The sequence below is a fragment of the Gordonia sp. NPDC003422 genome, assembly GCF_053588675.1.
In genome coordinates this window covers 115343-344315 of the sequence record NZ_JBSFQL010000001.1, presented here as the reverse complement: position 1 = coordinate 344315, position 228973 = coordinate 115343, and the positions used below count along the sequence as shown (strand labels likewise).

Annotated in this window: 219 protein-coding genes and 3 pseudogenes (2 of these 222 cut by a window edge); 130 read left to right on the top strand and 92 right to left on the bottom strand. The window is 65.7% G+C overall.

Features of this window, described 5'->3' with window-relative positions:
• The 3 genes in view from ACWDTF_RS01425 to echA20 are tightly spaced (at most 1 nt apart) and all read right to left on the bottom strand, a layout consistent with a single transcriptional unit that may run on beyond the window.
• A protein-coding gene (locus ACWDTF_RS01425) for a CoA-transferase subunit beta (RefSeq protein ID WP_355277724.1) crosses the window boundary here: on the bottom strand, positions 1–254 show its 5' end (the start). 514 nt of this gene lie to the left of the window's left edge; 254 of the gene's 768 nt are visible here — the first part of the coding sequence; the start codon lies at positions 252–254; its stop codon lies off the left edge, out of view.
• The gene (locus ACWDTF_RS01420; protein WP_240861181.1) at positions 251–1153 is read right to left on the bottom strand and encodes a CoA transferase subunit A; all 903 of its coding nucleotides are present in this window, start codon (positions 1151–1153) and stop codon (positions 251–253) included. Before ACWDTF_RS01420 ends, ACWDTF_RS01425 begins: the two co-directional genes overlap by 4 nt.
• A gap of 1 nt (position 1154) precedes the next feature.
• Complete coding sequence (echA20, locus tag ACWDTF_RS01415; protein WP_240861183.1) at positions 1155–1943, bottom strand: (7aS)-7a-methyl-1,5-dioxo-2,3,5,6,7,7a-hexahydro-1H-indene-carboxyl-CoA hydrolase; 789 nt, start codon at positions 1941–1943, stop codon at positions 1155–1157.
• Between the two features lie 79 nt (positions 1944–2022).
• Between echA20 and ACWDTF_RS01410 the strand changes: the two genes are divergently transcribed.
• The 4 genes from ACWDTF_RS01410 to radC all read left to right on the top strand — a co-directional run bounded on the left by ACWDTF_RS01410 (position 2023) and on the right by radC (position 4847).
• Positions 2023–2826 carry an SDR family oxidoreductase gene (locus ACWDTF_RS01410; RefSeq protein WP_240861184.1) on the top strand — a complete coding sequence of 268 codons (804 nt, stop codon included), beginning with the start codon at positions 2023–2025 and terminating at the stop codon, positions 2824–2826.
• Positions 2827–2838: 12 nt separating this feature from the next.
• Entirely contained in the window at positions 2839–3735 is an 897-nt protein-coding gene (locus ACWDTF_RS01405; RefSeq protein ID WP_240861185.1) for an SDR family oxidoreductase, read from the top strand.
• A complete protein-coding gene (locus ACWDTF_RS01400) occupies positions 3732–4097 on the top strand; it encodes a hypothetical protein (RefSeq protein WP_355277729.1) in 366 nt (121 codons plus the stop codon). Before ACWDTF_RS01405 ends, ACWDTF_RS01400 begins: the two co-directional genes overlap by 4 nt.
• Positions 4098–4163: 66 nt before the next feature.
• Positions 4164–4847: a RadC family protein gene (gene radC / locus ACWDTF_RS01395; protein WP_449753866.1), complete on the top strand. Its 684-nt coding sequence runs from the start codon at positions 4164–4166 to the stop codon at positions 4845–4847.
• A gap of 5 nt (positions 4848–4852) precedes the next feature.
• Here the strand turns inward: radC and ACWDTF_RS01390 are convergent, their stop codons facing one another.
• From ACWDTF_RS01390 to ACWDTF_RS01360, 7 genes and pseudogenes are all read right to left on the bottom strand, one after another.
• Positions 4853–6421 (bottom strand): DUF222 domain-containing protein, encoded by a 1569-nt coding sequence (locus ACWDTF_RS01390; protein ID WP_449753865.1) that lies wholly within the window; start codon positions 6419–6421, stop codon positions 4853–4855.
• A gap of 64 nt (positions 6422–6485) precedes the next feature.
• Positions 6486–7634 carry a hypothetical protein gene (locus ACWDTF_RS01385; RefSeq protein WP_433256326.1) on the bottom strand — a complete coding sequence of 383 codons (1149 nt, stop codon included), beginning with the start codon at positions 7632–7634 and terminating at the stop codon, positions 6486–6488.
• Positions 7631–9136: an N-6 DNA methylase gene (locus tag ACWDTF_RS01380; RefSeq protein ID WP_449753864.1), complete on the bottom strand. Its 1506-nt coding sequence runs from the start codon at positions 9134–9136 to the stop codon at positions 7631–7633. The genes ACWDTF_RS01385 and ACWDTF_RS01380 overlap by 4 nt, the downstream gene beginning before the upstream one ends.
• Positions 9133–9996: pseudogene (locus tag ACWDTF_RS01375) on the bottom strand (nucleotidyl transferase AbiEii/AbiGii toxin family protein). The gene ACWDTF_RS01380 and the pseudogene ACWDTF_RS01375 overlap by 4 nt, the downstream one beginning before the upstream one ends.
• Positions 9993–10592 carry a type IV toxin-antitoxin system AbiEi family antitoxin domain-containing protein gene (locus ACWDTF_RS01370; RefSeq protein WP_355274818.1) on the bottom strand — a complete coding sequence of 200 codons (600 nt, stop codon included), beginning with the start codon at positions 10590–10592 and terminating at the stop codon, positions 9993–9995. Before ACWDTF_RS01370 ends, ACWDTF_RS01375 begins: the two are co-directional and overlap by 4 nt.
• A gap of 103 nt (positions 10593–10695) precedes the next feature.
• The gene (gene hsdR / locus ACWDTF_RS01365; protein ID WP_449753863.1) at positions 10696–13068 is read right to left on the bottom strand and encodes an EcoAI/FtnUII family type I restriction enzme subunit R; all 2373 of its coding nucleotides are present in this window, start codon (positions 13066–13068) and stop codon (positions 10696–10698) included.
• 49 nt (positions 13069–13117) lie between these two features.
• Entirely contained in the window at positions 13118–13774 is a 657-nt protein-coding gene (locus tag ACWDTF_RS01360; protein ID WP_240861189.1) for a GNAT family N-acetyltransferase, read from the bottom strand.
• A 181-nt stretch (positions 13775–13955) separates the two neighbouring features.
• Between ACWDTF_RS01360 and fadD8 the strand changes: the two genes are divergently transcribed.
• The gene (gene fadD8 / locus ACWDTF_RS01355; RefSeq protein ID WP_449753862.1) at positions 13956–15593 is read left to right on the top strand and encodes a fatty-acid--CoA ligase FadD8; all 1638 of its coding nucleotides are present in this window, start codon (positions 13956–13958) and stop codon (positions 15591–15593) included.
• 43 nt (positions 15594–15636) lie between these two features.
• Complete coding sequence (locus tag ACWDTF_RS01350) at positions 15637–15933, top strand: hypothetical protein (RefSeq protein ID WP_240861252.1); 297 nt, start codon at positions 15637–15639, stop codon at positions 15931–15933.
• A 17-nt stretch (positions 15934–15950) separates the two neighbouring features.
• On the opposite strand, the gene ACWDTF_RS01345 is transcribed toward ACWDTF_RS01350, so the two are convergent.
• Positions 15951–17204: a cytochrome P450 gene (locus ACWDTF_RS01345; protein WP_240861193.1), complete on the bottom strand. Its 1254-nt coding sequence runs from the start codon at positions 17202–17204 to the stop codon at positions 15951–15953.
• Between the two features lie 143 nt (positions 17205–17347).
• Between ACWDTF_RS01345 and ACWDTF_RS01340 the strand changes: the two genes are divergently transcribed.
• On the top strand, positions 17348–17962 hold the full coding sequence (locus ACWDTF_RS01340; protein WP_449753861.1) for a TetR/AcrR family transcriptional regulator: 615 nt from the start codon (positions 17348–17350) through the stop codon (positions 17960–17962).
• 6 nt (positions 17963–17968) lie between these two features.
• Here the strand turns inward: ACWDTF_RS01340 and ACWDTF_RS01335 are convergent, their stop codons facing one another.
• Together ACWDTF_RS01335 and ACWDTF_RS01330 are read right to left on the bottom strand one after the other, a co-directional pair.
• The gene (locus tag ACWDTF_RS01335) at positions 17969–18478 is read right to left on the bottom strand and encodes a nitroreductase family deazaflavin-dependent oxidoreductase (RefSeq protein ID WP_240861197.1); all 510 of its coding nucleotides are present in this window, start codon (positions 18476–18478) and stop codon (positions 17969–17971) included.
• Positions 18479–18480: 2 nt separating this feature from the next.
• Positions 18481–19644, bottom strand: a complete 1164-nt coding sequence (locus ACWDTF_RS01330) for a steroid 3-ketoacyl-CoA thiolase (RefSeq protein ID WP_355274832.1) — start codon at positions 19642–19644, stop codon at positions 18481–18483.
• Positions 19645–19918: 274 nt separating this feature from the next.
• On the opposite strand from ACWDTF_RS01330, the gene ACWDTF_RS01325 reads away from it, so the two are divergent.
• The 4 genes from ACWDTF_RS01325 to ACWDTF_RS01310 all read left to right on the top strand — a co-directional run bounded on the left by ACWDTF_RS01325 (position 19919) and on the right by ACWDTF_RS01310 (position 23415).
• On the top strand, positions 19919–21229 hold the full coding sequence (locus ACWDTF_RS01325; protein WP_308221075.1) for a cytochrome P450: 1311 nt from the start codon (positions 19919–19921) through the stop codon (positions 21227–21229).
• A gap of 2 nt (positions 21230–21231) precedes the next feature.
• On the top strand, positions 21232–21681 hold the full coding sequence (locus ACWDTF_RS01320) for a nuclear transport factor 2 family protein (protein WP_240861200.1): 450 nt from the start codon (positions 21232–21234) through the stop codon (positions 21679–21681).
• 30 nt (positions 21682–21711) lie between these two features.
• Positions 21712–22263 (top strand): carboxymuconolactone decarboxylase family protein, encoded by a 552-nt coding sequence (locus tag ACWDTF_RS01315; protein WP_240861202.1) that lies wholly within the window; start codon positions 21712–21714, stop codon positions 22261–22263.
• A gap of 159 nt (positions 22264–22422) precedes the next feature.
• On the top strand, positions 22423–23415 hold the full coding sequence (locus ACWDTF_RS01310; protein WP_240861204.1) for a hypothetical protein: 993 nt from the start codon (positions 22423–22425) through the stop codon (positions 23413–23415).
• 112 nt (positions 23416–23527) lie between these two features.
• Here ACWDTF_RS01310 and ACWDTF_RS01305 read toward each other — a convergent pair whose 3' ends face one another.
• The 3 genes from ACWDTF_RS01305 to ACWDTF_RS01295 are packed head-to-tail and all read right to left on the bottom strand — an operon-like array spanning position 23528 to position 26848.
• Complete coding sequence (locus tag ACWDTF_RS01305) at positions 23528–24706, bottom strand: thiolase domain-containing protein (protein ID WP_240861206.1); 1179 nt, start codon at positions 24704–24706, stop codon at positions 23528–23530.
• On the bottom strand, positions 24706–25752 hold the full coding sequence (locus ACWDTF_RS01300; RefSeq protein ID WP_240861257.1) for a thiolase domain-containing protein: 1047 nt from the start codon (positions 25750–25752) through the stop codon (positions 24706–24708). The genes ACWDTF_RS01305 and ACWDTF_RS01300 overlap by 1 nt, the downstream gene beginning before the upstream one ends.
• Positions 25753–25768: 16 nt before the next feature.
• Positions 25769–26848: a Zn-ribbon domain-containing OB-fold protein gene (locus tag ACWDTF_RS01295; protein ID WP_355274929.1), complete on the bottom strand. Its 1080-nt coding sequence runs from the start codon at positions 26846–26848 to the stop codon at positions 25769–25771.
• A gap of 134 nt (positions 26849–26982) precedes the next feature.
• Between ACWDTF_RS01295 and ACWDTF_RS01290 the strand changes: the two genes are divergently transcribed.
• The gene (locus tag ACWDTF_RS01290; protein ID WP_355274931.1) at positions 26983–28020 is read left to right on the top strand and encodes an LLM class F420-dependent oxidoreductase; all 1038 of its coding nucleotides are present in this window, start codon (positions 26983–26985) and stop codon (positions 28018–28020) included.
• Between the two features lie 336 nt (positions 28021–28356).
• Here ACWDTF_RS01290 and ACWDTF_RS01285 read toward each other — a convergent pair whose 3' ends face one another.
• From ACWDTF_RS01285 to ACWDTF_RS01275, 3 genes are all read right to left on the bottom strand, one after another.
• On the bottom strand, positions 28357–29835 hold the full coding sequence (locus tag ACWDTF_RS01285; RefSeq protein WP_355274839.1) for a cytochrome P450: 1479 nt from the start codon (positions 29833–29835) through the stop codon (positions 28357–28359).
• Positions 29836–29935: 100 nt separating this feature from the next.
• On the bottom strand, positions 29936–30937 hold the full coding sequence (locus ACWDTF_RS01280; protein ID WP_355274842.1) for a TIGR03617 family F420-dependent LLM class oxidoreductase: 1002 nt from the start codon (positions 30935–30937) through the stop codon (positions 29936–29938).
• Positions 30938–30947: 10 nt separating this feature from the next.
• Complete coding sequence (locus ACWDTF_RS01275; RefSeq protein WP_355274845.1) at positions 30948–31769, bottom strand: crotonase/enoyl-CoA hydratase family protein; 822 nt, start codon at positions 31767–31769, stop codon at positions 30948–30950.
• Between the two features lie 69 nt (positions 31770–31838).
• On the opposite strand from ACWDTF_RS01275, the gene ACWDTF_RS01270 reads away from it, so the two are divergent.
• Both ACWDTF_RS01270 and ACWDTF_RS01265 read left to right on the top strand, forming a co-directional pair.
• Complete coding sequence (locus tag ACWDTF_RS01270; RefSeq protein ID WP_355274848.1) at positions 31839–33482, top strand: acyl-CoA synthetase; 1644 nt, start codon at positions 31839–31841, stop codon at positions 33480–33482.
• Between the two features lies 1 nt (position 33483).
• A complete protein-coding gene (locus ACWDTF_RS01265) occupies positions 33484–34620 on the top strand; it encodes an NAD(P)H-dependent flavin oxidoreductase (protein ID WP_355274851.1) in 1137 nt (378 codons plus the stop codon).
• A gap of 302 nt (positions 34621–34922) precedes the next feature.
• On the opposite strand, the gene ACWDTF_RS01260 is transcribed toward ACWDTF_RS01265, so the two are convergent.
• The 3 genes from ACWDTF_RS01260 to ACWDTF_RS01250 are packed head-to-tail and all read right to left on the bottom strand — an operon-like array spanning position 34923 to position 38802.
• Positions 34923–36434, bottom strand: a complete 1512-nt coding sequence (locus ACWDTF_RS01260; RefSeq protein WP_355274853.1) for a long-chain-fatty-acid--CoA ligase — start codon at positions 36432–36434, stop codon at positions 34923–34925.
• Complete coding sequence (locus ACWDTF_RS01255; protein WP_449753860.1) at positions 36435–37574, bottom strand: acyl-CoA dehydrogenase family protein; 1140 nt, start codon at positions 37572–37574, stop codon at positions 36435–36437.
• 25 nt (positions 37575–37599) lie between these two features.
• Positions 37600–38802 carry an acyl-CoA dehydrogenase family protein gene (locus ACWDTF_RS01250; RefSeq protein ID WP_240861222.1) on the bottom strand — a complete coding sequence of 401 codons (1203 nt, stop codon included), beginning with the start codon at positions 38800–38802 and terminating at the stop codon, positions 37600–37602.
• Positions 38803–38937: 135 nt separating this feature from the next.
• Here ACWDTF_RS01250 and ACWDTF_RS01245 point away from each other — a divergent pair, with 135 nt between their 5' ends.
• The 13 genes from ACWDTF_RS01245 (at position 38938) to ACWDTF_RS01185 (ending at position 52410) form a co-directional block, all read left to right on the top strand.
• Positions 38938–39132 (top strand): ferredoxin, encoded by a 195-nt coding sequence (locus tag ACWDTF_RS01245; protein WP_240861224.1) that lies wholly within the window; start codon positions 38938–38940, stop codon positions 39130–39132.
• Between the two features lie 85 nt (positions 39133–39217).
• Complete coding sequence (locus ACWDTF_RS01240; RefSeq protein WP_355274861.1) at positions 39218–40108, top strand: 3-oxoacyl-ACP reductase; 891 nt, start codon at positions 39218–39220, stop codon at positions 40106–40108.
• A gap of 123 nt (positions 40109–40231) precedes the next feature.
• Positions 40232–40996 carry an MlaE family ABC transporter permease gene (locus ACWDTF_RS01235; protein ID WP_240861228.1) on the top strand — a complete coding sequence of 255 codons (765 nt, stop codon included), beginning with the start codon at positions 40232–40234 and terminating at the stop codon, positions 40994–40996.
• Between the two features lies 1 nt (position 40997).
• Positions 40998–41849, top strand: a complete 852-nt coding sequence (locus ACWDTF_RS01230; RefSeq protein WP_240861230.1) for an MlaE family ABC transporter permease — start codon at positions 40998–41000, stop codon at positions 41847–41849.
• A gap of 3 nt (positions 41850–41852) precedes the next feature.
• Positions 41853–43031 carry an MCE family protein gene (locus ACWDTF_RS01225; protein WP_449753859.1) on the top strand — a complete coding sequence of 393 codons (1179 nt, stop codon included), beginning with the start codon at positions 41853–41855 and terminating at the stop codon, positions 43029–43031.
• Positions 43024–44088: an MCE family protein gene (locus ACWDTF_RS01220; protein WP_355274868.1), complete on the top strand. Its 1065-nt coding sequence runs from the start codon at positions 43024–43026 to the stop codon at positions 44086–44088. The genes ACWDTF_RS01225 and ACWDTF_RS01220 overlap by 8 nt, the downstream gene beginning before the upstream one ends.
• A complete protein-coding gene (locus ACWDTF_RS01215; protein ID WP_240861237.1) occupies positions 44085–45308 on the top strand; it encodes an MCE family protein in 1224 nt (407 codons plus the stop codon). Before ACWDTF_RS01220 ends, ACWDTF_RS01215 begins: the two co-directional genes overlap by 4 nt.
• Before the next feature lie 2 nt (positions 45309–45310).
• Entirely contained in the window at positions 45311–46570 is a 1260-nt protein-coding gene (locus ACWDTF_RS01210) for an MCE family protein (RefSeq protein ID WP_355274871.1), read from the top strand.
• Entirely contained in the window at positions 46552–47823 is a 1272-nt protein-coding gene (locus ACWDTF_RS01205) for an MCE family protein (RefSeq protein ID WP_374247548.1), read from the top strand. Before ACWDTF_RS01210 ends, ACWDTF_RS01205 begins: the two co-directional genes overlap by 19 nt.
• Positions 47820–49241 carry an MCE family protein gene (locus ACWDTF_RS01200; RefSeq protein WP_433256308.1) on the top strand — a complete coding sequence of 474 codons (1422 nt, stop codon included), beginning with the start codon at positions 47820–47822 and terminating at the stop codon, positions 49239–49241. The genes ACWDTF_RS01205 and ACWDTF_RS01200 overlap by 4 nt, the downstream gene beginning before the upstream one ends.
• Positions 49238–50065, top strand: coding sequence for a hypothetical protein (locus ACWDTF_RS01195; protein ID WP_240861244.1), 828 nt, complete (start codon positions 49238–49240; stop codon positions 50063–50065). The genes ACWDTF_RS01200 and ACWDTF_RS01195 overlap by 4 nt, the downstream gene beginning before the upstream one ends.
• On the top strand, positions 50065–50709 hold the full coding sequence (locus tag ACWDTF_RS01190) for a hypothetical protein (RefSeq protein ID WP_240861246.1): 645 nt from the start codon (positions 50065–50067) through the stop codon (positions 50707–50709). The genes ACWDTF_RS01195 and ACWDTF_RS01190 overlap by 1 nt, the downstream gene beginning before the upstream one ends.
• A gap of 783 nt (positions 50710–51492) precedes the next feature.
• Positions 51493–52410, top strand: a complete 918-nt coding sequence (locus ACWDTF_RS01185) for a hypothetical protein (protein WP_449753858.1) — start codon at positions 51493–51495, stop codon at positions 52408–52410.
• 10 nt (positions 52411–52420) lie between these two features.
• Here the strand turns inward: ACWDTF_RS01185 and ACWDTF_RS01180 are convergent, their stop codons facing one another.
• The 5 genes from ACWDTF_RS01180 to ACWDTF_RS01160 all read right to left on the bottom strand — a co-directional run bounded on the left by ACWDTF_RS01180 (position 52421) and on the right by ACWDTF_RS01160 (position 56869).
• Positions 52421–53071 carry an FABP family protein gene (locus tag ACWDTF_RS01180; protein WP_240861398.1) on the bottom strand — a complete coding sequence of 217 codons (651 nt, stop codon included), beginning with the start codon at positions 53069–53071 and terminating at the stop codon, positions 52421–52423.
• A 132-nt stretch (positions 53072–53203) separates the two neighbouring features.
• Positions 53204–54355 carry a hypothetical protein gene (locus ACWDTF_RS01175; protein ID WP_449753857.1) on the bottom strand — a complete coding sequence of 384 codons (1152 nt, stop codon included), beginning with the start codon at positions 54353–54355 and terminating at the stop codon, positions 53204–53206.
• A 154-nt stretch (positions 54356–54509) separates the two neighbouring features.
• Entirely contained in the window at positions 54510–54815 is a 306-nt protein-coding gene (locus ACWDTF_RS01170) for a DUF1416 domain-containing protein (protein ID WP_240861393.1), read from the bottom strand.
• A 6-nt stretch (positions 54816–54821) separates the two neighbouring features.
• Entirely contained in the window at positions 54822–55661 is an 840-nt protein-coding gene (locus ACWDTF_RS01165) for a sulfurtransferase (RefSeq protein ID WP_240861392.1), read from the bottom strand.
• Between the two features lie 305 nt (positions 55662–55966).
• Positions 55967–56869 (bottom strand): LmeA family phospholipid-binding protein, encoded by a 903-nt coding sequence (locus ACWDTF_RS01160; protein WP_449753856.1) that lies wholly within the window; start codon positions 56867–56869, stop codon positions 55967–55969.
• Between the two features lie 155 nt (positions 56870–57024).
• Between ACWDTF_RS01160 and ACWDTF_RS01155 the strand changes: the two genes are divergently transcribed.
• The 3 genes from ACWDTF_RS01155 to ACWDTF_RS01145 all read left to right on the top strand — a co-directional run bounded on the left by ACWDTF_RS01155 (position 57025) and on the right by ACWDTF_RS01145 (position 59730).
• A complete protein-coding gene (locus tag ACWDTF_RS01155) occupies positions 57025–57834 on the top strand; it encodes a winged helix-turn-helix transcriptional regulator (protein ID WP_240861408.1) in 810 nt (269 codons plus the stop codon).
• Positions 57824–58729 (top strand): mycothiol synthase, encoded by a 906-nt coding sequence (mshD, locus tag ACWDTF_RS01150; RefSeq protein WP_355274887.1) that lies wholly within the window; start codon positions 57824–57826, stop codon positions 58727–58729. The genes ACWDTF_RS01155 and mshD overlap by 11 nt, the downstream gene beginning before the upstream one ends.
• A gap of 65 nt (positions 58730–58794) precedes the next feature.
• Positions 58795–59730, top strand: a complete 936-nt coding sequence (locus ACWDTF_RS01145; RefSeq protein WP_355274891.1) for an endonuclease/exonuclease/phosphatase family protein — start codon at positions 58795–58797, stop codon at positions 59728–59730.
• Positions 59731–59740: 10 nt separating this feature from the next.
• Here the strand turns inward: ACWDTF_RS01145 and ACWDTF_RS01140 are convergent, their stop codons facing one another.
• From ACWDTF_RS01140 to ACWDTF_RS01085, 12 genes and pseudogenes are all read right to left on the bottom strand, one after another.
• Complete coding sequence (locus ACWDTF_RS01140; RefSeq protein ID WP_240861384.1) at positions 59741–60037, bottom strand: hypothetical protein; 297 nt, start codon at positions 60035–60037, stop codon at positions 59741–59743.
• Between the two features lie 286 nt (positions 60038–60323).
• Positions 60324–60599, bottom strand: a pseudogene (locus ACWDTF_RS01135) (dihydrodipicolinate reductase); the annotation flags it as partial.
• Entirely contained in the window at positions 60584–61144 is a 561-nt protein-coding gene (locus tag ACWDTF_RS01130) for a hypothetical protein (RefSeq protein WP_449753855.1), read from the bottom strand. The gene ACWDTF_RS01130 and the pseudogene ACWDTF_RS01135, both read right to left, overlap by 16 nt.
• Positions 61141–61935, bottom strand: coding sequence for a serine/threonine protein kinase (locus ACWDTF_RS01125; protein ID WP_449753854.1), 795 nt, complete (start codon positions 61933–61935; stop codon positions 61141–61143). The genes ACWDTF_RS01130 and ACWDTF_RS01125 overlap by 4 nt, the downstream gene beginning before the upstream one ends.
• 15 nt (positions 61936–61950) lie before the next feature.
• Positions 61951–62907 (bottom strand): MlaD family protein, encoded by a 957-nt coding sequence (locus ACWDTF_RS01120; protein ID WP_355274900.1) that lies wholly within the window; start codon positions 62905–62907, stop codon positions 61951–61953.
• Positions 62904–63956 (bottom strand): MlaD family protein, encoded by a 1053-nt coding sequence (locus ACWDTF_RS01115; protein WP_449753853.1) that lies wholly within the window; start codon positions 63954–63956, stop codon positions 62904–62906. Before ACWDTF_RS01115 ends, ACWDTF_RS01120 begins: the two co-directional genes overlap by 4 nt.
• Complete coding sequence (locus tag ACWDTF_RS01110; protein WP_355274905.1) at positions 63953–65074, bottom strand: MlaD family protein; 1122 nt, start codon at positions 65072–65074, stop codon at positions 63953–63955. The genes ACWDTF_RS01115 and ACWDTF_RS01110 overlap by 4 nt, the downstream gene beginning before the upstream one ends.
• Positions 65074–66102 carry an MlaD family protein gene (locus tag ACWDTF_RS01105; protein ID WP_240861365.1) on the bottom strand — a complete coding sequence of 343 codons (1029 nt, stop codon included), beginning with the start codon at positions 66100–66102 and terminating at the stop codon, positions 65074–65076. The genes ACWDTF_RS01110 and ACWDTF_RS01105 overlap by 1 nt, the downstream gene beginning before the upstream one ends.
• Entirely contained in the window at positions 66099–67118 is a 1020-nt protein-coding gene (locus tag ACWDTF_RS01100) for an MlaD family protein (protein ID WP_240861364.1), read from the bottom strand. Before ACWDTF_RS01100 ends, ACWDTF_RS01105 begins: the two co-directional genes overlap by 4 nt.
• Positions 67115–68137 carry an MlaD family protein gene (locus tag ACWDTF_RS01095; RefSeq protein WP_240861362.1) on the bottom strand — a complete coding sequence of 341 codons (1023 nt, stop codon included), beginning with the start codon at positions 68135–68137 and terminating at the stop codon, positions 67115–67117. Before ACWDTF_RS01095 ends, ACWDTF_RS01100 begins: the two co-directional genes overlap by 4 nt.
• Positions 68134–68994, bottom strand: coding sequence for an MlaE family ABC transporter permease (locus tag ACWDTF_RS01090; protein WP_240861360.1), 861 nt, complete (start codon positions 68992–68994; stop codon positions 68134–68136). Before ACWDTF_RS01090 ends, ACWDTF_RS01095 begins: the two co-directional genes overlap by 4 nt.
• Entirely contained in the window at positions 68994–69773 is a 780-nt protein-coding gene (locus ACWDTF_RS01085; RefSeq protein WP_240861358.1) for an ABC transporter permease, read from the bottom strand. The genes ACWDTF_RS01090 and ACWDTF_RS01085 overlap by 1 nt, the downstream gene beginning before the upstream one ends.
• Positions 69774–70061: 288 nt before the next feature.
• Between ACWDTF_RS01085 and ACWDTF_RS01080 the strand changes: the two genes are divergently transcribed.
• The 5 genes from ACWDTF_RS01080 (at position 70062) to pstB (ending at position 74851) form a co-directional block, all read left to right on the top strand.
• On the top strand, positions 70062–70637 hold the full coding sequence (locus ACWDTF_RS01080) for a TetR/AcrR family transcriptional regulator (protein WP_240861356.1): 576 nt from the start codon (positions 70062–70064) through the stop codon (positions 70635–70637).
• Between the two features lie 221 nt (positions 70638–70858).
• Complete coding sequence (pstS, locus tag ACWDTF_RS01075; RefSeq protein ID WP_240861354.1) at positions 70859–71935, top strand: phosphate ABC transporter substrate-binding protein PstS; 1077 nt, start codon at positions 70859–70861, stop codon at positions 71933–71935.
• Between the two features lie 142 nt (positions 71936–72077).
• Entirely contained in the window at positions 72078–73112 is a 1035-nt protein-coding gene (gene pstC / locus ACWDTF_RS01070; RefSeq protein ID WP_240861351.1) for a phosphate ABC transporter permease subunit PstC, read from the top strand.
• A gap of 1 nt (position 73113) precedes the next feature.
• Positions 73114–74013, top strand: a complete 900-nt coding sequence (gene pstA, locus ACWDTF_RS01065; protein WP_449753852.1) for a phosphate ABC transporter permease PstA — start codon at positions 73114–73116, stop codon at positions 74011–74013.
• 61 nt (positions 74014–74074) lie between these two features.
• On the top strand, positions 74075–74851 hold the full coding sequence (gene pstB / locus ACWDTF_RS01060) for a phosphate ABC transporter ATP-binding protein PstB (RefSeq protein WP_355274918.1): 777 nt from the start codon (positions 74075–74077) through the stop codon (positions 74849–74851).
• Positions 74852–75067: 216 nt separating this feature from the next.
• Here pstB and ACWDTF_RS01055 read toward each other — a convergent pair whose 3' ends face one another.
• From ACWDTF_RS01055 to ACWDTF_RS01020, 8 genes are all read right to left on the bottom strand, one after another.
• Positions 75068–75217: a hypothetical protein gene (locus ACWDTF_RS01055; RefSeq protein WP_240861344.1), complete on the bottom strand. Its 150-nt coding sequence runs from the start codon at positions 75215–75217 to the stop codon at positions 75068–75070.
• 97 nt (positions 75218–75314) lie between these two features.
• A complete protein-coding gene (gene phoU, locus ACWDTF_RS01050; RefSeq protein ID WP_240861341.1) occupies positions 75315–75977 on the bottom strand; it encodes a phosphate signaling complex protein PhoU in 663 nt (220 codons plus the stop codon).
• Between the two features lie 98 nt (positions 75978–76075).
• Positions 76076–78190, bottom strand: coding sequence for an LCP family glycopolymer transferase (locus ACWDTF_RS01045; RefSeq protein WP_433256291.1), 2115 nt, complete (start codon positions 78188–78190; stop codon positions 76076–76078).
• Positions 78191–78383: 193 nt separating this feature from the next.
• Positions 78384–79469: a tRNA dihydrouridine synthase DusB gene (gene dusB / locus ACWDTF_RS01040; protein WP_240861405.1), complete on the bottom strand. Its 1086-nt coding sequence runs from the start codon at positions 79467–79469 to the stop codon at positions 78384–78386.
• Between the two features lie 215 nt (positions 79470–79684).
• Positions 79685–80677, bottom strand: coding sequence for an acyl-ACP desaturase (locus ACWDTF_RS01035; RefSeq protein WP_240861335.1), 993 nt, complete (start codon positions 80675–80677; stop codon positions 79685–79687).
• 245 nt (positions 80678–80922) lie between these two features.
• Positions 80923–81447, bottom strand: a complete 525-nt coding sequence (locus tag ACWDTF_RS01030; protein WP_240861333.1) for a nuclear transport factor 2 family protein — start codon at positions 81445–81447, stop codon at positions 80923–80925.
• Between the two features lie 65 nt (positions 81448–81512).
• The gene (locus tag ACWDTF_RS01025; protein ID WP_355279828.1) at positions 81513–82199 is read right to left on the bottom strand and encodes a nucleotidyl transferase AbiEii/AbiGii toxin family protein; all 687 of its coding nucleotides are present in this window, start codon (positions 82197–82199) and stop codon (positions 81513–81515) included.
• Complete coding sequence (locus ACWDTF_RS01020) at positions 82196–82684, bottom strand: helix-turn-helix domain-containing protein (protein ID WP_355279825.1); 489 nt, start codon at positions 82682–82684, stop codon at positions 82196–82198. Before ACWDTF_RS01020 ends, ACWDTF_RS01025 begins: the two co-directional genes overlap by 4 nt.
• A gap of 154 nt (positions 82685–82838) precedes the next feature.
• Here ACWDTF_RS01020 and ACWDTF_RS01015 point away from each other — a divergent pair, with 154 nt between their 5' ends.
• Positions 82839–84647 (top strand): protein kinase domain-containing protein, encoded by a 1809-nt coding sequence (locus ACWDTF_RS01015; RefSeq protein ID WP_433256288.1) that lies wholly within the window; start codon positions 82839–82841, stop codon positions 84645–84647.
• A complete protein-coding gene (locus ACWDTF_RS01010) occupies positions 84647–85501 on the top strand; it encodes a fibronectin type III domain-containing protein (protein WP_355274037.1) in 855 nt (284 codons plus the stop codon). Before ACWDTF_RS01015 ends, ACWDTF_RS01010 begins: the two co-directional genes overlap by 1 nt.
• Here ACWDTF_RS01010 and ACWDTF_RS01005 read toward each other — a convergent pair whose 3' ends face one another.
• Positions 85502–86902: a glutamate decarboxylase gene (locus ACWDTF_RS01005; RefSeq protein WP_240861319.1), complete on the bottom strand. Its 1401-nt coding sequence runs from the start codon at positions 86900–86902 to the stop codon at positions 85502–85504.
• Positions 86903–87043: 141 nt separating this feature from the next.
• On the opposite strand from ACWDTF_RS01005, the gene ACWDTF_RS01000 reads away from it, so the two are divergent.
• Positions 87044–88444 carry a WS/DGAT/MGAT family O-acyltransferase gene (locus ACWDTF_RS01000; protein WP_355274033.1) on the top strand — a complete coding sequence of 467 codons (1401 nt, stop codon included), beginning with the start codon at positions 87044–87046 and terminating at the stop codon, positions 88442–88444.
• Here ACWDTF_RS01000 and ACWDTF_RS00995 read toward each other — a convergent pair whose 3' ends face one another.
• The 4 genes from ACWDTF_RS00995 to ACWDTF_RS00980 all read right to left on the bottom strand — a co-directional run bounded on the left by ACWDTF_RS00995 (position 88445) and on the right by ACWDTF_RS00980 (position 93526).
• Positions 88445–90466 (bottom strand): NAD(+) synthase, encoded by a 2022-nt coding sequence (locus ACWDTF_RS00995; RefSeq protein WP_240861315.1) that lies wholly within the window; start codon positions 90464–90466, stop codon positions 88445–88447.
• A gap of 27 nt (positions 90467–90493) precedes the next feature.
• Positions 90494–92158, bottom strand: a complete 1665-nt coding sequence (locus ACWDTF_RS00990) for a SulP family inorganic anion transporter (protein ID WP_355274029.1) — start codon at positions 92156–92158, stop codon at positions 90494–90496.
• The gene (locus tag ACWDTF_RS00985; protein WP_240861311.1) at positions 92155–92526 is read right to left on the bottom strand and encodes an ArsR/SmtB family transcription factor; all 372 of its coding nucleotides are present in this window, start codon (positions 92524–92526) and stop codon (positions 92155–92157) included. The genes ACWDTF_RS00990 and ACWDTF_RS00985 overlap by 4 nt, the downstream gene beginning before the upstream one ends.
• 466 nt (positions 92527–92992) lie before the next feature.
• Positions 92993–93526 carry a SixA phosphatase family protein gene (locus tag ACWDTF_RS00980; protein WP_355274026.1) on the bottom strand — a complete coding sequence of 178 codons (534 nt, stop codon included), beginning with the start codon at positions 93524–93526 and terminating at the stop codon, positions 92993–92995.
• 99 nt (positions 93527–93625) lie between these two features.
• Between ACWDTF_RS00980 and ACWDTF_RS00975 the strand changes: the two genes are divergently transcribed.
• On the top strand, positions 93626–94504 hold the full coding sequence (locus ACWDTF_RS00975) for a DMT family transporter (RefSeq protein WP_374247580.1): 879 nt from the start codon (positions 93626–93628) through the stop codon (positions 94502–94504).
• On the opposite strand, the gene ACWDTF_RS00970 is transcribed toward ACWDTF_RS00975, so the two are convergent.
• Entirely contained in the window at positions 94501–94962 is a 462-nt protein-coding gene (locus ACWDTF_RS00970; protein WP_240861305.1) for a flavodoxin domain-containing protein, read from the bottom strand. The genes ACWDTF_RS00975 and ACWDTF_RS00970 overlap by 4 nt on opposite strands.
• A gap of 196 nt (positions 94963–95158) precedes the next feature.
• Here ACWDTF_RS00970 and ACWDTF_RS00965 point away from each other — a divergent pair, with 196 nt between their 5' ends.
• The 3 genes from ACWDTF_RS00965 to mmsB are packed head-to-tail and all read left to right on the top strand — an operon-like array spanning position 95159 to position 98863.
• A complete protein-coding gene (locus ACWDTF_RS00965) occupies positions 95159–96691 on the top strand; it encodes a CoA-acylating methylmalonate-semialdehyde dehydrogenase (protein WP_433256282.1) in 1533 nt (510 codons plus the stop codon).
• Positions 96692–96697: 6 nt separating this feature from the next.
• On the top strand, positions 96698–97879 hold the full coding sequence (locus ACWDTF_RS00960) for an acyl-CoA dehydrogenase family protein (protein ID WP_240861299.1): 1182 nt from the start codon (positions 96698–96700) through the stop codon (positions 97877–97879).
• Positions 97880–97921: 42 nt separating this feature from the next.
• Entirely contained in the window at positions 97922–98863 is a 942-nt protein-coding gene (mmsB, locus tag ACWDTF_RS00955; RefSeq protein ID WP_449753851.1) for a 3-hydroxyisobutyrate dehydrogenase, read from the top strand.
• Positions 98864–98873: 10 nt separating this feature from the next.
• Here mmsB and ACWDTF_RS00950 read toward each other — a convergent pair whose 3' ends face one another.
• Positions 98874–99467, bottom strand: a complete 594-nt coding sequence (locus ACWDTF_RS00950) for a TetR/AcrR family transcriptional regulator (RefSeq protein ID WP_240861293.1) — start codon at positions 99465–99467, stop codon at positions 98874–98876.
• Between the two features lie 73 nt (positions 99468–99540).
• Between ACWDTF_RS00950 and ACWDTF_RS00945 the strand changes: the two genes are divergently transcribed.
• Both ACWDTF_RS00945 and ACWDTF_RS00940 read left to right on the top strand, forming a co-directional pair.
• Entirely contained in the window at positions 99541–100740 is a 1200-nt protein-coding gene (locus ACWDTF_RS00945; protein WP_449753850.1) for a cytochrome P450, read from the top strand.
• On the top strand, positions 100737–102170 hold the full coding sequence (locus ACWDTF_RS00940; protein WP_355274012.1) for an ABC1 kinase family protein: 1434 nt from the start codon (positions 100737–100739) through the stop codon (positions 102168–102170). The genes ACWDTF_RS00945 and ACWDTF_RS00940 overlap by 4 nt, the downstream gene beginning before the upstream one ends.
• Positions 102171–102374: 204 nt before the next feature.
• Here the strand turns inward: ACWDTF_RS00940 and ACWDTF_RS00935 are convergent, their stop codons facing one another.
• From ACWDTF_RS00935 to ACWDTF_RS00925, 3 genes are read right to left on the bottom strand one after another with little or no spacing between them, the layout of a single operon-like run.
• Complete coding sequence (locus ACWDTF_RS00935) at positions 102375–102527, bottom strand: hypothetical protein (RefSeq protein WP_355274009.1); 153 nt, start codon at positions 102525–102527, stop codon at positions 102375–102377.
• Positions 102528–102587: 60 nt separating this feature from the next.
• Positions 102588–103091 (bottom strand): MarR family transcriptional regulator, encoded by a 504-nt coding sequence (locus ACWDTF_RS00930; protein ID WP_240861286.1) that lies wholly within the window; start codon positions 103089–103091, stop codon positions 102588–102590.
• A 10-nt stretch (positions 103092–103101) separates the two neighbouring features.
• Positions 103102–103698 (bottom strand): TetR/AcrR family transcriptional regulator, encoded by a 597-nt coding sequence (locus ACWDTF_RS00925; RefSeq protein WP_240861402.1) that lies wholly within the window; start codon positions 103696–103698, stop codon positions 103102–103104.
• A 50-nt stretch (positions 103699–103748) separates the two neighbouring features.
• Here ACWDTF_RS00925 and ACWDTF_RS00920 point away from each other — a divergent pair, with 50 nt between their 5' ends.
• Positions 103749–104255 carry a DUF4188 domain-containing protein gene (locus tag ACWDTF_RS00920; protein ID WP_240861284.1) on the top strand — a complete coding sequence of 169 codons (507 nt, stop codon included), beginning with the start codon at positions 103749–103751 and terminating at the stop codon, positions 104253–104255.
• Here ACWDTF_RS00920 and ACWDTF_RS00915 read toward each other — a convergent pair.
• Complete coding sequence (locus ACWDTF_RS00915; protein WP_355274005.1) at positions 104221–104868, bottom strand: TetR/AcrR family transcriptional regulator; 648 nt, start codon at positions 104866–104868, stop codon at positions 104221–104223. The genes ACWDTF_RS00920 and ACWDTF_RS00915 overlap by 35 nt on opposite strands.
• A 250-nt stretch (positions 104869–105118) precedes the next feature.
• Between ACWDTF_RS00915 and ACWDTF_RS00910 the strand changes: the two genes are divergently transcribed.
• The 12 genes from ACWDTF_RS00910 to ACWDTF_RS00855 all read left to right on the top strand — a co-directional run bounded on the left by ACWDTF_RS00910 (position 105119) and on the right by ACWDTF_RS00855 (position 120205).
• Positions 105119–106666 (top strand): amino acid permease, encoded by a 1548-nt coding sequence (locus ACWDTF_RS00910; RefSeq protein ID WP_355274002.1) that lies wholly within the window; start codon positions 105119–105121, stop codon positions 106664–106666.
• 103 nt (positions 106667–106769) lie between these two features.
• Entirely contained in the window at positions 106770–107609 is an 840-nt protein-coding gene (locus tag ACWDTF_RS00905) for an urea amidolyase associated protein UAAP1 (RefSeq protein ID WP_355273999.1), read from the top strand.
• Between the two features lie 14 nt (positions 107610–107623).
• The gene (locus tag ACWDTF_RS00900; protein WP_240861278.1) at positions 107624–108289 is read left to right on the top strand and encodes an urea amidolyase associated protein UAAP2; all 666 of its coding nucleotides are present in this window, start codon (positions 107624–107626) and stop codon (positions 108287–108289) included.
• Between the two features lie 38 nt (positions 108290–108327).
• Entirely contained in the window at positions 108328–110355 is a 2028-nt protein-coding gene (locus ACWDTF_RS00895; protein WP_355273995.1) for a 5-oxoprolinase/urea amidolyase family protein, read from the top strand.
• On the top strand, positions 110352–111998 hold the full coding sequence (atzF, locus tag ACWDTF_RS00890) for an allophanate hydrolase (RefSeq protein WP_355273992.1): 1647 nt from the start codon (positions 110352–110354) through the stop codon (positions 111996–111998). Before ACWDTF_RS00895 ends, atzF begins: the two co-directional genes overlap by 4 nt.
• Before the next feature lie 691 nt (positions 111999–112689).
• Complete coding sequence (locus ACWDTF_RS00885) at positions 112690–114687, top strand: DUF222 domain-containing protein (RefSeq protein ID WP_449753849.1); 1998 nt, start codon at positions 112690–112692, stop codon at positions 114685–114687.
• A gap of 135 nt (positions 114688–114822) precedes the next feature.
• Positions 114823–116739 carry a hypothetical protein gene (locus tag ACWDTF_RS00880; RefSeq protein ID WP_449753848.1) on the top strand — a complete coding sequence of 639 codons (1917 nt, stop codon included), beginning with the start codon at positions 114823–114825 and terminating at the stop codon, positions 116737–116739.
• A 136-nt stretch (positions 116740–116875) separates the two neighbouring features.
• The gene (locus tag ACWDTF_RS00875) at positions 116876–117070 is read left to right on the top strand and encodes a hypothetical protein (protein ID WP_240860696.1); all 195 of its coding nucleotides are present in this window, start codon (positions 116876–116878) and stop codon (positions 117068–117070) included.
• 259 nt (positions 117071–117329) lie between these two features.
• The gene (locus tag ACWDTF_RS00870; protein WP_240860697.1) at positions 117330–118211 is read left to right on the top strand and encodes a DUF3558 family protein; all 882 of its coding nucleotides are present in this window, start codon (positions 117330–117332) and stop codon (positions 118209–118211) included.
• Positions 118208–118744, top strand: coding sequence for a DUF3558 domain-containing protein (locus tag ACWDTF_RS00865; protein WP_240860698.1), 537 nt, complete (start codon positions 118208–118210; stop codon positions 118742–118744). The genes ACWDTF_RS00870 and ACWDTF_RS00865 overlap by 4 nt, the downstream gene beginning before the upstream one ends.
• Entirely contained in the window at positions 118741–119283 is a 543-nt protein-coding gene (locus tag ACWDTF_RS00860; RefSeq protein WP_240860699.1) for a DUF3558 domain-containing protein, read from the top strand. The genes ACWDTF_RS00865 and ACWDTF_RS00860 overlap by 4 nt, the downstream gene beginning before the upstream one ends.
• A gap of 1 nt (position 119284) precedes the next feature.
• On the top strand, positions 119285–120205 hold the full coding sequence (locus ACWDTF_RS00855) for an SMP-30/gluconolactonase/LRE family protein (RefSeq protein ID WP_449753847.1): 921 nt from the start codon (positions 119285–119287) through the stop codon (positions 120203–120205).
• Here the strand turns inward: ACWDTF_RS00855 and ACWDTF_RS00850 are convergent.
• Positions 120195–121031, bottom strand: coding sequence for an acyl-[acyl-carrier-protein] thioesterase (locus tag ACWDTF_RS00850; RefSeq protein ID WP_240860703.1), 837 nt, complete (start codon positions 121029–121031; stop codon positions 120195–120197). The genes ACWDTF_RS00855 and ACWDTF_RS00850 overlap by 11 nt on opposite strands.
• A gap of 102 nt (positions 121032–121133) precedes the next feature.
• Between ACWDTF_RS00850 and ACWDTF_RS00845 the strand changes: the two genes are divergently transcribed.
• The 5 genes from ACWDTF_RS00845 to ACWDTF_RS00825 all read left to right on the top strand — a co-directional run bounded on the left by ACWDTF_RS00845 (position 121134) and on the right by ACWDTF_RS00825 (position 126974).
• Complete coding sequence (locus ACWDTF_RS00845; protein ID WP_240860704.1) at positions 121134–122813, top strand: FAD-dependent oxidoreductase; 1680 nt, start codon at positions 121134–121136, stop codon at positions 122811–122813.
• 2 nt (positions 122814–122815) lie between these two features.
• Positions 122816–124120: a glycosyltransferase family 4 protein gene (locus ACWDTF_RS00840; RefSeq protein ID WP_240860705.1), complete on the top strand. Its 1305-nt coding sequence runs from the start codon at positions 122816–122818 to the stop codon at positions 124118–124120.
• On the top strand, positions 124114–124839 hold the full coding sequence (locus tag ACWDTF_RS00835; protein ID WP_240860706.1) for a class I SAM-dependent methyltransferase: 726 nt from the start codon (positions 124114–124116) through the stop codon (positions 124837–124839). The genes ACWDTF_RS00840 and ACWDTF_RS00835 overlap by 7 nt, the downstream gene beginning before the upstream one ends.
• Positions 124836–125915: a prenyltransferase gene (locus ACWDTF_RS00830; protein ID WP_433256254.1), complete on the top strand. Its 1080-nt coding sequence runs from the start codon at positions 124836–124838 to the stop codon at positions 125913–125915. The genes ACWDTF_RS00835 and ACWDTF_RS00830 overlap by 4 nt, the downstream gene beginning before the upstream one ends.
• 201 nt (positions 125916–126116) lie before the next feature.
• Positions 126117–126974: an LLM class F420-dependent oxidoreductase gene (locus ACWDTF_RS00825; RefSeq protein WP_355273964.1), complete on the top strand. Its 858-nt coding sequence runs from the start codon at positions 126117–126119 to the stop codon at positions 126972–126974.
• Between the two features lie 232 nt (positions 126975–127206).
• Here ACWDTF_RS00825 and ACWDTF_RS00820 read toward each other — a convergent pair whose 3' ends face one another.
• A complete protein-coding gene (locus ACWDTF_RS00820; RefSeq protein WP_449753846.1) occupies positions 127207–127806 on the bottom strand; it encodes a TetR/AcrR family transcriptional regulator in 600 nt (199 codons plus the stop codon).
• Between the two features lie 149 nt (positions 127807–127955).
• Here ACWDTF_RS00820 and ACWDTF_RS00815 point away from each other — a divergent pair, with 149 nt between their 5' ends.
• Genes ACWDTF_RS00815 through ACWDTF_RS00800 form a run of 4 tightly spaced genes read left to right on the top strand, consistent with a single transcriptional unit; the run spans position 127956 to position 132577 of the window.
• Entirely contained in the window at positions 127956–129347 is a 1392-nt protein-coding gene (locus ACWDTF_RS00815; protein WP_355274056.1) for a flavin-containing monooxygenase, read from the top strand.
• Positions 129344–130279, top strand: a complete 936-nt coding sequence (locus tag ACWDTF_RS00810) for an alpha/beta hydrolase (protein WP_449753845.1) — start codon at positions 129344–129346, stop codon at positions 130277–130279. The genes ACWDTF_RS00815 and ACWDTF_RS00810 overlap by 4 nt, the downstream gene beginning before the upstream one ends.
• A complete protein-coding gene (locus ACWDTF_RS00805) occupies positions 130276–131031 on the top strand; it encodes an SDR family NAD(P)-dependent oxidoreductase (RefSeq protein WP_449753844.1) in 756 nt (251 codons plus the stop codon). The genes ACWDTF_RS00810 and ACWDTF_RS00805 overlap by 4 nt, the downstream gene beginning before the upstream one ends.
• A gap of 40 nt (positions 131032–131071) precedes the next feature.
• The gene (locus ACWDTF_RS00800) at positions 131072–132577 is read left to right on the top strand and encodes an MFS transporter (protein WP_449753843.1); all 1506 of its coding nucleotides are present in this window, start codon (positions 131072–131074) and stop codon (positions 132575–132577) included.
• Positions 132578–132579: 2 nt separating this feature from the next.
• Here the strand turns inward: ACWDTF_RS00800 and ACWDTF_RS00795 are convergent, their stop codons facing one another.
• Positions 132580–133275, bottom strand: coding sequence for a class I SAM-dependent methyltransferase (locus ACWDTF_RS00795; protein WP_449753842.1), 696 nt, complete (start codon positions 133273–133275; stop codon positions 132580–132582).
• A gap of 69 nt (positions 133276–133344) precedes the next feature.
• Between ACWDTF_RS00795 and ACWDTF_RS00790 the strand changes: the two genes are divergently transcribed.
• From ACWDTF_RS00790 to ACWDTF_RS00775, 4 genes are read left to right on the top strand one after another with little or no spacing between them, the layout of a single operon-like run.
• Positions 133345–134313 (top strand): NADPH:quinone oxidoreductase family protein, encoded by a 969-nt coding sequence (locus ACWDTF_RS00790; protein WP_355273948.1) that lies wholly within the window; start codon positions 133345–133347, stop codon positions 134311–134313.
• A gap of 17 nt (positions 134314–134330) precedes the next feature.
• Positions 134331–134600, top strand: a complete 270-nt coding sequence (locus ACWDTF_RS00785; protein ID WP_240860725.1) for a DUF2277 domain-containing protein — start codon at positions 134331–134333, stop codon at positions 134598–134600.
• Positions 134601–134646: 46 nt separating this feature from the next.
• A complete protein-coding gene (locus ACWDTF_RS00780; RefSeq protein ID WP_449753841.1) occupies positions 134647–135087 on the top strand; it encodes a MarR family winged helix-turn-helix transcriptional regulator in 441 nt (146 codons plus the stop codon).
• Positions 135084–135779, top strand: coding sequence for a VC0807 family protein (locus ACWDTF_RS00775; RefSeq protein WP_355273941.1), 696 nt, complete (start codon positions 135084–135086; stop codon positions 135777–135779). Before ACWDTF_RS00780 ends, ACWDTF_RS00775 begins: the two co-directional genes overlap by 4 nt.
• Here ACWDTF_RS00775 and ACWDTF_RS00770 read toward each other — a convergent pair whose 3' ends face one another.
• Entirely contained in the window at positions 135780–136979 is a 1200-nt protein-coding gene (locus ACWDTF_RS00770) for a CoA transferase (RefSeq protein WP_355273938.1), read from the bottom strand. It abuts the gene before it with no gap.
• Positions 136980–137019: 40 nt separating this feature from the next.
• A complete protein-coding gene (locus ACWDTF_RS00765) occupies positions 137020–137583 on the bottom strand; it encodes a helix-turn-helix domain-containing protein (protein WP_355273935.1) in 564 nt (187 codons plus the stop codon).
• A 164-nt stretch (positions 137584–137747) separates the two neighbouring features.
• On the opposite strand from ACWDTF_RS00765, the gene ACWDTF_RS00760 reads away from it, so the two are divergent.
• Both ACWDTF_RS00760 and ACWDTF_RS00755 read left to right on the top strand, forming a co-directional pair.
• The gene (locus ACWDTF_RS00760) at positions 137748–138830 is read left to right on the top strand and encodes a hypothetical protein (protein ID WP_355273932.1); all 1083 of its coding nucleotides are present in this window, start codon (positions 137748–137750) and stop codon (positions 138828–138830) included.
• A 10-nt stretch (positions 138831–138840) separates the two neighbouring features.
• Positions 138841–140256 (top strand): amidohydrolase family protein, encoded by a 1416-nt coding sequence (locus ACWDTF_RS00755; protein WP_355273929.1) that lies wholly within the window; start codon positions 138841–138843, stop codon positions 140254–140256.
• Positions 140257–140375: 119 nt separating this feature from the next.
• Here the strand turns inward: ACWDTF_RS00755 and ACWDTF_RS00750 are convergent, their stop codons facing one another.
• Together ACWDTF_RS00750 and ACWDTF_RS00745 are read right to left on the bottom strand one after the other, a co-directional pair.
• Positions 140376–141347, bottom strand: coding sequence for an amidohydrolase family protein (locus ACWDTF_RS00750; RefSeq protein WP_433256241.1), 972 nt, complete (start codon positions 141345–141347; stop codon positions 140376–140378).
• Entirely contained in the window at positions 141271–141978 is a 708-nt protein-coding gene (locus tag ACWDTF_RS00745) for a TetR/AcrR family transcriptional regulator (RefSeq protein WP_355273924.1), read from the bottom strand. The genes ACWDTF_RS00750 and ACWDTF_RS00745 overlap by 77 nt, the downstream gene beginning before the upstream one ends.
• A 214-nt stretch (positions 141979–142192) precedes the next feature.
• Between ACWDTF_RS00745 and ACWDTF_RS00740 the strand changes: the two genes are divergently transcribed.
• Genes ACWDTF_RS00740 through ACWDTF_RS00730 form a run of 3 tightly spaced genes read left to right on the top strand, consistent with a single transcriptional unit; the run spans position 142193 to position 146932 of the window.
• Positions 142193–143437 carry an ABC transporter substrate-binding protein gene (locus tag ACWDTF_RS00740; RefSeq protein WP_355273921.1) on the top strand — a complete coding sequence of 415 codons (1245 nt, stop codon included), beginning with the start codon at positions 142193–142195 and terminating at the stop codon, positions 143435–143437.
• Between the two features lie 16 nt (positions 143438–143453).
• A complete protein-coding gene (locus tag ACWDTF_RS00735) occupies positions 143454–146210 on the top strand; it encodes a branched-chain amino acid ABC transporter permease/ATP-binding protein (RefSeq protein WP_355273918.1) in 2757 nt (918 codons plus the stop codon).
• Positions 146207–146932 (top strand): ATP-binding cassette domain-containing protein, encoded by a 726-nt coding sequence (locus ACWDTF_RS00730; protein ID WP_355273915.1) that lies wholly within the window; start codon positions 146207–146209, stop codon positions 146930–146932. The genes ACWDTF_RS00735 and ACWDTF_RS00730 overlap by 4 nt, the downstream gene beginning before the upstream one ends.
• 208 nt (positions 146933–147140) lie before the next feature.
• Here the strand turns inward: ACWDTF_RS00730 and ACWDTF_RS00725 are convergent, their stop codons facing one another.
• Together ACWDTF_RS00725 and ACWDTF_RS00720 are read right to left on the bottom strand one after the other, a co-directional pair.
• A complete protein-coding gene (locus tag ACWDTF_RS00725) occupies positions 147141–148172 on the bottom strand; it encodes a zinc-dependent alcohol dehydrogenase (RefSeq protein WP_355273912.1) in 1032 nt (343 codons plus the stop codon).
• A gap of 4 nt (positions 148173–148176) precedes the next feature.
• Complete coding sequence (locus ACWDTF_RS00720; protein WP_240860742.1) at positions 148177–148818, bottom strand: PaaI family thioesterase; 642 nt, start codon at positions 148816–148818, stop codon at positions 148177–148179.
• 171 nt (positions 148819–148989) lie between these two features.
• On the opposite strand from ACWDTF_RS00720, the gene ACWDTF_RS00715 reads away from it, so the two are divergent.
• The 4 genes from ACWDTF_RS00715 to ACWDTF_RS00700 are packed head-to-tail and all read left to right on the top strand — an operon-like array spanning position 148990 to position 154030.
• On the top strand, positions 148990–149787 hold the full coding sequence (locus ACWDTF_RS00715; RefSeq protein WP_449753888.1) for a lysophospholipid acyltransferase family protein: 798 nt from the start codon (positions 148990–148992) through the stop codon (positions 149785–149787).
• Between the two features lie 16 nt (positions 149788–149803).
• A complete protein-coding gene (locus tag ACWDTF_RS00710) occupies positions 149804–151453 on the top strand; it encodes an AMP-binding protein (protein ID WP_449753840.1) in 1650 nt (549 codons plus the stop codon).
• A gap of 1 nt (position 151454) precedes the next feature.
• On the top strand, positions 151455–152852 hold the full coding sequence (locus tag ACWDTF_RS00705; RefSeq protein WP_433256234.1) for a wax ester/triacylglycerol synthase domain-containing protein: 1398 nt from the start codon (positions 151455–151457) through the stop codon (positions 152850–152852).
• Positions 152849–154030 (top strand): alpha/beta fold hydrolase, encoded by a 1182-nt coding sequence (locus ACWDTF_RS00700; protein WP_240860744.1) that lies wholly within the window; start codon positions 152849–152851, stop codon positions 154028–154030. Before ACWDTF_RS00705 ends, ACWDTF_RS00700 begins: the two co-directional genes overlap by 4 nt.
• A gap of 182 nt (positions 154031–154212) precedes the next feature.
• Here ACWDTF_RS00700 and ACWDTF_RS00695 read toward each other — a convergent pair whose 3' ends face one another.
• The 5 genes from ACWDTF_RS00695 to ACWDTF_RS00675 form a co-directional block, all read right to left on the bottom strand.
• Positions 154213–155541, bottom strand: a complete 1329-nt coding sequence (locus ACWDTF_RS00695) for an alpha/beta hydrolase domain-containing protein (protein ID WP_449753887.1) — start codon at positions 155539–155541, stop codon at positions 154213–154215.
• A gap of 2 nt (positions 155542–155543) precedes the next feature.
• Positions 155544–155951: a carboxymuconolactone decarboxylase family protein gene (locus tag ACWDTF_RS00690; RefSeq protein WP_240860745.1), complete on the bottom strand. Its 408-nt coding sequence runs from the start codon at positions 155949–155951 to the stop codon at positions 155544–155546.
• Positions 155948–156820, bottom strand: coding sequence for an NAD(P)-dependent oxidoreductase (locus ACWDTF_RS00685; RefSeq protein ID WP_240860747.1), 873 nt, complete (start codon positions 156818–156820; stop codon positions 155948–155950). Before ACWDTF_RS00685 ends, ACWDTF_RS00690 begins: the two co-directional genes overlap by 4 nt.
• Positions 156817–157554, bottom strand: coding sequence for an SDR family oxidoreductase (locus tag ACWDTF_RS00680; RefSeq protein ID WP_240860750.1), 738 nt, complete (start codon positions 157552–157554; stop codon positions 156817–156819). The genes ACWDTF_RS00685 and ACWDTF_RS00680 overlap by 4 nt, the downstream gene beginning before the upstream one ends.
• Before the next feature lie 99 nt (positions 157555–157653).
• The gene (locus ACWDTF_RS00675) at positions 157654–159120 is read right to left on the bottom strand and encodes an aldehyde dehydrogenase (protein ID WP_355273903.1); all 1467 of its coding nucleotides are present in this window, start codon (positions 159118–159120) and stop codon (positions 157654–157656) included.
• 81 nt (positions 159121–159201) lie between these two features.
• Between ACWDTF_RS00675 and ACWDTF_RS00670 the strand changes: the two genes are divergently transcribed.
• From ACWDTF_RS00670 to ACWDTF_RS00635, 8 genes are read left to right on the top strand one after another with little or no spacing between them, the layout of a single operon-like run.
• Complete coding sequence (locus tag ACWDTF_RS00670) at positions 159202–159783, top strand: TetR/AcrR family transcriptional regulator (RefSeq protein WP_240860755.1); 582 nt, start codon at positions 159202–159204, stop codon at positions 159781–159783.
• Positions 159783–161027: a cytochrome P450 gene (locus ACWDTF_RS00665; protein WP_240860757.1), complete on the top strand. Its 1245-nt coding sequence runs from the start codon at positions 159783–159785 to the stop codon at positions 161025–161027. Before ACWDTF_RS00670 ends, ACWDTF_RS00665 begins: the two co-directional genes overlap by 1 nt.
• A complete protein-coding gene (locus ACWDTF_RS00660) occupies positions 161027–161854 on the top strand; it encodes an SDR family oxidoreductase (RefSeq protein WP_433256226.1) in 828 nt (275 codons plus the stop codon). Before ACWDTF_RS00665 ends, ACWDTF_RS00660 begins: the two co-directional genes overlap by 1 nt.
• Complete coding sequence (locus ACWDTF_RS00655; RefSeq protein ID WP_355273899.1) at positions 161851–163221, top strand: cytochrome P450; 1371 nt, start codon at positions 161851–161853, stop codon at positions 163219–163221. The genes ACWDTF_RS00660 and ACWDTF_RS00655 overlap by 4 nt, the downstream gene beginning before the upstream one ends.
• 5 nt (positions 163222–163226) lie before the next feature.
• Positions 163227–163421, top strand: a complete 195-nt coding sequence (locus tag ACWDTF_RS00650; RefSeq protein WP_240860805.1) for a ferredoxin — start codon at positions 163227–163229, stop codon at positions 163419–163421.
• Positions 163422–163433: 12 nt separating this feature from the next.
• Complete coding sequence (locus ACWDTF_RS00645) at positions 163434–163976, top strand: nuclear transport factor 2 family protein (protein ID WP_240860764.1); 543 nt, start codon at positions 163434–163436, stop codon at positions 163974–163976.
• A gap of 6 nt (positions 163977–163982) precedes the next feature.
• Positions 163983–165251 carry a hypothetical protein gene (locus ACWDTF_RS00640; protein WP_355273896.1) on the top strand — a complete coding sequence of 423 codons (1269 nt, stop codon included), beginning with the start codon at positions 163983–163985 and terminating at the stop codon, positions 165249–165251.
• Entirely contained in the window at positions 165251–166144 is an 894-nt protein-coding gene (locus ACWDTF_RS00635; protein WP_240860768.1) for an SDR family NAD(P)-dependent oxidoreductase, read from the top strand. Before ACWDTF_RS00640 ends, ACWDTF_RS00635 begins: the two co-directional genes overlap by 1 nt.
• 191 nt (positions 166145–166335) lie before the next feature.
• Here ACWDTF_RS00635 and ACWDTF_RS00630 read toward each other — a convergent pair whose 3' ends face one another.
• From ACWDTF_RS00630 to ACWDTF_RS00610, 5 genes are all read right to left on the bottom strand, one after another.
• Positions 166336–167352 (bottom strand): NAD-dependent epimerase/dehydratase family protein, encoded by a 1017-nt coding sequence (locus tag ACWDTF_RS00630; RefSeq protein WP_449753839.1) that lies wholly within the window; start codon positions 167350–167352, stop codon positions 166336–166338.
• A complete protein-coding gene (locus ACWDTF_RS00625) occupies positions 167349–168386 on the bottom strand; it encodes a phosphotransferase (protein WP_449753838.1) in 1038 nt (345 codons plus the stop codon). Before ACWDTF_RS00625 ends, ACWDTF_RS00630 begins: the two co-directional genes overlap by 4 nt.
• Positions 168383–169468 (bottom strand): TIGR03857 family LLM class F420-dependent oxidoreductase, encoded by a 1086-nt coding sequence (locus tag ACWDTF_RS00620; protein WP_449753837.1) that lies wholly within the window; start codon positions 169466–169468, stop codon positions 168383–168385. The genes ACWDTF_RS00625 and ACWDTF_RS00620 overlap by 4 nt, the downstream gene beginning before the upstream one ends.
• Before the next feature lies 1 nt (position 169469).
• Complete coding sequence (gene fadD1 / locus ACWDTF_RS00615) at positions 169470–171065, bottom strand: fatty-acid--CoA ligase FadD1 (RefSeq protein WP_240860772.1); 1596 nt, start codon at positions 171063–171065, stop codon at positions 169470–169472.
• A gap of 68 nt (positions 171066–171133) precedes the next feature.
• On the bottom strand, positions 171134–171616 hold the full coding sequence (locus ACWDTF_RS00610) for a hypothetical protein (protein WP_240860773.1): 483 nt from the start codon (positions 171614–171616) through the stop codon (positions 171134–171136).
• 114 nt (positions 171617–171730) lie between these two features.
• Here ACWDTF_RS00610 and ACWDTF_RS00605 point away from each other — a divergent pair, with 114 nt between their 5' ends.
• The 9 genes from ACWDTF_RS00605 to ACWDTF_RS00565 all read left to right on the top strand — a co-directional run bounded on the left by ACWDTF_RS00605 (position 171731) and on the right by ACWDTF_RS00565 (position 182769).
• The gene (locus ACWDTF_RS00605) at positions 171731–172642 is read left to right on the top strand and encodes a PaaI family thioesterase (RefSeq protein WP_355273881.1); all 912 of its coding nucleotides are present in this window, start codon (positions 171731–171733) and stop codon (positions 172640–172642) included.
• A 249-nt stretch (positions 172643–172891) separates the two neighbouring features.
• Positions 172892–173692 carry a TIGR03084 family metal-binding protein gene (locus ACWDTF_RS00600; RefSeq protein ID WP_240860777.1) on the top strand — a complete coding sequence of 267 codons (801 nt, stop codon included), beginning with the start codon at positions 172892–172894 and terminating at the stop codon, positions 173690–173692.
• Entirely contained in the window at positions 173689–175443 is a 1755-nt protein-coding gene (locus tag ACWDTF_RS00595) for an acyclic terpene utilization AtuA family protein (RefSeq protein WP_355278492.1), read from the top strand. Before ACWDTF_RS00600 ends, ACWDTF_RS00595 begins: the two co-directional genes overlap by 4 nt.
• 2 nt (positions 175444–175445) lie before the next feature.
• A complete protein-coding gene (locus ACWDTF_RS00590; RefSeq protein WP_240860779.1) occupies positions 175446–176606 on the top strand; it encodes an acyl-CoA dehydrogenase family protein in 1161 nt (386 codons plus the stop codon).
• On the top strand, positions 176603–178201 hold the full coding sequence (locus tag ACWDTF_RS00585; RefSeq protein WP_355278497.1) for an acyl-CoA carboxylase subunit beta: 1599 nt from the start codon (positions 176603–176605) through the stop codon (positions 178199–178201). Before ACWDTF_RS00590 ends, ACWDTF_RS00585 begins: the two co-directional genes overlap by 4 nt.
• A 10-nt stretch (positions 178202–178211) precedes the next feature.
• Positions 178212–180191, top strand: a complete 1980-nt coding sequence (locus tag ACWDTF_RS00580) for an acetyl/propionyl/methylcrotonyl-CoA carboxylase subunit alpha (protein WP_355278500.1) — start codon at positions 178212–178214, stop codon at positions 180189–180191.
• Entirely contained in the window at positions 180188–181360 is a 1173-nt protein-coding gene (locus tag ACWDTF_RS00575; RefSeq protein WP_240860783.1) for an acyl-CoA dehydrogenase family protein, read from the top strand. Before ACWDTF_RS00580 ends, ACWDTF_RS00575 begins: the two co-directional genes overlap by 4 nt.
• A 9-nt stretch (positions 181361–181369) precedes the next feature.
• Positions 181370–182161, top strand: a complete 792-nt coding sequence (locus tag ACWDTF_RS00570; protein ID WP_355278503.1) for an enoyl-CoA hydratase family protein — start codon at positions 181370–181372, stop codon at positions 182159–182161.
• A complete protein-coding gene (locus ACWDTF_RS00565; RefSeq protein WP_240860807.1) occupies positions 182155–182769 on the top strand; it encodes a TetR/AcrR family transcriptional regulator in 615 nt (204 codons plus the stop codon). Before ACWDTF_RS00570 ends, ACWDTF_RS00565 begins: the two co-directional genes overlap by 7 nt.
• 356 nt (positions 182770–183125) lie before the next feature.
• Here the strand turns inward: ACWDTF_RS00565 and ACWDTF_RS00560 are convergent, their stop codons facing one another.
• Together ACWDTF_RS00560 and ACWDTF_RS00555 are read right to left on the bottom strand one after the other, a co-directional pair.
• Positions 183126–184244, bottom strand: a complete 1119-nt coding sequence (locus tag ACWDTF_RS00560; RefSeq protein ID WP_240860787.1) for an NDMA-dependent alcohol dehydrogenase — start codon at positions 184242–184244, stop codon at positions 183126–183128.
• 25 nt (positions 184245–184269) lie between these two features.
• Complete coding sequence (locus ACWDTF_RS00555; RefSeq protein WP_433259610.1) at positions 184270–185766, bottom strand: aldehyde dehydrogenase family protein; 1497 nt, start codon at positions 185764–185766, stop codon at positions 184270–184272.
• Between the two features lie 199 nt (positions 185767–185965).
• Here ACWDTF_RS00555 and ACWDTF_RS00550 point away from each other — a divergent pair, with 199 nt between their 5' ends.
• Together ACWDTF_RS00550 and ACWDTF_RS00545 are read left to right on the top strand one after the other, a co-directional pair.
• Positions 185966–186553, top strand: coding sequence for a DNA-binding protein (locus ACWDTF_RS00550; RefSeq protein ID WP_449753836.1), 588 nt, complete (start codon positions 185966–185968; stop codon positions 186551–186553).
• The gene (locus ACWDTF_RS00545) at positions 186550–187203 is read left to right on the top strand and encodes an RES family NAD+ phosphorylase (protein WP_449753835.1); all 654 of its coding nucleotides are present in this window, start codon (positions 186550–186552) and stop codon (positions 187201–187203) included. The genes ACWDTF_RS00550 and ACWDTF_RS00545 overlap by 4 nt, the downstream gene beginning before the upstream one ends.
• Positions 187204–187483: 280 nt before the next feature.
• On the opposite strand, the gene ACWDTF_RS00540 is transcribed toward ACWDTF_RS00545, so the two are convergent.
• A complete protein-coding gene (locus ACWDTF_RS00540) occupies positions 187484–189121 on the bottom strand; it encodes a sigma-54-dependent Fis family transcriptional regulator (RefSeq protein WP_374247456.1) in 1638 nt (545 codons plus the stop codon).
• Between ACWDTF_RS00540 and ACWDTF_RS00535 the strand changes: the two genes are divergently transcribed.
• A complete protein-coding gene (locus tag ACWDTF_RS00535) occupies positions 189106–189801 on the top strand; it encodes a pentapeptide repeat-containing protein (RefSeq protein ID WP_449753886.1) in 696 nt (231 codons plus the stop codon). The two genes, ACWDTF_RS00540 and ACWDTF_RS00535, sit on opposite strands and share 16 nt — an antisense overlap.
• Here ACWDTF_RS00535 and ACWDTF_RS00530 read toward each other — a convergent pair.
• A pseudogene (locus ACWDTF_RS00530) lies at positions 189777–190136 on the bottom strand (MerR family transcriptional regulator); the annotation flags it as partial. The gene ACWDTF_RS00535 and the pseudogene ACWDTF_RS00530 sit on opposite strands and share 25 nt — an antisense overlap.
• A gap of 111 nt (positions 190137–190247) precedes the next feature.
• Between ACWDTF_RS00530 and ACWDTF_RS00525 the strand changes: the two are divergent.
• From ACWDTF_RS00525 to ACWDTF_RS00510, 4 genes are read left to right on the top strand one after another with little or no spacing between them, the layout of a single operon-like run.
• Positions 190248–191273 carry an alpha/beta hydrolase gene (locus ACWDTF_RS00525; protein WP_355278511.1) on the top strand — a complete coding sequence of 342 codons (1026 nt, stop codon included), beginning with the start codon at positions 190248–190250 and terminating at the stop codon, positions 191271–191273.
• Positions 191270–192157 carry an SDR family NAD(P)-dependent oxidoreductase gene (locus ACWDTF_RS00520; RefSeq protein ID WP_449753834.1) on the top strand — a complete coding sequence of 296 codons (888 nt, stop codon included), beginning with the start codon at positions 191270–191272 and terminating at the stop codon, positions 192155–192157. The genes ACWDTF_RS00525 and ACWDTF_RS00520 overlap by 4 nt, the downstream gene beginning before the upstream one ends.
• A 1-nt stretch (position 192158) precedes the next feature.
• Complete coding sequence (locus ACWDTF_RS00515; protein WP_240862528.1) at positions 192159–193076, top strand: ferritin-like domain-containing protein; 918 nt, start codon at positions 192159–192161, stop codon at positions 193074–193076.
• Entirely contained in the window at positions 193073–194659 is a 1587-nt protein-coding gene (locus tag ACWDTF_RS00510) for a flavin-containing monooxygenase (RefSeq protein ID WP_355278516.1), read from the top strand. The genes ACWDTF_RS00515 and ACWDTF_RS00510 overlap by 4 nt, the downstream gene beginning before the upstream one ends.
• On the opposite strand, the gene ACWDTF_RS00505 is transcribed toward ACWDTF_RS00510, so the two are convergent.
• Entirely contained in the window at positions 194559–195221 is a 663-nt protein-coding gene (locus ACWDTF_RS00505; RefSeq protein WP_355278519.1) for a Pr6Pr family membrane protein, read from the bottom strand. The two genes, ACWDTF_RS00510 and ACWDTF_RS00505, sit on opposite strands and share 101 nt — an antisense overlap.
• 8 nt (positions 195222–195229) lie before the next feature.
• A complete protein-coding gene (locus ACWDTF_RS00500; RefSeq protein ID WP_240862522.1) occupies positions 195230–195724 on the bottom strand; it encodes an Rv2253 family sensor-like surface protein in 495 nt (164 codons plus the stop codon).
• A 71-nt stretch (positions 195725–195795) separates the two neighbouring features.
• On the opposite strand from ACWDTF_RS00500, the gene ACWDTF_RS00495 reads away from it, so the two are divergent.
• The 8 genes from ACWDTF_RS00495 to tuf all read left to right on the top strand — a co-directional run bounded on the left by ACWDTF_RS00495 (position 195796) and on the right by tuf (position 204821).
• Complete coding sequence (locus tag ACWDTF_RS00495; protein ID WP_355278522.1) at positions 195796–196671, top strand: exodeoxyribonuclease III; 876 nt, start codon at positions 195796–195798, stop codon at positions 196669–196671.
• Between the two features lie 191 nt (positions 196672–196862).
• Positions 196863–197444 (top strand): hypothetical protein, encoded by a 582-nt coding sequence (locus ACWDTF_RS00490; protein ID WP_355278524.1) that lies wholly within the window; start codon positions 196863–196865, stop codon positions 197442–197444.
• 123 nt (positions 197445–197567) lie between these two features.
• Positions 197568–199394 (top strand): pyruvate kinase, encoded by a 1827-nt coding sequence (locus ACWDTF_RS00485; RefSeq protein WP_240862517.1) that lies wholly within the window; start codon positions 197568–197570, stop codon positions 199392–199394.
• A gap of 40 nt (positions 199395–199434) precedes the next feature.
• Positions 199435–199677 carry a type II toxin-antitoxin system VapB family antitoxin gene (vapB, locus tag ACWDTF_RS00480; protein ID WP_240862516.1) on the top strand — a complete coding sequence of 81 codons (243 nt, stop codon included), beginning with the start codon at positions 199435–199437 and terminating at the stop codon, positions 199675–199677.
• Positions 199678–200476: 799 nt separating this feature from the next.
• Complete coding sequence (rpsL, locus tag ACWDTF_RS00475; RefSeq protein WP_240862513.1) at positions 200477–200848, top strand: 30S ribosomal protein S12; 372 nt, start codon at positions 200477–200479, stop codon at positions 200846–200848.
• Between the two features lie 6 nt (positions 200849–200854).
• On the top strand, positions 200855–201325 hold the full coding sequence (rpsG, locus tag ACWDTF_RS00470; protein ID WP_006335166.1) for a 30S ribosomal protein S7: 471 nt from the start codon (positions 200855–200857) through the stop codon (positions 201323–201325).
• 81 nt (positions 201326–201406) lie between these two features.
• Positions 201407–203512 carry an elongation factor G gene (fusA, locus tag ACWDTF_RS00465; protein WP_240862511.1) on the top strand — a complete coding sequence of 702 codons (2106 nt, stop codon included), beginning with the start codon at positions 201407–201409 and terminating at the stop codon, positions 203510–203512.
• Positions 203513–203630: 118 nt separating this feature from the next.
• Positions 203631–204821 carry an elongation factor Tu gene (gene tuf / locus ACWDTF_RS00460; RefSeq protein ID WP_240862509.1) on the top strand — a complete coding sequence of 397 codons (1191 nt, stop codon included), beginning with the start codon at positions 203631–203633 and terminating at the stop codon, positions 204819–204821.
• A gap of 142 nt (positions 204822–204963) precedes the next feature.
• Here tuf and ACWDTF_RS00455 read toward each other — a convergent pair whose 3' ends face one another.
• Positions 204964–205527 carry an AAA family ATPase gene (locus tag ACWDTF_RS00455; RefSeq protein WP_240862506.1) on the bottom strand — a complete coding sequence of 188 codons (564 nt, stop codon included), beginning with the start codon at positions 205525–205527 and terminating at the stop codon, positions 204964–204966.
• Entirely contained in the window at positions 205527–205886 is a 360-nt protein-coding gene (locus ACWDTF_RS00450; RefSeq protein WP_355279230.1) for a TA system antitoxin ParD family protein, read from the bottom strand. Before ACWDTF_RS00450 ends, ACWDTF_RS00455 begins: the two co-directional genes overlap by 1 nt.
• Before the next feature lie 158 nt (positions 205887–206044).
• Here ACWDTF_RS00450 and ACWDTF_RS00445 point away from each other — a divergent pair, with 158 nt between their 5' ends.
• Positions 206045–206743: a DUF6861 domain-containing protein gene (locus ACWDTF_RS00445; RefSeq protein ID WP_240862502.1), complete on the top strand. Its 699-nt coding sequence runs from the start codon at positions 206045–206047 to the stop codon at positions 206741–206743.
• 55 nt (positions 206744–206798) lie between these two features.
• Here ACWDTF_RS00445 and ACWDTF_RS00440 read toward each other — a convergent pair whose 3' ends face one another.
• The gene (locus ACWDTF_RS00440; RefSeq protein WP_355279224.1) at positions 206799–207671 is read right to left on the bottom strand and encodes a CDP-diacylglycerol diphosphatase; all 873 of its coding nucleotides are present in this window, start codon (positions 207669–207671) and stop codon (positions 206799–206801) included.
• 133 nt (positions 207672–207804) lie between these two features.
• Between ACWDTF_RS00440 and ACWDTF_RS00435 the strand changes: the two genes are divergently transcribed.
• From ACWDTF_RS00435 to ACWDTF_RS00420, 4 genes are all read left to right on the top strand, one after another.
• Positions 207805–208638 (top strand): SHOCT domain-containing protein, encoded by an 834-nt coding sequence (locus ACWDTF_RS00435; RefSeq protein ID WP_355279221.1) that lies wholly within the window; start codon positions 207805–207807, stop codon positions 208636–208638.
• A 132-nt stretch (positions 208639–208770) separates the two neighbouring features.
• Positions 208771–209499: an SHOCT domain-containing protein gene (locus tag ACWDTF_RS00430; RefSeq protein ID WP_240862497.1), complete on the top strand. Its 729-nt coding sequence runs from the start codon at positions 208771–208773 to the stop codon at positions 209497–209499.
• Between the two features lie 160 nt (positions 209500–209659).
• A complete protein-coding gene (locus tag ACWDTF_RS00425; RefSeq protein WP_240862532.1) occupies positions 209660–210601 on the top strand; it encodes an alpha/beta hydrolase in 942 nt (313 codons plus the stop codon).
• A gap of 61 nt (positions 210602–210662) precedes the next feature.
• The gene (locus tag ACWDTF_RS00420; RefSeq protein ID WP_240862494.1) at positions 210663–211412 is read left to right on the top strand and encodes an alpha/beta fold hydrolase; all 750 of its coding nucleotides are present in this window, start codon (positions 210663–210665) and stop codon (positions 211410–211412) included.
• Between the two features lie 6 nt (positions 211413–211418).
• Here ACWDTF_RS00420 and ACWDTF_RS00415 read toward each other — a convergent pair whose 3' ends face one another.
• Positions 211419–212357, bottom strand: a complete 939-nt coding sequence (locus ACWDTF_RS00415; RefSeq protein WP_240862491.1) for an oxygenase MpaB family protein — start codon at positions 212355–212357, stop codon at positions 211419–211421.
• Between the two features lie 85 nt (positions 212358–212442).
• Between ACWDTF_RS00415 and ACWDTF_RS00410 the strand changes: the two genes are divergently transcribed.
• The 5 genes from ACWDTF_RS00410 (at position 212443) to ACWDTF_RS00390 (ending at position 218076) form a co-directional block, all read left to right on the top strand.
• Positions 212443–213402 (top strand): o-succinylbenzoate synthase, encoded by a 960-nt coding sequence (locus ACWDTF_RS00410; protein ID WP_433256188.1) that lies wholly within the window; start codon positions 212443–212445, stop codon positions 213400–213402.
• Between the two features lie 930 nt (positions 213403–214332).
• Positions 214333–215673 carry a cytochrome P450 gene (locus ACWDTF_RS00405; protein ID WP_355279705.1) on the top strand — a complete coding sequence of 447 codons (1341 nt, stop codon included), beginning with the start codon at positions 214333–214335 and terminating at the stop codon, positions 215671–215673.
• Positions 215674–215677: 4 nt separating this feature from the next.
• Positions 215678–216301, top strand: coding sequence for a TetR/AcrR family transcriptional regulator (locus ACWDTF_RS00400; protein ID WP_355279703.1), 624 nt, complete (start codon positions 215678–215680; stop codon positions 216299–216301).
• A gap of 46 nt (positions 216302–216347) precedes the next feature.
• On the top strand, positions 216348–217220 hold the full coding sequence (locus ACWDTF_RS00395; RefSeq protein ID WP_240862820.1) for an SDR family oxidoreductase: 873 nt from the start codon (positions 216348–216350) through the stop codon (positions 217218–217220).
• 148 nt (positions 217221–217368) lie between these two features.
• Positions 217369–218076 (top strand): nitroreductase family protein, encoded by a 708-nt coding sequence (locus ACWDTF_RS00390; protein WP_240862817.1) that lies wholly within the window; start codon positions 217369–217371, stop codon positions 218074–218076.
• On the opposite strand, the gene ACWDTF_RS00385 is transcribed toward ACWDTF_RS00390, so the two are convergent.
• Entirely contained in the window at positions 218077–218955 is an 879-nt protein-coding gene (locus ACWDTF_RS00385; RefSeq protein WP_240862814.1) for a universal stress protein, read from the bottom strand.
• Positions 218952–220418 (bottom strand): amino acid permease, encoded by a 1467-nt coding sequence (locus tag ACWDTF_RS00380; protein ID WP_355279697.1) that lies wholly within the window; start codon positions 220416–220418, stop codon positions 218952–218954. Before ACWDTF_RS00380 ends, ACWDTF_RS00385 begins: the two co-directional genes overlap by 4 nt.
• Positions 220419–220685: 267 nt before the next feature.
• Between ACWDTF_RS00380 and ACWDTF_RS00375 the strand changes: the two genes are divergently transcribed.
• The 7 genes from ACWDTF_RS00375 to ACWDTF_RS00345 all read left to right on the top strand — a co-directional run bounded on the left by ACWDTF_RS00375 (position 220686) and on the right by ACWDTF_RS00345 (position 226535).
• Complete coding sequence (locus tag ACWDTF_RS00375; RefSeq protein WP_449753833.1) at positions 220686–221918, top strand: HNH endonuclease; 1233 nt, start codon at positions 220686–220688, stop codon at positions 221916–221918.
• A gap of 325 nt (positions 221919–222243) precedes the next feature.
• Positions 222244–222840: a hypothetical protein gene (locus ACWDTF_RS00370; RefSeq protein WP_355276586.1), complete on the top strand. Its 597-nt coding sequence runs from the start codon at positions 222244–222246 to the stop codon at positions 222838–222840.
• The gene (locus ACWDTF_RS00365) at positions 222837–223325 is read left to right on the top strand and encodes a hypothetical protein (RefSeq protein ID WP_240860817.1); all 489 of its coding nucleotides are present in this window, start codon (positions 222837–222839) and stop codon (positions 223323–223325) included. Before ACWDTF_RS00370 ends, ACWDTF_RS00365 begins: the two co-directional genes overlap by 4 nt.
• Positions 223322–223981, top strand: a complete 660-nt coding sequence (locus tag ACWDTF_RS00360; RefSeq protein WP_240860818.1) for a hypothetical protein — start codon at positions 223322–223324, stop codon at positions 223979–223981. Before ACWDTF_RS00365 ends, ACWDTF_RS00360 begins: the two co-directional genes overlap by 4 nt.
• Positions 223982–224539, top strand: a complete 558-nt coding sequence (locus tag ACWDTF_RS00355; protein ID WP_355276582.1) for a hypothetical protein — start codon at positions 223982–223984, stop codon at positions 224537–224539. It begins immediately after the preceding gene.
• A gap of 41 nt (positions 224540–224580) precedes the next feature.
• Entirely contained in the window at positions 224581–225792 is a 1212-nt protein-coding gene (locus ACWDTF_RS00350) for an NAD(P)/FAD-dependent oxidoreductase (protein ID WP_355276581.1), read from the top strand.
• An 8-nt stretch (positions 225793–225800) separates the two neighbouring features.
• Positions 225801–226535, top strand: a complete 735-nt coding sequence (locus ACWDTF_RS00345; RefSeq protein WP_449753832.1) for a DNA alkylation repair protein — start codon at positions 225801–225803, stop codon at positions 226533–226535.
• 4 nt (positions 226536–226539) lie between these two features.
• Here ACWDTF_RS00345 and ACWDTF_RS00340 read toward each other — a convergent pair whose 3' ends face one another.
• The 3 genes from ACWDTF_RS00340 to mftR form a co-directional block, all read right to left on the bottom strand.
• Positions 226540–226929 carry a DoxX family protein gene (locus ACWDTF_RS00340; protein ID WP_355276579.1) on the bottom strand — a complete coding sequence of 130 codons (390 nt, stop codon included), beginning with the start codon at positions 226927–226929 and terminating at the stop codon, positions 226540–226542.
• Positions 226930–226976: 47 nt separating this feature from the next.
• The gene (locus ACWDTF_RS00335; RefSeq protein ID WP_355276577.1) at positions 226977–228035 is read right to left on the bottom strand and encodes a ferredoxin--NADP reductase; all 1059 of its coding nucleotides are present in this window, start codon (positions 228033–228035) and stop codon (positions 226977–226979) included.
• A 72-nt stretch (positions 228036–228107) separates the two neighbouring features.
• Complete coding sequence (gene mftR, locus ACWDTF_RS00330; RefSeq protein WP_355276575.1) at positions 228108–228728, bottom strand: mycofactocin system transcriptional regulator; 621 nt, start codon at positions 228726–228728, stop codon at positions 228108–228110.
• Between the two features lie 111 nt (positions 228729–228839).
• Between mftR and mftA the strand changes: the two genes are divergently transcribed.
• Both mftA and mftB read left to right on the top strand, forming a co-directional pair.
• A complete protein-coding gene (gene mftA / locus ACWDTF_RS00325; protein WP_240860832.1) occupies positions 228840–228962 on the top strand; it encodes a mycofactocin precursor MftA in 123 nt (40 codons plus the stop codon).
• A protein-coding gene (gene mftB / locus ACWDTF_RS00320) for a mycofactocin biosynthesis chaperone MftB (RefSeq protein ID WP_355276572.1) crosses the window boundary here: on the top strand, positions 228962–228973 show its 5' end (the start). Its footprint extends 336 nt past the window's final position; only the first 12 of its 348 coding nucleotides appear in the window; the start codon lies at positions 228962–228964; its stop codon lies off the right edge, out of view. The genes mftA and mftB overlap by 1 nt, the downstream gene beginning before the upstream one ends.

Sequence of the window (228973 nt, the reverse complement as noted above, 5' to 3'; positions counted from 1 at the left end):
TTGCGGAATGGCAGCCAGCCCTCGATGGGACCCGAGCGTCCGATGGCCGGGGTGTCGGCGAAGATCAGCGCCTCGCCGTCGGTGATGAGCAGGTCCGGTTCGGTGGTGAGCCGAGCCAGTCGCGCGCCGAGAAGGGGGGTGGGTGCCATCGGCGACGCCAGGATCTCGCCTGCACCGGAAAAGATCTCGGCGCAAGCGATCACGCAGTACTCGGCCCGAGTGACCGCAGTCTCGGTGGTCTCGGTGGTCGTCACTTGCCGTCCTCCTTTGTCTCGGCCCGCTCTGCCTGCCAGGCTGCGACTTCGCGCTGATAGGTTGCCTCGTCGACGCGAAGGAAGCGCTCCGAGAACGCTTCCCAGGTCTCGGGTTCCTTGGCGGATTCGACGTAGAACTGCTGGAAGCTCTCATCCCTGCCGTAATCTCCGGCGAACGTGAAGTGTGCACCGTTGAGGGTGTGCACAACGCGATCGACGTTCATGCGGTTCAGCAGAAGGCGCTGTTGCGGAACGGATTTCACCAGCACTTCGGTGGACACCAGCTGGTCGGTCTCCAGATAGCGGCGATCGGCTGCGGCGCAGTACAGGTCGTCGAAGTAAGGGTCGATACCGGTGTAGGCGGCGTTGCCGTAGCTGTCGGCGAGGTCGAGGTGGACGAAGGCCGCGTCGAGTCGCAATGCCGGCATGGCGATCAGCGTCTGGGTTCGCCCGTCGGGGTCGGCGTACGGCGACTCGACCGTCTTCAATTCGCCCTCCCAGAACCGCAGGACGTCCGAGCCCAGACCCGCGCGAATCGGCAGGAAGGGCAGGCGCGCAGCTGCTGCCTCGAGCCCGCACTTCACCATGCCCTCGTCCATCTCGCGCACCTCGATCGCGCCGGTCGTGCGCGCCTTGGCGAACCAGGGGTCGTAGAACGGCGCCGAGTCCAGGGACACGAACCCGTAGTACGCGCGCCGGACTTTGCCTGCGGCGCACAGCAAACCGAGATCTGGCCCGCCGTAGGTGACCACCGTGAGGTCCTTGACGTCGGACCGGGCGATGGCCCGCACCAGGGCCATCGGTTTGCGTCGCGAACCCCAGCCGCCGATGCCGATGGTCATCCCATCGCGCAGCTCGGCCACCACGTCGTCGAGCGTGCTGGTCTTGTCGGTCGTCATGTCAGGCCGGTCCTCCGTTGGCGTGAGCTGCAGCGCTGGTTTTGGGCTTTCCGGTGGCGACGAAGGCATCGCGGTGTTCGTCGGCGACGCCGGCGAGGTTGAGTTCGAAGGTGAAGCCCTGCTCCAGCCGGTAACTCGACTTCACGTCCACCGGGTCGATGTGGTTGATCGCTTCCTTCGCCGCCCGGATCACGCGGGTGTCCTTGGCGGCGATCATCTCGGCGACTTCCAGTGCGGTGTCGAGCAATTGCTCGCGCGGCACGACGCGATACACCGAGCCGAAGTGCTCGAGTTGCTGTGCCGTCACATTCTGGGCCGTGTAGTACAGCGTGCGCATCATGTGCTGCGGAACGAGGCGCGCCAGATGCGTGGCCGCGCCGAGTGCGCCGCGATCCACCTCGGGCAACCCGAAGACCGCATCGTCGGAGGCCACGATGACGTCGGCGTTGCCGACGAGGCCGACGCCGCCACCGACGCAGAACCCGTTGACCGCCACGATCACCGGGACCGCGCAGTCGTAGACGGCGGAGAAGGCCGCGGCGCAACCGCGATTGGCGCCGATGAGAGCGTCGAAGCCGTCGGTGGCCTGCATCTCCTTGATGTCGACGCCCGCGTTGAACCCACGGCCCTCGGCGCGCAGCACCACGACATGGGTGTCGGGGTCGTCTCCGGCTGCGGTGATCGCGTCGGCCAATTCGAACCAGGCAGCCGAGGGCAGTGCGTTGACCGGGGGATAGTCGACGGTCACCGTCACGATCCCGGATGCGGTGGTGTCGGTGGTGATCGGCACTCGTGCTCCTCTCGTCGAGCATCGAACATCAGAGAAATCGAACCAAGCAAGTGCTTGGTTGTTTGGTAGGGTAGCACCCATGGAGACGCAGTCACAGGTCGATCTGGGCCTGACAGGCACGGTCGTCCTGGTGACCGGCGGTGCTCGAGGGGTTGGCGCGGGAATCACCAGGACGCTCGTCGGGCTCGGCGCGGTGCCGGTGATCTGCGGCCGCAGCCCCGACAACGTGGTCGCCGACCTGCGCGACGTCGAGTTCGTGGCCTGCGACGTGCGCGACGACGCGGCGGTCGAGGCGATGATCCGGCAGATCGCCGACGAGCACGGCCGGATCGACGGGGTGGTCAACAACGCGGGCGGGTCGCCGTTTGTACCGGCGGCCGACGCGTCGGCCCGGTTTACCGGCAAGATCGTCGAACTCAACCTGCTGGCGCCGATGATCGTCGCGCGCCACGCCAACGCCGTCATGCAGACCCAGGCGGACGGCGGCGCGATCGTCAACGTGTCGAGCGTCAGTGGGCACCGGCCATCGCCGGGGACATCGGCCTACGGTGCCGCGAAGGCGGGACTCGACAACCTGATGTCGTCGCTGGCGGTCGAATGGGCGCCGCGCGTGCGGGTCAACTCCGTCGTGGCCGGGCCGGTCGAGACCGAACAGTCGCACCTGCACTACGGCGATGCGGACGGGGTCGCTGCGGTCGGCGCGACCATCCCGATGGGTCGGATGGCCACTCCCGCCGACATCGGAAATGCGGTGTCATTCCTGCTGTCCCCGTTGGCCGGATACGTCACCGGGTCGACGCTGACGGTGCACGGCGGCGGCGAGAAGCCGGCCTTCCTGGATGCGGCCACAGTGAACAACGAGACGGTTGGAACAGCAAGCTGAGAGGGAAAAGTCTTGGGTGACAGGGTGAACGAGGGTCGGGTCGCGATCGTGACCGGCGCCGGGCAGGGTATCGGACGGGCGCATGCGCTGGCCTTCGCGGCCGACGGCGCGCGGGTCGTGGTCAACGACTATGCGGCCGACGCGGCAGCGGCCGTGGCCGACGAGATCCGCGCCGCCGGTGGGGAAGCTGTGGCCTCGGTCGGCGACGTCGCCGATTGGGATTACGGTGCCGCGCTGGTGGACACGGCGGTGAGCGAGTTCGGTCGTCTCGACATCCTGGTCAACAATGCCGGATTCGTCCGCGACCGCATGCTGGTGTCGCTGTCGGAGGACGAATGGGATGCCGTGGTGCGGGTTCATCTGAAGGGGCACTTCGTCACCCTGCGGAGCGCCAGCGCGTACTGGCGGGCCGAGTCCAAGGCGGGACGGCAGCCGGCCGGACGCATCATCAACACGAGTTCCGGTGCGGGACTGTTCGGTTCGGTCGGCCAGGGCAACTACGTGGCGGCCAAGGCCGGCATCCTCGGTCTCACCATCCAGGCAGCGGCGGAACTGGGCGGCTACGGAGTCACCGCCAACGCGATCGCCCCCGCGGCTCGCACGCAGATGACGATGGGCGCCGGCGACGACATGGCCGCACAGATGGCGGCACCGGCCGACGGCTCGTTCGATGTGATGGACCCGGCCAACATCTCCCCACTCGTGGTCTGGCTGGGGTCACCCGAATCGGCGTCGGTCACCGGCCGCGTCTTCGAGGTCGAAGGCGGGCGGATCACCGCGCTCGACGGGTGGCAGCGCAGCGTCGAACGTGACAAGGGATCCCGTTGGGAGCCCGCCGAACTCGGTCCCGTCGTCGAAGAGCTGCTGGCCAAGACGCCCGAACCCGTGCCCGTGTACGGCGCCCGGTGAGCGAGCGCGACGCCGCACGCATCGCGGCCGCCAAGGCCTACGTCGATGCGTTGGTGAGCCACGACGCGTCGGCCGTCTCTCTCCATCCCGATTGCACGCGAGTGGAATTCGGGGTGAAGACCGGACGCAACGGTCCACACATCGCGCGCAGTCTCGCGCGGGGCCCGCAGTTCCGTCTGATCCACCGCATCAGCGATTTCGAGGCGGAGGTCGACGGACACAGTGTGTCAACCCGGTACTATGTCCACGTCGCGCCGAAGTTTCTCGGGCTGGCGGCCAAGGTGTCGGAGACCTTCGTCGTCGACGAGGGCGATCAGATCCGGGCCATCGTGGCGCGATTCGGGGTGCCGCGGCGGGTGTGAGCACTATCTTGCTGTCCTGTTGACAACCGCCCAAGCATTCGTGAAATGGGCGCTATCGTCACCGGAATGATTGGCCCCGGCTTACCACCGTTGATGTCCCGCCCGGTCCGTGATCGCCCCCGCGAACGCCTTGCGTCGCTTGGCCCGGCGGCGCTCAGCGACGCCGAGTTGGTGGCAATCCTTCTCGGGTCGGGCACGCGTGGCAGACCTGCAACAGAATTGGCCGCCGTATTGCTTGCAGAACTGGGCGGTGTGGCCGGAATTGCTAACGCAGACGTTGACGAACTGGCTAGGCACTCTGGGATCGGTGCCGCCAAGGCCAGCACCCTCGTGGCGGCGTTCGCACTATCCTCGCGAATATCCCTCGTTCACGCACCGGTAGTCGCCTCGTCGGCAGACATTGCGGCTGCGGCGATCTCGCGGATCGGCAGCGTACGAACCGAGCACGTTCTGCTGCTGATCCTCGACGCCGCGCACCGGTTGCGTAAGTCCGCGATTGTTGCGACGGGGAGCGCAATTTCGTGCATGGTTCCCGTCCGCGAGATCCTTGCGCTGGCACTTCGACACGATGCGGTGGCAATTGCGTTGGCGCACAACCATCCGGGTGGCACCGTGATTCCGAGCACTGAGGACCGTGAGGCCACGCAACGCCTTCGCCGGGCCACCCGGGAAGTAGGTATCCGATTCCTTGATCATGTCATCGTGAGTGGCGACGATTGGGCCAGCATCACAGCGCCGGACGTGAAGTAGCCGGACTATGGCCAGGTGATGATGACCTTGCCGGTGACCGCGTGCCGCCAGATGACTGCGCGTCCTTCGGCCAATGTGGGTATCCAAATCTCGAGATGCTTGAACTGGTGGCATGGGATGCACAGCGGGATGAGGTCGTCGGTGATGGTCCAGCCGCCGTCGATCGGGTGGGCATGGTTGTAGGGCTTGACGTGGTCGAGTTGGCATTCGGCCACGGGTCGTCCGCAGTAGGGTCCGCGGCAGTGGTGGTCAGTCAGCGCGATGGCGCGCCGCTGTGCGTCTGTTGGTTCGTAGTCCAACGCCCCGACCGGGGGTACGAGTAGCCCACCGTGTCCGGTGGGGTCGATCGGGGTGGGGTTGGGTGGGCGTGAGAGCACCCGGACCAGCGCCGAGCCGGTCTGTGAGTTGCCGCCGAGGTGGGCGGGTACGTGGATGCGGCCGGCTTTTCGGGGTCGTCCGGCGCGCAACATGCTGACCCGACCATCGGGGTCGGTGTCGGTGGGGTCACTGCGATGCATGAACCGTTGGCTTTCGCGGTACATGCCGGTCCAGGTGGCATCTTCGGCGAGTGCACGCGCGTGGGCGGGGTCGATGACGCCGTAGCCGGGCACGAACGGCACCATCTCCCCGGTCAGACCCGCCAAAGTGGGGGCGTCGGTGACCACCACCACCGCCGACCGGGTGGGTACGAGTGCGGTCGACGGCTTAGCGGACGCAGCGTCCGGTTTCGGCGCGACCTCGGCGTCGACATCTGCGTCTGCGTCGTCAGCCGGGTCCGGGTCGGGTTCGGGGTCCGGCTTCTGGTTCGCGCGGGCACCGCAGGTGTCTGACCCGCACTGGCACTCCAACTCGGTACGGCCGCGGGTGATGGCGACCAGCGCATCCGCGCGTTGCTGACCGGGCAGGCGCGGATCGTCGGCGCACAGGTAGTGGTGGATCAGCCCGGTGATCCGGGATTGCAGATAGCGGGCGTCACCCAATCCCAACGTCGCTGAGATGGCGACTTGCCCGTACGGGGCCTTGGCGAAGCGCACGTCTTGGTAGCGTTCGGCGAACTCTTCCCGCACGTCGGCCGCCGCGTCGGGGTCCAGGGCGATCACCAGTTCGTCGAGTTTGTCCGACAGCACCGCGTTGGTGGACGCGCCGCCGGCCAGGATCAACGCGGCCTCCTCGGCAGCCGTACGCTGCTCGGCATCCACGCCGACAACGGCGTGCGCGACCAAGGAGGCGCGGGATTCGGACAGGTCCCCGGCGAGGAACGCGGCCCGTACCGCCGGGAGGTCTTGCAGCAGAGCGCCCAGAGTCATCCACCGTCCGGCGGTGGCCGGTGGGACGGCGAAATGCAGGGAGACTTCGCGCAGGGCGGCTTTGTCGGGCATGCGTTTGCGGTAGCGGTCGGAGTCGGCGGCCTGCACGCGGTCGAAGACTTTGCGGCCGAGGTGGTAGGCGGCCAGGATTTTGCGGGCCATCGCTTCGAACTCGATGCGGGTGAACGCCGAAGCTGCTGTGGCCAGGTCGGTTTCACCCGCGTCGGCCAGTGTGGCCTCGCTGGTGTCCCGCCCCGGTTCGAACATGTGTCCACTATCGCAGAGGGGTACGACAGAATTTGATCCTCGATCTGGTCCGGTTCGCAGAACCTCACAGCATTGCGTTGAACACCTCGTTGCGAGCGGCGGGGAGGAGGGCGTTGGAGATCGACTTCTGAGCATCGGACAATTCGACGGCGCGGCGGGCCATGTCAAGCGCCACCCCTATGCGCTGCTGCTCGCCCAGAGGTGGGATAGGAATTTCGACACGGAGAAAGTCTGGAATGTTCACACGCTGGCGTCTTTGGCCCAACCCCGTCGTCGATGAGGCTAACTGGTTGACCACACCTTCCCACCCGAGCATGTGCCCGAGATAGACAGGATCGACTGCATCGCAGTCGATGTCGAATGTCGGAAACTCACTGGATACGTAGCAACCGTCCATATCGTCCGGAACGATTGCGATCGACCCCTCCCAGCCGAACAGCTTGCTGTAAATCAGTTGGCCGGCTTCGGCCAGGTACAAGGTTGTGTATTTGGTCTCGTTTCCATTGATCGCCGGACGACGAAACATCCCACGTCCACGATTCAGCAGCCCCGCCATCTGGTAGCGGTGATCGGGCGCGACGTTCACAGCGGTTCTGCGGAGCGTCACCACGTCCCTGAGGGGGGTTGTGCCAACAGACATGGCGGAACGCTGCTCTAAGTGATTGACGAGATCGTGGTAAGCGGCCTTCCTACCAACGCTATTCGAACTCGCTCTCGCCGAGATGACCTCGATGGCGTCGAGGTGATCGGCGATGCGCTGCTGCACACGCAAGGTTGGAAGCGGGACGGTGATCGAAATGAAGTTGGATACCGAGAGCGTTCGGTTCCGGCCGGCTGAACCTGGCGAGGCGGCCGCCATCAACCTGATTCCGGCGTCCGACGTCAGGAAGTGGCGAAGATAGGCGGTCGAAACATCGGCCGCGGTCGGCGTCCAGGTCATGAAGCGATGAGAGCCGATCAAGAGATCGTGCTCGCGGTCCGCGACCGCGGCCGCGCCCTCCCAGGCAAATACGTTGCTGACGACGAGGTCGCCTTCGCGAATCCAGAAGCACCGCTTGTCACCTAGGTCGGCACCTGTTACGGGCGGCTTGATGAATAGTCCCTTTCCGAACGAACGGACTCCGATTTCGGTATATGACTCGGCTAGCTCGACCTCTACCTTTTCGCGCCGGAGTGTGAGGAGCTCACCAAGCTTCGCTGTCCTTGCCTTCACGCGGAGAACTCCTTGATCTCCCGTTGCAATTGCTCGAGTACACCGAGCAATTCACGTTCGGTGTCGATTAGTTCGGCCACCAGCTCGGAGGGAGACCGGTGTGTCAGATCGTCCGGCCGATGCGGATTGCGGAGGTCGAGGTTGTACTTGCCGTCGACGATGTCGGTGAGCGGCACCTTCCAGGCCCGCTCATTCTCCACGCGACCCTCGCGATCGCTTCCACCCCACCACTTCTCACAGTCCGCGAACTCTTCGAACTGCAGTGGTTTGGTCTTGGTGTAGTTCTTGCGTCCCTCGGGTAACGGGTGCTCGTAGAACCAGACATGATCCTGTTGCTTGCCGTGCTCGAAGAACAACACGTTGCTCGGAATGATCGTGTACGGCGCGAAGACACCATTGGGCAGGCGAAGCACGGTGTGCAGATTGAACTTGCTCATCAGGTCGGCTTTGATCCGTGCCCCGACGCCTTGATCGAAGAGGACCGAGTTGGGAACAACGATGCCGCAGCGGCCTTTTCGCTTCTCTAGTCGCGCCTTGACCGCTTGTAGGAACAGCCACACCGTCTCCGCGGTCCTCTGATTGGCGGGGAAGTGGGATTGGATACCTTTCTCTTCCTCACCGCCGAACGGAGGGTTGGTCAGAATGACATCGACGCCATCGCGGCGCATGTCGGCGATGGGGTTCATCAACGAATTGGTCTGGACTGTGCGTGCACCGTCCATCTCGTGCAGCAGAAAGTTCATCTGCGCCAACAGATATGGCATCGACTTCTTTTCGAACCCTCTGATCGACGCCTGCACCTTTTCACGCTGGCGTGCGGTCCTCGCGTTCACGATCATGTGCTCGAATGCCTCGACGAGGAAGCCGCCGGTACCCATCGCCGGATCCATGACCTCTTCGCCAACCTGCGGATTGACCATGTCGGTGATGAATCGGACGAGCGGGCGTGGGGTGTAGAACTCGCCGGAATCGCCTGCGACATCACGCATTTCCTTGAGCATCGATTCGTACAGGTGCGCCATGGTGTGGAGGTCGTCGGCGTTCGCGAAGTCGACCTTGTCGATCTGGTCGACGAGCTCGCGCAGCAGATGGCCGCTGAGCATCCTGTTGTCGATGTTGGCGAAGATGGACGCAAGCGTGTCACGGGTATCGCCGGCCGACTGTGACCCGCGTGTCTCGCGCAGATGGGGTAACAGATCGCCGTTGACGAATTCCAAGAGTGGGTCACCGGTGAGATCGCCGTTCGCCCACGCCGACCAGCGATATGTACCCGTGATCGCCGGCTTGTAGGAGCGGTCGAGTGCTCGACGTTCGTTCTCGACCTCGTCGAAGGCGCGCAGGAACAGCAACCACGCGAGTTGAGGGAGGCGATCCAGTTCACCATTGAGTCCGGCGTCCTTGCGCATGATGTTGCGGGACTCTTTGATGATGGACTGGAGCCGAGCACGGGTGGTTTGCGGTGCTGCCGCCCTCGTCCTGGTTGATGGCGCCTTGCTGCTCATTCGGTGTCTCCTTCGAAAATCGCTGACAGGTAGACCGTCCGTACCTGTGCGAAGCCGTAGCTGATGTCAGTGACGTGGCAGTGCACGTCTGTCATGTGGGTTGTGAACGGCCGCGCCCAATCATGTGGTGGCTGATCGAGATCCGCCGGTGGAGCAGAATCGTCGCGGCTGCGGTACACGACTGCCAGTCGATCGCGGAGCCTGGTGAGGTCTACCAGGAGCCCGGCCTCGACGAGTAGAACGAGGTCGACGAGGTCTTTCACACGGGATGACGGGCGGTCGTGGGCGTAGATCCGCGCGAGTGCATGGAACTTTTCGGCGGCGTGCTGGTAGACGTCGACAGCAGTGACCGACACCGCCTCGATTCCGGGGATCGGTACGGGTGGTGGAACACTCAGTTACTCCGTCGAACCAGCTACCTCATCGATCTGCCCTACCAGATCGACTTTCACGTGTTCGAAAGGTTCGCGGTCGAGATACGCGGTGATCGGAATACGCCACGCGCGTGCATCTTCGGTCTCGTCGCGGAGATGACGCGGGCGGCCGACATCGAATGTGAAGCAGTCGTCGTCGGTATCGACGTCGAGTGCTTCGTCGAGTGTGTCCTGCAGATCCAGGGGGTCATCGGTGATGGCCATGCGTCCAACCAGGTCCATGTCCTTGGTGGCGCGGGCGGTTTCGGGGAGTCGGACCTCCAAGCAGAATCCGCCCTTGAGGACAACACCCCGGATCGCAAGTCGAGCCAGGATTCGCTGGAACACGAGCCCACGTCGAATTCGATTGGCGTCGATGCCGCGCTCCTGTGCGGCAATTCGGATTCGATCGTTGACCGAACGTTGGCGGTTGCTGCGAGTGCTCATCGATCGATCCCGGCAGACAGTGCGCGCTCGAGTCGGAGTGCTGTGCGGTCGTCGCTGTCTGATGCACGACGGACCAGTCGTCGTCTGGTTATCAGCCCGCGATCGAGCGCGTCGGCCACCGCGTCCGTGACGATCTCCTGCGAGGTGTCGCTGCCGGCCACGTCGGCGAGTGTGCGGCCCACTGTTGTCAGCGACCACGATCCTCGGTGCTCGATGTCAGAGTCCGGCAATTCCTGAGCATGATGAATGATCACCGCGTCATCGGTCGCGCGAAATCCGTATGGGACGGTCAGATGCACGCGTGCAGGATTGGAGTCGGACAAGCCGTGGAGCGCGAGTGCCGAGTCATGGGAGATCACCGCCCGGTTGCCGCTCCACAGGACCCACCGCATGTACGTGTCCTCGGGTGCGGCGGGCCACCCGGGAAGCCGAAACAAACCCCTGTCGATTCGTAGCCAATTGCCGTGGTCGGCGTGATACTTCTGTGCCTGGTAGCTGTACCCGATCTCGCGCGCCTGTGCGGCGGTGAAGTATCCGTGCTGGGAGAACGCGACGGACTGCAGTTCGCGTCTGAGGTCCTGACTTGGCCCGGGCACGGGGAGAGCGTAGCACGTAGAACTCAATCATTACTTTAGTTTGACGTGAAGCATCCCCGTCAAGATACAAATTTGTCATAGATCCACGTTTGGACCTCGTCGATCAGGGATGCCAGGTCTTGCTCGTCCCCCAGGGCTCGCGCGATATCGGCGGGTCGTCCGATGTCGGAGATGGGGGAACCTTCGAAACTTGCGGGGAGGTGATCTCGTCAACGCCGAACTCCGCATAGCTGTCGAGTGGCGCGTTCAGTACGGCTCGTGCGATGTCCGAGCGCGCGTCGAGGTCGCGGTGATGTGCCTCGCGCGCCCGGCGGGCGCGTTCGGCGCGGGTGCGGGTCGGGCGGTTCCACGCGATGCGTACCAATACGTCGAGTGGGTCGAGATCGGCGAAGCCGTCCGGGGCGATCTCGTCGAGCTTCACGCCGAGGTCGTCGAGTGTGGCGAGTACCTCCGCGCGCGAGATGGCCGTCGTCCACCGCTGCGCCAGTTCGTCTGGACTCGAGGCTATTTGGCGTATCTGAGTGGCGATGTACTCGCCGTAGTCGGTCAAGACCAAGTTGCCGGTTGACCGATCGGGGACGAGGACTGCCTCGGCGACCACGCGGAAATTCCCGACATCCACAACGAATCTGGTGCGTGGTTCGGCGTCCGAGTGGTCTCCGGTGGCATCCCCCTCGGGGTTGTGCGCGGTGAAATCCGGTTCAGTCTGTGCCACCGCCGGTTCGCCTGCTGGCTCTGTGTCGATGTCGTCGTCGGCTGGCTCCGATGGTGCAGTGCCGTTGTCGATGATCGTGCGGGTGGGAAAACCATCGAAATCTGGGTCGTCGAAATGATCTGTTGCGCAGACGAAGTCGATGATCTCGAAGGATGTCTTGCCGCGGTCGGGATACAGCCGAGTCCCGCGGCCGACGATCTGTTTGAACTCCACAGCTGACCCGACGGGACGAAAGATGACGACATACTTCAAGTCGGGGATGTCGACGCCGGTGGACAGCAGCCGGGATGTCGTGGCGACCAGGGGTGACGGTGGATCTCGTTCGGGATCAGCGAAATTGTCGAGGAGGCGCGCCTTCTCGGTCTCCGCGCCGACGATCCGTACCACCCACTCGCTGTCGTCGGCGCTGCGCTGCGGGTTGGCATTCAACATCGCTCGACGCATGTCATCCGCGTGCGTCTGGTCGACGCAGAAGATGATCATCTTGCCATCGGGGTCACGCTCAAGAATGCGCGAGAGATATTGCGCGGCAAGGTCGGTGCGCGCCAGCAATCGAACGACTCGTTCGAAATCGCGCGTGGAGTATTGGCCTTCAGGGATTTCGCGACCGTAGCGATCCAGCTGGCCCGGATCCGGCTCCCATCCGTCTGTGTCGGGGCTGAGTCGGACCAGCCGAACGCGGTACGGTGCGAGGAATCCGTCCTCGATACCTTGTCGGAGTGAGTAACTGAATACCGGATCACCGAAGTACGCGTAGGTGTCGACGGTGTCATCCTGCTTCGGCGTGGCAGTCAGGCCGACCTGAACTGCGTCGGAGAAGTGATCGAGAATCCTTCGCCACGAGGAGTTTTCGGAAGCGCTGCCACGGTGGCACTCGTCGACGATCACAACGTCGAAGAAGTCCGGGCGGTACCGGCGAAATAGCTCGTCGGAATCGCCGCGACCGCCTGATAGTGCTTGGTATGTGGCGAAGTAGATCTCGCGCGAGCGATCGTACCTACCGCCGACGCGGCACAGCGGATCGCTTCCGAAGGCGGCGGTGAAATCCTTGCGTTTCGGATCCTCGACGAGAATGTCACGATCGGCGAGATACAGCACCCGGTAGTTGCTCCGGCGATCGGTCTTTCGTGCATGAGTGCGCAACTTGTGGACGAGTTGCATGGCGGTGAACGTCTTACCAGTACCGGTGGCCATCAACAGCAAGACCCGTCGATCACCCCGGGCGATGGCGCGCAGGACGCGGTGGATTGCCACCACCTGATACCAACGTGGCGTGACGACGTCACCAGAAGCGGTTCGCTTGCCGCGATTGAACTCGGAGAAAATGAGTGCGCATCCATCTGCGTCAAGTCTATGTAGCTGCGCGTAACGGTCCGCAGCTTCTGGCGGTGTCACGAACGAGCTCACGTGTCGTTCTCTGCCCGAACGCATATCGCGTTCGATGATCGAGTCGCCGTTCGTCGCGTAGGCGAGTGGAACGTCGAGCTGCTGCGCATAGCGAACCGCTTGTTGTAGGCCGTCCGCCGCGTTCCGGTACTCGCGCTTGGCTTCAACGACAGCGACCGGGACGCCGGGTATCACCTCGAGTACGTAGTCGACCCGTCCGTCGCCAAGGTCTCGAGTTGCGCCGGCTGCGGTCAGGATTCGCTTGGCGGTGACGGGAAATTCCGGCCGGATCTGGTCGTCAGACCAGCCGGCCGCTATGAGTGCGGGCAGCACGTAGTCGCGACAGGTATCCCGCTCCAGCGGACCACGCACCACAGAGATGAACTCTACTCACACGGGTTGGTGGCGTATGGATGCATTGAGCTCACGCTCCCGGTGCGCGCACCACCATCGGTACGCCGGGGAAGTAGGCGGCCATCTCCGAGCGCGACTTGCGCAGGGCCGCGGTTCCGTAGCCGTGCTTGCGGTGCTCGGGGTGGATCCAGATGCGGACGTCGACCTCGCCGTCGGTGAGTTCACCGAAGACGAACCCGACCTTGTCGGCGCCCTCGACCGCGACGAGCCAGACGGCTTCCTCGTTGTCGACGCGGCCGGTGGCCTTGCTGATCTCGTCGTCAAGGTTGCCCGCAGGTGCGCCCGAACCGTCGCCCGCGACACCGAGTTCGTCGGTGCGCACCGCGAACAGGTCGGCGTCGCCGTCGGCGGAGAACGGTCGGAGGTCGAGGGTGTCGCCGCTGCTGGCGGGACGCTCGGCCAGCGTGAAGGTCAGTGCGTTGTTGAGATCGGAGAGTTCGGCCTGATTCTTGCGACGCTGATCCTTGGTCAGGCCGTCGAGCTTCATGTCGAGGATCGCCTGCGCACCCAACTGCGACTTGCCCAGCAGGCTCGCGATCGCGTCGACGGCCTCGTCGTGGTTCTCGGCGTCGACGATCGCGTCGAGAACCTCGTGCCGACGCTCGAGCGCGGTGAGCAGGGCGTCGGTGATGTCGCGGCGGGCGGTGGCCAGGTCAAGATCAGTCATGACAGTGATCCTAGGCCACAGCCGGTGCGCACGCCCGACTGCGTCACAACCTCTGCAACGCACACCGTGTGGCTGAATTGAAACAGGTTCTACTTTCATTGAATTTCGCATATGTGCATGTGAAACCGGATATCGAGCGGATGTGCTTCCCTCAAGTTGCAACACGTCCTAGTGTGGACCCATGACCGACGTTCAGCAGACCTCCGACTTCGACCATCTCCGCGGCGGCACCCACATGGGCGACCTGATGGTCGCTGCGCTTCGCCGCCACGCCAACCGCAAGGTACTCGTCCTCGGCGACACCGAGATGACCGGCGGCGAGATGGCCGCCGCGGTCAGCCGCTACATCCAGGCGTTCGAGGCGCTCGGCGCGGGCACCGGCACCGCCGTCGGTCTCCTCGCCCTCAACCGGCCGGAGGTGCTGTTCGTCATCGGGGCCGGCCAGACGCAGGGCTGGCGACGAACCGCGCTGCATCCGCTCGGCTCGCTCGACGACCACGCCTACGTCCTCTCCGACGCCGGCGTCACCACTCTGGTCATCGACCCGGTGCCGATGTTCGTGGAGCGGGCCGTCGCCTTGCTCGAGCGCGTCGACGGCCTCAAGCAGATCCTGACCCTGGGTCCGGTGCCCGAGGCGCTCGCCGGCCAGGGCCGCGACGTGATCGCCGAGGCCGACACCTATCAGCCCAAGCCGCTGGTGTCCGCGCCGCTGCCGCCCGAACATGTCGTGTCGATCACCTACACCGGCGGAACCACCGGAAAACCCAAGGGCGTCATCGGAACTGCCCGCGCGATGGCCACCATGACGCAGATCCAACTGGCCGAATGGGAATGGCCCGAACACCCCCGATTCCTGCTGTGCACCCCGCTCTCACACGCGGGCGCAGCCTTCTTCATCCCCACCCTGATGAAGGGCGGGTCGATGGTGGTGCTGTCGAAGTTCGATCCCGCCGAGGTGCTGCGCACCATCGAAGAACAGAAGATCACCGCGACGATGCTGGTGCCGTCGATGCTGTACGCGCTGATGGATCATCCCGACTCGCGCACGCGGGATCTGTCGTCGCTGGAGACCGTGTATTATGGTGCGTCGCCGATCAATCCGGTCCGGTTGGCCGAGGCGATCGAGCGGTTCGGGCCGATCTTCGCCCAGTACTACGGGCAGTCCGAGGCGCCCATGGTGATCAGCTATCTGCCCAAGGACGCCCATCCCCGCAAGGGCCAGGATCAGCGCCGGCTCAGCAGTTGCGGTCGTCCGTCGGCCTTCCTGCGCACGGCCCTTCTGGGGCCCGACGACAAGCCGGTCGCGCAGGGTGAACCCGGCGAGATCTGCGTCGCGGGACCGCTGTTGGCCGGCGGATATCTCGGTCTGCCCGAACAGACCGCCGACACCTTCCGCGACGGCTGGCTGCGCACCGGCGACATCGCTCGCGAAGACACGGACGGCTACTGGTACATCGTCGACCGCACCAAGGACATGATCGTCACCGGTGGCTTCAACGTGTTCCCGCGTGAGGTGGAAGACGTTGTCGCCGAACATCCTTCGGTGGGTCAGGTGGGAGTGATCGGGGTGCCCGACGAGAAGTGGGGCGAGGCCGTCACAGCGGTCGTCGTGCTGCGGGCCGACGCGGAGTCCGACGACGCGGCCAAGGCTCGCGTCACCGAGCAGATCCAGGCCGCGGTCAAGGAACGCAAGGGCGCGGTGCAGTCACCCAAGCAGGTCATCTTCGCCGACGCACTGCCGCTGACCGCACTGGGCAAGCCCGACAAGAAGGCGCTGCGCGCCCAGTACTGGGCCGGTAACGACCGCGGCGTCGGATGAGTTGAGTTCATGCCCACTATCGAACTAGAGTTCGATAGTGGGCATGAAGGCGATCGGTGGTGACAACGGCCAGCGGCACGGTCAGGTCTACTACCCGGTGGGCCACCGGGCCGTTCTCATCGACCTGTCTGCGCTGTTCCCGACGCCACCGCACTTCGTGGGGCGCTACCAGCCCGACGGCCTGCAGATCCGCGCCGTGCAGACCGCCGTTCTCACCGCTTGGATGCGGGATGAGTGGGGCTACTTCTTCGGCCGGGTCTCCTACACCGTCAAGGCCAAGGGGCGCGAGGAGAGGGTGACGCACTGGGTGCCGGCGTGGGCGCTGAAGCCGGCGGCCTGAGTCCCCTCCCGCCGGCCTCAGGCGACCGGGCAGCCGTAGCGGACGTCGAGTTCCTTGACGCCGTTGAGCCACCCCGAGCGCACGCGACGCATGTCGCCGATGCGCGAGATGTCGGGGAGTGTGTCGGCAATCGCGTCGAAGATCAGCCGCAACTCGAGGCGGGCGAGGTTGGCGCCGATGCAGAAGTGTGCGCCGTTTCCACCGAAAGCCAGGTGCGGGTTGGGATCTCGGGAGATGTTGAAGGTGAACGGATCGTCGAAGACGTCCTCGTCGTAGTTGGCGGAGCTGTAGAACAGGCCGACCCGTTGGCCTTCGGCGATCTCCACGCCACCGACTGTGGTGTCGGACAGGGCGGTTCGCTGGAAGGCGTGCACCGGGGTGGCCCACCGGAGGATCTCGTCGACGGTGGTCGCGGGCCGTTCGCGTTTGAACAGTTCCCATTGGTCGGGGTGATCGAAGAAGGCGTTCATCCCGTGGGTGGTGGCGTTGCGAGTGGTCTCGTTGCCCGCGGTGATGAGCAGGATGACGAAGAAGCCGAACTCCAACTCGTTCAAGGCTTCACCGTCGATGTCGGCCTGCACGAGGGTCGTGACGATGTCGTCGGTCGGGTTCTTGCGACGTTCTTCGGCCATGTTGTAGGCGTAGCCGAGCAACTCGGCGTTCGCGGTGGCCGGGTCGATGGACTGATCCGGATCGTCGCTGTTGATGATCGCGTCGACGAGCAGGTGAATCCGCGCGCGGTCGGGTTCGGGGACGCCGATCAAGTCCAGGATCGCCTGCAGGGGCAGGTGGATCGCGACGTCGTCGACGAAGTTGCCGTCGGCCTTCGCGGCGGCGTCGGTCACGATGCGCGCCGCCGACTCCTTCAGTCGTTCATGAAGGGCGCCAACTGCTTTGGGGGTGAAGATCCGCGACACGATCTTGCGCAGCCGAGTGTGCTCGGGCGGATCGTGATTGATCAGGAGCGCTTTGGTGAACTCGATCTGGTCCGAGGTGACGTACTCCGGTAGCCGGATGATCGCGCCGTTGGCGTTGGTCGACCACACCTGGCTGTTCTTCGAGATCTCGCGCACGTGAGCGTGTTTGGAGATGACCCAGTACCCACCGTCGTGGAAACCGCCGCCGGTTCCGGGCAACTGCTCGTTCCACCACACGGGTTCGGTGCGGCGCAGTTGGGCGAACTCGGCGATGGGCATCCCGTGCTCGATCAGGTCGGGGTCGGTGAAGTCGAATCCCTTGCGGAACGGACACACCTCGGTCGGTGCGGTCATATGGCTTCCTTCGAGGTCGGAACGCGCGCGTCGTCGTGCTGTGCGCGTTGTCACACCACCATACACCAAGCCTCAATGCGTATGGTCGATCGGACCGCGATGTCTACCGGAGAGTAGGTGTCGTGGTGACGTAGGGTCGTCTGGTGCGTACGCATGGATGGGGCGGCCGTGTTCCCGTCAACGACGAGGAGGCGGTGGCGCGGATCCTGGCCGCCACCCGCCTGACAATCGACCGGCGTGGGGCCGCGACGAGTCTGGCCGACGTTGCCCGTGAACTCGGTGTCACACGTCAGACCGTGTACCGCTACTTCGGCGGGACCGACGAACTTCTCGCGGCCACGGCGGTCGACGCCGTCGAGGGACTGCTCGAACGCATGACGGCCCGCCTGCGCGGGATCTACGAGCCCGACACCGCGATCGTCGAGGGCATCGCCGGGGTGCTCGAGGAACTCGTCACCGACAACTATGTCGGCCTGCTCCTACGGGCCGACAGGTTGAGCATCCCCGTCGTGGGTGAGTTCACCTCCGACCTCGCTCGTCAGTTCGCGGGTTCGGTGGTGGGGCGGTTCGACGTCGACTGGGCGAGCGCGGGCTATGGCGCGGACGAGCTGGACATCATCACCGAGATCGTGCTGCGCACGCTGCAGTCGATGGTTCTCGATCCGGGAGCTCCGCCCCGATCCGGTCCGGAGTTGCGGACGTTCCTGGATTCCTGGGCGGGCGCCGCGGTCCGGGAGCTGTCCCGCAACCGGCGCTGAGAGCGGTCAGCGCGGTTCGCAGATCACCACCGGGATGATGCGTTTGGTGGGTGCCTGATCGGTCCACGCGGCGTACGTGTCGTAGTCGGCATAGACATTCACCAGTTCGGGCCACAACTCGGCACGTTCGGTGTCGGAGGCGACGCGGGCGCGCAGATCGAACGTCTTCTTGCCCACTTGAATCGAAACATCGGGATTGTCACGCAGATTCAGATACCACGCCGGGTGGGTGGCGCTGCCGCCCTGCGAGGCGACAACCACGAACGCGTCGCCGCGTCGTAGGTAGATCAGCGGTGCGGTGCGCGGCTTGCCACTCTTGCGGCCGATGGTCGTCAGCAGGCAGACCGGTGCCGGTTTGTGCAGTCCGGCGCCCACCCGCCACGTGCCGCCGAGCCGTCCGCCGGTCGCCTTGTACATCGCCGTGTTGGCCCGCGAGCCCAGCTTGATCAGACGTGAGACAAACGGCGAGTCAAGCTGTTTGGGCCGGCTGTCGGGGTCGAAGGCCGACTTCGCCATGCTCAGATCCGCTCGAGGATGGTGCCGGTTGCCAGTGCGCCGCCCGCGCACATGGTGACCAGGGCGGTCTGCGAGTCGCTGCGTTCGAGCTCGTGCAGGGCCGTGGTGATGAGGCGAGATCCGGTGCTGCCCACCGGATGTCCGAGTGCGATGGCACCGCCGTTGACGTTGACCTTGTCCATGTCGGCGCCGTGGACGCGCGCCCAGCTGAGCACCACGGATGCGAACGCCTCGTTGATCTCGACGATGTCGATGTCGGACAACGACATTCCCGACTTCGCCAGTACCCGCTCGGTGGCCTGCACCGGGCCGTCGAGGTGATAATGCGGTTCGGCGCCGACCAGTGCCTGGGCCTTGATCCGGGCGCGCGGAGTGAGTCCCAGGGCCCGTGCCTTGGCCTCGTCCATGATGAGGACTGCGGCCGCGCCGTCGGAGATCTGCGACGACGTCCCGGCCGTGTGGATGCCGCCTTCGATCACCGGCTTCAGCGCCGCAAGGGATTCCGGCGTCGTGTCGCGGAGTCCCTGGTCGCGGTTGACGTCGATGATGTTGCCGGTGAGTTCGCCCTCGCGGGTGCGTTCGGGCGCCTTGAAGGTGAGCACTTCGCGGTCGAATCGTCCTTCGTCCCATGCGCGACGCGCGCGCTGCTGGCTCCGAACGCCGAGTTCGTCGACGTCGGCGCGGGTGATGCCGCGGCGCTGCGCGATCCGCTCGGCGGCGGTGAACTGGTCGGGCATGTCGACCTGCCAGGATTCGGCGTGATACGGCCCGGCCTGGGTTCCGACGTTGGCGCCGAGTGCGGCCTGCGACATCATCTCGATCCCGCAGGCAATGCCGACATCGATCGCGTCTGTCGCGATGAGTCCGGCGATCAGGTGATTGGCCTGCTGCGCCGATCCGCACTGGCAGTCGATGGTGGTGGCGCCCGTCGTGTCGGGAAGGCCCGCCGAGAGCCAGCCCTTGCGGGTGACGTTCCCGGCCTGCGCGCCCGCTTGGGTCACACACCCCCCAATGACCTGTTCGACAAGTGCAGGGTCGATGCCGGCCTTCTCGATGAGCCCGCGTTGCGCGATTCCCAACAGCTCTTCGGCGTGTAGGCCGGACAACCAGCCCGCACGTTTGCCGATCGGCGTCCTGGCAGCTTCGACGATCACCGGTACACCCATGCCCAACACCCCTTTGGCTTATTCCACGTGGATACCTAGAAAGTAGAACATGTTCTCGTTCTCGTCCATGGGCCAGGGTCGGAGATGATGGGCGGACCTACTGGAAGCACGTGAGATCAGTTTCAGTTAGAGTGACGGGGACCATAGACCCAGGTCACATTGACAAAACTAGAACAAGTTCTCATTCGTGTTCGCGCGACGGGAATCTATGTGCTTCAATGAGATTTGTAACAGGTTCTAGTCTCAACGAGATCTCACAGCGAGGTGGTGTGACGTGACCCAGGCCCAGAGCGCCCCGATCGGTAGCGAATCGGTGACCGCGGGTGCGAGTGCTTCGGACAGTGTCGCGAAGTGCCCGTTCATGGAGCAGGAGGGGTGGGATTTCACGAATCCGGACCTGCTCGAAAAGGGTATTCCGGTGCAGGAGTTCGCGCAGCTGCGCAAGACCGCGCCGGTCTGGTGGAATGCGCAGGCGCAAGGCAAGGGCGGCGGCTTCCACGACGGTGGCTACTGGGTGATCTCCAAGCACCAGCACATCCGGGAGATCTCCAAGAACAACGCGGATTGGGCGACCGCCACCAACGGCGTCATCATGCGGTTCGACGACGAGATGACCCAGGATCAGCTCGACGTCACCAAGGCGCTGCTGATCAACCACGATCCGCCGGACCACACCCGTCTGCGCAAGCTGGTGTCCAAGGCGTTCACCCCTCGGGCAGTCCACTCGCTCGAAGAGAAGCTCGACGATGCTGCCCGCACCATCGTGAAGGCCGCCGCGGACAAGGGGACCGGTGACTTCGTCCACGACGTGGCCGTCGACCTGCCGCTCCTGGCCATCGCGGACCTGCTCGGTGTGCCCGAGGAGGATCGGACCAAGCTGTTCGACTGGTCGAACAACATGATGAACTACGACGACCCGGAGTTCGGCGTCGATCCGCAGATGGCGTCGGCCGAGATCTTGGGCTACGGCTACAACATGGCCGAGGAACGCCGGAAGAACCCGGTGGAGGATATCGTCAGTGTCCTCGTCAACGCCGACATCGACGGACAGTCGCTCGACGAGGCGGAGTTCGGCTTCTTCTTCATCCTGCTGACCGTGGCAGGCAACGAGACCACGCGAAATGCCATCAGCCACGGCATGAACGCCTTCCTCGACCACCCCGACCAGTGGGAACTGTTCAAGAAGGAACGCCCCGCGACCGCGGTGGACGAGATCGTCCGCTGGGCGACGCCGGTCAACTGCTTCCAGCGCACCGCCAAGAACGACACCCAGGTCGGCGGCGTCGACATCAAGGCCGGTGAACGCGTCGGAATGTTCTACGGCTCAGCCAATTACGACGAGGACGTGTTCGACGACCCGTTCAGCTTCAACGTCTTGCGCGACCCGAACCCGCACGTCGGATTCGGCGGCAACGGCGCACACTTCTGCGTCGGCGCCAACCTGGCCCGCATGGAGATCAACCTGATGTTCAACGCTCTCGCCGATCTGGTGCCCGACATCACCAAGCTCGAGGCGCCGCGTCGTCTGCGTCACGGCTGGATCAACGGCGTCAAGGAACTCCAGGTCGATTACGGGACCAAGTGAGGATGACGGCAACCAGTGATACTCCCGCATACCTGAACATCGATCGTCAGAACCACCCGGCCGTGGTGGCCGGACGACGCTCGCGCGAGTTTGTCGCCACCCGCGACAAGCAGGCGTGGGTGGAGAACTTCGCCGCCGAGGGGTCGGTGGAGGATCCGGTCGGACCGTCGATGTTCGATCCGGAGGGCAAGGGGTTTCACGGTCACGCCGAGATCGCCGACTTCTGGGACAAGTCGATAGCCACCACGGAGAGCATCGACTTCGTCTTCGACGAGGAGATCATCTGCGGCAACGAGGTCGCCTACATCGGGAAGATCGTCACGCACATCGCCGGCCACGTCTCGCAAGCCCGCGGAGTGTTCACCTACCGTGCTGATGACAACGGCAAACTCGTTGCGCTACGCGCATTTTGGGAGGTTGAGGCGACGATCAACTCGGTTCGCCGCGCCTGAGAGGTCCGGGCACGCTGCTACGGTGGAGTGATGCGTGCACTGGATCGGACTCGTGGCTATGTGAAGGCGTTCAGGTCGGCTCGCCGACACCGGGGTGACCTGGTGGGGTGGCTCGGACGCCGGCCGCAGCTGTTGGTCGGCACCGGTGTCTACGAGTCGGCGCTGTTGTTGAGCAACGCGCTGGACCCCAAGCTCAAGGAGCTCGCCGAGCTCAAGACGGCAGGCCTGGTGAGTTGCGAGTTCTGTCTCGACATCGGCTCTGCTCTCGCGCGCAGTTCAGGCGTCACCGAGCGTCAGATCCGGGACCTACCGGTCTTCCGCGACAGCGACGCCTACTCTGCCGTCGAGAAGCTGGTGCTCGCCTACGCCGAGGCCATGACGATCACACCCGCCGTCGGCGATGATCTCGCCGAGGTGCGTCGCGAACTGTCGCAACATCTTTCGGACAAACAGTTGGCGGAGCTGGCTGCCACGATCGCGTGGGAGAACCAGCGCGCGCGGCTCAACCAGGGGCTCGGCGTCCGTCCGACGGGTATGTCCGACGGGGCTGCGTGCGCACTTCCGGAGGCCCGAAAGAAGTAGGGGAAGAAGTTCTTCCCCTAGTCTTGGTGTCCTCCCCGCCAATTTCGCGCGGACGACTCCAACTCCCGCGGACGAATCTCGGGGAAGAAGGTCAAGCCGGTTGTGCACACCTGTGGATAAGCGTCGCTGGACGGCGCGATTGTGGCGCACGATCGGGCGATGACCAACCCCGAAGAGTTCGACTTCCGCACCACACCCACCGACAACCCACTCGTCTTCCGCCGCGACATCGTTCCCAAGGGGACATCCGACTGGGAGATCCGACAAGCTCTGCGCGACAAGACCATCGAGCGTGTCTGGTGGGGAACTTACGTCCGCGTCACCGAGTCCGACGACGAGGATACGATCACCCGTCGCGAGGAGCGGTACCTCGACATGATCCGCGCGGCACTCCGGACCGGCAGGCCGAACAGGTTTCTCAGCCACCAGTCCGCGGCCGCGATGCTCAAGATTCCGTTGCTCCAACCGGATTTGTCGACTGTACATTTCGTCTCTCGACGCTCAGGTCGCACGTCGCCGAACCTGGCAATTCACCAAACCGATGTTCCGGACGAGCATTTGGTCACGATCGACGGTACGACGATGACATCCATCGGTCGCACGGTGTGCGATGTCGCGATGACCGGCACTCCCCGTCAAGCCTTGTGCGCCTTGGACTCCGGCCTCTATCAGGCGAGCCGACGCAATGAGCACATCGATCTCGACGCGATCGCCTCGACGCTGCGTCGCCAACACGGGATCGCCACGCTGCGTGCGGCACTTCCCTTCGCATCGAAAGGGTCCGAGAGCATCGGTGAATCGTTGAGCAAGTGCGTCATCTGCGAGAACCCCAGCATCCCGGAGCCCGAGCTCCAGGTCGAGGTGACCGTTGCCGACGGGTCGGTGAAGCGCTGCGACTTCGGATGGCGCGACGCCGAGGGCCGCGTGCTCGTCGTCGGCGAGTTCGACGGGAAGTTCAAGTACCACCGCGAGTCGGCGGCAAGTGGGCACCGGCTGTCCGAGGAGGTCATCTACGCCGAAAAGCTCCGCGAGGACGCGATTCGGGACTGCGGCATCATCGTTGTCCGGTGGACCTGGGCCGACCTCAGGGACCCGGTCAAGTTCGCCAAGAAGATCATGCAAGCGCTGCAGCGCGCCGGCCTCGTCGCGTGAGCGGCGTCGCCCGGGATTCATCCCCGAGATTCGTCCGTGGGAGTTGGAGCCCTCCCCGCGGAAATAAGCAGGGAGGACACCAAGGGTAGGGGAGGAACTTCTTCCCCTACTTTCAGTGCAGCGGCTTGTCCGCACCCACGAGCCACATCGAGAAGTATTGAGACCCACCGCCGTACGCGTGCCCGAGGGCTTTCCTCGCGTCGGCGACCTGATGATCGCCCGCTTTGCCCATCACCTGGATCGCGGCCTCGGCGAAGCGGATCATGCCCGACGCGCCGATCGGATTCGACGACAGCACACCGCCGGACGGGTTGAAGGGGATCCGACCGCCGATCTCGGTTTCGCCGGCCTCGGTGAGCTTCCAGCCCTCGCCCTCGGGGGTGAAGCCCAGGTTCTCCAGCCACATCGGCTCGAACCACGAGAACGGCACGTACACTTCGGCGGCGTCGATCTCGTCGAGGGGGTTGCTGATGCCGCCGGCCTTCCAGAGTGCCGCTGCCGCATCGCGACCCGCCTGCGGGCTGACGACGTTGCGGTGGGCGTAGGACAGCGGTTCGGTGCGCATCGCGGTGGCGTGAACCCACGCGACCGGATCGCCCGCGGCGACGGCATCGTCGGCGGCCTGCTCGTCACCGATGACCACTGCGCACGCACCGTCCGACGACGGGCAGGTCTCGTCGTAGCGGATCGGATCCCACAGCATCTGTGAGCTCATCACCTTCTCGACGGTCTGATCCGGCTGATGCAGGTGGGCGAGGGGGTTCAACGCGCCGTTACGGCGATCCTTGGCGGCGACCATCGCGCCGACGTGCTCGGGCGCACCCGACTGGCGGATGTAGGAGCGCACGTGTGGGGCGAAGAAGCCGCCCGCACCGGCACCCACCGGCTTGGTGAAGGGAACGGGAATCGACAACGCCCACATGGCATTCGACTCGGACTGCTTCTCCCAGGCGACGGCCAGCACGCGGCGGTGTACGCCGGCGAACACCAGCGACGCGGCGACATTGGCCGTCGACCCGCCGACCGAGCCTGCCGTATGTACACGGATCAGCCGCTTGCCGACCGCGCCGATCGCCTCGGCCATGGCGAGTTCGGGCATCATGGCGCCCTCGAAAAGGTCGGGGGCCTTGCCGATCACGATGGCGTCGATGTCGTCGATGGAGACCTTGGCGTCGGCGAGCGCGGCGTCGATGGCCTCACGGCACATGCCGGCCATCGTGACGTCGTGGCGTTTGGCGACGTATTTGGTCTGCCCGGTCCCGAGTACCGCTGCGCGATTGTTGTGTGCCATCAGTTTTCGTCTCCTGCGGTCTCGGCAGCGAGGGTGACCACCATGTTCTGTTGCAGCAGCGGGCCGCTCGACGCGTGGGCGAGCGCGGTCTGCGCGTTGCCGGTGAGGATCTCGTGTGCCGCGTAGCCGACGCGCTGCAAGCCGGCCGAGAAGAGCGAGTTGCCGGCCAGCGATCCGCCGGATGGGTTGATACGCACGGTCTCCGGCAATTCGAGCGCGTTGCGCACGATCAGCTCCTGATGCGTGTAGGACGCATTGATCTCGGCCACGTCAACGGCTCGGCTCCGGCCGGCAAACGCCGTGTCGCCGGCCAGCTTGGTCGACGGCGACACGGTGAGGTCGCGTGCGCCGAAGTTGGGTGTGTCGATGCGATGGTCCCAACCGGTCACGAAGGCCGGGTTGGCGACGAGCTCGCGGGCCCGACGTTCGCTGGCGATGACGACCGCCGCCGCGGCGTCGGTGTATGGCGCGATGTCGTGGGCGCGCAACGGATTCGCTACGTAGTCGGACGCGAGAAGCTCGTCGACGGAGGCTCCGGTGGTGCGTGCCGCAACGGCGGCCATGTCGGCCTCGGTCCAGACGCCGGCATCGATCCCGGCGCGGGCCTGCAGGGCGCCGAGCGCGCGGGCATCGGGCCACAGTGGCGCGACGGTGTACGGGTCGGTCTGCAGTGCCAAGGTCTGATCCATGTTGCCCGCGGTCGCCTTGCCGAATCCGTAGGCGAGCGCGAGGTCGACCTCGCCGGTGGCGATCTTCACCCACGCCTCGTAGAGCGCCCAGGCGCCGTCCATCTCCACGTGGGACTCGTTGATCGGCGGCATGGCGCCGATCGAGTCGATCGCCGAGATGAACGAGAAGGCACGTCCGGCAAGGTAATCCGACGAGCCGCTGCACCAGAACTCGATGTCGGTGCGGGCGATGCCGAGTTCGGCGTAGAGCTTGTCGAAGCAGGGGATCAGCATTTCGACGCCGTTGGTGGTGCCATGGGTGCCGGCGACGTTGGGGCTGTGCGCGAAGCCGACGATCGCGATGCGGGGCAGGGTCATCAGAGGTGGTCCCTTATCAGAGGTGGTCACGGTAGGTTTCGTAGTCGGCGTCGTCCTCGCCGGTGGGTGCGAAGTGGCTGATGTTGCCGATCGAGTACTCCCACTCCTCTTCGGGCGCCCACACGGCCTTGACGCGCATGCCCATTCGGACGTCGGACGCCTCGCAGTCGAGGATGAGGTGCAGGAAGGGGATGTCGGAGCCGTCGAGCAAGACGTAGGCGGCGACGTAGGGCGGCTTGATCCGCTGGCCCTGGAACGGCACGTTGACGATGCAGAACGTGGTGACGATGCCGGTGTCGGCGAGTTCGACCCGTTCGACGCTGCGCGCGCCGTCGGCGGGACTGACCCCGCGCGGCGGGAAGTAGACGCGGCCCGCGTCGACGCCGGAACCGATCCGGCTGCCGATCAGCTTGCCCGCCTTGAGTCCTTCGAGGTAGACCGACTCTTCTTCGTTGGCGGAGTGGATGATCTCGGTGGTGATCGGCGTCGTGATGACCACGTTGGTGTCGCCCGAGTCCAACGCCCCGTCGCTGCGCTCGCCCGAGTCCAACGCCCCGTCGCTGCGCTCGCCCGAGTCCAACGCCCCGTCGCTGCGCTCGCCCGAGTCCCCTTCGGTGTTGGCCGGCGCCGTTTCGGTGGCATCGCCGGCAGCGAAGTGTGCGATGTCGTCGATGCGGCCGGTTCGGGCGGAACGCCACACCGCGTGTACCCGCATGCCGGTGGACATCTCGTCGGCGGAGTCGACGGCCACGGCGTGCAGCAGTCCGGTGTCGGCGCCGTCGAGCTTGATCAGGGCCCACGCGAAGGGACGATCGAGGGGCTGGGCGGCGGTGGGTTCCGATTGCCACGTCCACGTGGTCACCGTGCCGACGCTTGCCACATCGACGAGCTCCGACGTCCGCGATCCGGTGGTGGGGTCGAACTCGACGGGCGGTACCGACACGGTGCCGTCGCTGTTCGCCGACCCGACGATCCGCCCGTCCCGCAGGGCCAGCGCGAACTGGCTCAAGACCGGACCGAGGGAACGGGTGTACCCGAAGGAATTCGACAGCGGAGCCGTCAGGATCGGCGATTTCGGTTCTTCGACAACGGCCACAGGCGACGCATGGCCAGGCGAGGTGGTTGCGCTGATGCTCACACCAACGAGTAGAACACGTTCTAGTATTGGGCACAAGGTGCACGTCACGGACTCGCCCCGCGGTGTCGGCGAGCAGGATGAACTGGAGAACTGTGAAGCTCGGACTACAGCTCGGATACTGGGGCGCCGACCCCATTCCCAACGCCCCGGAGCTCATCGCGGCCGCCGAACAGAGCGGCTTCGAGGCCGTGTTCACGGCCGAATCGTGGGGCTCGGACGCCTACACCCCGTTGGCATGGTGGGGTGCCGCGACAACGCGGGTGCGCCTCGGCACGGCGGTGGCCCAGCTGTCCGCACGTCCGCCCACGTCCCTCGCGATGGCCGCGTTGACGCTCGACCATCTGTCCGGCGGCCGCCACATCATCGGGCTGGGCGTGTCGGGTCCGCAGGTGGTCGAAGGCTGGTACGGCCAGCCGTTCGGCAAGCCGTTGGCCCGGACTCGCGACTACGTCCAGGTGGTTCGCGACGTCCTCGCCCGCGAGCAGCGAGTGACCAATCCGGGCGACCACTATCCGTTGCCCTATCCGCCCGATGCGCCCGGATCGACCGGACTGGGCAAGCCGCTCAAGCCGATCACCCACCCGTTGCGCGCCGACATCCCGATCTGGCTGGGCGCCGAAGGGCCGAAGAACGTCGCGCAGACCGCGGAGATCGCCGACGGGTGGCTGGCCATCTTCTTCAGCCTCGGCCTCGCCGATCAATACAACGCCTGGCTCGACGAGGGTTTCGCGCGACCGGGGGCCCGACGCAGCCGGCAGGACTTCGAGGTGGCGGCCACCGCACAGGTCGTCGTCACCGACGACGTCGGATCGGTACTCGACGCCTACCGTCCGTCCACTGCGCTGTATGTGGGCGGAATGGGCGCGAAGGAGAAGAACTTTCACGCCGAACTGTATCGGCGGATGGGGTATGGCGATCAGGTCGACGAGATCGTCGAGCTGTTCCTGGCGGACCGCAAGGCGGAGGCCATCGCCGCGGTACCCGACGAGATGGTGCGCGAGACGATGATCGTGGGCACCGAAGACGAAGTGCGCCACCAGATCAAGCAGTGGGAGGCTGCGGGCGTCACGATGCTCATGGTCACCGCACGCGACCCCGCGATGATTCGGCAGTTGGCGACGTTGGTGTGAGTTTGAACCTGACACCTCCGTTCGCTCCCTGGGGTCCACCACTGCCGACTTCCGCTGCCTGAGGTGCCTCCGCACCTGGGCTACCCCCGCTGCCTGAGGTGCGACGAGCGCTAGCGAGGAGCCTCGAAGGCCCGGTGAGACAAGGAAATTCGGCGACCAAGAGGTGAGGTCACCAGGCCTTCGAGGCTCTCGGCTAGCGCCTCGAGCACCTCAGGCAGCGGAGGTGGGCAGCGGGGTAATCCAGGCAGCGGAGGTGGGCAGCGGGGTAATCCAGGCCGCGGAGGTGGGCAGTGGAAGGCGGGTCGGGCAGCGGAAGGGCGCCTCGGGAGCGGTCGGCTATCCGGAATGGGTTGCGTGGCTGCGTGACTCGATCGACGAGGATGGGTACGCGCGTCGGCGGCGAAGGGTCACGTGAAAGTTTCTGGGCACCATGGTGAGTCGTTCGGTGACGTCGAGTTCGTAGTCGGCGTCGGGGGTGAGGTCGTACCGGTGTACGAGTCGGGCGAGGACGAGAACCGACTCGTGGAGCGCGAATTGCCGTCCGATGCAGGCGCGCATGCCGGTGCCGAAGGGTTTGTAGCTGTGCGCCGGCCGCTTCTTGATCTCTTCGGGAAGGAAGCGGTCGGGGTCGAAGCGTTCGGGTTCGTCCCACACCGCGGGATCGCGGTGTACCTGCCCGAGCATGATCAGTGCCCAGTCGTCGGTGCGCATGGGGTACCGTCCGCCGAGTACGGTGTCGGACAACGGGGTTCGGGAGAACGCCGGCACCGTCGGCCAGATGCGCAGCGACTCGTCGAGGCACCGCCGGATATGACGGAACTTCGACACCTGATCGAAGGTCGGTTCCGCGTCGGGGTCGTCGCCGAGGATCGCGTCGGCTTCCTCCTGTGCGCGGCGAAGGCAGTCCGGGTTGGTGGCCAGGAAGTAGAGGGTGAACGACAGTGCGCCCGAGGTCGTCTCGTGGCCGGCGACGAGAAAGGTCAGGATCTGGTAGCGAATGTTGATCGGGGACAGCCGTTCCCCGGTCTCCGGATGGGCGACGTTGAGCATGATGCCCAACAGATCGTGTTGGGATCGGTCATCGGCCCGGGCGGCGATCAGGTCGTCGAGCAGTTCGTCGGCCCATTCCTGGTCCTTGGCCATCTTGTGACTGAGGAACTTCCCGGCCAGTTTCCCGCCGGGTGCGGTGCGGATACCGCCTTTGCGTCGCGCGGTGGCCAGACCGCGGATCATTGCGCCGACGAACGGATGGGGAGTCGGGCTGGTGAACGACCCGAAATCACGGCTGAAGGCCGACCGGCTGAGGGTTTCCATGGTCAGCTTCGTCATGTCGCGCGTGACGTCGACACGCGAGGTCGGCAGTCCGTCCCAGTACTCGAACAGTTCGCGAGTCACCGCCAGCATGATCTCGTGATACGACCGCATCGACGCCTTGGTGAACGCGGGCATCAAGAGGTCGTGGGCCAGCTGCCAGTTCGGCTCGTCGTTGTACGCCGTGAACAGACCGTCTCCGCCGAACTCGCGTAGCGCGTCGATCGCGGGCGGCAAGGTCTTCTGGAATCGGGTCTCGTCGCACAGTTCGGCGACGAGTTCCGCGGTGGCGACGAAGACGAACTTCTGCCGGAAGATCTTCAGTTCATAGATCTCGCCGAGTTCCTTGCCCAGCGTGAGGACGCTGAGGATCGGGTTGCGCGGATCGGAAACCTCAAGGTCACCGACGATCGGCCGGCGCTTGCCCGGATGGGGGAACTCTTGACCGGACCAGCTGTTACGAAGCCAGTGTGTCCGCGCGGCCTGCGCCAACCTACCTGCCACCGTCGCGCCCCCGTGTCGTCCGCGGCCCCGATACCTTGTCGAGACCGGGCCCTATTATGCCGGACGTTTGCCCCACTTGTATCCGCTGGTGGCGGACAGATTAGCCGTGAAACGAGGCGCTGACCTCGGCGAGGCACTCGTCGGCCATCGGGAACGGTTGATAGAGGGCCACCCGATCGGCGATTCCTGCAGCTCGCGCGGCGATGGTCGCGGCGACCTCGGCGGGCGTTCCGCGAGCGACGATGGTGTCCAGCAGGCCGTCGTCGACGAGGTCGGCCATCTCGGCCCACCGGCCCTGCTTCGACAACAGGTTGAGCTCGGGCTGCAGGTCGCCGTAGCCGTGGAGATCCAGCACGGGCCGATACGCCGGCGTCGAACCGTAGAAGGAAAGCAGTCGGCGTGCGGCGGCCACGGCCACGTCGTGTTCGGCTTCGTCGCGGCCGGTTGCGACGATGATCTCGGGGACCACGTCGAACTGTGATCGGGCCCGCCCGGAATCCGCCAGGCCGGCGTCGACGAGGGGCATGACGGACTCTCGGACAAATCGATCGCTGGTGAACGGCATGATCAGCAGTCCGTCGCAGTGCGTGGCGACCGCCCGGGTCAGTCGCGGCCCGAGCGCGCCGACGTAGATCGGTGGCGGGCCGTACGGATTGGGGCCCGGGTTGAACGCCGGGGTCATCAGGCGGTGCCGGTAGAAACGACCATCGACGTCGAGGCGCGAACCGGTGCCCCAGCAGTCGAAGATGGCCCGCAGTGCTGCGACGAATTCGACCATCCGGTCGACGGGGTGGTCGAACTCGGCGCCGAACCGCTTCTCGATCTGCGGACGAATCTGGGTGCCGAGACCCAGCGTGAAGCGCCCGCCGGAGATGAGTTGCAGGTCGTTGGCCTGGTGCGCGACGTGAATCGGGTTGCGCGGGAACGCGATCGCCACGTTGGTGAGGAGGCTGACCGGTGCCGCGCCGGCGGCCAGGATCAAGGGCGTGAAGACGTCGTGCGGTCCTTCGAACGTGAACACACCGTCGATGCCTGCACTGTGGAGTGCGGCGGTGCGTTCGGCGGCGTCCTGCGGGCCGAACAGTGCCGTCAGAAGTCGCACGACGCGGTGCTCACTCGCCGGTGAAGACCGGCTTTTCCTTGTTGGCGAAGGCGCGCGGCCCCACCTTGGCGTCCTTGCTCTTGAACACTGCGATGCCGAGCTTGGATTCGATCTCGAAGGCGTCGAGCTCGTGCAGACCCTCGGTGTCGCGCATGGTCTTGAGGATGGCCTGGACCGCCAGTGGCCCGTTGCCCGCGATCGTCTCCGCGATGTCGAGTGCGGTGTCGAGGGCGGTGCCATCGGGGACGACGTAGCCGATCAGGCCGTACTCCTTGGCCTCGGCCGCGGTGATGTGGCGTCCGGTGAGCAACAGGTCGGCGGCGATGGTGTACGGGATCTGCCGAGGGAGCCGAACGGCGCTGCCGCCCAACGGGAACAGACCCCACCGTGCCTCCGCGACACCGAATTTTGCGGTCTCGCCGGCAACGCGGATGTCGGTGCCCTGCAGGATCTCGGTACCACCGGCGATGGCGGGGCCCTCGACCGCCGCGATCAACGGCTTGGTGAGCCGACGACCCTTGAGCAGGGCCGGCAGCGCTGCCGGATTCCAGGTGCCCTGATCGACGGTGTCACCTGGCGCGTTCTTCGACATGGCCTTCAGGTCCATGCCCGCGCAGAAAGCGCCGCCGGCTCCGGTGAGGATCGCGACCCGGATGTCCGGGTCGTTGTCGACGCGATCCCAGGCCTGGACCATGATGCTCATCATCTCGGCCGACAGCGCGTTGCGCGCCTCGGGCCGGTTCATGGTGACGATCAAGATATGACCGCGCTTCTCGACCAGGCAGTGCGGGGCGTGGTCGGTGTCGGCGGTGGAGTCGGTGAGTGCGGTCATCGTCGTCTCCTGGAAATCGCGTGAATCAGCAGCTTGCCGAAAACGATAACACGTTCTAATTTTGTTGCCATGGCCTATACGATTGCCGATCTCATCGAGCACGCCGTCGACCTGATGCCCGAGCGCGTCGCACTGGAATCCGACGGTACGTCGCGTACCTACTCCGAACTCGAGCGCCGGTCCAACGCGCTGGCGCACAAGCTCCGCGAAGTGGGGGTGAAACCCGGCGATCGAGTGGGTCTGTACAGCCGAAACACGATCGAATCGGTCGAGGCGATGGTCGCCATCTTCAAGGCTCGTGCGGTGATGGTGAACGTCAACTACCGCTACGTGGAGTCCGAACTCGAGCACATCTTCACCGACTCGGGGATGTCGGTGCTCATCCACGAGCGGCAGTACTGCGAACGCGTCTGCAACACGTTGCCGAAAGCGCCCGATCTGCGGCACCGGATCGTCATAGACGACGGCACCGAGACCGATCTGCGGTGCGCGGGGTACTCGGATGCGATTCGGTTCGAGGACGCCATCGCCGAATCGCCGGGCGAGCGTGACTTCGAGGAACGCTCCTCCGACGACCTCTACATGCTCTACACCGGCGGCACCACGGGACGGCCCAAGGGTGTGGTGTGGCGCCAGGAGGACATCTGGCGCGTGCTCGGCGGGGGCATTGACTGGTTCAACAGCGAGCCGGTGACCGACGAGTGGAAGCTGGCCCGCGACGGTGCCGACGGCGGTCAGTTGGTGCGGTTCCCGATTCCTCCGTTCATCCACGGCGGGTCGCAATGGGCGATCTTCCAGTCGCTGTTCGGGGGTGGCAAAGCGGTCGTCTATCCCGAGTTCAGTGGTTCTGCTGCGTGGGAGATCGTTGCCCGCCACGGCGTCAACGTCATCTTCATCACCGGAGATGCCATGGGACGCCCGATGATCGAGGCCCTTGCCGAGAATCCCGACCTCGATCTCAGCTCGGTCGTCACGGTTGCCTCGTCGGCCGCGTTGTTCTCGCCGAGCGTGAAAGAGCAGTTCCTCGACCGCTTCCCGAATGCGATCGTCATCGACGCGATCGGGTCGTCGGAGACCGGGTTCGGCGGACTCGGCGTGGTGGCGAAGGGTGCGCCGCACACCGGTGGCCCACGGGTCAAGGCCGACAGCGAAACCCACGTCCTGCGCGACGACGGCACCCGGGTCGAACCGGGCAGCGGTGAGGTCGGCATGCTGGCGCGGACGGGCCACATTCCGCTGCGCTACCACAACGATCCGGAGAAGTCGGCGAAGACATTCAAGGAGTTCGACGGCGTACGGTATTCGCTACCAGGCGATTTCGCGCAGCTCGAGGCCGACGGCACCATCACGATGCTCGGCCGTGGTTCGGTGTCGATCAACACCGGTGGCGAGAAGGTATTCCCCGAAGAGGTCGAGGGAGCACTCAAGGCGCATCCGGATGTCTTCGACACCGTGGTCGTCGGGATCGCCGACGATCGATGGGGACAACGGGTGGCCGCAGTCATCGCGACTCGTGACGGCGCACGCCCAACGCTCGACGAACTCAACGACGTCGTCCGCAAGGAACTCGCCGGCTACAAGTGCCCGCGCAGTGTGTGGTTCGTCGACGAGATCAAGAGATCACCGGCCGGGAAACCCGACTATCGGTGGGGCGCATCGATCACCGCGGAACGGCCCGCCGACGAGGCGCACGCTCCATCCGGAAGGCACTGACATGCGTACAGAATTGGCCGACCGGTTCGGCATCGACTACCCGATCTTCGGCTTCACCCCGAGCCAGCACGTCGCCGCGGCGATCAGCCGCGCCGGCGGCCTGGGTGTCCTCGGTTGCGTGCGGTTCAACGAGGCAGACGAGCTCGACGAGGTCCTCGAGTGGATGCACGAGAACACCGACGGCAAACCGTTCGGTGTCGACATCGTGATGCCGGCCAAGATCCCCACGGAGGGAAGCAAGGTCGATCTCGACTCGATGATCCCGCCCGAGCATCGGGCCTTCGTCGAACGGACGCTCGACGACCTCGGTGTGCCGCCGCTGCCGAGTGGTGATCGGGTGGATGCCGGGGTGCTGGGCTGGTTGCACTCGGTCGCCCGTTCCCATGTCGACGTCGCGATGGAGCATGCGCGAAAGTACGGCCAGATCAAGCTCATTGCCAATGCGCTGGGATCGCCGCCGGCCGATGTCATCCAGACGTCGCATGACCACGGTGTGCTCGTTGCGGCCCTCGCGGGTGCGAAAGATCATGCGCTGCATCACGTCGAGGCGGGCGTGGACATCGTCATCGCGCAGGGCTACGAGGGTGGCGGCCACACCGGTGAGGTCACGTCGATGATCCTGTGGCCCGAACTCGTGGACGCCGTGGGTGATTCGGCTCCGGTGCTGGCCGCCGGTGGAGTCGGCAGCGGGCGTCAGATCGCCGCCGCGATCGCGCTTGGCGCACAAGGGGTGTGGATGGGCACCTACTGGCTCACCGCGGCCGAATACCGACTGGGCATTGCCGACGGGGCGCAGGGGCCGTCGACGGTTCAGAAGGCACTGCTGTCGGCGACATCCCGCGACACCGTGCGTCGACGCATCTACTCCGGCAAACCGGCGCGCCTGCTCAAGACCAAATGGACCGACGCCTGGGATACCGCCGGGGCACCCGAGCCGTTGCCGATGCCGCTGCAGAACCTCCTCGTCGCCGAGGCCCACGCGCGTATCTCGCAGGCCGACGACCCCGGGGTGGTCGCGATGCCCGCCGGGCAGATTGTCGGACGCTGCAACGACATCGTCCCGGTCGCCGACATGATCGCCGGGATGGTCGCCGAATACGACGAGGCGGTCAAGCGGTTGGATTCGACGCTGGGTTAGACAGCCGCTCCGTTCCGCACTCGGGACGCCATCGCGGTCGCTGAGGTGTCCCACGTCCGCTCCCTGAGCCCCCTCCGCTCCTGAGTTCTGTTCCGCTCCCTGAGGTGCGAGGAGCGCAAGCGACGAGCCTCGAAGGGCCTGGTGAGCTGACGTCACCAGGCCTTCGAGGCTCCTCGCAAGGGCTCGTCGCACCTCAGGCAGCGTAGGTTGGCTCCGTTCCACGGATTCATGCTCAGGCAGTGGTTGGAGCGGATCGGGCCTCTTCGAATCGGGCAGCGGTAACGGATTGTGCTGGTCGCTGCTCAACCAGCAGTGGGGGCGTGATACGTCCGGCCGGTGCGCACCCAAGTCGGCGGTGTGCGCTCGGCGGCGAGTTCGCGTTTGAGGGTCTTGAACGTCGCGGTGGTCGGTAGTGCGTCGACCACCCGAACGCGATGCGGCCACTGCTTGGGGCCGAGATCGGTTTGTTCGGACAGGAATTGACCGAAATCGGCGGGGTCGAGATCATCGGTGACCAACACGGCCTCGATCTCGTCGCCGACTTCCACCGGTACTCCGTACACCGCGGCCTGAGCGATCCGTGGGTGACGCAGCAGGATTCGTTCGATGGGACCGGTGCCGAGGTTCTCGCCGTCGACGCGCATCCAGTCACCGAGCCGACCGGCGAAGTGGAGGTAGCCGGCGTCGTCGACCCAGGCGAGGTCGCCGGTGTGGTAGATCCCGCCGCGCATCCGGTCGGCGGTCGAATTCTCGTCGCGGTAGTACCCCGAGAAGAGGCCCGAACCAGCGGAGTTGACGATCTCACCGACCTCCCCGACGGCCACCGGGAGACCCGAGTCGGGATCGACGACGGCGGTCGGCGCGCGGAGCGGACCGAGGGCGTCGGCCGGGGTGTCGGGTGTGCGGGTGATGGCAACACCGCCCTCGGTGGACCCGAAGCCGTCGATCACTCGGCAATCGAATCGGGTGGCGAAGCGGTCGCGATCGGATGCGGTGGCCTCGTTGCCGTACATGATCCGCAACGTGTTGTCGGCATCGTCGGGCGCTTCGGGCGTGCTGAGGATGTAATGCAGCGGCTTGCCGACGTAGTTGGCGAAGGTGACGCCGTATCGGCGCACATCGGGCAGGAACCCCGATGCGGAGAATCGTTGGCGGACAGCGACACCCGCACCGCCGGACAGTGCGACCGACCATCCGGCGATCACCGCGTTGGAGTGGAACATCGGCATCGACAGGTAGACCACGTCGTCGGCGCCGATGTCGAAACGTTCGGCGAGCATCTGCCCGCTCACGGCGAACGTGCGTTGGGTGCACCGGACGGCCTTCGGATCGCCGGTTGTTCCGGAGGTGAAGATCAGCATCATCAGATCGTCTGGAGTCACGACGCCGAAGTCGGAGGAAACGCTCGAACCGACCAACGTCTGCCACTCCGGCTCGTCGACGTCGATCACCCGAACTGCGTCCAACGCAAGATCATCGAGCAGGTGACGGGTAGCGGCGTGGACGAGCACGATCTGACAGTCCGCGCGGGCGATGTCGGCGGCGAGCGCTTCGCCGCGTCGTGTCGTGTTCAGCCCGACCAGGACGAACGCACCGAGTCCGGCCGCGCCGAGCAGCAGGCTGAATTCGACGGAGTTCTCCATCAGAACCCCGACGTGCGGTGGCCGATCCGGGCTCAACACACGGCGCAGCGCGGCTCCCCGGGTACGGGAGGCACCGAGATGCTCTCGCCACGAGATGAACTGATCGCCACAGCGAACGCCCCTGTTGTCGACGTCGCCGATCCCGTGCAGGAGTCCTGCGATTGTGTCCACTCAGACGGGAGCGGCCGCGAGTGCGGTGCCGATGGTGCGCAGCGAGGCCGGTACGTTGCCGGCGGTGAATTCGTTCTGCTTGGCGCGCAGGAAGTATCGATGCACGGGATGGCTGGTGTCGAGGCCGACGCCGCCGTGGACGTGGACCGTGGTGTGCGCCACCCGATGCCCGGTCTCGGCGGCCCAGAATTTGGCGGTGGCGATCGCCGTGCGCAGGTCGGCGTCGGACACTCCGTGGGTGTCGTCGTCGGCGTTGGCCAACAGCCATGCCGCCTGCGTGGTGGTCAGTGACAGACCCTGAACGTCGATGTAGCCGTCGGCGAGTCGCTGTGCGACGGCTTGGAAGGAGCCGATCGCCCGGCCGAACTGCTCGCGCTCGCGTGCGTACTCGGCGGTGAGTTCGAGTGCGCGCGAAACGATTCCGGTTTGCTCGGCGCACACAGCCAGTGCCAGACGATTCGCGATGTCGGTGACCGCGTCGACCCCGCCGGCCAGCACGGCATCGGAAGTGACTGCGACGTCGGCGAACTCGACCTCCGCGATCGGGAGAAGTCCGGTGGAGACGGCCGTGGTGACGCGGACACCGGGATCGTCGGCGGGAACCGCCACAGCGACAGCGCCGTCGGGTCCGATCGCATTGACCACGAAGAGATCGGCGGCCTCGGCGTAGGGGACGTTGACCTTGACCCCGCTCAGCCGTCCGTCGGCCGACAGGGTCGCGGTCGGCGTGGTGGCGTCGGGCCCGAGGTCCTCTTCGAACGCCACGGTCAGCACGGTGGTGCCGGCAGCTGCGGCGGCCAGAATGCGTTCGCGCAACGACTCATCGGCCCGGGCGGCGAGCACGGGCAGCGCGGCAATGGCGTGCGGACCGAACGGTACCCGCGCCAGCGTCCGGCCGAGTTCCTCGGCGGCAACACAGTTCTCGACGGCGGACAGGTCGCCGCCCGACTCGCCGACGAGCGTCGACGGGATCTCGAGACCGAGCAAGCCTGCCGTCCCGAGTTCGCGCCAGAGGTCGGCGTCGATGGGTGCGGCTGCGGCCTCGAGTTCGGCGGCACGCTCCGGTGTGCTCAGGGTGGTGGCGATGTCGCGCACCAGTCCCTGCACATCGGTGGCGGACTCGGGGAGCGTGAAATCCATGGGTGATCCTTCGACTCAGATGGGGTCAGCGGCGCTGGTGCGGGAGGCCGAGGGCGAGCATGGCGATGATGTCGCGCTGGATCTCGTTGGTGCCGCCACCGAAGGTGAGAATGAGCGACGTCCGCGCGAACCGCTCCAGCCGACCGTGCAGGTGCGCGCCGGGACTGTTCGCGCGCAGGGTGGCGGACGGCCCGACGACCTCCATGAGCAAGCGGTAGGCCTCGGTGGCGAACTCGGTGCCGAACACCTTTGTCGCGGAGGCGTCGGCGGGACTGGGTGCCTCGCCGGATGCCGCGATCGACGCGATCTTCCAGTTGATCAGTTTGAGAAACTCCACCTTGGCGTGCACGCGGGCGAGGTTGGTCTGCACCCACGGTGCGTCGATGACCCGCTGGCCGTCGCCGGTCTTGGTGTGCTGTGCCCATTCGATGGTTTCGCGAAGAGCGGTCTGGATGGGTGCGGCGCTGCACAGGGCAACCCGCTCGTTGTTGAGCTGGTTGGTGACCAGTGCCCACCCGCGCCCTTCCTCGCCGACGAGTGCCGATGCGGGAACGCGGACGTCCTGGTAGTAGGTGGCGCTGGTGTCGACGCCCGACATCGTGTGGACGGGCGTGTAGCCGAACCCTTCCGACGTGGTCGGCACGATGAGCACCGAGATCCCACGGTGCTTCTTGGCGCCGGGTTCCAGGGTCGACGGATCGGTCCGGCAGGCGAGCCAGATGTAGTCGGCGTAGGCGACCAGCGACGTCCACATCTTCTGGCCGTTGACCACGTAGTCGTCACCGTCGCGCACGGCCGTCGTGCGCAGGGCGGCGAGGTCGGTGCCCGCTCCGGGCTCCGAGTAGCCGATCGAGAAGTGCAGTTCGCCTGCCGCGATCTTGGGCAGGAAGAACGCCTTCTGCTCGTCGGTGCCGTAGTTCATGATCGTCGGCGCCACCGAGTTGATCGTCAGGAACGGGACCGGGGCGCCGGCGATCGCGGCCTCGTCGGTGAAGATCAGCTGATCCATCATCGAGCGGTTCTGCCCGCCGAACTCGGTGGGCCAGCCGAGCGCCAGCCATCCGTCGCGCCCCATCTGGCGGACGACGTCACGGTAGGCGTCACCCTGGCCGAGTTCGCCATCACCGCTCGTCAGCGCCGCGCGACGCTCGTCGGTCATCAGCGCGGAGAAGTACGTTCGGAGCTCACGGCGGAGTTCGGCTTGCTGTTCGGTGTAGGCGATGCGCATCGGTACTCCGTCGGTAGACATTTGTTGATCTGGTGGGCCGCAACCCGGCCCGGTATCGTCAACTTCTGAAACACGTTCTAACCTGTTGAGCTACAGCCCGTCAACCGGTCGTGAGTCGATGAGGAGATGGTTGCCATGCGTATCAAGGCTGATTTCGACCTATGCGAGTCCAATGCGATCTGTGTCGGGATGGCACCCGACATCTTTGACCTCGACGACGACGATTACCTGGTGATTCTCAAAGACGAAGTCCCCGAGGGGCGCGAAGAGGAACTGCGTCAGGTGGTCGCCAACTGTCCCAAGTCTGCGTTGTCGATCGAGGAGGACTGAACCTGGGACATTTGTCCATTCGGTTCCATCTCGGGAGCGAACATGCTAGAACAGGTTCTAGTTTTCAGCTCAGGGAGGAACAGCGGTGGGACAAACACTCCAGGGACGGGTCGCGGTCGTGACCGGTGCGGGTGCGGGCCTTGGCCGAGCCGAGGCCATCGGCCTCGCCGGCGAGGGAGCGTCGGTTGTCGTCAACGACCTGCCCGCCGCGCTCGAGAGCAGTGATGTGCTCGACGAGATCAGCGCGGCCGGCGGTCGGGCGATCGCGGTCGGCGGCGACATCGGCGACTCGGCGACCGCGACCGCCATCATGGCCGCGGCCACCGAACAGCTCGGCGGGCTCGACATCGTCGTCAACAATGCGGGCGTCGTCCGCGACAAGATGCTGTTCAACATGACCGACGACGACTGGGATCTCGTGATCCATGTCCATCTGCGCGGTCACTTCCTGCTGAACCGCAACGCGGCCGCGTACTGGCGGTCGGCGTCCAAGCAGGCGGGTGGCCCGGTCTACGGGCGGCTGATCAACACCTCGTCGGAGGCCGGCCTGCTCGGACCTGCCGGGCAGGCGAACTACGGTGCCGCCAAAGCGGGAATCACCGCGCTGACGATCTCGGCGTCGCGTGCGCTGCAGTCCTACGGGGTGCGCGCCAACGCCATCTGTCCGCGCGCGCGGACCGCGATGACCGCAGCGACCTTTGGCGACGCGCCCGACGACGGCGTCGATCCGCTCGCGCCGGAACACGTGGTGCGGTTGGTCAACTATCTGGCCGGGCCGGATTCGGATGGCGTGACCGGACAGGTGTTTGTGGTCTACGGTCCTCAGGTGACGCTGATGGCTGCACCGACCGTCGACGAGGTCTTTGCCGCCGACGGTGACGCGTGGGATGCCGATGATCTGTCGAAAACGCTGACCAGCTACTTCGCGGGCCGTGACCCGGGGCGCGGCTTCTCGGCCAGCGCCTTGGTCAACTGACCAAACCGGCGGGTATCTGCGTGATATTTCGCGGTGGTCGTCTGGGCGAGCGAAGCGACGGGGTACTTGCAACGAGCGAGCGAAGCGACGGGGCGGTTCCTACGGCGACGGTGAGGAGTGCTGGTGTTAGGGAAGCTGGCGACGCCACTCGGGGGGATCGGAGATTTCGTTGCTCTCGGTGTCGAGTCGGCCCGTGAGCTCTTCCATCGCCCCTTCCAGTGGCGCGAGACGGTGGAGCAGTCGTGGGCGATCGCCCGGGTGTCGATGGTGCCGACCCTGCTCGTCGCGATTCCGTTCACCGTGCTGGTGAGCTTCACCCTCAACATCCTTCTTCGTGAGATCGGCGCACAGGATCTCTCGGGAGCGGGTGCGGCGCTCGGCACCATCACCCAGATCGGACCGATCGTCACGGTGCTGATCGTCGCGGGTGCCGGCGCGACCGCGATCTGCGCAGACCTCGGTGCACGCACCATTCGCGAGGAGATCGACGCGATGAAGGTGCTCGGTATCAATCCGATCCACCGCCTGGTGGTCCCGCGGATCATCGCCTCCACCGGGGTGGCCCTCCTGCTGAACAGCCTCGTCTGCACCATCGGCATCGGCGGCGGCTTCGTCTTCTCGGTGTACCTGCAGGACGTCAACCCCGGCGCGTTCGTCGCCAACCTGACCTTGCTGACGGGGTTCGGTGAGCTGATGATCTCGATGGTCAAGGCCGCTCTGTTCGGGCTCTTCGCCGGGATGGTCGGCTGCTATCAGGGACTCAACGTGAAGGGCGGCGCGAAGGGCGTCGGCGACGCGGTGAACGAAACGGTGGTCTACTCCTTCATGGCGCTGTTCGTGGTCAACGTCGTCGTGACCGCTGTCGGTTTGAAGGCGACGGCGGGCTGACATGGTCCTTCCCTTCACCACCCGATTCCACACGGCCCGTGTGGCCATCAAACGTGCCGGCGAGGACTGGGATCAGATCGGCGATCAGGCGCTGTTCTACTGGGACTCCATTGTCGCCATCCCGCGTGCACTGCGGCTCTACAAGAAGGAGACGCTGCGGCTGATCGCGGAGATCTCCATGGGTACCGGCGCGCTGGCGATGATCGGCGGCACCGTGGTGGTCGTCGGCTTCCTCACCCTGTTCACCGGCGGAACCATCGCGGTCCAGGGCTACAGCTCGCTGGCCAACATCGGTGTCGAAGCGCTCACCGGGTTCTTTTCCGCGTTCATCAACGTGCGCATCGCCGTGCCGGTGATCTCCGGTATCGCGCTGGCAGCGACGATCGGCGCAGGTGCGACCGCCCAGTTGGGTGCCATGCGGGTGAGCGAGGAGATCGACGCGCTCGAGACGATGGCGATCTCGTCGATCCCGTACCTGGTCAGCACACGGATCGTGGCCGGTCTCGTGGCGATCATCCCGCTCTATGCGCTGGCGTCACTCGCCTCGTTCCTGGCCAGTCGCTTCGCGACCGTCTTCATCTACGGCCAGTCGCCGGGCGTCTACGACCACTACTTCGACACCTTCCTCATACCGTCGGACATCCTGTGGTCGTTCGTGCAGGCGATCTGCATGGCGGTCGCGGTGATGCTGATCCACACGTACTACGGCTACAACGCCTCGGGCGGCCCGGTGGGCGTCGGTGTGGCGGTCGGGAACGCGGTGCGGGCATCGCTCGTTGTTGTGGTCGTGATCACACTTTTGACCTCGCTCGCCATCTACGGCGCCGACGGCAAGTTCAACCTGGCGGGGTAGGGGATGACACGTAGGCAGGAGCGCTCCCGCGGGGTGCGGCGGACGGCAGCAGTGGTGATGGTCGGTGTGATCGTCGCCCTGGTGGTCGGTGCGACGGCGCAGTTCCTCGGATGGTTCTCGGGCACGCAGCAGGTCACCCTGGTGGCGCCGCGTGCCGGTTTGGTGATGAATCCCGACGCCAAGGTGAAGCTGCGCGGCGTCGAGGTGGGGCGTGTCGACACCATCACCGAGACCGATGGCCAGGCGGTCCTCACCCTGAACATCGACGACTCGCAGATGGCCCACATCCCCGGCAACGTCACCGCGGACATCAAGTCCAACACGATCTTCGGTGCCAAGGCGGTGAACCTCAGCATCCCGCCGGAAGGGGCGCAGGGGCATCTGACCGCCGGGGCCGAGATCTCCGCCGATCGGGTCGTCGTCGAACTCAACACCGTCTACCAGCAGCTCGTCGCGGTACTCGCGGACCTGCAGCCGGAGAAGCTCAACGCCACGCTCGGCGCCATCAACACCGCGCTCGCCGGCCAGGGGGCCGAGATCGGGGTCGCGCTCGATCAGCTGTCGGGTCTGCTCGGCAAGACCAATCCGCATCTGCCCGAACTGAATCGGCTGTTCCGCGATGGCGCCACCGTGACCAACGTGTACGCCGACAGCATGCCGAACCTGCTGCGTACCGTCGACAACTTCACCTCGATCGGCAACAACCTCGTCGACAACAGCAGCAACCTCGACGCGCTGCTGATCAACACCACCGGAATGGCCAACACGATCGGCGGGGTCGTCGCACCCACCAAACCCACGCTGATCTCGGCGCTCACCGACATCGGTCCGGTGGCCCGGCTGCTCGGCTACAACGCACCCGGCATCAAGTGCTTCATCACGTCGACGGCGTCGGCCGCACAGATCGCCGCGCCGTACATGGGCGGAAAGAACGGCAACCTGATGCTCGACGCCAGTATCCTGCCCGGCAAGGACCCCTACCAGTACCCGTACGACTTGCCGCAGGTGCGCGGCGCGGGCCCCCCGACGTGCGAGACCGGGCTGAGCAACCCGTCGTCCACCGAGCACACGAAGTTCTACGTCACCGACAACGCCAACTACCCCTATCAGCCGAGGACCACGCCAAAGGTGAACTCCCAGAAGCTGTTCCAACTCATCTTCGGCGAGCCGGCCCGTGGATAACCGTGCCCGCGCGTTTCGCGCGACCGTCATCAAACTCGGGGCGTTCACCATCGTGATGGTGCTGGTCTTCGTCGCTCTCGTCGTCGTGTTCAGCCGGTACCGGTCGGGGTCGTCCAACGACTACACCGCCGTGTTCACCAGCGCGTCGGCCATCAAGGCGGGCAGCAAGGTGAAGATTGCCGGCGTCGAGGTGGGGTCGGTGGGAGACGTCTCGCTCAACCGCGACAACCAGGCGGAGATCGAGTTCACCGTCGACCAGAAGTACCCGGTGCCCAAGTCGGTGCGGGTGCTGGTCCGCTACGAGAACCTGACCGGCGACCGCTACCTCGAACTGCAGCAGGGCACCGGCAACGTCAACGAGTTCCTCGACGACGGTGCGGTGATCCCGGTCGCCCAGACCGAGCCCGCGCTCGACCTCGACAAGCTCGTCGGCGGGTTCAAACCGCTGTTCCGGACGCTCAACCCCGACGAGGCCAACGACCTCACCGCGTCGATCATCAAGGTGTTCCAGGGCGACGACCAAGGCCTCGCGCTGACCCAGTTGCTGACCAACACGAATCAGTTCACCAATGCGATCGCAGACCGCGACAAGCTCATCGGGCAGGTCATCGACAACCTGAACACCACCCTGGGCACCATCGACGGCGACCGCCAGGGCCTCGACACCAGTCTCGATCTCCTGCAGCAACTCGTCACCGGACTCAACGAGCAGCGCGGCACGATCGGTGCTGCGATCACCCAGACATCGCAGGTCACAACCGGACTTGCCAGTCTGTTGGGTTCCACGCGCGCGGACCTGACCCGCACGATCGCAGCGACCGGCAAGACCTCCGACGAACTACTCGTCGCCGAACCGTATATCCGGCAGCTCATCTCGCGACTGCCCGACGACTACAAGAAGCTGTCCAACCTGGGTAGTTACGGAGCATGGCTGCAGATCTACTTCTGCCGCATTCGGATTCTGCTGGGCGGACCGGGGGGTCAGCAGGTGTACTTCACCTCGAATGACGTGATGGGCAACAAGACCCGCGCCGGGGGGAGGTGTGCGCAGCAATGAGTCTGCCGTTCGGCGGCATGTTCTCCAGCCGCAGAAGCGCCTCCGACGAGGCCGACGTCGCCCGCGAGAAGAAACGCGGTGGCCGTGGCCGCGTCCAGATCGGCGTGATCGGTCTGGTCGTCACCGCGCTGGTCGTGATCACCGCGATGCAGATGGACAAGCTGCCGTTCCTCTCGCCGATCAGCACCTACAGCGCCTACTTCGACGACGCCGGCGGGCTCGTGAAGGGCGACATCGTCTCGGTGTCGGGCGTGCAGGTGGGTACGGTCGAGTCGATCGCGCTCGCCAAGACCGATCAGGGCACCAAGGTGCGGGTGTCGTTCCGCATGAACGACACCGTCGAACTCGGTGACACCTCACAGGCGGCCATCAAGACCGAAACGGTGTTGGGCCGACGCAACCTCACGGTGATCCCGCATCCGGGTGATCGGATCAAGCCGGGCGGCTCGATCCCGGTGACGCAGACGATCTCCCCGTACTCGCTGCAGGATGCGCTGGAGGGCGCCACCTCGACCCTGTCGGAGACCGATACCGACCAGCTGAACCTGGCGTTGCGGACCCTGACGGTGACCTTCCAGAACACGCCACCGCAGGTGCAGGGCGCGGTCAACGGCGTCGCACGCCTGTCGACGACCATCGCCGAACGGGACAACGCGCTGCGCGCACTTCTGTCCAAGGCCAACCAGGTCAGCAGGGTCCTCGGCGATCGCAACCAGCAGATCAATCAGCTTCTGGTGGACGCCAATTCGCTGCTCGGTGAGGTGCAGACGCGCCGCTGGGCGCTCGGTCAGCTCATCGTCGGACTCCGGGATGTGACGCGACAACTGAACGCCTTCATCGCGGAGAACAATCAGCAGCTCAAGCCGTCGCTGGACAAGCTCAACCGGGTGATGAAGATTCTCACCGACAAGGAAGCCGACCTGAAGAAGACCATCGACCGCCTCGGGCCGTATGCCAACACATTGGGCGAGGCCGTGGCGTCCGGACCGAACTTCGATTCGCTGGTCGGCGTCAGCACGTTCGGTGACTACACCGCGGCGTTCATGTCGGCGCTGCGTGGGAAGTATCCGCAGCTGTGGAAGGCGATCATGTACTCCGGCTTCCCGTTGCTGCCCAACGCGTGGAGCGCAGCGCCGCCCGCCGGCACCGACCCGCCGCGGCCGCCGGCACCGAAACCGACCTATCCGACGCTCACTCCGACACCGAGACCAGGGGGCTGACCATGACCATGGGACGTCGCGTGATCCTGGCCGGGCTGGCGGCACTGCTGGCCGTCGCCGTGGTGGTGGTCGGATTCACTGTGTTCACCCGCGCCACCACCAATACCTTCACGGCCTATTTCCCGTCGGTGACCAGCCTCTACAGCGGCGACCCGGTGCGTGTGCTCGGCGTCAACGTCGGCAAGGTCACCGAGATCACCCCGCGTCGGGGTGACGTCAAGGTTGTCCTGCAGGTCGACAAGAACGTCGACATCCCGAACGATGCCAAAGCCGTGATCGTCGCGCAGAGCCTGGTGTCGGGACGGTTCGTGCAGCTGACGCCGGTCTACTCCCAGGGCGCCGCGATGTCCGATGGCGCGACCATTCCGATGGAGCGCACCGCGGTGCCGATGGAATGGGACGACATCAAGAAGCAGCTGACCCGACTCACCGAGGCGGTCGGCCCGGAGGCCGACAACAACGGCACGGCGGCCGACGCCATCAACACCTTCGAGGCCAACCTCAACGGCAACGGTGCGGCGATCAACACGTCGATCACCCAGATGTCGGAGGTGATGGGGACGCTCGCGGCCGGCCGCGGCGACCTGTTCGCGACCATCAAGAACCTGCAGAAGCTCACGGACGCGCTGTCGCAGAGTCATGAGCAGCTCGTGCAATTCAATGGCCGGATCGCCTCGGTCAGTTCGGTTCTTGCGGAGAACACCACCGAACTGAATGGCGCACTCCACGGCCTGTCCACGGCGATGACCGAGGTGAAGACCTTCATCGACCGCAACGGCGCTTCGATCACCGCGTCGTCGCAGGGGTTGGCGAACTCGCTGCGGATCGTCGCCGACAAGGACGAACAGCTGCGTGGTCTGCTGCACTCGGCACCCAACCAGCTCGCGAACTTCTTCAACATCTACAACCCGTTGTCCGGCGCATTGTCGGGCGTGTTCGGCCTCGGGATGGGCACCAACCTGATCACGCTGCTGTGCGGGACGATGGACGCGAACAACCGGCCCGGATTCTCCGGCGCCGACGTCGACCATTGCGTCGAAGTGCTCGCCCCGATTCTCACCACGATCTCGATGAACTATCCGCCGTTCCTCGCGAACCCGGTGTCGGGCAAGAACGCCAACCGCGATCAGATCACCTACCAGAACGCGAGTGTGCGGGCGCGTGCACAACAGAACGAGCAACGCATCGACAACGAGACCCGGCGCGACAACCAGAAGTCCGGACTTCGAGGGCTGTTGATTCCATGGGAGACCGGACGATGAGGGGCGGGGCGTCGGGGCGCCGCTGGCTGGTCGTGATGTCGGTCGTGGTCGCGACGATTCTTGCGGGATGCTCCTTCGACGGCCCGAACTCGCTGCCCGTGCCGGGTGCACAGGGCACCGGCGACGGTGACTACGAGATCACCGCGGTCATCCCGACCGCCGCCGGGCTGGTCAACAACGCGCCGATCCTGATGGACGACGCGACCGTCGGCAGCGTCGGCGACATCGAGGTCAAGAACTGGAACGCTCAGGTCACGATGCGCTTGAGCAAGGGCACGATGGTGCCTGTCGGTTCGCACGTGATGGTCGGGATGACCAGCGCGCTCGGGTCGATGCATCTGCAGATCGTGCAGCCGGAGAAGCCGACCGGGGCGATGATGCAGGCCGGCGACGAGATCCCGCTCACCAAATGCCCGGAGCAGTCGAACATCGTCACCGACCCGAATGTGCCCGCGGTCCCGGACGTGAACTCCGCTCAGCAGGTCGCACTGTGCACCTACCCGACCACCGAGCAGGTGCTGAGTTCGCTGTCGGTGGTGCTCAACGGCGGTGGCCTGAGCCAGTTCGGCGACATCGTGCACGAGATGGATCAGGTGTTCTCCGGTCACCAGGACGCCATCCGGGCGCTGATCCCACGCCTCAACACGCTCGTCGGGGACCTGAATGTTCAGAAGGCCAACATCATCAAGGCCACCGAGGGACTCGACCGACTCTCGGCGACGATGAACCAGCAGAGCCCGACGATCGAGAAGGCGCTGGCCGACGGCCCACGTATCCTCCGGTTGCTCGTCGACCAGCGGGTGCATCTCACCGACATGCTGGCCGCCGTGACGAAGGTGTCGCGGACGACCAACGACGTCCTGAAGGCCAATACCGACGACATCCAGACCTTTGTCCGAGGACTGCGTCCGGCCCTGGAGCAGTTGGCGGCCACCGGTCCGGCCCTGTCGCAGTCGTTGAACATCCTGCTGACCTTCCCGTTCTACGAACCCATGATCCCGACGATCGTGAAGGGCGACTACGTCAACTCCGACCTCGTCCTTGACCTGACCCCAGCCCGGTTGAGCAAGAGCATGTTCGCCAGCATCGGACTCACGGGTCCGGAGGGCGTGCTGGGGCGTCGGGCGGGGGCCGCGGCGCGTGGCCTCAATCCGTTCACCGGTCCGCTGCAACCCGGCGGTGAGCGGCCGCGCGACACCAATGAGCCGGTGCCCGCGCCCGGAATGGTGCCGCCCGGAGGTGGTCATCGATGAAGATCAGCAAGTTCGTCCGCATCCAGCTGATCATCTTCGCGGTCGTGACCGTGGTCGCGATGGTGGCGGTGGGTGTCTACTACATCCGCGTGCCGTCGATGTTCGGGGTGGGCAGCTATCGCGTCGACCTCAACCTGCCGAGCAGCGGTGGGCTCTATGAGAATGCCAATGTCAGCTTCCGCGGCGTCAACGTCGGCAAGGTGGAGGCGGTGCGGCTCACCGACAACGGGGTCACCGCCGAGCTGACCATCCACAACGGTGCCGAGATCCCCGCGTCGTCGCAGGCGTCGGTGCGCAGCGTGTCGGCGATCGGTGAGCAGTACGTGGAGTTCACCCCTCCGCCGAATCCATCCGGCGGCAACCTCTCCGAGGGTTCACAGGTGTCGAGTACCGATGTGCCGGTGGAGATCTCGACGATGCTCGACCAGGCCGACGCGTTACTGCAGAAGGTCGGCGACACCAAGTTGCGGTCGCTGATGGACGAGGCGTTCGTCGCGTTCAACGGCACCGGCGAAGCGCTGCAACGACTTCTGGACTCGATGGCGCTGTTCGTCGACGAGGCCAACAGGAACACCGACACCACGATCTCGCTGGTCGATCAGGGGGGTGCGCTCCTCGCGACCCAGTCGCGGACCGCCGACGACATTCGCGCCTGGACGCGGGACGTCACCACCTTCACCGACCAGTTGCGGGCCAACCGGCCGGAGATCACCGACATCCTCACCAAGGGGCCGTCGACGGTGTCGACGAGCGAAGATCTGTTCGCGTCGATGAACCAGTCGTGGCCGCTACTGGTCTCCAACCTCGGCGTGGTGGCCAAGACGCAGGCCGTCTACCTGCCGAACATGCGGCAGATCCTGGTCATCTACCCGCGGCTGATCGCGGCGCTGATCACCGCACTGAACACGGGCAGCGTCAGGTACGGACCGAACGTGAACTTCTCGCTCGGTTTCCAGGACCGCCCACCCTGCAACATCGGGTTCCTGCCGAAGGAGCAGTGGCGCTTCCCGTCGGAGCAGACCGCACGCGAACTGCCCGCCGGCATGCTGTGCCGGGTGCCGCAGGACTCGAACCTCGCGGTGCGCGGTGCGCGCAACTACCCGTGCGTCGAGTACCCGGGACGACGTGCGCCGACGCCCGCGGAATGCCGGACCGGCTACAAGCCGAAGCCGGGAACCGTGGATCCATTCCAACGGGGGCTGCCGTTCGGGCTGAAATGGGAGGCGCAGCGGTCCGGTAACGTGACGCCGGGCACCCCGTCGAGCTACAACCCGGCCCCGGCGGTGTACGCAACCACATACGATCCGGCTTCCGGCGACTTCATCGGCCCGGACGGCAAGACCTACAACGCCGGTACCGGAAACAATGCGCAAGGCGGTACATGGCAGTCCCTGATCACGAAGACGGTGGGCAAATGACACCCGAATCCGACGTACACGAGAAGACCCCGACGACCCGACGCACACGACCCGTTCGCACGTCGCCGATGGGGCGGGCGAAGAAGAAGCCGAAGCCGGCGCCGGTCGAGACAACAGCCTCACCCGACGAGGCGACCTCCCCGCTGATCGAGCCGGCACCGAGCCGCAAGGCGAGGAGCCGTGTCGAGATCACTGCCGACTCCACCACCGAAATCGAACGCGATCCGAGTGAAATCGAGCGCACCGTCAGCTATCGGGAGCGACGGCAGGCGCGGATGTCGTCGGGTACCGACCGCAGCACCGTGCCGAAGGTCCGCTACCGCGGTTCGTCGTCGGGCTCGCGTCGAGACCTCGCGCTCGCGATCGTCGCCGGGGTTCTCATCCTCGCTTTCGTGGCCGCGTCTGTGGTCTTCGCCGTGGGAATCAACCGGCAGAAGGATCTCGACGCGTTGCGCGCCGAGTACTCGTCGTTCGCGTCGCAGTTCATCATCAACCTGACCAGCATGAATCCGTCGAACGTCGACCAGGTCCTCAAGACGGTGCAGGAAGACTCGAGCGGCAAGGTGAAGCAGCAGCTGCAGGATTCGTCGCAGCAGGCGGTCGGGCTGGTCCGCGACACCAATGTGGAGACCAAGACGACGATCCTCAGCGAGGCGGTCACCAAGGCCGAACCCGACGAGGGGTCGGTGATCATGGTGTTCGGCTGGCAGCAGCGTTCGCTGGACGGCAAGCTGCCGATGCAGGTGCAGACGTTCCGGTGGCGGGTCGACATGACGCGCATCAACGGCGACCTGAAGGTCACCAACTATGAGTGGGTGGCGTGATGAAGATCAGCCGGAAGCAACTGGTCGGGGCGGTGCTGGCAGTGCTGCTGGTGGCGTCCGCTACCGCCGCGGTGTTCCTGGGGATGCGCTTCTGGGACGGACGCGCGACGGAGAAATCTCGCGAGACGTCACTCGAGGCGGCCAAGCAGTACGCGGTGACGATGTTCGGCTACAACGCCGGCAACATCACCGACCACATCGATCAGTCGATGTCGATCCTGACCGGTGGGGCGAAGCCGGAATACGTCAAGACCATCACCGAGGCGAGTCTGGCAGCCGAGGTGCGCAAGCAGGATGTGGTCTCCGAGGTCACCATCCAGGATGCGGGTGTGGTGACGAACACCCGCGACACCTCGACCGTCCTTCTCTTCATCAACCAGTCGGTCACCCGCAAGGGCAACAAGGAACTGGTCAGCATCAACCCGAGCCGCCTGACGTACACGATGCAGAAAGACAGCGACCGCTGGCTGGTGAACGCGATCGACGTGATCACCGACGACTCGTTCCGCGGCAAGGTCGACGTCGTGTCGTCCGTCCCGCCCGGCGCGAAGCCGGTCCCCGGTCTCAAACCCCCGGTGTCGGCGCCGCCGAGCGGTGCGCCGTCGACCACCGTGCCGGGTGCGATTCCGGTGCCGACGCCGTAGCAGTCACCCGCTCCCTGGCTCGACGAGTTAGGTGACCGACCGCGATGACCTGCGGAAATGCGCCAGCGTCGTGCCCGCAAAATTTAGGGGAAGAGTTTCTTCCCCGGGGTTCGTAGTCGTCCGCGAGAAATTCTGGGGGAGGACACCAAGGGTCGGGGAAGAAAACTCCTCCCCTATTTCTTGTGGGCGCAGGTGCCTGGCATCGCGTTCGGCGGAGTGCGACGCCCGACGACTGGTGACTGAGCACGGGCCCGTCAGCGTCCGCTTCCGGGACATACCCGAAAGACCACCGTCAGGGGCTCGATCCTGGCCACCGGCCCCGACGCACCTTCCCGACTCAACTCGAGTTCTCGAGGATGCCCGAAAAACCCTTTGCGGCACCGCGAAAGCGGGCGTAGGTTCGCGTGTACACAAGGAAGGAGGTGGTCTGGAATTGATTGACATACGGACACGTGAGGTGACCATCCGCTAGCGCTGACCGTGTGGCATTCGTATGTCGCACGAGGCGAATCCGTCTCGGCGCCGGCGAATACCCGATGGTCACCCGGCCCCCGCACCCCGACCCGTCCGGTCGGATACGCCCGTACTCGGGTGGTGCGGGGGCCGCTTCGTGTCGCCGCCCCCGCACCCCGACCCGTCCGGTCGGATACGCCCGTACTCGGGTGGTGCGGGGGCCGCTTCGTGTCGGGGCGCGGGCATATTCGCGTAGTGGACTACTCGTGAGTCCGACGCCGGAACCGGGTGGAATTAGCACTGTCAGCCCGATCTATCGAGGAGACAGCGATGACCACCACAGCGACGCAAGCGGCCCACGCCCCCCGCGACGTGTCGTCGATCGGCGGTGCGGCAACGGGTTTCGCGGGCCGGTTCTGGGGTCCGGGTGATGTGGACTTCGGATGTTCGGACACACCGGATTTCGTCTTCGACGACCCGCACGCGGCCGGCATCTTCCACCATCTCGAGGATGGGGTCACCAGCATCCACAACCGCGGCGACGAGGTTGTCGGTGTATTGGTGCTCGGCGTCGACGGACTGCTCGAACGGGTGGTCCTGTCTCCCGGTGAGGTGACGCCGCTGCCGGCACAGGATCTGCTCTGCTATGTGCAGGGGACCCGCACCGACGGAATGCCCCGACTGTTCGGCGCGCTCTGGATGCAGGGTGGTCGGGTGATGGGCGCCACGTTGCCGATCCCCACTCGACGTGAGTTTCTCGATCAGCATTATCTGACCCCGTGGAGCGCCGACTGGAACGGTGGCTACACCCATCAGGACCATCTCGATGCCGAGGGCGACGGGCTCTCGTTCCAGTACCGCACCGGTGGGTCGTCGATCACCGTGCGCAACACCGGCGAGAAGTGGATGGCGGTGCTGCACAACGGGGGTCATGTCCGTGCGGTGACCGAGATCCCGCCGGGTGCGATGGCGACCTTCCCGGTGGACCCCGAGGCGAAGACCGGGCAGGTCTTCTCCGTGGTCGGTCGGCGCGTCGGGGGTGGCGCCGGTCGTGCGCCGTACATGTCGGCGTCGGGCACGATCCACCCGGGCTGGCCCGGCCGGCCGGGGACGGCCGCGAGCTACGGGTCGGTGGTGATCATGCTGGGCGCGGTGGTCTACAGCGCCTTGCCGAAGCGGAATCTGTACCTGGCGTGGTCGGATCGCCGCAGGCTGCGGCACGGGTGCCGGAGTCGACGCCAGGCGTGAGTGACCGCGCTCAGCCGACGTGGCGTCGTAGTTTCGCCGACAACCGGGGGGTGAGGTCGCCGTCGGCGTCGACGCGTTCCTCGACGTAGGCGAAGTCACCGTCCTCGACGAGGCCGTAGAGGCGTTTGGCGCCACCGGCGTGGCTTCCGGTCTCGGATCGGATCACCACGTCGGTGGTCAGGTTCCACGAGGTCTGATTGAGCGGACGGCCGTAGAACAGCTCGATCCAGCCCTCCGCATGCGCCAGCAGGAACTCGATGCTGTCGTCTTCGGTGATGCGCCAGAATCCGGATTCGCGAAGATCGGGCCGGACGAAGTTCGCGTCCTCGTCGATCACCCAGGAGCGTGACTCCCAGCTCAGGAAGTTCTGACCATCATGGGAGACGACGATCTGCTGGGCGAAGTGGTAGTCCTCGCCGGTGTGCGGATTGTGCCCCTCGCCCTCGCCGCGCCACACCCCGACCATCGGCAGCAGCGCGAGCAACCCGGGGTGCAGGTCGGCGCCGAGCCGGAGGTTGGCGGTGTCGGCGGGCAGCGGGAGGTCGTCCCAGGTGGGGACGTTGCGTTCACGGCTACCCGATTCGACGGCACGTGCTTCCGCTTGGTTGATCGCCTCGTCGCCGGAGCGACGCGGGTCGCCACCGGAAGCGTCGGTGCTCACGACTCGTCGGTGACCAGTCGGTAGAGCACGTAGACGGCGAACCAGGTGATCAGCAATGCCGCGAGCACCAGGAGAATCTCGAAGAAGATGACCACGGGTCGATTCTACCTTCCGGGGTTGGCGCGCTCTCGGTCAGCTACCGAACAGGCCGCCGAGGCTGCCGAAGTCGGGACCGGCGGGGCCCGAGCTCAGTGTGCAGCCGGGGCCGTACAGCATGCGGTAGACCGCGCACTTGGCGTTGCGATCGTCGAGGCGGATGACGGTGCCGTGCCGGGTGCGGCCGGGTCCGCCGATGGTGGTGATCGGTGTGGGACCCGACCACGGGCCATTGGGGGAGGGTGCCGTCGAGTAGTAGATCTTGCGGTCGCCGTAGATCTTGTCGGTGTACAGGAAGTAGGTGCCGCCGACGCGCGTCATGCTCGGCCCCTCCTGCACCCGCGCCGCGCAGTTCACGGTGCGCTGCCACGGCCCGTTGAACGACCCCGACCGCCAGACCTCGTTGCAGTTGCCGTCGCGCTTGATGTTCAGGTACTTGGTGTTGCCCTGCTGGAACAGCGAAGCGTCGATACGGTCGCGGGCGCCGGGGTTCAGATTGATGCGATTGGCGGGTCCGGCGTTGAAGATGATGCTTCGTCCGCTCGGGACCGCACGAGCGCGTCCGGCCGCGGTGATGTCGAGCTGGTTGACCCGCACCATGTACGGCGTCATCCGGTCTGCTCCGACCTGGCCGCGGTGATGTCCGAAGTAGCCCGCGGTCAGAACGATCCAGATGCTGCCGTCGGCGGCCTTGTACCAATCGGGGGCGACGATGTCGCTGCCGCGCGGCGCCGGATTCAGCGAGATGCCTGCGTAGGCCCCGTTGTTGAACTGTCGCCCTTCCGGTCTCGACCAGTTCTTGCCGTCTCGGGACACGCCGATCATCGGCCAGAACCGCCCGTTCTTGCGTGGCCAGTTCGACAGCATCCAGAAGTATCCGTTGTGGTAGATGACCGACGGATCGCTGAACGGATTCTGGCCCCGACGGTACGGCGTCGACAGGTACTTGAACGTCTTGCCGTTGGACGAGTAGTACATCGTGTCGGTCAGGTCGCCGTCACCCGAGAAGAACGTCCCGACCAGGACGTTGGATCGTGCGAACTGCTCGAATGACGGTGCCGCGTGCGCGGGCGCGACGACATGTGCCGATGCGGCTCCGAACAGGGCCAGCATCGTGATGGCCAATCGGAGGCGGAGGGATGGGCGGCGTCGTGATGCGCAGCCAGACTGCGTGACCGTCGTGGACATGCGTCAGAAATATCATGTGTCCGATTGCACGGACGTACCGAAATGCGTTCGGCGCCAACATTTCGTCCGTTCGGAGGAACGGGACCGCGAGAAACGCGAACGGCCCGGTCACCTCCGAAGAGGTGACCGGGCCGCGTCGTTGGGGACTACGCGATCACTTGCTGACGGTGATGTCGTGCTCGTGCACGCCCGGGCCGTCGGGGTTGATCGTCTGCTCGCCGTTGCCGACCGACGACAGCGCACGAATCGTCCAGGTGCCGGGAGCGGCGAAGAACCGGAAGTCACCGGTCGGGCTCGCGACGACCTCGGCGGTGAACTCACCGGTCGAGTCGAGCAGACGGACGAACGCGCCTGCCACGGCACTACCCGAGGCGTCGGTGACCTGTCCGGTCAGGACGGTCTCCTTCTCCACGTCGACGCCTGCGGGCAGTTTCTGTCCCTGTTTGGGTGCAGCACACATGATTTCTTACTTTCCTTCTCCGAGTTCGATCGGGACGCCGATCAGCGAGCCGTACTCGGTCCAGCTGCCGTCGTAGTTCTTGACGTTCTGCTGGCCGAGGAGTTCCTTGAGGACGAACCAGGTGTGGCTCGACCGCTCGCCGATGCGGCAGTAGGCGATGGTGTCCTTCGAGCCGTCGAGGCCGGCCTCACCGTAGAGCTCCTTGAGGTCCTCGTCGCTCTTGAAGGTGCCGTCCTCGTTGGCGGCCTTGCTCCACGGCACGTTGATGGCGCCGGGGATGTGGCCGGGACGCTGGCTCTGCTCCTGCGGGAGGTGAGCCGGCGCAAGGATCTTGCCGGAGAACTCGTCGGGGCTGCGCACGTCGACCAGGTTCTTGACGCCGATGTCGGCGACGACCTCGTCGCGGAACGCGCGGATGGTGTTGTCGGGCTCGCCGGCCTTGTAGGTGGTGGCCGGACGGCTCACGGCGTCGGTCGACAGCGGACGGCCGTCGAGTTCCCACTTCTTGCGGCCGCCGTCGAGGAGCTTGACGTCGTTGTGGCCGTACAGCTTGAAGTACCAGTAGGCGTAGGCCGCGAACCAGTTGTTGTTGCCGCCGTAGAGGACCACGGTGTCATCGTTGGCGATACCGCGCTCGGAGAGCAGCTTGGAGAACTGGTCGGCGTCGACGAAGTCGCGACGGACCGGATCCTGCAGATCGGTCTTCCAGTCGAGCTTGACGGCGCCTTCGATGTGGCCGCCGTCGTAGGCCGAGGTGTCCTCGTCGACCTCGACGAAGACGATGCCGTCGGTGTTGAGATTCTGCTCAGCCCATTCGGCGCTGACCAGGACATCGGAACGTGCCATGGTTGGGGTCCTTCCCAGAGATGTGTGGATGGGGTTGTGACAGGGGTGTGTTCTGACAGGGGCAACGACCAAGACGTCGGCACAGGAGTCGTCAGGCGCACGACGAACCGGTCGTCATCGACGGGTGGACGGGCCGAGGCAGGAATTAGAGCCTCGATGACCGTCAGTGCTGCGGGCGACAGCAACAGTTGGCGACTCGACAGAAGTCGATCGCCCGGCGTCGGGTGAGCAAGAACTCACGGCGCTGTTGCATGCCCACGAGGGTACAACAGGGCATCGGGCAGCCAGAAAACGCGGGGTCGTCTTCAGAATGCATCGAGGCGCAGGTCGGCCGGGCCGGCCTGCGCGTGCAGCAGGATGTCGCCGCCCAGGCTGGCCGCCCACTGCGGTGTGAGGCCCCAGGGCAGCGGAATCAACGGCAGAATCGTGGTGAACCGATCGAGGACGGCTGCCCGCATGGCCTCGGGGACGTCGGCATCGACGTGGCGTTCGGGCCCCGTGTAATAGTCGGTCGCCCGGATCGCCAGACGCCCATCCTGCACGCTCAGGTCCACCGAGACGCTGACCCTCACCTTGGGTCCGTCGAACGTCGACGCCGACGGCGGGTTGTCGGGGTCGTCGCCCGCGGACGGGGGAAGGGCGACGGTGCCGGTGAGGACAACGCCCGACTGCCTGCTGGGGGCGCCGTCCTGCGGTCCGCCGCCGCCCACCTTGCCGTCGGGTGCGGGGGTGCTCACCGTCAGATCGACGATCCCCAGGTAACGGGCCATGGTGACGGCATCGAGCTTGGTGTGGGCAGAGACGGACTCCGTGCGTACAACGTCATCGGCCGTGATGTCCCACGCGTCATCGATGTGCCACAGCCCCAGCGTCGCGCCGAGTTCACCGCGACAGCCGCCTCGACCCTCGCAGCCGGGCAGGGTGACGTCACGCGCTGCGATGACGGCACCGTCGAACCGGCCTGCACGCACGTGCGTGAGGAAAGGGAATCCGCTCAGCGTCACTTCGGGGTCGAAGGACACCCGCGGTGAGGCGGCGATCGCCCGGGACATCTGATACTCCGTGCGGATCGCCAGGCCGACGTCGGCGAGAACCGCCAGCAGTCCTGTGACCACGATCACAATGAGGGCGATGGCGACGTACCGACGGCCGGGAACCCGCCGATCGGAACCCGTGCCATGATCGCCCCGTCGATCGGGTTCGCTCACCCCTGGCCTGCCTTGTTAACAGCGAATCGCGCCATTGGCGCTATTCTGTCACCTATCGCGCACACGTTGGTAAGGCAGAGTAAACAATGGCCAGGTGCGGCGCGTAGAGGGGCCGTACGCCCGGCGGCGCATTCACAAGGAAGATCGGAGTGTCGATGGATCTCCTGCTGTTGACCGCCGACCCCAACCCCGAGGCGGTTCTGCCGTCGCTGTCGCTGCTGGCGCACACCGTTCGGGTGGCGCCCACCGAGGTCTCGTCGCTGATGGAGGCAGGTAACTCCGACGTCGCCATCGTCGACGCCCGGACCGACCTCGCAGCGGCCCGTGGACTGTGCCGCCTGCTCGGCAGCACGGGATCGGCCGTCCCGGTGGCCGCGGTGCTCACCGAGGGCGGGCTCGTGGCGGTGAACGCCGATTGGGGTATCGACGAGTTCCTGCTGCCCGGAACGGGACCCGCGGAACTCGACGCCCGACTGCGGCTGCTGGTGGTCCGTACGCGCGGGGTGACCTCCGAAGAGGCGTCGGGCAAGGTGACTTTGGGTGAACTGATCATCGACGAGGGCACCTACACCGCGCGGTTGCGCGGCCGTCCGCTCGATCTCACCTACAAGGAGTTCGAACTCCTGAAGTACCTCGCGCAGAACGCCGGCCGGGTGTTCACCAGAGCGCAACTACTCCAAGAGGTCTGGGGCTACGACTTCTTCGGCGGCACGCGGACGGTCGACGTCCACGTGCGGCGTCTGCGGGCCAAACTCGGCAGCGAACACGAATCGCTCATCGGCACGGTGCGCAACGTGGGGTACAAGGCGGTTCGCCCGAGCCGGGGTCGTTCGTCGGGTTCGGATGCGGCACTGGACGGTTCACAGGCGGAAGTCGACTCCGACGACCTCGACCTCGACGACGCCCCGCTCGGTGGCGAGGATCCGTTCGACGAGGAATTGCGCACCAGCGCCAATGGCAACTGACGGTATCGCGGTCCGCACGCGTCTCGACGACGACGAGGCTGCGCGGGCGCTCGCATTTGTACGGGAAGCGACTGCGGCAGACGGAGTTTCGCCGTTGTCGGAGCAGGCGGTCGCGGCCATCGAGACCGCCGACGGTGCCGCTGTGCACGTGCTCTCGACGGCCGGCTACGCCAACATCATTGCCGGACGGCCGGGGGAGTCCGCGATGATCGAGGCGGTCGTCGACCCCGCGCTCCGACGCCGCGGGCATGGTCGGGCGTTGCTGGACAAGGCATTCGAGGCCGCCGCGGATCTGCGATCGGAGTCCGACCCGGCGCCGCGCGTCTGGGCACACGGTGACCTGCCGGAGGCGGTGGCGTTGGCCGCCGCGATGGGTCTGCAGCGTCGCCGGGAGCTCCTGCAACTGCGCAGGTCGTTGGTCTCGGGCCCGCAGCTGCCCGACCTCGTCGTCGACGACTCGATCGTATTGCGCACCTACGCAGGCGAATCCGATGACGCCGAGATCTTGCGTGTCAACAATGCGGCCTTCGACTGGCATCCCGAGCAGGGCGGCTGGAGCCTGGCGCAGATCACCGAACGCACGTCGGCGCCGTGGTTCGACCCGCAGGGACTGTTCCTGGCATTCGACGCGGCAGCGCCGGACACCCTGCTCGGATTCCACTGGACCAAGCAGCACGACGCGGAGCTCGGTGAGGTCTACATCGTCGGCGTCGATCCGGCCGCCCAAGGGCGCGGGCTCGGTCGGCTGCTGACCCTGGCCGGACTGCATCACCTGGCCGAGGTGGGAATGCGTGAGGTGAATCTGTACGTGGAGGGCGACAACACCGCCGCGCTGCACACGTACCATCGGTTGGGATTCGACCGCTACGCGATCGACGTCGCTTACGGGAACTGAACCGAGAAGAAAGAACGTGTCCGACAACACCATCGGGGGGTGGAGTGTTGCGTTACATTGCTGCGGTGACCGGCTGGCTGCTGGTCGCCCTCGGCGTGGCCGGGGTGATCGCGCACTTCTCGGGATGGGCGAACACCGTGTGGGCCCGGGCGGCGGCGTTCACGCCGCTGATGATCCTCGGCGCGGTGGTCGGGCTGATCCTGCTCGGGCTTGCGCGGTTCGTCTGGTCGGCGGTGGTGGCGCTCGTTGTCGTCGTTGTCGGACTGGCGACTCAGGTGCCGCTGTTCGTCGGCGCCGACGAGCACGTCGCAGAGTCGGACCTGCGGGTCATGCAGGCCAATATCTATCTCGGACAAGCCGATACGACGGCTCTGGCACGGCTTGCCGACGACCGCGACATCGATGTCCTCACCGTGGTGGAGCTGACGCCCGACGCGGCCCGACGCATCGAAACGACGAGTCTGCGGGCGCGACTGCCCTTCGCCTACCTCGATCCTCGTGAGGGCGGCAGTGGTTCGGGGATCTATTCGCGCTACCCGCTCTCCGACACTCGAGAGCTCACCGGTCTGACGCACGCCAATCTCCGTGCGGTCGTGACCATTCCGGGGGTCGGACGCCGCGCGCTCTATGCGCTGCACCCGATTCCGCCCTATCCCGAACCCGCCTGGAAGTGGCAACTCGAACTGCGACGCCTCGGCGAGCAACTGCGTGCTGAGCCGTTGCCCTTGATCATCGGGACCGACGTCAACTCCACCTACGACCATCGCCCGTTCCGTGACCTGCTCGCCGGATCGGATGCGCCGTACTCGCCCGGTCTCACCGACGCGGCGGACCACCTGGGCGCGGGGATCGTCGCGACCTACCCGGCGAATCGGGCGTTCCCGCCGATGCTTGCCCTCGATCGTGTGCTGACCCGTGGCGGACCCGTTCCCACCGGGTTCGAGGCGGTCGACCTGCCCGGTTCGGACCATCGAGGTGTGGTTGCCACGGTCCGGCCGTGACGGCAGCGCATCACCGGGCTGGTGGAATGAGCCGCGGTGCCACTGTACGTAGGTCGGCATAGGTGACAATGCCAGGCTGGGCCGCGCACACCGCCGGTATGGCGTTGACGAGCGGCGCGGCGGTGATGCGGAGTCCGATCCCCCGCATCCGTGCCGGGGTGAGATCGGCCAGGTCTGCTGCTGTCGGGATGAGGCCGATACGCACATGCACGGCGGGATCGCCGACGACGTCGAGAAGGTAGCCGTGTTCGACGGTCCATGCCGGTTCCAAGGCGGTGGTCGCCACCCATCTCTGGTTCACGGCCACGACTTCGAGTGTGGTTCGGGTCCCCCTTGGGGCGGCCCCATCCGACGCCGGCGAAGTTCGCGTCGCCCACGAACTGTGAGACGTCCACCGATTCCGTCATCGACACGTGGCTGACACTGGTGGACAGGCCACCGGCCACTGCTGCCGCCAGCTGTGCGAAGCCGGGGTTCATGCCACTGCCGAAAAGCGAGGCTCCTCCGGCGGCGGCTGCCGCTTCCAACGATGCGCGGTCCGACGGCGACAGATTCGACCCGGTGACGAACTCGGCGCTGGTGACGACATTGATTCCGGCCCTCAGCAGCAATGCGACTTCGTTGACGTCGAAACGAAGCGGACTGTAGACGGCGCAGTCCGGATCGAGAGCGAGCAGCGAGTCGACGTCGTCGGTCGCGAGAACTCCCAGCTCGCTCCCGAGTCCGCAGAGCTCGCCGAGATCCACACCTACCTTTGCCGGCGAGTACGCAAATGCCCCGACCAACTCGAGGTCGGGCCGAGCGGCAACCGCCCGGACCGCCTCCTTCGCGACGTTCCCTGTTGTCCACTGAATCACCCGCAGAGGCATGAGTTCTCCATTCGCTGATTCCCGACCGAATGGCCTTCTTCCATGCCGGCTTCCGAACGCGCAGGCATGAGCATGACTCCGACGACCAGGCTCGACGCGAACAGCGCCAGGGCGGCCCACGGCCACCAGGTGAGGACCACCGAATCGGCGTCGAGGTCCACCGACCGTCCTATCGCGTCGATGCGGAGTGTGTCATCGACGAGGAACCACAAGACCGCGGCGATACCGATGGCGGACACCACGATCGCGAGGTAGGCGGCTGCCGACGAATGGTAGGACGGGCTCGTTCGCCACAGTGCGACGAAGGCCAGTACACACGCGGCGGCCAACAGCACTGCGCCGGTTGTCGTGCTGATACCTGTGCAGTGGAGGCTCTGTGCGGCTCCCGGCTGTTGCAGTTGCGCCGACGACAACTCGGCCCCCTGAGGAATGCGAGCACCCCGACCGCGCACCCACGGCATGAACACGGCGACCACCGCAGCCGCACTGAGCGCGAACAGCGTTACCGACCAACCGAACTCGCGATCGGCGCGTCGCGGCTTCACGGAGTCGGAGTCGCAGGCGTCGTTGCTGTCGGTGAGGCGTTCGGGGAGGCAGCGTCGTTGGGGGCAAGGTTTGGTGTCCCCGCACCATTGGAACCGTCCTGCGCCACACCCGCGATCCCCGCGACGTCGGTGATGAGCCAGTTGTCGTCTCGATCGAGGGTGATGGTGTAGGGAGTCACCGTGTTCAGACCGTTGGGGTTCTGGGTGCTGGTCATGTGCGTGGAGACGAACACCTGCACCACGAATTGTCGATCGGCTCGGACGTCGATGGTCTTCGCGGCGATCAGCTTGGCGGTCTGGCTCCACTGAACCTGTTGGATCAACGGGGTCAGGGTCTTGACGGCAACGTCGAAGCGGGAGGCCAGTTCGGGTGCCGTTCCCTTCTTCAGGGCCGCCGACCACGGAGCCAGGTCCTTGAAGTCGAAGGTCGCGGCTCCGACCGCGTAGTCGCCGGCTACGCGCTCGGCCGACTGTTTGTCCGCGGTGAGGTTCTCGGCAGCCGTCAGGTCTTTGGAACTCCGGTATGCGAGAACGCCGAAGACGGCCGCAGCCACCAGCGCGGCCAGACACAGCACCGTCATCCCGACGATCACCGGGTGCCGACGGGGGTTGAGGTTCTCGCTCAGTTGTTCGCGCACCGAGGGTTTGGTCACCGAGGGTTTGGCCGGTTCGGCAACCTTGGCTGTGGTCTTGGTTTCAGCAGCAACCACTTCGGTCTTGCCGACGTCAGAATCCGGCTCGGGATCGGTGTCCTGCAACTCGGCGAGGGCCTGGTGGACGTCGATGCTCATGGGCTGTTCCTCATCTCACTTGGGTATGGTCACGTTGAGTCGCAGACTGTTGCCCGGCATCATCTGCATGACCCGGTCGAGGAGCGTTGCGATGTCGAGATTGGCGAGCGTGGCACCCGAACGTTGCGCCGCGGGAAGCAATGTGGACGCCAACGTTCCGATCGGCGGCGCGATCTTGGCCACGAGGGGTGCCGACCTGTTCAGGACCGGCTTCCACCGCTCGCCGATCAACTCTCCGCCACGGGTGAAGTCCGCGAAGGGTTTGACGCTGTTGATCACGCGTCGCAGGCTCTCGCCCGCGTACAGCAACTCAGGTCGGGTAGGCCGCAGAGCCGGCCCAATCCACTGGCCGCGCTGCAACATCGAGGTCGCGTTGCCGATGATGGTCACCAAAGCGGGCTGCGAATAGATCATCGTCGCGGCCAGCACCTGAGCGGCCGGCGTCAGCCGGGCGACGGCATCCTGAGTCCCTTCCAGCGCTGTCGACAGCGTGGTGACAAGCCGATCGACCAACCCGGGATCGACCTGGTCGAGCAACTGCTGGGTGGAGCCGAGCAATTCGGGCACCGAGGCGGGCACGTCGACGACGTTGGCCGCCAACGTCTGACCATCCGCGATGACATCGTCGCCGCCGTACAGTGGCGGCACGACCGACACGCTCGACTCACCGAGCATCGACTGGGCCGCGATCTCGATCTGGCTGTCGACCGGGATCTCGTAGCGGGAGTCGTAGGCGATCGAGACCTCGACGGTCTTCCCGGCGTAGGCGACCGAGGTGACCTCGCCGATCGGCACACCCCGCAGCAGGACCGCAGATCCGGTGTGCAGCCCGTTGGAGGCGGGCACCGTCAACCACACGGTCGTCTTGTCGGTGAAGGGTTGCTGCGCAAGAACTCCGAAGGACAGGTACGCAGCCGATGCAACGAACACGGCGAGCGTTGCCAGGATGGAGACGAAGTACCGGATCGTCATCGCAGCGCCCCGATCATCCGCAACACCGACGACACCGAGGTCGTCACGTCCTTGTCGTCGACCGACAACTTGTCGACGGAGATCGCACCGTTCTTGACGAACGGCACCACCGACCTCTGTCCGACGTCGATCATCGCGCCGAGATTGCCGTTGAACTGCGTTGACCGAGCCGAGTAGCTGCGCAGCAGCGGAACGAGCTTGTCCAAGAACGGATTCAGTTGGGCGAGTCGAGGGGTCAGCCAGCTCAGACCGGCCGCCAAGGCACTCGACCCGGCGACCAGTTTGAAACCCTCGGTGACAGAATTGAAGACGGCCCGGAGACCGAATTGTCCTGCACCACTGAACGAATACGCGAGGGCGTCGGGGTTGGCGGCCATCTCGGCGGCGGCGGCCTGCAGGGAGGTGATCATCGAGTTCAGCTGACGGGTGCCCTGCGCGAGGTCGGCGATGTCCTCGGCACCGACACGCGAAGCGGCGGCGAGGTCGGCCCCGGGGACGTCGACCGACTGGTTGACCTTCCGGATCGATTCCTGCACTCGCAGAATCGAGCCGCCCGACATGAAGTCGGCAAGGTTGACGATGATGTCCTCCACCTGCGGACCAGGATCGGTGTCCGCCAACGGGATGACAGCGCCATCGTCGAGCATCGTCGATTCGCCGCCGCTCGCTGCCGGCGGCGGGATCAGGGCGACGTAGATGTCGCCGAGCAGGGTCGACTGGCGCAGCTCGGCGCGGGTTCCGGACGGGATGTGCGCCTGAGATTGCAGCCCCAGCCGCAACCGGGCAGCGTTGGGTACCAGGTCGATGGACTCCAGCGTGCCGATCTGGGTGCCCCGCGCGAGCACGCGGGCGCCCAGTGGCAGGTTGACCACCGAGGCGAAGTCGACGTAGAGGACCGCGCCGTCGGCCGACGACGTCACGCGCGGCAACAGCGATGCGGGACTCGTACTTCGGCCGACGACGACGATGACCAGAGCGGCCACCACCGCCAGCACGCACATCGCCATCTTGATTGTGTGACGGACATTTCCGCCTGCCCGACCGTTCACCTGGTACCTCCCTGCACCGCGCGTGCGACGAGTTCGGCCAGGTCCACATCGGAGACCGACGCCGTCCTCGGATTGCATCCTCCCGGGTCGGCCCGGTTGACGAGCGCACACAGCGTTGCGCTGTTCGGTGTTCGTACGGCCACCCGGGGGCCGCGGTAGGAGAGGTGGAAGGCTGCCGCGTTGCGGTTGACGGTCGTCGCCAGACTCGTTGCGATACCGGGGGTCTTCTCGAGGATCGTCTTGAGGTCGTCGGTGTGGGCGATCGCGACGTCGATGAAAGGTGTTGCGACGTCGCCCATGTCGAGAACCGGCGGCAGCACGTTGCCCAGCAGGTCATCGAGGCCCGGGCCCGACCGGCCCAGCCCGTCGAAGATGTACACGAAGTCCTCGAACAACCGCGCCATGAAATGGGTGAGAGTTGCCGCATTGATCCCGATCTCGCGAATACCGTCCCAGTTCTGGTTCGCCACGTTGGTCAGCACGGCCAAGTTGTCGAAGACGGTGCGCATCTGCCCGAGGAAGCGATCCGGGTCGGCCATCAGCCGCGAGAGATTGGTGACCGTCGCGTTGATGTCCTTGCCGGTGCCGTCGAGCTGACGGTCGGCGGCGGTGAGCAGCGCGCCCACCGGCGCGCCGGAATCGGTTCCCTTGCCGCCGACTTCGTTGAACATGGTGGTGAAGGACTGGAACGCGGTACTCACCGAGATGGGTGTATGGGATCTGTTCAGCGGTATGCACTGATCTGTGGCCAGTGTCTGACCGCCACGCGCTTCGCTGTCGACGAGCTCGATCCGACGGTCGGCGAGGACCGAGTTGTTCACTGCGACAAGACTTGTCTTGGCGCTGATCGAGCGGTCGATCCTCATGTCGACGGTGATGGTGTTGTCGTGCGCGGAGATTGCGGTCACCTTGCCGACCCGGACACCGCGAACGTTCACCGCGTTGCCGACGTAGAGCCCGGCCGCGTCGGGGAGCTGTGCGCACACCGGACGTGTGTCGTCGGCGGTCAGCCGCGAGTAGATCGTGACCGCACCGACCACCACGGCCACCGCGACGATCGCCGCCACCAGCGCGCGCTGCCTTCCACGGATCTCGGGCATGCCGAACTTGTTGGCCATCAGCAGGTCCTGCCGGCGATCGGGATGCAGATGACGGAGTCGTCGACGACGCTGTCGCCGAAGTCGAGCGAGACGCCATGGGGTGTCACGATCCTGGACAGTTGGTCGGCCATGGTCCGCAGCTGGCGAATGGCCTCGGCCATCCGTCGCGACATCTCGTTGGTCTGTCCGGCCATCGCGGCGAGCTTGTGCAGCGGCGGCTTGATCCGCTTCTGGTACGGGTCACCGAAGATGTCGCCCACGTAGAGAACCATTTCCGCGAGAGCGTCGTAGGTCAGGATGCCCCGATCCTTGTAGCCGATGATCAGGGGCAGCACGGACCGGATTCGGCGGATCATCTCGATCAACGTGTCGCGCTGGGCGACGAGGGCGGTGGTGTACTCCCCACCGAGATCGGCGATGCTCTGGATCTGACGTTGCTGCTCGTCCAACAGGGCAGTGATGTCGGCCGCATTGGTGAGGATCCCACGCACCGCCCCTGGCGCGGCGTCGAGACTGCGGGTGGTGGCCACGGCGGTTCCGCGTAGCGTCAGCGCGTCGATGCGACCCACCGTGGAGGCCGCCGAGTCCAGCACCTCGCCGGTCGAGTAGGGGATCGAAACCCGCTGCGCGGGAATGGGGGTGTCACCGAGTGGTGTTCCGCCAGAAGGCAGCAGCGCGACGTAGGTTCCGCCCACGACGGTCAGCATCCGCACTTGCATGGACGTCTGATCGCCGACGAAGACGGAGGATTCGACGTCGAGCGTGACATCGACGTGACCGTCGCCGAGCGTCACGTCGCTGACCTTGCCGACCGGGATTCCGGCGACGCGAACCTCTGTGCCGCTGGTGATTCCGCCGCTCTCGCTCATCACCGCGTGATACTGCACGCGCCCAGGGGGTTTGAGATAGAAGAACGACGTCACCGCCACCAGGATCGCGACGGCCACCACGAGTCCGAATGCCCACGCCAGTTCGCCGCGGCGGCCGATCTCGTCGCGCACGGCGAAGTCCTCCAGCCTCGAGAGGACGGGAACCCGTTTGCTCATTTCCGGCACAGCGTCACCTTCCCGCCCCCGAGCAGGATGGTGCCCATCGCCGGCAATGCCACCTCGCCGTGTGAGCAATTGGCATCAAATCCGTACTGGCCCATGGTCGCGTTCACCGTCGACAACATGGTCGGCACCAAGCCGAGAACCTCGGTCAATTTCGTGGTGTCCGGGACCAACTCCAGGATTCTCCGAGAGATCTGGTCGTGGCCGCCCAGTCCGACGTCGAAGCTGCTCTTCATCAGATCGACGATCGGCGGAAACACCTGCGAGCCGGTTCCGAATGCCGCCTTCAACAGATCCAGCCGGTTCTCCAGGGTGTCGAAGAGCATGCCCATGTTCGTCATCAAGGCGTTGATCATCGACGACTTGCCTTGCAGCTGTGCGGATACCGTCGCCAGGTTCGCCAAGATCACGGTGATCATCGCGCGTTTGTTGGTGGCGAACTGGGCAAGTCGGTCGATGTCACCGAGGACCGTGCCTATTCCGACCCCGTCCTCGCCCTGGATGAGGTGCAGCAGATTGGTGGCGAAGGTGTTGAAGACCGCTGGGTCTGCGCCGGTGAGGATCGGTCGAAGTCCGTTGAACAGCTTGGTGATGTCGAAGGAGCCGATCGTCCTCGACACCGGAATGGTGTGGTCGGGATCGATCGCCTGACCCTCGCCCGATGCTGCGTCGGGCCGGGTGATCGCGATGTATCGCTGCCCGACGAGGTTCTGAAAGCGAATCGCGAGCTGGTCTTTGTCGGTGAGCCGGTTGTCGGTGCGCACCGACAACTCGACCTGCGCGACGCCCGAGGGCTGCAGGTCGATGTCGAGTACCTTCCCGACCGCGACCCCTCGGATACGGACGTCGGCGTTCTTGTGTAGCCCGAACACATCGCTGAATTCGGCTCGGTAGGTTTCGGTGTCGCCGCCGACCGGACGGTTGATGGCCGTGACAATGGCATACACGGCAAGGATCACCACGCTGGCGACCAGCAGCAGGCGCATGAGTGCAGATCGGGCGCTTCTCATGGTTTACCTCGCAGCCCGGCCAGCAGCTGATTGACCGGTGTGGAGAATCCGGGGACCAACTCGAGGTTCACCTCGGTCGACAGCGTCGTCCTGCCGGTTCGCGGATCCGTGTGAAAGGCGTTGCCAAATCGGTGAATTGCTTGTGCGAGCTGTGATGGGGTCACCCCACGCAGCGCGGTACCCAGCGGCGTCGCATACGCGTTGGCCAGATCGAGAACCGCACCAAAACCGCTCATACCGTTGAAGAGGGCGCCGAGACCGGAGAACAGGTCGCCGATGTCCCCGATCATGCTCGTCACGCTCTCGGTGTAGGGCTTGTCAGCGAGGAGCGGGGTGGTCAGGGTGATCTCCAGCCCGCTGATCGCCGATGCCCCGGCCACCGCCAGACCGTTGAAAGCGTCTGTCGCAACGGGCAAGAGTGTCTTGATGCGCGCCGTCTGACCGCGTTGCAACGTCTGAAGGGCGACGGTCGTCGCTGTCATGAAGGGTGCGAGCCTCGTGGTCGTGTCACTGAGATTCCGCAGCAGCACGGTGAGTTCGGGGGTGAGGACCGGCAGGGTGAGCCTGCCGGCACTGCGCATGATCGCGGTCATCGTGTTGTCGGCCGGCGCCTGTTGCAGCTCGATGACGCTGCCCGAGCGGACCGGGACGCCGGTGGTCGCCGGCCCCAAGCGCACGGCATCGGACCCGAACAGGTTGCGGGAGACAAAACTGACCGCCGAATCGTTGGTCAGCTCGCCGATCTCCGAACGTTCGGCACAGATCGTCAGTCGCGTCGAATACGGCTGCGACGTGTCGAGCCCGCAGACGGAACCGATCGTCTCGCCGCGGACGTCGACCGGCACCCCGATCTGGATGCCGTCGGGCACGGCCGGCGCCAGGACGTCGAACTCCACCATTCCGTCGTCACCCGAGAAGGGTTTGACGACAACCAATGTCACGATCGCCGCCAGCACCGCGACGGTGACGATGCCACGCAGTCGCAGTGTTCGCGCCGAGCGCCCACGTGCAGCGCTCATGCGAAGTTCAATCCCGAGTTCAGCCCCCAGAACATCAGCGACATCGCCATGTCGGTGGTGACGATGAGCACGAGGCTCGCGCGAATCGCCCGGCCCGAGGCGATGCCGACCCCTTCCGGTCCGCCGTGCGCGAAGAAGCCGTAGTAGGTGTGCGCGATGATCACGACGATCGCGAAGACCACCACCTTCAATGTCGAGTACACGACGTCGACCGGACTCACGAACGCCTCGACGTAACGGTCGTATGCGCCGGCCGACTGTCCGTAGAAGACACTGACGACGATTCGCGACGACAGGTATGCCAAACACAGCGAGACCAGATAGAACGGCACGATCGCGAGGACGCCGGCCACCACCCGGGTGCCGACGACGAACGGGATGGGCCGGATGGCCTGTGCCTCGAGCGCGTCGATCTCCTCAGAGATGCGCATCGAGCCGATCTCGGCGGTCATGCGGCATCCGGCCTGCGCGGCGAACCCGACCGCGGCGATGATGGGCGCCATCTCGCGGGTGGCGGCGTATCCGGTGATGAGGCCGGCCATCGGCGAGAGATTGAGCGACGACAGACTCGTGACACCCAGGATGCCGATCATGCCGCCGACCGACAGGCCGAGGATGGCGAGAACGCTCGCGATACCGCCGCCCACCATGAACGAACCGTTGCCCCAGGTGACCTCGGCAAACGCTGCGAGGGTCTGTTTACGGTAGGCGCGCAGAGTATGTGGCAACCCCGCGATCACGTCGAGGACGAAACTCGTCTGCCGTCCGATGTGCTCGAACGGCTGCCCGGTCGCGTCTGCGGCACGGCGCAGTCTCATGCCCCGCGCGCTGGGTATCAGGGTGGGTGTCGGCGCCATCAGATCACCTGCACCGGAATGAACAGGGTCGTCACCTGCGTGATGATCACGTTGATCACCATCGACGCGACGATCCCCAGGACGACTGCCGCGTTGACGGCGTCGGCCACACCTCGCGCACCGCCGGCGGCCTCGAGGCCACGACGAGCTGCGATGACGACCACCACGAATCCGAAGACCACCGATTTACCCAGACAGATCCACAGGTCGGTGGTCGAGGCATAACTGCCGAAGGACTGCCAGTACGAGCCGGCGACCACACCCTGCCCGGTGATGGCGACGATGAAGCTCGCAGCCACCGCGATCACGATGATCAGGATCGACAGCACCGGAGCCACGATCACCATCGCCACCATCCGCGGCGCGACGAGGCGTCGGGTGGGGTCGATTCCGAGTACCCGCATCGCATCGATCTCCTCGCGAACGGTCCGGGCCCCGAGGTCCGCGGTGATGGCCGAGGCGCCCGCACCGCCGAGCAGAAGTGCGGCCGCCATGGGTGCCCCCTGCTGGATGACTCCCATGCCACCGACCGCGCCGGCCATCGAGGTGGCGCCGAGGTTGCTGGTCAGACCGCCGATCTGCACCGCGATGATCACACCGAACGGGACCGACATCAGCAGCGCCGGCAACACGGTGATGCTCAGCAGAAACCAGGCCTGGACCACGGTCTCACGCACCGGGAAGCGTCCACCGGCCATGTCCATGGCCGCAATGAGCGGAGTCCGGGCACCGAGCCGGACCGTGCGGCCGAAGCTCTGCGCACTGGTGGCGAGTGGCACCGGCGCCCCCATTCCTCGGTCAAGCACTTGCTTGGTTTTGAAACGCCCACGAACCCCTTGTTTCAGATTGTGAGCTTGAGCGAGTATCACACAAAGAGGTGTCCCGTGTCACACCCCCATCACGAAATGACGCTTCACAAGGGGATATGGCTGCTCGGGCGGATGCCTCTGGGTGCGATATTCGATCTGACCGGGTCCTGCGGTGTGTACATCCATGAGAAGAACGCGTCGTGTACGTTCAGAAGTGTGAGCGTCGCCACCAAGCATCGGACACGCGCTGATCGGCGCATGACGATCGAAAGCGCGCAGGCCGACGCCATCGCCGATGCGGCCGCCGACGAGATTCGGCGCTCCGGAGTGCGCGGCGCCAACCTCGAGCGCATCGCTGCTGACGCCGGAGTCAGCCGCAGCACCCTGTACCGCCGATTTCCGAAGAAGGAAGATCTGCTCGGCGCGGTCGTGGAACGTCTACGACGCGGCTATGCCCGGCAGGTCGTCATGTCGACCGCCGGGAAAAACCCCCGAGACGCCGTTGTCGAGACATTCGTGATCGGAGTGCTCGGCATTCGCACAGACGACCTGGTGAGAAAGATCGTCGCCGACACTCCCGACGCCTTGGGCATGTTCGTCGGATTCGATACGGCCCAGGTCGAGGATCTCGTCGAGGCGTTCAGTCAAGGCATCGCCGCAAACCTGAGGAGCGCCGGTGCATCGATGCCCGAGGAGGACCTGAGGCATGCAGCCGAACTGGTGTTCCGGATGCTCACTTCGCTTGCCTTGACCCCGACGCGAGCCCTCGATATCGACGACGCCGAGTCGGTGCGCAGTTACGCTGCCAAATTCATCGCGCCGATGATCTGGTGAGCTCTCGCGCCTGCGCCCAGCAATAGGTGCATGCACCCTATGCCCGCATTGCGGAATTTCTCGCGACAGCGGCGAGTTGGCGTGCCCAATTCATCTTCCGTTCACCTCCCGTAGGCCACTGGTCCACCGCTCACCCATAGCTTCAATTCGGACACTCCGGGCCCACCGGCACGCCCCCCAATGCGTGTGCCGGCGCACCTGAACGAAAGGCAACACCAGCAGTGAAGATCAAGCGGAATCCCGCCCTGGCTGCGGTCTCGACCCTCGCGGCTCTCACCCTTGCCATGACGGCGTGCAGCAGCGACGAGACCCAGACCATCAGTGGTGAGGGATCGACTGCCCAGCAGAAGGCCATGGAGAGCTTCAGCAACATGCTGGCCGAGAACAGCAACATCGTTCTCGACTACACCGGCAGCGGCTCGGGCGACGGCATCAAGAAGTTCATCGCAGGCGACGTCGACTTCGCCGGCTCCGACTCGGCCCTCAAGGACGACGAGGTGGCAAAGGCCACCGCCCGCTGTGGCAACAACCCCGCCTGGCACATCCCGCTGGTCGTCGGCCCGGTGGCGCTGGCCTACAACCTCCCCGGCGTCGACAAGCTGAACCTGAACCCGACGGTCCTCGCCGGCATCTTCGACTCCAAGATCGCCACGTGGAACGACCCGCAGATCGCGGCCCTCAACCCCGGCGTCGCGCTGCCATCCACCAAGATCGTGCCGGTGCACCGCTCCGACAGCTCGGGCACCACCGACAACTTCCAGTACTTCCTCTCGTCGTCGGCCCCGCAGGCCTGGACCTACGGCCACGGCAAGGAGTTCAAGGGCAAGGGTGGTTCGGCCGCGGCCAAGTCGACCGGCGTCGGCAACACCGTCAAGGCGACCCCGGGCTCCATCACCTACGTCGAGTGGGGCTTCGCCACCGAGAACAAGCTCGGTGTCGCCCAGATCGACTTCGGTTCGGGCGCCGTTCCGCTGAACGCCGACACCACGGCTGCTGCGCTGAACAACGTCACCTTCAAGAAGCCGGGCAGCAAGGACCTCGAGGTCGACACCGCCGCGCTGTTCGCGTCGAAGGCTCCGGGCACCTACCCGCTGCTGCTGACCACCTACGAGATCGTGTGCTCGACCGGCTACAGCGACTCCGCCACCAGCACCACGCTGAAGGATGCCTTCACCAAGATCCTCAACGACGGTCAGGCGGCCCTGCCGGATCTCGGCTACGTCCCGCTGCCTGCGCAGTACAAGGCCACTCTGCAGGGCACGGTTGACGCGCTTGCTCCTGCCGGCGGCAACGCATAACCGAAGATACCGACGATGATGTGCGCGGGGCCGCTTCGCGTTGCGGTCCCGCGCACGTCGTTGAGAGACTGATGCGGACTCCCAGCGTGTCCGCGCGACGCCGGAGAGTGGCTCGATGACCAAAGCCGATTCAGAAGGACGCATGACCTCCATCAGTAAAGAAGAGGGCGCCCTGCCACCCCCGGGTGACGGCTCCGATTCACCGGTGCCCACGCCCGACGACAAACAGCCCGGCGGCCTGCACGCCGCAGCACACCACCGGCTCGCCGACCAGATCTTCCGCTCCCTGGCGGTCGGCTCCGGTTTCGTGGTGTCGATCGTCATCGGGTTGATCGCGATATTCCTCATCGCACAAGCGGCCCCGTCGCTTGCCAAGAACTCCGAGAACTTCTTCACCTACTCCGGCCCGTGGGTCACCTCGGGCAGCGAACTCGCCTTCGGTATCCCGCAGCTCTTCTACGCCACGATGGTCGTGTCGATCATCGCGCTGCTGATCGCGATGCCGGTCGCCCTGGCGATCTCGATCTTCCTCACCGAGTACGCGCCCAAGCGTCTGATCGGACCGGTCACCTACACCGTCGACCTCCTCGCGGCCGTCCCGTCGATCGTCTACGGCCTCTGGGGCATTCTGGTGCTCGGGCCCGCGCTGGTTCCGGTCAACAACTGGCTGGTCGCCAATCTCGGGTTCCTGCCGTTCTTCCAGGAGCCCACCCAGGTGGCCAACATGTCGACCGGCGGCACGCTGCTCACCGCCGGCATCGTCCTGGCGGTGATGATCCTGCCGATCATCACCGCGGTGACCCGCGAGGTCTTCATGCAGACCCCCAAGGGGCATCGCGAAGCGGCACTTGCGTTGGGCGCGACCAAGTTCGAGGTCGTCAAGCTCGCCGTCATGCCGTTCGGTTTCTCCGGTTACATCAGCGGTTCGATGCTCGGCCTCGGTCGCGCCCTCGGCGAGACGATGGCCCTGCTGCTGATCATCTCGACCGTCGGCCCGATGGACTTCAACCTGATGGAGAGCGGCGAGACGTTCGCGACCAAGATCGCCAACAACGCGGCGGAGTTCGACTCGCCGGCCAAGACCGGCGCCTACATCTCCGCGGGTCTGACGCTGTTCGTCTTGACCTTCATCGTCAACGCGGCAGCTCGCGCCGTCATCACCGGAAAGAAGAAGTGATATGAGCGTCACCACCGAGACGTCGACCGACCCGGTCAAGAAGCGCCCGTCCGGTTTCACGCCGCTGTCCGCGCGTCGACGGTTGACCGACAGTTCGGTCAAGATCCTGGTCATTGCGTCGCTCGGCGTCGCGCTGGTCCCGTTGGTCTGGCTGGTCGTGACGCTGGTCGCCAATGGCATCGAACCCATCCTCGACCCCGAATGGTGGACCAAGCCCGAGCTGAAGGGCGGCGCCGCCAACGCCATCGTCGGCACGCTCATCCAGACGGCGATCGCGGCGATCATCTCGATCCCGCTCGGCATCTTCGTCGCGATCTACCTGGTCGAATACAGCACGGGTAAGTCGGTCCTGGCCCGCACCACGACCTTCATGGTCGACATCCTCTCGGGTGTGCCGTCCATCGTCGCCGCACTGTTCGTGTACGCGGTGTGGCGCACGACGCTCGGGCTGCCGCGATCGGGTTTCGTGGTCGCCATCGCGCTGGTGCTGCTGATGGTGCCGCTGGTGGTCCGTGCCACCGAGGAGATGCTCAAGATCGTCCCGCAGGACCTGCGCGAGGCAGCCTACGCCCTCGGCATTCCGAAGTGGAAGACGATCCTGCGGGTCGTCCTGCCGACCGCGATGTCGGGCATCATCACCGGCGTCATGCTCGCCATCGCCCGCGTCATGGGTGAATCCGCGCCGGTGCTGATCCTCGTCGGGTCGACGCGGGCGATGAACTGGAATCCCTTCGACGGCAACCAGGAATCGCTGCCGCTGATGATGGTGCAGCAGTACAACAACGGGCCCGGTGCCCTGGACCTGGTGTGGGGTGCGGCCCTGACCCTCGTCATCCTGGTCGCCCTCGTCTACTTCAGCGCCAAGTGGGTGGCCAAGATCTTCGCCCCCAAGACCTCCTGACCCTTCGAGGCTCGCTCCGCTCACACCTCAGGGAGCGGCTCACACAGATCGGAACACAGCAATGGCCAAGCGGCTCGACATCAAAGACCTGAACATCTACTACGGCAGCTTCCACGCGGTCAAGGACGTCACCCTCGACGTGCCGCCGCGCTGCATCACCGCCTTCATCGGGCCGTCCGGTTGCGGCAAGTCGACGGTGCTTCGGACCCTGAACCGCATGCACGAGGTGACGCCCGGCGCCTACGCGACCGGCAGCGTCCTGCTCGACGGTGAGGACATCTACGGCAAGGGCGTCGACCCGGTCAGCGTCCGCTCCACCATCGGCATGGTGTTCCAGCGCCCCAACCCGTTCCCGACGATGTCGATCCGCGACAACGTCGTGGCCGGCCTCAAACTGCAGGGAGTCCGTGGCAAGTCGGAGCTCGACGAGGTCGCCGAGCGCAGCCTGCGCGGCGCCAACCTGTGGGAAGAGGTCAAGGATCGCCTCGACAAGCCGGGCGGTGGTCTCTCGGGCGGTCAGCAGCAGCGTCTGTGCATCGCGCGTGCCATCGCGGTGTCGCCGGACGTGCTGCTCATGGACGAGCCCTGCTCCGCCCTCGACCCGATCTCGACGCTGGCCATCGAGGATCTGATGGGCGAGCTGAAGAAGGAGTACACGATCGTCATCGTCACCCACAACATGCAGCAGGCTGCGCGTGTGAGTGACCAGACCGCGTTCTTCAACCTCGAGGGCATCGGGCAGCCGGGGCAGCTCGTGGAGATCAACGACACCGAGACGATGTTCTCCAACCCGCTCAAGCGGGAGACCGAGGACTACATCTCCGGTCGCTTCGGCTGAGCAGACCCACCCGCCGGCTGGGGTGACCCCTCCCGCCGGCTGAGGTGCGAGGAGCGCTAGCGACGAGCCTCGAAGGCCCCTGGTGAGATGACATTTCTTGTCTCACCAGGACCCTTCGAGGCTCGCTTCGCTCGCACCTCAGGGAGCGGTGGGGCTTTCGCTCGCACCTCAGGGAGCGGTGGGGCTTTCGCTCGCACCTCAGGGAGCGGTAGGGAACTACATACTCAGCAGCAAGATCACCAGAAGCGCGACCAGTGAGGCGGTCACGCCCAGGTAGGTCATGATCTGGCGCCGGTGCGCGGCAGCTTCCGCGTCGTGCTCGGACACCGCGTTGAAGTCGGGCTCGGTTGGATAGTGGAGACCCATTCGGCCACCTTAACGCCGGGTGAGTCCGCAGGTGAAATCGAAGCGGGGCCGCTCACAGTGTGAACGGCCCCGTGTCGACGAGCACACCGCACCGGCGTCAGGAAACCTCTTGGTACTGCTCGGGGGTCTGGCCGGTGGCCTGGAAGACGACGCGACGCCCGATGAGGACGGCGTGGTCGGCGAAGCGCTCGTAGAAGCGGCCGAGCAGGGTCACGTCGACGGCGGCGGCGACGCCGTGGCTCCATTCCCGGTCCATCAGCACGGTGAACAGGTGACGATGCAGGTCGTCCATCGCGTCGTCGTCTTCCTGCAGTCGCACCGCGGCCTCGGGGTCCTGGGTGTTGAGCACCTCGCGAGCGTTGTGTGCCAGCTTCACGGCCAGCCGGCCCATCTCGGCGAAGTAGCCGTTGACCTCTTCGGGAAGGGCCTTGGCGGGGTGGCGTCGTCGGGCGATCTTGGCGACGTGCAGGGCGAGCGCGCCCATGCGGTCGACATCGGCGACGATCTGGAAGCCACTGACGATCCCACGCAGGTCGCCCGCGACCGGGGCCTGCAGTGCGAGCAGGGCAAACGCCTGCTCCTCGGCCCGCGCCGACAGCTCGCTCATGCGGTCGTTGTCGGTGATGACCTCTTCGGCGACGGCGAGGTCGGCCTGCAGGAGAGCCTGGGTGGCCCGGGCCATCGCCGCGCCGGCGAGTTCACACATCTCTCCGAGGATGCTGTTGAGCGCCTCGAGCTGCTCATGGTAGGCGGTACGCATAGGCCAAGTTTACGTGTTCTGGCTGGTATTCCCCGAGCCGGCGCAATGAACACACCGTGAACGGGGGCGTACGAGTCTGTTCGGCAGTATTCGTCCGGCTACGCGCAGGTGGTGTCGCCGGCGTTGGTGATGGCCAGGTCGTTGGGCAGGTTGTTGACCCGCACCGACGGCGGCAACTGGTTCACCGTCAGCGTGCTCCCGGCTTCCGGTGCGCTACCCACGCTTCCCGTGAAGCCACTTCCCAAGATGACCTCCACACCCGACCGGACCGTGCGGTCGGACTGAATGGTGGCACCCGGAATCGTCGCGGCCAGCGTTGCCGCCGCGTCCTGCTGACCGGGTCCGTAACGGACCACGGTGTCCGCGCGGCTCTCCGACGCGTCGGCGACACCGCGGACGTCGAACCCCTGTGCGGCGAGTTGTTCGGAGACCCCGGCCGCCAGACCGGTCTGGCCGCTGCCGTTGAGCACCCGCACGCCGACGTTGGCCGGGCTCTGCGCGGTCGCGGTGACCCGGCTCGGTGTGTCGGGCGTGGTGGTGCTTCCGGCGGTGTTGTCGGTGGTGGTCGTGCTCTTCTTCGGCGCCGACTTACGCCCGGTCTCCCGCGGGAGTGCCTGGTCGTCGATGATCGCGTTGAAGATCGCGTTGATGCCCTCGGTGTTCGGCAGTTCGTTGTTGCTGCCGTCGGTGGCGGTGCCCGTCGTCGGGATGGTGATGAAGGAGACCTTGCCGGCTTCGATGCCCTGCATCGATTCGGCGAGGTCCAGCAACGACTCGGTGTTCACGTTCTGCACGAGGCTGTAGTCGATGAACGTGTTGATGATCTTGTTGAGTTTGCTCGGATTGGACAGCACGTCGCCGGACAGCGTCGAGCGCAGCAGCGACGACATGAACAGCTGCTGGCGCTTGATGCGGCCGTAGTCGCCGTTGCCCTCCGACGCGATCGTCCGGGCCCGCACATAGTTGAGGGCCTTGCGTCCCTTGAGTTTCTGCTTTCCGGGTCGCTTGAGGATGTCGCCGAGTTCGTAGTCGTAGAGCGAGGTGGTCGAGCACACCTCGACACCACCGACGGCGGTGACGACCTTCTCGAATCCGTAGAAGTCCATCGCGATGAAGTGGTTGATGTTGAGGCCGCTCATCGCGGTCAGCGTGCGCACCAGACAGGACGGGCCGCCCTCGGCGTAGACGCTGTTCAGTTTGACGCCGGACGCCGCATAGAGCGTGTCGCCGTAGGACTGGTTGGAGTTGTCCCACTGCTGGCACTCGGGCCGGTCGACCGCGAGGTCTCGTGGGAACGAAACAGCCACCACGCGTTCACGATTGGCCGGGATGTTCACCAGGATGACGGTGTCGGAGCGGGCGCCCTGGATCTCGGTGTCGTCACCGGCACCGACCTTGGAGTTCTTGCCGCCGCGCGTGTCGGTGCCGACGATCAGGTAGGTCTCGTCGCCGTACTGCGCGTCTTTGTTGCGGATGTTCTTGTCGTCGGGGTCGATCGCGGCGATGGTTCGCCAGCTGCCGTTCCAATGCTTGAGGTAGCCCCAGGCGAAGCCGGTGCCGACCAAGGCGCACACGCAGGCCAGGGCCACCAGCACACGTCCGGTGATGGTGGCGCGCCGCGCGACCGATCGGCGCCGCTCGGGGTCCTCTGGGTGGCGCTTGGGTGTGGACCGGGTGGGGAGCTGCGCGCTGAGGTCCGGGGTGGGCTGCAGGGGAGCGGCATGGGTTTCCTGCGCACGCGACTCGGCGATGGCGCGCTTGGCGGTGGTGCGATCGGACAGGTCGACGCCTGCGTCGCCGGTGACCGTCGGGATCTTCTGGGTCGCGTCGTTGTCGAACCGATGAGCCGCCGTCGGGTTCTCGTCCGGGGCGGGCTGTCGCGGTGCAGGTGGTGGTGCAGGGGCCGGGGTGGGCGCCGCCGGTCGCGGCGGCTCCTCGGCATTCATCTGCTCCATGAGCTCGCGAACGGTCAGCCGCGTGCGTCCTCGCACGTAACGGTCTGATCCGCGGGGTTCCCGGAGGCTCGGATGGGCGGCCGATGCCGGTGGCGGCGTCGTGTTCGGGGCGGTCGGATCGCTGGTCGGTGTCTTGTCGCCGAACTTCTCGCGAAAGTCGTTGGCGTCCCGGTCGCGTCCGGCGCGACGGCTGCGACGGGGGCGTCTGCCCCCGGCATCCGGCTCCGGACCGTCGGGTCCTGATGTCCAACGACTCACGTGGCTTCCTCGCGACCCCGAACGTGGAATGCGCGCCGCCGCTCTACTGGGGTCTTACGCTGCGGCGCGCACCATTACATGGTCCCGTCGGCCGGGACCTTTCGGGTCATAGTACTGATCGCACCTGAGAAGCCATCTCAGCCACAGCGGTGTGTGACAACGATCGCAACCAGTGTTTGCGCTGGTAAAGGCGTCAGCCGCCAGAGTGCATGATCTCGGCGCCGGCGGGGACGACGTCTTCGTACGGATCGTCGAGCCAGCCGTCGGGCAGCGCGACCTTCGCGGGCGAGCCCTGTCGTCCGCGCGGGCCGTGACCGTCGGTGGGGAACGGCGCGTCGGCGGGCAGCGACCCGACGAGTTCGCGGAGCTGATCGACCGTTTCCACCAGCGCCATGCGGCGTCGGATGTCGGAGCCGGCGGGGAACCCGCGCAGGTACCAGGCGACGTGCTTGCGAATCTCGCGGCAGCCCTTCATCTCTCCGTGATGGGCGACGAGGAGTTCGCAGTGCCGGACGATGATGTCGGCGACCTCGCCGAGGGTCGGCGGTTCCGGCGCGGCGAATCCGCCCAGTTCTGCGGCCAATTCGGCGAACAACCAGGGCCGGCCCAGGCAGCCGCGGCCGATCACGACGCCGTCGCAGCCGGTCTGCGCCATCATCGCCACGGCATCCGCCGGCTCGAAGATGTCGCCGTTGCCGAGGACCGGAACGTCGGTCACGTGCTCCTTGAGCCGGGCGATCTCGTCCCAGTCGGCCTGGCCGGAATACCGCTGTGACGCGGTACGGGCATGCAGCGCAACGGCTTTCGCGCCTTCCTCGGCGGCGATCCGGCCGGCGTCGAGGTGGGTGCGGTGGTCGTCGTCGATGCCGATGCGGAACTTCACCGTGACCGGGATGTCGGTGCCCTCGGTGGCACGGACCGCGGCCGCGACGATCTTGCGGAACAGCGTGCGCTTGTAGGGGATCGCCGAGCCGCCGCCCTTGCGGGTCACCTTCGGTACCGGGCAGCCGAAGTTCATGTCGATGTGGTCGGCGAGATTCTCGTCGACGATCATCTTCGCGGCCGCATAGGTGTATTCGGGGTCGACGGTGTAGAGCTGCATCGACCGCGGCGACTCCTCCGGCGCGAAGGTCGTCATGTGCATCGTCACCGGATGCCGTTCGACCAGCGCCCGCGCCGTCACCATCTCGCAGACGTAGAGGCCCGACACCGTGCCGGCGCGCGCGATCTCGAGCTCGCGGCACAGGGTGCGGAACGCGACGTTGGTGACGCCGGCCATCGGAGCGAGCACCACCGGACTCGCCAGTTCGATCGATCCGATGCGCAACTTCCCGCTCCCTGAGGTGCCTTCACCGCTCCCTGAGGTGCGAGGAGCGCTAGCGACGAGCCTCGAAGGGCTTGGTGACGCACAGTCGCCAGGCCTTCGAGGCTCGCAGGCTCGCACCTCAGGCAGCGGGGGTGCTGCGTCGGTGACGGTTGTTGTTACAGCGGTGCTCAGGACGCCTGCTGCTCCCGCTTCTTGGCCTCGCGGGCGAGTGCGCGGTCGCGCATCTCCTCGAAGCGGACGGTGTCCTTCTCCAGCTGCTCGAGGAAGGCGGCGAGCTCCTCGCGGGTCTTCTCGCCTTCGCTGGTGAAGTCTTCACGCTCGAAGACCTTCCACTTGCGCAGGACCGGCTGGATGACCTCTTCGAGGTGCTGACGCAGGTCGTAGATGCCGTGCTTGGCCATGAGCACGCCGTGGCGACGGAAGTTGGGCATGCCGGCGCCGGGCATCTGGAAGTTGGTCACGATGTCGGTGACGGCGCGCAGCGTCTGGTCGGGCGAGATGTCCATGCCCGCGCCGCAGATGTTGCGGTAGAAGATCATGTGCAGGTTCTCGTCGGCCGCGATGCGCTGCAGCATCTTGTCGGCGATCGGGTCGTTGCAGGCCTTGCCGGTGTTGCGGTGGCTGACGCGGGTGGCCAGCTCCTGGAAGGTCACGTACGCAACCGAGTGCAGGATGCCGAGTTCGTCGGCGTACTCCTCGAGCTCTTCGGTGCGGCCGGCGGCGGCGAGCATCGGGTCGTAGCCGTTGGTCATGTGGATCATGCGCGCCTCTTCGAGGGCGACCGGGTCGACCCCGCGGGTGACGACGAGGTAGTCGCGCATGACGATGCCGTGGCGGTTCTCCTCCGCGGTCCAGCGGCCGACCCAGTGGCCCCAGGCGGAGTCCATGGAGAAGTTGTCGGCGATGACGCGGTGGTAGGAGGGCAGATTGTCCTCGGTCAAGAGGTTGGTGATCATGGCCGCCTTGGCCACCTCGTCGAGCTGTGAATTCTCGGGGTCGTAGTCCGCGCCGCCGAGCGCGGCGTAGTTCTTGCCCTCGTCCCACGGCACGTAATCGTGCGGATTCCAGTCCCTGGCGGTCTTGAGGTGCCGATTGACGTTGTCCTCGGCCACCGTCTCGAGCTCTTGGAGGAGTTCGAGTTGGGTGAGGTCGCGTGCCATTGATATTCCTCCGGGTGGTTTCGCGTGTCTCGACTGCTCGTGTTGCCGGCCTGGACGTCGGGCCGACCATCCGGTGCCAGGATGCTCCCCCGTCGAACTCCGGGCACCGCTGATCAAAGGTCAAGCCTACGGCACCGATCGGACACGCCCAAGTCGATGCTTACGGTGTCGTAGCTTGAGTCCCCGACGTTACGCCTCGTCGCGCAGAACCGAACGTGTGTTAGGTCACCCTAACTCGGCCGACTCTACGCGCGTCCGGCCGATCGTGCGAACATCTCGCCGGTCGTCTCCATCCAGGTGCGCGCGGCGTCGTCGAGAGTGCCCAGGTCGCGCGCCTTCTCGCACCACCGCATCGCGGCGATACCGAATTCGAGGGGGTTGTAGACGTCCTCCTCGATCGACCACAGTCCGTCGCCGGCGTAGGTGAGGATGGTGATGTTGGTCGCGGTCATGTGGGTTCCGTCGCCCGGATCTCGCATCGGGTTGTCGACCTCGCAGATCACCCGACCCGTCGGCGCGTCGACCACGTGCCACAACGCCGGGAAGCCGGTCATGTGGCTGCCGGGGAACGCCGTCATCGTCTTCCAGATCCAGGCGCGGATCTCCTCGCGGCCGCGCATCGTGCCGAGTGCATGCTCGATGTAGTGCGCGTCTTCGGTGAACATGTCGGCGAAGCGATCCCAATCCCGGCTGACCGCGATCTCGGCGACGGTGCGCTGGAAGTCGAGGAAGGCGCGGTCGAGTTCGTCGGCGTCGAACACTGCTGTCATGACGGTGATACTAGAACGTGTTCTAGTTCGACGGGGCCGGTCGGTTGATCTCGGGCGCGATCACCTCACGCCGCCAAATTGATGATCCGTTCCCACAAGACGGCTTTCGGCGTCCGGGTCATGTGCAATGCACGCATGCAGTCGTCCAACCGGTGGGGATTGCCCCGCAGGTCGTCGATCGCCTTGTTCAAGTCCTTCACCACCGCCGACCGGTAGGCCGTTTGGGCCTTCGCTGTCGCATGGCGCATCAGGTCGTGGGTCGGTTGCATCATCGCAAGGTCGATGAGGTCCCGGCTGTAAACCGACCGGTCTGCCCATCTGTCAGAGTTCGCCAGGAGCTTTGTGGTGGCCATGTCCATCGCTGTCAGCGTCGTGACCCCGCAGAAGACATCGTCGGCCTCGGGTTCATCGAGGGGAATCCGGTTCTCGAAGACGATTTCGAACTTGATCGGCTCTTCCTCGATGTCGACCACGGTCCTGATGCCGTACTGGTCGGTGATGACCGGGCGAAGGGTTTTCAAGGGCAGCCTGGTCAGCGCATTCAAGCCATCTGCCCCGCGAACTCGCTCGCGGAGGTCGAAATAGCCAGATTTGTCGGAGACCATCAAGTCGATCTCTCGGGACTCACGGAACTCGCCATGGCGCAGGGCGATTGCGGTGCCGCCCCCGAAGTAGCACTTCGACGCCGCGAGCAGATCGGCGTCGAAGTGCCTCGAGGACAGCGGCGATCCGGGTGTGGTGCGGGCGCTCAAACAAGCAGAACTCCTCCGCTGTACGCGTCGGCAAGACGCTGCACAAACGCGCGCTCCTCATCGCTCATCGCGGACTGGTCGACGTGTCGCCAGTTGCGTTCGTACAGCCGGAGAGCGTCCAACTCGCTGATCTCGGTGTCGGCATGTAGTTGCCATGCGATCGCCGATAGTTGTCGGTAGTCGCCGATGCGGGCGGTCGCTTCCTCTCCGCTCGCGTTCGACGGGGTTGGCGACGCCGAATGGTCGCCCGGCTCGACGACTGCCAATTGCAAGCCCAGAGCGGTGGCCGCATTCAGGTACGCACCGATCGTCACAGACGGCGCGCCTGACTCGATCCGATGCAAGGTGACGCGTGACATTCCGGCGGCTTCGGCTGTGGTCACTGCGCTTATGCCGAGATCCAGGCGTCGCGCACGTAGCGCGCCACCGATGGTGGCCAGCACCTTTTCGGTGGTGGGCGGGATCTCGGGATTGCGAGCCGGCATGTATCTCATTCTATACACTGCGGGACGCCGGCTATTGGTTCGCGGGTTGGGGATTCAGCGTGCGATGGGGCAAGATTGTGCACCTCACCGGGTTGATTGCCGACGTCGGCCGTCGCCCGGGCAGGGTATGAAGGCAGGATCGGTCGAGTAGGGCATGTACCAGGTTGGGGATCTGATCGCCGGGTACCGGGTGCTGGAGGTACTCGGTCACGGCGGCATGGGTGAGGTGTACAAGGCCGCCCATCCGCGGTTGCCACGTGCCGACGCGATCAAGGTGCTGCGGTCGGCGCACGCCACCGATCCGGTGTTCCGTGCCCGCTTCGAGCGCGAGGCGGATCTGGTCGCCCCGCTCAATCACCCCAACATCGTCGCCGTGTACGACCGCGGCGTCTACGACGGCCGGCTCTGGATCGCCATGGAATTGGTGCCGGGAACCGACGCGGGGCACCTGGTCGACACCCTCGGACCGTTGGATCCGCGCTTGGCCATGGCCATCGTCAACGGCGCCGCGGCGGGTCTCGACGCCGCGCACCGCCGCGGCATCACCCACCGGGACATCAAACCGGCCAACATCCTGGTCACTCCCGGCGAGGATGCGATGGTCCCGGATGCGGTGAAACTCACCGACTTCGGGATCGCGCAGGCCCTCGACGAGGTGACGTCGCTGACCGGCACGGGCACCACGGTCGGCACGATGCGCTACTCGTCGCCCGAGCAGATCGGCGGGCACCGGGTCGATCTCCGCAGCGACATCTATTCGCTCGGCGCCACCGCGTACGAATTGCTGACCGGCGCACCGCCGTTCGAGGCGCCATCGCTGCACGGGCTGATGAGCGCCCACATGTTCGCCGAACCGCCTCGGGCGACCGAACGCAACCGCACCCTGCCGCCGGGCGTCGACCCGGTGCTGCAGCGTTCGGTCGCCAAGAACCCCGACCACCGATTCCAGAGCGCCCGAGATTTCGCGACCGCGCTCGGTGACGCCTTCGACACGCGCAAGACGCTGGTCGGGCCCACGCCGACGATGCCGCCACCAACACCAGCACCAGCACCTGCCCAGGCCACGCCCGGTGCATGGCCGACCGCACCGCAATATCCGTCGTCGCCGACCGTCCAACCGGTGGGCGTCTGGAACTCTGGGCCGGTGTCGCCGCCATCGGCGCCGCCTCGCAAGCCACGCCGACTCGCGCTGATCGGCACGGCGATCGTGCTGGCCGCGGCCTTGGTCGGGGCTCTGGTCGCGCTGTTGATGCCCGACGCAGGACGATTGGAGACGCCCGGCCGGCCCGACGCCAAGGTCACCACCCGGGCGGTGGAGCTGACCTGGAACAGTGTCGGCGGGGCGTCGTCCTATGTGGTGAAGCAGAACGATCAGGAGATCTACACCGGCCCCGGCACGAGTTATGCGGCGCCGCTGCCGCTTCCCGGTAAGTACACGTACACCGTTGCCGCGCGCAGTGATTCGGCCCCCGGATCGGAGTTCTCCCTCGCCTCCGACGAGGTGACGGTCTACATGACGTGGGGTGAACTGCAGTGGGTGGCCGACCTGTACCCGGATCTGATTCCGGTGACTCCGTTGAGCACCAACACGTTTGACGAGATCACCTGCTCCGGTGGTGGCGGCAGTCTCGCGTTCCCGGAGAACACCCAGAAGACGATCGACTGCAACAAGTACGAGGCCGACGACACCACCAAGATCTACCAGATCTCGATATTCGCCTTCGACAGCCCGGAGGCGACGTCGACGGATGTGAAGATCGGAACCTACCGGTTTTCGCCGCAGCCGTTCACGACCACCCAGGGCAACATCGGGACGTTGTACGTCGGAGCCGACAGATTCAACGGAGGCTCGGCCACGCTCGCCTTCAGTTCGGGCCCGCGCGCGCGAACCTACGTGCAGATCTTCTACCCGGACGGCACGCCGAAGCAGGCGGCCGACCTCATGCGGAAGCTGCCGATCTGATGACACACCCCGGTCCGCAGATCAGTTACCCGACGCCGGTGTCCGCCAGTCCCGTTGTGCCACGCAAGCCCCGACGCTGGTTGGGCGTCGCGGTGATCGCAGTGCTTTCCGTCGTCGCACTCGCCGGTGCGTACCTGGGCGTCCGTGCCCTGGACACCCCGAGCGCACCCGATGCCCCGACCGGACTGGAGCTCACCAAGGAACCGGGACGGGTCAAGGCGACGTGGCAGTCGGTCGATGGTGCGAGCGGATATCGGCTCGTCCGTGACGACGTCGTCGTGTACAGCGGACCCCACACCACCGCGACCGACATCACCGTGACCAAAGGTGAGCATTCTTACCGGGTTTTCGCCATCAAGGACGACAGGGATTCTGCGGCAAGCGAATCCGAGTCGATCGCGGCTGGTGCCGGCTGGGGGTTGTACGCGCCGCTCGTCGGCCAGTTCCCCGACCTGGTGCCGCAGGCCCCCGATATCGCGTCCTCGTTCGAGGGCACTCGGTGTGTCTGGATGATCGTGCCGTCCCTCGACGAGCGAGGCCCGGCCGAGAACGGCAACGGAAATCAGCGCACCGTCGCCCGTATCCGCTGTGCGACACAGGGACTCGAACGCAACTTCGCCTTGACCTGGTACGTGAACCAGGACGCGCGCAATGCCGCCTTCTCGAAGGAGGCCGAGACCGGTCACCCGGTGAGCTGGAAGCATGGCACGGCCACGATCGACCCGGTGAAGGGCCGCGGCATGTTCAAGATCTCCGACGACCCGGCCCAGGAACTCTCGACCGTGATCATCGCCGGCGCCATCAAACTGACCGAACAGCAGATCCTCGACTTCGCCAACTCGCTGCCGATCTAGTCAGTGATGGAAGTTGCTCGTCGTCGACGGTGTCGGCATCGGGGCGTCCAAGTTGTCGAGGTAGACGACGGACTCCTTGATGTCCTGCAGCAGATTGGTCGCGAGGTCGCGGGAGAGGCCGTTGCGGACGACGATGCGTTGCACGGTGCGGTCGGACAGGTTGTCGGGCATCGGGTATGCCGGGACCAGCCAGCCGCGCTGCCGCAGCTGCGACGACAGGCTGTGCAGATCCCAGTTCTCGGAGGTTCCCTTGGCGAGTTGCCAGGCGAACACTGGGATGTCGGTGCCCTCGCTGATCAGCTCGAACTGGTCCATCGAACCGATCGCCGCCGACAGGTAGGTGGCCACATCCTGGCAATTCTGTTGCACCGCACGGTATCCGGAGAAGCCGAGGCGGAGGAACTGGTAGTACTGCAGCAGCACCTGGGAGCCGGGCCGGGAGAAGTTCAGGGCAAAGGTCGGCATGTGGCCGCCGAGATAGGTCACGTCGAACACCAGGCTGTCCGGCAGGAGTGAGCGATCGCGCCACACCACCCAGCCGATGCCGGGGTAGACCAATCCGTACTTGTGGCCGGACATGTTGATCGAGTGGACGCGCTCGACGCGGAAGTCCCACGGCAGGTTCGGTTGCAGGAACGGGGCGACCGCCGCTCCGGACGCGCCGTCGATGTGGATCGGGATGTCGAGTCCGGTGTTCTTCTGGATCTCGTCGAGGGCGTCGGAGATCGCGGTGACCGGTTCGTAGGCGCCGGTGTAGGTGACGCCCATGATGGCGACGACGCCGATGGTGTACTCGTCGACGTAGTCGGCCAGGTCGTGACCGTCGAGGGTCGGGTGTTCGTCGGTGACCGGGACGTAACGCGCCTCGACCTCGAAGTAGTTGCAGAACTTCTCCCAGCACACCTGCACCGCCGAGGACATGATCAAGTTCGGGGTGCCGCCCTCGAGGCCCTTGGCCTTGCGCGCTTCCTGCCACCGGCGCTTGAGTGCGAGACCGCCGAGCATCGCCGCCTCCGACGACCCGATGGTCGACGTGCCGATGCTCTTTCCCGGATCGGGGGCGTTCCACAAGTCGGCAAGGATTGTCCAGCAACGGGTTTCGATGGCCGCGGTCTGCGGGTACTCGTCCTTGTCGATCATGTTCTTGTCGGCCGACTCGAGATAGATCCGGTTGGCGTGGTCGTCCATCCAGGTTCCGACGAAGGTCGCGAGATTCAGTCGCGCGTTGCCGTCGAGCATCGCCTCGTCGTGCACGATCTGATAGGCGGTCTCAGGGAGGGAGGGGTCGGCGGGCATTTCGTAGCGGGAGAATGCCGTCGCTTCGCCGGGCCGGCAGAACACGGGGTTGGCCTCGACCGGGATGTCGCGGTAGTTCTCACGATCGGTGGGACGAATGTGCATGGGGCAAACGTACTCGCGGAACCGGTCCCTGCTGCCCACTTCCTGCGGCATCATATAAGAAGGATGAGGACATTCTGTGGGTGAGAAGGATGGGGACATCCTGCGTGCGCACGGCAGGGAGGACGAGATGCGGATGAGTGTATGGAACGGCTGAGCGGGCTCGACGCGTCATTCCTGTACCTGGAGACCAGGTCGCAGTTGATGCACGTGATCGGTCTGGTGGAGGTCGACCCGAGCACGGTGCCCGGCGGTTATTCCTTCACCAAGATGCGCAGCGAACTCGAACGGCGCGTCTCGGCGATGCCGACTTTCCGTCGCAAGCTGGACAATTCGATGCTCAACATCGACCATCCGGTCTGGATCGAGGACGACGACTTCGACATCGAACGTCACGTCCACCGGGTGGCGGTTCCTGGTCCCGGTGGTGCGGGCGAACTCGCCGAACTGGTGGGACATCTCGCCGGGCAGACACTCGACCGTGGCAAGCCGCTGTGGGAACTCTGGATCATCGAGGGGATGGCGAACGGTCGGATCACGGCCATGCTGCGTGTCCATCACGCGAGCACCGACGGTGTCACGAGCGCCGAAATGCTGTCGCAGCTCTGCACTCTCACGCCCGAAGCGCCCGATCTCGATCCGGACAAACTCCTCGAAACCGCCGGGCCGTCGTCGCGGACGACCATCGCGGTGACCGGCGCGATGAACTTCTTCCTCGGTCGTCCGGTGGCGATGGCCAAGCTGCTCCCGGGCACGCTCGGGGTGCCCTTCGACTGGCTGCGTCGTTCGCGTTCGGACAGCGCGATGCCCGCCCCGTTCCGGGCGCCGCGCACGCGATTCAACGCGCCGATCACACCCCACCGCAGTATCGCGCTGAGCCAGCTCTCGCTCGAGGACGTCAAGCGCGTGAAGAACCGGTTCGGCGTCAAGATCAACGATGTGGTGCTCGCCATGGTCGGCGGCGCGATGCGCACCTACCTGACCGATCACGACGAACTGCCCGACCAGCCGTTGGTCGGCATGGTCCCGGTGTCGGTGCACGACGCCAACGAGAAAGACCTGGTGGTCGAGGGCACCAACAAGGTGACCGGCATGTTCACCCTGCTGCCCACCGACATCGACGACCCGGTGCAGCGGGTGGAAGCGGCCGCCGAATACAGCCGGACCAGCAAGGACCATCACCAGACCATCGACGGCAACATCCTGCGCGGCTGGGCGCAGTTCGCGCCCGGTGTCACGATGGCCAACCTGATGAAGTTCTACGGAGACCGCAAGCTGGCGTCGGCCCATCCGCCGATCTTCAACGTGCTCGTCTCCAATGTCGCCGGGCCCGACTTCCCGCTGTACTTCCTCGGCGCCAAGGTGACCGGTGTGTACCCGCTGGGCCCGATCTTCCAGGGTCTCGGCCTCAACATCACCGTGTTCTCCGCCGACGGGCACCTCAACATCGGCATCGTGTCGTGCACCGACCAGACCCCCGACCCCGAGTCGATCGCCAGTGCCTTCGACGACCAGCTCAAACAGCTGCTCGCCGCCTGCGACTGATCACCGACCTCCGAGGTCGTCGAGCCACACGCGGGCCGACGCGTCGGACGGCGAGCGCCAGTCGCCGCGCGGGGACAGCGATCCGCCCGAACCGATCTTGGGTCCGTTGGGCATCGCGGTGCGTTTGAACTGATTGTTCATGAACCGCTTGAGGAAGACGCCGAGCCAGCGTTCGATGGTGGCAGCGTCGTACTCGTTGCGCCGCTCGGGTGCGATCATGTCCGACCACGGGCCGCGATCGCGGTCACCCCACGCCTGCTGCGCGAGGTAGGCGATCTTGGCCGGCCGATAGCCGAATCGCGTGTGGTGGTAGAGGAAGAAGTCGTGCAGCTCGTACGGTCCGACGGTGTCCTCGGTGCTCTGGATGGCGCCGTCGGCTCCGGGGGGCACCAGCTCGGGTGAGATGACGTCGGCCAGGATCTCGGTGAGGGCGCTGGTGGTGTCCCCGGAGTACTCCCCGGTGGCGATCATCCACCGGATCAGATGCTGGATAAGGGTTTTCGGTACCGACCCGTTGACGTTGTAATGCGACATCTGGTCGCCGACGCCATACGTGCACCAGCCGAGGGCCAGTTCGGAGAGATCGCCGGTGCCCAGCACGATTCCGCCGTGGTGGTTGGCCAGCCGGAACAGGTGCGACGTGCGTTCGCCCGCCTGGACGTTCTCGAAGGTCACGTCGAACACCTGCTCGCCGCGGCTGAACGGGTGATCGAGGTCGGCGAGCATCTGCAGACACGACGGTCGGATGTCGAGTTCGGTGCCGCTGACGCCGAGGGAATCCATCAGGGTGTGTGCCCGCCGCAGGGTGGCGTCGCCGGTGGCGAACCCCGGCATGGTGTAGGCGAGAATGTTGCTGCGCGGCAACCCGAGTCGATCGAAGGTGTCGACCGCGACGAGGAGCGCCAGGGTGGAGTCCAGTCCGCCGGACACCCCGATGACGATCTTCTCGATCCCCGTCGCACGCAATCGCGCCGCCAGGCCCTGCACCTGGATGTTGCGGACTTCCCGGCACCGTTCGTCACGGTCGGCGGAATCCGCCGGCACGAACGGGAATCGCGGGATGACGCGGCGCACCACGTCGTCGTCGTTGATCGTTCCGAGGTCGAAACTGATGCGGCGTAACGCTTTCAGGTCGTCGGCGTAGTCGCCGGCCTGATCGCGCAGGCTGATCATGCGGCGTCGCTCTTGTCGTAGGCGGTCCAGATCGATGTCCGCGGAGATGATCTGGCTGGACATCGCGAACAGGTCGCTGCGGGCGAGCAGGGTGCCGTTCTCGGAGATGAGTGCGTCGCCGTCCCAGGCGAGGTCGGTGGTGGACTCGCCGTATCCGGCCGCGACGTAGAGGTGGGCTGCCACCAATCGCGCGGAATGGCTGGTACACAAAGACTTCCGGTACGACTCCTTGCCGACGGTCACCGGACTGCCCGACAGGTTGGCCAGCACCGTCGCACCGCCGAGCGCGGCCCAGGTACTCGGCGGCACCGCCACCCAGCCGTCTTCGCAGATCTCGACGTGCAGGGCGAACCCGGGCAGATCGGCGGCCTCGAAGATGAGGTCGGTGCCGAACGGAACCTCGGCGCCGCTGACGGTGACCGTCGTCGTCACCGCGTCCCGGGCGGCGGAAAAATACCGCTGTTCGTAGAACTCACGGTAATTCGGCAGATACGCCTTCGGTACGACGCCCAGGACCCTGCCGTCGTGGACGATGGCGGCGCAGTTGAAGAGGCCGTCGCCGACGACCATCGGCAATCCCACGGCGACCACCGGCCGCAGTCCGGCGCTCGCCTCGACGATCTCGTCCAGACCCACGAGACAGGCGTGCAGCAGCGCGTCCTGCTGCACGAGGTCGTCGATGCTGTATCCGCTCAACCCGAGTTCGGGGAAGACGACTAGACCGGCGCCGTCGTCGGCGGCGCGGCGCATCAGCTCGATGGTGCGGGCGGTGTTGGTCGCTGGGTCGGCTAGGGCGACGACGGGTACCGCGCCGGCGACGCGGACAAACCCGTTGGCATGGACAGACACAACGTCAGCGTAGCCGGGGGTGCAGCGCTAGTGTTCGACCCGCGCGACATGATCGCGCGCGTGCTCGATCGCGTCGTCGAGCGTGTCCATCAGGTGATTCTCGTGGCGCAGTGAGTCGAACACCCCGACCCCGTCCAGCAGCCGACGATGTTCGGGCTGAACTCCCTTGATGATCACGGTGATCCCGCGTGCCTCGAGGTCGGCGACGATCTCGGCGAGGGTGTGCGCGCCGGTGGCGTCGAGCATGCCCAGATGCGACATCCGGATGATCACGACCGTCACCCCGGCCGGGCCGGCGCCCTCGGCGATGGTCGACGAAATGCGTTCGGCCGCACCGAAGAACATCGCGCCGTCGAGCCGCAGGAGGGCGATCTGGTCGTCGCCGTCGTGCTCTGGGCCGGGCAACTCCTCGCGGGTGACGCTCGACCGCTTGGCCACTTGCCGCAACGCGAAGAACGCGGCCACCACGATGCCGATCTGGACGGCCTCGATGAGGTCGAAGCACACGGTGATGACGGCGGTGACGACGAAGATGATCGCGTCGGATCGTGTGGAACGCAGGATCTTGCGCACGGTGGTCGCCGAGATCATCCGGAAGCACGTGACCATGAGAACACCGGACAGCGCGGCGAGTGGGATCTCGGAGACCGGCCCGGTCGCGAGGTAGACGACGCCGAGCAGGAACAGAGCGTGCACTATCGCCGACACCCGCGTGCGAGCACCCGATCGGACGTTGACGGCGGTCCGCGCGATCGCACCGGTCGCGGGCATGCCACCGAACAGGCCGGACGCGACGGACGCGAGTCCCTGACCGGTCAGTTCGCGGTCGGGATCGTAGGGTCCGGTCGGCGACATCGTCGCAGCGACGCGCGCCGACAGCAACGATTCGATCGCTGCGAGAGCCGCGATGGCCAGCGCGGCGCCGAACAGGGATTTGAGTGCGGCAGGGTCCACGTCGGGCAGGACCGGTGCGGGCAGATGCGACGGCAGTTCGCCGATCCGCGCGACGTCGACGTGCAGCACGATCACCGCGATGGTCGCGACCACCACTGCGGTGAGCGACTCGGGGATTCCGCGGTGGATGCGGGGGAGTCCGACCATCAGGACCGCGACCAGCGCGACCACTCCGAGCGTCTTGACCGCGACCGTCCAGTCCGCATGGATCACCACGTCCAGTGCTGCGGGGAGGGTGCGTTGACCCGCCGGCGCGGTGGTGCCGAAGGCCGCGGGAACCTGCTGCAAGAAGATGATGACCGCGATGCCCAGGGTGAATCCCTCGATCACCGGCCAGGGGATGAAGGTGACCGCGCGACCGAGCCCGACGACCCCCGCCACCAGCACGATCAGCCCGGCCAGCACCGTGACGAGCGCGACGCTGCCGAGTCCGTGTTCGGCGACGATGGGCGCGAGGATCACCGCCATCGCACCGGTCGGACCCGACACCTGCACGTGCGAGCCGCCGAAGATCGCCGCTATGAGACCGGCGACGACGGCGGTGATGAGCCCGGCGGCGGCGCCGACGCCGGAGCTGATGCCGAACGCGAGCGCCAGCGGAAGCGCGACCACGCCGACCGTGATGCCCGCGAGGACGTCGGTCTTCCACGACGAGCGCAGGTCGGCGTAGTCGGCGCGTTCAGGCAGTAGTCGGGTGACGCGCACGCGTGCGTGGCGGACCGCGGTCGAGAAGGTCACTTCTTCACCACCGGCGGCAGCGATGACAGCGCGCGCAGCTGATCCCGGCGGGCTCCGAGGGTGTCCGCGAGGAACGTGCGGGCGATGACCAGCAGTTCGGAGATCTTCGGGTGGGCGAGTTCGTAGAAGACGGCGTTGCCCTTGCGTTCGCTGCGGACCACCTGATGGCGCTTCAGGACGGCGAGGTGTTGGGACAGCAGCGTCGGCTCGATCTCGGTGATCGTCAGCAATTCACTCACCGGTGTCGGTTCTCCGTTGGCGCTCAGCACCTCCAGCACCCGGATGCGCGCGGGATGGGCGAGTGCCTTGAACAGGTTCGCCTTGATCTCGTAGAGCGGGCGGTCGTCGTCGTGGGAGGTGTGCGGCATGGTGGCTCCATGGATTTACGGATTGAACAAAACCTCAATTGCTGACCGATCGTAACCCACGGTTGCCGAAGCGCTCAATGTCGGGTCGCTCACCCTGAACCCCTCCCGCCGGCCGTGCGGCCCCTCCCGCTGAGCTGTCCCCTCCGCCGCGAGTGCGGTTCCTCCCGCTCACCCTGAACCCTCCCGCCGGCCGTGCGGCCCTTCCCGCTGAGCTGTCCCCTCCGCCGCGAGTGCGGTTCCTCCCGCTCACCCTGAACCCTCCCGCCGGCCGTGCGGTTCCTCCCGCTGAGCTGTCCCCTCCCGCTGCCTGAGGTGTGAGGAGCGCTAGCGACGAGCCTCGAAGGCCTGGTGAGACGAACGTTGTTGTCTCACCACGCCCTTCGAGGCTCGCAAGCTCGCACCTCAGGGAGCGGTGGTGGCGTCAGCCCGGCCGCACGAGCTGGTAAAGAACGACGCCGGACGTCCGTCAGTCCCGTGGGATGCGCACGCCCACCAGGTGCGCGTCGGCGACCGCCGCGTTCCCCAACTCCGACCACGGATCGCCGACGGTGACGACGGCATACGCGGAGGTGGGGAAGCGCTCGATGTCAGCGTCGGGGTCGAGGGTGAGCGCCGTCGTGGGCATCCCGGGCTCATGTCCGACGACGAGCAACGTGCGTGCGTCCGCGGGCGCGAAGACCCGGATCGCCTCGAGGACGTCGAAGGGCGATCCGCCGTAGATGTCGTCGAGGTACGTGGTCGGTGCGGTGATGCCGGTCTGTTCGAGCGTCTCGCGGGTTCGGGTGGACGACGAACACAACACGGCGTCGACGACGAGTCCTTCGTCGGCCATCCAGCGTCCGGCGAGCGCGGCCTCGCGTCGGCCACGATCGGCGAGCGGCCGGCCGTGGTCGCCGACACCGGGTGGATAGCCCGATTTCCCATGCCGCATCAGGACGAGGGTCCGGGGGTGGGTCGCGTCAAGGGTCGCGAGTCGCTCCAGATCAGGCCGGTACCGCATGGTTGAAATGTACGTGTCGGCGAGGCCATCCGGAGGCACCGACACTGCCTTGCGGGCCTGTCCGGCGGGTGCGAGCCGCATCCTCGATGCCCTAGCCTTGTGGGCGTGCATACCTGGGTCCCCGCTCTGCTCGCCGTGTTCGCGGCGCTGCTGATCGCTGGTGGCACAGTGTTGCGGCAACGCGCGTCGCGGGCCAGTGGCGCGATCACCGCAGGCTGGTGGGCTGGCGCGGGAATCGCGCTCTGCGGCTTCATTTTGCAGGCGTCGGCCCTGGGTTTGGGGTCGATCCTGCTGGTGCAGCCGCTGGTGGTGCTCGCGGTGCTGTTCGCGCTGCCGTTCGAGGCCTGGGCCGATCACCGTCATCCCCATCGGGTCGAGTGGGCGTGGGGTGGCGTTCTGGTCGCCTGCGTGGCGACCTTCCTGGCGGTCGCGCGTCCCGAACCGTCGATGCGACGCCCCGACGAGATCGTCATGTGGGCGACGGTCGGCGCAGTGGTGGCCGTGGTGTTCAGCTGTGTGTGGTGTGCCGAACGGTCGAGCCCGCACTACAAGGCGCTGTTCTACGGTCTGGTGGCCGGAACGCTCTTCGGGGTGTCGGCACTGCTCATCAAGGCCGTCGTCTACCAGATCACCCACGATCTGCCGCGGACTTTCACCCAGCCCGAGATCTATCTGTTCGGCACGGTGGTGATTTGCGCCGTGATCGCCCAGCAGAAGGGGTTCGGCGCGGGCGACCTGCAGACGTCGTTCCCGTCGATGACAGTGATGGAACCGGCAGTCGCGATGGTCCTCGGCGTACTACTGCTCGGCGAGAACCTCAAGGTGTCGGTGCCGACGGCACTGTTCCTCGGCATCATCCTGGCGGTCATGGTCCGCGCGGTCATCGAACTGGCGAAACTGTCTGCGGTGCGAGGTTGGGAAGAGGCGGTCGAGGCCGCCGAGGCACCCTCGGCGACCGACGAACGTTCGGCTGCTTAAACCGCAGTGACCGGGTCGATGATCGGCGAGATGGTCGCCGCCCATTCCTCGGCCTGCTTGGTGGGCTTGATCGCGGACGAGTTGTCGTGGCGCGAGTGCTCGCCCACCTGGATCGCGCCGCGCTTGGTCAGCATCTCGGCGATGATCTCGCCGCCACGGTTGAAGGTCTCGCCGTAGATGGTGTCGCCGAGGCCGAAGACCGCGAAGCGCAGGTCGGTGAGGTCGGGGTCCACGCTGTCGAGTTCCTCGGCAAACGGCTCGGCGCCGGTCGGCAGTTCGCCTTCGCCGTAGGTGGCGCAGACGATGACGACGAAATCGGCCGGATCGAGATCTTCGACGGCGTAGTCGCTCATGTCGTAGACCGACGCGTCGTGGTCGGTGGCGAGCACATCGGCGATCGCATCAGCGACGAGCTCGGAGTTTCCCGTTTCCGTTCCGTACAGGATGACGACCGACAAGGTGGGCTCCTTTCGAGAAGAGCATGGTGAGGCTCGGTTCTCGACCCAAAAGGCCGAGGTCACGAGCGAGGGTACCCTAACGATCCCTCATCGCCGAAATCTGCGCCAGAGGAGAAAGTCCTTGCGAATTTACTTGGATGTCCTACTATTGGGGGCGTCAAGACTTCCCCGATCCGAAATTCAGGTGATCCTCGCCGTGACTGCCACCACTTCGATTCCGCACTACCTCGACGGCAAGCGGGTGACCGCCGACGCCGGTACCGGCCGCTTTGCCGACGTGTTCAACCCCAGCACCGGAGCGGTTGCCGCGCAGGTCCCGCTGGCGAGCACCGAGCAGGTGGCCGCCGCGGTCGAGACCGCGAAGGCCGCGCAGAAGGAGTGGGCCGCCTGGAACCCGCAGCGCCGCGCCCGCGTGCTGATGCGCTTCGTCGACCTGGTCAACCAGAACGCCGACGACCTGGCCACCACGCTCTCGCTCGAACACGGCAAGACCCACGCCGACGCGCGCGGCGACATCCAGCGCGGCATCGAGGTGATCGAGTTCGCCATCGGCATCCCGCATCTGATCAAGGGTGAGTTCACCGAGGGCGCCGGTTCGGGTATCGACGTTCACTCGGTGCGCCAGCCTCTCGGCGTCGTCGCCGGCATCACGCCGTTCAACTTCCCCGCGATGATCCCGCTGTGGAAGGCCGGACCCGCGCTCGCCTGCGGCAACGCCTTCATCCTCAAGCCGAGCGAGCGCGACCCGTCGGTCCCGGTCCGGCTGGCCGAATTGTTCACCGAGGCAGGGCTTCCCGACGGTGTCTTCCAGGTTGTCCACGGCGACAAGGAGGCGGTCGACGCGCTGCTGACCCACCCCGACGTCAAGGCACTCGGCTTCGTCGGCAGCTCCGACATCGCGCAGTACATCTACGAGACGTCGGCCGCCCACGGCAAGCGCTCACAGTGCTTCGGCGGTGCCAAGAACCACATGATCATCATGCCCGACGCCAATCTCGACCAGGCCGTCGATGCCCTCATCGGTGCCGGCTACGGCAGCGCCGGCGAGCGTTGCATGGCCATCAGCGTCGCCGTTCCGGTGGGCGAACAGACCGCGGACCGGTTGCGCGCCAAGCTGATCGACAAGGTCAACGCGCTGCGCGTCGGCCACAGCCTCGACCCCAAGGCGGATTACGGTCCGCTGGTCACCGCGGCCGCGCTCGAGCGCGTCAAGGGTTACATCGCCAAGGGTGTGGAAGAGGGTGCCGAGCTCGTCATCGACGGCCGCGAACGCACCAGCGACGAACAGACTTTCGGCGACGAGGACATCTCGAACGGATTCTTCATCGGCCCCACGCTGTTCGACCATGTCACCAAGGGCATGACGTCCTATGAGGACGAGATCTTCGGTCCGGTGCTGCAGATCGTGCGCGCCCACGACTACGAGGAAGCACTCGCGCTGGCGACGGATCACCAGTACGGCAACGGTGTTGCGATCTTCACCCAGGACGGCGACGCTGCCCGTGACTTCACGGCTCGTGTCGAGGTGGGCATGGTCGGCGTCAACGTGCCGATCCCGGTTCCGGTGGCGTACTACACCTTTGGTGGCTGGAAGCGCTCCGGCTTCGGCGACCTCAACCAGCACGGCCCGGCGTCGATCCAGTTCTACACCAAGACCAAGACCATCACGTCGCGCTGGCCGTCGGGCATCAAGGATGGCGCCGAGTTCGTCATCCCGACGATGGACTGACCGCAGATGTCGTTGTTCACCGACGCCGGTCCCGGCGCCGGTCTCGACAGTGACGATCGTGTGATCGTCGAGACCGCCGCCGGTTTCGCGGCCAAGAAGCTCGCGCCCTTCGCGCTCGAATGGGATGCGAACAATCATTTCCCGCTCGATGAACTGCGCGAGGCGGCCGAATTGGGCATGGGCGCGATCTACTGCTCCGACGACGTCGGCGGCAGTGGACTGCGTCGTCTCGACGGGGTTCGGATCTTCGCCGAACTCGCCTACGCCGACCCGGCGGTGGCCGCGTTCCTGTCGATCCACAACATGTGCACGTGGATGGTCGATCACTACGGCACCGACGAGCAGCGCGCCGAGTGGGTGCCGAAGCTGGCGACGATGGAGACCGTGGCCAGCTACTGCCTCACCGAACCAGGCGCCGGTTCGGACGCGGCGGCGTTGTCCACCAAGGCAATTGCATCCGGTGACGAGTACGTGCTCACCGGTGTCAAACAGTTCATCTCGGGTGCCGGGTCGTCGGATCTGTACGTGATCATGGCGCGCACCGGTGACGCCGGACCCAAGGGCATCTCGACGTTCCTCGTCGACAAGGACACGCCGGGACTGAGTTTCGGTGCGCAGGAACACAAGATGGGCTGGCATGCGCAGCCCACCGCGCAGGTGATCCTCGACGAGGTGCGGGTTCCGGCCGACCGGCTGCTCGGCGCCACCGAGGGCATCGGTTTCGGCATCGCGATGAACGGCCTCAACGGTGGTCGGCTCAACATCGCGGCGTCGTCGCTCGGTGGTGCCCAGGCCGCCTACGACAAGGCCGCCTCCTATGTCGCCACGCGCAAGGCGTTCGGGAAGGCTCTGCTCGACGAGTCGACCATTCGCTTCACGCTGGCCGACATGGCGACCGGATTGCAGACCAGCAGGCTGATGCTCGAGCATGCGGCGTCGGCGCTCGACGCCAACGCCCCCGACAAGGTGGAGCAGTGTGCGATGGCCAAACGCTATGTCACCGACACCTGCTTCACCATCGCCGATGCGGCACTGCAACTTCACGGCGGCTACGGATATCTGTCCGAGTACGGAATCGAGAAAATCGTCCGGGATCTCCGCGTTCATCGCATCCTGGAAGGCACCAACGAGATCATGCGGGTGGTTCTCGGCAGGTCGATCGCGTCGCGGTTTCACTCCGCTCCGTGACCCCAGAGTCTCCACCCAAGTGGCCCCCATCCGCTCCCTGAGGTGCGAGGAGCGCAAGCGACGAGCCTCGAAGGGCGCGTCAACCACAACCACACATCAACAGGAGAATCGACAATGACGACGATCGCGTTTCTGGGACTGGGCAACATGGGCGGCCCGATGGCCGCGAACCTGGCGAAGGCCGGCCACACCGTGCACGGGTTCGATCCCGTCCCGGAGGCGGTCAAGACCGCGGAAGCCAACGGGATCGGCACGTTTCCGTCGGCGGTGGAGGCGGTGGCCGCCGCGGAGGTGGTGATCACCATGCTGCCCAGCGGTGCCATCGTGAAGAAGTGCTACTCCGATATCCTGCCGGCCACGCCGACCGGCGCGCTGTTCATCGACAGCTCCACCATCTCGGTCGACGACGCGCGGGAGATCCACGCGCAGGCGCTCGACCATGGGTTCGCGCAGATCGACGCCCCGGTCTCGGGTGGTGTCAAGGGTGCGACGGCCGGCACGCTCGCGTTCATGGTCGGCGGTGAGGAGGAGTCGTTCTCCGCGGCCCGCCCGACGCTGGAACCCATGGCGGGCAAGATCATTCACTGCGGCACGGCCGGTGCCGGCCAGGCCGCCAAGGTGTGCAACAACATGGTGCTCGCCGTCCAGCAGATCGCGGTGGGGGAGGCTTTCGTGCTCGCCAAGAAGCTGGGTCTCGCCGATCAGGCGCTGTACGACGTGATCACCGGTGCGACGGGCAACTGCTGGGCCGTGCAGACCAACTGCCCAGTCCCGGGTCCGGTGCCGACGTCACCGGCGAACAACGACTTCAAGCCGGGTTTCGCGACCGCGCTGATGAACAAGGATCTCGGCCTGGCGATGGACGCGGTCGCCAGCACCGGTTCCCGCGCCCCGCTGGGCACGCACGCGGCGCAGCTCTACCGCGCGTTCGCCGAACAGCACGCCGACCAGGACTTCAGCGCCATCATCAACAGCCTGCACTGACGAGCCCGCGTCAGACGCTCTCGATCCGCCCCGCGACCATCGCGACCCATTCGGCGACGAATCGTTCGTCGTCGATGGCGAGGGGTTCGACGCCAAGGAATTGCCGCATGGTGCGGTGTGCGAACAGGGCGTCCAGTGCAACGGCGGCGATCGCCTCGGCGGCCTGCGTGTCGATGTGCGGAGCGGCCCGCGCGACCCAGGCGGTCATGCCGGTGTAGGAATCGGCCACCAGTGATCCGAAGGCGTCGGCGAGTTTGCGTGGGCGGTCTCGCAATTCGGAGGACACGATGCGTAGCAGGGTGGCTTCTTCGTCGATGACGCTCAGCGTGTATCGGCACAGGACGGTGAGTTCGGACCGCATGTCGGTCAGTCCCTCGAAGATCTGCCGGATGTCGGCGAGAGCGCTCATCCGGTCGAGTTGACGATCGATCCCGGCTTCGAGCAGCAACTCCTTGGATCGGAAGTGGTGGTAGAGCCCGCCGGATCCCGGCGCGAGGCCGGCGGCTGCCTCGATCTGGGCGACGCTCGTTGCGCGGTAACCCTGTTCGCCGAAGAGGCGCATTGCCTCGTCGATCAATCGGTCGCGCGTCGACAAAGCGTCCATTGACACCTCCCAAGTGCTCACTTAGTCTGGCCAAGTGTAACCACCTAAGTGAGCACTTGGGAAGGAGTCGGGAATGAGTACCGCACTCGGGCCTGCTCAACTTCCCTGGTCATCGGACCGGGCGCCGACCGACTACGCACGTCTGCGCGCGCTGCACGGACCCGTCGGCCACGACGACGCGTCGGGGGCGTGGCTGATCCTCGGATACGAGGCCGCGCGGTCGGTGTTGACCGGGCGCGGGTGGACGAGCGATCCGATGGCGTCCGAGGTGAATCGGCAGGGACTCGATGCCCTGGGCATCTCCGAGCCGCCGCTCTCCCGCACGATGCTTCTTCTGGACGGCGACGATCATGCGCGCCAACGTGATTCGGTCCGCAACGTGTTCACTCCCCGGTACATCGCGCAGCTCTCCGACGGCGTCGTGGCCATCGCCGACGACATCATCGCGCCGATCGGAACGCGCACCCCCTTCGACTTCATGACCGAGATCGCCCAGCCGTTTCCGATTGCGGTGATCGCCGAGTGGCTGGGTCTGGATCTGCCTGCGGCGCAGACGCTGTGGACCGAGGCGGCCGCCATCGCCCCGGCGCTCGACGGCATCCTCGATGCCGAGGCGGCCCCCGCAGCGGCCGGTGCGCTCGCCGCGCTGGTCGCCGAGTTCCTGCCGTTGGCCGCACAGCGTCGAACCGAACCGGGCGACGACCTGCTGAGTCTGCTGGCGACCGATCCGCGTCTCGATCTGGACGAGGTGGTGATGAACGCGATCCTGCTGGCGGTCGCCGGGCACGAGACCACCGCGAACCTGCTCGGTGGCGGGATCGCCCGACTGCTGACCGGGCCGGTCGGTCGGCGACCGATCGATCGGATCGACGCCGACGACCCCGCCGTGCTCGACGAGATGCTGCGGCTCGACGGTCCCGCCCAGGCCGTCTTCCGGGTGGCGACGTTCACGCAGCAGTTGGGCGGGCACACCATCGGGGCCGGTGACCGGGCCATCGTGGTCCTCGGTTCCGCCAACCGCGACCCGGATGTCTTTGACAACCCCGACCAGTTCCGTCTCGATCGCGATGGGAGACAACCGAACCTGGCGTTCGGACACGGTCCCCATCGTTGCCTCGGCGCGGCGCTGGCGCGTCTGGAGGTGACTGTGGCGCTGCGGATGCTGATCGGTCGTGAGCCAGTGCTCGACGGCCCGCCGGTGCTGCGCGACTCGCGCCTGCTCCGCGGGCTGCATTCCCTGCCGATGAGATTCCTGAAAGGATCCCGATCATGACCGACGAAGCGCCCCAGGCTCCCGACCGCTTCGGCGAGGTGCGCGCGGGCCGTGTGCGTCGCACCATTCCCGTGGTGGGATTCGCGGCCCGGTCGGCGGGCGGTCGTGTGGTGGCCGGATTGCGCCAGCGGGCGGGAAACGAAGGGGCCGTCGACGATTTCCATCGTCGCACCGCCGATCGCTATGCCGATCTGCTCGGGCATTCCAAAGGTGTCCTGATGAAGGCCGGGCAACTCATGTCGACCTTCGACGGTTCAGGGCCCACAGACGGGCCGCTGGCGATCTACCAGCAGGCGTTGCGTCGCCTGCAGGCCGACGCGCCACCGATGGACGCCGACACCGCACGCGAGATCGTCGAAGCCGAACTGGGGAAGCCGATCGAGAAGTTGTTCGCGGGCTTTTCGCCCGAGCCGATGGCGGCTGCCTCCATCGGTCAGGTGCATGTGGCGTGGCTGCCCGATGGGCGCCGGGTGGCGGTCAAGGTGCAGTATCCCGGTGTGGCGCAGGCGATTCGTCACGACCTGGCCAACACCGAACTGCTGGCGACCTTCTTCAAACTCAGTATGTCGCTGACCCCCAGGGCATTTCGCACCGATCAACGCGCGGCCGCCGCCGAACTGTCCGAGCGCATCGCCGAGGAACTCGACTATCGGCATGAGGCGCGAAGCATCAGCCGGTTTGCCGACCTGTACCGCGGACATCCGTTCATCCGGATACCCGAGGTGGTCGCGAACCGTTCGACCAACCGGGTGTTGACGATGAGCTACGTCGACGGCGTCGGGTGGTCCGAGGCCCTCACCGCCGATCAGGACCTGCGCAACCACTGGGGCGAGGTGATCGGCTACTTCGCGTTCGGCGCCTACCGCCACGGCAGTCTGTTCAACGCGGACCCACACCCGGGCAACTACCGCTTCGGCGACGACGGGAGTGTCGGCTTCGTCGACTTCGGTTGTGTCAAACAGTTTCCCGAGTGGGTGCGGACCGGCATCGTGCACACCTATCGGGCGACTCTCGCGGGAGATCGCGACGAGGTCTTTCGCCTCGCGAACCGGCATGGATTCCTCGACACCGACGCCGATCTGACCGCCGACCAGGTCTTCGAGTGGTGGGCGATGATGAGTAGGGCATCGCTCGGCGAGCAGCCGCATTCCTTTGTCGCCGACGACAGCGGCGACGCGCTGCGATCCTTCATCGGCGACGGTCCGGCAAGCGTGGCCTTCCGCCGCATGAGCGTGCCCAGCGACTACGTCATGCTCGCCCGGATCAGCCTCGGGGTCAACGCGGTACTCAGCGGACTCGGCGCGACCTTCGACACCCGCGAACAGTCCGACGCGCTCGACGGCATCGGCGAACCAACAAGCGATCTCGCCAAGGCGCACACCGCGTGGGTCCGCGAGCGTGGCCTACCCTTCGGGCTCGATCCGCGCTGACCTGGGGAAATGCCTGATCGCCAGGTCGCAAAATCTAGGGGAAGAACTTCTTCCCCGGGGTTCATGGTCTTCCGCTAGAAATTTCTCGGGGAGGACACCAAGGGTAGGGGCGGAATCTTCTTCCCCTACTTTCTTTTTGAGGCGGATCGTGCTCCCGATGTCGATGACCACGCGACGGCCGTCCCAGATGACACCGTTGAGTCCTCAGATGCGTATATCTGCATGCCGATGCCCGGCGGTGTCACTTCGGACGGCGCCCGGGCCGAGTTGCTCGCGCGTACGCAGGAGTTCGAGCGCGCCCGCATAGGCGAAGAACGCACCGAGGAGTACGGCCGCGATCCAGTAGGCGATCGTCATACTCGGGGATTCTATGGTGGCCGGCGATCCGAGTGGAGCAGGCTGGGAAGTCGCCCCTGTTCAGAAATCCCCGTTGTGGTGTCGGAGTGACTGGATCGCCGACACCAGTCCGCCGATCTCGTCGTCGCTCATGCCGACGTCGGCGAACACCTCGGCGTTGAGGGTCTTGGTCGCGTCCTCGACCGTCGAGCGTCCGAGTTCGGTGATCTGGACGAGGGTGGTGCGACCGTCGGTGGGGTGGGGGACACGCTGGACGAGTCCGTTCTCCTCGAGCCGGCGGATCGCATGCGTGACGCTGGTGACGTGCACCTGCAGGCGGTCTGACGCCTTGGTGATGGGCAACGCTCCCTGGCGTGAAAAAGCAAGCAGCCGAAGAAGTTCGAAGCGCGAGAAGGTGAGGTCGTAGGGGCGCAGCGATGCCTCCACGCGGGCGAGCAGGATCTGGTGGGCGCGCATCACCGACGTGACCGCGACCATCCCGTCGGCCACGTCGCCCCACCCGGCCTGGGTCCAGTTCGCCTGTGCCTGTGCGATCGGGTCGAAACTCATGCTGCGGCCTGCCATGGGGGACAGCCTAATCGGGTTGTGCCAGCCAACCTTGGACGATGGCCCCACCCGCGACGACCGGATCGGCGTCGGCGGGGTAGTGGCCGGACAGGAGCAGCAGTGCCATGCCGTGCACCTGCGCCCACAGCGATGCGGCGACGGTCGCGACGTCGGCTTTCCGAAACACCCCGGACTCGATGGCTCGTGCGACGCCGTCGCGCAGTGGTTGGATCGCGCGTTCGGCCGCCGCGGTGGACTCGTCGGTCGGCGCGATACCGGTCAGCGCGTCGCCGAACATCAACGCGTAGAGCTTCGGGTTTGCCAGTGCCCAGCCGACGTAGGCGGTGCCCAGGTTCGCGATGTCGCCGGCGGCGTCGGGGGCCTGCGCGACTGCATGCTCGGCGGCCGTGAACGATTCCAGTGCCCGCACCTGAACGGCTCTGGCCAGGGCTTCCTTACTGCCGAACAGGGAGTACACCGCGGTCGTCGACGTGCCGGCGGCCCGCGCGACGTCCCGCAACGACAGCGCGCCGATGCCATGAGCCGCGACGATCGCAACGGCTTCGTCGAGCAGTTGGTCGCGCAGGTCATTCGTATGAATTCTGGGTCTTGCCACGAGGCCGATTATTCCATAACGTTGTTTCATAACATCGTTTTGAAACCAGGAGGCTCGCCATGTCCAAGCCCGACGCCGCGAGAATGACCAACCTGACGCCACCCGACGGCACGACGCTGTTCCTCATCGGCATGAAAGTGACGAAACCGTGGCGCATCCGCGCGTGGACCTACACGTTCTTCGCGATGCCGAGGATGCTCAAGCATCTCGAACGCCATCGCGAGGCCGGGCTGCTCTCGTATCACCTGTATCTCGTTCCGTCGCCGCTGGTGGTGACCTACTGGCGATCAGCCGCGGACATCCAGGCCTTCGCCGCCGACTCCGCGGCACCACATCGGCCGGCGTGGCAGTGGTTCAACAAGCACTTCGCCGACCAGAACGCGGTCGGCATCTGGCACGAGACCTACGAGATCGACCGGCACGAGACCATCAACAGCGGGATGCCACCGTGGGGTCTGAGCAAGGCGGTCGGGCGTCGGCCCATCGCGGCGGGATCGAGGACGGCGGCGCAACGGATGGCCGCTTCCGGGGTCAACGCGCCGGGTCGTGCTCCAGCAGCATCTTGATCGCGCCGACGATGGTGTCGACGAGGCCGGCGGCGGTGTGCTCGCCCAACTCTCCGCGCGCTTCGTCGCCCCGCATCATGATGACGGACTCGACCAGCCTGAACGGCAACAGGTTTCGCTTGTCCGACGCGGTGCCGAGCGCCTCGGTCGCAAGTCTGGCGTAGATGTCGGCGAGTTCGCGTCGGGCGGCCCGGAATTCGGTGAACCGCTCGTCGCGGACCTCGGGCAGGAGGTACAGCGCGCCGAGATTCCAGCGTGACGACGCCAGTTGTGTGACGTCGTAGCGGGCGAGATCGAGGAGTCGTTCGAGCGCGGGCCGTTCCTCGGTGAGCAGCCGACGCGCATGGTCTAGCGGGGTGAGGACGGTGGTCTCGAGCAGCGCGGCGAGGATGTCGTCCTTGGTGGCGAAATAGTGGTACATCGACGCCTGGCGGATGCCGACGGCGTCAGCGATCATGCGCGTCGACGTGCCGGTGTATCCACGGCTGGTGAAGAGTTCGGCTGCGGCGTCGAGGATTTCCTCACGAGCGGTCTCGCCGCGGCGTTTGGGTTCGACGAGTCGGGGTCGGCCCGGACCGGCCACCGTGCGGCGCGACGCCGACCGTGGGGTCATGTCCCGGCCCTTCTGTGCGGCGGAGCATCTGAGTGGGGATTTCGGGTGGATTCCGAGCCTTGAGTGTAGCCCGTGCGGCCACCCGGCCCGCTGACCTGCGGCGCGTAACGCATTCGTTGCGCGAGTTTCCCGGCTTGCAACATTTCTGTCATGTGATAGAAATAGCGAGACGCTTATCTATCAACTGACAGTTAAACCGCTCAACGGTGAGCTCCCCCCAGAGAGAAACCGCAGAGAAAGACCACACACGATGACCTCTACCGCATCTACCGGCGTAACGTCGCAGCCCGTGTCTCCCACCACGGGCATGGACGCCGACGACCTGTCGGAATTCGGCTACGACCAGCAGCTACACCGCTCCCTCGGCAAGTTCGCATCGTTTGCCGCGGGCTTCTCGTTCGTGTCCATCCTGACCACGATCTTCCAGCTCTTCGGCCTCGGCTTCGGTTTCGGCGGTCCGGCCTTCTTCTGGACCTGGCCGATCGTCTACGCAGGCCAGTTCCTCGTCGCGCTCTGCTTCGCCGAGATCGCGGCCCGCTACCCGATCTCCGGCGCCATCTATCAGTGGTCCCGACGCATGGGCGGGGAGGTGATCGGCTGGTTCGGCGGCTGGTTCATGATGATCGCCCAGATCGTCACCGCGTCGGCGGCAGCGATCGCGCTGCAGGTGGTGCTGCCGACGGTGTGGTCGGGCTTCCAGATCATCGGCGACGATCCCGACCTCACCAGCTCGAGCGGTGCGGCGAACGCGGTGCTCCTCGGCTCGATCCTGCTGGTCATCGTCACCGCCATCAACTGCGTCGGCGTCACCTGGATGAGCCGCGTCAACAACATCGGCGTCACCTGTGAGCTCGTCGGTGTGGTCGCCGTGATCCTCGCACTGTTCACCCACGCTCAGCGCGGACCGAGCGTGGTGTTCGACACCGGAGTTCCCGGAACGCAGCCGGGCTACATCTGGGCCTTCATCGTGTCCGGTCTGATGGCCGCCTACGTCATGGTCGGTTTCGGTTCGGCCGGTGAGCTCGCCGAGGAGACCAAGAACCCGCGTCGCGTCGCCCCGCGCACCATCCGGATGGCGCTGACCGTTTCCGCGATCGGCGGCGGACTGATGCTGCTCGGTGCCCTCATGGCGGCACCGACCCTGGGTGAGGAGCTTGCGACCGGCGGCCTGCCGTACGTGCTCGACTCGGTGCTCGGCAACTTCTGGGGCAAGGTGCTGCTGTGCGACGTCGCCGTGGCGATCTTCATCTGCACCCTGGCCATCCAGACCGCGTGCTCGCGCCTCATGTTCTCGATGGCTCGTGACGGCCGACTCCCGTTCTCCAAGCAGCTGTCTCACGTGAACAGCCGCACCGGCACCCCGATCCTCCCGGCCATCCTGATCGGTCTGTTGTGCATCGGCATCCTGTTGGTGAACGTCGGCAACTCGGCGATCTTCGCGACCCTCGCCAGCGTCTGCATCATCCTGATCTACCTGGCCTACCTCGCGGTCACGGCGCCGATGCTCTACCGCCGCTTCCAGGGCTGGCCCAACGGCGGTGTCGCGGTCGACGCGGAAGGCAAGAAGCTGTTCGGGCTCGGCCGCTTCGGCATCATCGTCAACATCCTTGCGGTTGCCTACGGCACGCTGATGGTGATCAACCTGGCCTGGCCGCGCGCCGAGGTCTTCGACCCGAGCGGTGAGATGCCCATCCTGCGCTGGGCCGGCCCCATCTGCATCGTCGCGACCGTCCTGGTCGGCATCGCCTGCTACCCCCGCGGCAAAGAGCACCCGAAGCCGGTCACCGTCGGCGCCTGACACTCGCCCTCCGGTCCCTGAGGTGCGAGGAGCGCTAGCGACGAGCCTCGAAGGGCCGGCGACCCACAACTCGAAAACCTGCTACACCCAAGGAGTAACACCCATGAGCACCATCACCGATACCGGCACCACTGCCGGCGCCCGCGAGCATGCGCGGTCGCAGGCCGGTGCGATCACCGACTCGATGCCGGTGGTTCCGGCCAGTAAGTGGCCCAACCCTCCCGTCGACGTCGACCCGTCCACCCTCACCTGGGCCGAGACCATTCCCGGCGGTCGCTACACCAGCAAGGTGCTGGCGCGTGGCACGCGAATCCGGTTGCGTGACATCGCCGGATCTGCGTGCGCGCACATCCTGCTGTGGCGCGCCGACGCCCCGTGGGAGCGCCTCAACGTCGCCGACACAGTGAAGGTGCCGTGGCAGGCGTACCTGTCGACCGGGCATCCGCTGCTGAGCGATCAGGGGCGTGCGCTGGCGACGATCGTCGCCGACGAGTCGGCTCACCACGACGCGCTGTGCGGTACCTCGACCCTCGTCGGCAACACCGCCAAATACGGTGACGGTCATGTGCATTCCGCGTCACCGGCGGGCCGGGAGATGTTCACGCTGGCTGCGGCCAAGCACGGGCTCACGCCGACCGACGTCGCGCCGTCGCTGTCGTTCTTCCACGGTGTCGTGGTCGAGGCCGACGGAACGTTGACGTCGAAGGGTTCGGCGGGGCTCGACAAGTCGGTCGACCTGATCCTGCACCTCCCGTGTGTGGTGGCGATCGTCAACACCGCACACCCGCTCGATCCGTCGCCCACCTTCGACACCGGACCGCTCGAACTGTTGGCGTGGAAGGCACCCAACGACCTGACGTCTCTGCTCGCCGACGTCGAGAACACCGATCCCGAATACCAACGCGCCGTGGCCAACTCCGAAGATGTCTGGAATGCACTGTGACTACCAACACCACGATGACTACAACCACAGATTTCGCTTCTGCTCCTGCCGAGGAACTTGCCCTGGTGCCCGGCACCGTCGTCTACGACGGTGAGGTCGGCGACCGCGGGCCCTGGTCCGGCGTCGTCGCTGCCGGCGATGTGCTGACCATCGTCGATCTGTACGGCAACCAGGCGGTCGACACGCTGTTCTTCGGCGCGCACGACCACTCGATCCGCTACTCGGCGCAGGCCACGATCGCCGTGCAGGGCAACATCTTTCTGACCACGGGCAGTGTGATCCGTGATCAGGAAGCCAACCCGCTGATGACCATCGTCGCCGACGAGGTCGGCAACCATGACACCGTCGGTGGCGCTTGCTCGCAGGAATCCAACACGCTGCGCTACGGACACCACACCAAGCATCAGCATGCGTGCGTGGAGAACTTCCTCATCGAGGGCAGTCGGCATGGTTTGGGGAAGGCCGACATGGTCGGCAACATCAACTTCTTCATGAACGTGCCGGTCGACGCGGACGGTTCGCTCGGCATCGTCGACGGCTTGTCGGCGCCGGGCAAGCGTCTGGCGTTGCGTGCCGACGTCGACACGCTCGTCCTGATCTCCAACTGTCCGCAGATCAACAACCCCTGCAACGGTTTCGATCCGACCGCAGTTCGCGTCATCGTGACCCGGCCGTCCTGACCTTTCTCGTTCGTTTCCCACAGGAGCTCTGTTCCACCATGGCAATCACCGTCTTACGCGCGGGTCCGCTGACCACCATCCAGGATTGGCCCGGCCGCGTCGGGTACTGGAAGGTCGGCGTCCCGCCGTCCGGCCCGATGGACGATCTGTCGTTCCGGCTGGCCAACGTCGCGGTCGGAAATGCCGAGACCGCAGCCGGTCTCGAGGTCACCCTGGCCGGGCCGGCGCTGCGGTTCGACGAGCCGGCGGTGGTCGCGGTGACCGGTGCCCCGGTGATCGTTCGGGTCGACGGAAAGGTTGTGCCGCAGTGGGTTCCGCTGCGCATCGCCGCGGGGTCGACACTCGACGTGGGAGCGGTCGGCGACCTGGGAATGCGCGTCTACGTGGCGATCTCGGGTGGTCTCGACGCCGAGGACTACCTGGGTAGCCGCTCGACCTTCACGATGGGCCGGTTCGGCGGCAAGGACGGTCGGCGGCTGAACGATGGTGACGAGCTGTCGAGTCCGGTGTGCGAGCCGTCCCCGATCCCTGAGGTGCGAGCTTGCGAGCCTCGAAGGGCTCGCCGCATCCTCTTCGACGAGCAACCCGCGATGACCAACGCGTGGCAGCTCGGTGTGACAGTCGGCCCGCATGGGGCGCCGGAGTTCTTCACGCCCGACGACATAGACGATCTGTTCGCCACGGATTACGAGGTGCATTTCAACTCCGATCGCACCGGTGTCCGCCTCGTCGGCCCCAAGCCGCGGTGGGCGCGGACCGATGGGGGAGAGGCGGGTCTGCATCCGTCGAACATCCACGACAACGCATATTCCGTTGGTGCGCTTGACTTCACGGGTGACACTCCGATTCTTCTCGGGCCGGATGGTCCGAGCCTCGGCGGGTTCGTGTGTCCGGTGACGGTCACCAGCGCGGAACGGTGGAAGCTGGGGCAGCTCAAGCCCGGCGACACGGTGCGTTTCGTGGCGGTCCGCAGCGATGCGACGGCGTCGGCCACCGAGTTGGGGTTGGGGCGTCGCGCGTCGTTCGTGCCCGTGCTGTCGGCCGGTGGCGACACGGACAACGGCATTCTGGGCACCACGTCGACCGCGGACGGGTCGACGGCCGTCACCTATCGGCGTAGCGGCGACGACAACATCCTCGTCGAATATGGCGACATGCGGCTCGATCTCGCGCTGCGTGCCCGGGTGCAGGCGCTGAGTGAGCGTATCGCGGCCGAAAAGCCCAGGGGTCTGATCGATCTCACCCCGGGGATTCGGTCGTTGCAGGTGAAGGCCGACCCGGATGTGTGGTCGCAGGCGTCGATGCTGGAGTGGCTCACCGAGTGTGAAAGCCAGCTCCCGGCGGCTGAGGATCTCGTCGTGCCGAGTCGTACTGTGCACCTGCCGTTGTCGTGGGACGATCCCGCCACCCGCGAGGCCATCGAACGCTACATGCTGGGCGTGCGGTCGGATGCGCCGTGGTGTCCGTGGAACATCGAGTTCATCCGTCGCATGAACGGGCTCGACTCGGTCGACGACGTCTACCGGACCGTCTTCGACGCCAGCTATCTGGTGCTCGGCCTCGGTGACGTGTATCTCGGTGCGCCGGTTGCTGTTCCGCTCGATCCTCGGCATCGTCTCGTGACCACCAAGTACAACCCGGCCCGGACGTGGACGCCGGAGAATGCCGTCGGCATCGGTGGCGCGTATCTGTGCATCTACGGCATGGAGGGACCCGGCGGATATCAGTTCGTCGGCCGCACGACGCAGGTGTGGAATCATCGGCATCCGTTGCCTGCACCGGGATTCGACCCCGAGCACCCGTGGCTGCTGCGCTTCTTCGACCAGATCCGCTGGTATCCCGTGAGTGCCGAGGAGCTGATCGACATGCGGGCCGACGTCGCCGCCGGTCGTGGCGACAGCACCCGGATCACCGACGGAGTGTTCTCGCTGGCCGAGCATCAGCAATTCCTCGATTCGCAGGCCGTCGACATCTCGGCAAAACGGGAGACAATGGAGGTTGCGCGGGCCGAGGAGCGTCAACGCTGGTCGTTGCAGGGCGAGTTTGCGAAAGGGAAAGTGGCATGAGCAAGATCGACGACATCTTCGGCCGAATCGCTGCCGCCGATCGCCCCGAGGTGTTCATCACGTTGCGTTCTCGCGATGAGGTTTCCGCAGATTTCGCGCAGTCCGTCGCGGGTGGCGGCCCGCTCGCCGGAATGGTGTTGGCGGTCAAGGACAATGTCGACGTGGCCGGGTTACCCACCACGGCTGCGTGTCCCGGGTACGCCTACACACCTGATGTCGACGCACCCGCGGTCGCTGCGTTGAAGGCGGCGGGGGCGGTGGTGATCGGCAAGACCAACCTTGACCAGTTCGCCACCGGCCTCGTCGGAACACGCAGTCCCTATGGCGCGGCGCGTGACTCGCGTCGTCCCGACCGTATCTCCGGTGGTTCGAGCTCCGGCTCTGCGGTGGCTGTCGCGCTCGGGTTCGCTGACATTGCGATAGGTACCGACACCGCAGGTTCGGGTCGGGTTCCCGCGGGATTGCAGGGGATTGTCGGGATCAAGCCGACCGTCGGTGCGATCTCCACCGACGGTGTGGTCCCGGCGTGCGCCAGCTATGACACGGTGACGATCTTCGCCGCGACCCTCGATCTCGCCGACGCCGCGATGGCCGCGATGGCCGGTGCGCGTGGCCCGCGACCGTTCGGTACGCCGACTCTTCTGGCCGCGCCGGAGCGCCCGGTTGTTGCTGTGCCAGCCGAATTGCCGTCGTTGGATGACAACTGGCGTGCTGCCTTCGCCGACGCGGTGTCGCGCGCAGAGTCTGCCGGCCTGGTGATCAAGACCATCGACCTGTCGCCATTCCTGGCCGCTGCCAAGCTCTTGTACGACGACGCGCTGGTCGCGGAGCGCTACGACGCCGTGGGCGAGTACATCGACGGCGGCGGCTCGGATCTGGACCCCACCGTTGCGGGAATCATCCGTTCCGCGAATCGATTCGGGGCTGTCGATCTGCTTCGCGCACACCGCAAGCTGGACGAGCTGCGGGAGCTGGCGATGACCGAATGGGGCGACGCTACCGCGCTCATCGTCCCGACCGCACCCATGCATCCGACCCTCGCCGACGTTGTTGCCGACCCGGTGGGCGTCAACTCCCGGATGGGCACCTACACCAACTTCTGCAACCTCTTCGACTTGTGTGGCCTCGCCATCCCGTCGGGCGTCGTCGACGAAAGCGACGGCAGTCAAGCGCAATTCGGCATCACTCTGCTGGCGAAGGCACACGAGGACGCGGTACTCGTCGATCTGGCCCAGCGTCTGGGCGCGGCATCGCCCGCCGCCTCCTGGCCCGAGTCCGTCGCTCCCGCCGTCGAACTTGCTGTTTTCGGTGCGCACATGAGTGGCGGTCCGCTGACTCACGAACTCTCCGACCGCGGCGCTCGCTGGGTCGGTGAGGTGACCACCGCGCCGTCGTACCGTCTCGTTGCCCTGTCCACCACGCCACCCAAGCCGGGTCTGATCCGCGATCCGTCCGACGGACGTGCGATCCAGGGTGAGATCTGGACTCTGTCACCGTCGGCGCTGGGCTCCTTCCTCGCCGACCTTCCCTCGCCGATGATGCTCGGGCAGGTCGAATTGTCCGACGGCCGTTGGGTGGTCGGCTTCGGCTGCGCCGCCGATGCTGGTGCAGCCGGGGAGCCCCTTGACCGCGATCGTTGGTGACCCACCCCGTTTCATGTGGGGAATCTGTACGAGTCAGCTTGTGTAAGTGCACTATCCACTTCACTCGGCTGGTGCGTACAGATTCCCGCAGGTTGGTCTCTCCATCCGCTCCCTGCGGTGCTCGAGGCGCCAAGCCGACCCTTCTACCGCTCCCTGAGGTGCTCGAGGCGCTAGCCGACCCTTCTACCGCTCCCTGAGGTGCTCGCGGCGCTATGCCGACGCTCCTACCGCTCCCTGAGGTGCTCGAGGCGCTATGCCGACGCTCCTACCGCTCCCTGAGGTGCGACGAGCGCTAGCGAGGAGCCTCGAAGGGCCGCGAGCTCTCCTACCAAGTCCAACACGCGCTGTGTATCAACGTCACTCGACGCGTGACGTTCTTGTCGGTGCCTTCTTCTACCCTGTACTAAGTCGGTCGGGGAGGGATTTCGATGTACGACGTTCGGTCGGGAAGTGCCGCACAGTCGACGATTTCGAGTGCACAGTCAACGAACAAGTCGCGGCCGAACAGAATTGTCGGTGCTGTGTTCTACCCTGTACTCAGCAATTGGGGGAGGGATTCAGATGTACGACGCTTATCCGGAAACGTGCTGCACAGTCGACCATTTCGAATGTACCTCTACCGATCAGAGTCTGGCCGAACGGAATTGTCGGTGTCGTGTTCTAGTCTGAATCCAGTGAATCGGGGAAGGGGGTGACTGCTTTGTCAGAGGATCAAGAATCGGCGTCCGAGGATCAAGAGTCGGCCGACACCGCAGCAACGGTGCAGTGGCCGCAGATCGACGCTGCCGTGTTGGGTCTACCTGATCTCGCGGTGATCGACGACGAGGAGGCGGTGTCGATCAACGAGTTGGTCGCTTCGTTCGAGCAGGCCGCACACGGCACGTCGTTCTTGGCGTGGCGCTCGTATCAGGTTGCCGCCGAACTACATACCCGGCTGGTGGAGCCGACGATGGATGACGACACCGACTGGATCGATCAGCGCGCGCAGTGCGCGATGCGGATCGCGGCGTCGCTGGCGATCTCTCAGTTGACGGCCGAGTGTTTGTTGGGCGAGGCGCTCGCCCTGCGGGATCGGCTGCCGCTGGTGTCGGCCTGTTTGCGTGACGGTGTGCTCACCAAGGCGCAGACCGTCGCGATCGTCGGCCGCACCGATCTGGTGGATGGTGAACACATCGGCGAGGTGGATGCCGCGATCACCAAGGAACTTCGTAAACGCCGCGGCCGGTGGTCGCCCCAAGCGATCCGGGATCTGGCCGACCGGATCGTGTTCCGCCACGACCCCGACGCGGTGCGGGAACGCCGTAAGCATGCCAAAGGCCAACGTGCGGTGTGGGTCGAGGACCTCGGCGATGGGATGGCCACCCTGGCGGCGTCGATGACCGCGGAGAACGCGCGTATCGCGGTCGCCGCGGTCCAGGCGTTGGCAGGCACCGTGTGCTCCAAGGATGGTCGGGGGAAACGGGCCCGCAACTCCGATGCGGCGTTCGCCCTGTTGTCGGGCACCCGGTTTGAATGCCAGTGTGGGCGTGCCGAGTGTGATGCCGAGATTCCCGAACCCGGAACGCTGCCGCCGGCCCAGGCGCGGATCGTGTTGCATGTGGTGTGCGAGGAAACCACCCTCACCGACGAGTCGAACACCACTCCCGCGCATATGAATGGGTTCGGGGTGATCTCGGCCGAGCATGCCCGCGAACTCGCACAACGCCCCGACGCGGTCATCAAACCCATCAACCCCCAACCCGCACCAGCCCAGCCGACTCCGACCCCGCCAGGTGACCTTTCTGACGACGCCACCACCCCGCTCCCTGAGGTGCGAGGAGCGCAAGCGACGAGCCTCGAAGGGCCTGGCGAGACAGCGTCGGACACCACGCCACCGGTCTGTGACGTGCCCGAAGCAGCGTCGGTCGACGAAGGCATCCCCCCGCTCCCTGAGGTGCGAGGAGCCCTGGCCGCCGGATTGAGTAAGGACCGGGCGAGCCTGCGAGCCGGGACCGCATCGAAATCGCAGGGCCTCGAAGGGCCTGGTGAGAAGCCATCGAAGCCGGCCACTGACAAGCCCGTGAACTGTGAGAAACCCACCAGGGGTAACCCGGATTTCTGGCGCCGCATCCCCGAACCCGAACCCACACCATTGCCACCGAGCGCGATACTGCCGGGTCTTGCGCCGCACCTGCCGTCGGATCCGTATCGGCCTTCGACCGCGCTGATCACCTACATCCTGTCCCGTGAGGGCACGTGTTCGGTTCCCGGCTGCACCAAACCGGCCTGGGAATGCGAACTCGACCATGTCTCCGAGTACAACCATGACGACCCGTACGCCGGTGGGCACACCGACCCCGCCGGGATCGGCGCCAAATGCCGATTCCACCACCTGGCGAAAACCCTCACCGACTTCATCGACGACCAAATCCTCGACGAACACGGCCGCCCGCACACCACCTGGATCACCCCCGAAGGACTCGTACTACCCGGGCGGGCCGACTCGATCATCGACATCGTGCCCGCCCTCGGCCGAATCCGGTGGCGCCCCGCCGACACCCGCACCCGACCGCGGGTCATCTTCGACGGCACCGGCGAACTCCCCAAGAAACGACGCCGACCCCGCACCGTCGACAAACACCTCCGCCGACAACGCGAACGCCTCCGTAACCGACTCCGCATCGAAGCCGAACCCCCACCGCCGTTCTAGTGGTGTGGGTCGGCTGACCCATAGAATTTTCGCCTCAATCCGCGACTCTTGAGGAAATCTTGCAAATCGCACACCTTGGGGATCGCTCATGCTTAAATAACGGTCGTTAAGGTTCCATTAAGGAAAGTTGGACGCATGACCAGGTTGGGGCGCAACGCAATTCGACGTTCTGAGAAGGAAGCGAGGCGCCGCAACCGCGAGGAGAAACGCGGCCGCCGCGTTGCCGCGGGCGTTGCCGCATTGGCGACGGTTGCTGCCGTGGGGGCCGGGCAGGTCATGGCGGATGCGCCGGCTATGGCCGCCACTCCGGATTACGAATCTGAGTTGAACAGCGCCCTCTTGAACCCGACCGGTCAGCTTGGCGACTTAATTGCCGACATCGCCGAAAGCAACGCAGGATCAGCCCTCCTGAATGCCCTGCGCATCCAGATGTGCGCGAACGGCGGCACCAGTGGTGGCGCGGACTGCTCCCTCTCGTCCGAAGGTATTGGGATCGCGGTAGTTCTGCCAGATCGCATCGAGCTTGTTCCGCGAGTGGCCGTCGGAGACGATCCCGAGGGCCTGTACAACGGCATCGCTGGCCTGTTGAATTCGGTTCCGCCCCCGCCGAAGCGATCGGACTACCCGGCTGGACTCGGGGGCACCGGAGACTATCTCGCTGCACTCCTCAATTGGGGCAACGTCAACGGTGCGAATGGTGTCCTCGTTGCGGTGTTGCAGAAGATTGTCGGCGTCGATCTTCCGATCCAGGGGCCGCCGGAAACAACGGGTTCGGCGCGAGTTATCGGCTACGCAGGAAATCAATTCGCGCTTGCCTTCCGTAACGGCAACGCCACTGCGATCTCGTTCCTACCAATCAGTCTCGCAACAGCAGGAGCGAGTGACGGCGAAACTGCATTTTCGTTTGCACTCGTCGGAATGGCGCACGCGTGGAACACCGGCGAGCTGCCATTGACGATCCTGGGGGACAACACTCCCTCACCGCTCGGTGTGCCCCTCGACCTTCCGGAGATCCCTGGTGTGAAGGGCGTCAGCTGCTATGGCGGCCTGACCGTTGGGTATGCGAGTGGTGTTGGAGCTTGTGCAAATATCGTGGGTACGTTCGACTTCCGCTGGAATGCGGAAGACAACGAATTCCAATTCGCGTTGACCGATCCGACTGCCCTCATCTCCGATCCGATCGGTGTGCTGAGCGACGTCATCACCGACATTCTTGGCGGACAACCATTCACCCTGAGTAAAGACTTCGCCCGACTCTCGATCGGGGGCAGCCAGTATGACCTCCTGAGCGGCAACTTCTTCCGGCTCACCAGTGACTACGGTTTTGACGAGCCCGTCGAAATCGATTGGCTTGGACAGAAAGTCACTCTGTATCCGATGGTGGATACCGACGGTAATGGCACTCCGGACAAGGTCAATTACCTTGGCCTGCCACAGTTCACGTTCGGCGACTTGAACACGAGCGGGATCGTTCCCTCCGTGAAGCAGTACACGTTCAACTTCCCGTTCGGCATCTCGCCGGCCAGCGGTCCCTATGTGCTTCCGGCCACGCCCAACACCCTCAGCACCCTTTCGACGTTCTCATTGAACGCCGACGAAAGCGACACCCCGTCGCCGAGCTTGCTGCGTACGACGACGACCACCACCGACGACACCACCGAGGCTGAACCAGAGAAGGTCACCACGATCGCTGCGCCGGTGGACACCACCGAGGACGAGGTCACGACCGACAAGACTGCAGACACCACAACCACGACCACCGACAATTCGACTGACAACAAGGACCAGTCGAACAACTACGTCGGCAAGCATCGGTCGGAGAACAAGGGCGGCTACGTCGGCAAGCACCGCTCGGAAAGCAAGAACGACAACGAGGGCTCCGACAACAAGGGTTCCGACAACAAGGACTCCGCGTCGACCAAGTCCGACAACAAGGGCTCATCGGAGAACAAGTCCGACGACAACGGTTCCTCCGAGAACAAGGGCTCCGACTCGAGCAGCAACTCGAACAGCAGCAACAGCTCCAACAACGGATCGGGCAACGAAAGCTAGGCCGGCCAGCCCATCCCCACAAACGACGCCCCGGCGCGGAACCCCCGACCGCGCCGGGGCGTCATCCATTCCAGAACCCGGCAACCCGGGCGGCGCGTCTACAGTGGAGACCACCGCCCGAGCAGAGGAGCGCGCCATGGAGATCGATCGGCAGAAGAGTCAGGCCCTGTCACAGGTCGTCCGCCAGCATCCGGGTATGAGCCTCGCCGCCATCTCGCCGGCCATCGTCGTGTTCGGCGTCGTCTGGTTCCTCACCAATTTCTGGCTCGCCTTCATCCTTGCCGTCGTCGCAGGCGGAGTCGGGTACTACCTCCTCACCCGCAAGAGCTGACACAACGGCCCCCGAACCTAGGGCGTGTCTCCCATTGCCCTTTGCGGGTCTTGACGGCCTGATTCTCCCCTGGCGGCGTTGTCGTCGGTCACGATAGCTGCCGCTATCGCTTCCTCCTCCGCCTTGCCAGGAAAGAATCGGCTCCGCCAATCCCTCGCAGAAGCAATGGAAGACACGCCTTGGGCCGTATATCGAGATCGCACAGCTAGAGTGGTGGCCACCGAACCAGTCGGCGCGACGGAGGGAGCACCAGCCAACCGTGTCCACCCGCGTTGATGCCTGGATCTGGGCGATCCGACTGACCAAGACCCGTTCCGCAGCGGGAGCCGCATGCCGCGGCGGGCACGTCCGCGTCAACGGCGCCACCGCGAAACCGGCACAACCCATCGTCCCCGGCGACGAGATCCGGGTGCGCCTGGCCGGACGCGAACGCATCGTCGAAGTCACCAAACTCATCAGCAAACGCGTGTCCGCCCCGATGGCCGCCGAATGCTACATCGACCGCAGCCCGCCACCACCCCCGCGTGAGATCGTCGCAAGCCAGCCCCGACGCGACCGTGGCGCCGGCCGACCGACGAAACGTGAACGGCGACAACTCGATCAACTACGCGGCGGATTCCTCATCGCACTTGTTGCCGTCGTCGCACTCGCCATCGCCGGATGTTCGTCCGACGACGACACCCCCGACCCCGCCAAAGCGTCCACCCCCACAGCGCCCGGCCGCGCCGGCGAGGGGCCCTTCTTCGGCGCATGCGGCGGCGTCACCACCGAAGAGGTCATCTCCATCACCCGGCTTGGCGGCCTCACCAACACCATCAACAACACGTCGGTGTGCGAGTGGGACAGCAGCGGCACACGCACCGGGCCGGTGGCGTCGTTCAACTGGTACCGCGGATCGCCGATCGGCCGCGAACGTGCCACCGAACAACTCTCCCGCGCGTCGACCACCGACATCGAGATCAACGGCCACCGGGGCTTCATCGCGCACGACGCGGAGGGCATCTGCGAGGTCGGCATCGAATTCGGCGCCGACTTCTTCGAATGGTCAGTCAGCGCAGGCACCAACGGCGGCCAGACCGTCGAGCAGGTCTGCCAGGCCACCCGGGAACTGTCCCGCCTGTCGATCGAGCGAGCGTCATGATCAGGTGGCTGACCGTCCTCACGATCGCTGCTCTCGCGCTCACCGCATGTTCGTCCGACGACGACACCGCAGACCCCGGCGGACCGCAGGGGCCAACCGCCCCCGGACGCGCCGGCGCCGGACCGTTCTTCGGCGCATGCGGCGGCGTCGACACCGACGAGGTCGTGCAGATCACCGGCTTCGGCCAGATGGCCAACACCGTCAACAACCCGTCGGCCTGCGTGTGGAGCGCCGACGCGCTGCAGAACTCATCCGTCGCATCGTTCAACTGGTACCGCGGATCGCCGATCGGCCGCGAACGCGCGACCGTCCAGCTGTCCAAGGACACGGTCGTCGACGTCGACATCAACGGCCACCGCGGGTTCATCGCGTCCAGCCCGACCATCTGCGAGATCGGCATACAGTTCGACGCCGACTTCTTCGAGTGGTCGGTCCGATCGGGCGTCAGCCCAGCCGAGGGGGGACCAGCCATCGACCAGATCTGCGCGGCAGCCAAACAGCTGTCCCGAATGTCCATCGAGCGTGCGTCATGAAACGAGCGCTCTCCCTCCTCGTCGTGGCACTGTTCGCGCTGGTCACCTTCACAGCCTGCTCCGACGACAACAACAACGACGCAAGCCCCTCGACGTCGCAGACCAAGGGCAACGTCGACACCGACCGCTACGACAAGCTCACCCTCGAATGCGAGATCCTCTCCACCCAGCAGATCGCCGAAGTCGTCGGCGGCCCGGACGCCTTCGCCCGCGGAACGTTCTTCGGCGCCATTTGCCGCTGGGTGGTCAACGGCCCGACCGTCTCGAACGTGACGTTCAACTGGTTCGAATGGGGCAACCTCAACGTCGAGAAGGACACCGCCAAACGCCTCGGCTACCAGACCGAGAACATCCGCATCTCCAGCCAGACCGCGTTCACCCAGCGCGACCCCAACCGCCCGTCGGTCTGCGGTGTCACCGCCCGCGCACCGAGTCGCGGCATCTTCACGTGGTGGGTCGAACCTCGCGGTCCGGCACCGGCCGACGCCTGTGCGGCGCCGATAAAACTGATGGAACTGGTACTGAGCGGGGGACAGTGAGATGCGACGAATCCTTGCCCTGATGGCGGCCTTGGCCTTCGGGGCCATCGGGTCGGTTGCGGTAGCCGGGCCCGCAACAGCGGCACCGACGTGCAGCGCCACAGTCCGAACCCTCATCCCGTCACCATCGCCGACCGGGTGGGCCGAGAACCTCACCTACGACGCCGCGGGCAACCTCTGGGTGACCCGCTCACTCGACAGCACGGTGCAGCGCTACGACCGCAACAACCGGCTCACCGCGACGGTACCGGTCACCGCGCCCGGCGCGATCCGAACCGGTCCGCGCGGGAAACTGTATGTCACGTCCGGTAATTCGGCCACGAACATGCTGCCCGTCGGACCACTGACCGGAACCATCGTCACCATCGACCCACGCGCGCCACGACCGGTGGCGAAGCCATGGGCTCGCGGCCTCGGTATGCCCAACGGCCTGGCCTTCGACAAGGCCGGCAACGCCTACGTCTCCGACAGCCGACTCGGCGTCGTCCGACTGAAGCCCAACGGCAGCATCGACCGGCGCTGGTCGGCCGCCGCACCGAAGAACGTGGCACCCACCGCAACGGTCAACGGAACCGGGATCAACGGCGCTGCCATCGACGGCGACACGCTCTACGTCACCCTCACCACCAGCCTCACCGGCCGCGTCATCGCGGTGCCGCTCGCGCATCCCGAACGCGCCCGCGCGGTCGCCGACCTCACCGCGCCGCTCCCCGGGCTCGTCGACGACCTCGCAGTGATCGGACCGTCAAAGCTCGCCGTCACCACGACGCTCGGACAGCTCTACGTCGTGAACGTCCGGACCGGCAGCTCGTGCGCGGTCAACGTCGGCGCACCACTCACCGCGGTCACGGCCACGCCCGGCGACCCCACCCGGCTCGTGGTGGCGAGCGAGAACGGAACCGTCTACGTCGTCAGGCTGTGACCGGCAGCTTCGACACCGAGACCGTCGCGGCGACCTGAAGCTCGCCCGCATCGTCGGGGATGAGCATCCAGATCAGGAGACGGTCGGCTTCCCGCACGCGTCGTAGCGTGAGCGGTGTGCCGGGCACGATCGGACGCAGATACTCGATGACCGCCCGATGCGGGACGTCGACGAGGTCGGGATGGTCCACCAGTTCGTCCTCGACCGCCTCCAGATAAGCGGCGTTGTTGAGGTGCTTGAACGGGTCGAAATCGGTGATGCGCAGGACGTGCGGCCGGTCGGGCAGCTCGATGTCGTCGGCCGCGGGCGCCTTGTCGGGGTTCATCGACTTCCAGCGCAGCCGATGCTCGTCGGTCATGGCCGACAGCATCTCGAAAGCGTCGTCGGTGAGGCGGGACGGCATGCCCTGCTCGTTGACGTTGATCCAGAACGCCTCGGTCTCGATCAGGCCTGGTTCGCGCTGATCCGGATTGAACCGGTTGGTCTCGTGGTCGGCCTGCAGCCGCACCCGCATGTTGGTCCACCGGGTCGAGAGAGCCCCGCACCAGCGTTGCGCGGTGAAGCCTGCCGGCCACGAGATCGGACGGATCACGTCGATGATGGTCCGACGCACAATCCAGAACGGATCGGTGTCACGGAACTCGGTGACCTCGATGTTGTCGTTGGCGACGTCCTGCAGGTAGCGTGCGACCGCATCCAGTCGGACCCGCATCTCCTGGTCGACATCACCGGTGCGTACCCGGTATTCGCCCTCGAAATACCGGGCACCTTCCTTGCGTTCGGACAGCCCTTCGAACGGTGGCGGCACGGGGGTCGGCGCTTTCACTCAGCGGGTCCTCTCCTAGGACGGCGGCGGGTTTCTGGTTAAGATACATTCAGCCCGAAAACTAGAACACGTTCCACGTATCGGATTCCGAGGAAACAGCAGATGGCGCACGTAATTACCCGACCATGTTGCAACGATGCCAGTTGCGTCAGCGTGTGTCCGGTGAACTGCATCCACCCGACGCCTGACGAGCCGGAGTTCTTCACCGCCGAGTCGCTGTACATCGACCCGGAGACCTGCATCGACTGCGGTGCGTGCATCGACGAATGCCCGGTCGAGGCGATCATCCCCGACGACTCTCTCGAAGAACGCGACGAGCCGTACCTGCAGATCAACGCCGATTACTACAAGGATCACGACGTCGAAGGCGGGCTGGTGCCGCCCAAGAAGGCGCCGCAGCTGCCCGACAAGGAACTGCACGTCGCGATCATCGGCGCCGGCCCGGCCGCGTTCTACGCTGCCGAAGAGCTGGTGCGCAAGCCGTCGGTCAGGGTCGACATGTTCGAACGCCTGCCCGTGCCGTACGGCCTCGTGCGCGCCGGCGTCGCCCCCGACCACGCAGCCACCAAGGGTGTGGAGAAGACCTTCGCGTCGGTCGCGGCCAAGAAGAACTTCCAGTACTTCCTCAACGTCGAGGTCGGTAAGCACATCAGCCACGACGAACTCGTCGCTCGGTACCACGCGGTGATCTACGCGGTCGGCGCGGCAACCGACAAACGACTCGGCATCGACGGCGAGGACCTGCGCAACTCGCTGCCCGCCACCCAGTTCGTCGCCTGGTACAACGGGCACCCCGATTTCGCGAACCTCGACGTCGACCTGTCGTCGGAGCGCGCGGTGGTCGTCGGCAACGGCAATGTCGCGCTCGACGTCGCGCGGATCCTGGTGTCCGACCCCGACGACCTCGCGAAGACCGACATCGCCGAGCACGCTGTCGCCGCCCTGCGCGACTCGAACATCGACGAAGTGGTGCTTCTCGGCCGGCGCGGCGTCGCCCAGGCGGCCTACACCAACAGCGAGTTCCTCGCGCTCGGCGACGTCGAGGGCGTGGATGTGGTGATCGACCCCGACGAACTCGTCCTCGACGATGCGACGCAGGCCGCGCTCGACGACGACACGCTCGATTCGACGATCGCCACCAAGATCCGGCTCGCCCGCGAATTCGCCGAGCGACCCCAGACACCGGGCAACAAGCGCATCGTGTTCCGCTTCCTCACGTCGCCGGTCGAGATCGAGGGGACCGACGCCGTCGAAAAGCTCGCCTGTGTGCGCAACGCATACGCCGAGGGAGTCGCCGGTCGGATCGCTGTGACACCCACCGAGGACCGCTTCGACATCGATGCCGGGCTGGTGCTTCGGGCCATCGGATATCGCGGGGTGCCGGTAACCGATCTACCCTTCGATGAGGGGCGCGGCGTCGTGCCCAACACCGAGGGGCGGGTGCAGGATGCCGCCGACGGGAATGTGATGCCCGGCCTGTACGTGACGGGCTGGATCAAACGCGGAGCCACCGGAGGGATCGGGATGAATCGGATGTGCGGGCACGAGACCGCCGAAGCGGTGCTCAAGGACTTCGTCGACGCGACGATCGACGACCCGACGACCTCGCGAGACGACGTCACCGACCTCGTCACCGATCGCGGCGCGCACCGCATCGCGCTCGACGGCTGGAAAGCCATCGACGCGGCAGAGAAGAGCGCCGGACGAGCCGCCGGGAAACAGCGCCTCAAGTTCGTCAGCATCACCGACTTCGAGTCGGCCGCCGCCGGAACGGCGCAGTAGTCGTGCGGGTCGCATTGTTGTCCTACCGCAGCAAGCCTCATTGCGGTGGGCAGGGAGTCTACGTCCGTCACCTCAGCCGCGAACTGGCGCTGCTTGGCCATTCCGTCGAGATCTTCTCGGGTGCGCCGTACCCGGAGCTCGACCAGTCCGCCATCGACGCCGGTGTCACGGTCACCAAGGTGCCCAGCCTCAATCTCTACGACGAGCCCGATCCGTTCCGGACGCCGCGTCCGGGGGAGTACCGCGACTGGATCGACGTGCTCGAGGTCGGATCGATGTGGACGGCGAGCTTCGGTGAACCGCTCACCTTCAGCCTGCGTGTCGCGCGGCTGCTGAAGGAGCGTCGCGACGACTTCGACATCGTGCACGACAACCAGTGCCTCGGCTACGGATTGCTCGACATCCAAAAGGCCGGGTTCCCGCTGATCGCGACCATCCACCATCCGATCACCCGCGACCGGACGCTGGCCGTCAAGGCGGCCAAGGGGTGGCGCAAGATCAGCGCCTGGCGCTGGCACTCCTTCCTGCGGATGCAGGGCCGGGTGTCGCGGCGAATCCCGGAACTGCTGACGGTGTCGCGCAGCAGCGAGGTCGACATCCGCAAGGCCTTCGACATCCCGTCGGGCCGGATCACCACCATCCCGCTGGGCGTGGACACCGAGGTGTTCAAGCCAGGCGCCGGGAGCGGAGCGAGCGGGCCGAATGTTACTGCCCCCGAGCGTGTACCCGGCCGGATCGTGTGCGTGGCCAGTGCCGACGCCCCGCTCAAGGGGGTGTCGTACCTGTTGGAGGCGGTCGCGAAGCTCTCCGCCGAGCGCGATGTCGAACTCGTGCTGGTGTCCAAACTCGACCCGAACGGGCCGTCGGCCAAGATGATCGACGATCTCGCCATCGGTGACCGGGTGTCGGTGGTGTCGGGCCTGGAGGACGAGGAACTCGCCGAGCTCCTCGCATCCGCCGAAGTCGCCTGTGTCCCTTCGCTGTACGAGGGATTCTCGCTGCCGGCGGTGGAGGCGATGAGCTGCGGGACGCCGTTGGTCGCGACCCGCGCGGGGGCGATCCCGGAGGTCGTCGGCACGGGTGAGGAAGCCGCGATCCTGGTGCCGCCGCGCGATTCCGGACGCCTGGCCCAGGCGATCGGACGCCTGCTCGGCGACGCCGATCTGCGTGCCCGGCTCGGGGCCGGGGGCCGAACGCGGGCCGAAGAGAACTACAGCTGGGCCGCCGTCGCCGCGAAAACCGCGGCACACTATGAGACAGTCTTGGCCAAGGCAGGGCTGCCGACCGAAGGGAAAACCGAGTGCTGACAGTTGATTTCGACCGGCTGGGCGTGGGATCGGGCACCAAGGCCATCGACATCGGGGCGGGACAGGGCCGGCACTCCTTCGAGATGTTCCGGCGCGGAGCCGACGTCATCGCCTTCGACATGTCCGAGTCCGACATGGCCGACGTCGGCGAGATGTTCGACGCGATGATGGCCGAAGGGCACGTCCCGGCGTCGGCCAAGGCGCGTGCCGAGGTCGGCGACGCGCTGCGACTTCCCTACGCCGACAACAGCTTCGACGTGGTCTTGATGTCGGAGATCCTGGAGCATGTGCCGGCCGACGAGGCCGCGATGGCCGAGATGGTGCGCATCCTCAAGCCGGGCGGACTCGCCGCGGTGACGGTGCCGCGCTATTGGCCGGAGAAGGTGTGCTGGGCACTGTCCGACGAGTACCACGAGGTCGAAGGTGGACACGTCCGGATCTACAAGGCATCCGAACTCTCGGACAAGCTGACCGCCGCGGGCCTCGAGGTCACCGGAACCGACCACGCCCACGCCCTGCACGCACCGTACTGGTGGCTCAAATGTGCTGTCGGCGTGGAGAACAACGACAATCTGCTGGTCAAGGGCTACCACAAGCTGCTGGTCTGGGACATGATGAGCAAGCCGTGGCTCACCCGCGTCGGCGAGCAGGCGCTCAACCCGGTCATCGGAAAATCGGTGGCCCTGTATCTGCGTAAGCCCGACACCGCTTCTTCATGACGGCGCTCCCCGTCGACGACGACACGTCGGCTGACTACCCGCACGTGCCCGGCGTGGTGAGCGCCGAGCAGATGCGGGCCACCGGCGTGGCCATCGTCGGCATGCAGGAGTCCTCCGGCGCACTGCCGTGGTTCCCGGGCGGCCAGACCGACCCCTGGGATCACATCGAATCAGCAATGGCGTTGTCGGTGACCGGCTTCCACGACGAAGCCGAAGCGGCGTACGAGTGGTCGCGGCGCATGCAGCGCACCGACGGCTCGTGGCCGATCCGCACCGTGGTCGGCCGCATCGAAGACGACGGCGTCGACAGCAACTTCTGCGCCTACATCGCGGTCGGCGTGTGGCACCACTACCTCATCACCGGCGACGAGCGATTCCTGGAACGCATGTGGCCCGTCGTATGGTCGGCCATCGACTGCGTACTCCGATTCCAGCGGGAAGACGGGGCCTTCCGCTGGGGCGGGGATACCGCGGGCAACATGTTCGACGAAGCCCAGATCACCGGCAACGCCAGCATCTTCCAGGCGCTCGACTGCGCGCTCCACATCGCCGTCGAAGTGGATCAGCCCGAAAAGGACTGGATTCGAGCGCATTCCGCGCTCGGCGACGCCATCCGAACCGACCTCGCCCGCGACCGGTGGGAGATCTTCCAGCCGCCGTCGGAGCATTCGATGGACTGGTACTACCCGATCCTCGGTGGAGCCCTGCGCGGCACGGCCGGGCAGGAACTGATCGCGCGGCGGTGGGACGAATTCGTGGTCCCCGGCCGCGGCGTCCGATGCGTCGACCACCGGCCCTGGGTCACCGGCGCCGAAACCTGCGAACTCGCACTCGCACTGGATGCGTTGGGCGACACCGACGATGCCATCTCCCTCATCGCGTCCATCCAGCATCTCCGCGATCCCGACGGCTCCTACTGGACCGGCCTCGTCTTCGCCGACGGCAAGCGCTGGCCCGTCGAGAAGAGTTGCTGGACCTCGGCCGCCGTCATACTCGCCGCCGACGCGGTCAGCCGCACAAGCGTCGCCAACGGCATCTTCCGTGACGTCCGCCAACGACTCACCGCCGCGCACTGACGCACGCCTCACCGCCGCTCCATCCGCTCCCTGAGGTGCGAGGAGCGCTGGCGACGAGCGTCGAAGGGCTGGTGAGACGCCGTCCATAGCTCGCGCTCAGATGCCCCCCTGGTGACCTGGCGCACAATCAACTAGACTAGTGTCCAGTCAACCGTCCGGCGCAGCCTCGGACGGCAGCAATGGCGCATCAACGGAGGGCCCATGGAATTCGGAATCGTGCAGTTCACCAGCGATCGCGGGCTCAAGCCGCACGTGCTCGCGCCACTGATCGAGGACGCCGGGTTTGCGTCGTACTACGTCCCGGAGCACGGTCACATCCCCACCCGGCGTGACGCCGCGCACCCGCGCACCGGCGATGCCTCACTGCCCGACGATCGCTACATGCGCACCCTCGACCCCTGGACCTCGCTCGCCGCCGCGGCAGCAGTCACCGAACGCATCCGCCTCGCCACCGCCGTCGCCCTGCCCGTGCAGTCCGACCCCATCACGCTCGCCAAGACCATCGCGACGCTCGACCACATCTCCGACGGACGCGTCACGCTTGGCGTCGGATTCGGTTGGAACCTGGACGAATTGAGCGACCACAACGTCCCGCCGAAGCGCCGCCGGACGATGCTGCGCGAGTATCTCGAGGCGATGCGCGCGCTGTGGACCGAGGAAGAAGCCGAGTTCGACGGCGAATTCGTGCAATTCGGCCCCAGCTGGGCGTGGCCCAAGTCGACCCAGTCGCACATCCCGGTCCAGGTGGGGGCGGCCGGCAACGAGAAGAACTTCAAGTGGATCGCACGCAGCGCCGACGGCTGGATCACCACCCCCGGCGAGGAAGACATCGAAGGATCGGTGAGCCTCCTCAAGCAGATCTGGGCCGACGCCGGACGCGAAGGCGACCCCGACGTCGTCGTGCTCGACTTCAAACCGATCCCGGAGAAGCTCGAGAAGTGGCGCGAAATCGGCGTCACCACAGTACTTTACGGACTTCCCGACGACTCCGTCGAACGTGCGAGCGGCTACCTCGCCAAGCTCGCAGGCAAACTGGGCCTCGCCCCGGCTGTGGTGTGAGCGGCGCTACCACCGCTGCCTGAACTGAATCGCGAGGAACGCAACCACCGCTGCCTGAGGTGCGACGAGCGCTAGCGAGGAGCCTCGAAGGCCCTGGTGACGGTCCCGGCTTGCTCGCCCAATTGCTTTGTCTCACCAGCCCTTCGAGGCTCTCGGCTAGCGCCTCGAGCACCTCAGGGAGCGGAAGGGCGGCGGCGCTGTGCGCCTCGAGCCGGCCGGGTAGGCGATGCGCTCACCTCGGCGCGATCGTCAGCCCCGGCATCACGTACCGGTCGAGATAGCCGCAAACCTGCGCACCGTCGTCGATGTCGACGGTGTCGCCGGGCATTGTGCCCAGGCTGATGAGTACGCGCGCAACCCATTCCGACACCTCGGCGAGGTCGTGATCGGGATGGATCTCGCCGCGCTGCTGTGCGGCATCGACGTAGCTGCGCCAGAAGATCGCGAGATCGGGTACCAGACCGCTGATTCCGGCGCCGGCGCACGCGGCGAACTCCTCGGGTTCATCGGTCCGCAGGCGCATGAGCAGGGCGCCGGGGTCGTCGTAGGCGCCGCGGCCGATGCGGACGCCGGCAGCCAACTGCGCGGAGAGCGAGTCGATGGAGTCCAACTCGCTGCGTGCACCGGACCAAAAGGATTCGTTGAGGCGCACGATCGCAGCGCCGATCATGGCCGGTTTGTCCGGATAGTGACGATAAAGCCACGCGCGGGAGACGCCGGCCACTTCGGCCACCTGCTGCATCGTCGTCGCACGAATTCCTTTGTCGGCCAGCAATTTTTCGGTGGCCGCCAGGAGACGCTCGGACACGGTCTCCGTCGATGTGTCGGTCACGTCCCCTCCGCCCTCGTCGTATTCGGCATGACGGCACTCTAACAAACCCAATAGACAGTTTCTCGAATCTGTATACAACGATGCGCGACTGGTGTAGACACAATGGAAATAGTGTCTACACAGAGAATCTATACCGACAGGGGATGGGTATGTACCGACCCACGACGGCGATCATCGGCGCCGGGATCAGCGGTTTGACCGCAGGAAAGATGTTGAACGACTACGGCGTGCCGTACACCTGCTTCGACAGTTCCGACCGGATTGGCGGCAACTGGGCGTTCGGTAACCCCAACGGGCACAGCAGTGCCTACCGCTCGCTGCACATCGACACCTCCAAGCATCAGCTGTCGTTCCGCGACTTCCCGATGCCCGACGAGTTCCCGGACTTCCCGCACCACACCCAGATCAAGCAGTACCTCGACTCCTACGCCGAAGCGTTCGGCCTGCTCGAGCGCATCGAGTTCACCAACGGCATCGTGCACGCCGAGCGTCTCGGCGGCGGGGGATGGGAACTGGAAACCCAACGCGGCGAACGACGACGGTTCGATCTGCTCGTCGTCGCCAACGGCCATCACTGGGACCCTCGATACCCGAGCTTCCCCGGTGAGTTCTCCGGCACAACACTGCACGCCCACCATTACATCGATCCGCGCACCCCGCTCGAGTTCTCCGGCAAGCGAATCCTGGTGGTGGGCTTGGGAAATAGCGCAGCCGACATCGCCGTCGAACTGTCGTCGAAGGCGCTCGACAACGAGCTGACGCTGTCGACGCGCTCGGGTGCGTGGATCGTACCGAAGTACTTCGCGGGAAAACCCGCCGACAAGTACTACAAGCTGTCGCCGCACATCCCGACCTCGTGGCAGCGCAAGTTCATGCAGGTGATGCAGCCGATGACTGCCGGACGCCCCGAGGACTACGGGCTGCCGACACCGAATCACAAGTTCTTCGAAGCACATCCGACGCAATCGGTGGAGTTGCCGCTGCGGCTCGGGTCCGGCGACATCGTCGCCAAGCCCGACATCGGCCGGCTCGACGGCCCGACCGTCCACTTCGAGGACGGCACCTCGAGTGACTTCGACATCATCATCTACGCAACGGGTTACAACATCACCTTCCCGTTCTTCGACCCCGATTTCATCAGCGCACCCGACAACCGGATCGACCTGTACAAGCGAATGTTCCATCCCGGCATCGACGATCTGATCTTTGCCGGATTTGCACAGGCGGTTCCGACGCTGTTCCCGTTCGTGGAGTGTCAGTCCCGGCTCATCGGCGCCTACGCGGTGGGTCGCTATCGGCTGCCCTCGGTCGACGAGATGCACGCGACGATAGAGGCCGACACCCAGTACTACACCGGCCACATGCTCGACCGGCCGCGTCACACCCAGCAGCTCGACTACTCGCTCTACGAATACAACATGCGCACCAAGGAATTGCCCGCGGGACTCGACCGTGCGCTCAGCAGCGGGCCACCCATGTGGGCGCGTGTCGATGCGCCGACCGGTGAACTCGCGGTCGCGGCAGGAGGTGCCGAGAAGTGACCAGCCGACACGACACCACCTTTCTCTCGCAGGGAACCATCTGCGCCGCATGGTTTTTCCCGGGACCGGACATCTCCGGTTTCGACACCGGCAACGGGCGCCCCGTGGTGGTCATGGCCCACGGATTCGCCGGCACCAAGGACTCCGGACTCGAACCGTTTGCCCAACGACTCGCCGACGCCGGGCTCGCGGTGTTCGCCTTCGACTACCGCGGCTTCGGCGCATCGGACGGCGAACCGCGACAGCGTATCTCGATGTCCGGTCAGGCCGAGGACTACCGCGCGGCGATCGCGGCGGCCAAGGAGAAGCCGGGCGTCGACCGCAACCGGGTGATCCTCTGGGGCCTGTCGCAGTCTGGCGGGCACGCGCTGATCGTCGCCGCCGACCGGGACGACGTCGCGGCGGTGATCTCACTCGTGCCGCTCGTCAATGGCGTTGCGGCCGGACGACATGCTTATCCGCAGGTCGGCGCAGCTTCGATGGTGCGCTCTACGGCCTTGGGTGTGCACAGCGCCCTGGCCGGCAAGGTCGGCCGCGAGCCGACGATGATGGCGGTGGTCGGGAAGCCCGGCGAGCGGGCCGCACTCACCGCGGACGGCTACTACGAGAGCTACACTTCCATCGCCGGACCCACCTGGCGCAATGAGGTCGACGCGTCGGTCGGGTTGGAACTGGGTAGTTTTCGTGCCGACAAGGCCGCCGAGAGGATTACCGCTCCGGTTCTCATGCAGATCGCCGACCACGATCGCGGTGCACCTCCGCAGGCTGCCGCGTCGGCCGCGTTCAAGGCACACGCTGAGGTGCGTCACTACCCGTGCGACCACTTCGACATCTTCGCCGGTCACGAATGGTTCGAACCGGCCGTCAAGCACCAGATCTCGTTCCTGACAAGGCATCTTGCACAAACCGAGACAGCGGAGGCGACCCGATGAGCGGCGCGATCGTCGTCGGCGGCGCGTCCGGGATCGGGCTGGCGAGCGCCAAGGTGCTTGCTGCTGAGGGGTTTACGGTTTGTGTCGCCGACGTCAACGCCGATGCCGCCCGTGCCGCCGCCGCCTCCATCGGTGGTACCGCGATCACCATGGACGTCACCGACGAAGACTCCGTGGCCGACGGCTTCAGCAAGCTCGACGACCTACGCGTCGTCGTCAGCTGTGCAGGGCTTTCGCTGCCCGGTGCCATCGCCGAACTCGGGCTCGAACAGTGGCAGACCACCATCGACGTCTGCCTCACCGGATCGTTCCTCGTCCTCAAGCACGCCGCACAGCACATCGTCGACGGCGGTTCCATTGTGGTCATCTCGTCGCTGAACGCGCGGCAACCGGGCGCGGGGATGGCCGGCTACTGCGCGGCAAAGGCCGGCGTCACCACCCTCGTCGAGGTGGCTGCCCTGGAGTTCGCTCCGCGCGGCATCCGCGTCAACGCGATCGCGCCGGGCTTCATCGATACCCCACTGACGGCCGGTGTCGCACTCGTCCCGGGGTTGCTCGACGAATACATCGAGAACACGCCCCTCGGGCGCGGTGGCCGCCCCGAGGAGATCGCCGACGTGGTGGCCTTCCTGGCGTCGGACAAGGCGACCTGGATCACCGGTGCTGCCTTCGACGTCAACGGCGGCGCTCACCTGCAGCGATACCCCGACGTGCTGGGGAAGGTGCGGGCCATGATGGCGCCGAGCGGCTGACGCCTTCTCGCGGCGGGCATGGAGGAGTAGCCTATCCGGAGTGAGTACCTCCGCATCTCCTGTCGGTCCCGATCCGCGCCGCTGGAAGGCACTGGTCTTCATCTGTCTGGCGCAATTGATGGTGGTGCTCGACGGCACCGTCGTGCAGATCGCCCTTCCCGACGCCAAAGTCGACCTCGGCATCAGCACCGCCAATCAGCAGTGGGTGATCACCGCCTACGCGCTGGCCTTCGGTGGCCTGCTGCTCCTCGGCGGCCGCATCGCCGACATGTGGGGCCGCCGTCGGGCACTGATGGTCGGACTCGTCGGTTTCGCGTTCGCCTCCGCGCTGGGCGGTGCCGCGGTCAACGAGGCGATGCTGTTCGGCGCGCGAGCGTTGCAAGGTGCGTTCGGCGCATTGTTGGCGCCCGCGGCCCTGTCGTTGCTGACGGTCATGTTCACCTCTCCCCAGGAGCGTGCGCGTGCATTCGGCATCTTCGGCGCGATCGCCGGCGGTGGGGCGGCAGTCGGCCTGCTTCTGGGCGGACTGCTGACGCAAGTCCTCGACTGGCGCTGGACCATGTACATCAACGTGGTGTTCGCGGCGATCGCACTGTTCGGTGCGATCGTGGAGATCAAGGAACCCGCCCGCGCGGAAACGACTACGTCGGGGCTCGACATCCTCGGCGTGATCCTGGGCGGTGGCGGTCTGGCGCTCGTCGTGTACGGATTCAGCCGTGCCGCCGAAGAGGGGTGGGGCGATACCGGCACCATCATCTGCCTGGTCGCCGCGGTGGTGTTGCTGGTGGCCTTCGTCGTCTGGCAGTCACGCTGCCGGAATCCGTTGCTGCCCTTGCGTATCGTCGCCGACCGCGCCCGCGGCGGCGCCTACCTCACCGTCGGGCTGTCGGTGATCGCGATGTTCGGGTCGTTCCTGTACCTGACGCTGTACATGCAGGTGGTCCACCACTATTCGCCACTGAGTGCGGGTGTTGCCTTCCTGCCGATGGTGCTGGGCATGCTGATCGGTTCGACTCAGATCGCGGCACGCCTGATCACGCGTGTGCCGCCCCGATTCCTCGTCGTGCCGGGCGCCTCACTGGCCGCACTCGGGATGCTGCTGCTCAGCCAGATCTCGGCGGATTCGACGCGCTATTGGAGTGTGGTGTTTCCCGCGCTGCTCCTCATCGGCATGGGGATGGGCACGGTGTTCATGACCTCGATCAACCTGGCCACCTACGGTGTCGAGCCACACGACGCGGGCGTCGCGTCGGCGATGGTCAACACCTCGCAGCAGGTCGGCGGTGCGATCGGTACGGCGCTGCTGAACACCATCGCAGCGACCGCGGCCGCCGCCTACGTCACCGACCACATGGCGTCGGTGCACGATCAGGCCAGCGCGATGGCGTTGCAGGCGGAAGCGCTCGTCCACGGCGAGAGCACCGGCTTCTACGTCGCCGCAGGGATTCTCGCCGGCGTCGCGGTGGTGGCCGGGCTGTTGATCAACGTCCGCACGCCCATCGGTGCCGCGCACGAGACCGAGCTCGCTGCCGCCCCTCCGGCCTGAAGTCAGTTACGCGGCAGCGGCTTTCCGACGTCACCACTGTCGCGGCGCAGGACTCGCAGGGAACCTTCGACGCGGATCTCGGTGAACTGTCCGGTCTCGAGCGCCTGACAGTAGATCTCGTATGGCGGACGGCCACCGTCGGCGGGGTCGGGAAAGACGTCGTGGATCAGCAGGCAGCCGCCGACCCGCACCCAGGGTGCCCAGCCGTCGAGGTCGTTCTGCGCGGCCTCCATGCTGTGTCCGCCGTCGATGAACACGACGTCGGCAGGTGAACCCCAGATGCGCGAGGCCACCGTGGACGGCGCGAGCACGCCGATGACCGTCTTCTCGAGGTCCGCGTCGAACATGGTTCGACGGAATCGGGCCGAGGTGTCCAGGGTGCCGGTGTGCGGGTCGACGAGGTCGGGGTCGTGGTACTCCCAGCCCGGCTGGTGTTCCTCGGATCCACGGTGATGGTCGACGGTGACGATCGTGGCGCGCAGCGGTTGCGCCGCAGCACCGAGGAACACAGTGGACTTTCCGCAGTAGGTGCCGATCTCGATGCCCAAGCCGACCGAATCCGGCTGCGCCAGAATCTCTTCGGCGATCTCGTACAGCGTCGTCGCCTCATCGATAGGCATGAATCCGGGTGCGGCTTCGGCGGCCGCGAGTCGCTGCGGGGTGAGCCCGGGGGATGTCTCTAGGTGCGATGAGGTCATGGCGCCGATCCTATCGAACAGCAGTGGTGCGCCTCACACCACTGGCTCGATGCCAAGTAGGGTTGGGGCATGAAAGCTCAAGTTCTCACCGCCGAGATCGGGCCCGAAGGCCTCGAACTGACCGATCTTCCCGACCCGACACCCGCCGACGGGCAGGTCCTCGTCGACATCAAGTCGTGCGGAATCTGCTTCCCCGACCTGCTCATGAGTCAGGGGAAGTACCAGATGAAGGCGCCGTTGCCGTTCACTCCGGGCACCGAGGTCGCCGGTGTGGTGCGTACCGCACCTGACGGCGCATCGGTGAAGCCGGGCGACAAGGTACTCGTCGCGTCGTTCATCGGTGGGTTCGCCGAGCAGGTCGTCGCCGCGCCCGAGCAACTTCTGCCGCTGCCCGAGGGTCTCTCCTTCGATCAGGGCGCCGCCATGGGCATCAACTATCAGACCGCGATCTTCGCGCTCAAGACGCGCGCCAAGGTGGAGCCGGGCGAGGTCGTCGGCGTTCTCGGCGCCGCGGGCGGTGTCGGCACCGCGTCGATCCTGGTCGCGAAAGCCCTGGGCGCCAAGGTGATCGCCATCGTGCACCGCAAGGGTGCCGAGCAGCTCCTGCGCGACGCGGGCGCCGACGAGGTGGTGCAACTCGAAGACGGCTGGGGCAAGAAGCTGAAAGAGATCGTCCCCCAGGGCGTCGACGTGATGATCGACCCGTCGGGCGGCGAGGTGTTCGACGAGGCGCTGCGTCAGGTCGCGCCCGACGGCCGGTACGTGGTCATCGGATTCGCCGCGGGCGGCATCCCGACCGTCAAGCTCAACCGGGTGCTGTTCCGCAACATCGCGGTCGTCGGGGCGGCCTGGGGCGAGTACATCCGCACCCATCCCGGCCTGCCCGCCGAACTGCACGACGAACTCGCGCAGATGATTGCCGACGGCCTGAACCCGATGGTCAACGCGACCTACTCGCTCGACCAGCTGCCGCAGGCGTTGACTGATCTCGCCGAAGGGCGGATCCTGGGGAAAGCGGTCGTCAAGATCGCCGACTGATACGGAAGGTCTTTGCCATGTGCCGCAACATCACCGAGCTTCGGGGCCTGGAGCCACCGGCCACCGAGGACGAGATCGAGGCCGCCGCGCGGCAGTACGTCCGCAAGGTCAGCGGCATGCGGCATCCCTCGGCGGCGAACGTAGAGGCATTCGAGGCGGCGGTGGTTGCGGTCACTGCCGCCACCAGGGCGCTGCTCGACGTCCTACCGGAGCGGCGTCAGCCACCGAAGACGGTCCCACCGCTGCGTCGCCCCGAGGTGCAGGCCCGGATCGCGGCGCGCGGCTGACGCGCACAACATTAGCCGACTAAATTAGTGTGCTAATGTAGTCGGTATGGACCTTGCCTACGAACTATTCGACCTGGTTCGAACCCTGGACCGGGCCGCCGATCGGGTACTGAGTACCCAGGGTCTGAGCTGGAACCGCTATCTTGCCCTGGTCGTGCTGTCTGAGCACGAGGGGCTGACGGTACGCATGCTCGCCGGCGCCATCGGAATCAGCGAACCCTCGACAAGCAACCTGGTTCGAAAACTGGTCGATGCAGGCTTCATCGACAACTCGGCCCCTGCGGGCGCGGGCAACGTACGACATCTGACGGTCACCCCAACGGGGATCGTCAAGAAGAATGTGTGTTCCAAGCTGCTCGGTGATTCCCTCGATGACAACGCAATTCGCATCGGGATCGACCCGGGTGAACTCGCCGGCACCATCCGAAGGTTGCACGACGAGGTGCGCGCACCAGCAGCGTCCGCTGCGGAGGGGGCACATCGATGACGAGTGGTCCTGACGACGAGCAGGCGACGATCGCACGTCTGCGCTCGAAGCATCCTGCCCGCAAGGGAGTCGTGTTCAACGTCCTCGTCACGGTGGTCGAGGTCGGCGGAGCAATCCTCCTGTTCCGACTCGCCCGTGGCGCGGGCGCGAGCGATCTGGTCGCCTACCTGGTCGGTGCCATCGCGCCGATCATCGGCGGTCTGGCCGTCTGGGTGCGGTCCCGAAGACTCAACGGTGCCTCCGCTGCCATCCTGGCCTTTGCGCTCCTGTCTGCACTGATCGCCTTCGTCGGCAGCACGGCGCCGAAGATGTTGCTGTACAAGGACTGTGTCCTCACCGCGTTGATCGGCTTGATCTTCCTCGGCTCGTGCGTGCTGGCCAAACCGGTGATGTTCTACTTCTCGCAGCGCTACGGAACCGACGGCACAGCCGAGGGTATGCACGTCTTTGATCTGATGTGGGCCGATTACCCTAGGTTCCGGCACGGGATCTACGCCATGTCCTTCGTGTGGGCGGGGGTGTACCTTGCACAGGCGGCAATCACGGCGGTCATCATCTCGCGCAACACCTTCGATGCCGCGTACACCTGGAATCAGATCCTTCCCTTCGTCGCGACCGGAATCGCTGTCGCCGCGACGGTGCGGATCGCGCGCTGGATGCGCTCCGCGGGAGAGGATCTCGCGGCTGCGTGATCAGGTGCGCCCGGCCATCTGGGCACGGATCGCCGCATTATCGGCACCCAGATCGGCTGCGGCGAGGAACTCTCGACGCGGCGGTCTCGGCGTCGACACCTCGGGAGTGGTCGTCGGTTTCTCCACCACGCCGAGTGCCGCGTAGGTGGCAGCGACCTGCGACAGTGCGGTGTCGATCAGCAGCCCGCCGCCGCGCGCCAGCGATTCGGCTACTGTCGCTGCGGCTTCCAGGCCGGTCAACGGGTCGGCGATGGCGTCTCCGACGAACACGGGCCCGGTCGGGGTCTGCGCCGTGAGTCCACCCGCAACTGCTGCGTCGTCGCCGAAGCCTACCCAGTCCGCGCCCGACCCGGAGCTTCCATGGGCGGTGAGGCGCACCCACACCTGTCCGGGGCGTGCGGGTAGTTGGTCAGAGGCGAGCCCGTGCCGCTGCAGGGCGCGTGGTCGTGATGCCTCGACGACGACGTCGGCAGTTGATAGCAGCCGGGCAACGTTGTCCTTATCATCGTGCAGATCGACTGCGTAGGAGAGCTTTCCGCCGTTCATCCAATCGAAGAAGTCGCGGTTCCCGCGCCGTGCGCCGTCGGGTCGAGACCGGCTTTCGACCTTCACCACCGTCGCGCCGGCGCGCGCGAGCAGGTGCGTGCACAAGGGGCCGGCCCAGAGCGACGACAGGTCGGCGACGAGGAGATCGGAGAGTTCTCGAGGATCGGTTGCGGTGCCGCGGGATTCGACAGTCGGTGGGCGGGGATCGGCCTCCCCGGGAATCGCGGCGGCCAGGCCGAGGAGGCGTGCCCGCGACACCACGTCTGCGGCGGGCAATTGTTGTGCAGCACGTTCGACGCACGTCCACGGATCGTCGTCGGGCATCTCGCCGGACAGGAGTGCCGGGACGAGGTCGACGTCGTCGGGGCGGGCGAGCGACAAGGCGAACCATCCGTCGGCCGCGCGAATCAATCGTGTTGCGCCACCGGCGGAAATACGTCCGTTCCTGGTATGTCCAGTGAGGCCGGCTCGGCCACTGAGGAATTCGCCGGCATCAAGGTCGGTCAGAACGTCTCGGTTGTCGGTGGCCGTGACGAATCTGTCCAAAACCTCTCGGGCGCGGTGCAATACGGGAGCACGCGACAGGTCCGGGAGACCGTCGGAATGCCCGGTGAGGGTGGCGAGCCCGGACGTGGCCCAGTCGTCGACGATCATCGCACCTCCTTGTGCCGCACGACTCCCATCCTACGGGCACTCAACTCGGCCGGGCGGCGTCGAACTGGCGTAGTTGCGGCTGGGTCGTGACGATGTGCGCCGTCGCCCGATCACTCACGCAGACGTACTGATGGGGGACATCGGCCGGGTAGCGAACGAAGTCGCCCGCGGAGACGGCGACGGCGTCGCCGACCGGACCGAGCTCGAGGCGCCCGTCGATGACGAAGACATGGTGCAGGGTGCCCGGCGAATGTGCTGCTATCACGGTCGGTTCCGACGATTCACGGGCGAAATGCACGACGAGGGTTCGGACGTAGTCGGTTCCGTAGACCTCGTCGAGGACGCGCTCGGAGCGGTCATGATCGGCTGACCACGTCGCGTCGGCCGCGCGTTGCACGAACACCGGCGTGCCCCATTCGGTGAGAAGGCGCCGTGCCGGAACATCCAGCGCCGTCCCGATCAGCATCAGTGTTTCCACCGTGGGATTTCCCGTGCCCTGCTCGATCTTCGACACCGTCTGCTTGGACAGCCCCGATTGCCGGGCCAACGCACCCAGCGTCAGACCGCGCTCGGTTCGGAATCGCCGCACATTTCTGGCGACCATGCGATTGGCCTCGGTAACCCTGGTGCCGTCACTTATAAGAGACTACCGTCATTCTTGACAGACATGCTGGGTGCGCTGAATGATGATCGACACGACGTCGGCAAACGTGTCGAACGTGAAGGGGGCGCTCAGTGTCGAGATCCGTTATGTCGCAATTACTTCAGATGAGTTCTCGGCTGCTGGCCGTGATCGCGCTGACCGCTGTTCTCGGGTTGATCGTGCCGGGGTTGGCGCGTGCCGACCGGCCGCTCACACCTCCGGCCCAGCCGGTGCACGGTCTCGGGGCCAACGGGCCCTGCGCCACGTCGACCAAGATCTACCCCAATCCGCACGACGTGACGCACAAGATCACCATCTACAGCCCTGTCGGCCGGGGCGCCACGCCGCTCGTGGGCGGCCATTGCAGTGATGTGAAGCGGCCGGTCGTCGTCGTGGTCCACGGGTTGCTCGCCGGCATCGACGACCAACTCCTCGGTAGCAGCCTCCTGTACGCGGACCTGATCAAACACTTCGTGAGCACCGGAAACGTCGTCGTCTTCGCGAGCTGGCCGACCAACCCCTACGACTTCTCGCACTCACTCCCGCGGGAAGATGCCGCCCTGCAGGCCGCGAAAGCCCTTGCGCCACGGGGCGACTTCCGGCGCCTGGGCATTGTGGGACATTCGATGGGCGGTGGCGCGGTGCCGTATCTCGCGCAGCGAGCCGTCGCCAGGGGCTGGGGATCGTCGGCGCTGTGGCTCTTCCAACTCGCGCCCGCGTTCGCGACGAATGTGGGCACCGGCCCAATCGTCCTGCCGGCGCGCACCCGCATCGTCGTCGAGAACTACGACCACGACAACATCCTCGACGCCCGACTCGGCATCGAGCAGTTCGGCGCCTACACGGTGCCGGCTGCGCACAAGCGACACCTGTTGGTGCGCAGCGATGTTCGCGGACCTCTGCAACGCCTCGATGCCACTCATCTGTCACCCAACACGCTGCTCGCGCCCAACGACGCCATCCGCTTCTTCGGCATCTACCGGGTGGGCGACGCCCTGCAATCGTGCACGCTGACCGGACGGCACTGTGACGCCGACCTGAGCTACATGGGGAGATGGAGCGACGGCCGACCGGTCACCCCGGCGGTGTCCTCGGTGAATCCGGTTGACGCGGGCCCGCCCGCCGAGGCATTCGGTGCTCTCGGACTCCATGGCGAATGCGAGACGCGGGCGAACCCGCGCGCAGTTCGGTGCCCACCGGGTCACTAATGTCGAGGTTGTGAGTGCGGATGTGGTGATCGCGGGAGCCGACCTCGGTGTCGGCCGGCCGCAGCAGATCCGTGTGACCCTCGATCCCGTCTCCACCATCGTCGCGATCGACGATCGGATCGCGACGGCAGGGGTGGAGGTTGTCGACGCAGGCGGCCACGCAGTGTTGCCCGCATTCACCGATCACCACCTCCATCTCGCGGCGATGGCACGTGCGGGCGAATCCGTTCGCTGCGGGCCACCCGATGTTGTTGATCGAACCCAACTGGCCCGGGCCATCGCGAACACACCACCCGATGCCGACGGGTGGATACGCGGCACCGGTTACGTCGAGACGGTCGCGGGCGACCTCGACCGCTCCGACCTCGACACGTTCGAGCCGCACCGTCCCTTGCGAATTCAGCACCGCAGCGGTGCGATGTGGATGCTCAACAGTGTGGGCGTCGAGCGGGTGGGCGTCGAGTCGGGGGATCACCCGGGGATCGAGCGGGACGCCACCGGCCGCGCCACCGGACGACTCTGGCGGGCCGATGCCTGGCTGCGTTCACACCTTCCGCAACCGAGGTTTCCGTCGCTCGTCGACGTGGGAACACGACTGCGCGCGTACGGCATTGCCGAGATCACCGACGCCACGCCCGACCTCGACGACACGGCGATCGCCGCAATCACTGATGCCGTTGATGATTCGACGCTGATCGGCACGGTGTGCCTTCTCGGCGTCCCGCTGGGACGCACCCTCGACCACCCCCGAATCTCCGTCGGGCCGTTCAAGATCGTCATCGCCGACTCGGATCTTCCCTCACTCGATGACCTGGCCGAGCGAATCGCCGCCGCCCACCACGCCGATCGGTCCGTTGCCGTGCACTGCGTGAGCCGGGTGGCGTTCGCCTTGCTCCTGGCGGCCTGGGACATCGTCGGGGTGCGGGCGGGCGATCGCATCGAGCACGCCGGAATCGTTCCGGCCGAAGCGTGCGCCGACCTGGCACGACGCGGAGTCATCGTCGTTACCCAGCCCGCTTTCTTGTCGGATCGAGGCGACGACTTTCTCGACGGTAGTGAGATATCGGACCACGCCGACCTCTACCGGTGCGGCTCCCTCATCAACGCCGGTGTGCCGGTGGCATTGTCCAGCGACGCGCCCTATGGGCCACTCTCTCCGTGGGAAGCCGTGGGGGCGGCCGTCGAACGGCGCACCGCGTCCGGGCGAGTGGTCGGCGACGACGACGAACGAATCTCGGTGCCCGACGCGCTGAGCCGACACGTTACTCCCGCAAACGATCCCGGCGGTGCGCCGCGTCGGATCGCCGTCGGCGAATCGAGCGATCTCATCATCGCCGACCGGCCGTTGGCCGAGGTTCTCGAATTGCCGTGCGATGTGCGGACTTTCGGCTCGGTCATCGGCGGCGTTGTCTCGATCTTTCGCTGAGGTGACATTGTCGTCTCGCCAGCCCTTCGAGGCTCCTCGCTGCGCTCGTCGCAGCTCAGGGAGCGGGAGGGGCTGAGGGAGCCGGGGGCATCAGGAGCGTTCCTCAACCAGCGCGCGGATCAAGCGTCGAGGCCGAAAAGACGAGCAGCGTTGTCATGCAGGACGGCGCGCACCCAATCGTCGCCGAGGTCGAGGCGAGTGATCGCTTCGAGGGCGTGAACGTAGCCGTAGGGGATGTTGGGGAAGTCGCTGCCGAACAGGATCTTGTCGCGAAGGTCGAGAAGCCGCGGCCGCAACTCGCGCGGAAACGGCGCACCCTCCTCGGCGAAGTCGGTGAACGACATCGTCGTGTCGAGGCGGACATTGTCGAAACGCAGTGCCAGATCCACGAATTCGGTGTACTCGGGAGTGCCCATGTGGGCGACGATCAACGGCAGCGACGGAAAGCGGTGCAGCAGTTTCTCGATGGGTTCGGGTCCGGTGAACGTTCCGGGCGCAGGACCGGATCCGCAGTGGATGATGACCGGGACGCGCGAGTCGGCGATCTGCGACCACACACCGTCGAGCAGCGAGTCGAGCACAGTGAAGTCGCCGACTTGGATGTGGCACTTGAAGACTCGCACGCCGGACTGTATCGCCCGCGAAACGTACTGTGTCGCGGGCTCTTCCGGATAGAACGTTGCGGTGTGCAGGCAATCGGGGTGGTGGGCGGCGAAATCGGCGGCCCACCCGTTGAGCCATTCGGCCATGTTGGGCTTGTGTGGATAGACCAGTGACGAGTACGCCCGAACCCCGAATCCCTGCAGTGCGGCCACCCGCACGTCCTCGTCGGCCCGGTAGGTGATCGGCCACTCGCGGCCGACGAGAGGACCCACCGAATCGAAGTAGGCCCACACCTTGTCCATGACGGCGCGCGGCATGAAGTGAGTGTGCACGTCGACGATCCCTGGAAGGCCGAGCGCCTGCCAGACCGCGCGGACACCATCGGTCTCCGCAGTGCTGAACGGTGCTGGGTCAGTCACGTTGCAGTGTCCTCTCGGCGTAGGCGAGGATGGCCTCCAGGGTGAAGTCGAAGGTGGTGTCCTCCACATCCTCGATGCGGTGGCCCTTGGCCGCCAGCGAATTCAACAGGGGCACAGAGGCGTTCTCGTCGGCGGTGCCGGAGGGCAAGCCGCCGTCGTAGGTGGTGAAGATCCCCTGGTGCGCGACCATCGCCGCGCCGCACACATGCGCCAGAAGCGACAGGTAGATTTCCAGGGCATCCTCGGCGGAGAAGCCGACCTCCACCATGGCGCCGATCATCGAGTCGAGCTTGTCTGCGGTCGCCTGCATCGAGGAGTGATCGACCGGCCGAGGGTAGGGCCGCAGGAGCGTGAGTTCGATCAGCACGGGCTGTTCCCGGAAGGCCTCGCGCATCCGTCGAAAGTGGCGGCGAAGTGCGTCTTTCCAGTCCGTGGCACCGACGAACGGTGTCGCAGCGTGGTATTCGCCGTTGGCGCGATCGGCCATCGCGTCGAGGAGGTCTTCCTTCTTGCGGAAGTACCAGTAGATGCTCGTCACGCCGACACCGAGATGTTTGGCGAGCATGGGCATACTGAATCCGCTCAGCGACTTCTCGTTGGCGACGTCAAAAGCGCCCGCGATGATCTCGTCCGGTGAGATCGACCCGCGAGCCCGCCGCGTCCCAGACGACGTCTTCTGCGCCATTGCCTTCTGCGCCATTCCCCGAACGTACACGCACAACCACGTCTCCGACACGACGGTCGAAGGGGTATCGACTCGAATCCGACGAATCGCCTCACATGCGCCCATCACTCGCGCTACCTTGCTCCCAGAACGCATACCGTGAGCTTTACAGTAAAGGCTTCGAGGTTGCTTCTCGGCTGGTCACAGGGGGAAACCGCCGCGAGAGCGTCATCCGTAGGAAGGGACCACATTGACCACATCTTCACGCCTGCGCCGCGCACTGCGGTCCGCGGGAATCCTCGGGGCCGCGAGCCTGCTGGCCATCGGCGGAGTCACCGCCTGCGCGGATGACAGCAGTTCCGACGATACGAGTTCGGCCGGCTCGACGACGGCCCTGCCGAGCAACCCGGCGACCGGCGATCCGATCAAGATCGGATTCATCGCACCCGAGGGCGGGGTGGTGACCTTGCCGATGGTCCGCGAAGGCGGTGAGGCGGCGGCGTCGTACCTGAACAACAACGGCGGCGGCATCGGTGGGCACAAGATCGACCTGGTGGTGTGCAAACAACAGGAGGAGCCCGCGTCGGCCACCAACTGTGCCAACCAGATGGTCGAGCAGAAGGTCGCCGCCGTGGTGACGCCCTTGGGTGCGCAGGGTGCCGTGATGCTGCCCATCATCGCCGGCGCGGGGATTCCCTACATCGCCCAGGCGCCGGTCTCGCAGGTCGAAATGGTCTCGCCCGGTTCGTACATGCTCACCGGCGGCATCGTGGCGGTTCTCATGGGTGAGGCCGCGACGGCCGCACGTGACGGTGTGAAGAAGGTGACCGTGTTCATCGGTGACAGCGGTGACGCCGCGGCTTCGGTGAAAGCGTTGGGCACCCCGATGTTCCAGCGTGCGGGTGTCGAACTCGACGTGGTCACGATCCCCGCCAGCGCCGCCGACCCGACCCCGCAGATCACCGCGGCCATGGCCGGAAAGCCCGGTGCGGTGACCATTCTCGGCGATACGCGGCAGTGCATCAGCACTCTCAAGGCCTTGCAGACCGCCGCGCCGTCGGTGAAGAAGTACCTGATCGCGAGCTGCATCGACAAGCCTGTCATCGACGCTGTCGGTGCGTCGGCGGTCTCCGGTGCCAAGGCGTTCACCACCGTCAACACCTCGTCGGAGGACCCGACGGTCGTGCTCTATCGGTCGGTGATGGCCCAGTATGCACCCAACACCGATCCGGCCGGTCTCGCCTACCTCGGGTATCAGGTCATCGCCTCGCTCGGCGAGGTGGGCAAGTCGCTGACCGGGCCGGTGACCCCGCAGTCCTTTGCCGCGGCCTTGTCGTCGGCGACCAACGTTCCGCTGCCCGCCGCGCCGGGACTGACCTTCACCTGCAACGGGACGGCGATGCCGCAGCTGAAAGCGCTGTGCAGCAAGGCGATTCTGGTGAGCGACGTCAACGACGACGTCAAACTCATCAACACCAGCGTCGTCAACAACTGAGGTCGTAGGTCATCGGATGACCGATCATGTGGCCTTCTTGGCTCTGGGGTTGGGCAACGGCGCCGTGTATGCGGCGCTGGGGCTCGCCCTGGTCATGACCTTCAAGAGCTCTGGAGTCGTCAACTTCGCGACCGGTGCGGTGGCGCTGTATGCCGCCTACACCTACGCGTTCGCGCGTCAGGGTGAACTGCTCAACCCCATACCCGGCTTGCCCGCGCGTATCGACCTCGGTGGAAAACTGGGTGTCGGACCGGCGCTCATCCTCTCGGTGGTGATCGCGTCGCTACTCGGAGTCCTGCTGTATCTCATAGTGTTTCGTCCGATGCGGTCGGCGCCGGTGCTGGCCAAGGCCGTCGCGTCCATCGGACTGATGCTGGTCATCCAGGCGCTGCTCGCGCTGCGGGTGGGCGTCGACACTCCCACGGTGGGGGCGATCTTCAAGCCTGACGTTATCGAGATCGGCGACGCGGCAGTACCGACGGACCGCATCTGGTTGGCGGCCGTCATCGTCGGACTGGCGGTCTGTGCCGGCCTTGTGCTCCGGTACACCCGATTCGGAATGGCAACCGAAGCCTCCGCGGAGTCGGAGAAGGGTGCGCTGCTCACCGGGTTGTCGCCGGACCGAATAGCGGTGAGCAACTGGGCGTTGTCGTCGGGCACGGCGGCGATCGGTGGCGTGGTGATCGCCCCGATCGTCCCGCTGAATCCCGTTGCCTACTCGATGTTCATCGTCCCGGCACTGGCGGCCGCGCTCGTCGGCAACTTTGCGAGTATCGCCATCACCGTCGGTGCAGGCCTGGTGATCGGCATGCTGCAAGCGGAGGCGACCAACGTTCAGTCGCTGGTGGACTGGTTCCCCGATGCTGGTCTGGCCGAGGCGATCCCGCTGATACTCATCGTGGTGTTTCTCCTCGTGCGAGGACAACCGCTGCCCGGCCGGGGAGCGGTGGTCAACCAAGACCTGGGCCGGTCGCCGCGGCCGCGACATCTGCTGGTGTCCACGGGAATCGGTGTGGTGATCGGGGTGATCGCCCTCCTCAGCACATCGGGCAGTGCCCGGCTGGCCGTGATCCTGTCGATCGTCTTTGCAGTCATCGCGCTCTCGCAGGTGGTCGTCACCGGCTATGCGGGGCAGGTGTCGTTGGCGCAGTTGACTCTTGCTGGTGTCGGCGCCTACTCGTTGAGCCGACTGACCGTCGACATGGGTGTCCCGTTTCCGTTTGCGCCCCTGCTGGCCGCACTGGCGGCGGCGGTCGTCGGCGTCGTCATCGGGCTGCCGGCGTTGCGTGTGCGCGGGCTTCCGCTGATGGTGGCCACGTTGGCGCTCGCGGTGTTCCTCGAGGCGTTCTGGTTTCGCAATCCGAGCCTCAACGGCGGTCTGCAGGGGGCGCCGGTCGACCCGCCGTCGATCTTCGGGTGGGACCTGGGAATCGGTGCGGGAGTCGGCTACCCACGTCTGGCGTTCGGAATCGTCTGTCTCGCGGTGCTGACGATCTGCGCGGTGGCGGTCGCGCTGCTGCGACGCAGCGGTCACGGTGCGTCGATGCTTGCGGTCCGTGCCAACGAGCGATCGGCGGCGGCCGCCGGCATCAACGTCGGCCTCACCAAGCTCGTGGCATTCGGCGCGGCTGCCTTCCTCGCCGGACTCGGCGGCGCGCTGCTCGCCTATCAGCAGACCTTGGCGACAGCCGGCAGCTACGCGGTGTTCGCCGGACTGGGCCTGTTCGCGGTGTTCTACGTCGCCGGTGTGACGTCGGTGTCCGGCGCGTTGCTCGCCGGTCTCCTCGCGCCCGGCGGGGTGCTGTATTTCATGTCGGATCGCTTCGGGAGTTTCGGCGACTACTACCTGCTGATGAGTGGAATTCTGCTGGTGGTCACGGTCATCACCAGTCCCGATGGACTGGTCGGCCATCTCGGCCGTATCCCGCTGGGCCGCTTCGCGCGTCGCCCGGCAGTCACGGTGGACGAGACGTCGTCGGCCGAGTCGATCGCGCCGGCGGCGACCGGCGCGTCTGTCGGCGACGTGGTGCTCGCCGTCGGCGATGTCGGCGTTCGCTATGGCCAGGTCGCCGCGCTCACCGACGTCACCTTCGACGTGCGGCAGGGCGAGATCGTCGGATTGATCGGACCGAACGGTGCCGGCAAGACCACCTTGATGGATGCCATCGGCGGATTTGTACGGTGCACCGGCCGAATCACTCTGAACGGCAATGACATCGGCGGACTGCCCGCGTTCCGACGGAGTCGAGCCGGTTTGGGCCGAACCTTCCAGGACATCGAGCTCTACGACGAACTGACCGTCGCCGAGAACCTGATGGCCGGTGCGACAGGCGACATCGACGCCACGGTGACTTCCGTGTTGCGGCTCCTCGATATCGAGGACCTCGCCGACACCGCTGCTTCCGACCTCTCGCAAGGCCAGCGCCAGCTGGTGTCGGTGGCCCGCGTGCTCGCCCGCCGACCCGAGGTCGCCTTGCTCGACGAGCCCGCTGCCGGCCTCGACACCACCGAGAGTGCCTGGCTCGGTGAACGACTACAGGCCGCGCGTGCGGCGGGCATCACGATGTTGCTCGTCGACCACGACATGGATCTGGTGCTCAACATCTGCGACCGTGTGGTGGTCCTGGACCTGGGCAGGGTGATCGCCACAGGTACACCCGACCAGATCAGGCAGGACGCCAACGTGATTCGCGCGTACCTGGGCACACCGGCCGGTGCCGGAGACGGTGAACCCGAAACGGCGGCCGATACCCAGAAGGAGATGACGCGATGACCGCCGCACTCGAATGCCATGGCCTCGACGCCGGATATACGCGTTCCTCATCGTGTGTGCGCGGGCTCGACCTCGCCGTCGAGCGTGGCGAGGTGGTGGCTCTCATCGGGCCCAACGGGGCCGGAAAGACAACATTGTTGACGACACTCGCCGGGCTGCTACCGCGGCTGGGCGGCACGGTCGTGGTCGGCGGCACCGAGCTGGGCTCCGGGTCGACGCGGGCCGCAGTACGCGCGGGACTGGTACTCGTGCCCGACGACCGGTCATTGTTTCGGCGGCTCACGACCGTGCAGAATCTCCGCCTGGCCACTCGTCGTCACGGGCACACCGAGGCGATCGAGCAAGTGCTGGAATACTTTCCGGCCTTGCGTAACCGTCTCAAGGTCGACGCCGGACAGCTCTCCGGCGGTGAACAACAGATGCTGGCCATCGGGCGTGCCCTGCTGCAACGCCCCAAGGTGCTGCTGATCGACGAACTCAGTATGGGTTTGGCGCCGGTGGTCGTCGAGTCGATACTGCCCGTGCTACGGAAGGTTGCCGCGACCGACGGCACGGCCATCGTCCTCGTCGAACAGCATGTGCGCCTGGCCCTCGAGGTCGCCGACCGAGGAATTGTGCTTGTGCACGGCGAGATTCGCCTCGAAGATAGTGCAGTAGCGCTCGCGTCGAACGTCGGACGGATCGAACGCGCCTATTTGGGTGAATCTGTCTCGGCCGGGTGAGTCAAGGGGTCCACGGATCGATTGTCGCGACACCATCGGTGCGAAATCTGCCGTGTTCCTCGTCACCATCGTCAAACCGTGCGCGACTGCCGTCGCAGCTATCAAAGCGTTTCGCTCTGGTCGCGGATCGAGAACGTGCAGATGTGCGGCGCGCCGTGCAACCGGCGAGTCAACTGACAGGATTCGTCCTTCGAAAACCTTGAGGACGTCATCCTCCAACCACTGTCGGAGCCGGTCGGCTTGCGGTCCGTCCCGGCACAACCAGCACTTTGCGCTGATCACTCGGCGATCGGAGGTCGGCCATCACGCGACCCACCTCGTCGAGCCCGACACGGTCGCTGACGAAGTCCGCCACGCGGACGGCACCGGTGACCACCGCGCGGGCCGACGCCGCGAATTCGTCTCTCGTGTAATACGAGACGAACCGCAGCGTGAGCTCCTTGACCACCCCGAGCACGGGCATCAGCGGGTCTTCGGACAGGCACACCCCGGCCACCACCACGGTGCCGCGCGGCGCTGCCGCGTCCATCGCCGACCCGATGACGCCGGGTTTGCCGACGCATTCGATCACCACGTCGAAGGAACTCGACGGCACATCGGCCGGGTCGTAGGTGTCGGTGGCTCCGTTGTCGTGCGCCGCCGACAACCGCGCCGGGGCCTTGTCGGAACAGGCGATCACACCCGCGGGCGAACGCGAAAGCCAATGCAATACGGCGAGACCCACCGGACCCGCGCCCATGACGAGCACCCGGGCGTCGGGCGCGATGGGGGTCGCCTGCACGGCGTGCAACCCGACGGCCAGCGGCTCGGTGATGGCGGCATTCACCAGATCGACGTCCGCGGAGAAGCCCTCGAGCCGCACACACGAATCGGCCGGTACCGCAACGAGTTCGGCCATGGCGCCGGGACGCAGGCCGAGGCCCATGGTCTGGGCGTCGGCGCATCGCGCGATGTCGCCGGTCACGCACGCGCGGCACCGTCCGCATCCGGTCACCGGCATCGCGGCGACCGGTGTGCCGGCGGGCCAGGCCGCGGCGTCCACATCGGAACCGGTCGCGATGACCTCGCCGGCGAACTCGTGGCCCATGATCACCCCGGGCGGAAGCAGGGGAGCAGTGGACAGGTCCGATCCGCAGATGCCGTTGGCGGCGACCCGCACCACCACATCCAGCGGTCCCGGCACCGGGTCGGGAACGTCGATCATCTCGAAACCGTCCGCTGTGGTGACGGCCGCACGCATCGTCTCAGCCCTTCTTCGCGCGGGGCATGGTGCCGTTCCAGGTCTTCGGCACGATGAAGACCCCGTCGGCCTCCACGGTCACCCCGTTGGCGTCCGACAGCGTGCCGTGCACGATCTTCTTGCGGCCGTCGCGCTCGGTGATCCACGACTGCGCGACGAGTTCGCCCAGCGGCGTCGGTCGCAGGTAACGCATGGTGATGGTGCCGGTGTAGCAGGGCACCTTGTCGGCACTGGCTCCCTCGCCGAGTACGTGGTCGAGGATCATCGCGCACACGCCGCCGTGCACGTGCCCGGGCGGACCCTCGTAGGCCGCGCCGAGCGTGAAAGTACTGCGCACGCCCTCGGGTTCCAGCTCGGTGACGATCGGCGGGGCGATCGCGTTGCGCAGACCGATCACCGCATTGCCCCACGGCATGCCGGTGAACTCGCGTGTGTAGCGCACCCCGTACGGACCGTCGATCTGATCGGTCTGCAGCTCGGCGACCACCTCGGCGATCCGTTGCCGGGCGTCGGCGATGACGTCGTCGGAGACCTGAGTGCGGATGACGGCGTCCACCAACTCGCGCACCGTGTCGGCAAGCGGCGCATACACCTCGCGTCGACGCTGAACTTCGTCTTCGGAGATGTCTTCCAGGGTGAATTCCACGATTCGGGGCTCCCAGCTGCGATGTGTGGCCTTCGTTACCTTCGGTGGCCACAGAAACTAGAACGTGTTCTAATTAGACACTAGAACAGGTTCTCATTTTGCCCGAACCGTGAACCCCGACCATACATGTGCGGGGATTCGCGTCTACCGGCAGACAGAGTTGTCAGGAGCATCATGGCCGACACGATCGACCTCACCGCACGCGACGAGACCTGGGTGGGGCGGGTACTGCCCGTCCTGCGCATGGTCGCCAAGACCTACTTCCGCTCGGAAGTCCGGGGCATGGACAAGGTGCCCGACGGCGGCGTTCTGCTCGTGTCCAACCACTCGGGCGGGCTGATGGCCTTCGACGTGCCGGTGATCGCCGTCGCCTTCGCCGATGAGTTCGGCGAGCAGCGGCCCCTGTACACCCTCGCCCACGACCTGGTGTTCACCGGATTCGGCAAGCAGATCTTCGGCAAGGTCGGATTCCTTCCGGCGCACCCGCGCAACGCCGTGCAGGCGCTGCGGGCCGGGGCCGCCACCATCGTGTTCCCCGGCGGTGACTGGGAGGCGATGCGACCGACCACCCAGAGCGCGACCATCGATTTCAAGGGCCGTACCGGGTACGTGCGGACCGCGATCGAGGCCGGCGTGCCGATCGTTCCCATCGTCACGCTCGGTGGACAGGAGACGCAGCTCTTCATCAATCGCGGTGACGGACTCGCTAGGTTCCTGCGCATCGATCGGCTGCTCCGCATCAAGAGCGCACCCCTCGGGCTCGGATTCCCGTTCGGCATCACCCCCGGATTCCCGCCCAACGTTCCACTGCCGTCCAAACTCGTCACCGAAGTCCTCGACCCGATCGACATCACCGCCGAATTCGGTACCAACCCGGAGATTGCCGACGTCGACGAGATGGTGCGCAAGCGCATGCAGCACGCCCTCGACGACCTGGCCCGCCGGCGCCGGTTCCCGGTCATCGGTTGAGGGAAGGGGAAGACTGATGAAGAACCTTCGCGAACGTGTGGCTCACCTCGTCTGGCTCGTCCGGACACTGATCACCAGCGGATTCCTCGGTACCGCCCGCCTCGACCGCTACGTCCGGATGGGCCTGGCCATGCGCCGACACGGTGGCGCCTCACCGGTCAGCGGAATCGGCCTGGCCGCGGCACGCGCACCGCACGCCGTCGCCCTGATCGACGAGGCCGGCAGCCTCACCTGGCGTGAGCTCGACGACCGGTCCGACGCACTGGCCGCCGCCATCGCAGATCTGCCCGGCCGTCCGGTGTCGACTGTGGCAATCATGTGCCGCAACCATCGCGGTCTCATCGAATCGTTGGCCGCCACCTCGCGACTCGGCCTCGACGCGGTACTGCTCAACACCGGTTTCGCCGCGCCGCAGCTCGCCGACGTGCTGATCCGCGAGAACGTCGACCTGGTGATCGCCGACGACGAGTTCGACGACCTCATCGACCATGCGCTGCAACGCAATCCGCAGCTGCGACACGTGCACGCGTGGGTCGAGGAGGCGGGTTCGGCGCTCGATACCCTCGACTCGCTCATCGCCGCACACCTCGGCCGGCGCGCGGCACGTCCCGCCCGGGCGGGACGTATCGTGCTGCTCACCTCCGGGACCACCGGCACCCCCAAGGGTGCGCGCCGCGGCGGTTCGACCGACATAGGTTCGCTGGCCGCGATGCTCGATCGCATCCCGTGGCGCTCGGGTGAGGCCACCGTGATTGCCGCCCCGATCTTCCACGCGTGGGGCTTTGGGCAGGTGGCGATCTCGGCGACGATGACCTGCACGATGATCATGCGACGCCGCTTCGATCCGGAGGCGACCCTGGATCTGGTCCGCGAGCACGGTGCGACCGGTCTCGCGGTGGTGCCGGTGATGCTCGAACGCATCATGGACCTTCCCGACGACGTCCTCGACGCACATCCGATGCCGACGCTGCGGTTCGCCACGGCCAGCGGGTCACGGATGCGTCCAGATGCGTTGCTGGCCTTCATGGATCGCTTCGGCGACGTCGTCTACAACAGCTACAACGCCACCGAGGCAGGGCTGATCAGTACGGCCACCCCGCAGGATCTGCGCGTCGCACCCGACACCGCCGGACGAGCACTCGTGGGCACCAGCGTCCGCATCCTCGACGACGACGACCGCGAGCTCCCCGTCGGCGAAATCGGCAAGATCGTCGTCGCCAGCAGCTCGGGCTTCGACGGCTACACGTCGGCCGACGTGAACAAGGCATTTGCCGACGGGCACATGGTGTCCGGCGACCTCGGCCGACTCGACGAGAGTGGACTGCTGTTCGTCGTCGGCCGCGACGACGACATGATCGTCTCCGGTGGCGAAAACGTCTATCCCCTTGAGGTGGAGCAGATTCTCGGTGCGCATCAGGGTGTGCGTGAGGTCGCCGTGATCGGGGTCGACGACGCCACGTTCGGGCAGCGGCTCGTCGCCTACGTCGTGCGTGCGCCCCGGACCCTGGTCGGAGCCGAACAACTGCGCGACCACGTCCGTGCCGAACTGGCGGGATTCAAGGTGCCGCGCGAAGTCCACTTCATCGACGAGTTGCCGCGGAACGCCACGGGGAAGGTCGTGACGCGCGAGCTCGACGACGCCGGTGTTGAACGGAAGGTGAGCTGACATGGAGCGGATGACGGGCCCCGACGCCCTCATGCTGAACATGGAGACGCCGAGCACGCCGATGCACACGCTCAAGGTCGCGGTGCTCGACACCTCGCGTCGCGGTCGTGTCGTGACTCTTGCCGAACTGCGCGAGGTGTTGCCTGGTTATCTGGGCAGATTCCCGCGTGCGACGCAGCGTCTCGAGTATCTCTCGGGTTATGGCGCGCGTCCGTTCTGGGTGCGCGACAAGGACTTCGACATCGACGCACACCTCGACGAGATGGTTCTCGAGGCCCCCGGCGGGCGGAACGAACTCGACGCGGTGCTCGCCGACCTCGCCGTCCGCAAACTCGATCGCACACAACCACTCTGGGCACTCACGCTCGTGCACGGCCTCGCCGACGGTCGGCAGGCCGTGGTGATCCGGGTGCATCATGCGGTGGCCGACGGGTTGGCCGCCCTCAACACGTTCATGGCGGCAACCAGCCTGCCGGGTCAACAGGTGACGCCGGCCCCGATCGGCTCGCTGAACAGCGGGCACGACGCGCGTGGACTGTTTCGAGCGGCCCGATCCGAGTCGTGGAAGCTGCTGCGCGGGGTGCCGACGGTCGTCGGCGACTTCGCTCGTGCCGCGCACGTCAAACGGAACGCCACGGGCCGTGGCCGCATCCCGAAACCACTGACCGTGCGACGCAACAGCTTCAACGCGCGCAGCGGGGCGCAGCGGGTGTGTGCCAGTGGCGACATCCCCCTGGCATCGGTGCAACGCGTTGCGCTGGCCACCGACACCACGGTGAACGGTGCGCTGCACGGAATCATCGCAGGCGCCAAGCGTGCCGAACTGCTGGCCCGCGGTGAGGAACCGGGAATCTCGGTCACCGTCTTCGGCGTGTGCAAGGATCTCGCGTCCACCCGAACCGAAGGCAATGAGATCGCCACGGCCGCAGCCTATCTCCGTACCGATCTGGCCGATCCCGTCGAGCGGGTGGTCGAGACCGCCGCGAGCTGCGAGGCAACCGTGCGTCGTCGGCGAGACCTGGGATTCGACCTGACCGCCAAGGTCGCCACCTACACCGGACGACTCGGGCCGGTGTTCCGCGCGGTCGCCGCGCACCGGGCTCCGCTGGTGATGAACAACATCACCACCGCCAACATGCCGGGACCCCGTGAGACACGGTGGGTCGGCGACATCGAGGTCGTCGACTGGATCTCCTTCGCGTTGGCGATCGCCCCGGCCGACGTGAATCTGACCGCCTACAGCTATGCGGGCCGAATCTCGATGGGGCTGATCGCCACTCCGGAATCCATGCCCGAACCCGCCGAGTTCATCGACCGCGTCCGAGAGTCACTGGCCGAGGTGGAAACCGCGCTCGGCATCGGCGATCGTGAACCGGTCGCAACGCAGGACGTCGGGTGACCGACTGGGAGTCCGCGTTCGCCCGCGTCGGCCTCTTCGCCGGCGTGCTGCCCCGTGCAGTGGGCAGCGCCCGCAACGCCGGTCAGGGCGATGCGCCGGCTGGTATCCCGCCGGCAGGATGCGGGCCGCGCGCGGTCGGCGAGACCGCCATCGACGAATTCTTCATCGCGGTCAACTCGGTGATCCGCGACATCCCGGCGCTGTCCGATGTCGAGGATGCGGTACAGCGCTGCGAGGCGGTCGCCGACGACTTCGCCGCCGCGGGCACGGTCGGGATGAACACCGAGCCGACTGCGCCGCGGATCTTGTCGCGGCGTCGACGAGTGTTCGGCACCACGGGTTTTCATCACATCGACTACCGGGTCGACGCGGCCGTTCCGTCGTCTGTCGCCGGAGTGGACCCCTACCGTGATGGGGTGGCCTCGGTGCGCGTGCTGACCCGGGGCCGCAGCGGACGACGCTGGCTGATCTGGGTGCACGGCGCCGCGCAGGGCCGCGCCGACGACCTGTACGCCTTCCGTGCTGCGCACCTGCACAAGAACCTCGGCTATGACGTCGTGTTCCCGGTGCTGCCCGCGCACGGTTCGCGGCGCGTCGAGCAGGTTGCCTACCCCGGATTCGATCCGCTGCGCAACGTGGTGATGACGATGCGCGCAGTCGCCGAGATCCGTTCGCTGATCACGTGGATCGACACGCACGATCCGGCCGACATCACCATTGCCGGAACCTCACTGGGCGGCCCCATCGCGTCGCTGGTCGCTTCGCTCGATCCGCGGGTCAGCTCGGTGCTCGCGGTCGTGCCGATGCTCGACATGCACGCCACTCTGGCCCACCACATGGCCCGCGGCGGATCCAAGGGCAAGGCGCTCGCGCGACTCATGAACTCCGACGCGGTGCGCGCCGTCTCGTCGGTCATCGACCCACTGTCGGTGGAACCCTTTGCGGCGCCGGGCCGTCGGATGGTGGTCGCCGCGCTCAACGATCGCGTGACGTCGGTGACCGCCGCGCAACGCCTGTACGACCACTGGGGTGGACACGTGCACTGGTACCCGGGAAGTCATGTCGGACACGCCATCTCCGGTGACATCCGGCGAGCGACCGATGCGTTTCTCGCTGATCAAGCCGATGTCCCTCCGGTCCCTGAGGTGCGAGCTTGCGAGCCTCGAAGGGCCTGGTGAGGTGCCACCCTTCCGCTGCCTGAGGTGCGAGGAGCGCTAGCGACGAGCCTCGAAGGCTTGGTGACGTTCGCTCGTTGGTCGCCGAATTCGTTTGTCTCACCAGCCCTTCGAGGCTATCGGCTAGCGCCTCGAGCACCTCAGGGAGCGGTGGGGTTGCGGCGCGCGACGGGGTGAGTGATGGCTCAGGGCACGAGATCCGGATTCGCGTCGGCGAGGATCTCGTCGCGGTCGTCGGCGAGGACGAACCCGCCGGCGATGGCGGCTTCGGTGGCGTCGCGGTAGTGACGGTCATATTTGTCGCGGGTGCCGTACCGGGCGGCCAGCAGGTCGCTGGGAACCGTTGTGGTGGAACCGAAGAGCAGACAGATCCGGGACACCGGATCTGCCACCACGCCGCTCAAGACCTGGGTGGGCGCATCGACACACGGCGTGCGAACCCCGCCGACAACATTACCGATCTCGTCGGTCACAAAGACGGGTTCGGCGTCGGGGGAGTGCTCGAGGGTGAGTGGCTCGCCTGCCGGCGGTGTGGTGCCGTCGGCGACCCAGCCGTGCAGATGACGTAGCGCCGCACGCAACACGAAACGCTGCTGACCACGGTTGACCGGAGTCGGGCAGCCGAGCATCTCCTCGTACGGGCCGATCTGATGCAGATCCGCGTGCGCCGCACCCGCGACCTCCCAGGTGCGTACCCGATCGGTATCCGGTTGCCGGGCACAGTGATAGCGGAAGTTGGTGAGCAGATCCGTCTCGGTCTGCACCGTGAACACCGGTACCGCGAGGTCGTCGCGGACCGGAGCGGGTTCGCCGGTGAAGGCCAATTCGATGTCGCTCGGCGCACCCACCTCGCCGAGTGGTAACCCCGACACCGAGCGGCTGTGGATGAGGTAGCCGTCGTATACCTGATGGTCGCCGGCGAATCGGTTGACGTAGGTGGTCAACGCCATCGCGGACTGCGATTCACCCACGGCCAGCGTGCGTGTCACCGACAACCCGGCCAGTGGGTGCGCGTCGTCGGAGGGCAGACCCAGCACCTCGCCGATGGCGCCGAAGATGTCGAAGCAATAGGCGTCGCCAGGGTGCCGCAGCATGCCGTAGCGCGCGGAGTCCTTGGCAGCGAGACTCTGTGGGCCCGGTTGCCCGAGATCACCGACCGAACCCGCGCCACCCTCGATGCCGGTGTACTGCGCCGACACCCCGACCCACGCGAAGCCGCCGCGAACGAGTTCCTCTGCGAGATAGGTGTATTCGGGTGCCGCATCGTTTCCGCTGCTCACGTTGAGCCATTCGACGACGAGCGTGCCGGTGAAGCTTTCGGCCGATACGGGGCGTCGAACGAGGATTCGGGTCACGAACTCGGCGGGATCGGCGTCGCCGTTCGCCGTGACCCCACGGACGATGCCGTTGACCGCATACTCGGTCTCGACGTAACCGTGGGCATCGAGGTCCGGTCCGGGGGTGGCGCTCAGCAGCGAACACCCGTTGCCGCCGGCCAATTCTCGAAACAGCACCGTCACCCCTGTGCTTCGCGGGCCTGCGCCTTACGGTGCTTCTTGATGACCTCGCCGAACATCATGTTCATCTTGGTTCCGGTGGGCCATCCCACGTAGTAGCAGAGGAACAGGGCGATCTCCTCGAGTTGCTCGGGGGTGAGCTCCTCATTGCCCAGGGCTGCGCCCGCCTGGATCTCGGCGACATCGACCTGACCGCCTGCGGCAAGCGCTCCGAGAAGGAGTAGACGCCGATCGCGCATCGACAGACCCTCGCGGGTCCACACCTCGGCGAACAACTGGTCGGCGGTGTGCGCGAAATGCAATCCGGGACCGTCGGACATCTCCCAGCCATAGACCTTCGACATCATGTCGACGCCCCGCTTGCGCTGTTCGGTACCTTCGCCCCCGACTGCCGTTCCTGACGTCATGACGGATCTCCTTCCTTGTGTGGCACTCCGAGTCCCGCGGCGAGATCGCGCAGGGCGATCGCGCCGAGGGGGAGTTCCACGTCGAGCTTATCGCCGAGTTCCAGCGCCAGGGACAGATCCTTCTCACCCAGCGCGCGGACATGGGTGAACACGCCGTACCAGAAGTCGTCGTCGGCGATCGGTGCGGTGCTGTCGCGCAACATGATTGCCCCGGCGCCGCCGGTGATGGCGTCGGTGTGGCGAACCACCTTGCCCAGCTTGGCGATGTCGATGCCGGCCGCCTCGGCCAACCGCGCCGCCTCGGTGGTCGCGGTGAACGAGATGAAATGCAGGAGGTTGCGGGCGAGCTTCATCTTGGTCCCGGCGCCGACCTCCTCACCGGCGTGCACGATCATCTCGGCCGCCAGCGAGAACGGTTCCTTGAGCTTGAGATAGGACTCGCGGTCGCCCCCGACCATGATCGCAAGCCGTCCCTGCTCGGCGCCCGGTGCGCCACCCGAGATCGGTGCGTCGAGCAGCACGACGCCCTTGCCCGCACAGGTTGCGGCCAAGTCAGTTGCGGTGTCGGGGGAGATCGTCGAATGCACGGTGATGATGGTGCCGGGCTTCGCCGAGTCGAGGAGCCCACCTTCTCCCGCGACGACCGTACGGACCTGTTCGTCGTTGACGACGCAGATCCCGACGATGTCCGAGTCGGCGGCCAACTCGGCCAGCGAATCCACCGCGCGGGCACCTTGATCCACCACCTTGGCGACGGCGTCGGGTGCGAGGTCGAACACCGCGAGACCGCCGGACCACTTGGCCAGCCGGCCCGCCATCGGTCCACCGATGTTGCCGAGCCCGACGTAGCCGAGACGAAGGTCGCTCATGACCGGATGACCTGGCCGCCGTCGACGTTGAAGATCTGGCCAGTGATCCAGTTGGCCTCATCCGAGAGCAGGAACTTGCACATGCCCACCAGATCTTCGGGCTGTCCGAAACGCTTGAGCGGCAAACCGTTCACGATGTCCTGGACCATCTCCTTGGGGGTGGTGGTCCGGGTGGCCTCGGTGTCGATCGGCCCCGGTGCGATGGCGTTGACCCGGATGTTCTGTCCGCCCAGTTCGGTGGCGAGCTGCTGGGTGAGTCCGTTGATACCCACCTTCGCCAGACCGTAGAAACCGCTGTACAGCCAAGCAGCAGTGGAAGACTGGTTGACGATGGCGCCGCCATCCTTCATGTGCGGGTAGATCGCGCGGGTCACGTTGAGTGCACCGTCGAGGTTCACGCTCATGAACTTCTTGTAGTAGTCCCACGGCACCGTGATGAGGAAGTCGAGCTTCATGCCGCCGTAGATGGCGGCGTTGTTCACCAGACCGTGGATGGTGCCGTACGTGTCGACCGTTGCCGTCGCAAGCGCCTGCGCGGAAGCCTCGTCGGAGACATCGGTACTGACATAGAGCCCACCGATGTCGGCAGCCACCTGCTTGCCCTTCTCGTCGGCCAGATCGGCGACGACGACGTTGGCGCCCTCGTCGGCCAGCCCACGCGCGTAGGCCTCACCGATCCCACCGGCGGCACCGGTCACGATGATGGTCTTGTTCTCGAAACGTCCTGTGGTCATGGAGTGCTTTCTTGTTGTGGGGTTGCGTGGTGGTCTCGACGCGACGCCTCGCCCAGGGGCTCGGTGTCGGCTCGACCAGCGTGGTGGGTGGGGTGATTGCTAAGCGGGGCGGGCGACGGCCTTGGTCTCGAGGTATTCCTCGAAACCGGCGACACCCATCTCGCGGCCGATGCCGGATTGCTTGTAGCCGCCGAACGGGACGTCGGCCGAGTACCAGATGCCGCCGTTGATGCCCATGGTCCCGGTGCGAACACCGTTGACCACCTTGTTGATTCGGTCTTCGTCGGTGCCGTAGACCATGCCTGATAGTCCGTAGGGGGAGTCGTTGGCGATGCGGATCGCGTCGTCGTCGCCGTCGTGGGGGATGATCACCAGCACCGGCCCGAAGATCTCCTCCTGGGCGACGCGCGCGGAGTTGTCGAGACCCGAGATCAGAGTGGGCTCGACGAAGAATCCCTTCTCCTTGTCGGCGGGACGGCCGCCGCCGATTTCGATGGTGCCGCCCTCTTCCTTCGCGAGCGCGATGTAGGACTCGACGCGCTCGCGCTGGACCGCCGAGATGAGCGGACCGCAAATGGTGCCGCCGTCGGTGGGATCACCGGCAGGCAAGCCCGCCAGGGCATCTCGGGTTGCCGTGATGGCGTCGTCGAGCTTCTCGCGCGGAACCACCAGACGCGTGGTGATCGCGCAGCCCTGGCCGGCATGGGTGACCACCGCGAAGGCGGCCATCGCGCAGGCCCCGCCGAGATCGGCGTCGTCGAGGACGATGAACGCCGACTTGCCGCCGAGTTCCAGGAAGACCTTCTTCAGTGACTCCGACGCGGCGGCCATCACCTTCTTGCCCGTCGCCGTCGACCCGGTGAAGGACACGATGTCCACTCGGGGATCGGTCGACAACTGTGCGCCGACGGCGTGGTCGCTGGAGGTCACGATGTTGATGACGCCGGGCGGGAAGTCGGTCTCCTCGGCGATCACCTTGCCGACGAGAGCGGCGGCCCACGGGGTGTCGGGTGCGGGTTTGAGCACCACGGTGCAGCCGGCGGCCAGTGCCGGACCGATCTTGGCGAAGTTGATCTGATGAGGAAAGTTCCACGGGGTGATCGCACCGACGACCCCCACGGCCTCGCGTCGGATCTCGCGATGATTCTTCAGGCCCATCGGCTTGGCGTTGCCGAGGTCCTCGGTCCAGGCGAAGTTGTCGGCGAGATCGGCGAAGTAGCCCAGATCGTTGACGGGACCCTCGAACTGCGGCCCACCGGTGAGGAAGGCCGGGCACCCGATCTCCTCGGTGGCCAGCGCCCGGAACTCGTCGGCGTGCCCGAGCAGGGCGTCGCGCAACTGGCGGAGGCACCGCGCACGCAGCGCGTGATCGCGCGACCAGTCGGTGTTGTCGAAGGCGTTGCGTGCTGCGGCGATCGCCGCGGACATGTCGTCGGCGGTGCCGTCTGCGGCCTGGCCGATGACCTCTTCGGTTGCCGGGTTGACGATGTCGAAGACACCACCCTGGCCTGGGGTTAGTTTGCCGTCGATCAACAGATCCGACGCGGATGCGGGGCGTAGTGCCATGGTCTGGGCTCCCATAGTGACTGAACTACCATCTGGACAGGTGTCTGGACTCGTGATCAAACCTAGTGTAGCCTCGCTCACATGTCCAGTCCCGTATCTCAGGAATCCACTCGTCGGCGCCTGACACAGCAGCAGGCGGAGACGGTCACCAAGCTCACCGATGCAGCCGTCGACATCCTCAACCAGGACGGATTCGACGGACTCACCGTCCGGTCGGTGGCCAAGTTGGCCGGGGTGGCGCCCGCGACCGCCTACACCTACTTCTCGTCGAAGAGCCACCTGGTGGCGGAGGTGTTCTGGCGCCGACTGTCTGCCGGGGTCTCCGAGCCGGACCCCACCGCGACCCATACCGAGCGCGTCGCGCAGGTGCTGCGCGAGGTGTCGATGGTGGTGGCCGGCGAAGGGCAACTCGGCGGTGCGGTGACCATGGCGCTGCTGGGCACCGACCCCGACGTCGAGCACCTGCGCCTCCGCATCGGTGGGTTCATCCGCGTACGGCTGGCCGAAGCACTCGAAGTGGACCCGGAGAATCCTGGCCCGCTGCTCGACGCGCTGGAAATGATCTACGCCGGCGGCCTCGTGCACGCCGGCATGGGGCACATGACCTACGAGCAGACTTCCGAACGTCTTGTCGCAGCCGCACATCTACTGATGGAGAAGTGATGACCGAGATCACCCTCGGGACCGACGGGATGGAGAAACGCCTCCCGTTCGATCCCTATGCCTATGACTTCCACGAGGATCCGTATCCGACCTACCTTCGGCTACGCAACGAAGCGCCGGTGTACTACAACGCCGACATGGACTTCTGGGCGTTGGCGCGCCACGAAGATGTGCGGGCCGGTTTCCGCGACACGGTGCGCCTGTCGAACAGCTGGGGCGTGTCGATGGATCCGTCGTCCTACGGTCCCGACGCACACAAGTCGATGTCGTTTCTCGCGATGGACGATCCCAAGCACATGCGTATTCGCAAGCTGGTGTCCAAGGGGTTCACGCCGCGCCGCGTCAACGAGCTCTCCGAACGCATCGAGCAACTGACGCAGCAGCATTGGAATATCTGCCTCGAGAAGGGCGAGTTCGACTACGTCGCAGACTTTGCCGGTCTGCTGCCGATGGATGTGGTCTCGGAGTTGCTCGGAGTGCCGGTTGCCGACCGCGCGCATCTACGGCACCAGTCGGATCTGTTGCTACACCGCGAAGAGGGTGTCCTCGACATCCCGGAAGCCGCGATCTATGCGTATCTCGAACTGCACAAGTACTATTCGGCGCTGATTGCCGACCGGCGCAAGAACCCGGGCGAGGATCTGGTGTCGGCGCTGATCGAGGCCGAGATCAAGGACGACGAGACCGGCGAGAACACCAAGCTGACCGAGGACGAGATCGTCGGCTTCATGGTGCTGATGGTGGTGGCCGGGAACGAGACGACCACCAAACTGCTTGCCAACGCGCTGTATTGGGGCTGGCAGAATCCCGATGAACTCGCCAAGGTGCTCGCCGATCAGGCTCTCGTGCCGGACTGGACCGAGGAGACGCTGCGCTATGACAACTCGACTCAGATGGTGCTGCGACGCGTCGTTCAGGATGCGCCCTACGGCGATCTCGTGATTCCCGAGGGGCATCGTGTGCTCCTGCTCGTCGGCTCGGCCAACCGCGATGAAGATGTCTTCGGTGCCGACGCCGACCGCTATCAGATCGGGCGGGACTGCAGCCAGGCCCTGATGAGTTTCGGTATGGGCGCACACTTCTGCCTCGGTGCGCATCTCGCCCGGCTTGAGTCCAACGTCGGCCTCGCCGAGGTGGTCAAGACAATCAAATCGGTCGACATCGACATCGAGAACGCGGTGCGCGTGCATTCGGTGAACGTACGTGGGTTTGCGGAGCTTCCGGTGAAAGTGCAGGTGCGCTGATGGCCTACATTCCTCATCCCGACCGTCGTCCGGTCCTGGTCGCCGGCGCGTCGTCGGGTATCGGCGCCGCGACGGCCGAATGGCTTGCCGCAGCCGGATATCCGGTTGCGCTGGCGGCCCGTCGGGTGGAGAAGCTGCAGGAGTTGGCAGACAAGATCACCGCCAACGGTGGTGAGGCAGTGGCGGTTCCGCTCGATGTGACCGACGAGCAGTCCGTGCTCGATTGTGTCGCCAAGGCGGAAGCCGCACTCGGCTCCTTGGAGATCGTGGTGGCGGGCGCCGGCGACCTGGCCGTGGGCCTCTCCTACGACACGTTGCCCGAGGAATTCGCCGCGCAGATCAACATCCACCTCACCGGCGCCTACCGCATCTACCGGGCCGTGATCGGTGGCATGATCGACCGCACGCGTGGCGATTTCGTGTTCATCGGTTCCGACGTCGCCATTCGTCCGCGTCCGTGGTCGTCGGCGTATGTCGCCGCGAAGTCGGGGATCGACGGACTGGTCGCGACCATCCAACTCGAACTCGAGGGCACCGGAGTGCGCGCGGGGGTGGTTCGTCCGGGTCAGACCCTGACCGGGATGGGTATGAACCTCGACCCCAAGGACACCGAGGACATGCTCAACGACTGGATCAAACACGGGCTGGCCCGACACGGCAATTTCCTTGCACCAGAACATATTGCGCAAGCCGTTGTCGCGATGGTCACGATGCCCCGGGGTGCGCACATGCGTTCCGTCGAGGTCGAGGCCGAAGGCGCCATTCCGCGAGCGAAACGCGAACAGAAAACCCAGGATTCGACAACACCGAACGGAGCCGGCTCATGACCGCACTCACCAAGCCCAAACGTGTCTCCGGCGGTGACGGAGAACACGGCCACCTCGACGAGCTGGCGACCGACCCGATCTCGCTGTTTTGGCGGGTCCGGGAGGAATGCGGCGACGTCGGCCAGTTCCAGCTCGCCGACCGCGAAGTAATCCTCGTCTCCGGCGCGCTGGCCAACGAGGAGTTCTTCCGTGCGCCCGAGGAAGACCTCGACCAGGCCGCCGCCTATCCGTTCATGACTCCGGTGTTCGGCGAGGGCGTGGTGTTCGACGCCAGCCCGGAGGAGCGGTCCAAGGCGATTCACAACTCGGCCCTCAAGGGCCCGCACATGAAGCAGCACGCGGTCACCATCCCCAACGAGGTGGAACGCATCATCGCCGGCTGGGGCGACGAAGGTGAGATCGACCTGCTGGAGTTCTTCGGTGAGCTGACTCTGTACACGTCGTCGGCCTGCCTGATCGGCCGGAAGTTCCGCGAACAGCTCAACAAGCATGTGTCCGAGCTGTTCCACGACTTGGAGAAGGGCACCGACCCTATCGCCTATGTCGACATGCACGCCGACATCGAGAGCTTCCGCAAGCGCGATTCCGCGCGCGCCGAGCTCGTCGAGTTCATCCAGGGCGTGATGGACGAGCGGGTCGCGAATCCTGTTGAAGACAAAGAAGATCGCGATCTGATGGACATCCTGATCCAGGTCGGGTTCGATGCCAACACCATCACCGGCATGTTCATCTCGATGATGTTCGCGGGCCATCACACCACGCAGGGAACGGCGGCGTGGACACTGATCGAATTGCTGCGCAACCCCGACTACATGAAGCGGGTCTACGACGAACTCGACGAGATCTACGGTGACACACCGGCCGGCGAACGACCGGAGTACACGTTTGCCCACACCAGGCAGATGCCGCTGCTCGAGAACGCGCTCAAGGAGGCTCTGCGACTGCACCCTCCGTTGATCATCCTGATGCGCTTGGTACAGCACGACTTTCACATCGAGGACTTCGAGGTGAAGGCAGGCCAGACCATCGCTGTCTCGCCGGCGGTGTCCAACCGGCTGCCCGAGGACTTCCCGAATCCGGACTCCTTCGATCCCGACCGTTACGTGAAGCCGCGCCAAGAGGATCTGGTGAACCGGTGGACGTGGATTCCGTTCGGTGCCGGCCGGCACCGTTGTGTGGGTGCACAATTCGCGATCATGCAGCTCAAGGCGATCTTCTCGGTGCTCTTCCAGAACTACGAGTTCGAGATGCTCCAGCCGTCGGAGTCCTACCGAAACGACCACTCCAAGATGGTCGTTCAGCTCCAGCAGCCGTGCCGCGTGAAGTATCGTCGTCGTACCGACGCTCCCGCAGGTGCAGGAGCATGACGGCCATGCGCATCGAGGTCGATCTCGACATCTGCCAAGGACACGGTATGTGCGAGATGGAGGCCCCCGACGTCTTCGAGGCACATTCCGACCACGTGGAGATCCTCAACGACCATCCCGACGAAAGTCAGCGCGAGGAGGTCGAGGCAGGCGTGCACTACTGCCCGACCCAGGCCTTGCGAATCATCGAGAACGAATGAAGTGGAGTGACAATGCCTTTTGATCGTGCCGAACTGGAAGAGATGAAAGAGCGCTGGCTCGCGGCCAACATCGAGGCCGAGAAGGCCGGCGACTGGAAACCGTTGGCGGAGTTCTACACCGAGGACGCCACCTACGGGTGGAACTACGGTCCGGACAAGGACTTCATGGCCGTCGGTCGGGACGAGATCCGCGATATCGCACTCGGCCAGGAAATGGAAGGCCTCGAAGGTTGGGAGTATCCCTACCAGGAATGGGTCATCGACGACCAGACCGGATCCATGATCGGCCTGTGGAAGCAGGTGTACGAGGGCAAGCGTGAGGACGGAACCCAATACGCGCTCGAAGGTATCCAGGGAAGCTGGTTCAAGTACGGCGGCAACTTCCAGTTCTCGTGGCAGCGAGACTTTTTCGACTATGGAAACGTATCGGCACTGTTCATCGAGATGCTGAAGAACAACGCGATGAGCGACGGCATGCTCAAGCGGATCGAGAAGGCCACCGGCGATCAGCCCGGCTGGTATCCGTTCGGCAAGGCGCCCGTCGCGTTCTGGTGACCTGACGTGACTCAAACAGCCCCGACCTACCCAGGTCTGAGTCAACCTCAGCTCGCCACCCTGGTGCCCGAGCTCCTGCTCTCGGGTCAGATGATCGACCGCAGCGGCATGGCCCATCTCATCAGCGCCTTCGGACGGGATGTGATGGGTCAGGTGGCCATCGAGGAGTGGATGGCCGCGAGCCCGGTGTACACCTACCGCATGCGCGCGGCGCTGGGTATCGACGGTGACGGCGTGGAGGACATGTTCAAATGCCTCCAGCTCGACATCGGTGCGCCGCCGCAGTTCATGGATTTCCGCTACGAGATCGAGGACCGCTACCACGGCTCGTTCGTGCTGAATCACTGTGGCGCGCTGATGGACGTCGAGCCGATGGGCGACGACTACGTGACCACCATGTGTCACGACATCGAGGACCCGACCTTCGACGCCACCGCGATCGCGACCAACCGTCGTGCGCGTATTCGCCCGATCCATCGTCCGCCGCGGCGGCCGGCGGATCGACATCCGCACTGCGCGTGGACGGTGACCATAGAACCGGATCGCGACGAACTGCCGTTGCCGGCCGACGCCGTCGACATGTTCACGACCCAAGCGGGTTCGGTGGCCCTGTCGCCGATCGACGAGTCGGCCACGGACGGTTTCGTCGACTACCGGGGTCCGTTGTTCGAGGACATCCAGTTCCGTGAGTGGTCGCATACGGCCTTGGTCCGGATCGCCGAAGAGGTTGCCTTGCAACATCAATTGCTGGCTCTCGGATTCCTGTGGAGTGTTCGGCGCCAGGCCGAGACCGAGGAACAGGCGCGGGAGATCTACGGTAAGCAGCTCACCGGGATCGCCGGCCTGGCCGCCGACCGGCTACGGCAGGCACTGGATCTGCCGCGCGACGCCGCCGGTCTCGCGTCGGTCATAGCCCTGCATCCGTGCCTCGGGCCCGTTCAGTACACGGGTGTCACAGTCCGGGCCGATGGCGACGACGTGGTGGTCACCATTCCGTCTTCGTCGGCCGCGGTGGACGACGGTGGCTGGCTCAGCCTGATCGACAGTGACCATCTGGAACCGCTGCAGGCGATCGCGACCGCCGTCGACGAGCACTGGGAGATCGCCGACTCCACGCAGACCGACGCCGGACTCGAGGTGCGCTTCCGTGTAGGGGAGCGTGCGCACAAGGAGTCTGGTGAGGTGGCCATCGCACGTTTCAGTTCCGGCTCGACGTTCGAGTTCACCGATCGTGGACGGTCGATACCCATCACGCCCGTGGGCAGTTCGGCCTGATGCCGGGCGGTGAGGGGAGACCACCGGTGACCGCCCGACTGTCCGGGCGGGTGGCCATCGTGTCCGGCGCCACCCGCGGGATCGGTCTGGCCGTCGCGTATGCGCTGTCGGGGCAGGGTGTTTCGCTGGTCGTCAACGGCCGGGACAAGAGTGCGGTCGACGACACGGTGGCCGAGATCCGCGGTGGTGGCGGGTATGCGGTCGGGGTCTGCGGATCCGCGGGCGATGACGGTGTCGCACAACAGATGGTCGACACCGCGCTCTCGGAGTTCGGGGCGCTCGACATCGCCATCAACTGTGCCGGCATTGCCGAACCGGCCGGATCGACGATCCTCACCATCGACACCGCAGACTTCCGCGAGCAGATCGACGCCCACCTGATGAGCGCCTTCCACATCACGCAGGCAGCGGGCCGGGTGTTCGCCGAACAACGGTCGGGGTCCATCGTGCTCACCGGATCGGCCGCTTCCCTCGGATTATTCGGCGGCAGTGGCTATCCGGCGGCCAAGGGTGGCGTGAACGCATTGGCGCTCGCGGCCAACTCCGACCTCGCACCACACGGGGTGCGGATCAATGTCGTGATGCCGGGGGCGAAATCGCGATTGTCCAGTGGCGACGATTACGTGCGCCACATCGAGAGTCTGCACGAGCGAGGCATCCTCGACGAACTCACTCGTGACGCCGCGCTCGACCCGGCACCGCCCGAGTACGTCGCACCGCTGTACACCTTCCTTGCCGGCGACGCGGCCGACCACATCTCCGGCCAGATCTTCAGCGCATCAGGCGGATTCATCGGCAGATTCGAACCGCAACAGGCCAGCTTCGTCGCCTACCGCGACCACCAGGACAGCGCGCCGTACAGCCTCGAGGAACTGGCCGAGTTGCTCGGGTGACGTGCGTCGATCAGGCATCGCACAACCGACTCCTTCCGCTCCCTGAGGTGCTCGAGGCGCCAGCCGAGAGCCTCGAAGGGCTGGTGAGACAACGAATGTCATCTCACCAGGGGGGCTTCGAGGCTCGCTTCGCTCGCACCTCAGCCATCGGTAGAAAAGCCGCTCGCAAGCTCGCTCCTCAGGGCAATGCCTCAGCCGGCGGAAGGCGACTCCTTGGCCTCAGTACGGTTGCGCTTGCGCTCCAGCCAGAATCGGGCACCATCGGCGATGGCGTCGGTGACCGGGCGTGGGTGCCAGCTCAGTTCGGTCTCAGCCTTCGCGTGGCTCATCTGCGACATGTGGTGCATCAACCGGACGGTGTCGATCTTCAGGCGCTGCGAGCGGCCGGTGATCCGAGCGCGGGCGGTGCCGACCGCGCCGGCTCCGTACAACGCGGCCTTGCCCAGCACGAGGCGCGGTGGGGGTACGTCGGCCGCTCGAGCTGCGGTGGTGATCACCTCGCCGAGATCGATGAAACGCTCGGACACGATGTAGCGTTCGCCCGGTCGTCCCCGATCGGCGGCGGAAGTCAACGCCGTGGCGGCGTCGTCCACGGCGACGGCCTCGGCCTTCATGCCACGAACTCCGAAGGGCATCTTGCCCAATGCGGCCGCCGCCACGAATGACCCGTGTGGAGTGGGCTGCCAGTCGCCTGAGCCATAGGTGTTGGAGACACATGCTGCCACGACCGGAACTCGGCCGTCGTGGGCATAGCCGAGGGCCAGCCGTTCGCCGGCAACGCGCGATCTGACGTAGTCGGTCGCGGAGTCGTCCCAGTTGAAGTCGTCTGTCTCATCGACGATCCGGCCGGGATGACGACCGATCGTCGCCATGGTGCTCGTATAGGTGAAGGAATCGAGTCCGGATGTGGTGGCCACGTCGAGAACGTTGCGAATGGCCTCGACGTTGGTGCGGAACAGCGGAGCCGGGTCCGAGAGCCATGCTCGGGTATCGACCGCGCAGTAGAAGACAGTGCGGCAGCCCTGCATTGCGCTCCTGATCGAGGAGGTGTCGAACAGATCGCCGGTCACGTGCTCGAAGTCGAGATCCGCGAGTCCGCGCAGATCGCTTGTCGGCCTCGTGAACACGCGGACGTCGGAACCGTCAGCCAACAACTGTCGGACCAGATGCGACCCGAGAAATCCGTTGCCACCGATGACGAGCTTCATCGGCTCGCCACCAGGTCGTCGATCGCCGTTGCGCTGCGATGCAGCATTGTCTCGAACATCGTGTCGCCGCGCGGGGTCGGTTGGGCTGCCGCAGAGCCGAATACCACGATCAGCGGTCCCTGGATGAGGTTGGCGACGTAGTCGTCCCAGCATTCCTCGGGCGAGTATCCCGACACCCCGTGTGACAGGAGCGCGTCATGGTATGCGGCGACGATCCGGCGTTCGTGCGCACGTCGATCGTCGACCGTGAGGCTCGTGCTCAAGAGAAAGGCTATGTCGCGCAGTGGGTTACCGGAAACGATGGTCTGCCAGTCGATGATGGTGACGGTGTCGTCGGCGCCGAACAGGACGTTGTCGATGCGCAGGTCGCCGTGGACGAGGGCGACGCTGCGTTGCGGTGTGACCAGCCAGTCGCCCGCCTGCGCCACCAGCCACTCCACTGCGCCGTCGTCGATGCCGACCGGTGCGAATCGGTCGCGGTAGACCTGGGCCATCGGTTCGAGCACGGACTCCATGAGTGCCCGGTCGTCGTCGGTGGGCAGTGGGAAACGGTCGATGAGGTCGGCGTCGTTCCATCGTGGGCCGTGGAGGCCGGCGACCGCGATCGCCACCGATTCCGCCTGCGCCGGTGTGCATCCGGCGATCTGATCGCCCTGACGCGCGTCGGCCATGTCTTCAAGCAACAGCACGAACTCGGCGCCGGTAGGTGAGATGACCGAACCGAAGTGCCGTGGCACCGGCACCCGAAAGGTGCTCGCGAGGTCCTGGTAGAATCCGACCTCGTTGCGGAATGCTCCACAGGCGAAGTCACGCTGATCTTGTGGCCCGGTGGCCATCTTGGCGATCATGGTGTCGGGCAGCGTGGGGGAGGCCTCGGCGTAGGTCAGGCGGATCCGATACGACCCGGCCATCTGCCCAGTGCCCACCGGTTCGGCCGAGACCGACGTGACTTCGGCGTCATGGTCGGCGCTGCGCAGGATGTCGGTGAGCCGCTCGGCGGTGAGATCGTCTGCGGCGGTGGGTATCGCGCTCACGGAGTCATCCTTCCGGGATTCGTGGGCAGTTTTCGCGTCGTCTCCGGTCGGATCTGCCGGTAAGCGTCGACGACCGGCGTCAGTTCGGTCGGGGTCGCGCCGTGCAGGATCACCGAGTCGACGTCGAGATCGAATTGGGCAGCCACGGATCGTGCCGCACCATGGGCGTCGCCGATCGCCGAATCGGACACCCAGGCATCGGGGATGGCGTCGGCCAGCTCCGCGAGCTCGTCGACGGTCGCGGTCGCGTCGATCGGTCCGCGGGCGTTGGTGAAAGCCGCGGTGGCACGGACACGTTCGAGATCGGCATCCGACCAACCGTTCGCGGCCATCAGCGGGCCCGGGTAGCCCTGCAGATAGGTCGCCAACCGCCCGTATAGCCGGCGCATCCGGTCGTTTTCGTCGAGGTCGTCGGTGGCGGTGGCGAGGACCGACCAGATGCGGATCGACGCGGGGTCACGCCCGGCTCGCTGCGCGGCGGCGCGGACGTGGCCCACGGCGCGCCGAGTCGCATCGGCGCTCAGAAAGGTGTGCAGCACAACGCCATCGGCCATCTGACCGGCGAGCTCCAGGGTTCGACGACTCATCGTCACCAGCATGATCGGCGGTGGGGCGTCGAGCTTCACCCCGAGGTGCAGTAGCGGGTAGGAGCCGATCGGACCGTCGTGCCCGATCACCATCTCCCCAGACCACAAACGACGCAGTACCGCGGACATGTCGGAGAGTTGTGCACCGGTCACGTCGGGGATGCCGAGGATCTGCCACTGCGCGGCGATGCCTCGGCCCAGGCCGAGCGCGAATCTCCCCTGCGAGAGTTCACCCATCGTCGCGCCCATCGTTGCGGTGATGATGGGATGTCGCGTGTTGTGATTGGTTGCCGCGGTGGCGATTCCGAGTTGATCTGTCGCTGCTGCCAACGCGCCACACAGCGTCGGCGCATCCTTGATGTTGAACCGTTCGGAGACGAACGCGGTCCCCAGTCCGATCTCGTCGGCGATGCGCGCTTCGGCGACGAGCTCGGCCGGGGTCACCGGGTGGCGGGAGAGTGCGTAGTAGCCCAGTTCGGCCAGAGGTCCGGTCATGTCAGGCCGGATTGCCGGCAGTGACCGCCGAACGGTAAGTGCGCGAACGGGGTTCGCGGACCCACAGGGTGCCGTCGCCCGCGGTGACGCCCTCGGTCTTCAACGCACGTTTGAGGATCTTGTTGGTCGCGGTGGTGGGGAGGTCGTCGGCGATGCGGACAAAGCGCGGCCACGCCTTGGGGGACAGGTCGGCCTGGTCGGCGAGTTGCGCGGCGAAGTGGTCCGGATCGAAGTCGGCGTCGTCCTGCAGGACCACCGCAGCCATGATCGCGTCGCCGACGTGCTCGTCGGGGACAGCGTACACGGCCACACGGTTGATCTCGGGGATACGCAACAGGATTCGCTCGATCGGGCCGGCGGCCAGGTTCTCGCCGTCGACGCGCATCCAGTCGCCGGTACGTCCGGCGAGATAGATCCAGTCGTCGGCATCCTTGTACGCGAGGTCGCCGGACCAGTACTTGCCGTCGCGCAGGCGTTCCTGCGTCGCACCGGCGTCGTTGTAGTAGCCCATGAACATGCCGCCGCCGTCGATGTTGACGAGTTCGCCGATCGCCTCGTCGGCATTCGCCAGAGCGCCGTTGGCATCGAATTCTGCTCGCGGACACTCTATTCCGGTCGCGGAGTTGTACACCGCGACATTCGGGAAGCCCTTGCCGATCGACCCGTGCGGCGTGCCCGGTTCGCGGGTGATGATGATGGCGAGTTCGGTTGAGCCGAAGCCGTCCCAGACGGTGCAGCCGAAACGCCGGGAGAACTCGTCGATGTCGCGGTCGGTGGCCTCGTTACCGAATGCGACCCGCAGCGAGTTGTCGGCGTCGTCGGCCTGCTCGGGCGTGGCGAGGATGTAGGCGAGTGGTTTGCCGACGTAGTTCATGTAGGTGGCGTTGTACCGCCGGATGTCGGACAGGAAGGTCGACGCGGAGAACTTGGCGGGAGCCATCGCGGCGCCACCGCACAGTGCGACGCAGTAGCCGCCCATGAGTGCGGCCGAGTGGAACAGTGGCATCGACAGGTAACAGACGTCGCCGGGACCGACGCTGTACTTGTCCACCAGAACCGGGCCGGCGAACGGAATCATCATGTGCGCGAACTGAACCGGCTTGGGGTTGCCACTGGTGCCGGACGTGAAGATGAGCATGAAGGTGTCGGTCGCCGTCGGTATCGAATGCGGCGTCAGGTCTGTGGCATCGGCGAGCAGATCGGCCCACTGCGACGACGAGGTGTCGAAGATCGTGACATCGGGCAGGTCGAGGCCGTCGAGCAGCGGTCGATGCTCGGCGTCGGTGATCAGGATCTGACAATCCGCGCGCTTGATGTCGGCCGCGAGACCGTCGCCACGTCGGGTGTTGTTGACCCCGACCGTCACATAGCCGCCGAGCGCTCCCGCGGCAAGGGCGATGAGCATGTCCGGAGTGTTCCCCAGCAGTACGCCGACATGCATCGGCCGACCCGTGTCGGCAGCGGCAAGGACGGTTGCAGCCATGCGCTGGGCGTCGGCGATGTACTCGCGCCACGACCACGTGCCGCCGTCGTAGGTGATGGCGAGGTTGTCGTCGTCGGCGCGGGCATGGAGAAGCTGGGTGACTGTGTCGGCCATGCGGCCAAATCTAGAACGTGTTCTCGATTCGTGTGTACAGATTTCGAAAATTGTCTACTCGGCGGTGGTCACCGGCGAGTGAACGACCCCGAACCGGGAATGATCGTGAAGGTCTGCGTGCGCTTGCCCAGGATCGTGGTGGTGAACGAGATCCGTCCGAGCCCGGTCTTGATCGTGGCTCCGGGCATCGAACGCGGGCCGGCACACACTGGGAACACCTCGTCGCCCATCTTGCCGGTGCGGGTGTTTCGCCAGGTGACCGCCATCCGGGCGTCCTTGAGATTGGTACGACACGCATTGTCGGCGCGCGGAACCGCCGCGATCCGAGTCGCACCCTGGGGTGCCAGAGCGACACCCAGGGAGACGGCGAACACGTCGGTGATCCCCCGGTCGGAGACCGTGATGCCGGCGTTCGGGACCTGTTGGGCGGCGATGGGTGGTGGCTTGGGCGACGTTCGATCCGGCGCTGCGGACGCGACCGGAAGCGTGCACATCGTCAGCGCTCCGGCCGCCATGGTCGCGCCGGCGAGGATAAATCCCCTGAGTCTCATCTGTATCTCCTGTCACTTTGGCCACACTTGAGGCTCACGGTACTGGAGTGGCCTGCATCTCCTCAAGACCTCCTCGGTTCTCGGTGTGGACGCGCGTCCTGATAGATAACTCTCATGAGTCCGCTCCGCGAGCCGTTGGCCACCTTCCACGTCGGCCACCTCGAGCGTGCCGGCGACACCGGCGCGATCGCCGAACAGCAGTTGACCGCCCGTTTCGCCGACCATCGCGGGCGAATCGAATTGCCCGCTCTCGGCGTCCTGTTCGACCACCTCGGCGGCATCCCCTATCAGCTCGAGCAGTTCAAGTCGGGCGGCTTCACGATCCAGGCCCGTCTGTCCCTCTCGGCACTCGGCCACATCGACGTCGGCGACCGCCTGTCGTGCAGTGCCGACCTCGCCACGCACGACGACCAGTGGGGCGTCACCCGCGTCGAGATCCGCACGTCGACCGGCCGGGTGTGTTGCGTCGGCAGCGCCCGCAACACCGTCGTCGGACGATCCGCCGAGCTGCCGACATCGCTCGAAGACGAAGCAGGCGGCGACATTCCGGACTGTGCCGATGCCCACGGCGCACTGCTGCCGCTCGCCATCGAGCCGTCGTTGCCGGGACACGACATCGTCACGCAGTTGGCGTCGGGTGTGCGGTCACCCGGGCCGCTGGTCGAACTGCTGAACGGGGCGGTCGAGATCGAGGGCGAGGGTCGCGACACGGTTGTCAGGCTTCGGGTCCGGACCGAACCGTGGATGGGCAACATGTTCGGCACCATGCACGGCGGTGTCATCGCGACGATCGTCGGCCAGGCGGCCTCGCTCGCCGGGCAAGCACACACCGCCCCCGGCCAGGACTACACGCTGGCCGACCTCGCGGTCGGCTTCTACCGGTCACCAGCGGTGCACGGCGGGGATGTGGTCGCCGAGGTGGTGCCGATCAAACTCGGCCGCCGCATCGGCTCCTTCGAAGTCACCCTGACCTCGCACGACGGCGCGCTCCTCAGCCGCGGGACGGCCGACGTCCACTACTGCTGAGCGTTAACCTTGCGCACTGCGTGTTGAGGTGAACGCGGACCCTTTCACCGCTCCCTGAGGCGCGAGGAGCGCTAGCGACGAGCCTCGAAGGGCCTGGTGAGAGGACATTTTCAGCGCACCAGGGGCTTCGAGGCTCGCAGGCTCGCACCTCAGCCAGCGGATGGTGTCAGTCGGCGGAAGGGCAAGGCGCAGGTTGTAAAACAATCATGCGTGCTTGATTTTTCTGGCGCCCCGTGTGACGCTGGTCTCATGTCGATCGTGCAAGAGCTCGTGGCCGATCTCGAGGCGGAATCGCAGCAACTCGATGCGCTGGTCGCCGACCTCGCGCCTGAGGCGTGGGCGACGCCGACGCCGGCGGCGCGGTGGACCATCGCACACCAGATCGCGCACCTCGCCTGGACCGACGAGGCGGCTGCGCTGGCGGCGTCCGATCCTGACGCCTTCAACGAGGCCCTCGCGGCGGCGGCGCAGAATCCTGCGGGGTTTGTCGACGACGCCGCCGATGCGGGTGCCGCTGCATCCCCAGCCGAGATCCTCGACGGTTGGCGCGCGGTGCGCACCAAGCTCGCAGATCTTCTGGTCGCGGTGCCCGACGGTGTGAAGATCCCGTGGTTCGGGCCCCCGATGTCGGCGGCGTCGATGGCGACGGCACGACTCATGGAGACCTGGGCGCACGGCCTCGACGTCGCCGACGCCCTCGGTGTGACGATGCCGGCGACCGATCGGATCAAGGGGGTCGTGCACATCGGTGTTCGTACCCGCGACTACGCCTACATGGTGAACGGTCGGACGCCACCGACGGCGCCTTTCCGCTACGAGATCGTCGCGCCCTCCGGCGACGTGTGGACGTGGGGGCCCGACGACGCGACCGACGTCGTGCGCGGGCCGGCCGAAGACTTCTGTCGGCTCGTGACCCAGCGTCGGGCGCTCGCCGACCTCGACCTCACGATCACCGGTGACGACGCAATCGAATGGGCTTCGATCGCACAGTGTTTCGCCGGTCCGCCCGGGACCGGACGGCGCGCCGCCAACTCGAAGGGACATGCATGACGAACGGGCAGAGGCCATCGGTGATCCGCATCGGCAACGCATCCGGCTTCTACGGCGACCGCTTCTCGGCGATGCGGGAAATGCTCGAGGGCGGCGAACTCGACTACCTCACCGGCGATTACCTCGCCGAACTGACCATGCTGATCCTGGGGCGGGACAAGCTCAAGGACCCGTCCCTCGGCTACGCGAAAACCTTTCTGCGGCAAATGGAAGACTGCCTCGGGCTCGCGATGGACAACGGGGTGCGCATCGTCGCCAACGCGGGCGGCCTCAATCCGCACGGACTGGCGGTCGCGTTGCGCGAGCTTGCCGACAAGGTCGGCGTCGATGCAGAGGTTGCCTTCGTCGCGGGCGACGACCTGGTGAAGCGAGCCCCCGAACTCGGGCTCGGGAACCCGTTGACGGCCAACGCCTATCTGGGCGGGTTCGGGATCGCCGACGCGCTCGACGCCGGCGCCGACGTCGTCGTGACCGGACGAGTGACCGACGCATCGCTCACCGTCGGACCGGCGGTCAGCGCCTTCGGTTGGGAGCCAGACGATCTCGACGCACTCGCAGGCGCCGTCGTCGCCGGCCACGTCATCGAATGCGGGGCGCAGGCCACCGGCGGAAACTATGCGTTCTTCACCGAACTCATGGATTCCGGGAAGATGGGGCGCCTCGGCTTTCCGATCGCCGAGATCGCCGCGGACGGATCGTCGGTGATCACCAAACACGAGGGAACCGGTGGTGCGGTGACCGTCGGCACGGTCACCGCCCAGCTCCTGTACGAGGTCGGAGGTCCGCGCTACCTTGGGCCGGACGTGACGACGCGCCTCGACACTGTTCACCTCGAACAGCAAGGCGAGGACCGCGTTTCCATCACCGGAGTCCGTGGTGATCCACCACCCGACACCGTCAAGGTGTCGCTGAATCATCTTGCCGGCGTGCGCAACGAGATGACGATGATCCTCACCGGTCTCGACATCGAGGCCAAGGCCGAGCTGTTCAAGGAGCAGTTCCTCGCGGCACTGCCGACCTCGCCCGCCGAGATCAGCTGGGAACTGTCCCGCCTCGATCACGCCGACGCCGAAACCGAAGAGCAGGCATCCGCGCTGTTGCGTTGTGTGGCGCGCGATCCGGATGCAAAGCAGGTCGGGCGGGCGTTCAGCGGCACGGCCGTGGAATTGGCCTTGGCCAGCTATCCGGGCTTCACGATGACCGGCCCGCCCGGAAACGGCACGCCCTACGGTGTTTTCGAGCCCGGCTACGTCGACGCCGCGTCCGTCGAACATCGGGTGGCCCGGCACGACGGCGTGGTGCAGCTCGTTGATCCAAGTCCGCTGCGCACCAAGGTTCCTGCCGACACACCCGACGAACCCGGTCTGTCGGCGACCGATTGGGGACCGGCCGCGATGCTTCCCCTCGGCAGCATCGCCGGCGCCCGCAGCGGCGACAAGGGTGGCAGTGCCAACATCGGTGTGTGGGTGCGCGATCCCGATCACTTCGACTGGCTCGACGAGACCCTCGACGTGACGTTGCTCAAGCGGTTGCTGCCGGAGGTCGCCGACCTGACGGTGCATCGCTACCGGCTGCCGAACCTGCTGGCCGTCAACTTCGTGATCGAGGAAGTGCTCGGCCGGGGCGTCGCCGAGAACGTGCGGTTCGACCCGCAGGCCAAGGGCATGGGGGAGTGGCTGCGATCGCGGCCGGTGCCGATTCCGCTGAGCTTCACAGAAACAACCGATCCCGAGACAACCGAGCAGGAGTGACGGTGCCGATCACCAGTCCGATCTGGGACACCCCCGAACGACGCGAGTTGCGGTCCACCGTAAGGGGATTCGTCGAACGACATGTACTGCCACACCAGGACGACTGGGAGCGGGACGGGCTGCTGCCGCGTGACCTGCATCGTGAGGCCGCCAAGCTGGGTCTGTTCGGGCTGGGTGTGCCCGAGGAGGTCGGCGGCTCCGGCGGCGATCTCGTCGACGCCAGCATCCTGGGTGAGGAGTTCCACTATGCGGGGGCCGCAGGCGGTGTGTTCGCGTCGCTGTTCACCCACGGGATCGCGCTGCCGCACCTGATCGGTGCGGGCGATCCCGATCAGATCGACCGCTGGGTCCGGCCCACGCTGGCCGGCGAGAAAATCGGCAGCCTCGCGATCACCGAACCGGGCGGCGGCAGCGACGTCGGACATCTGCGGACCTCGGCGGTGCGCGACGGTGACCACTACGTCGTCAACGGCGCCAAGACTTACATCACCTCGGCGGTGCGTGCCGACTTCGTCGTGACCGCGGTGCGTACCGGAGGGCCGGGAGCCGGCGGCGTGTCACTGCTCGTGATCGAGAAGGACACACCGGGTTTCACTGTGACCCGAAAACTGGACAAGATGGGATGGCGTAGTTCGGACACCGCCGAACTGGCCTTTGTCGATGCCCGCGTGCCGGTGAGTAATCTCGTCGGACCGGAGAATTCAGGGTTCGCCCAAATAGCCACGGCTTTCGTGACGGAACGATCGGGCCTGGCCGTGCAGGCCTACGCCAGTGCGCAGCGCTGTCTCGACCTCACGCTCGCCTGGGCACGCGACCGGGAGACCTTCGGTAAACCGCTCATCGCACGACAGTCCGTGCAGGACACGCTCACCGAGATGGCCCGCCGCATCGACATCGCACGCACGTACACACGAGCGGTTGTCGAACGCAAGGTGACCTCCGGCGACGACCTGATCGCCGAGGTGTGCTTCGCGAAGAACACCGCCGTCGAGACCGGTGAGTGGGTGGCCGACAAGGCCGTTCAGCTGTTCGGCGGGCTGGGCTACATGACCGGCACCGAGGTCGAACGCCAATACCGGGACATGCGGATCATCGGGATCGGTGGCGGCACCACCGAGATCCTGTCCGGCCTGGCCGCCAAGCGATTGGGTTACCAACGATGACGGCGCTCAAGTCCACGCTCGACCCGGCGTCCCCCGAGTATGGCGCGGCCGCACAGACCATGCGCGACAAGCTCGCCGACCTGCAGACCGAGTTCGACAAGGCGCTCGCCGGCGGTGGTGAAAAGTACGTCGCCCGACACCGCAAGCGCGGCAAGATGACCGCACGCGAACGGATCGAGTTGCTCGTCGACGAGGATTCGGCGTTCCTGGAACTGTGTCCGCTCGCCGCCTACGGCTCCGACTTCCAGGTCGGGGCGTCGGTGGTGACCGGGATCGGCGTCGTCGAAGGCGTCGAATGTGTCATCGTCGCCAACGACCCCACCGTCAAGGGCGGTACGTCGAATCCATGGACGCTGCGGAAGATCCTTCGCTGCAACGACATCGCACTCCAGAACCGGCTGCCGGTGGTGTCGCTGGTGGAATCCGGCGGTGCCGATCTGCCGACGCAGAAGGAGGTCTTCATTCCGGGCGGCCGGATGTTCCGCGACCTCACCAGACTCTCCGCGGCCGGCATCCCCACCGTCGCACTGGTCTTCGGCAACTCCACGGCGGGTGGAGCGTACGTGCCCGGCATGAGCGATCACGTGGTGATGATCGAGAACCAGTCCAAGGTGTTCCTCGGCGGTCCACCGCTGGTGAAGATGGCCACCGGCGAGGACAGCGACGACGAATCGCTCGGTGGTGCTCAGATGCACGCTCGGCAATCGGGTCTCGCCGATTACTTTGCGGCGGACGAGCAGGACGCGATTCGGATCGGCAGAAGGGTTGTCGCCCGGCTCAATTGGCGTAAGCGTGGCACGGGTCCGGTCGCCGAGGTGATCGAACCCCGCTACGACGCCGAGGAACTGCTGGGCATCGTGCCTGCCGACCTCAAGGTGCCGTTCAACCCGCGCGACGTCATCGCGCGGATCGTCGACGACAGCGACTTCGACGAGTTCAAAGCCGAGTACGGGAGTTCGCTCTGCACGGGGTGGGCGCGGATTCACGGCTACCCGGTCGGGATCCTCGCCAACGCACAGGGCGTGCTGTTCAGTCAGGAATCGCAGAAGGCCGCCCAGTTCATCCAGCTGGCCAATCGCAGTGACACGCCACTTCTGTTCCTGCACAACACCACCGGCTACATGGTGGGCAAGGAGTACGAGCAGGGTGGCATCATCAAACACGGTTCGATGATGATCAACGCGGTGTCGAATTCGACGGTCCCGCACATCTCGGTGCTGATGGGGGCCAGCTACGGAGCCGGCCACTACGGAATGTGTGGCCGGGCGTACGATCCTCGCTTCCTGTTCGCCTGGCCGAGTGCGAAATCGGCGGTCATGGGCGCGGCGCAGCTGGCGGGCGTCATCTCGATCGTGTCCCGTGCGGCAACCGAGGCACGAGGCGGCACGGTCGACGAGTCGGCGGATGCGGCGATGCGGCAGATGATCGAAGCGCAGATCGAGGCCGAGTCGGTACCCGCGTTCCTGTCCGGAATGCTCTACGACGACGGTGTGATCGACCCGCGTGACACCAGAACCATCCTGGGACTGTGCCTTTCGGCCATCGACAGTCAAGTGACCGAGGGGACGTCGAACTTCGGCGTCTTCCGGATGTGAGGGGCGAGCGATGATCACCAGAGTTCTGGTCGCCAACCGCGGCGAGATCGCGCGCCGGGTCTTCGCGACCTGCCGCACCATGGGCATGTCGACCGTCGCCGTCTTCTCCGACCCCGATGCCGATTCACCGCACGTGCGTGCCGCCGACACCGCAGTCCGGCTGCCGGGCGCCACCTCGGCCGAAACCTATCTGCGCGGTGAGAAGGTCATCGCGGCAGCTCAGGCGGCGGGAGCTGACGCCATCCACCCCGGCTACGGATTCCTCTCCGAGAACGCGGAATTCGCGCAGGCTGTGCTCGACGCCGGCCTGACCTGGATCGGCCCGCCACCGCAGGCGATCGAGGCGATGGGTTCCAAGGTCAACGCCAAGAAGCTGATGGCCGACGCGGGAGTGCCGGTACTCGGCAACATCGATCCCGCTGCCGTCACGGCCGACGATCTGCCACTACTGATCAAGGCGTCGGCGGGTGGCGGCGGCCGCGGTATGCGCATCGTCGAAACGCTCGACGAGTTGGCCGAGCAGGTTGCCGGTGCGGCACGCGAGGCCGAGTCCGCATTCGGTGACCCGACCGTCTTCTGCGAGCCATATGTGCGCAATGGCCACCACATCGAGGTGCAGATCATGGCCGATCAGCACGGTGCGGTGTGGGCGGTCGGGGAACGGGAATGCTCGATCCAGCGTCGTCATCAGAAGGTCGTCGAAGAGGCGCCCGCGCCGCTGGTCGAGCGGGTCGGCGGGGATCTTCGTGACCGGCTGTTCGGCGCAGCCCGCGCCGCAGCGTCGGCGATCGGGTACACCGGTGCGGGCACGGTCGAGTTCCTGGCGGATGACGCCGGGCGGTTCTACTTCCTGGAGACCAACACTCGTCTGCAGGTGGAACATCCGGTCACCGAGCTGACCATCGGAACCGACCTGGTTGCGTGGCAGTTGCGCGTCGCGATGGGAGAACACCTCGACCCGACCCCGCCCGAGGCGTCGGGACACGCGATCGAGGTGCGGCTCTACGCCGAGGATCCGGCCGCCGACTGGCAGCCCCAATCGGGTACCGTGCACGCATTCGAGCTTCCTGCCGCAGCGGAATTCGGCAATCTCGATGGACCGGGCATTCGCGTCGACTCGTCGATCGCCGACGGATCGGAGATCTCGACGTACTACGACCCGATGCTGGCGAAGGTGATCTCGTGGGCGCCGACTCGCGAGCAGAGCGCGGCGCTGCTCGCGTCGGCGTTGTCCCGCGCGCGTATCCACGGGCCGGTGACGAATCGTGACATGTTGGTGAACACGTTGCGCCACGAGCGTTTTCGTGCGGGCGATACCGACACCGGTTTCATCGAGTCGATCGGTCTAGAGGTGCTCTCGGGGTCCCTGGCCGACACGACCGACGTTCGGGAAGCGGTGGTCGCCGCGGCGCTGTCCGACGCTGTGCGCAACCGTTCGGAGGCCACGGTGCAACCTGGACTGCCGAGTGGTTGGCGCAATCTGCCGTCGGGGTTCTCGATGAAGGGGTTCACCGTCGGCGTAGACGAGGTCGACGTTCGATATCGATTCTCGCGCAACGGTGTCGAGCTTCCCGACGATCCGGATCTGGAGGTCGTCGCAGTCGGTGTCGCCGAGGTGACTCTGACGAGGTCCGGTGTGCAGCGGACTCTTGCCGTTGCCCGTTACGACGAGACCGTGTACGTCGACGGACCGTCGTCGTCGGTGACACTGCGGCGTCGACCGCGCTTCGTCGATCCCGCGGCACTGCAGCGGCCGGGTTCGCTCCTCGCTCCGATGCCGGGTTCGGTGATCCGTGTGGCGGTGGCCGAGGGTGACCGAGTGAGCGCCGGTCAGCCGCTGATCTGGCTGGAGGCAATGAAGATGGAACACACGGTGTCGGCGCCGGCCGACGGTGTGGTGACCACGGTGCAGGTCAGCGCCGGACAGCAACTGGCACTGGGCGATGTCCTTGCCGTCATTTCCGATCCTGAGGAGGAAACCGTCTCATGACATCTGTGGACAATCCGTTCGTCGAGAGTCCGGAACGCGCCGATCTGCGGGCGTCGGTGGCCGCGTTCGCCGCCAAGTACGGGCAGGAGTACTTCCGGGAGTGTGCCCGCGAGGGACGCAAGACCGACGAGATGTGGATCGAGGCAGGCAAACTCGGCTTCATCGGAGTCAACCTCCCCGAGGAATACGGCGGGGGTGGTGCGGGCATGTACGAGCTTGCCATCGTCATGGAGGAGATCGCGGCCGCAGGCACCGGGCTGCTGATGCTGGTCGTCTCACCGGCCATCTGTGGCAACATCATCGCTCGCTTCGGCACCGATGAGCAGAAGCAGCAGTGGATTCCGGGACTCGCCGACGGCACCATCACCATGGCATTCGGTATCACCGAGCCCGACGCGGGGTCGAACTCCCACCAGATCACCACCACTGCCCGCCGCGACGGCGACGACTGGATTCTCAACGGGCAGAAGGTGTTCATCTCCGGTGTCGACCAAGCACAGGCGGTTCTGATCGTCGCCCGCACCGAGGACGCCAAGACCGGAAAACTCAAGCCCGCGTTGTTCATCCTTCCCACCGACACGCCGGGCTTCCACTACACGATGATCGACATGGAGCTGCAGAATCCGGAGAAGCAGTTCCAACTGTTCCTCGACGACGTCCGGCTTCCTGGCGACGCCCTCGTCGGGTCCGAGGACGCCGCGCTGAGCCAGCTGTTCGCGGGCCTGAATCCCGAGCGGATCATGGCAGCGGCCTCGGCCGTGGGGATGGGGCGATTCGCCCTCGACAAGGCCGTCGACTATGTGAACAACCGCACGGTGTGGAAGACCCCGATCGGCGCGCATCAGGCGATTGCTCATCCCCTCGCCGAAGGCAAGGTGCAGATCGAGATGGCCAAGCTGATGATGCAGAAGGCCGCGACCATGTACGACGCCGGAGACGACTGGGGTGCGGCGGAACCCGCCAACATGGCGAAATACGCTGCGGCAGAAGCGTGTGTGAAGATCGTCGACCAGGCTGTGCACTCCATGGGTGGCAATGGCTTGACGAGCGAGTACGGCTTGGCGCCGATGCTGAGTCTGGCGCGGATCGCCCGGATCGCGCCGGTCAGTCGTGAGATGGTGCTGAACTTCGTGGCGCAGACCAGCCTTGGTTTGCCCAAGTCGTACTGAGAGGGTGCCGTGACTGAACTGGTGCACAGCGCCGTCGACAACGGTGTCCTGACCCTCACGTTGGATTCGCCGAAGAACCGTAATGCGCTGGGCGAAACCTTGGTGGCTCAACTACTCGCCGGGCTGCACGGAGCGGAATCGGATACGTCGGTGCGTTCGGTGGTGCTGACCCACACCGGTGGAACCTTCTGCGCCGGCGCAGATCTGAGTGAGGCGTTGACCAAGGGGGTGTCGGTCGAGGAAGCGTCGTCGATCGGTACGAGCGCGATGCTCGACCTCATGCGGACCATCATGGAGCTGCCGAAACCGGTCATCGCCAAGGTCAATGGTCATGTGCGGGCGGGTGGGCTGGGCCTGCTGGGGGCAAGTGACATGGCGTTCGGAGGGCCAGATTGCACGTTTGCGCTGACCGAATCTCGACTTGGTTTGGCGCCATCGGTGATCTCGTTGACGTTGCTGCCCAAGCTCACCGCGCGGGCGAGCGGACGGTACTTCCTGACCGGCGAGACCTTCGATCCGGCCACCGCCGTCGCCGTCGGACTGCTGACCGAGACTACCGACAGCGCAGCGGGTTTGGACGACCTGGTGGCAGCGGTCCTGACCGGTGTGCGAAAGGCGTCGCCGCAGGGGCTTGCAGCGTCGAAGGCGTTGACGACAGCCGGTCACCTCGCCGACTTCACCCGATATGCGCGTCAGCGCGCGGGCGAGTCGGCGGAGTTGTTCGCCTCACCTGAGGCGCGGGAAGGGATGACGGCGTTCCTCTCCAAGACGCGGCCGAGTTGGGATCTCAGCTCATCGTGACCGCCGCGTCGCAACGAACCCCGCAGCAGGAACGCTCGCGTCTGACGCGTGAGCGTCTGCTGGCCTCGACCATCGACGTGCTCGCGTCCGAGGGGTGGGCCGCGGCGACGGTCGCCGCGGTGGCCGAACGCGCCGGGGTCTCCAGAGGCGCTGCGCAGCACCACTTCCCGACCCGGGAATCGTTGATCACCGCCGTCCTGGAACAGATCTTCGACGACATGGCCCAGGCCGCGACAACCCTCGTCGACATCGTGCCCGACGACCTCGACGAGCGTGCACGGATGGCCGTCGACCGTGCGGTCGCCATCTACACCGGCACCGAATTCAAGGCGTCGCTACAGGTGTGGGCCGCCGCGGCGTCGGACGCGACATTGCGCGAACTGATCCTCCCGATGGAGGCGAGGTTCGCACGGGCCGCGCACCGCATGGTGATGAGCGCTCTGGGCGCGGCACCCGACGATGCGAATGCGCGTCGACTGGTTCAGGCCACCCTGGACTTGGCGCGCGGGCTGGGCCTCGCGGACACCTTGTCGGATGATTCCGCGCGACGAGCACAGGTTGTCGACACGTGGTCGGCGATGATGGCGTTGGGCCTGCGGTCAGTGTGACTGGTTCCTGGAAGATTGAACGCGAGGGCCGAGTGTGTGCTGGCTGTTTCTGGTGGTTGAGTAGGTCGAGGCGCTAGCCGAGGCCGTATCGAAACCCGGTGAGATATCCATGTCCGCAACCACTTTGGTTGCGGACATGAGCTTCTTGCGAGGTTTCGATACGCGTCGGGCTCGCAGGCTCGCTCGTCGCTACTCAACCAGCGGGTGGGGCGGGCTCGCAGGCTCGCTCGTCGCTACTCAACCAGCGGGTGGGTCGGGCTCGTCGCTACTCGACCAGCAGATGAGGTGCGCCACCATGGAACCGGCCCCGGACGCGGCGGGGGTTCCGCGTCCGGGGCCGGGGTCATGGCGACAGCTCAGCTGTCGTGGATGATCACACCGCGAATGTTCTTGCCGTCGCGCAGATCCTGGTAGCCCTCGTTGACCTGGTCGAGGGTGTAGGTCTGGGTGATCAGCTCGTCGAGCTTGAGTTGGCCTGCGTCGTAGAGTCGCAGGAGCCGGACGATGTCGTATTGCGGGTTGGCCGAACCGAACAGCGACCCCTTGATGGTCTTCTGATTGAGGGTGAGGTCGGTGCCGGAGACGTGCACGGTCAGCTTGGTCGGATCGGCGAGGCCGGTGATGACCACCACGCCGCCCTTGCCGACGACGGCGGTCGCGTTCTGCACGACCTCCTCGTCGACGGTGCCCACCAGGATGAGTGCTTGGTCGGCGCCCTGTCCCCAGGTGAGTTCGTTGACCTTCTCGGCGGCTTCCGCGGCGTTGGCGTAGGCGTGGGTCGCGCCGAACTTCAGTGCCGTATCACGCTTGAGCGCAACCGGATCGACCACGACGACGTACTTCGCGCCGGCCGACACGGCACCCTGCACCGCGTTGATGCCGAGACCGCCGATGCCGTAGATGACCACGGTGTCGCCGGCCTGCACACCGCCGGCGTACACGGAGGTGCCCCAGCCCGACGGGACGCCGCAACCGACGAGCACGGCCTTGTCCAGCGGCAGCCAATCGTCGACCTTGACCACCGAGTGCTGACTGATGGTGGCGCGCTCGGCGAAGGTGCCGAGCATGCACATCGCGCCGAAATCGTCGCTGCCGGAATGGAACCGGAAGGTCCCGTCGGGCATGGAGCCTTCGAGGATGGTGGCGCCCATGTCGCAGAGGTTCTGGCGGCCCGTCGAACAGTAGCGGCACGTGCCGCAGTTGGGGATGAAGCTGCAAACCACGTGGTCGCCGGGCTTCACCTTGGTGACGCCCGGGCCGACGGCCTCGATGATCCCGGAGCCCTCATGGCCGCCGACGATGGGGTAGCGGGGTGGGAGGTCGCCGTCGGTGAGGTGCAGATCGGAGTGGCAGAGTCCGGCCGCGGTGTACTTGATCAGTACCTCGCCCTCGCGGGGCTCGTCGAGGTCGAGCTCGACGAGTTCGAACGGCTTGCCCGGTCCGGTGAGTACGGCAGCCTTGGTGGTGAGTGACATGTGTTGTGCTCCTTTGCAGAACGGGTCAGAGGGAGATGTTGACGGCTTTTTGCTGGGTGTAGAGGTCGATCGCCGACGACCCGAGTTCGCGTCCCCAGCCGGACTGCTTGTAGCCGCCGAACGGCATGGCGGTGTCGAAGCCGTTGTACTGGTTGACCCACACCGATCCGGCCTTGATCTGGCGAGCGGTCTTGTGCGCCTTGGACAGATCCTGCGTCCAGATGCCCGCGGCGAGTCCGTAGATGGAGTCGTTGGCGGCCGCGGCGACACCGGTGTCGGCGTCGAAGGGCAGCGCGGCGACGACCGGCCCGAAGATCTCTTCGCGCACCACCGAGAAGTGCGGTTCGACGTCGACGAACACCGTCGGCTCGATGAAGAATCCCTCATCGCCCCAACGCTTGCCGCCGGTGAGGGCGCGTGCGCCGTCGGCGAGTCCGGCCGAAAGGTATCCGCTGACGCGGTCGAACTGTTCCTGACTGACCAGCGGTCCGAGCTCGGTTTCGGGGTGCAGACCCGGTCCGATCTTGGCCTGCGACGCGGCTTCTGCCACAGCGGCGGTGAAGTCGTCGAAGATGGGACGTTCGACGAAGAGCCGGGTGCCCGCGACGCAGCACTGGCCGTGATTGAACATCCACGCCGCAACCGATCCGGCGACCGCCTTCTCGAAATCCGCGTCGGCGAAGACGATGTTGGGGCTCTTGCCGCCGAGTTCGAGTGAGACCTTCTTCAGATTGCCCTTCGCCGCCTCGACGATCTTCTTGCCGACTTCGGTCGAGCCGGTGAAGGCGATCTTGTCGACGTCGTCGTGCGCGGCGAGCGCAGCGCCCGCGTCGCCGAAGCCGGTCACGATGTTGACCACGCCGGGCGGGAAGCCGGCTTCCTCGAAGATCTCACCCAGCAGCATCGCGGTCAGCGGCGTCTGCTCGGCGGGCTTGAGGATGACGGTGTTGCCGGCGGCGAGTGCCGGCGCCAGCTTGAAGGAGGCCATGAGCAGCGGGAAGTTCCACGGCACGATGAGCCCGCAGACGCCAACCGGCTCGCGCAGCGTGTACGCATGGAATTCGCCGCCTGGCACGAACGGCATCGAGACGTCCACCGTCGAACCGGTGATCTTGGTGGCCAGGCCCGCGTTGTAGCGGAAGATGTCGGCCGACCACGACACGTCGACGGCGGTGGCGATGGTGGCGGCCTTACCGTTGTCGAGGGCCTCGAGCTGGCCGAACTCCGCGGCGCGCTCAGTCAGCAGATCGCCGACGCGCCACAGGAGTCGTTCGCGCTCATTGGGTTTCATCGTCGCCCACGGTCCCTCATCGAAGGCACGTCGGGCTGCGCGGACGGCGCGGTCGATGTCTTCGGCGCCACCGTGGGCCACCGAGGTGATCGGCCGAGCGGTCGCGGGATCGATGGTCTCGAAGGTCGCGCCCGACGCGGCCGTCACCCAGTCACCCCCGATCAGCAGGGGGCGGTCGGTGGCGATGAAGTCACGGACCTTCGGGAGCAACTCGGTGGCGACGGCAGTCAAAGGAACCTCCTGGTCGAGATCGGCCGGTCGGATGTGACCTGGCTTACACATGCGATCTGACTTATTTCTGCCACCGATCGGGCGTCATGCACTGTCCAGAAACTGAACACCGGGGTGTACACCGGATTGTGTGGCGGCCTCGATTAACGACTAGTGGTACTGTTAAGAGTCGTTAGAAATGATGTCGTGAGGTGATCGCATGTCCGTCGACGAGCTCGAACGGCTTCTGCGAGATCGGTTTGATCTGGGTCGCGCCGATCTCGTTGCTGCGCTCAAGACGCTCCCGCCGCAACGGCCGGGGGCGGCGCGATTGACCGAGAACGAAGCTGCGCTGCTCGACGACCACGGTTTCACCGAGAACGCCGAGGCGTACGCGGAGGCCGCAGCCGACGCCATCGCGCAGATGGGGCGTCTGCTCAGCACGGCCTACTCGTCGCGCGACGTGGCGCAGGGGTTGGGTGTCTCCGACTCTCGGGTTCGACAGCGCCGCCTCGATCACAGTCTGTGGGCGATCTTGGACGGTCGCCGGTGGGTCTATCCGGCTGCGCAGTTCGACGACACCCGCGAAGGGATCGGGCTCACGCAGGTCGGTGGTCTCGAACGCGTGCTGCCATTCCTGTTGGCGCAGGACGTTCACCCGTTGTCGGTTGCGGGATTCTTGGCGACGCCGCAGGCTGACCTCGCTATCGACGGGCAGCTGCACTCTGTCCGGAACTGGTTGCTGCGCGGCGGTCTTGTCGATCCGGTGCTGCGTCTCGTCGAAGCGGGTGACTGGGCAGCTTCATGACGGCAGACTCGATGCTGCCCGAGCCGCCGTCGCCGGAAGCTCTGCGTACCTTGGGATGCCGTGACGACGAGTCACGAGTGATCCCGATCGAACAGGTGTGGTGGCGAGTGCACAAGACCATCGGTGATCACGTTCTGGCATGGAACGCGATGCGCACCTACGGTCCGCTGTTGCGGTTCGATCCGCATTCGCTCCCGGTCGGTGAGGACCCGAGCGGGAGAAGCGTGTGGTACGGCGCAAGCTCACCCGACGCCGCGTTGGCTGAATCCTTCCAATTCAATCGAACCATCGACCGCCAATTGGGGCGACCGTACCTGACCGGGCTCAGCTTCATCAGGCCACTGAGAGTCCTGGATGTGGCTGCCGACAGCACCGGCGCATGGGTGACACGTGTGGGCGGTACATACGCCATATCGACTGGTGCCCATGGCATCACCCAGCGCTGGGCCCAGAACATCGCAGAGGCATTCCCGCACATCGACGGACTGCGATACAACAGCCGGTTTGCGGGCGCGCCGTGCCTGGCCCTGTTTGCGTCCGCCGCCACCGCAATGCCCGACCGGCCGCAGCTTTCCTTGCCTCTGTCGCACCCCGATCTCGCCGGCCGCATCGCCGGAGCTGCCTGGCGACTTGGCTATTCGGTTGTCTGAGCTAGTGTCGCCGCGTCCCGCTTCCGCTGTATGTGTCCGTTTCCGCTGGCTGAGCCTGGACCCGTGGAAGCTCAGTGAGGGCGTGCGTCCAACAGCGCGCGCCAGCCGACCTCCGCTCCCTGAGGTGCTCGAGGCGCTAGCCGAGAGCCTCGAAGGGCTGGTGAGACAAGCTAATTGGGTAACCATGAAGCAACGGTAACCAGGCCTTCGAGGCTCCTCGCTAGCGCTCGCCGCACCTCAGGCAGCGGGATTTGGCCTCGGATTCGGGCTGAGTGTTGCGTCAGATTCCCAGCGCACGCATGCGTGCGTACAGCGTCGTCCGGCTGATACCGAGTTCCCGGGCGGCGTGCACTTTGTTGCGTCCGGCGCGGTCGAGCGCGTCGATGATGGCCTGGCGTTCGGCCTGTTCGCGGCCCGAGAGATGTGCCGCCCGACTGGTCGTCCGGTAGCGCTCGGGCAGCGCCGCGACGTCGACGACGCGTGTGTTGCGGTTCCGGCAATCCTGCGCGGCGTGCTCGAGAACCGACCACAGTTCGCTGAGATTTCCCGGCCATTCCTGCGAGAGCAGGGCGTCGGTGGCCGGCGTCGAGAGCCGGAGGTCGGCGTCGATGGAGGACAGGATCGACGTGGCGATCGCGGCGAGTTCGGCGGTGCGTTGGCGTAGCGGCGCAAGGTCGACGCGAGAAGTGCAGCGGCTCAACAGAGCCGACACCGCTGCCCCGGCGCCGGGGCCGCTCACCAGGATCAGCGGATGATGGGCATCGGCGGTCGCGGCTGCTCTGGTCAGGAGTGACACGGTCTTGTCGTCGAGAAGGTCGACACCGTCGACGATGAGCGGTCGGTTGTCGCGACGGCTCGCGGCGAGCATGCCGATCACGTCTGGCTTCTCGCCACCGATCAGCGCGTCGGCGACGTCGAGAATGATTGGGGTGGAACCATATTCGTCGGCAACTGAGAGGGCACGCGTGCTCCGGCCGGTTCCCGGCTCACCGACCACGGCGATGCTTGCTCCGCTGGATTGAGGTTGCGTGCCGGCGAACGTGAGCGCCGGTCGATCCGCCGGCGAGATCGTCCGGAACCGGAACAGCGCGGCGCCCTCGGCGCCTGCGATCGGCTCGACCACGACGTCGGTCTCGACGCCCGACGCCAGGGTCATCCGCAGGTTGGTGATGCCCAGAGTGGGATCGGCGGCGAGGGTTTGCAGCGTGCCGATATCGGTGGGCGACAACAGTTCTGCGGCGAGGGCGTTGGTCAGTTGGAGGTCGTCACCAAGGGCGGCGACCGCGATGTCGCGTCGGGGTGCGGCCCGCTGGAAGGCGTCGAGGACGCAGCGTTGGTGGGCGCGGGAGCGGTCGAGGAGGCGGTCGGCGATGTCGGACACGATGCCGGTGACGAACGGGACCGACAGCGGGTTGATGCGGTCGGCGATCTCCGTCATGCACAGGATGCCCGCGAGGCGGCGCGTCGCCGGGTGGACGATGGGCTGCCCGAAGCAGCTGAGGTGTTTGAACTGATCGAGGTAGTGTTCGGCGCCGTTCACGGTGACCTGCCCGCGCACCTCCGCCGGCGTGCCGAGCGCGGTGGTCCCGACCGATTCCTCGCCGAATGGGATGCCCGGTGATGCGCCGAGGTCGTCGAGGGCGCGCTCGACGGTGCTCCCGAACGCGACGCGCGTGACCATGCGGCACTCGTGGTCGACGAGCAGCAGCGACATGTTGGTCTCGGCGAGCTGAGGCGCGGCGGCGTCGAGGACTGGCCGTGCCGCGTCGAGCAGGGGATCGGCGGAGGCAATGTCGACGGTGGTCGTGGGCGGTGCGGCGTCGGGCCGGACACCGGACAGCTCCGATCGACGCCACGAGTGCGCGATCATCGCGCGCTGTGGAGGGCGGTCGGGGCGGATGGATGTGTCGATGGTCACACACCCTGGCACAGATTCGGTGCGGGGGGAAGGGCGGGGTCAGGATCAATGGCGTCGCTGAAAGGGGTCAGGTCGGCGCAGGAGAGCTGTCGGTGTGCTCATGCTCGTCGGGTGGCTGCGAGAGCAGTTGTGTCAGAAGCTCGTTGGTGACTCGATTGAGCGCAGACCGAGTGGCGGCATCTGCCAGTGCACGCAGTCGGACGAGTGAGAGGGTCACGTCGGCGACACGTTCGTCGCTGTCGGGATGTGCGCTGTCGGGATGTGCCCTGTCGGGATGTGTGCTGTCGGGATGTGTGCTGTCGGGATCAGGGCCAGATTGGGCGAGTGCGTCGGCGGCGTCGGTCAGTGCGGTGCTCAACGCGTCGAAGGCCGGTGCGACCTTCTCGACGGTGTCGAGCACGGCGGACACGGGACGTGCCTCGGTGGCCAGGGCGAGGATGGCCTCGACGACGGCGGGCTCGTTCACCGTGACGTCCCCGCGCCCGATGGTGATGAGTCCGAGCCGGGCCAGCCGACGGGCCGCGTCGCCATCTACGCCGTCAGTTGCGAGATCGGACAGGGTGGTGTGGGGATTCTGGGCCACCGGCTCGGAGAACTCGGCCTCGAGTCCGAGGATGTCGGAGATCTGGCGGCCACTCTGGTGGGCGCTGAGCAACTCGTCGATGTGGGCGATCTGGTAGCCCCGCGAGAGCATCGAGCTGATCAGTGAAAGCCGGGTGACGTGGGCATCCGAATAGAGCGTCACCCGTCCCACGCGGTGTGGGGCGGGGAGGAGTCCGCGCTCGCGGTAGGCACGGATGTTGCGGGTGGTGACGCCGGTGATGCGCGCGAGGTCGTCGATGCGGTACCTCTCCGACCGCGAGTGTCCCAATGTCTGCCGGGTCGCATTGGTGACCAGCTTGGTCACGGAGGATTCGAGTTCTCGGGACTGTTTGCCGACATACGCAGGCGCCCCTGACAGCTGATCGATGATCGCGGCCAGCTGTTTCAGTCGTTGCGGCGTCGTTCGTGCCATTCCTTGGGTGCTCCCGACCTGTGCCTGGTGTGCCGATAAGCGTACTTCCGAAATCACCCACGGCGAAATGCGCCATTGACAACTGGCACGTTTTTGGATGACACTCAGGCGGTGGCTCAGAACACACTCAGGTCCAAGGCGGTGGCCGAGGTCGCCCGCCACACATTGCGCCCGTTCGCCGAGATTCTGCCGGCCGGCGCTGTACAGGTGAGCATCTCGCGCGCTCTGGTCGCCGCGGCCATGCTCGTTGGTTGCCCACCGCCGCACCGCGTCCGCGTGGACCGGCTCAACACGGGGAGTTTTCGGGGCGAGTGGGTCTTCCCTCCCGGATCAGAGGACTCTCGCCGCATCATTCTCTACGTCCATGGCAGTGGATACGCCATCTGCTCCGCACGAACGCATCGCGGGTTGGTCGCCAGGTTGACCCATCTCACCGGGATGCCGGCCTTCACCGTGGACTATCGGCTCGCACCCGAGCATCCGTTCCCGGCCGCTGCCGACGACGTCGAGGCGGCGTACGGCTGGCTTCAGGACATCGGCTACCGCCCCGAGAACATCACCGTGACAGGTGATTCCGCGGGTGGTCACCTGATCCTCGACCTGCTGGCCGAGAACGCCCGCCGCGGGCGTCCGCAGCCGCGGGCGGTGTTCCTCATGTCGCCACTGCTCGATCTGTCCCTGAAACTGGCGCGGCGGCGTGAGCGCACCGGACGACCCGACCCGCTGATCTCAGCGCGTGCCGCGCGACGTCTCGTCGGGCACTACACCAAGGGGCAGCCGGATGACCTGCCGCGCATCAAGATTGCCTTCGATCAGGCTGCGACGAAGGGGGACGGATCACATGACCTGGATCGGTTGCCGCCAACGCTCATTCAGGTAGGTGGTTCCGAGATGCTCTGTGCCGACGCCGAATCGGCCCAGGCCCTGCTTCAGGATGCCGGAGCGACGTGTGACCTGCAGGTGTGGCCAGGTCAGATACACGTCTTCCAAGCTCTGCCCACGCTGATACCCGAGGCCGGCGACGCGCTGGCCGCGGCAGCCGAGTTCATTCGGACGGCAGAAATGGTGCCGTCCGGTAAGAGGCCGAGTGCGACGAGAGGACCGCTCGAGGCGCTCACCGCGGAAGCAGCAGGATGAGCAGCCGACGAACTCGCAGGGCACGGGCAGTGGTCACCGGTGCCGGGAGTGGGATCGGACGGGCATTCGCCGTCGAAATCGCCCGTCGTGGTGGACAAGTCCTCTGTGCCGACATCGACCAGGATCGCGCACATGCGACCGTGGAGATCATCGAACGCGCCGATCGTGGGCGAGCGTCGGCGTACTTCTGCGACGTCTCTCAAGTCGACGACATGCGTGCGCTCGCTGATCGGGCCCGCGAGTACTTCTCGGGTCCGACAAGCTTGATGATCAACAACGCCGGCGTCGGCATCGGCGGACGAGCGGTGGGCTCCATCGGAATCGATGACTGGGAATGGGCGTTGGGCATCAACCTTCGCGGCATGATCTACGGCTCAGAGCTCTTTCTGCCGCAACTCCAGGAGTCCGGCACCGGTGGTCTCATCAACGTTGCGTCCGCTGCTGCCTTCTCCGCCGCACCCGGGATGGGTGCCTACAACGTGGCAAAGGCAGGCGTACTGGCGCTTTCGGAGACCATGGCCGCGGAGCTGGCCGGTAGCGATGTCGCAGTGACGGTGCTGTGTCCGACGTTCGTGCGCACCAACGTGGCAGCTGACGGCAGGATCACCGCCGACGCGATGAAACTGGCCCAGACCCTGATGCGGATCACCGGCCGATCGGCCGATCAGGTGGCCCGGCAAACCCTCGACGCCAACGACCGTGGCCGCCTTTATGTGCTGCCACAACTCGACGCCAGGATCATCTGGCTGGCAAAGCGTTTGCTGCCGCGGACCTACGTAGTGGGCGCGGGCCTCTTGGGCCGCGCATTGCCGACGGTGGAGCCACCGGCGCAACCGGTCGTCGACGAAAGCTTTGTACCGGAATACGACATGAGAGGAATCTGACATGCCCATCGTGCTCGAGGACATGCTGCACACCATCAAGGACCGACAGTGGGCGTTGGCTGACATCGACTGGGACGCACCCGGGGCCGAGCTGATCTCGGAGGAACAGAAGCCCAAACTCAAGGCGTTCATGGCCGATCTCGTCTGGATCGAGAACGTCGGTGCGCGCGGATTCGCTGCGCTGGCGAAGAAGGCCCCCGACGACACACTCGCCGAGATCTACCGGTACTTCCATGCGGAGGAACAGAAGCACGCGAACGCGGAACTCGCCCTCATGCGTCGATGGGGCATGCTCACCGACGATGAGGTGCCCGAACCCAATATCAACATCCGTCTTGCCATCGAGTGGCTCGATGCCTTTGCCGACCGCATGTCGCTGTCGGTGTTGGGCACGGTGATCCCGATGCTCGAAGTGGCCCTCGACGGTGCACTCCTGAAGTTTCTTCTCGAGGAAGTGAAGGATCCGGTGTGCCATGAGGTGTTCCGCAAGATCAACTCCGACGAATCCCGACATCTCGCAGTCGATTTCCACGCTCTCGACATGATCGGCAATGCGAGGTTGCGAAAGCTGATCATCGAGGCCGTCGGGACCGTCGCGTCGCCGGCGGTCATCATCGGCGCACTCATGTATGTGCCACTGCTGAACAAGATGCGCGACAACATCGTCGCCATGGGTCTGCGTGAAGAACGTCTCTACGATGCGATGAAGCGATTCAAGAAGAACGGCGAACGTGGCAACGGAACCCGACTGATCACCTATCAGGTGCTGAAGTATCACGCAGGATGGGTTATCAACCGCGACAACCCATATCACTACTTCGCCGACGCCATGGTGCGCATCACCGACCACTATCCTCGATTCCTGCTCCGCCCGCAGCCGACGTGGTCGAAGGAACTGACCTACGAGCCGGTCGCATGAGCGCGGTGGACGACGCGGCGGTTGAATCAGAAGTCGACGATTCGGTCGATCTCACCGTCGACGCGGCCACGGTGATCGTCGGCGCAGGTTTCGCCGGCATCGGTACCGCCATCCGCCTGATCCAGCAGGGTGATCGTGACTTCGTCATCCTCGAACGGGATGTGCGGCCCGGCGGGACGTGGCGCGACAACACTTATCCGGGTGCCGCCTGCGACATCCCGTCGCGGCTGTACTCGTACTCATTTGCGCCCAATCCTGATTGGTCGCACTCCTATTCGGGTAGCCGCGAGATCCTGGCCTACATCGATCGGATGGTCGCCGATTACGATCTCGCGCGCCACATTCGGTACTCGCACCTGGTCGTCGGCATGGAACTCGACGAGTCGTCGGGAACCTGGCGCGTCGACCTGGCCGACCGACCCTCCCTCGAGACCCGCGCTGTGGTGGTCGCCTCGGGTCCGCTGTCCACACCGGGCTACCCGCAGATCGAGGGTATCGATCGGTTCGGCGGCCACAAGATGCATTCGGCGGCATGGGATCACGACTACGACTTCGCCGGAAAGAAGGTCGGCGTGATCGGTACCGGGGCATCGGCGGTCCAGATCATCCCCGAACTGGTCCGCGGGGGCGCACAGGTCACGGTGTTCCAGCGGACGCCGGGCTGGGTCCTGCCACGACTCAACCGTCGGATCTCCTCGCTCGCGCGGGGCGTGTACCGGAACGTGCCCGGCACACAGAGCGCTGCGCGCTCTCTCTGGTTCTGGGGGCACGAGTCGGTTGCCGTGGGCGCCGTCTGGAACTCGCCGTTCACCCGTGTGATCGAAGGGGTGTCCAAGGCCAATCTGCTTGCACAGGTGCGTGATCCGTGGATGAGGAGGCAACTGACTCCGGATTTTCGAGCGGGATGTAAGCGTCTGCTCATGAGTAGTGACTATTATCCGGCGCTCCAAGCCGACAACTGCACGTTGGTCACCTGGCCGATCGCTCGCATCTGCGACAAGGGCGTGCGCACGGTCGAAGGTATCGAGCGCAGATTCGACTGCCTGGTCTTCGCAACGGGATTCGAGGTGTCCAAGCAGGGTACGCCGATCCCGATCCGTGGCCGAGACGGCCGCGATCTGGGTGAGGAATGGTCCCAAGGTGCGTATGCGTACCGCAGTTTCGCAGTGGCCGGCTACCCGAACATGTACTTCACCTTCGGGCCGAACTCCGGTCCTGGCCACAACTCTGCACTGGTGTACATGGAGGCCCAGATCGATGCGATCGTCACGGCGATCACGACAATTCGAGACAACGATCTCGCACTTCTCGACGTGCACCGGCCCGCCCAGGATCGCTACAACGAGTCGATACAGCGCAGGCTGGCCCGAACAACCTGGAACTCTGGTTGTCGCAGTTGGTATCTGACCGACAGCGGGTTCAACGCCACCATGTACCCGGGGTTCGCGAGCCAGTACATCCATCAGATGCGTACCGTCGATTTCACCCGCGATTTCCGTGCGGTGGCGCGGGAGTCGGTGATCGCGCGCCCAGCCAGTAGACGCCGAACGCCATCAGCGCCATCCCGGCGAACACCACGATGAGCGACAGCGTCATCGACAGATAGCCCTGGCCGCGAGGATCGATGAACGGGTACGGGTACCAGTCGACGAACGGTCCGCGGATCAGGGTGTACACGCCGTAGACGAGGGGAAGGGCCAGCCAGGTGAGCCAACTGCGGTCGGGCAGGAAACGTGGGCGGAAGACGATCCAGTCCACGAGCAGGACGATCGGCATCGTCCGGTGCAGTACACCGTTGATCCATTCGATGTTCAGGTTCACGTCGACGTTGGCGAGCAGAAGTGCGTAGACGATGCCGGTGATCACCATCGCCGTCGTGACCGCACCACGCAACCATTGCCATCCGGCACCGGCGGGCGCGGCGATGGCGCCGACCAGCAGAACGATGACCGCGGCGACGTTGCTCAGGATGGTGAAGTAGCTGAAGTAGTCGGCGAGGGTGAATCCCGGGCTGTCCCAGCTCTCGATCGGCAACAAGATGAGCGCCGTCAGTCCCAGTGCCGCGAAGCCCAGCCGAAGGACACGGGCCCACCAGGTCTGCGAGCGATCGACGGACAGGGGCGCTGCAGGCGTGGGTGCGGCCATGTCGCGGTCTACTTGGCCGTCGCCTTCACCGCCATGACAACTGTCCCCTTGCACGGCCCGCTGTCGATGACGGTCCGCCATGAGCCGGTCTTGGTCCCGTCACGTCGCGGGGTGTACCAGGCGACGGAGTGCGCGGGCGCCCACACCTTGGGTTTGCCGGCACCCATGTAGCAATCCCACTGCCAGTCGAAGCGTTCGACCCAGCTGACCCCGTCCCAGGTGTACCGGGGTGGGCGGGGGATGGTCGGATTCTGCGCTTGCGGGCCACCGACCACCGTCGCGACGCATCGGCCGCCACTGCACTGGGTGGCGAAGGTGTAGACGTTGGAGAAATCCGGTTCACGTTGTCGAGCCGCGAGGCTGGTGCCGGTCTTCGACGCGGCATAGCGAGTCAGTGTCCACTGGCCGTTCCAGGTGGGCGCGGCCGCCGCAGGTCCGGAAGTGACCGCGAACCCGGTCGTGGCCAAAGCGAGGGCGAAGAGGATGACGGCGTACTTGCGCATGGTGTCAGTACATTGCGATCGGTCGTCGACCGCAGCAAGTTCGCTCAGGCGACCCGATTACGCTCGGTGGCATGCGTGTGGCGACCTGGAATGTGAATTCGGTGAAGCAGCGGATCCCGCGGTTGCTGCCCTGGCTCGACGAACGACAACCCGACGTCGTATGCCTGCAGGAGACCAAGCTGTCCGACGATGCGTTTCACGAGGTGCTCGGCACCGACCTCGCCGACCGTGGTTACGCCATCGCCCACCACGGCCAGGGTCAGTGGAATGGGGTGGCACTGCTGTCGCGGGTGGGGCTCGACGACGTGCAGAACGGTTTCGACGCGATGCCCGGTTACCCGGACCCGGACACGCTCGAGGCCAGGGCGGTCTCCGCAGTGTGCGGCGGCCTCCGCGTCTACTCGCTCTACGTCCCCAATGGCCGGGTGCCCGACTCCGACCACTACACCTACAAACTGGACTGGCTCGCGGCGCTGTCGCGGTCGATCGACGACCCGTCGTCGACGATGCTGTGCGGGGACATGAACATCGCCCCGACCGACGCCGATGTCTTCGACCCCGACGCGTATGTGGGCCATACGCACGTGACCGAACCCGAGCGAGCGGCGCTCGCACGGTTCGAGGTGCTCGGCCTGCACGATGTGGTGCGTGAAAGATGGCCGGATTCACGAGTCTTCAGCTACTGGGACTATCGTGCCGGAATGTTCCACAAGGATCTCGGTATGCGGATCGACCTGATTCTTGCCGGTTCGCAGGCGGCGGACCGGACCGTGGCCGCATGGGTGGATCGTAAGGCGCGCAAAGGAACCAAGCCGAGCGATCACGCACCGGTGATCGTCGACCTCGACGATGCCCCTGATGGCGATATCGGCCCGATGGTGCCGCCGCCGTCGAATCCGGCCAAGCGCGGATCGTCCAAGGTGAAGCTGCCGCAATCCACGGACTGACCTGCGGTATGTCCGTTCAGAAGGCTAAATGTTAAGGCGTACAAAGGAACCGGTTGGTCCTCTGATCGGATTAGTACGATCGAACGGTTTTCCACAGGGCGCGCTCAGCCGACGCTCAGCCTGTCATCAGTTCGTGATACGAATGCATCTCCGCGGATGGTCTGCGGGATGTCAAAGGGAGAGATTGGCTTATGAAGAAGCTGACTTGGGTCTTGGGGTTCCTTGCCTTGGCGCTGGCGGCAATCCTGGTGGTTCCGACCGGAACCGCGGGTGCGACGCCGGCCGGAAAGGTGCCGACACACAACGCGAACGCGACCATCTCGCCGAGCGGTGACACCATCACTGTCAAGCTGCGCGATGGGAAATTCGTTCCGAATCAGGCAAATACCGAGATCAAGGTCGTCGACGGGCGCGGCAACGTGACTGAGACCGTCCCGCTGATGCCGGTGTCCAACGGCAAGACCGTCCACGTGCGCGCCATTGTGTCGCAGGACGGCAAGACCGCTACGTTCCACGGGCCTGTCGCCACACCGGTTGCCAAGAAGAAGCCGGGCAAGCGGATGACCAGGGACCAGGCTTTCCAGAAGATGACCTACCAGCTCAACAAGGATTGGCCGTGTGCGGCGCCGTACATCATCGGTGGCGCCCTCATCGGGTTGTTCTTCATCGTGGGCTGGGTCATCGGTGGCGCTATCGGCGCCTACATCGGCTACACCACCTGCAACCACGGGGCCGGCTTCCGGTCAGTGGTCACCTGGTGGAACACGCCGTAGTTGTAACCTCTCACAGTGCGGTACCCGGGTCCCGGCGTGTCCTGCGCCGGGACCCGGTCTGTGTCACCAAGTGTTCACCCGCGTCGAATGGTCGACGTCATCGGTGGTCAGTACCCTCGCGACATGACATCGACCGCGACATCGGTGAACGGGTCGAGGCACCGCGACCTCGCACGATTGCGGGACCGCCTGGCCGCCCTACGGCACGACGCGCTGACTGCCGAAGGCGCCGCGTCCGACGCCATCGCGGGCGTACATCCGTCGCATCGCGCGAGTGCCGCCAACATCATCCACTACTGCGCGTTGCGCGCCCATGACCTTCGTGACCTGCAACTCGAACTGAGCGCAGAAGGGCTGTCGTCCCTGGGGCGCATGGAGTCGGGGGTGATGCGCAATCTGGATGCGGTCATCCGCATCCTCGACGACGTACTCGGCAGGTCCGAACCCGCCGACGACGCAACCGCCGATGCCCCTGAGCCCGGCCCTGGACCACTCGCCGAGAACGCGGTCGCCCTGCTCGGTCCGTCGCCGGTCGGTCGGCCGACGAGAATCATGGTCACCATGCCGTCGGACGCCGCTCTCGACACCGCGCTCACCGTCGAGTGTGCCGCAGCAGGAATGGATCTCGCCCGCATCAACTGCGCTCACGACGATCCGGTGGCCTGGCGGTCGATGGCCGCCCATGTGCACGCAGCGCGCGCCGACGCTCGGGTGGCGATGGACCTCGCCGGGCCCAAGCTGCGCACCGGTCCGATCGCGCCCGGGCCGCAGGTCCTCAAGGTCCGTCCAACCCGCAATCTGCTCGGTGAGGTGCTCGTCCCGGCACGGTTCTGGGCCGGCGAGGCGCCGATCCGGTCGGAGGTGCTCGACGCGGCACCCGTCGGCGACGCTCGATGGCTCGCAGGTCGGTCGATCGGAGAGGAGGTGCGGCTCATCGATGCGCGCGGTCGTCGACGGGATCTGCGGGTCCTCGAGATCGCGTCGAACGGGGTGCTGCTGGGCACCGACCGCACCATGTACCTGACGCCCGGTCTGAGGTTGCGGGCGAGCGACAGGTCGACGGCGAAGATCGGCTCGCTGCCCGCGGTCGCGCAGGCCCTGCGGGTGCACACCGGCGACAGCATCGCCCTGACCGCCGACCTCACCCCGGTGATCCCGTCAGACGATGGCCGCCACCGCATCGGATGCACCCTGCCCGAGGTGTTCTCGGCGGTTCGTCCGGGCGATCGGGTCTACTTCGACGACGGCAAGATCGAGGGTGTGGTGGCTGCGGTGTCGTCGGGAGAGGTTCCCGAGGTGGACGTCGAGGTCGTGCGAGCCGCACCGGGCGGCAGCAAGTTGCGTGAGGCCAAGGGCATCAACCTGCCCGACACCGAATTGCCCACGGCCGCACTGACCGACGACGACATCGCCGCGCTGCGCACCGTCGTGGAGATCGCCGACCTGGTGAATCTGTCGTTCGTGCGCAGCGCCGGGGATGTCGCGGACATGCAGCGTCGGCTCGGCGAACTCGGCGCGACCGATCTCGGCCTGGTGGTCAAGATCGAGACGATGGCCTGCTTCAAGCGGCTGCCCGCGATACTGCTGCAGCTGCTGCGGACCCGACGTGTCGGTGTGATGATCGCGCGTGGTGACCTCGCCGTCGAAGCGGGTTTCGAGCGGCTCGCCGAGGTCCAGGAGGAGATTCTGTGGTTGTGCGAGGCCGCGCACGTGCCGGTCATCTGGGCGACCGAGGTTCTCGACAACCTCGCCGACTCCGGCCTGCCGACGCGGGCCGAGATCACTGACGCGGCCGCGGGCAATCGCGCCGAGTGCGTGATGCTCAACAAGGGTCCGCACATCGTCGAAGCGATCGAGTCGTTGAATCGCATCCTCTCGCGGATGACCCGGCATCTCGACAAGAAACGCCCGCTGCTCGGAAGGCTGCCGGCGTGGGATCCGCGCGGGTGACGGGCGATATCCTGATATCAGTCGATCCTCAGGAGGGGCTGTGCCAGACATTCTCATCACGGGCCTGTCGGACGCCGCGGTGGCCCAGATCGATCGGCAGGCTAACGCGCTGGGCTTGTCGCGCAACGAGTTTCTGCGACGCCAGATCGAGGATCAGGTAGCCGGTCGCTCCGATACCACTTTCACGTCCGATACCACTTTCACGGTCGCCGACCTCCGGCGCGCAAGCGACGCTGTCAGCGACTTGCTCGACGACGAGGTCATGGACAGCGCGCGGCGCTGAGAGGCTGGCTCATCTTCTCTTGGCGGCCACCGCGGGACTGAACCCCGATCCGAAGAGTTCGACGACCGGGCCTCTGACCTGGGCAAATACGCTTGCGTCGTGCCCGAAAAACTTAGGGGAAGAACTTCTTCCCCTAAGTTCCAAGTCGTCCCCGCGAAATTTCGTGGGGAGGACTCCAAGGGTAGGGGAAGAAGTTTCTTCCCCTATTTTCTGTGCGGCTTCTTGCCGGACGACGCCGCGTTGTTCCCCGCCTCCACGATCGACAACGACGTCGGCTGGTGGTCGCCGCGTCGCAGAGTTCCCGTGAGCTGCTTCCTCGGCCGGCCTCGACGGTAACAAGCGATCGACGCGCGCGTGAACAGTCGCTGCTCTTTTGCCACCACTGGAGTGCCTGGCGCGTCAAACGGCAACCTTTGTCGTCTCATGGAACAATCACGCCAACGACTGACGTTGATCACCACGAATGTCACCCTTCGTTCATCACGACGACGGTGCCCGTCCACGTGCGGGAACCGGATTTTGACCTGTACAAACTCGGTCGGTAGAGTGGATCGTCGGTGCCCGGCACATGCTGGGCCAGTCCGCATGCCCTCCGATCGGGGAGCGTGTGACTGACAGGCGAATCCGCTGTCGAGCGTTTGACACGCCCGACCCCGGGGTAGCGATAAATGTACTGACCAGCGCAAACGTGCTGGTGGGGCGAGTTGTGGAAGCGGCCGAACCGGGACATCTCGGACTTGGCCGCTTGCCCGGAGCACCAACCACGACGAGACAACACAACAGAGGAAAGAACACCTAAGTGCCAACCATCAATCAGCTGGTCCGCAAGGGCCGCCAGGACAAGGCTGCCAAGACCAAGACCGCAGCCCTCAAGGGAAGCCCGCAGCGTCGCGGCGTGTGCACCCGCGTCTACACCACCACCCCGAAGAAGCCGAACTCGGCACTGCGCAAGGTCGCCCGTGTGCGTCTGACCAGCGCGGTCGAGGTCACCGCCTACATTCCGGGCGAAGGCCACAACCTGCAGGAGCACTCGATGGTGCTCGTCCGCGGCGGTCGTGTGAAGGACCTCCCCGGTGTGCGTTACAAGATCATCCGCGGCTCGCTCGACACCCAGGGTGTCAAGGACCGCAAGCAGGCCCGCAGCCGCTACGGCGCCAAGAAGGGGAACTGATAAGCGATGCCACGTAAAGGACCCGCACCCAAGCGCCCCCTCATCAACGACCCCGTCTACGGTTCGCCGCTGGTCACCCAGCTGGTCAACAAGATCCTGCTGGACGGCAAGAAGTCGACCGCCGAGCGCATCGTCTACGGCGCCCTTGAGCAGGCCCGCGACAAGACCGGCACCGATCCGGTCGTCACCCTCAAGCGCGCACTCGACAACGTCAAGCCGACCCTCGAGGTGAAGAGCCGCCGTGTCGGTGGTGCCACCTACCAGGTGCCGGTCGAGGTCAAGCCGGGCCGCGCGAACACCCTCGCGCTGCGTTGGCTGGTGACCTTCAGCCGTCAGCGTCGGGAGAAGACCATGGTCGAGCGCCTGGCCAACGAGCTGCTCGACGCCTCCAACGGTCTCGGTGCTTCGGTGAAGCGCCGCGAGGACACCCACAAGATGGCCGAGGCCAACCGGGCGTTCGCGCACTACCGCTGGTGACCGTTCGCTTCGCGTGATCGCCACCACGGCCCTCACGCGAAGCCGACAGCCCTTTTCCACAGATATTCCCGAAGGGACGAGATGGCACAGGAAGTGCTCAGCGACCTGAACAAGGTTCGCAACATCGGCATCATGGCCCACATCGATGCCGGTAAGACCACCGCTACCGAGCGGATCCTCTTCTACACCGGTGTGAACTACAAGATCGGTGAAACCCACGACGGTGCTTCGACCACCGACTGGATGGAGCAGGAGAAGGAGCGGGGGATCACCATCACCTCCGCCGCGGTGACCTGTTTCTGGAACAAGAACCAGATCAACATCATCGACACCCCGGGACACGTCGACTTCACCGTCGAGGTGGAGCGCAGCCTGCGCGTGCTCGACGGTGCCGTTGCCGTGTTCGACGGCAAGGAAGGTGTCGAGCCGCAGTCCGAGCAGGTCTGGCGGCAGGCCGAGAAGTACGACGTCCCGCGCATCTGCTTCGTCAACAAGATGGACAAGCTCGGTGCCGACTTCTTCTTCACCGTGCGCACCATCGAGGAGCGTCTCGGTGCCAAGCCGCTGGTTCTGCAGCTGCCGATCGGTGCCGAGGACAACTTCGACGGCGTCGTCGACCTGATCGAGCAGAAGGCGATCACCTGGCGTGGCACCGTCGAGATCGGTGCCGAGCCGACCTACGAGGAGATCCCCGCCGATCTCGTCGATCAGGCAGCCGAGTACCGCGAGAAGCTGCTCGAGACGGTCGCCGAGACCGACGAGGCGCTGCTCGAGAAGTACTTCGGCGGTGAGGAACTCACCAAGGAAGAGATCCAGGGCGCGGTTCGCAAGCTCACGATTGCTCGCGAGTACTACCCGGTGATCTGCGGTTCGGCGTTCAAGAACAAGGGCATTCAGCCCATGCTCGACGCCGTCATCGCTTACCTCCCGTCGCCGCTCGACGTCCCCTCGGTCGAGGGTCACGCCGTCGGCAACGAAGAGGAGATCCTCTCGCGCAAGCCGTCGGCCGACGAGCCGTTCTCGGCGCTCGCGTTCAAGATCGCGGCTCACCCGTTCTTCGGCAAGCTGACCTTCGTCCGCGTCTACTCGGGCCGGATCAACGCCGGCACCCAGGTGCTCAACGCCACCAAGGGCAAGAAAGAGCGCGTCGGCAAGCTCTTCCAGATGCACGCCAACAAGGAAAACCCGGTCGAGGATGCCACTGCGGGCCACATCTACGCGATGATCGGCCTCAAGGACACCACCACCGGTGACACCCTGTGCGACGCCGCGGCACCCATCGTGCTGGAGTCGATGAGCTTCCCGGACCCGGTCATCAACGTCTCGATCGAGCCGAAGACCAAGTCCGACCAGGAGAAGCTCGGCACCGCCATCCAGAAGCTCGCCGAAGAGGATCCCACCTTCTCGGTGCAGCTCGACGACGAGACCGGCCAGACCGTCATCGGCGGTATGGGCGAGCTCCACCTCGACATCCTCGTCGACCGTATGCGTCGCGAGTTCAAGGTCGAGGCCAACGTCGGCAAGCCGCAGGTGGCCTACCGCGAGACCATTCGCAAGACGGTCGACAAGCACGAGTACACCCACAAGAAGCAGACGGGTGGATCGGGCCAGTTCGCGAAGGTCATCATCAAGCTCGAGCCGCTGGTCGACGCCGAAGACGGCGCGACCTACGAGTTCGACAATGCGGTCACCGGTGGCCGCGTTCCGCGCGAGTACATCCCATCCGTGGATGCCGGTGCGCAGGACGCGATGCAGTACGGTGTGCTCGCCGGTTACCCGCTGGTCAACTTGAAGGTCACCCTGCTCGACGGTCAGTACCACGACGTCGACTCCTCGGAAATGGCCTTCAAGATCGCCGGCTCGCAGGCTCTGAAAGAGGCTGCGAAGATGGCGTCCCCGGTCATCCTGGAGCCGATCATGGCCGTCGAGGTCACGACTCCGGAGGACTACATGGGTGACGTGATCGGCGACCTGAACTCCCGCCGTGGCCAGATCCAGGCCATGGAGGAGCGCAGCGGTGCACGTGTCGTCAAGGCACAGGTTCCGCTGTCGGAGATGTTCGGCTACATCGGCGACCTTCGGTCGAAGACCCAGGGCCGGGCTAACTACTCCATGGTGTTCGACTCGTACGCGGAAGTTCCGTCGAACGTGTCGAAGGAAATCATCGCAAAGGCAACCGGCGAGTAAGTCGCCCAGCCAGAGCGGGATGCGCCGGCCACACAACAAGCGGGCGCAAACAACGTAAGTACACAAACCCCTGCTGGGATCCGCCCAGCAGAGCAACACAGTCCAGGAGGACAATCAAGTGGCGAAGGCGAAGTTCGAGCGGACCAAGCCGCACGTGAACATCGGCACCATCGGTCACGTCGACCACGGCAAGACCACCCTGACCGCGGCCATCACCAAGGTGCTGCACGACAAGTACCCGGACCTCAACAAGAGCTTCGCGTTCGACCAGATCGACAAGGCTCCTGAAGAGAAGGCTCGTGGTATCACGATCAACATCTCGCACGTCGAGTACGAGACCGAGAAGCGTCACTACGCACACGTCGACGCCCCCGGTCACGCCGACTACATCAAGAACATGATCACCGGTGCGGCTCAGATGGACGGCGCGATTCTCGTGGTCGCCGCCACCGACGGTCCGATGCCGCAGACCCGTGAGCACGTGCTGCTGGCCCGCCAGGTCGGCGTGCCTTACATCCTGGTCGCCCTGAACAAGGCCGACATGGTCGACGACGAAGAGATCATCGAGCTCGTCGAGATGGAGGTCCGCGAACTGCTGGCCGCCCAGGAGTTCGACGAGGAAGCCCCCGTCGTCAAGGTGTCGGCGCTCAAGGCCCTCGAGGGTGACCCCGAGTGGACCAAGTCGGTCGAGGAGCTCATGGCTGCCGTCGACGAGTCGATCCCGGACCCGGTCCGCGAGACCGACAAGCCGTTCCTGATGCCCGTCGAGGACGTCTTCACCATCACCGGCCGCGGCACCGTGGTCACCGGTCGTGTGGAGCGCGGCGAGGTCAACGTGAACGAGGAAGTCGAGATCGTCGGCATCCGCGAGAAGTCCACCAAGACCACCGTCACCGGTATCGAGATGTTCCACAAGCTCCTCGATTCGGCGCAGGCGGGCGACAACGCCGGTCTGCTGCTCCGCGGCCTCAAGCGTGAGGACGTCGAGCGCGGTCAGGTCATCGTGAAGCCGGGCACCACGACCCCGCACACCGAGTTCGAGGGCCAGGCCTACATCCTGTCCAAGGACGAGGGCGGCCGTCACACCCCGTTCTTCAACAACTACCGTCCGCAGTTCTACTTCCGTACCACCGACGTGACCGGCGTCGTGACCCTCCCCGAGGGCACCGAAATGGTCATGCCGGGCGACAACACCGAGATGAGCGTCAAGCTCATCCAGCCGGTCGCCATGGACGAGGGCCTGCGTTTCGCCATCCGCGAGGGTGGCCGCACCGTCGGTGCGGGTCGAGTCACCAAGATCGTCAAGTAGCGACGATTTCCCGCGCCCGAGGAGGTCACGTGAGAGCGTGGTCCTTCAGGCGCGGGCCTGCGTCGCGGATCGTCAAGTGATTCACTGACTCACTGAGTCGACAAGGCGCCCGGTCACGAAAGTGACCGGGCGCCTTTGCTTGTCAGGTCAGGTCCGACGGAGTCCAGGTGGGCCAGGCCGGGTATCCAACTGGAACGCCGTGGCCATAGGTCGCCACCAAAAGGTACGGCGTCCGGGCGAGATGGTTGGCGAAAAACTCTGCGCGGTCGACGCGGTCGCGGGCACGGGCGACAAGTGGCCATAACCGGTCGTAGCGTTCGCGGATCTTGTGCTCAGGGACTTCGTGTCCGCCCCGGCGCACGCGTTCGGCCACACGCTGCACGGTCAGATCGACCGGCACGAGGATCATGTGCAGGTGAACGAGGTAGCCGCGTCGGAGTGCGTCGTCAACGAGGTCGTTCTTGCTGGGATGACTGAACACGGTCTCGGTGATGAAAGACTTTTGCGCAATGAGGAGTTCGCCACGCTGTGCCGCCGCAGCCCGTGAGGCCTCATAAGCATGTTCCGGCTCAGCGCCCGGCCACCGCTGATGCGCGATCACGTCGGCATTGACGAACGGCAGTCCTGTGACGGGTCGCAGGACACGCTCGACGTAGGTGGTCTTACCGGAGCCATTGGGTCCCGCGAGGACGTGCAGGACGGGCATCAGTCGTGGGTGGGCCGGATGACGACGTCGCCTGTGTCATCCGATTCGGACCACGATTCTCCCGACTCCGTGAATTCCGCTTCGAAGTCGAGCGCCTCTCGGCGCTCGGTGATCCGTTGGTCCCACTCGGCGCGAACGATCGCCTGTTCGCGTTCGGAGAGGTCGTCGTAGGAGCCGTCGCCGGCCAATACCCACTGGACATCACGCTGACTGACGCCAGGCGAGGATTCCAGTTCGCGGCCGATGCGGATCCAGCGATTGATCTGCTGGACGGCGCTGCGATGCTGCACCTGCGCGTCGGCGACCGCAGCATTCCACAGATCTTCATCGACTCGCGTTGGTCGAGACGAACCGGTCATGGAGAGAGTGTATCGAAATGATACGCCCGCTGATTGCACGCGGCATCGATCCGGTGTGATCTGCGCATCTCTTCCGGCAGTTGCGCACTCACTCCGTAGTAAGGTTTGTGAGCTCTTACTTAGGTAAGGCTTACTAGTTCCTGTGAGGATAGTGTCGAGTGAAGTTGTGGATGCCGGTTCTCGGAGCGATCGCCGCGGCGGTGGCGATCGTAGTGGTAGTGCCGACGGGGACCGCCGGTGCGGCACCCGCACCGAAGATGAGCATGACGACAGGGCCGGCGTCGGTGTCGGTGTCCGACGACGGGCAATCGGTGTTGGTCAACCTGAGTGAGGGGATGTTCCGGAAGTCGGCCTCCGGTGACGCTCTGCTGCTGGTGGATTCGCGGGGCGCTGAGCGCAAGCGTCTTCCGCTGCTCGCCGATCTCGGGGATCAGGTCGTGCGGATTGCGCCGACGCTGTCCGCTGATTCGCGGTCGGTGCGGATGGTTCCCGTCGCCGAGCGCACGCAGCCGCAGACGAACCAGCCATCGGGTCATGACAAGAAGTCGCCACAGAACAAGCCGAGAAAGCTCAATGCCAACCGGGCATGGGACGAGATGTGGAAGCAACTCAAGGCCGATTGGCCGTGCGCGTCGCACTACGCCGCGACCGGCTCGCTCATCGGGGCGTTGATCGGAGCCTTGGTGGGGTCCCTGTTCTTCATCTTCGGTGCGATCTACGGTGCGCTGATCGGCGCGTACTACGGCGTGTCCATCGGTGTGCAGGTCGGCTACCAGACGTGCAACAAGGGCGCCGGCTACAAGGCGATCGGAAACTGGCAGCAGGCGCTGCTGCGAGGCTCGGTCACCGTCAAGTAGTCATGGTCTGCGCGGGTGCCCGGTCACGAAAGTGGCCGGGCACCTTTGCTATTGGCTAGTTCCAGCCGTACACGTAGTCGCAGAGGCCGGTGCCCCTGTCGTTGCCGCTCTTCAGGGCGGGGGTGCTGTTGAGCAGGTAATAGGTGTTGGGAGCGCCGGAGGCGATCACCGCAATGCACTGGTGCGGAATATCGCTTTGAACCTGGGTATGGAGCACCTTGACCAGATTCGGCATCTGACCCGTGTACTTGACGACCCGGAACACCGCGTCCGTGCGCTTCTTGTTCTTGTAGTCGTTGACGGGAAGTACGACATTCGACGTGGGGGCAGCCCACCGGTTCAGGTTGGTCTCCGGCTTCTTGATCGCCTTCAACGCGGTCACCGTAGCGGGATTGGCCTGTGCCATGTGGAGGTGGAGCTGGTCCTGGCCACGGGCGTCGGCGGAGTTGACTCCGATGGCCAACGGCTTGTTCGGATTCTTGTAGACCGTGGTGGTGCCCTCTTTCCAGGCGTAGCGCCAGAAGTTCAACTGCGAGCCATCCCACAGGTACGAGCACTCGATGCCCTGAATCCGGTTGGTGGGGACGAGAAGGAAATCGTCACCGAAGCCGGGGTGGTCGCCACCGGAACGAATCGAGTACAGCTTCGGATTCTGCTTCTCTGGTTGAACCACTCGGATGTTTCCGCGAGTGTCGGGCGTGGCGCTCTTCTTCGCGTCCTTCACGCGCTCCCAGAGTTTGATGCGCGTATTGGGCGGGTTGCCCGCGACGGCGTCGGAGTAGTGTCCGCAACCTGCGGGTGGCGGTGCTGCCGAGGCCATGGGAGCCGAACCGACGCCCACGGCGGTGGCGCCGACCACGGCTCCGATGGCGATGGCCACGAACGTCTTACGGACGCTCCGATCCGAGAAGTGGAAGTGGTGCAACATATCGGCCCTTCTCGCCGAGGAGCCCCGGGGGTGGCTCACCTGACGCGAGAGTTTGCCACCGAAAAAGGCCATACGCTGCCGGAACGACGATATTGACCCAACCTGTTCATCTGCCACGTTCTATGGTTCTGCCATGACCATGTTCGGCGAATCGGGTTCGGGCCCACGTACCCCGCGGTCGGTGTGGACGTTCTTGAGCACCTTCGGTTTCGTGATGCTGTGTGGCATCGTCGGTCCGATCTTTCTGGTGGCCTACTTCCTCATCGACGAACCCGGCATCGAGTGGATGCTCTGGACCGGTCTCGGGATCACGATCCTCGACGTCGCGCTCGGCATCGGTCTGGGCTTGATGTCGTCGAGCGGGAACCAGCGATCCAGCAGATTGCGGGCCACCGGCCGTGCCGCGATCGCCGACATCACGTCCATCCAGCAGACCAACGTCGAGATCAACGACCAACCACTCATGAAGCTGGGCTTGCACATTCACGGCGACGACATCGTGTCCTTCGACGTCGAGAAGCGCACCGTCGTGCCGGTGTATCAGCAGGCGCTGCTGCACGGCCGTCGGCTCGCGGTGCTGGTCGATCCGGCCACCAACGAGTTCGAGATCGATTGGCAGGGAACAGCATTGCTGTCCGGGTCGGTTCCGGCGCAGTTCACCTCGGCGGAAGATGGTCGGACCTACGACATCACCGGACAATTCGAGCCGCTGAGCAAGATCCTGGCAATCCTTCAGCAGCATGGCATTTCGACGGCAGGTTCCATCGACCTGCGGTCCAATCCCGCGGCGCGCGACGAGGTGATGAGCGTCGTGCAGTCGTACATGGGCGGTGGTGACGAGAAGAAGTTGCCCCGCGAACGGTCGATCGGGGAGCGGCTCGCCGACCTCGAGGATCTCAAGGTCCGCGGGGCGATCACCGACGCCGAGTACGCCGAGGCGCGCGGTCGAATCCTCGGGTCGATCTGATCCGACAGCACAGAGGTTGCAGTTCGACGCCGGTGCCGCGTCAAACTGCAACCTCTGTCTGCCACGAACGGGTGGTCGTTCGGTGAGGTGAAACGCCCAGTTCACAGAGGTGAGCGGGTCTAAGATGCGCCCATGGGATTGTTCGGTGACTCGGGGCCCAATCCCCGGCGATCGGGTCTGGCGGGGATGTTCTCCGGCGGGCTGTCCGACATCGCGTCGTCGTTGACCCAGGCCGTCCAGCAATCCGGCGGTACGGCCGCACAGCACCTGGCGATGCGCCCGACGAGCTGCGTCGCCATGGCCGAGATCATGTCGATGACGCAGACGGGCATGCAGGTCAACCATCAGCCGATGATGGTGCTCGGTGTGCGTGTTCAGGGCGACGGCATCGCTGCGTTCGACGCCGAGAAGCGGACGGTGGTACCGCTCTTCCAGCAGGCCCTGCTGCATCAGCGCCGACTCGTCGTGGTGGTCGACGCGGCCACGCGAGAGTTCGAGATCGACTGGCAGGGAACATCTTTGCTGGCCGGATCGGTCCCGGCGCGGTTCACCTCGGCCGAGGACGGTCGCACCTACGACATCACGGGGCAGGCCGAGCCGCTGCTCGCGATCCTGCAGGTCCTGCATCGCTACCGGATTCCGGTGTCGGGATCGATCGACCTGCGGTCCAATCCGCAGGCGCGCGCCGAAGTCATGGAGGTCGTCCGGGGGTATCGGGCCGGCGGTGGTCGTGATGCCGGCGACGACGACGATCGCAGCGTCGAAGAGCGACTGACCGAACTCGAGGGGCTCCGGCAGCGTGGCCTGATCAGTGACGACGAGTACTCACAAACGCGTCATCGCATTCTCGGCTCTCTCTGAGCTGCGAGCCCACAAGTAACTCTAGTAACACACGCAACAATCACCTCATTGGTAACACGTCGGTTTCGATGTCGGCGCCCTGTGGTCACAGCCGTAGCGTCGCTGGTCGACGGCGTTTTACTGTTCGGCAGTGCAGTTCACCACTGGTCGCCCGCGCGTCATGCGCCGTCGGCGTCGAATCATTGTCTCGCTCATCGTCGTGCTCGCGGTCATCGGAATCGGTGCGCCTCAAGTCGGCAACGCCGACGCCGCCTCGTTCGGCCGGTTCTACGTCAGCGGATGCGGGATGCCGAGTTCACCGGTCGACATGTGGACCAAGTGGGGCAATTACAAGACCGTCATCGCGCTCGACGGACTCCGCGCCACCAAGGACATGAGCGGCTGGCGGCACGAGACCAAGATCCAGCGGCTCGCCGACTCCGGCGTCAACGTCATCGAGCCGGTCGGCGGGCTGGCCAGCTTCTACACCGACTGGCAGACCGCCAGCCCGGGCAACAAGATCAAGTACCGGTATCGCTGGACGTGCCGACTCAACACGATCATCCGTGAGCTCGACGCCCGCGGACTCGCCGTCGGCCCGCTGGGGAAATACGCCATCATGGGAATCTCCATGGGCGGCAACGCCGCAGCGATCTACGGTGCCTATCACCGCAAGCGCATCTCGCACATCTTCTCCATGTCCGGCTATCTCAACCTCTCCGCGCCGACGATGCGCGAGGCCGTGCGGCTCGCGCTCATCGACGCGGGTATGGAGAGCGGGATGGGGCCGTTCAGTGCCGATGCGATGTGGGGTCCGCCGTGGAACAAGCGGTGGACCAACAACGACGCGCTGGTGCAACTCCCGAGGATGCGTGGCATGAAGATCCGCGTGGCGTCCGGCTCGGCGACCTGGGGTTCCCACAACACCGATGCGGTGGCGTCGGTGAAGGGTACCCCGCTCGAAATGATCTCCCTCGCCCAAACCCGTGCTTTCGAGGTCGCGGCAAACCTGCAGGGCATCCGCATCTCCACCGACTTCCCGAACGTCGGCACCCACCAGTGGGACTACTGGCAAGACATGGTCTGGCGGGCCAAGAACCAGAAGTGGTTCCGCGATCGGTGACCCTGAACTGACGCCGTAGGCTGGCGCTGCGAGCAGCGCGAGCGACGAAGGGGTGTTCGGTGTGCGGATACTGACGAGAACCACGGGCCCAGACCTCGCGGTCCGCGTGTCCGGCGATCTCGACTCCCGACGTGCGGTACTCCTCGTCCACGGCATGGCGGGCGACCATTCCACCTGGCGGTCAACCGCACGGCGACTGCGCGCCGTGAGCCGCCCGGTGATCAGCGTCGATCTGCGCGGTCACGGCCGAAGCGGTCGGGGAGATCGCCCGTACCGGCTCGACGACCTGCGTGACGACCTCGACTTCGTCCTCGACGAGTTGGGCCTCGACACGGTCGACGCCGTCGGGCACTCCCTGGGTGCGCACTCGCTGCTCAGGCTGGCGATGACCCGGCCGGAACGGGTCAGCCGGCTGGTGCTCGAGGAGGTGCCGCCGATGCCCCGTGACCAGGCCGACGTCGACGAACAGATCACCGTCAGTGCCAGATTCGGCGAACACGTGCGCGGGCTCGTCTCCCTTGTCCAAAATCCCTACCCGGTACTGCGATTCGATCGGCGGATGGCCGAGACGGTGGCTTCCGAATTCGAGGTGAGCGCGCCGCAGTGGTGGGCGAAACTGGAGCGCGTGACGGCGCCGACGCTGGTGATCTCCGGTGGCCCGCAAAGCTTTCTGCCGCCACGCCATCTGGCGACGCTCGCCGAGGCGCTACCCGATGGCCGGTTTGTGCGGATCGACACCGGCCACAGCGTGCACCGCGACAAGAGTCGCGAATTCATCGACGCCGCAGTGGGTTTCCTCGACGATCGATGACGGTGGTCAGGCCGCCGGCTTGTTGTGCAACGGCCGCGGGTCGACGCCGACCGTCTTCCACGCCTCGTAGGCCCATGGAACGTAGAGTGCTTTGAGCGGCAACCGGTTGAACAGCGGGTTCATCGCCCTCATGAATGCGGCGAAGCGCTGGAAGTTCTTCTCCCGCTTCTCGTTCCATTCCAGGTCGCAGACGTCACGCATCTGCTGCGGAAGGGTGCCCACGATGACGGTCCGGATGAAGGCGTTCAGCGGTGCCGACGCGACGCGCCAGACCGGGGCCGGCACGCGCTTGGGTCGGGGGAGGCCCTGACGGATGTAGCCGGTCGCGTACACGATCGTCTTGTGGGGGACGAAGCGGTCGAGCATGTCGTCCCAGTATGCGACGAACTCGTCGTAGGTCTGCGGCTGGCTGCGCGGGCTCACTCCGTACAGCTCGTACCAGACCTTGCTCTCTTCGAAGATCTGTTCCTTCTCGGCGCGACTGAGGCGTCGGATGAAGGTGTCGGTGATGTAGAGGACCTGGTCGACAAAGGTGGCGTGCGCCCAGTAGAACAGCTCGGGATTGAGTGCGTGGTAGCGCGAGCCGTCGCTGATGGTGCCCTTGATGTCGCGGTGGAAGTCGCGGACCGTGCGACCCCACTTCTGCGGTTCGGTGCTGTAGACGGTCTTCATGACCGGGGGGCCGGTGCGCTTGGCGCGCCCGAGGAAATCGTCGAAGATCACCGAGTGGTCGAGCACCGCCTGGCCGAGTTGCTCGATACAGTTCTCGGTTCCGGCCAGTCGCTGAAAGCCCAGCACGCCACGGGAATCGCCGTAGAACTTCCAGATCAGGGAGTCGGCGCCGAGCCGAGGCATCACGATCTCGGCGGCACTGTCCGGGGTGTCGTCGACGATGACCGGCTCGGCCTCGCGGATACCGACCTCGAATCCCTGGTTCACTGACATATCGCGAGGTTATCGCATCTTGGGACGAACGCAAAGATTTGTCTCAATGGTGAGCGGAGGATGGGTGCAGTCAGACAGGTTTTCCGTGCCGACGGCGGCAGAACTGCTCGACTCGGCGGTCGTCGTTCGCGTACCCATGCGCACACGTTTTCGTGGCCTGATCGAGCGGGAGGTCATGATCTTCGCCGGCCCGGCCGGCTGGGGAGAGTTCGGCGCCTTCGTCGAGTACGACGATGCCGAGGCGTCGTCGTGGCTGAAATCGGGCATCGAGGCTGCCTATCTCGGGCCGCCGCCGGCCGTCCGTGCGAGCGTTCCGGTGAACGCCACGGTGCCCGCGGTTCCGGCCGATCAGGTGGCGGGCATCTTGGCCCGATACCCCGGCGCGCGGACCGCGAAGGTCAAGGTCGCCGAACCTGGTCAGACGCTGGCCGACGACGTCGAACGCGTCGAGGCGGCGCGGGAGGTCGTCGACCGGGTGCGTGTCGACGCCAACGGCAAATGGGCTGTCGAACAGGCGATTACGGCGATCGGTGCGATCGGGCCCGTCGAGTACGTCGAACAGCCGTGCGCGACGGTCGAAGAACTCGCGCAGGTGCGCCGCGCCGTCGACGTGCCGATTGCGGCCGACGAGTCGATCCGCAAGGCGAGCGACCCGATGCGCGTCGTCGCCGCCGATGCGGCCGACGTCGCGGTGGTCAAGGTCGCCCCGCTCGGCGGCATGCGGGCGACTCTGGCCGTCGCAGACGCCATCGGACTGCCGGTGGTCGTGTCCAGTGCCCTCGACTCCGCGGTCGGAATGGCCGCGGGGGTGGCGGCTGCGGCAGCCCTGCCCAGTCTGGTGCTGGATTGCGGACTGGCGACCGGATCGTTGTTCGACGCGGACGTGGCGCCGTCGTTCCTGCCGGTCGACGGGAGAATCGAGCCGCGCTGGTTCGGGCCGTCGGACATCGGTCCGCTCGACCACCTGCTCGCGCCGCCGGACCGGCGGCAGTGGTGGCACGAGCGTCTTGAACGCTGTCATGCACTGATCCGAAGAGTTGAGTGACCGCCTCGCTGACCTGGGCAAATGCTCCGACGTCGTGCCCGCAAAATCTAGGGGAAGAACTTCTTCCTCGGGGTTCGTAGTCGTCCGCGAGAAACTTCTGGGGGACGACACCAAGGGTCGGGGAAGAGTTTCTTCCCCGACTTTTGTGGCGGCGGATCGCGATTCTCGCTCGACGACGATGTTCCCGGTTCCGAGGACCGCGCAGGGACGGGCACTCGTTCGGCGTGTCGCGATGTCAGAAACCGCGTGTCTGGTCAGAAACCCGAGGCGCACCAGCGGTTTGTGGCCACACCTGCGGTTTCTGGCGACAAGTGCGGTTTCCGCGACGCGGCCGCGCTCTTCCTGCCTCCACGATCGTCGGCAACGCCGACGGAGGGACGCTGATCCGAAGAGTCCCGTGACCACCGCGATGACCTGCGGAGATGTGGATACGCCCAGCCCGCAAAATCTAGGGGAAGAGTTTCTTCCCCGGGGTTCACAGTCGTCCCCTAGAAATTTGAAGGGGAGGACTCCAAGAGTAGGGGAGGAGTTTTCTTCCCCTAGTTTCTTGGGTGGCGAAGGGCGCTTTCTGTGCTCGACTGGGACCTCGGTGATGGTTGGCCGCGACGGCGGCTTCGCCGACCTCCGAGGCGCGTCGTCGGCGTGTCGCGATTTCAGAAACCGCGTGTCTGGTCAGAAACCCGAGCCGCACCAGCGGTTTCTGGCCGCACCTGAGGTTTCTGGCGACAAGTGCGGTTTCTGCGACGAGGCCGGGCTCTTCCCGCGTCCACGATCGCCGACGATCGATCCCGGCCCGCGGGTGGTAGGTGCCACCAACCAGTAGGAAGAGACATATTGGCCAATCTGTTCCAACATGCGCTAGGGTGTGCGACGTGGGTCACATCGAGCGCCCGTAGCGGTCGCGCTCGCCGGCTTTGGAGGGAGACAGCCATGACGACAACCGAGTCTGCATCTGTGTCGACAGGTAGCGACCTGCGTCCGGTACCGTACTCGAATCGGCCCGGCATCCTCGAGATGATCGAGATGCGCCGTGACCCCTTCAAGTACGGCGACAAGCGTCAGGCCCAGTTCGGCAACATCTCGGGAATGAACGCGCTCGGGCTCAAGCTCGTGGTGACCGGCGGGCCGCGGGCGGCCAACGAGATCCTGATGAACAAGGATCGCGCGTTCGCCAACGGGCCCGCGTGGAGTTACTTCATCGGACCGTTCTTCAACCGCGGCATCATGCTGCTCGACTTCGACGAGCATCGGCATCACCGGCACATCCTTCAGCAGGCATTCACCCCGAGCGTGCTCAAGGGGTACATGCAGGAGATGCAGCCGATCATCGCCGAGCGAGTCGCTGCGATGCCCACCGGCGACGTCAAGCTGTTCGACGAGTTCAAGGAACTCACACTCGATGTGGCGCTCGAGGTGTTCCTCGGCCTCGAACTCCCGAAGGACGAGGCCGACAAGCTCAACAAGGCCTTCATCGACACCGTGCGCGCGGGTGTCGCGTATGTGCGCAAGCCGGTACCCGGGGGCCGCTGGTGGAAGGGCTTGCGGGGCCGCAAGGTTCTCGAGGAGTTCTTCTACGCCAACATCGACGCCAAACGCGCCAAGGAGACACCGGACCTGTTCTCCGTGCTCTGCCACGCGGAAAGCGAAGAGGGACACCGATTCACCGACGAGGACGTGGTCAACCACATGATCTTCGTCCTCATGGCCGCGCACGACACGTCGACCATCACCATGACCCAGATGGCCTACCGGATGGCCAAGTCGCCGGAATGGCAGGAGCGGGCCCGCGCCGAATCGCTGGAGCTCAACCCCGAACTCGGCTACGACGACCTGAGCCGGATGGGAGCACTCGATCTCATCCTCAAAGAATCTCTGCGGATGTGCCCGCCGGTTCCGGCGCAACCGCGCATGGCGATCAAGGACACCTCCGTGCAAGGCTTCTTCGTGCCGAAGGGCACGATCGTCACGGTTTCTCAGCTGACCAATCATCGCGACCCGGAGTTCTACACGAATCCGGACATGTTCGACCCCGAGCGCTTCAGCAAGGAACGCGCCGAGGACAAGGGCCATCGAATGGCGTGGACTCCGTTCGGTGGTGGCGTTCACAAATGCATCGGCCTGTATTTTGGCCAGATGGAAATCAAGACGATCCTGCATCACCTGTTGCGCGGCTACGAATGGTCGGTGCCCGCCGACTACCAGATTCCGATGGACTACAGCTCGCTCCCGGTGCCCAAGGACAAGCTGCCGGTGAACCTACGGCGCCGGTGACGTGGTGAGCAGCAACGCGGTACGGCCCGGGGTACGACCCGCCGGGTCCCGAAAGGTACGCAACACCGAGAGTCCCGAGGCCCAGGAGGCCGCGATCCTGGCCGCCGCTGCCGAGGAGTTCACCTCGGTCGGCGTGCGGCGGGCAAACGTCGACGAGGTCGCGGCGCGGGCCGGGGTCAGCCGAAGCACACTGTATCGGCGGTTCCCCAACAAAGAGGCGCTGTTGCTCGCCGTCGCCAACGACGCGTACGAGCGTGGGATGACGCGACTCGAGGAAGCCACGCATGGATTGGGGCCCAAGGGTGCGATCGTGGAGGCCTTCGCCATCGGTGCGACGATGATCTCCGAAGATCCACTGCTGCACCGCATCGTGCTGACGGATCTCGAGATGAAGGGCATCACCGCGTCGATGACGTCGCTGTTCATCGACATGGTCACCAAGCGTGTCGCCGCCACGATGCGCGACGAAGGCGCCACCATGCCCCAGGACGATCTGCTGCAGGCGGTCGAACTCCATGTCCGGCTGGTGATCTCTTTCCTCGAAACACCCGCGTCCGACGAGGAGCGTCAACAACCCGCCTACGTTCGCGGGTTCGCCGAGAAGTTCCTTGCACCGATGATCTGGTGAACCAAACCGCACATCAATTCGATTCCACCCCAGGGGGATACATCCAATGAGTCTGCGTGACAAGCTGTCCGGCAAACCCGACCACGACGCACTGCGGGCCGCGCTCGAGAACAAGGTCGTGGTGGTCACCGGTGGTGCTCGGGGCATCGGATTCGAAACGGCCACGCAGCTTTTCCAGGCCGGTGCGAAGGTGGCCATCGGTGACATCGATGACGAGGCGGTCGGCAAGGCTGCGGCCGATCTCGGTATCGAGGGTGTGGAGGTGGACGTCACGAACCGCGCCTCCTTCGACGCGTTCCTGGACGAGGTCGAGGCGCGACTCGGTCCGATCGACGTGCTCGTCAACAATGCGGGCATCATGCCGGTCGGACCGTTCCTGTCCTACGACGACACCATCATTCGCCGCACCTTCGACATCGACGTCATCGGGGTGATCCTCGGCAGCCAGTTGATGGCCCGGCGCATGGTGACTCGCGGGGGTGGGCACATCGTCAACATCGCGTCGACCGCCGGCCGCATCCCGACCCCGGGTCTCACCATCTACAACGGCGCCAAGGCCGCGGTCATCGAATTCTCCGAGGCGCTCAATGCAGAGTTGGAACCCGAAGGCGTCCAGGTGAGTTCGATCCTGCCGACCTTCACTCGCACGGCCCTGATCTCCGGCCTCAAGACCAACGCGCTGGTGCAGACCGTCGGCCCGGAGGAGGTGGCGCAGATCGTGGTGTCGACCATCGCCAAGCCGCGAGTGCGGGTGTACGCGCCACGGGCGATGATGTGGGCCGAGTCCGGTGCGCTGTTCCCACAGGGAATGAAACGGTTGTCGCGCAAGCTCACCAAGCTCGACTCGATCTTCATGAACCCTGATCAACAAGTGCGCGCCGCCTACACCAGCCGAATCCGGGGCGAGCGGACCAACTGACCCCTGGTTGCCCGTTGATCTAACGCCGAAGACCCCCGACGAATTCATGGACAGGGCCACTAAGCGTCGTTGACAATGGGCGTGCGCAACCGCACGCTGAACTGGTCTTCGTGACACCGCGTGTACGCTGCTGCCGGCTGGAGGGTCGATGACGAACTCGCCGATGTTCGACACCATGTCGACGATGCGCGCCATGCGGAGGCTCAAACCCGATCCGGTGCCCGAAGAGTTGCTGACACAACTGATCCGGGCTGCGACGTGGGCGCCCAGTGGCAGCAACATCCAGGGCTACCAGTACGTCGTGGTCACCGATCGCGCCAAGATGGCCGAGATCGCGAAGCTGTGGAACGTCATCGCCGACTTCTACATGCAGATGACCGGCGACTCGGTTCCACCGAACTCGACCGCAGAGAAGATGCGGAAGCTGAGAGCGGCGCTGCGGTATCAGCAGGAGCACTTCCACGAGACACCCGCGCTCATTGTGTTCTGCTACGACAGCGGACCGCTCTACGACGCTGCCCGGGCCAATCTTCGTGAAATCATCTCGGCCACAAAGTGTCTCGGTGGAAGACGAATACTCGACACCATGCGCCACGTTCGACGCACGGGGGAGATGTCGGAGGCCGCGAGCGTCTACCCGGGTGTCGAAAACCTGTTGCTGGCAGCACGGGAGTTGGGTCTCGGTGCAACTCTGACCACCTGGCATCTGATGTTCGAGTCCGAGTTCAAGAAGATCTTGGGAATTCCCCGGCGGGTCAAGACCTTTGCGGTCATCCCCGTCGGCTGGCCGGTGGGTCGGTTCGGTCCCGTCAGCCGTGTGGAGCCGGACGACGTCATCCACCGCGACGGTTGGTGATCAGCGCGGTAGGACAACCACCGGCACGGGTGAGTGCCGAATCAGCTTGTGTGCCCTCGATCCGACGAACACCTGGGACAGCAGACCTTCGTGACTGCTGCCGACGAACAACACCTCGCCCTCGATCCACTCGATCGAATCCACCGCCTCACGCCATCCGGTACCGGAGGCCACCTCGGTGGGCGTTCCGCTTTCGATGACGCCGTCGGCCGCGAGTTTCTGCTGCGCCGCCGTCGACTGCTCGATCCATTGATCGAGCACCTGGTTCTCGGTACGGATACCCACCAGAGGCGGATACATGGCGCCACCGCGCACCGCGAAGGTGACCACGCGCATCGGTTTTGCCATCAGCCCCGCGACGTCACGTGCCCGCGAGATGATCCCGTCGTCGTCGGTTCCCGCGTACGCGACCGTGATCCGGGTGAGCTTGCCATCTTTCGGCGAACGGTAGCCTCGCGGGCTCAGTGCGACGGGCGTCGGCGAACGATGCAGAAGCCAGTCCGCGGTGGAGCCCGTCACGATCTGCCCGAGTTGCCCTCCGTTGGCCGAGCTGATGACGAGTACCCGTGCGCCGATCTCCACCGCATGTGCCGAAAGCGCAGACGCCGCGGTCCGGTGATCCAGGCGCACGAAACGCCAATCCAGATCGGGAGGGTAGATCGTCATGTAGTCGGCGATCTCCTGCTCGGCCTTGGTGACGATCTCGTCGGTCCACGACGCGTACTCGGCGTCGACCTTTGCCATCGACGGTGTGGTCCACGGCTTCGGTACCACCGTCGCGACGACGAGGTCGGTGCCCGCGGACTCGGCGAGCATCGCGCCCAATTGCACACCGCCCGTTCCGCCTTCACCTTGGACGTAACCGACGAGAACCGTCATGACAGCGACTTGTCCGTGGAGACCGGTTCCTCAGGTGGGTTGTTCAGCTTGCTGTGCCGACGTCCCCACAGGAGGTAGAAGATCAGCGCCGCACCCACCCAGAGGCCGAAGAACAGGAACGTGATCGGTGCGAGCCCGCTGAGAATCCAGATGCACGCGGCGACCGACAGGACTGGGGTCACCGGGTAGCCGGGCACACGGAAGGGGCGCGGCAGATTCGGCATCGTGCGACGAAGGATGATCACGCCGACCGAGACGACGATGAACGCCGCGAGGGTGCCGACCGAGACGAGATCCCACAGCTTGTCGATCGGCACAAAGCCGGCCAGGATTGCGATGATCACGCACACGACGACCGTATTGTTCACCGGCACCATCGTTTTAGGACTGACCTTCGAGAACGACTTCGGCAGCAGACCGTCGCGGCCCATCGCGAACAGGATGCGCGTCTGCCCGTAGATCACGACCAGGGTGACCGAGAAGATCGAGATGACCGCGCCGGCGGCGATCAGATTCCCGACCCACGTCGAACCGGTGACATTGTTCGCCAGTACCGAGAGGCTGGCCTCGTCGTCGGGGTTGAACTCCGTCCATGCCTGAGCACCGATCGAGGCGATCGCGGTCAGCAGATAGATACTGATGACGACGATCAGGGCGCCGATGATCGCGCGCGGCATCGCTCGCTGTGGGTCCTTCACCTCATCGCCCGCGGTGGACACGGCATCGAGTCCGATGAAGGTGAAGAAGATGACCGCGGCGGCCGACGTCACCCCGGACATGCCCTCGGGCATGAACGGCGAGAAATGGCTGGAGGTGAAAGCGGTCAGGCAGACTGCCGCGAAGAGCAGGAGCACGCCCAGCTTGATGAGCACCATGACGGTATTGACCAGGGCCGACTCGCTGGCACCGCGGATGAGGAGAGCGCCGCACAGGAAGACGAGGATCACGGCGGGCAGGTTGATCCAGCCGGGATCGTCGACGCCCCATGGCGCCGCGTTCAGCTGGTGCGGGATCGTCCAACCGAACAAGTTGCCGATCAACTCGTTGAGATACTGGCCCCAACCGATCGACGTGGCGGCCGCCGACACTCCGTACTCGAGCATGAGGCATGCACCGATGCCGACAGCCACGATCTCGCCCAGCGTCGCATACGCGTAGGAATAGCTCGATCCGGAAACAGGCACGGCGGACGCCATTTCGGCGTAACAGATCGCAGCGAGACCGGCCGCCGCGCCGGCGATGACGAATGCGAGGAGAACTGCGGGGCCGGCTTTGCTGATGGCCTCCGGGACGACGATGAAGATACCGGTGCCGACCGTAGCGCCCACGCCGAACAGCGTCAGCTGAAAAGTCCCGATGCTGCGTTTGAGGTGAGGTTCGCCGGCACCGCCGCCGGGAGCGTCCTTCCCCTCGACCGGCTTGCGGCGGAACAGCAGACTCGTCGTTGACTGTGCTTGCGTCATCAGTGCCTCCTGGCCAGGGTGTATCGATTCTGCTCCCGGATGCGACGACGTGCAGGGCGAATGCGAGATAACGGTGCCGATCGGTTCGGGGGCGAAGGAGCGCAAGGCCGAGAGCCCGTGCTGTCGCAGGGCCTGAAACGCATGGTGTTGCTGTGACTCCTGTACTCGATTACACGCTCTCTTCGCACCACCAGTAACACTAGTGTCGGGTCTCTGACCTGCGAAAATAGTCCTTGACTCGCATACGTGTTCGAGTATTCTGGACGCATGCCCCACATCGAACACCTTTGCGACCAGCTCGCCGCGTTCGCACCACCCGACACCGGCCGTGAGGTGCATGAGGCCCTCACCGCGCTGCTGCGGCTACGAAACCTGGTCGACCACCACGCCGCGGTGTTGGCTGCCACGGTCGAACGCCTGGGGATCGCGACGAAGCAGGGCCGCACCACCCGCGAACTGCTGATCGTCATGGGGTGCGCGCCCGCGGTCGCCACCCGGTTGCTGCGCGTCGGTGTTGCTCTGGCCGGTACACCACGATTGGCCGGTCACACCGCCGATGGCACGCTGTCCGGCGAACACGCCGACGCGATCGCCCGGGGCTTGTCGCATATTGGTGTCCGCGCGAGGGAACCGCTCACCGATGCGCTGCGTCAAACTTGTGTGACCGATCTTCTGGCCCAAGCCTTCTCCGGTGCCACTCCCGCCGACATCGACCGCCGTGCCCGCACCCTGGGCAACCGGGTCGCCGACGATGCTCCTGCCGCGGTACCCGCCCGCGATGACCGCGACATCAACACCTTCGATGTGACCACCGATGGTGACGGCCGGGTTGTGGTGCGCGGGGATGTGGATGCGGTGATCGGGGAGAAACTGCACACCATGATCGACGCCCTGGCCGCACCTCGTCCCGAACCCGACGGCTCCCCCGACGCCCGCAGCGCCGGGCGCCGCCGCTCCGAAGCGTTGGAACGCATCCTTGATGCCGCCGCCCACGGGGATGACAGGTTGGTGGGCATGCCGAAACATCAAGTGCTGCTCACGTTGCCGGCGGACAATCCGGATCTGGCGTCGATGGCGTTCACCGGACCCGTCACCCTGGACACCGCCCGGTTGTTGACCTGTGATGCGGTGGTCACCGCGATCACCGTCGACAAGGACGGGGTGCCGGTCGCGATGACCGACAACCTACGCCTGTTCCCACCACACCTGCGTCGAGCGTTGATCGTGCGTGACGGAGGGTGCTGCATCAAATGCGGAGCGCCGGCGTCCTGGGCCCACGCACACCACATCAAACACCACGCCGACGGCGGCAAAACCGTCCTGGACAACGGGTGCCTACTCTGCCCGTCCTGCCACACCGATGTGCACCACAACGGGTGGGATGTGGTGCTTGGACATGACCGCCACCCCTGGCTGGTCCCGCCGGCCAGTGTCGATCCGGAAAGGAGACCACTACCGGCCTACAACCGACGCACCATGCGCCTGGACAACGCCGCCTGAACCCGACCACGTGATATCTCGCGCCCCTGCCGCTGATCGAGCCGGTACCGAGCCCCAGGGGCGAGGCGCCGTGTCGAGATCCGCCGGTGACCATCCCGAACAGCGGAGTTCGCTCCGCGCACGACCTTTGAGAACTCCATAGTGTGAACCGCGACGCCACGGCGAAACCGTTGCCGCGCTACCGAAATACCCACGGCAAGCACCGACATCGCTGCAGATGACACAGGGCCGGGTCGGGTCGCGTCGGTGTGCGACAACGTGCACCACTAGTGTGGAGTGTGACGACCGACACGTGGGGGTGGACCTACGAGGCAGGAGGGGCCCGATGCCGTCGCAGTCCTCCGAACTCCTGTCGGCGGACCGCTCAGCTCGTCGCGAGTTGGCCGAGGCCGTCGACGAGCTGCACGCTGCGGAGATCGCGGCGGGCACGCGGTCGCCGGTGTCCCGGGTCTGGTGGGTCGCGGTCGTCGGCGGCGTTGTGGTCGCGGTTGCCCTGGCCGCAGTAATGGTGACGGCATGGGTCCGGACATCCGATCACTACACCGACGCGGACTTCGAGAGCGCCGCCGCCGAACGAGTGTCCGTGTTGCTGTCGCCGAACCATCGGGACCCGCAGCAGGTGTGGCGGATTCTGTCCGGGGCGACCGGGGCGTTCTACGACGAGTTCGCCCAATCCGCCGACGCCTACACCGCATTCGTGCGGGCCCACGGGACGGTGACACATTCGTCGGTCGACGGCACGGGAGTGGCCGGCCGCGCCGACGACACGGCATCGGTCCTCGTTGCGGCCACGGTCACCTTCGACCGTGCATCCGCGAAACCGGATCCGCGAGCGGAAGCGGTCCGCCGGTTTCGGCTCCGGGTGCTGGTGACACCTGCGGACGGTGAGCTGAAACTCGCGGCGGTGCAGTACCTGCCATGAAAGTTGTGTCCCGCGGACGTGCCGCGTTGTTGACCGTGATCGCAGTGGCCGTGCTGGTTGCGCTCGGCGTCGTCGTCGGCGTGCTCGCGCGCACTCACCACGCCGACGACACCGTCGAGGCCAACCGGGACGAGTTGCGAGCACAGGCCGGACGCATCGTTGCCGACGTGTTCTCGGTGGACACGCGCACGTGGCAGTCCGACCGAGATCGTGCGCGTGGCCTGGTGGGGCCCGAGTTCACCGAAAGTTATGGTGCACAGCTGAATCGGGCGCCGACAGAGCCCGTGGTCTCTGTGGTGTGGCGCCCGGAGACGGTCGGTCTGGTGCGCGTCGGAGAAGGGGACGGTGAGGTGCTGATCCGAGTTGCGGTCACGACCCGCACCCAGGCGGCACCAGACCCGGCGCCGACCCGGCAGACCGTGCTCACCCACTTCGTGAAACACGCAGACCACTGGCTCCTGGACCGGGCGGACATCGTCGGATGAGCAACAGCGACAAGAGTTCTGATGCTGCATCCGTCCGCGTCGAGCGCGGGATCCAGCGCGTGCAGGAGGCGACCCGTGGGGCGCGTACCGCCCGCATTGAGGCTGCGCCGGCGCTCCTCGACCGCGCGCGTCGTCGTTCGCGTTGGTTCTGGATGACGATGGCGGGCGCGGTCGTGGTCGTCGTCGGGCTAATGGTTGCGTCGGTGATCCTCGGAGTGCAGGTGCGGTCCGCCGACGCCCTGGACGACGAGCGGGCGGCGGTCATCGGTGCTGCCGACGCGGCGGTGGTCGCCATGCTGTCGGCAGATCCGGCCGATCCGCAGGCGTATGTCGACAAGGTGCTCGACGTGAGCGCCGGGGCGCGGCGCGAGAGGCTCGAAGGACTGCGCGACGCCATCGCAGCGGAGGTCGGCAAGCAGTCCGGTCCGAGTGTGGGACAGGTGATTTCGAGCGGACTCGTCAGCGACCCACCCGACGATCCGGCCGACGGCGCGCGAGCAGACGTCCTCACTGTCGCCGACGCGACCAATCCGGCATTGCTCGGGGGCGGGGCGCCATCGCCGTCCCGCGATGTGACCGCTCAGCGGATCACCGTGGCACTCACCATGATCCGGACCGCCGACGGGTGGCGGGTCGCCGACGCGAGGGCCCTGTAGATGAAGCACGGTTCTCTGGTGGGTTCGCGCCGACTGACTCGTCAACAGCGCAGGCGGGCGGCGTGCGCAGCGATCGTCGTGGTGCTCGCACTCGGTGTGGCGCTGGCCGGGTGGATCGGTGTTCTGCGCGCCGATCGGGGAGTGTCCGACACCGAACGTGCCGACGTCTTGCGCTCCACCGAATCGGCCGTCACCGCGCTCCTGAATTTCGGCCCCGGCACCACTGCGGATCAGACTCGGCACACTGCGTCGCTGCTGACCGATCCGATCGCGCTGGATTTTCGCGCGCGCGGATACGGGGTCATCGCGGCCGGTGCTATCGAGGCCGGAGTTGCCGTGTCGGCGCGCGTGGTCGGCGTCGGACTCCATGGTTCCCCTGGGGACACCGCGCGGGTCCTGGTGTTCGTCGATCAGCAGCTGCACCGCGCCGACGCACCTGCGCAAGGCGCCGATCAACGGAGCGGGACAACCCCTTCCGCAAGGTGGGCGACTATGCGTAGAGTCGACGGGAATTGGCTGCTCGCCGACCTTCAACCGGTCGGTGACATCACCATGTGAATGACATCACACATGGGACATCACCCGCTGAGGAGAGATTGTTGAGTGAATCATCGGCCGGCGTGGTCGTGGTGGGAGCCGGACTCGGCGCGATCCGTCTTGCGGAGAACCTCCGCACAAACGGGTACGTGGAATCGATCACGCTCATCGGCGCCGAGGCGCACCCACCCTACGACCGCCCCCCGCTGTCCAAATCCGTCCTGCTGGGCAAGGACGACCGCGTCGACCTGAAGCCGGGGGACTTCTACGGCGAGCACGGCATCGAGCTGCGACTCGGTGAGCGCGTCACCGCCATCGCGCCCGACGACAAGACCGTGACCATCGAACGGCCCGACGATCCGGCGCACAGCGAAACTCTGCGGTACGACACGCTTGTCCTCGCGACCGGGCTGGCGCCCCGCGCTTTTCCCGGTGCCGACCCCGATCTGGCCGGAGTGCACCTGCTGCGCACCTACGACGACGCGGTGGCCCTGCGCGGTGAAATCGATGCGGCCCAAACCGCTGTGGTGATCGGCGCCGGCTTCATCGGGTGTGAGGTTGCGGCGAGTCTGCTCACCCGCGGCCTGTCGGTCAGCCTCGTCGAACCGGCGCAGACGCCGCTCGCCGCAGCGCTCGGCACGCAGATCGGCGCGCTGGTCGCACGACTGCACAACGACAACGGCATCGACGTCCACGCGGGGGTGGCTGTCTCCGAGCTCATCGCCGACGCGGGGAAGGTGCGCGCAGTGAAGCTCTCCGACGGCACCGAACTCGCAGCAGACATCGTCGTCGTGGGAATCGGGTCGACGCCGGTCACCGACTACCTCGATGGGTCGGGCATTGCCCTGGCGGCACGGGAGGATGGCGGCGGAATTGCCTGTGATACAACCGGACACACGAGCGCAGCCGACGTGTTCGCGATCGGCGACGTGGCCAACTGGCTCGACGACAGCGGTAAGCCGAAGCGGGTGGAACATTGGAATCACACCGTCGAGCAGGCATCGATCGTCGCCCACCAGATCGTCGGCGGTGATGCCGTCACCGCGTCGGTGCCGTACTTCTGGAGCGATCAGTTCGACCTGAAGATCCAGGTTCTCGGCAGCCCGCGCGCCGACGACGATCTGCACATCGCGTCCGACGACGGCAAGAAGTTCCTCGCCTACTACAGCCGCGATGGGTACCTCACCGCCGTGATCGGTGCGGGCAAGGTCGGTGCGGTCATGAAGACGCGTCCGAAACTGCAGACCCGCACACCCATCTCCGAGGTGATCTGAGCGGCCGGATGAATGACCGGCCGGTGGCGACTGCGGCAGCGGTGATGGCCGCGGCCGCCGCGCAGGCCGATCCAGAGCGTGCCGTGAACTCGGCGCGATTCTTCCAGGCAAAGCCGGGCGGATACGGCGAGGGGGACGAGTTCATCGGCCTCACGGTCCCGCTGCAGCGTCGAATCGCGAAGCAGTTCAGTGGGATCGGTGCCGACGCCATCGTCGAGCTGCTGGCGTCGCCGGTGCATGAGCACCGCCTGATCGCGCTGTTCTGCCTGCGCGCCGAGTTCGACCGTGCCGCCGACGACGCCGCACGCGAACGGTGGATCGAACTGTACCTCGCGGCCGTCGACCGCGGTCGCGTGAACAACTGGGACCTCGTCGACTCGTCGGCGGACCCCATTCTGGGTGAATATCTGCATGCCCGCGACGACCGGAAACCCCTCGTCGAACTCGCAGCGCAGCAGGATCTGTGGCGGCGGCGCGTCGGGATCATCGGCACCTTCGCGTTCATCAAACACGGCGACGCCACCGCGACGCTGGCGGTCGCGCCACTGGTGATCGACGACCGCCGCGATCTGGTGCAGAAGGCCTTCGGATGGATGCTGCGCGAGGTCGGCAAACGCGTCGACCCCGCCACCCTCAGCGGTTACCTGGAGGATCATGCGGCGCAGATGGGCCGGACCGCACTGAGTTACGCGATCGAGCACCTGCCGCCGGAGCGGCGCACGTACTACCGGTCGTTGCGCTGATCTGTCAGGAGCGTGCGACCTTGAGCGCGGCGACGATCATCGGGATCTGGAAGGGGAGTCGGGCGATGGCAATCACCTTGTACGGCAACGGCTTGTCCCACCAGAGGCGCACCATGTTGATGTTCGCCGGGTAGACCGCGAGAAAGAGTGCGGCCGCCAACCAGCCCGAGGCCTTGCGCGTCTGCGGCGCCAGCAGGCCGACACCGATGGCGACCTCGGCAACGCCCGATGCGTAGGTGAGTGTCCGGGGGTCGGCCGGGATCTCCTCGGGGACGATCTCGTCGAAGGGTTTGGGCGCGACGAAATGCAGGACCCCGATGGTCATCAGCATGCCGGCCAAGGCGCGGGCCAATTGTTCGGGCGTGTACTTTCCGATGCGTGCGAGCACTGACATTGTGTTTGCCGTCCTGGTCGTATTCGGCCCGGAGTTGCTGTGCTGGTTCAGAATTCGATCTTGAGTGAATCAGAGGTGGGGCGTGCCTGGCAGCCCAGGATGTAACCGTCCTCGATGTCCTCCGGATCCAGCGCTCCCGGATTGTCCATCTCGACCGTACCCTCCGTGAGGGTGCACGCACACGAGCCACACTCGCCCTCTTGGCACGAGTAGGGGGCGTCGAGGCCTGCGGCCAGCATGATGTCGATGAGCGTGCGTTTGCGGGGCCAGCTCAGCGTGTGGGTCTCGCCGTCGAGATCGACGTCGACGGTGGCCGCCTCGGCTTGCTCGTCCTCGGACACCTCGTCGAGGACGACGTCGGCAAACGGATCTCCCGACAGCGAGTTGTAGACCTCGGTGTGCACGTTGTGGTGCGGGAAAGCCGCGTCGGCCAGCCCCTTGTGCACGGCATCCATGAACGGTCCCGGGCCGCAGATGTAGGCGACATGCTTGTCGGCGAACGGACCGAACAGCGTTGCCAGGGCGCGTGCGGAGGGCAGGCCCTGCAGCGTTTCCAGCCAGTGGATCAGGGTCAGACGATCGGCGTGCGCTTCGGCGAGCGAGCGCAATTCGGCGGCGAAGATGACGTCGTCGGCGGTGCGGTTGGCGTAGAAGAACACAACTGGCGAGTCGCTGGTGGCGAGCGCCGTCTTGAGGATCGACATCACCGGCGTCACACCGCTTCCGGCGGCGATCAGCAGCAGCGGCTCGTCGAAGGTCTTCGGGGTGAACACGCCCGACGGGGGCAGTACCTCCATCTGCGAGCCGGCAGTGAGGTTGTCGCAGACCCAGTTCGAGCCGTATCCGTCGACGGTGCGTTTGACGGTGACCTTCGGCAGCTTGTCGGTCGACGGTGCGGACGCTAGCGAGTAGCACCGAGCGACCGAACCCGTCTGGTCGCTCGGGATGCGCAGCGTGAGGAACTGTCCCGGCTTGTACGAGGTGAATTGCTCCGACGCCGAATCCGGGAGGTCGAACACGATGGATTTGGCGTCGTCCGTTTCGTCGATGACGTCGGCGACGGTCAGGATCACGCTGCGTGAGCCGTGGGTTGTCAGTTCGGTCATCTCACCATTTCTCCGCGATCATGAGAAGAAACTAGAACAGGTTCTAATTCTAGTCTAGTCCATCCCGTCGGGTCACGACAGGGCCGCGACTCCCTGGGCCAGGGTACGTCCGCCCTCGGCGATCAGTCTCTCCAGGTCGGAGGCGGGATCGGCGAGCCACTGCTCGTAGGCGGCGAGTGCTGCGCCCAGACACAGCCAGCCGATGGTCTGCGGGAGATGGTCGTGCTCGGAAACACCGAGCCGCGCACCGCAGAACTCGGCGATGACCTGGCGCCAATCCGCGTACATCAGCATCGAATGCGCTTGCAGCGCCGGGACGCCGAGCAATAGCCCCATGCGTCGCCGATGGCTGTCCTGCTCGGCCGGCGGGACCCGGTTGAAGGACACCAGCGCCTCCAGCAGCGCGTCGGCAATGGGCAGTTCGGTGGGGATGTGCGCGAGCAGGGCGCGCATCTCGTCGAGGTGGGCGTCGAAGTCGCCCCAGGGGACGGCGTTCTTCGACGGGTAGTAGCGAAACAGGGTGCGGCGGGCGATGCCGGCCGCCTCGGCGATGTCGTCGACGCTGGTCTCGTCGAAGCCCCGTTCGGCGAACAGGTCGATGGCAATCGCACTGATCTGCGCACGCGACGTCAGCGGTCGGCGACCGGCGGGCGTCCTGCGTCCGACGGTGGCGGGGCTGTCGGATCGGGTCATCGAGCACCTGTCCGTCTGGGTAGTTTCCGGTCTGGGCTGGTTTCTTGCACCGAGTGCCATTATAGTATGCGGTGATCCACATCACTACTCGATTATCAGGAGGTCTGGATCATGGCCGATCAGTCAGCCAAGTCCGCGCAGGAGTTCTCGGTGCCCGCAGATGCCGAGACCGAACTCGTGGGCGAATCCCTCGTCGAAGAAGTGTCGATCGACGGGATGTGCGGGGTCTACTGATGTCAGCCCCG

What these genes read in the sequence shown, in the direction of transcription:
- ACWDTF_RS01210 (WP_355274871.1), top strand. Translation starts at nt 45,311, where the DNA reads ATGACCATGGGACGTCGCGTGATCCTGGCCGGGCTGGCGGCACTGCTG.
- ACWDTF_RS00825 (WP_355273964.1), top strand. Translation starts at nt 126,117, where the DNA reads ATGGAATTCGGAATCGTGCAGTTCACCAGCGATCGCGGGCTCAAGCCG.
- ACWDTF_RS01170 (WP_240861393.1), bottom strand. Translation starts at nt 54,815, where the DNA reads ATGTGTGCTGCACCCAAACAGGGACAGAAACTGCCCGCAGGCGTCGAC.
- ACWDTF_RS00500 (WP_240862522.1), bottom strand. Translation starts at nt 195,724, where the DNA reads ATGCGCAAGTACGCCGTCATCCTCTTCGCCCTCGCTTTGGCCACGACC.
- ACWDTF_RS01105 (WP_240861365.1), bottom strand. Translation starts at nt 66,102, where the DNA reads ATGAGCAAACGGGTTCCCGTCCTCTCGAGGCTGGAGGACTTCGCCGTG.
- ACWDTF_RS00435 (WP_355279221.1), top strand. Translation starts at nt 207,805, where the DNA reads ATGACCATGTTCGGCGAATCGGGTTCGGGCCCACGTACCCCGCGGTCG.
- ACWDTF_RS00865 (WP_240860698.1), top strand. Translation starts at nt 118,208, where the DNA reads ATGATCAGGTGGCTGACCGTCCTCACGATCGCTGCTCTCGCGCTCACC.
- ACWDTF_RS00450 (WP_355279230.1), bottom strand. Translation starts at nt 205,886, where the DNA reads ATGACCGGTTCGTCTCGACCAACGCGAGTCGATGAAGATCTGTGGAAT.
- ACWDTF_RS00725 (WP_355273912.1), bottom strand. Translation starts at nt 148,172, where the DNA reads ATGCGTGCGGCCGTCACCACAGCGGACGGTTTCGAGATGATCGACGTT.
- ACWDTF_RS01305 (WP_240861206.1), bottom strand. Translation starts at nt 24,706, where the DNA reads ATGGCACACAACAATCGCGCAGCGGTACTCGGGACCGGGCAGACCAAA.
- ACWDTF_RS01245 (WP_240861224.1), top strand. Translation starts at nt 38,938, where the DNA reads ATGCGTATCAAGGCTGATTTCGACCTATGCGAGTCCAATGCGATCTGT.
- ACWDTF_RS00675 (WP_355273903.1), bottom strand. Translation starts at nt 159,120, where the DNA reads ATGGCACTACGCCCCGCATCCGCGTCGGATCTGTTGATCGACGGCAAA.
- ACWDTF_RS00595 (WP_355278492.1), top strand. Translation starts at nt 173,689, where the DNA reads ATGACGAACGGGCAGAGGCCATCGGTGATCCGCATCGGCAACGCATCC.
- ACWDTF_RS01020 (WP_355279825.1), bottom strand. Translation starts at nt 82,684, where the DNA reads ATGCCGGCTCGCAATCCCGAGATCCCGCCCACCACCGAAAAGGTGCTG.
- ACWDTF_RS01090 (WP_240861360.1), bottom strand. Translation starts at nt 68,994, where the DNA reads ATGGCGCCGACACCCACCCTGATACCCAGCGCGCGGGGCATGAGACTG.
- ACWDTF_RS00950 (WP_240861293.1), bottom strand. Translation starts at nt 99,467, where the DNA reads ATGGACGCTTTGTCGACGCGCGACCGATTGATCGACGAGGCAATGCGC.
- ACWDTF_RS00655 (WP_355273899.1), top strand. Translation starts at nt 161,851, where the DNA reads ATGACCGCACTCACCAAGCCCAAACGTGTCTCCGGCGGTGACGGAGAA.
- ACWDTF_RS00335 (WP_355276577.1), bottom strand. Translation starts at nt 228,035, where the DNA reads ATGACCGAACTGACAACCCACGGCTCACGCAGCGTGATCCTGACCGTC.
- ACWDTF_RS00730 (WP_355273915.1), top strand. Translation starts at nt 146,207, where the DNA reads ATGACCGCCGCACTCGAATGCCATGGCCTCGACGCCGGATATACGCGT.
- ACWDTF_RS00705 (WP_433256234.1), top strand. Translation starts at nt 151,455, where the DNA reads ATGGAGCGGATGACGGGCCCCGACGCCCTCATGCTGAACATGGAGACG.
- ACWDTF_RS00920 (WP_240861284.1), top strand. Translation starts at nt 103,749, where the DNA reads ATGTCCAAGCCCGACGCCGCGAGAATGACCAACCTGACGCCACCCGAC.
- ACWDTF_RS01330 (WP_355274832.1), bottom strand. Translation starts at nt 19,644, where the DNA reads ATGGGTGTACCGGTGATCGTCGAAGCTGCCAGGACGCCGATCGGCAAA.
- ACWDTF_RS00430 (WP_240862497.1), top strand. Translation starts at nt 208,771, where the DNA reads ATGGGATTGTTCGGTGACTCGGGGCCCAATCCCCGGCGATCGGGTCTG.
- ACWDTF_RS00660 (WP_433256226.1), top strand. Translation starts at nt 161,027, where the DNA reads ATGGCCTACATTCCTCATCCCGACCGTCGTCCGGTCCTGGTCGCCGGC.
- ACWDTF_RS00935 (WP_355274009.1), bottom strand. Translation starts at nt 102,527, where the DNA reads ATGACGATCGCCTACTGGATCGCGGCCGTACTCCTCGGTGCGTTCTTC.
- pstC (WP_240861351.1), top strand. Translation starts at nt 72,078, where the DNA reads ATGACCTCCATCAGTAAAGAAGAGGGCGCCCTGCCACCCCCGGGTGAC.
- ACWDTF_RS01080 (WP_240861356.1), top strand. Translation starts at nt 70,062, where the DNA reads ATGACGATCGAAAGCGCGCAGGCCGACGCCATCGCCGATGCGGCCGCC.
- mftR (WP_355276575.1), bottom strand. Translation starts at nt 228,728, where the DNA reads ATGACCCGATCCGACAGCCCCGCCACCGTCGGACGCAGGACGCCCGCC.
- ACWDTF_RS01120 (WP_355274900.1), bottom strand. Translation starts at nt 62,907, where the DNA reads ATGACGATCCGGTACTTCGTCTCCATCCTGGCAACGCTCGCCGTGTTC.
- ACWDTF_RS00785 (WP_240860725.1), top strand. Translation starts at nt 134,331, where the DNA reads ATGTGCCGCAACATCACCGAGCTTCGGGGCCTGGAGCCACCGGCCACC.
- ACWDTF_RS00610 (WP_240860773.1), bottom strand. Translation starts at nt 171,616, where the DNA reads ATGAGACTCAGGGGATTTATCCTCGCCGGCGCGACCATGGCGGCCGGA.
- ACWDTF_RS01175 (WP_449753857.1), bottom strand. Translation starts at nt 54,355, where the DNA reads ATGTCCACGACGGTCACGCAGTCTGGCTGCGCATCACGACGCCGCCCA.
- ACWDTF_RS00585 (WP_355278497.1), top strand. Translation starts at nt 176,603, where the DNA reads ATGACGGCGCTCAAGTCCACGCTCGACCCGGCGTCCCCCGAGTATGGC.
- ACWDTF_RS00880 (WP_449753848.1), top strand. Translation starts at nt 114,823, where the DNA reads ATGACCAGGTTGGGGCGCAACGCAATTCGACGTTCTGAGAAGGAAGCG.
- ACWDTF_RS00665 (WP_240860757.1), top strand. Translation starts at nt 159,783, where the DNA reads ATGACCGAGATCACCCTCGGGACCGACGGGATGGAGAAACGCCTCCCG.
- ACWDTF_RS00515 (WP_240862528.1), top strand. Translation starts at nt 192,159, where the DNA reads ATGCCCATCGTGCTCGAGGACATGCTGCACACCATCAAGGACCGACAG.
- ACWDTF_RS01275 (WP_355274845.1), bottom strand. Translation starts at nt 31,769, where the DNA reads ATGACCGCACTCACCGACTCCACCGCCGACACCGACCACGCCCCGCAC.
- ACWDTF_RS00440 (WP_355279224.1), bottom strand. Translation starts at nt 207,671, where the DNA reads ATGTTGCACCACTTCCACTTCTCGGATCGGAGCGTCCGTAAGACGTTC.
- ACWDTF_RS00710 (WP_449753840.1), top strand. Translation starts at nt 149,804, where the DNA reads ATGAAGAACCTTCGCGAACGTGTGGCTCACCTCGTCTGGCTCGTCCGG.
- ACWDTF_RS00775 (WP_355273941.1), top strand. Translation starts at nt 135,084, where the DNA reads ATGACGAGTGGTCCTGACGACGAGCAGGCGACGATCGCACGTCTGCGC.
- ACWDTF_RS00360 (WP_240860818.1), top strand. Translation starts at nt 223,322, where the DNA reads ATGAGCAACAGCGACAAGAGTTCTGATGCTGCATCCGTCCGCGTCGAG.
- fadD1 (WP_240860772.1), bottom strand. Translation starts at nt 171,065, where the DNA reads ATGGCCGACACAGTCACCCAGCTTCTCCATGCCCGCGCCGACGACGAC.
- ACWDTF_RS01410 (WP_240861184.1), top strand. Translation starts at nt 2,023, where the DNA reads ATGGAGACGCAGTCACAGGTCGATCTGGGCCTGACAGGCACGGTCGTC.
- ACWDTF_RS00545 (WP_449753835.1), top strand. Translation starts at nt 186,550, where the DNA reads ATGACGGCAGACTCGATGCTGCCCGAGCCGCCGTCGCCGGAAGCTCTG.
- ACWDTF_RS01265 (WP_355274851.1), top strand. Translation starts at nt 33,484, where the DNA reads ATGCGTACAGAATTGGCCGACCGGTTCGGCATCGACTACCCGATCTTC.
- ACWDTF_RS01030 (WP_240861333.1), bottom strand. Translation starts at nt 81,447, where the DNA reads ATGACAGCAGTGTTCGACGCCGACGAACTCGACCGCGCCTTCCTCGAC.
- ACWDTF_RS01015 (WP_433256288.1), top strand. Translation starts at nt 82,839, where the DNA reads ATGTACCAGGTTGGGGATCTGATCGCCGGGTACCGGGTGCTGGAGGTA.
- ACWDTF_RS00940 (WP_355274012.1), top strand. Translation starts at nt 100,737, where the DNA reads ATGACCGACGAAGCGCCCCAGGCTCCCGACCGCTTCGGCGAGGTGCGC.
- ACWDTF_RS00845 (WP_240860704.1), top strand. Translation starts at nt 121,134, where the DNA reads ATGGCGCACGTAATTACCCGACCATGTTGCAACGATGCCAGTTGCGTC.
- ACWDTF_RS00600 (WP_240860777.1), top strand. Translation starts at nt 172,892, where the DNA reads ATGTCGATCGTGCAAGAGCTCGTGGCCGATCTCGAGGCGGAATCGCAG.
- ACWDTF_RS00505 (WP_355278519.1), bottom strand. Translation starts at nt 195,221, where the DNA reads ATGGCCGCACCCACGCCTGCAGCGCCCCTGTCCGTCGATCGCTCGCAG.
- ACWDTF_RS01035 (WP_240861335.1), bottom strand. Translation starts at nt 80,677, where the DNA reads ATGGCACGCGACCTCACCCAACTCGAACTCCTCCAAGAGCTCGAGACG.
- ACWDTF_RS01270 (WP_355274848.1), top strand. Translation starts at nt 31,839, where the DNA reads ATGGCCTATACGATTGCCGATCTCATCGAGCACGCCGTCGACCTGATG.
- ACWDTF_RS00605 (WP_355273881.1), top strand. Translation starts at nt 171,731, where the DNA reads ATGAGTCCGCTCCGCGAGCCGTTGGCCACCTTCCACGTCGGCCACCTC.
- ACWDTF_RS01110 (WP_355274905.1), bottom strand. Translation starts at nt 65,074, where the DNA reads ATGGCCAACAAGTTCGGCATGCCCGAGATCCGTGGAAGGCAGCGCGCG.
- ACWDTF_RS01125 (WP_449753854.1), bottom strand. Translation starts at nt 61,935, where the DNA reads ATGAGCATCGACGTCCACCAGGCCCTCGCCGAGTTGCAGGACACCGAT.
- ACWDTF_RS01000 (WP_355274033.1), top strand. Translation starts at nt 87,044, where the DNA reads ATGGAACGGCTGAGCGGGCTCGACGCGTCATTCCTGTACCTGGAGACC.
- ACWDTF_RS01200 (WP_433256308.1), top strand. Translation starts at nt 47,820, where the DNA reads ATGAAGATCAGCAAGTTCGTCCGCATCCAGCTGATCATCTTCGCGGTC.
- ACWDTF_RS00650 (WP_240860805.1), top strand. Translation starts at nt 163,227, where the DNA reads ATGCGCATCGAGGTCGATCTCGACATCTGCCAAGGACACGGTATGTGC.
- ACWDTF_RS01360 (WP_240861189.1), bottom strand. Translation starts at nt 13,774, where the DNA reads ATGACTGATCTTGACCTGGCCACCGCCCGCCGCGACATCACCGACGCC.
- ACWDTF_RS00405 (WP_355279705.1), top strand. Translation starts at nt 214,333, where the DNA reads ATGACGACAACCGAGTCTGCATCTGTGTCGACAGGTAGCGACCTGCGT.
- ACWDTF_RS00900 (WP_240861278.1), top strand. Translation starts at nt 107,624, where the DNA reads ATGACTACAACCACAGATTTCGCTTCTGCTCCTGCCGAGGAACTTGCC.
- ACWDTF_RS00345 (WP_449753832.1), top strand. Translation starts at nt 225,801, where the DNA reads ATGAATGACCGGCCGGTGGCGACTGCGGCAGCGGTGATGGCCGCGGCC.
- ACWDTF_RS01010 (WP_355274037.1), top strand. Translation starts at nt 84,647, where the DNA reads ATGACACACCCCGGTCCGCAGATCAGTTACCCGACGCCGGTGTCCGCC.
- ACWDTF_RS00375 (WP_449753833.1), top strand. Translation starts at nt 220,686, where the DNA reads ATGCCCCACATCGAACACCTTTGCGACCAGCTCGCCGCGTTCGCACCA.
- ACWDTF_RS01230 (WP_240861230.1), top strand. Translation starts at nt 40,998, where the DNA reads ATGGTCCTTCCCTTCACCACCCGATTCCACACGGCCCGTGTGGCCATC.
- ACWDTF_RS00815 (WP_355274056.1), top strand. Translation starts at nt 127,956, where the DNA reads ATGTACCGACCCACGACGGCGATCATCGGCGCCGGGATCAGCGGTTTG.
- ACWDTF_RS01380 (WP_449753864.1), bottom strand. Translation starts at nt 9,136, where the DNA reads ATGAGCAGCAAGGCGCCATCAACCAGGACGAGGGCGGCAGCACCGCAA.
- ACWDTF_RS01215 (WP_240861237.1), top strand. Translation starts at nt 44,085, where the DNA reads ATGAGTCTGCCGTTCGGCGGCATGTTCTCCAGCCGCAGAAGCGCCTCC.
- phoU (WP_240861341.1), bottom strand. Translation starts at nt 75,977, where the DNA reads ATGCGTACCGCCTACCATGAGCAGCTCGAGGCGCTCAACAGCATCCTC.
- ACWDTF_RS00575 (WP_240860783.1), top strand. Translation starts at nt 180,188, where the DNA reads ATGACATCTGTGGACAATCCGTTCGTCGAGAGTCCGGAACGCGCCGAT.
- ACWDTF_RS01420 (WP_240861181.1), bottom strand. Translation starts at nt 1,153, where the DNA reads ATGACGACCGACAAGACCAGCACGCTCGACGACGTGGTGGCCGAGCTG.
- ACWDTF_RS01320 (WP_240861200.1), top strand. Translation starts at nt 21,232, where the DNA reads ATGACGGCAACCAGTGATACTCCCGCATACCTGAACATCGATCGTCAG.
- mshD (WP_355274887.1), top strand. Translation starts at nt 57,824, where the DNA reads ATGGCAACTGACGGTATCGCGGTCCGCACGCGTCTCGACGACGACGAG.
- ACWDTF_RS01250 (WP_240861222.1), bottom strand. Translation starts at nt 38,802, where the DNA reads ATGCGCATCGCCTACACCGAACAGCAAGCCGAACTCCGCCGTGAGCTC.
- ACWDTF_RS00795 (WP_449753842.1), bottom strand. Translation starts at nt 133,275, where the DNA reads ATGACCTCATCGCACCTAGAGACATCCCCCGGGCTCACCCCGCAGCGA.
- ACWDTF_RS00490 (WP_355278524.1), top strand. Translation starts at nt 196,863, where the DNA reads ATGAAGAAGCTGACTTGGGTCTTGGGGTTCCTTGCCTTGGCGCTGGCG.
- mftA (WP_240860832.1), top strand. Translation starts at nt 228,840, where the DNA reads ATGGCCGATCAGTCAGCCAAGTCCGCGCAGGAGTTCTCGGTGCCCGCA.
- ACWDTF_RS00455 (WP_240862506.1), bottom strand. Translation starts at nt 205,527, where the DNA reads ATGCCCGTCCTGCACGTCCTCGCGGGACCCAATGGCTCCGGTAAGACC.
- ACWDTF_RS00830 (WP_433256254.1), top strand. Translation starts at nt 124,836, where the DNA reads ATGACGGCGCTCCCCGTCGACGACGACACGTCGGCTGACTACCCGCAC.
- ACWDTF_RS00805 (WP_449753844.1), top strand. Translation starts at nt 130,276, where the DNA reads ATGAGCGGCGCGATCGTCGTCGGCGGCGCGTCCGGGATCGGGCTGGCG.
- ACWDTF_RS00425 (WP_240862532.1), top strand. Translation starts at nt 209,660, where the DNA reads ATGCGCCGTCGGCGTCGAATCATTGTCTCGCTCATCGTCGTGCTCGCG.
- ACWDTF_RS00380 (WP_355279697.1), bottom strand. Translation starts at nt 220,418, where the DNA reads ATGACGCAAGCACAGTCAACGACGAGTCTGCTGTTCCGCCGCAAGCCG.
- ACWDTF_RS00790 (WP_355273948.1), top strand. Translation starts at nt 133,345, where the DNA reads ATGAAAGCTCAAGTTCTCACCGCCGAGATCGGGCCCGAAGGCCTCGAA.
- ACWDTF_RS00905 (WP_355273999.1), top strand. Translation starts at nt 106,770, where the DNA reads ATGAGCACCATCACCGATACCGGCACCACTGCCGGCGCCCGCGAGCAT.
- ACWDTF_RS00915 (WP_355274005.1), bottom strand. Translation starts at nt 104,868, where the DNA reads ATGACCCCACGGTCGGCGTCGCGCCGCACGGTGGCCGGTCCGGGCCGA.
- ACWDTF_RS00760 (WP_355273932.1), top strand. Translation starts at nt 137,748, where the DNA reads ATGAGTTCTCGGCTGCTGGCCGTGATCGCGCTGACCGCTGTTCTCGGG.
- ACWDTF_RS00685 (WP_240860747.1), bottom strand. Translation starts at nt 156,820, where the DNA reads ATGAGCGACCTTCGTCTCGGCTACGTCGGGCTCGGCAACATCGGTGGA.
- ACWDTF_RS00930 (WP_240861286.1), bottom strand. Translation starts at nt 103,091, where the DNA reads ATGGCAGGCCGCAGCATGAGTTTCGACCCGATCGCACAGGCACAGGCG.
- ACWDTF_RS01195 (WP_240861244.1), top strand. Translation starts at nt 49,238, where the DNA reads ATGACACCCGAATCCGACGTACACGAGAAGACCCCGACGACCCGACGC.
- ACWDTF_RS00985 (WP_240861311.1), bottom strand. Translation starts at nt 92,526, where the DNA reads ATGCCGCACACCTCCCACGACGACGACCGCCCGCTCTACGAGATCAAG.
- ACWDTF_RS01190 (WP_240861246.1), top strand. Translation starts at nt 50,065, where the DNA reads ATGAAGATCAGCCGGAAGCAACTGGTCGGGGCGGTGCTGGCAGTGCTG.
- atzF (WP_355273992.1), top strand. Translation starts at nt 110,352, where the DNA reads ATGAGCAAGATCGACGACATCTTCGGCCGAATCGCTGCCGCCGATCGC.
- ACWDTF_RS00520 (WP_449753834.1), top strand. Translation starts at nt 191,270, where the DNA reads ATGAGCAGCCGACGAACTCGCAGGGCACGGGCAGTGGTCACCGGTGCC.
- pstA (WP_449753852.1), top strand. Translation starts at nt 73,114, where the DNA reads ATGAGCGTCACCACCGAGACGTCGACCGACCCGGTCAAGAAGCGCCCG.
- ACWDTF_RS01390 (WP_449753865.1), bottom strand. Translation starts at nt 6,421, where the DNA reads ATGTTCGAACCGGGGCGGGACACCAGCGAGGCCACACTGGCCGACGCG.
- ACWDTF_RS00770 (WP_355273938.1), bottom strand. Translation starts at nt 136,979, where the DNA reads ATGATCGTCGACGACTGGGCCACGTCCGGGCTCGCCACCCTCACCGGG.
- ACWDTF_RS00765 (WP_355273935.1), bottom strand. Translation starts at nt 137,583, where the DNA reads ATGGTCGCCAGAAATGTGCGGCGATTCCGAACCGAGCGCGGTCTGACG.
- ACWDTF_RS00635 (WP_240860768.1), top strand. Translation starts at nt 165,251, where the DNA reads ATGCCGGGCGGTGAGGGGAGACCACCGGTGACCGCCCGACTGTCCGGG.
- ACWDTF_RS00960 (WP_240861299.1), top strand. Translation starts at nt 96,698, where the DNA reads ATGTCGTTGTTCACCGACGCCGGTCCCGGCGCCGGTCTCGACAGTGAC.
- ACWDTF_RS00735 (WP_355273918.1), top strand. Translation starts at nt 143,454, where the DNA reads ATGACCGATCATGTGGCCTTCTTGGCTCTGGGGTTGGGCAACGGCGCC.
- ACWDTF_RS00550 (WP_449753836.1), top strand. Translation starts at nt 185,966, where the DNA reads ATGTCCGTCGACGAGCTCGAACGGCTTCTGCGAGATCGGTTTGATCTG.
- ACWDTF_RS00385 (WP_240862814.1), bottom strand. Translation starts at nt 218,955, where the DNA reads ATGACGGTTCTCGTCGGTTACGTCCAAGGTGAAGGCGGAACGGGCGGT.
- ACWDTF_RS01350 (WP_240861252.1), top strand. Translation starts at nt 15,637, where the DNA reads ATGAAGGCGATCGGTGGTGACAACGGCCAGCGGCACGGTCAGGTCTAC.
- ACWDTF_RS01225 (WP_449753859.1), top strand. Translation starts at nt 41,853, where the DNA reads ATGACACGTAGGCAGGAGCGCTCCCGCGGGGTGCGGCGGACGGCAGCA.
- fadD8 (WP_449753862.1), top strand. Translation starts at nt 13,956, where the DNA reads ATGACCGACGTTCAGCAGACCTCCGACTTCGACCATCTCCGCGGCGGC.
- ACWDTF_RS00780 (WP_449753841.1), top strand. Translation starts at nt 134,647, where the DNA reads ATGGACCTTGCCTACGAACTATTCGACCTGGTTCGAACCCTGGACCGG.
- ACWDTF_RS00535 (WP_449753886.1), top strand. Translation starts at nt 189,106, where the DNA reads ATGTGTCGATGGTCACACACCCTGGCACAGATTCGGTGCGGGGGGAAG.
- ACWDTF_RS00580 (WP_355278500.1), top strand. Translation starts at nt 178,212, where the DNA reads ATGATCACCAGAGTTCTGGTCGCCAACCGCGGCGAGATCGCGCGCCGG.
- dusB (WP_240861405.1), bottom strand. Translation starts at nt 79,469, where the DNA reads ATGGCCGGCGTCACCAACGTCGCGTTCCGCACCCTGTGCCGCGAGCTC.
- ACWDTF_RS00630 (WP_449753839.1), bottom strand. Translation starts at nt 167,352, where the DNA reads ATGAAGCTCGTCATCGGTGGCAACGGATTTCTCGGGTCGCATCTGGTC.
- ACWDTF_RS00560 (WP_240860787.1), bottom strand. Translation starts at nt 184,244, where the DNA reads ATGTCACTCACCACCAAGGCTGCCGTACTCACCGGACCGGGCAAGCCG.
- ACWDTF_RS01005 (WP_240861319.1), bottom strand. Translation starts at nt 86,902, where the DNA reads ATGCACATTCGTCCCACCGATCGTGAGAACTACCGCGACATCCCGGTC.
- ACWDTF_RS00415 (WP_240862491.1), bottom strand. Translation starts at nt 212,357, where the DNA reads ATGTCAGTGAACCAGGGATTCGAGGTCGGTATCCGCGAGGCCGAGCCG.
- ACWDTF_RS00945 (WP_449753850.1), top strand. Translation starts at nt 99,541, where the DNA reads ATGAGTACCGCACTCGGGCCTGCTCAACTTCCCTGGTCATCGGACCGG.
- ACWDTF_RS00690 (WP_240860745.1), bottom strand. Translation starts at nt 155,951, where the DNA reads ATGACGTCAGGAACGGCAGTCGGGGGCGAAGGTACCGAACAGCGCAAG.
- ACWDTF_RS00340 (WP_355276579.1), bottom strand. Translation starts at nt 226,929, where the DNA reads ATGTCAGTGCTCGCACGCATCGGAAAGTACACGCCCGAACAATTGGCC.
- ACWDTF_RS01255 (WP_449753860.1), bottom strand. Translation starts at nt 37,574, where the DNA reads ATGGATTTCACGCTCCCCGAGTCCGCCACCGATGTGCAGGGACTGGTG.
- fusA (WP_240862511.1), top strand. Translation starts at nt 201,407, where the DNA reads ATGGCACAGGAAGTGCTCAGCGACCTGAACAAGGTTCGCAACATCGGC.
- ACWDTF_RS01335 (WP_240861197.1), bottom strand. Translation starts at nt 18,478, where the DNA reads ATGGCGAAGTCGGCCTTCGACCCCGACAGCCGGCCCAAACAGCTTGAC.
- ACWDTF_RS01095 (WP_240861362.1), bottom strand. Translation starts at nt 68,137, where the DNA reads ATGAGCGCTGCACGTGGGCGCTCGGCGCGAACACTGCGACTGCGTGGC.
- radC (WP_449753866.1), top strand. Translation starts at nt 4,164, where the DNA reads ATGATTGGCCCCGGCTTACCACCGTTGATGTCCCGCCCGGTCCGTGAT.
- ACWDTF_RS00510 (WP_355278516.1), top strand. Translation starts at nt 193,073, where the DNA reads ATGAGCGCGGTGGACGACGCGGCGGTTGAATCAGAAGTCGACGATTCG.
- ACWDTF_RS00855 (WP_449753847.1), top strand. Translation starts at nt 119,285, where the DNA reads ATGCGACGAATCCTTGCCCTGATGGCGGCCTTGGCCTTCGGGGCCATC.
- ACWDTF_RS00875 (WP_240860696.1), top strand. Translation starts at nt 116,876, where the DNA reads ATGGAGATCGATCGGCAGAAGAGTCAGGCCCTGTCACAGGTCGTCCGC.
- ACWDTF_RS00980 (WP_355274026.1), bottom strand. Translation starts at nt 93,526, where the DNA reads ATGCGGTACCGGCCTGATCTGGAGCGACTCGCGACCCTTGACGCGACC.
- ACWDTF_RS00860 (WP_240860699.1), top strand. Translation starts at nt 118,741, where the DNA reads ATGAAACGAGCGCTCTCCCTCCTCGTCGTGGCACTGTTCGCGCTGGTC.
- ACWDTF_RS01100 (WP_240861364.1), bottom strand. Translation starts at nt 67,118, where the DNA reads ATGAGAAGCGCCCGATCTGCACTCATGCGCCTGCTGCTGGTCGCCAGC.
- rpsG (WP_006335166.1), top strand. Translation starts at nt 200,855, where the DNA reads ATGCCACGTAAAGGACCCGCACCCAAGCGCCCCCTCATCAACGACCCC.
- ACWDTF_RS00645 (WP_240860764.1), top strand. Translation starts at nt 163,434, where the DNA reads ATGCCTTTTGATCGTGCCGAACTGGAAGAGATGAAAGAGCGCTGGCTC.
- pstB (WP_355274918.1), top strand. Translation starts at nt 74,075, where the DNA reads ATGGCCAAGCGGCTCGACATCAAAGACCTGAACATCTACTACGGCAGC.
- ACWDTF_RS00365 (WP_240860817.1), top strand. Translation starts at nt 222,837, where the DNA reads ATGAAAGTTGTGTCCCGCGGACGTGCCGCGTTGTTGACCGTGATCGCA.
- ACWDTF_RS00395 (WP_240862820.1), top strand. Translation starts at nt 216,348, where the DNA reads ATGAGTCTGCGTGACAAGCTGTCCGGCAAACCCGACCACGACGCACTG.
- ACWDTF_RS00620 (WP_449753837.1), bottom strand. Translation starts at nt 169,468, where the DNA reads ATGACCGGACCTCTGGCCGAACTGGGCTACTACGCACTCTCCCGCCAC.
- ACWDTF_RS01315 (WP_240861202.1), top strand. Translation starts at nt 21,712, where the DNA reads ATGCGTGCACTGGATCGGACTCGTGGCTATGTGAAGGCGTTCAGGTCG.
- ACWDTF_RS00680 (WP_240860750.1), bottom strand. Translation starts at nt 157,554, where the DNA reads ATGACCACAGGACGTTTCGAGAACAAGACCATCATCGTGACCGGTGCC.
- ACWDTF_RS00495 (WP_355278522.1), top strand. Translation starts at nt 195,796, where the DNA reads ATGCGTGTGGCGACCTGGAATGTGAATTCGGTGAAGCAGCGGATCCCG.
- ACWDTF_RS01165 (WP_240861392.1), bottom strand. Translation starts at nt 55,661, where the DNA reads ATGGCACGTTCCGATGTCCTGGTCAGCGCCGAATGGGCTGAGCAGAAT.
- ACWDTF_RS00370 (WP_355276586.1), top strand. Translation starts at nt 222,244, where the DNA reads ATGCCGTCGCAGTCCTCCGAACTCCTGTCGGCGGACCGCTCAGCTCGT.
- ACWDTF_RS00355 (WP_355276582.1), top strand. Translation starts at nt 223,982, where the DNA reads ATGAAGCACGGTTCTCTGGTGGGTTCGCGCCGACTGACTCGTCAACAG.
- ACWDTF_RS01055 (WP_240861344.1), bottom strand. Translation starts at nt 75,217, where the DNA reads ATGGGTCTCCACTATCCAACCGAGCCCGACTTCAACGCGGTGTCCGAG.
- ACWDTF_RS00895 (WP_355273995.1), top strand. Translation starts at nt 108,328, where the DNA reads ATGGCAATCACCGTCTTACGCGCGGGTCCGCTGACCACCATCCAGGAT.
- ACWDTF_RS00750 (WP_433256241.1), bottom strand. Translation starts at nt 141,347, where the DNA reads ATGTGGAGGACACCACCTTCGACTTCACCCTGGAGGCCATCCTCGCCT.
- ACWDTF_RS01345 (WP_240861193.1), bottom strand. Translation starts at nt 17,204, where the DNA reads ATGACCGCACCGACCGAGGTGTGTCCGTTCCGCAAGGGATTCGACTTC.
- ACWDTF_RS01300 (WP_240861257.1), bottom strand. Translation starts at nt 25,752, where the DNA reads ATGACCCTGCCCCGCATCGCGATCGTCGGCTTCGCGCACAGCCCCAAC.
- ACWDTF_RS00745 (WP_355273924.1), bottom strand. Translation starts at nt 141,978, where the DNA reads ATGGCGCAGAAGGCAATGGCGCAGAAGACGTCGTCTGGGACGCGGCGG.
- ACWDTF_RS00670 (WP_240860755.1), top strand. Translation starts at nt 159,202, where the DNA reads ATGTCCAGTCCCGTATCTCAGGAATCCACTCGTCGGCGCCTGACACAG.
- ACWDTF_RS00390 (WP_240862817.1), top strand. Translation starts at nt 217,369, where the DNA reads ATGACGAACTCGCCGATGTTCGACACCATGTCGACGATGCGCGCCATG.
- ACWDTF_RS01185 (WP_449753858.1), top strand. Translation starts at nt 51,493, where the DNA reads ATGACCACCACAGCGACGCAAGCGGCCCACGCCCCCCGCGACGTGTCG.
- ACWDTF_RS00485 (WP_240862517.1), top strand. Translation starts at nt 197,568, where the DNA reads ATGACATCGACCGCGACATCGGTGAACGGGTCGAGGCACCGCGACCTC.
- ACWDTF_RS01205 (WP_374247548.1), top strand. Translation starts at nt 46,552, where the DNA reads ATGGGAGACCGGACGATGAGGGGCGGGGCGTCGGGGCGCCGCTGGCTG.
- ACWDTF_RS01155 (WP_240861408.1), top strand. Translation starts at nt 57,025, where the DNA reads ATGGATCTCCTGCTGTTGACCGCCGACCCCAACCCCGAGGCGGTTCTG.
- ACWDTF_RS00910 (WP_355274002.1), top strand. Translation starts at nt 105,119, where the DNA reads ATGACCTCTACCGCATCTACCGGCGTAACGTCGCAGCCCGTGTCTCCC.
- ACWDTF_RS01310 (WP_240861204.1), top strand. Translation starts at nt 22,423, where the DNA reads ATGACCAACCCCGAAGAGTTCGACTTCCGCACCACACCCACCGACAAC.